The 230,686-nt window shown below is 36.7% G+C and carries 228 protein-coding genes, 2 tRNA genes, 1 other RNA gene and 2 pseudogenes (2 of these 233 only partly in view); 112 read left to right on the top strand and 121 right to left on the bottom strand.

Annotation, left to right across the window (positions count from 1 at the left end):
- The 24 genes from H7A25_01675 to cas6 (H7A25_01560) all read right to left on the bottom strand — a co-directional run.
- Positions 1-820: the 5' portion of a hypothetical protein gene (locus H7A25_01675; protein ID MCP5498586.1), read on the bottom strand. Its footprint begins 95 nt before the window's first position; only the first 820 of its 915 coding nucleotides appear in the window; the start codon lies at positions 818-820; its stop codon lies beyond the left edge, outside the window.
- A 356-nt stretch (positions 821-1,176) separates the two neighbouring features.
- The gene (locus tag H7A25_01670; GenBank protein MCP5498585.1) at positions 1,177-2,691 is read right to left on the bottom strand and encodes an IS1182 family transposase; all 1,515 of its coding nucleotides are present in this window, start codon (positions 2,689-2,691) and stop codon (positions 1,177-1,179) included.
- A gap of 794 nt (positions 2,692-3,485) precedes the next feature.
- Entirely contained in the window at positions 3,486-3,887 is a 402-nt protein-coding gene (locus tag H7A25_01665) for a hypothetical protein (GenBank protein ID MCP5498584.1), read from the bottom strand.
- Positions 3,888-4,231: 344 nt separating this feature from the next.
- Positions 4,232-4,996, bottom strand: coding sequence for a hypothetical protein (locus H7A25_01660; GenBank protein ID MCP5498583.1), 765 nt, complete (start codon positions 4,994-4,996; stop codon positions 4,232-4,234).
- A 5-nt stretch (positions 4,997-5,001) separates the two neighbouring features.
- Positions 5,002-5,292 (bottom strand): UPF0175 family protein, encoded by a 291-nt coding sequence (locus H7A25_01655; protein MCP5498582.1) that lies wholly within the window; start codon positions 5,290-5,292, stop codon positions 5,002-5,004.
- A 12-nt stretch (positions 5,293-5,304) separates the two neighbouring features.
- On the bottom strand, positions 5,305-6,411 hold the full coding sequence (locus tag H7A25_01650) for a DUF1887 family protein (protein MCP5498581.1): 1,107 nt from the start codon (positions 6,409-6,411) through the stop codon (positions 5,305-5,307).
- Positions 6,412-6,423: 12 nt separating this feature from the next.
- On the bottom strand, positions 6,424-6,819 hold the full coding sequence (locus H7A25_01645; GenBank protein ID MCP5498580.1) for a DUF86 domain-containing protein: 396 nt from the start codon (positions 6,817-6,819) through the stop codon (positions 6,424-6,426).
- Complete coding sequence (locus tag H7A25_01640; protein ID MCP5498579.1) at positions 6,812-7,231, bottom strand: nucleotidyltransferase domain-containing protein; 420 nt, start codon at positions 7,229-7,231, stop codon at positions 6,812-6,814. Before H7A25_01640 ends, H7A25_01645 begins: the two co-directional genes overlap by 8 nt.
- Before the next feature lie 10 nt (positions 7,232-7,241).
- Complete coding sequence (locus tag H7A25_01635) at positions 7,242-7,958, bottom strand: nucleotidyltransferase domain-containing protein (protein MCP5498578.1); 717 nt, start codon at positions 7,956-7,958, stop codon at positions 7,242-7,244.
- Between the two features lie 56 nt (positions 7,959-8,014).
- Positions 8,015-8,941 (bottom strand): type III-B CRISPR module RAMP protein Cmr6, encoded by a 927-nt coding sequence (cmr6, locus tag H7A25_01630; protein ID MCP5498577.1) that lies wholly within the window; start codon positions 8,939-8,941, stop codon positions 8,015-8,017.
- 10 nt (positions 8,942-8,951) lie between these two features.
- Complete coding sequence (gene cmr5, locus H7A25_01625; GenBank protein MCP5498576.1) at positions 8,952-9,419, bottom strand: type III-B CRISPR module-associated protein Cmr5; 468 nt, start codon at positions 9,417-9,419, stop codon at positions 8,952-8,954.
- Positions 9,412-10,377, bottom strand: a complete 966-nt coding sequence (gene cmr4 / locus H7A25_01620) for a type III-B CRISPR module RAMP protein Cmr4 (GenBank protein ID MCP5498575.1) — start codon at positions 10,375-10,377, stop codon at positions 9,412-9,414. Before cmr4 ends, cmr5 begins: the two co-directional genes overlap by 8 nt.
- Positions 10,378-10,387: 10 nt before the next feature.
- Positions 10,388-10,804 (bottom strand): DUF86 domain-containing protein, encoded by a 417-nt coding sequence (locus H7A25_01615; protein ID MCP5498574.1) that lies wholly within the window; start codon positions 10,802-10,804, stop codon positions 10,388-10,390.
- A complete protein-coding gene (locus H7A25_01610) occupies positions 10,794-11,192 on the bottom strand; it encodes a nucleotidyltransferase domain-containing protein (GenBank protein MCP5498573.1) in 399 nt (132 codons plus the stop codon). The genes H7A25_01615 and H7A25_01610 overlap by 11 nt, the downstream gene beginning before the upstream one ends.
- Positions 11,189-11,458: a nucleotidyltransferase domain-containing protein gene (locus H7A25_01605; GenBank protein MCP5498572.1), complete on the bottom strand. Its 270-nt coding sequence runs from the start codon at positions 11,456-11,458 to the stop codon at positions 11,189-11,191. Before H7A25_01605 ends, H7A25_01610 begins: the two co-directional genes overlap by 4 nt.
- 91 nt (positions 11,459-11,549) lie before the next feature.
- A complete protein-coding gene (locus H7A25_01600; protein ID MCP5498571.1) occupies positions 11,550-11,936 on the bottom strand; it encodes a HEPN domain-containing protein in 387 nt (128 codons plus the stop codon).
- Positions 11,926-13,620 carry a nucleotidyltransferase domain-containing protein gene (locus H7A25_01595; GenBank protein MCP5498570.1) on the bottom strand — a complete coding sequence of 565 codons (1,695 nt, stop codon included), beginning with the start codon at positions 13,618-13,620 and terminating at the stop codon, positions 11,926-11,928. Before H7A25_01595 ends, H7A25_01600 begins: the two co-directional genes overlap by 11 nt.
- Positions 13,613-14,716: a type III-B CRISPR module-associated protein Cmr3 gene (cmr3, locus tag H7A25_01590; GenBank protein MCP5498569.1), complete on the bottom strand. Its 1,104-nt coding sequence runs from the start codon at positions 14,714-14,716 to the stop codon at positions 13,613-13,615. Before cmr3 ends, H7A25_01595 begins: the two co-directional genes overlap by 8 nt.
- A 12-nt stretch (positions 14,717-14,728) precedes the next feature.
- Positions 14,729-15,019: a hypothetical protein gene (locus H7A25_01585; GenBank protein ID MCP5498568.1), complete on the bottom strand. Its 291-nt coding sequence runs from the start codon at positions 15,017-15,019 to the stop codon at positions 14,729-14,731.
- Entirely contained in the window at positions 15,000-15,680 is a 681-nt protein-coding gene (locus H7A25_01580; protein ID MCP5498567.1) for a nucleotidyl transferase AbiEii/AbiGii toxin family protein, read from the bottom strand. Before H7A25_01580 ends, H7A25_01585 begins: the two co-directional genes overlap by 20 nt.
- Positions 15,673-16,926, bottom strand: a complete 1,254-nt coding sequence (locus tag H7A25_01575) for an ATP-binding protein (protein MCP5498566.1) — start codon at positions 16,924-16,926, stop codon at positions 15,673-15,675. Before H7A25_01575 ends, H7A25_01580 begins: the two co-directional genes overlap by 8 nt.
- Positions 16,927-17,014: 88 nt before the next feature.
- A complete protein-coding gene (gene cmr1, locus H7A25_01570) occupies positions 17,015-18,202 on the bottom strand; it encodes a type III-B CRISPR module RAMP protein Cmr1 (GenBank protein MCP5498565.1) in 1,188 nt (395 codons plus the stop codon).
- A complete protein-coding gene (gene cas10, locus H7A25_01565) occupies positions 18,189-20,057 on the bottom strand; it encodes a type III-B CRISPR-associated protein Cas10/Cmr2 (GenBank protein MCP5498564.1) in 1,869 nt (622 codons plus the stop codon). Before cas10 ends, cmr1 begins: the two co-directional genes overlap by 14 nt.
- Positions 20,057-20,974, bottom strand: coding sequence for a CRISPR system precrRNA processing endoribonuclease RAMP protein Cas6 (gene cas6 / locus H7A25_01560; GenBank protein MCP5498563.1), 918 nt, complete (start codon positions 20,972-20,974; stop codon positions 20,057-20,059). Before cas6 (H7A25_01560) ends, cas10 begins: the two co-directional genes overlap by 1 nt.
- 183 nt (positions 20,975-21,157) lie before the next feature.
- On the opposite strand from cas6 (H7A25_01560), the gene H7A25_01555 reads away from it, so the two are divergent.
- Entirely contained in the window at positions 21,158-21,418 is a 261-nt protein-coding gene (locus tag H7A25_01555) for a hypothetical protein (protein MCP5498562.1), read from the top strand.
- A gap of 48 nt (positions 21,419-21,466) precedes the next feature.
- On the top strand, positions 21,467-22,528 hold the full coding sequence (locus tag H7A25_01550; protein ID MCP5498561.1) for a WYL domain-containing protein: 1,062 nt from the start codon (positions 21,467-21,469) through the stop codon (positions 22,526-22,528).
- Between the two features lie 246 nt (positions 22,529-22,774).
- Here H7A25_01550 and H7A25_01545 read toward each other — a convergent pair whose 3' ends face one another.
- Complete coding sequence (locus H7A25_01545) at positions 22,775-23,161, bottom strand: hypothetical protein (protein ID MCP5498560.1); 387 nt, start codon at positions 23,159-23,161, stop codon at positions 22,775-22,777.
- 134 nt (positions 23,162-23,295) lie between these two features.
- Between H7A25_01545 and H7A25_01540 the strand changes: the two genes are divergently transcribed.
- From H7A25_01540 to H7A25_01525, 4 genes are all read left to right on the top strand, one after another.
- A complete protein-coding gene (locus H7A25_01540) occupies positions 23,296-23,469 on the top strand; it encodes a hypothetical protein (protein ID MCP5498559.1) in 174 nt (57 codons plus the stop codon).
- 2 nt (positions 23,470-23,471) lie between these two features.
- Positions 23,472-24,017 (top strand): DinB family protein, encoded by a 546-nt coding sequence (locus tag H7A25_01535; protein ID MCP5498558.1) that lies wholly within the window; start codon positions 23,472-23,474, stop codon positions 24,015-24,017.
- A gap of 7 nt (positions 24,018-24,024) precedes the next feature.
- Positions 24,025-24,687, top strand: coding sequence for a rhomboid family intramembrane serine protease (locus tag H7A25_01530; GenBank protein ID MCP5498557.1), 663 nt, complete (start codon positions 24,025-24,027; stop codon positions 24,685-24,687).
- 89 nt (positions 24,688-24,776) lie between these two features.
- Positions 24,777-26,189: an FAD-binding oxidoreductase gene (locus H7A25_01525; protein MCP5498556.1), complete on the top strand. Its 1,413-nt coding sequence runs from the start codon at positions 24,777-24,779 to the stop codon at positions 26,187-26,189.
- 77 nt (positions 26,190-26,266) lie between these two features.
- Here the strand turns inward: H7A25_01525 and H7A25_01520 are convergent, their stop codons facing one another.
- Positions 26,267-26,443 (bottom strand): hypothetical protein, encoded by a 177-nt coding sequence (locus tag H7A25_01520; GenBank protein MCP5498555.1) that lies wholly within the window; start codon positions 26,441-26,443, stop codon positions 26,267-26,269.
- 98 nt (positions 26,444-26,541) lie between these two features.
- Here H7A25_01520 and H7A25_01515 point away from each other — a divergent pair, with 98 nt between their 5' ends.
- Together H7A25_01515 and H7A25_01510 are read left to right on the top strand one after the other, a co-directional pair.
- Entirely contained in the window at positions 26,542-27,084 is a 543-nt protein-coding gene (locus tag H7A25_01515) for a metal-dependent hydrolase (GenBank protein MCP5498554.1), read from the top strand.
- Between the two features lie 2 nt (positions 27,085-27,086).
- Positions 27,087-27,791: a hypothetical protein gene (locus H7A25_01510; protein MCP5498553.1), complete on the top strand. Its 705-nt coding sequence runs from the start codon at positions 27,087-27,089 to the stop codon at positions 27,789-27,791.
- 151 nt (positions 27,792-27,942) lie between these two features.
- Here H7A25_01510 and pyrE read toward each other — a convergent pair whose 3' ends face one another.
- Both pyrE and H7A25_01500 read right to left on the bottom strand, forming a co-directional pair.
- Complete coding sequence (pyrE, locus tag H7A25_01505) at positions 27,943-28,506, bottom strand: orotate phosphoribosyltransferase (protein ID MCP5498552.1); 564 nt, start codon at positions 28,504-28,506, stop codon at positions 27,943-27,945.
- Between the two features lie 37 nt (positions 28,507-28,543).
- A complete protein-coding gene (locus H7A25_01500) occupies positions 28,544-29,479 on the bottom strand; it encodes a DUF3293 domain-containing protein (GenBank protein MCP5498551.1) in 936 nt (311 codons plus the stop codon).
- A gap of 266 nt (positions 29,480-29,745) precedes the next feature.
- On the opposite strand from H7A25_01500, the gene H7A25_01495 reads away from it, so the two are divergent.
- Genes H7A25_01495 through mltG form a run of 3 tightly spaced genes read left to right on the top strand, consistent with a single transcriptional unit; the run spans position 29,746 to position 32,751 of the window.
- Positions 29,746-31,161, top strand: a complete 1,416-nt coding sequence (locus tag H7A25_01495) for a hypothetical protein (GenBank protein ID MCP5498550.1) — start codon at positions 29,746-29,748, stop codon at positions 31,159-31,161.
- A complete protein-coding gene (locus tag H7A25_01490) occupies positions 31,161-31,739 on the top strand; it encodes a phosphoribosyl-AMP cyclohydrolase (protein MCP5498549.1) in 579 nt (192 codons plus the stop codon). The genes H7A25_01495 and H7A25_01490 overlap by 1 nt, the downstream gene beginning before the upstream one ends.
- Positions 31,711-32,751 (top strand): endolytic transglycosylase MltG, encoded by a 1,041-nt coding sequence (mltG, locus tag H7A25_01485; GenBank protein MCP5498548.1) that lies wholly within the window; start codon positions 31,711-31,713, stop codon positions 32,749-32,751. Before H7A25_01490 ends, mltG begins: the two co-directional genes overlap by 29 nt.
- Positions 32,752-32,806: 55 nt before the next feature.
- Here the strand turns inward: mltG and H7A25_01480 are convergent, their stop codons facing one another.
- Entirely contained in the window at positions 32,807-33,631 is an 825-nt protein-coding gene (locus tag H7A25_01480) for a hypothetical protein (protein ID MCP5498547.1), read from the bottom strand.
- A 166-nt stretch (positions 33,632-33,797) separates the two neighbouring features.
- Positions 33,798-35,477: a mechanosensitive ion channel family protein gene (locus H7A25_01475; GenBank protein MCP5498546.1), complete on the bottom strand. Its 1,680-nt coding sequence runs from the start codon at positions 35,475-35,477 to the stop codon at positions 33,798-33,800.
- A 278-nt stretch (positions 35,478-35,755) separates the two neighbouring features.
- Here H7A25_01475 and H7A25_01470 point away from each other — a divergent pair, with 278 nt between their 5' ends.
- Positions 35,756-35,947: a hypothetical protein gene (locus H7A25_01470; GenBank protein MCP5498545.1), complete on the top strand. Its 192-nt coding sequence runs from the start codon at positions 35,756-35,758 to the stop codon at positions 35,945-35,947.
- Positions 35,937-36,341: a hypothetical protein gene (locus H7A25_01465; protein ID MCP5498544.1), complete on the top strand. Its 405-nt coding sequence runs from the start codon at positions 35,937-35,939 to the stop codon at positions 36,339-36,341. The genes H7A25_01470 and H7A25_01465 overlap by 11 nt, the downstream gene beginning before the upstream one ends.
- 246 nt (positions 36,342-36,587) lie before the next feature.
- Here H7A25_01465 and H7A25_01460 read toward each other — a convergent pair whose 3' ends face one another.
- The gene (locus H7A25_01460; GenBank protein ID MCP5498543.1) at positions 36,588-37,526 is read right to left on the bottom strand and encodes a bifunctional riboflavin kinase/FAD synthetase; all 939 of its coding nucleotides are present in this window, start codon (positions 37,524-37,526) and stop codon (positions 36,588-36,590) included.
- Between the two features lie 64 nt (positions 37,527-37,590).
- Between H7A25_01460 and H7A25_01455 the strand changes: the two genes are divergently transcribed.
- Positions 37,591-38,148 (top strand): hypothetical protein, encoded by a 558-nt coding sequence (locus H7A25_01455; protein MCP5498542.1) that lies wholly within the window; start codon positions 37,591-37,593, stop codon positions 38,146-38,148.
- Between the two features lie 36 nt (positions 38,149-38,184).
- Here the strand turns inward: H7A25_01455 and H7A25_01450 are convergent, their stop codons facing one another.
- Complete coding sequence (locus tag H7A25_01450; GenBank protein ID MCP5498541.1) at positions 38,185-39,195, bottom strand: M48 family metalloprotease; 1,011 nt, start codon at positions 39,193-39,195, stop codon at positions 38,185-38,187.
- Between the two features lie 252 nt (positions 39,196-39,447).
- Here H7A25_01450 and H7A25_01445 point away from each other — a divergent pair, with 252 nt between their 5' ends.
- The 5 genes from H7A25_01445 (at position 39,448) to H7A25_01425 (ending at position 45,306) form a co-directional block, all read left to right on the top strand.
- Complete coding sequence (locus H7A25_01445) at positions 39,448-40,071, top strand: response regulator transcription factor (GenBank protein MCP5498540.1); 624 nt, start codon at positions 39,448-39,450, stop codon at positions 40,069-40,071.
- A 7-nt stretch (positions 40,072-40,078) separates the two neighbouring features.
- A complete protein-coding gene (locus tag H7A25_01440; protein ID MCP5498539.1) occupies positions 40,079-40,717 on the top strand; it encodes a response regulator transcription factor in 639 nt (212 codons plus the stop codon).
- Between the two features lie 112 nt (positions 40,718-40,829).
- Positions 40,830-42,008: a hypothetical protein gene (locus tag H7A25_01435; GenBank protein ID MCP5498538.1), complete on the top strand. Its 1,179-nt coding sequence runs from the start codon at positions 40,830-40,832 to the stop codon at positions 42,006-42,008.
- An 11-nt stretch (positions 42,009-42,019) separates the two neighbouring features.
- Positions 42,020-44,137 carry an SBBP repeat-containing protein gene (locus H7A25_01430; protein MCP5498537.1) on the top strand — a complete coding sequence of 706 codons (2,118 nt, stop codon included), beginning with the start codon at positions 42,020-42,022 and terminating at the stop codon, positions 44,135-44,137.
- 134 nt (positions 44,138-44,271) lie between these two features.
- Positions 44,272-45,306 (top strand): adenylate/guanylate cyclase domain-containing protein, encoded by a 1,035-nt coding sequence (locus tag H7A25_01425; GenBank protein ID MCP5498536.1) that lies wholly within the window; start codon positions 44,272-44,274, stop codon positions 45,304-45,306.
- A 96-nt stretch (positions 45,307-45,402) separates the two neighbouring features.
- On the opposite strand, the gene H7A25_01420 is transcribed toward H7A25_01425, so the two are convergent.
- Complete coding sequence (locus H7A25_01420; GenBank protein ID MCP5498535.1) at positions 45,403-46,029, bottom strand: FecR domain-containing protein; 627 nt, start codon at positions 46,027-46,029, stop codon at positions 45,403-45,405.
- Positions 46,030-46,204: 175 nt separating this feature from the next.
- On the opposite strand from H7A25_01420, the gene H7A25_01415 reads away from it, so the two are divergent.
- On the top strand, positions 46,205-47,518 hold the full coding sequence (locus H7A25_01415) for a transposase (protein ID MCP5498534.1): 1,314 nt from the start codon (positions 46,205-46,207) through the stop codon (positions 47,516-47,518).
- Between the two features lie 253 nt (positions 47,519-47,771).
- On the opposite strand, the gene H7A25_01410 is transcribed toward H7A25_01415, so the two are convergent.
- The 5 genes from H7A25_01410 to H7A25_01390 form a co-directional block, all read right to left on the bottom strand.
- Positions 47,772-48,215, bottom strand: a complete 444-nt coding sequence (locus tag H7A25_01410) for a peroxiredoxin (protein ID MCP5498533.1) — start codon at positions 48,213-48,215, stop codon at positions 47,772-47,774.
- Positions 48,216-48,230: 15 nt separating this feature from the next.
- Entirely contained in the window at positions 48,231-49,010 is a 780-nt protein-coding gene (ygiD, locus tag H7A25_01405; protein ID MCP5498532.1) for a 4,5-DOPA dioxygenase extradiol, read from the bottom strand.
- A 68-nt stretch (positions 49,011-49,078) separates the two neighbouring features.
- The gene (locus H7A25_01400) at positions 49,079-49,771 is read right to left on the bottom strand and encodes a hypothetical protein (protein ID MCP5498531.1); all 693 of its coding nucleotides are present in this window, start codon (positions 49,769-49,771) and stop codon (positions 49,079-49,081) included.
- Positions 49,772-49,835: 64 nt separating this feature from the next.
- Complete coding sequence (locus H7A25_01395) at positions 49,836-50,714, bottom strand: lysophospholipase (GenBank protein MCP5498530.1); 879 nt, start codon at positions 50,712-50,714, stop codon at positions 49,836-49,838.
- 221 nt (positions 50,715-50,935) lie between these two features.
- Positions 50,936-52,117, bottom strand: a complete 1,182-nt coding sequence (locus H7A25_01390; GenBank protein MCP5498529.1) for a MaoC family dehydratase N-terminal domain-containing protein — start codon at positions 52,115-52,117, stop codon at positions 50,936-50,938.
- 201 nt (positions 52,118-52,318) lie between these two features.
- On the opposite strand from H7A25_01390, the gene rpmH reads away from it, so the two are divergent.
- The 8 genes from rpmH to H7A25_01350 are packed head-to-tail and all read left to right on the top strand — an operon-like array spanning position 52,319 to position 58,573.
- Positions 52,319-52,477 (top strand): 50S ribosomal protein L34, encoded by a 159-nt coding sequence (rpmH, locus tag H7A25_01385; GenBank protein ID MCP5498528.1) that lies wholly within the window; start codon positions 52,319-52,321, stop codon positions 52,475-52,477.
- Between the two features lie 6 nt (positions 52,478-52,483).
- Positions 52,484-52,813 (top strand): ribonuclease P protein component, encoded by a 330-nt coding sequence (rnpA, locus tag H7A25_01380; GenBank protein ID MCP5498527.1) that lies wholly within the window; start codon positions 52,484-52,486, stop codon positions 52,811-52,813.
- On the top strand, positions 52,810-53,040 hold the full coding sequence (yidD, locus tag H7A25_01375) for a membrane protein insertion efficiency factor YidD (protein MCP5498526.1): 231 nt from the start codon (positions 52,810-52,812) through the stop codon (positions 53,038-53,040). The genes rnpA and yidD overlap by 4 nt, the downstream gene beginning before the upstream one ends.
- An 8-nt stretch (positions 53,041-53,048) precedes the next feature.
- Positions 53,049-54,905: a membrane protein insertase YidC gene (gene yidC / locus H7A25_01370; GenBank protein ID MCP5498525.1), complete on the top strand. Its 1,857-nt coding sequence runs from the start codon at positions 53,049-53,051 to the stop codon at positions 54,903-54,905.
- Between the two features lie 47 nt (positions 54,906-54,952).
- A complete protein-coding gene (locus H7A25_01365; protein ID MCP5498524.1) occupies positions 54,953-55,654 on the top strand; it encodes a KH domain-containing protein in 702 nt (233 codons plus the stop codon).
- Between the two features lie 6 nt (positions 55,655-55,660).
- A complete protein-coding gene (mnmE, locus tag H7A25_01360) occupies positions 55,661-57,043 on the top strand; it encodes a tRNA uridine-5-carboxymethylaminomethyl(34) synthesis GTPase MnmE (GenBank protein ID MCP5498523.1) in 1,383 nt (460 codons plus the stop codon).
- A complete protein-coding gene (locus H7A25_01355) occupies positions 57,040-57,300 on the top strand; it encodes a hypothetical protein (GenBank protein MCP5498522.1) in 261 nt (86 codons plus the stop codon). The genes mnmE and H7A25_01355 overlap by 4 nt, the downstream gene beginning before the upstream one ends.
- Before the next feature lie 4 nt (positions 57,301-57,304).
- Complete coding sequence (locus tag H7A25_01350; GenBank protein ID MCP5498521.1) at positions 57,305-58,573, top strand: malate dehydrogenase; 1,269 nt, start codon at positions 57,305-57,307, stop codon at positions 58,571-58,573.
- Positions 58,574-58,582: 9 nt separating this feature from the next.
- On the opposite strand, the gene H7A25_01345 is transcribed toward H7A25_01350, so the two are convergent.
- From H7A25_01345 to H7A25_01335, 3 genes are all read right to left on the bottom strand, one after another.
- Entirely contained in the window at positions 58,583-60,022 is a 1,440-nt protein-coding gene (locus H7A25_01345; protein MCP5498520.1) for a DUF1554 domain-containing protein, read from the bottom strand.
- Between the two features lie 106 nt (positions 60,023-60,128).
- The gene (locus H7A25_01340; protein ID MCP5498519.1) at positions 60,129-60,956 is read right to left on the bottom strand and encodes a choice-of-anchor D domain-containing protein; all 828 of its coding nucleotides are present in this window, start codon (positions 60,954-60,956) and stop codon (positions 60,129-60,131) included.
- A 68-nt stretch (positions 60,957-61,024) separates the two neighbouring features.
- Positions 61,025-61,108, bottom strand: a tRNA-Leu gene (locus H7A25_01335).
- Between the two features lie 234 nt (positions 61,109-61,342).
- Here H7A25_01335 and H7A25_01330 point away from each other — a divergent pair.
- From H7A25_01330 to H7A25_01300, 7 genes are all read left to right on the top strand, one after another.
- A complete protein-coding gene (locus H7A25_01330) occupies positions 61,343-63,007 on the top strand; it encodes a caspase family protein (GenBank protein MCP5498518.1) in 1,665 nt (554 codons plus the stop codon).
- Positions 63,008-63,568: 561 nt separating this feature from the next.
- Complete coding sequence (locus tag H7A25_01325; protein MCP5498517.1) at positions 63,569-63,904, top strand: hypothetical protein; 336 nt, start codon at positions 63,569-63,571, stop codon at positions 63,902-63,904.
- A gap of 9 nt (positions 63,905-63,913) precedes the next feature.
- Complete coding sequence (locus H7A25_01320) at positions 63,914-66,499, top strand: leucine--tRNA ligase (GenBank protein ID MCP5498516.1); 2,586 nt, start codon at positions 63,914-63,916, stop codon at positions 66,497-66,499.
- 135 nt (positions 66,500-66,634) lie between these two features.
- Positions 66,635-67,399 (top strand): hypothetical protein, encoded by a 765-nt coding sequence (locus H7A25_01315; GenBank protein ID MCP5498515.1) that lies wholly within the window; start codon positions 66,635-66,637, stop codon positions 67,397-67,399.
- A 135-nt stretch (positions 67,400-67,534) separates the two neighbouring features.
- Positions 67,535-68,650 (top strand): DUF2157 domain-containing protein, encoded by a 1,116-nt coding sequence (locus H7A25_01310; protein ID MCP5498514.1) that lies wholly within the window; start codon positions 67,535-67,537, stop codon positions 68,648-68,650.
- Positions 68,647-69,126: a GDYXXLXY domain-containing protein gene (locus H7A25_01305; protein MCP5498513.1), complete on the top strand. Its 480-nt coding sequence runs from the start codon at positions 68,647-68,649 to the stop codon at positions 69,124-69,126. Before H7A25_01310 ends, H7A25_01305 begins: the two co-directional genes overlap by 4 nt.
- A 13-nt stretch (positions 69,127-69,139) precedes the next feature.
- Positions 69,140-69,952, top strand: a complete 813-nt coding sequence (locus H7A25_01300; GenBank protein MCP5498512.1) for a hypothetical protein — start codon at positions 69,140-69,142, stop codon at positions 69,950-69,952.
- 36 nt (positions 69,953-69,988) lie between these two features.
- Here H7A25_01300 and H7A25_01295 read toward each other — a convergent pair whose 3' ends face one another.
- The 4 genes from H7A25_01295 to H7A25_01280 all read right to left on the bottom strand — a co-directional run bounded on the left by H7A25_01295 (position 69,989) and on the right by H7A25_01280 (position 74,779).
- On the bottom strand, positions 69,989-70,177 hold the full coding sequence (locus H7A25_01295; protein ID MCP5498511.1) for a hypothetical protein: 189 nt from the start codon (positions 70,175-70,177) through the stop codon (positions 69,989-69,991).
- 188 nt (positions 70,178-70,365) lie between these two features.
- Positions 70,366-70,848: a hypothetical protein gene (locus H7A25_01290; GenBank protein MCP5498510.1), complete on the bottom strand. Its 483-nt coding sequence runs from the start codon at positions 70,846-70,848 to the stop codon at positions 70,366-70,368.
- 59 nt (positions 70,849-70,907) lie between these two features.
- Positions 70,908-74,156 (bottom strand): YvcK family protein, encoded by a 3,249-nt coding sequence (locus tag H7A25_01285; GenBank protein ID MCP5498509.1) that lies wholly within the window; start codon positions 74,154-74,156, stop codon positions 70,908-70,910.
- Entirely contained in the window at positions 74,156-74,779 is a 624-nt protein-coding gene (locus tag H7A25_01280) for a methyltransferase domain-containing protein (protein MCP5498508.1), read from the bottom strand. The genes H7A25_01285 and H7A25_01280 overlap by 1 nt, the downstream gene beginning before the upstream one ends.
- Positions 74,780-75,002: 223 nt before the next feature.
- Between H7A25_01280 and H7A25_01275 the strand changes: the two genes are divergently transcribed.
- Genes H7A25_01275 through H7A25_01260 form a run of 4 tightly spaced genes read left to right on the top strand, consistent with a single transcriptional unit; the run spans position 75,003 to position 76,455 of the window.
- Positions 75,003-75,659, top strand: coding sequence for a glutathione S-transferase family protein (locus H7A25_01275; GenBank protein ID MCP5498507.1), 657 nt, complete (start codon positions 75,003-75,005; stop codon positions 75,657-75,659).
- Positions 75,656-75,880, top strand: a complete 225-nt coding sequence (locus H7A25_01270) for a BolA/IbaG family iron-sulfur metabolism protein (GenBank protein ID MCP5498506.1) — start codon at positions 75,656-75,658, stop codon at positions 75,878-75,880. Before H7A25_01275 ends, H7A25_01270 begins: the two co-directional genes overlap by 4 nt.
- Entirely contained in the window at positions 75,881-76,192 is a 312-nt protein-coding gene (gene grxD, locus H7A25_01265) for a Grx4 family monothiol glutaredoxin (protein ID MCP5498505.1), read from the top strand.
- A gap of 14 nt (positions 76,193-76,206) precedes the next feature.
- Complete coding sequence (locus tag H7A25_01260; protein MCP5498504.1) at positions 76,207-76,455, top strand: glutathione S-transferase N-terminal domain-containing protein; 249 nt, start codon at positions 76,207-76,209, stop codon at positions 76,453-76,455.
- A 63-nt stretch (positions 76,456-76,518) separates the two neighbouring features.
- Here the strand turns inward: H7A25_01260 and H7A25_01255 are convergent, their stop codons facing one another.
- From H7A25_01255 to H7A25_01245, 3 genes are read right to left on the bottom strand one after another with little or no spacing between them, the layout of a single operon-like run.
- The gene (locus H7A25_01255) at positions 76,519-76,965 is read right to left on the bottom strand and encodes a DUF1499 domain-containing protein (protein ID MCP5498503.1); all 447 of its coding nucleotides are present in this window, start codon (positions 76,963-76,965) and stop codon (positions 76,519-76,521) included.
- Positions 76,966-76,967: 2 nt separating this feature from the next.
- Positions 76,968-77,552: an HAD family hydrolase gene (locus H7A25_01250; protein MCP5498502.1), complete on the bottom strand. Its 585-nt coding sequence runs from the start codon at positions 77,550-77,552 to the stop codon at positions 76,968-76,970.
- A gap of 2 nt (positions 77,553-77,554) precedes the next feature.
- On the bottom strand, positions 77,555-78,052 hold the full coding sequence (locus H7A25_01245; GenBank protein ID MCP5498501.1) for a WG repeat-containing protein: 498 nt from the start codon (positions 78,050-78,052) through the stop codon (positions 77,555-77,557).
- A gap of 131 nt (positions 78,053-78,183) precedes the next feature.
- Here H7A25_01245 and H7A25_01240 point away from each other — a divergent pair, with 131 nt between their 5' ends.
- Genes H7A25_01240 through H7A25_01230 form a run of 3 tightly spaced genes read left to right on the top strand, consistent with a single transcriptional unit; the run spans position 78,184 to position 80,970 of the window.
- Entirely contained in the window at positions 78,184-79,602 is a 1,419-nt protein-coding gene (locus H7A25_01240; protein MCP5498500.1) for a serine/threonine-protein phosphatase, read from the top strand.
- Between the two features lie 20 nt (positions 79,603-79,622).
- Positions 79,623-80,471, top strand: a complete 849-nt coding sequence (locus tag H7A25_01235; protein ID MCP5498499.1) for an alpha/beta hydrolase — start codon at positions 79,623-79,625, stop codon at positions 80,469-80,471.
- A 16-nt stretch (positions 80,472-80,487) separates the two neighbouring features.
- Complete coding sequence (locus tag H7A25_01230) at positions 80,488-80,970, top strand: hypothetical protein (protein ID MCP5498498.1); 483 nt, start codon at positions 80,488-80,490, stop codon at positions 80,968-80,970.
- Here the strand turns inward: H7A25_01230 and H7A25_01225 are convergent.
- Complete coding sequence (locus tag H7A25_01225; GenBank protein ID MCP5498497.1) at positions 80,967-82,193, bottom strand: putative Ig domain-containing protein; 1,227 nt, start codon at positions 82,191-82,193, stop codon at positions 80,967-80,969. The genes H7A25_01230 and H7A25_01225 overlap by 4 nt on opposite strands.
- Positions 82,194-83,004: 811 nt before the next feature.
- Between H7A25_01225 and H7A25_01220 the strand changes: the two genes are divergently transcribed.
- Positions 83,005-84,111, top strand: a complete 1,107-nt coding sequence (locus H7A25_01220; protein ID MCP5498496.1) for a site-specific DNA-methyltransferase — start codon at positions 83,005-83,007, stop codon at positions 84,109-84,111.
- Here H7A25_01220 and H7A25_01215 read toward each other — a convergent pair.
- The 8 genes from H7A25_01215 to H7A25_01180 form a co-directional block, all read right to left on the bottom strand.
- On the bottom strand, positions 84,097-84,873 hold the full coding sequence (locus H7A25_01215) for an MjaI family restriction endonuclease (protein MCP5498495.1): 777 nt from the start codon (positions 84,871-84,873) through the stop codon (positions 84,097-84,099). The genes H7A25_01220 and H7A25_01215 overlap by 15 nt on opposite strands.
- Positions 84,866-85,474, bottom strand: a complete 609-nt coding sequence (locus H7A25_01210) for an MjaI family restriction endonuclease (protein ID MCP5498494.1) — start codon at positions 85,472-85,474, stop codon at positions 84,866-84,868. The genes H7A25_01215 and H7A25_01210 overlap by 8 nt, the downstream gene beginning before the upstream one ends.
- Positions 85,471-86,061: a hypothetical protein gene (locus H7A25_01205; protein MCP5498493.1), complete on the bottom strand. Its 591-nt coding sequence runs from the start codon at positions 86,059-86,061 to the stop codon at positions 85,471-85,473. The genes H7A25_01210 and H7A25_01205 overlap by 4 nt, the downstream gene beginning before the upstream one ends.
- Positions 86,061-87,098: an AAA family ATPase gene (locus tag H7A25_01200; GenBank protein MCP5498492.1), complete on the bottom strand. Its 1,038-nt coding sequence runs from the start codon at positions 87,096-87,098 to the stop codon at positions 86,061-86,063. The genes H7A25_01205 and H7A25_01200 overlap by 1 nt, the downstream gene beginning before the upstream one ends.
- 35 nt (positions 87,099-87,133) lie before the next feature.
- Positions 87,134-87,334: a DUF2281 domain-containing protein gene (locus H7A25_01195; GenBank protein MCP5498491.1), complete on the bottom strand. Its 201-nt coding sequence runs from the start codon at positions 87,332-87,334 to the stop codon at positions 87,134-87,136.
- A 199-nt stretch (positions 87,335-87,533) separates the two neighbouring features.
- Entirely contained in the window at positions 87,534-88,622 is a 1,089-nt protein-coding gene (locus tag H7A25_01190) for a hypothetical protein (GenBank protein MCP5498490.1), read from the bottom strand.
- 163 nt (positions 88,623-88,785) lie between these two features.
- On the bottom strand, positions 88,786-89,625 hold the full coding sequence (locus H7A25_01185) for a type I restriction enzyme HsdR N-terminal domain-containing protein (protein ID MCP5498489.1): 840 nt from the start codon (positions 89,623-89,625) through the stop codon (positions 88,786-88,788).
- Between the two features lie 473 nt (positions 89,626-90,098).
- A complete protein-coding gene (locus H7A25_01180; GenBank protein MCP5498488.1) occupies positions 90,099-90,428 on the bottom strand; it encodes a helix-turn-helix domain-containing protein in 330 nt (109 codons plus the stop codon).
- A 153-nt stretch (positions 90,429-90,581) separates the two neighbouring features.
- On the opposite strand from H7A25_01180, the gene H7A25_01175 reads away from it, so the two are divergent.
- Both H7A25_01175 and H7A25_01170 read left to right on the top strand, forming a co-directional pair.
- Positions 90,582-90,833: a hypothetical protein gene (locus H7A25_01175; GenBank protein MCP5498487.1), complete on the top strand. Its 252-nt coding sequence runs from the start codon at positions 90,582-90,584 to the stop codon at positions 90,831-90,833.
- A gap of 107 nt (positions 90,834-90,940) precedes the next feature.
- Positions 90,941-91,270, top strand: a complete 330-nt coding sequence (locus tag H7A25_01170; GenBank protein MCP5498486.1) for a type II toxin-antitoxin system RelE/ParE family toxin — start codon at positions 90,941-90,943, stop codon at positions 91,268-91,270.
- A gap of 272 nt (positions 91,271-91,542) precedes the next feature.
- Here H7A25_01170 and H7A25_01165 read toward each other — a convergent pair whose 3' ends face one another.
- Together H7A25_01165 and H7A25_01160 are read right to left on the bottom strand one after the other, a co-directional pair.
- Positions 91,543-92,487 (bottom strand): Rpn family recombination-promoting nuclease/putative transposase, encoded by a 945-nt coding sequence (locus tag H7A25_01165; protein MCP5498485.1) that lies wholly within the window; start codon positions 92,485-92,487, stop codon positions 91,543-91,545.
- Positions 92,488-92,667: 180 nt separating this feature from the next.
- Entirely contained in the window at positions 92,668-92,877 is a 210-nt protein-coding gene (locus H7A25_01160; protein ID MCP5498484.1) for a hypothetical protein, read from the bottom strand.
- A gap of 317 nt (positions 92,878-93,194) precedes the next feature.
- On the opposite strand from H7A25_01160, the gene H7A25_01155 reads away from it, so the two are divergent.
- From H7A25_01155 to H7A25_01140, 4 genes are read left to right on the top strand one after another with little or no spacing between them, the layout of a single operon-like run.
- Entirely contained in the window at positions 93,195-93,569 is a 375-nt protein-coding gene (locus H7A25_01155; GenBank protein ID MCP5498483.1) for a hypothetical protein, read from the top strand.
- A gap of 38 nt (positions 93,570-93,607) precedes the next feature.
- Positions 93,608-94,897: a TolC family protein gene (locus H7A25_01150; GenBank protein MCP5498482.1), complete on the top strand. Its 1,290-nt coding sequence runs from the start codon at positions 93,608-93,610 to the stop codon at positions 94,895-94,897.
- Complete coding sequence (locus H7A25_01145; protein MCP5498481.1) at positions 94,890-96,194, top strand: efflux RND transporter periplasmic adaptor subunit; 1,305 nt, start codon at positions 94,890-94,892, stop codon at positions 96,192-96,194. The genes H7A25_01150 and H7A25_01145 overlap by 8 nt, the downstream gene beginning before the upstream one ends.
- Positions 96,191-99,382: an efflux RND transporter permease subunit gene (locus tag H7A25_01140; GenBank protein MCP5498480.1), complete on the top strand. Its 3,192-nt coding sequence runs from the start codon at positions 96,191-96,193 to the stop codon at positions 99,380-99,382. Before H7A25_01145 ends, H7A25_01140 begins: the two co-directional genes overlap by 4 nt.
- A gap of 65 nt (positions 99,383-99,447) precedes the next feature.
- On the opposite strand, the gene H7A25_01135 is transcribed toward H7A25_01140, so the two are convergent.
- The 6 genes from H7A25_01135 to H7A25_01110 form a co-directional block, all read right to left on the bottom strand.
- Positions 99,448-100,287: a DUF455 family protein gene (locus tag H7A25_01135; protein ID MCP5498479.1), complete on the bottom strand. Its 840-nt coding sequence runs from the start codon at positions 100,285-100,287 to the stop codon at positions 99,448-99,450.
- Complete coding sequence (locus H7A25_01130) at positions 100,284-100,913, bottom strand: hypothetical protein (GenBank protein ID MCP5498478.1); 630 nt, start codon at positions 100,911-100,913, stop codon at positions 100,284-100,286. The genes H7A25_01135 and H7A25_01130 overlap by 4 nt, the downstream gene beginning before the upstream one ends.
- 40 nt (positions 100,914-100,953) lie before the next feature.
- A complete protein-coding gene (locus H7A25_01125) occupies positions 100,954-101,721 on the bottom strand; it encodes an alpha/beta hydrolase (protein ID MCP5498477.1) in 768 nt (255 codons plus the stop codon).
- 92 nt (positions 101,722-101,813) lie between these two features.
- Entirely contained in the window at positions 101,814-102,359 is a 546-nt protein-coding gene (locus H7A25_01120; GenBank protein MCP5498476.1) for an RNA 2'-phosphotransferase, read from the bottom strand.
- On the bottom strand, positions 102,359-103,207 hold the full coding sequence (prmC, locus tag H7A25_01115) for a peptide chain release factor N(5)-glutamine methyltransferase (GenBank protein MCP5498475.1): 849 nt from the start codon (positions 103,205-103,207) through the stop codon (positions 102,359-102,361). Before prmC ends, H7A25_01120 begins: the two co-directional genes overlap by 1 nt.
- Positions 103,208-103,328: 121 nt before the next feature.
- Positions 103,329-105,479 (bottom strand): V-type H(+)-translocating pyrophosphatase, encoded by a 2,151-nt coding sequence (locus H7A25_01110; protein MCP5498474.1) that lies wholly within the window; start codon positions 105,477-105,479, stop codon positions 103,329-103,331.
- Positions 105,480-105,533: 54 nt separating this feature from the next.
- Between H7A25_01110 and H7A25_01105 the strand changes: the two genes are divergently transcribed.
- On the top strand, positions 105,534-106,739 hold the full coding sequence (locus H7A25_01105; protein ID MCP5498473.1) for a hypothetical protein: 1,206 nt from the start codon (positions 105,534-105,536) through the stop codon (positions 106,737-106,739).
- A 127-nt stretch (positions 106,740-106,866) separates the two neighbouring features.
- Here H7A25_01105 and H7A25_01100 read toward each other — a convergent pair whose 3' ends face one another.
- Positions 106,867-109,566, bottom strand: a complete 2,700-nt coding sequence (locus tag H7A25_01100) for a TIM44-like domain-containing protein (protein ID MCP5498472.1) — start codon at positions 109,564-109,566, stop codon at positions 106,867-106,869.
- An 11-nt stretch (positions 109,567-109,577) separates the two neighbouring features.
- Positions 109,578-110,303: a hypothetical protein gene (locus H7A25_01095; protein MCP5498471.1), complete on the bottom strand. Its 726-nt coding sequence runs from the start codon at positions 110,301-110,303 to the stop codon at positions 109,578-109,580.
- A gap of 159 nt (positions 110,304-110,462) precedes the next feature.
- Here H7A25_01095 and H7A25_01090 point away from each other — a divergent pair, with 159 nt between their 5' ends.
- Positions 110,463-111,767, top strand: coding sequence for an acyltransferase (locus H7A25_01090; GenBank protein MCP5498470.1), 1,305 nt, complete (start codon positions 110,463-110,465; stop codon positions 111,765-111,767).
- Positions 111,768-111,823: 56 nt separating this feature from the next.
- On the opposite strand, the gene H7A25_01085 is transcribed toward H7A25_01090, so the two are convergent.
- Both H7A25_01085 and H7A25_01080 read right to left on the bottom strand, forming a co-directional pair.
- Positions 111,824-113,740: a DUF1554 domain-containing protein gene (locus tag H7A25_01085; protein MCP5498469.1), complete on the bottom strand. Its 1,917-nt coding sequence runs from the start codon at positions 113,738-113,740 to the stop codon at positions 111,824-111,826.
- A gap of 96 nt (positions 113,741-113,836) precedes the next feature.
- Complete coding sequence (locus H7A25_01080) at positions 113,837-114,199, bottom strand: PilZ domain-containing protein (protein MCP5498468.1); 363 nt, start codon at positions 114,197-114,199, stop codon at positions 113,837-113,839.
- 152 nt (positions 114,200-114,351) lie between these two features.
- Between H7A25_01080 and H7A25_01075 the strand changes: the two genes are divergently transcribed.
- The gene (locus H7A25_01075; GenBank protein ID MCP5498467.1) at positions 114,352-115,863 is read left to right on the top strand and encodes a BamA/TamA family outer membrane protein; all 1,512 of its coding nucleotides are present in this window, start codon (positions 114,352-114,354) and stop codon (positions 115,861-115,863) included.
- Positions 115,864-115,872: 9 nt separating this feature from the next.
- Entirely contained in the window at positions 115,873-116,553 is a 681-nt protein-coding gene (locus H7A25_01070; GenBank protein MCP5498466.1) for a DUF1566 domain-containing protein, read from the top strand.
- 80 nt (positions 116,554-116,633) lie between these two features.
- On the opposite strand, the gene nadB is transcribed toward H7A25_01070, so the two are convergent.
- From nadB to H7A25_01050, 4 genes are all read right to left on the bottom strand, one after another.
- Positions 116,634-118,190, bottom strand: a complete 1,557-nt coding sequence (gene nadB, locus H7A25_01065) for an L-aspartate oxidase (protein ID MCP5498465.1) — start codon at positions 118,188-118,190, stop codon at positions 116,634-116,636.
- A gap of 45 nt (positions 118,191-118,235) precedes the next feature.
- Complete coding sequence (locus tag H7A25_01060) at positions 118,236-119,999, bottom strand: S41 family peptidase (GenBank protein MCP5498464.1); 1,764 nt, start codon at positions 119,997-119,999, stop codon at positions 118,236-118,238.
- A 205-nt stretch (positions 120,000-120,204) separates the two neighbouring features.
- On the bottom strand, positions 120,205-122,406 hold the full coding sequence (locus tag H7A25_01055) for a heme lyase CcmF/NrfE family subunit (protein MCP5498463.1): 2,202 nt from the start codon (positions 122,404-122,406) through the stop codon (positions 120,205-120,207).
- Positions 122,403-122,792, bottom strand: a complete 390-nt coding sequence (locus tag H7A25_01050; GenBank protein MCP5498462.1) for a cytochrome c maturation protein CcmE — start codon at positions 122,790-122,792, stop codon at positions 122,403-122,405. The genes H7A25_01055 and H7A25_01050 overlap by 4 nt, the downstream gene beginning before the upstream one ends.
- Before the next feature lie 176 nt (positions 122,793-122,968).
- On the opposite strand from H7A25_01050, the gene H7A25_01045 reads away from it, so the two are divergent.
- The 3 genes from H7A25_01045 to H7A25_01035 are packed head-to-tail and all read left to right on the top strand — an operon-like array spanning position 122,969 to position 127,804.
- Complete coding sequence (locus H7A25_01045) at positions 122,969-125,632, top strand: valine--tRNA ligase (protein MCP5498461.1); 2,664 nt, start codon at positions 122,969-122,971, stop codon at positions 125,630-125,632.
- Entirely contained in the window at positions 125,629-126,903 is a 1,275-nt protein-coding gene (locus H7A25_01040; protein ID MCP5498460.1) for a phosphoribosylamine--glycine ligase, read from the top strand. Before H7A25_01045 ends, H7A25_01040 begins: the two co-directional genes overlap by 4 nt.
- Before the next feature lie 10 nt (positions 126,904-126,913).
- Positions 126,914-127,804 carry a hypothetical protein gene (locus H7A25_01035; GenBank protein MCP5498459.1) on the top strand — a complete coding sequence of 297 codons (891 nt, stop codon included), beginning with the start codon at positions 126,914-126,916 and terminating at the stop codon, positions 127,802-127,804.
- A 315-nt stretch (positions 127,805-128,119) separates the two neighbouring features.
- Here H7A25_01035 and H7A25_01030 read toward each other — a convergent pair whose 3' ends face one another.
- From H7A25_01030 to H7A25_01020, 3 genes are all read right to left on the bottom strand, one after another.
- Positions 128,120-129,787, bottom strand: coding sequence for a PAS domain S-box protein (locus H7A25_01030; protein MCP5498458.1), 1,668 nt, complete (start codon positions 129,785-129,787; stop codon positions 128,120-128,122).
- A gap of 95 nt (positions 129,788-129,882) precedes the next feature.
- Positions 129,883-130,506: a hypothetical protein gene (locus H7A25_01025; GenBank protein ID MCP5498457.1), complete on the bottom strand. Its 624-nt coding sequence runs from the start codon at positions 130,504-130,506 to the stop codon at positions 129,883-129,885.
- A gap of 104 nt (positions 130,507-130,610) precedes the next feature.
- Entirely contained in the window at positions 130,611-132,032 is a 1,422-nt protein-coding gene (locus H7A25_01020) for a magnesium chelatase (protein MCP5498456.1), read from the bottom strand.
- Positions 132,033-132,153: 121 nt separating this feature from the next.
- On the opposite strand from H7A25_01020, the gene H7A25_01015 reads away from it, so the two are divergent.
- Complete coding sequence (locus tag H7A25_01015) at positions 132,154-132,996, top strand: 1-acyl-sn-glycerol-3-phosphate acyltransferase (GenBank protein ID MCP5498455.1); 843 nt, start codon at positions 132,154-132,156, stop codon at positions 132,994-132,996.
- 87 nt (positions 132,997-133,083) lie between these two features.
- Positions 133,084-134,028 carry a HEAT repeat domain-containing protein gene (locus tag H7A25_01010; GenBank protein MCP5498454.1) on the top strand — a complete coding sequence of 315 codons (945 nt, stop codon included), beginning with the start codon at positions 133,084-133,086 and terminating at the stop codon, positions 134,026-134,028.
- A 70-nt stretch (positions 134,029-134,098) separates the two neighbouring features.
- Here H7A25_01010 and H7A25_01005 read toward each other — a convergent pair.
- A tRNA-Val gene (locus H7A25_01005) sits at positions 134,099-134,175 on the bottom strand.
- A 99-nt stretch (positions 134,176-134,274) separates the two neighbouring features.
- Here H7A25_01005 and H7A25_01000 point away from each other — a divergent pair.
- Positions 134,275-135,183 carry a lauroyl acyltransferase gene (locus tag H7A25_01000; GenBank protein MCP5498453.1) on the top strand — a complete coding sequence of 303 codons (909 nt, stop codon included), beginning with the start codon at positions 134,275-134,277 and terminating at the stop codon, positions 135,181-135,183.
- 5 nt (positions 135,184-135,188) lie between these two features.
- Here H7A25_01000 and H7A25_00995 read toward each other — a convergent pair whose 3' ends face one another.
- Positions 135,189-135,647: a VOC family protein gene (locus tag H7A25_00995; GenBank protein MCP5498452.1), complete on the bottom strand. Its 459-nt coding sequence runs from the start codon at positions 135,645-135,647 to the stop codon at positions 135,189-135,191.
- Positions 135,648-135,770: 123 nt separating this feature from the next.
- Here H7A25_00995 and H7A25_00990 point away from each other — a divergent pair, with 123 nt between their 5' ends.
- On the top strand, positions 135,771-136,787 hold the full coding sequence (locus tag H7A25_00990) for a hypothetical protein (protein ID MCP5498451.1): 1,017 nt from the start codon (positions 135,771-135,773) through the stop codon (positions 136,785-136,787).
- A 3-nt stretch (positions 136,788-136,790) separates the two neighbouring features.
- Here the strand turns inward: H7A25_00990 and H7A25_00985 are convergent, their stop codons facing one another.
- Complete coding sequence (locus H7A25_00985) at positions 136,791-137,144, bottom strand: single-stranded DNA-binding protein (protein MCP5498450.1); 354 nt, start codon at positions 137,142-137,144, stop codon at positions 136,791-136,793.
- A 224-nt stretch (positions 137,145-137,368) separates the two neighbouring features.
- On the opposite strand from H7A25_00985, the gene H7A25_00980 reads away from it, so the two are divergent.
- Genes H7A25_00980 through H7A25_00960 form a run of 5 tightly spaced genes read left to right on the top strand, consistent with a single transcriptional unit; the run spans position 137,369 to position 141,042 of the window.
- Entirely contained in the window at positions 137,369-137,755 is a 387-nt protein-coding gene (locus tag H7A25_00980; protein ID MCP5498449.1) for a DUF302 domain-containing protein, read from the top strand.
- A 10-nt stretch (positions 137,756-137,765) separates the two neighbouring features.
- Complete coding sequence (locus tag H7A25_00975) at positions 137,766-138,110, top strand: STAS domain-containing protein (GenBank protein MCP5498448.1); 345 nt, start codon at positions 137,766-137,768, stop codon at positions 138,108-138,110.
- 3 nt (positions 138,111-138,113) lie between these two features.
- The gene (locus H7A25_00970; GenBank protein MCP5498447.1) at positions 138,114-138,713 is read left to right on the top strand and encodes a hypothetical protein; all 600 of its coding nucleotides are present in this window, start codon (positions 138,114-138,116) and stop codon (positions 138,711-138,713) included.
- Complete coding sequence (gene murB / locus H7A25_00965) at positions 138,710-139,654, top strand: UDP-N-acetylmuramate dehydrogenase (GenBank protein ID MCP5498446.1); 945 nt, start codon at positions 138,710-138,712, stop codon at positions 139,652-139,654. Before H7A25_00970 ends, murB begins: the two co-directional genes overlap by 4 nt.
- Positions 139,655-139,662: 8 nt before the next feature.
- Positions 139,663-141,042, top strand: coding sequence for a hypothetical protein (locus H7A25_00960; protein ID MCP5498445.1), 1,380 nt, complete (start codon positions 139,663-139,665; stop codon positions 141,040-141,042).
- Positions 141,043-141,074: 32 nt separating this feature from the next.
- Here the strand turns inward: H7A25_00960 and H7A25_00955 are convergent, their stop codons facing one another.
- The 4 genes from H7A25_00955 to H7A25_00940 are packed head-to-tail and all read right to left on the bottom strand — an operon-like array spanning position 141,075 to position 144,842.
- A complete protein-coding gene (locus H7A25_00955) occupies positions 141,075-142,163 on the bottom strand; it encodes a hypothetical protein (GenBank protein MCP5498444.1) in 1,089 nt (362 codons plus the stop codon).
- 4 nt (positions 142,164-142,167) lie between these two features.
- The gene (locus H7A25_00950) at positions 142,168-142,632 is read right to left on the bottom strand and encodes an EVE domain-containing protein (GenBank protein ID MCP5498443.1); all 465 of its coding nucleotides are present in this window, start codon (positions 142,630-142,632) and stop codon (positions 142,168-142,170) included.
- A complete protein-coding gene (locus tag H7A25_00945; protein ID MCP5498442.1) occupies positions 142,629-144,221 on the bottom strand; it encodes a DUF1957 domain-containing protein in 1,593 nt (530 codons plus the stop codon). The genes H7A25_00950 and H7A25_00945 overlap by 4 nt, the downstream gene beginning before the upstream one ends.
- A 3-nt stretch (positions 144,222-144,224) precedes the next feature.
- On the bottom strand, positions 144,225-144,842 hold the full coding sequence (locus H7A25_00940; protein MCP5498441.1) for a DUF4912 domain-containing protein: 618 nt from the start codon (positions 144,840-144,842) through the stop codon (positions 144,225-144,227).
- Positions 144,843-145,051: 209 nt separating this feature from the next.
- On the opposite strand from H7A25_00940, the gene raiA reads away from it, so the two are divergent.
- Genes raiA through H7A25_00925 form a run of 3 tightly spaced genes read left to right on the top strand, consistent with a single transcriptional unit; the run spans position 145,052 to position 146,928 of the window.
- Positions 145,052-145,354: a ribosome-associated translation inhibitor RaiA gene (gene raiA / locus H7A25_00935; GenBank protein MCP5498440.1), complete on the top strand. Its 303-nt coding sequence runs from the start codon at positions 145,052-145,054 to the stop codon at positions 145,352-145,354.
- 21 nt (positions 145,355-145,375) lie between these two features.
- Positions 145,376-146,314, top strand: coding sequence for a hypothetical protein (locus H7A25_00930; protein ID MCP5498439.1), 939 nt, complete (start codon positions 145,376-145,378; stop codon positions 146,312-146,314).
- On the top strand, positions 146,311-146,928 hold the full coding sequence (locus H7A25_00925; protein ID MCP5498438.1) for a hypothetical protein: 618 nt from the start codon (positions 146,311-146,313) through the stop codon (positions 146,926-146,928). The genes H7A25_00930 and H7A25_00925 overlap by 4 nt, the downstream gene beginning before the upstream one ends.
- 10 nt (positions 146,929-146,938) lie before the next feature.
- Here H7A25_00925 and H7A25_00920 read toward each other — a convergent pair whose 3' ends face one another.
- Positions 146,939-147,769, bottom strand: coding sequence for a WecB/TagA/CpsF family glycosyltransferase (locus tag H7A25_00920; protein MCP5498437.1), 831 nt, complete (start codon positions 147,767-147,769; stop codon positions 146,939-146,941).
- 106 nt (positions 147,770-147,875) lie between these two features.
- Here H7A25_00920 and H7A25_00915 point away from each other — a divergent pair, with 106 nt between their 5' ends.
- From H7A25_00915 to H7A25_00875, 9 genes and pseudogenes are all read left to right on the top strand, one after another.
- Positions 147,876-148,427: a 5-formyltetrahydrofolate cyclo-ligase gene (locus tag H7A25_00915; GenBank protein ID MCP5498436.1), complete on the top strand. Its 552-nt coding sequence runs from the start codon at positions 147,876-147,878 to the stop codon at positions 148,425-148,427.
- A gap of 85 nt (positions 148,428-148,512) precedes the next feature.
- Positions 148,513-148,977: a purine-binding chemotaxis protein CheW gene (locus tag H7A25_00910; GenBank protein ID MCP5498435.1), complete on the top strand. Its 465-nt coding sequence runs from the start codon at positions 148,513-148,515 to the stop codon at positions 148,975-148,977.
- Positions 148,978-148,990: 13 nt separating this feature from the next.
- Positions 148,991-152,182 carry a chemotaxis protein CheW gene (locus tag H7A25_00905; GenBank protein MCP5498434.1) on the top strand — a complete coding sequence of 1,064 codons (3,192 nt, stop codon included), beginning with the start codon at positions 148,991-148,993 and terminating at the stop codon, positions 152,180-152,182.
- 25 nt (positions 152,183-152,207) lie between these two features.
- Positions 152,208-153,257, top strand: a complete 1,050-nt coding sequence (locus H7A25_00900) for a chemotaxis response regulator protein-glutamate methylesterase (GenBank protein ID MCP5498433.1) — start codon at positions 152,208-152,210, stop codon at positions 153,255-153,257.
- A 1-nt stretch (position 153,258) separates the two neighbouring features.
- The gene (locus H7A25_00895; protein ID MCP5498432.1) at positions 153,259-153,621 is read left to right on the top strand and encodes a response regulator; all 363 of its coding nucleotides are present in this window, start codon (positions 153,259-153,261) and stop codon (positions 153,619-153,621) included.
- A 9-nt stretch (positions 153,622-153,630) separates the two neighbouring features.
- On the top strand, positions 153,631-154,401 hold the full coding sequence (locus H7A25_00890) for a segregation/condensation protein A (protein ID MCP5498431.1): 771 nt from the start codon (positions 153,631-153,633) through the stop codon (positions 154,399-154,401).
- A pseudogene (gene scpB, locus H7A25_00885) lies at positions 154,398-154,961 on the top strand (SMC-Scp complex subunit ScpB). The gene H7A25_00890 and the pseudogene scpB overlap by 4 nt, the downstream one beginning before the upstream one ends.
- A gap of 296 nt (positions 154,962-155,257) precedes the next feature.
- Positions 155,258-155,359: pseudogene (locus H7A25_00880) on the top strand (hypothetical protein).
- A gap of 429 nt (positions 155,360-155,788) precedes the next feature.
- Positions 155,789-156,415: a hypothetical protein gene (locus tag H7A25_00875; GenBank protein ID MCP5498430.1), complete on the top strand. Its 627-nt coding sequence runs from the start codon at positions 155,789-155,791 to the stop codon at positions 156,413-156,415.
- A gap of 73 nt (positions 156,416-156,488) precedes the next feature.
- Here the strand turns inward: H7A25_00875 and H7A25_00870 are convergent, their stop codons facing one another.
- Positions 156,489-158,372: a M48 family metalloprotease gene (locus tag H7A25_00870; protein MCP5498429.1), complete on the bottom strand. Its 1,884-nt coding sequence runs from the start codon at positions 158,370-158,372 to the stop codon at positions 156,489-156,491.
- Between the two features lie 80 nt (positions 158,373-158,452).
- On the opposite strand from H7A25_00870, the gene H7A25_00865 reads away from it, so the two are divergent.
- A complete protein-coding gene (locus H7A25_00865; protein MCP5498428.1) occupies positions 158,453-159,361 on the top strand; it encodes a DUF4384 domain-containing protein in 909 nt (302 codons plus the stop codon).
- A gap of 23 nt (positions 159,362-159,384) precedes the next feature.
- Positions 159,385-159,795 (top strand): hypothetical protein, encoded by a 411-nt coding sequence (locus H7A25_00860; GenBank protein ID MCP5498427.1) that lies wholly within the window; start codon positions 159,385-159,387, stop codon positions 159,793-159,795.
- Here the strand turns inward: H7A25_00860 and cas6 (H7A25_00855) are convergent.
- From cas6 (H7A25_00855) to H7A25_00845, 3 genes are all read right to left on the bottom strand, one after another.
- The gene (gene cas6 / locus H7A25_00855) at positions 159,792-160,568 is read right to left on the bottom strand and encodes a CRISPR-associated endoribonuclease Cas6 (GenBank protein MCP5498426.1); all 777 of its coding nucleotides are present in this window, start codon (positions 160,566-160,568) and stop codon (positions 159,792-159,794) included. The genes H7A25_00860 and cas6 (H7A25_00855) overlap by 4 nt on opposite strands.
- Positions 160,569-160,739: 171 nt before the next feature.
- A complete protein-coding gene (locus H7A25_00850; protein ID MCP5498425.1) occupies positions 160,740-161,342 on the bottom strand; it encodes a helix-turn-helix transcriptional regulator in 603 nt (200 codons plus the stop codon).
- A 52-nt stretch (positions 161,343-161,394) separates the two neighbouring features.
- Complete coding sequence (locus H7A25_00845) at positions 161,395-162,072, bottom strand: SDR family oxidoreductase (GenBank protein MCP5498424.1); 678 nt, start codon at positions 162,070-162,072, stop codon at positions 161,395-161,397.
- Between the two features lie 96 nt (positions 162,073-162,168).
- Here H7A25_00845 and H7A25_00840 point away from each other — a divergent pair, with 96 nt between their 5' ends.
- From H7A25_00840 to H7A25_00805, 8 genes are all read left to right on the top strand, one after another.
- On the top strand, positions 162,169-163,470 hold the full coding sequence (locus H7A25_00840; protein ID MCP5498423.1) for a FecR domain-containing protein: 1,302 nt from the start codon (positions 162,169-162,171) through the stop codon (positions 163,468-163,470).
- 12 nt (positions 163,471-163,482) lie between these two features.
- Positions 163,483-164,514: a hypothetical protein gene (locus H7A25_00835; protein MCP5498422.1), complete on the top strand. Its 1,032-nt coding sequence runs from the start codon at positions 163,483-163,485 to the stop codon at positions 164,512-164,514.
- The gene (locus H7A25_00830) at positions 164,514-166,217 is read left to right on the top strand and encodes a hypothetical protein (protein MCP5498421.1); all 1,704 of its coding nucleotides are present in this window, start codon (positions 164,514-164,516) and stop codon (positions 166,215-166,217) included. The genes H7A25_00835 and H7A25_00830 overlap by 1 nt, the downstream gene beginning before the upstream one ends.
- A 56-nt stretch (positions 166,218-166,273) precedes the next feature.
- Positions 166,274-166,966: a cupin domain-containing protein gene (locus H7A25_00825; protein ID MCP5498420.1), complete on the top strand. Its 693-nt coding sequence runs from the start codon at positions 166,274-166,276 to the stop codon at positions 166,964-166,966.
- A gap of 19 nt (positions 166,967-166,985) precedes the next feature.
- Positions 166,986-167,336, top strand: coding sequence for a hypothetical protein (locus H7A25_00820; GenBank protein ID MCP5498419.1), 351 nt, complete (start codon positions 166,986-166,988; stop codon positions 167,334-167,336).
- Between the two features lie 168 nt (positions 167,337-167,504).
- Positions 167,505-168,248 carry a YebC/PmpR family DNA-binding transcriptional regulator gene (locus H7A25_00815; protein MCP5498418.1) on the top strand — a complete coding sequence of 248 codons (744 nt, stop codon included), beginning with the start codon at positions 167,505-167,507 and terminating at the stop codon, positions 168,246-168,248.
- Between the two features lie 154 nt (positions 168,249-168,402).
- Positions 168,403-168,660, top strand: coding sequence for a hypothetical protein (locus H7A25_00810; GenBank protein ID MCP5498417.1), 258 nt, complete (start codon positions 168,403-168,405; stop codon positions 168,658-168,660).
- Positions 168,661-168,763: 103 nt separating this feature from the next.
- A complete protein-coding gene (locus H7A25_00805) occupies positions 168,764-170,404 on the top strand; it encodes an ABC-F family ATPase (protein MCP5498416.1) in 1,641 nt (546 codons plus the stop codon).
- A 52-nt stretch (positions 170,405-170,456) separates the two neighbouring features.
- Here H7A25_00805 and H7A25_00800 read toward each other — a convergent pair whose 3' ends face one another.
- Positions 170,457-171,749 (bottom strand): HDOD domain-containing protein, encoded by a 1,293-nt coding sequence (locus tag H7A25_00800; GenBank protein ID MCP5498415.1) that lies wholly within the window; start codon positions 171,747-171,749, stop codon positions 170,457-170,459.
- Positions 171,750-172,029: 280 nt separating this feature from the next.
- Between H7A25_00800 and ssrA the strand changes: the two genes are divergently transcribed.
- Positions 172,030-172,380, top strand: a transfer-messenger RNA (tmRNA) gene (ssrA, locus tag H7A25_00795).
- A 91-nt stretch (positions 172,381-172,471) separates the two neighbouring features.
- Here ssrA and H7A25_00790 read toward each other — a convergent pair.
- Both H7A25_00790 and H7A25_00785 read right to left on the bottom strand, forming a co-directional pair.
- Positions 172,472-172,675 (bottom strand): hypothetical protein, encoded by a 204-nt coding sequence (locus H7A25_00790; protein MCP5498414.1) that lies wholly within the window; start codon positions 172,673-172,675, stop codon positions 172,472-172,474.
- Between the two features lie 84 nt (positions 172,676-172,759).
- Entirely contained in the window at positions 172,760-173,410 is a 651-nt protein-coding gene (locus H7A25_00785; GenBank protein ID MCP5498413.1) for an MBL fold metallo-hydrolase, read from the bottom strand.
- Positions 173,411-173,775: 365 nt separating this feature from the next.
- Between H7A25_00785 and H7A25_00780 the strand changes: the two genes are divergently transcribed.
- Both H7A25_00780 and rsmA read left to right on the top strand, forming a co-directional pair.
- Positions 173,776-175,974, top strand: a complete 2,199-nt coding sequence (locus H7A25_00780; GenBank protein MCP5498412.1) for a ComEC/Rec2 family competence protein — start codon at positions 173,776-173,778, stop codon at positions 175,972-175,974.
- A complete protein-coding gene (gene rsmA, locus H7A25_00775; GenBank protein ID MCP5498411.1) occupies positions 175,946-176,830 on the top strand; it encodes a ribosomal RNA small subunit methyltransferase A in 885 nt (294 codons plus the stop codon). The genes H7A25_00780 and rsmA overlap by 29 nt, the downstream gene beginning before the upstream one ends.
- Here the strand turns inward: rsmA and H7A25_00770 are convergent.
- A complete protein-coding gene (locus H7A25_00770; GenBank protein ID MCP5498410.1) occupies positions 176,808-178,589 on the bottom strand; it encodes a patatin-like phospholipase family protein in 1,782 nt (593 codons plus the stop codon). The genes rsmA and H7A25_00770 overlap by 23 nt on opposite strands.
- 80 nt (positions 178,590-178,669) lie before the next feature.
- Between H7A25_00770 and H7A25_00765 the strand changes: the two genes are divergently transcribed.
- Positions 178,670-179,506, top strand: coding sequence for a 1,4-dihydroxy-6-naphthoate synthase (locus tag H7A25_00765; protein MCP5498409.1), 837 nt, complete (start codon positions 178,670-178,672; stop codon positions 179,504-179,506).
- On the opposite strand, the gene H7A25_00760 is transcribed toward H7A25_00765, so the two are convergent.
- The 6 genes from H7A25_00760 to H7A25_00735 all read right to left on the bottom strand — a co-directional run bounded on the left by H7A25_00760 (position 179,501) and on the right by H7A25_00735 (position 186,469).
- On the bottom strand, positions 179,501-180,283 hold the full coding sequence (locus tag H7A25_00760) for a serine/threonine-protein phosphatase (GenBank protein MCP5498408.1): 783 nt from the start codon (positions 180,281-180,283) through the stop codon (positions 179,501-179,503). The two genes, H7A25_00765 and H7A25_00760, sit on opposite strands and share 6 nt — an antisense overlap.
- Complete coding sequence (locus H7A25_00755; GenBank protein ID MCP5498407.1) at positions 180,280-180,945, bottom strand: phosphopantothenoylcysteine decarboxylase; 666 nt, start codon at positions 180,943-180,945, stop codon at positions 180,280-180,282. Before H7A25_00755 ends, H7A25_00760 begins: the two co-directional genes overlap by 4 nt.
- Before the next feature lie 74 nt (positions 180,946-181,019).
- A complete protein-coding gene (locus H7A25_00750) occupies positions 181,020-181,559 on the bottom strand; it encodes a phosphopantothenoylcysteine decarboxylase (protein MCP5498406.1) in 540 nt (179 codons plus the stop codon).
- Positions 181,552-182,892 carry an HlyC/CorC family transporter gene (locus tag H7A25_00745; GenBank protein MCP5498405.1) on the bottom strand — a complete coding sequence of 447 codons (1,341 nt, stop codon included), beginning with the start codon at positions 182,890-182,892 and terminating at the stop codon, positions 181,552-181,554. Before H7A25_00745 ends, H7A25_00750 begins: the two co-directional genes overlap by 8 nt.
- 163 nt (positions 182,893-183,055) lie before the next feature.
- A complete protein-coding gene (locus H7A25_00740; GenBank protein MCP5498404.1) occupies positions 183,056-185,677 on the bottom strand; it encodes a hypothetical protein in 2,622 nt (873 codons plus the stop codon).
- Between the two features lie 183 nt (positions 185,678-185,860).
- Positions 185,861-186,469: a hypothetical protein gene (locus H7A25_00735; protein MCP5498403.1), complete on the bottom strand. Its 609-nt coding sequence runs from the start codon at positions 186,467-186,469 to the stop codon at positions 185,861-185,863.
- Between the two features lie 91 nt (positions 186,470-186,560).
- Between H7A25_00735 and H7A25_00730 the strand changes: the two genes are divergently transcribed.
- The 8 genes from H7A25_00730 (at position 186,561) to H7A25_00695 (ending at position 191,788) form a co-directional block, all read left to right on the top strand.
- Positions 186,561-187,643: a hypothetical protein gene (locus tag H7A25_00730; GenBank protein ID MCP5498402.1), complete on the top strand. Its 1,083-nt coding sequence runs from the start codon at positions 186,561-186,563 to the stop codon at positions 187,641-187,643.
- Positions 187,644-188,005: 362 nt separating this feature from the next.
- Positions 188,006-188,542, top strand: a complete 537-nt coding sequence (locus H7A25_00725; GenBank protein MCP5498401.1) for a translation initiation factor IF-3 — start codon at positions 188,006-188,008, stop codon at positions 188,540-188,542.
- A gap of 23 nt (positions 188,543-188,565) precedes the next feature.
- Positions 188,566-188,769 carry a 50S ribosomal protein L35 gene (gene rpmI / locus H7A25_00720; GenBank protein MCP5498400.1) on the top strand — a complete coding sequence of 68 codons (204 nt, stop codon included), beginning with the start codon at positions 188,566-188,568 and terminating at the stop codon, positions 188,767-188,769.
- Positions 188,770-188,772: 3 nt separating this feature from the next.
- Positions 188,773-189,126, top strand: coding sequence for a 50S ribosomal protein L20 (gene rplT / locus H7A25_00715; GenBank protein ID MCP5498399.1), 354 nt, complete (start codon positions 188,773-188,775; stop codon positions 189,124-189,126).
- Between the two features lie 23 nt (positions 189,127-189,149).
- Positions 189,150-189,983, top strand: a complete 834-nt coding sequence (locus tag H7A25_00710; protein MCP5498398.1) for a hypothetical protein — start codon at positions 189,150-189,152, stop codon at positions 189,981-189,983.
- A gap of 7 nt (positions 189,984-189,990) precedes the next feature.
- Complete coding sequence (locus H7A25_00705; protein MCP5498397.1) at positions 189,991-190,311, top strand: cell division protein ZapA; 321 nt, start codon at positions 189,991-189,993, stop codon at positions 190,309-190,311.
- A gap of 173 nt (positions 190,312-190,484) precedes the next feature.
- Complete coding sequence (locus tag H7A25_00700; GenBank protein ID MCP5498396.1) at positions 190,485-190,814, top strand: TonB-dependent receptor; 330 nt, start codon at positions 190,485-190,487, stop codon at positions 190,812-190,814.
- A gap of 2 nt (positions 190,815-190,816) precedes the next feature.
- Positions 190,817-191,788 (top strand): KpsF/GutQ family sugar-phosphate isomerase, encoded by a 972-nt coding sequence (locus tag H7A25_00695; protein MCP5498395.1) that lies wholly within the window; start codon positions 190,817-190,819, stop codon positions 191,786-191,788.
- Positions 191,789-191,828: 40 nt separating this feature from the next.
- Here H7A25_00695 and H7A25_00690 read toward each other — a convergent pair whose 3' ends face one another.
- From H7A25_00690 to H7A25_00670, 5 genes are all read right to left on the bottom strand, one after another.
- Positions 191,829-192,245, bottom strand: coding sequence for a DUF2147 domain-containing protein (locus H7A25_00690; GenBank protein ID MCP5498394.1), 417 nt, complete (start codon positions 192,243-192,245; stop codon positions 191,829-191,831).
- Between the two features lie 97 nt (positions 192,246-192,342).
- Positions 192,343-192,573, bottom strand: coding sequence for an adenylate/guanylate cyclase domain-containing protein (locus H7A25_00685; GenBank protein ID MCP5498393.1), 231 nt, complete (start codon positions 192,571-192,573; stop codon positions 192,343-192,345).
- Positions 192,574-192,618: 45 nt separating this feature from the next.
- A complete protein-coding gene (locus H7A25_00680) occupies positions 192,619-193,620 on the bottom strand; it encodes an adenylate/guanylate cyclase domain-containing protein (GenBank protein MCP5498392.1) in 1,002 nt (333 codons plus the stop codon).
- 8 nt (positions 193,621-193,628) lie between these two features.
- Positions 193,629-194,207 carry a hypothetical protein gene (locus tag H7A25_00675; GenBank protein MCP5498391.1) on the bottom strand — a complete coding sequence of 193 codons (579 nt, stop codon included), beginning with the start codon at positions 194,205-194,207 and terminating at the stop codon, positions 193,629-193,631.
- Positions 194,208-194,253: 46 nt separating this feature from the next.
- Entirely contained in the window at positions 194,254-195,273 is a 1,020-nt protein-coding gene (locus tag H7A25_00670; GenBank protein MCP5498390.1) for an aldo/keto reductase, read from the bottom strand.
- Between the two features lie 188 nt (positions 195,274-195,461).
- On the opposite strand from H7A25_00670, the gene hrcA reads away from it, so the two are divergent.
- The 6 genes from hrcA to H7A25_00640 are packed head-to-tail and all read left to right on the top strand — an operon-like array spanning position 195,462 to position 201,723.
- On the top strand, positions 195,462-196,505 hold the full coding sequence (gene hrcA, locus H7A25_00665) for a heat-inducible transcription repressor HrcA (GenBank protein MCP5498389.1): 1,044 nt from the start codon (positions 195,462-195,464) through the stop codon (positions 196,503-196,505).
- A gap of 22 nt (positions 196,506-196,527) precedes the next feature.
- Positions 196,528-197,145, top strand: coding sequence for a nucleotide exchange factor GrpE (grpE, locus tag H7A25_00660; GenBank protein ID MCP5498388.1), 618 nt, complete (start codon positions 196,528-196,530; stop codon positions 197,143-197,145).
- A 24-nt stretch (positions 197,146-197,169) separates the two neighbouring features.
- A complete protein-coding gene (dnaK, locus tag H7A25_00655) occupies positions 197,170-199,092 on the top strand; it encodes a molecular chaperone DnaK (protein ID MCP5498387.1) in 1,923 nt (640 codons plus the stop codon).
- 2 nt (positions 199,093-199,094) lie between these two features.
- Positions 199,095-200,204, top strand: coding sequence for a molecular chaperone DnaJ (dnaJ, locus tag H7A25_00650; protein MCP5498386.1), 1,110 nt, complete (start codon positions 199,095-199,097; stop codon positions 200,202-200,204).
- Entirely contained in the window at positions 200,205-201,173 is a 969-nt protein-coding gene (locus H7A25_00645; protein ID MCP5498385.1) for a Gfo/Idh/MocA family oxidoreductase, read from the top strand. It begins immediately after the preceding gene.
- The gene (locus H7A25_00640; protein MCP5498384.1) at positions 201,163-201,723 is read left to right on the top strand and encodes a YqgE/AlgH family protein; all 561 of its coding nucleotides are present in this window, start codon (positions 201,163-201,165) and stop codon (positions 201,721-201,723) included. Before H7A25_00645 ends, H7A25_00640 begins: the two co-directional genes overlap by 11 nt.
- A 16-nt stretch (positions 201,724-201,739) precedes the next feature.
- On the opposite strand, the gene H7A25_00635 is transcribed toward H7A25_00640, so the two are convergent.
- Positions 201,740-204,169: a response regulator gene (locus H7A25_00635; protein ID MCP5498383.1), complete on the bottom strand. Its 2,430-nt coding sequence runs from the start codon at positions 204,167-204,169 to the stop codon at positions 201,740-201,742.
- Between the two features lie 184 nt (positions 204,170-204,353).
- Here H7A25_00635 and H7A25_00630 point away from each other — a divergent pair, with 184 nt between their 5' ends.
- From H7A25_00630 to H7A25_00615, 4 genes are all read left to right on the top strand, one after another.
- A complete protein-coding gene (locus tag H7A25_00630; protein MCP5498382.1) occupies positions 204,354-204,578 on the top strand; it encodes a hypothetical protein in 225 nt (74 codons plus the stop codon).
- A 138-nt stretch (positions 204,579-204,716) separates the two neighbouring features.
- Complete coding sequence (locus tag H7A25_00625; GenBank protein ID MCP5498381.1) at positions 204,717-206,030, top strand: hypothetical protein; 1,314 nt, start codon at positions 204,717-204,719, stop codon at positions 206,028-206,030.
- 1 nt (position 206,031) lies between these two features.
- Complete coding sequence (locus tag H7A25_00620; protein ID MCP5498380.1) at positions 206,032-206,613, top strand: hypothetical protein; 582 nt, start codon at positions 206,032-206,034, stop codon at positions 206,611-206,613.
- Positions 206,614-207,078 carry a hypothetical protein gene (locus tag H7A25_00615; protein ID MCP5498379.1) on the top strand — a complete coding sequence of 155 codons (465 nt, stop codon included), beginning with the start codon at positions 206,614-206,616 and terminating at the stop codon, positions 207,076-207,078.
- On the opposite strand, the gene H7A25_00610 is transcribed toward H7A25_00615, so the two are convergent.
- Positions 207,075-207,569: a hypothetical protein gene (locus H7A25_00610; GenBank protein MCP5498378.1), complete on the bottom strand. Its 495-nt coding sequence runs from the start codon at positions 207,567-207,569 to the stop codon at positions 207,075-207,077. The two genes, H7A25_00615 and H7A25_00610, sit on opposite strands and share 4 nt — an antisense overlap.
- Before the next feature lie 147 nt (positions 207,570-207,716).
- Here H7A25_00610 and H7A25_00605 point away from each other — a divergent pair, with 147 nt between their 5' ends.
- Both H7A25_00605 and pheS read left to right on the top strand, forming a co-directional pair.
- Positions 207,717-209,117, top strand: a complete 1,401-nt coding sequence (locus H7A25_00605; GenBank protein MCP5498377.1) for a UDP-N-acetylmuramate--alanine ligase — start codon at positions 207,717-207,719, stop codon at positions 209,115-209,117.
- Complete coding sequence (gene pheS / locus H7A25_00600) at positions 209,104-210,132, top strand: phenylalanine--tRNA ligase subunit alpha (protein ID MCP5498376.1); 1,029 nt, start codon at positions 209,104-209,106, stop codon at positions 210,130-210,132. Before H7A25_00605 ends, pheS begins: the two co-directional genes overlap by 14 nt.
- Positions 210,133-210,188: 56 nt before the next feature.
- Here pheS and H7A25_00595 read toward each other — a convergent pair whose 3' ends face one another.
- The 5 genes from H7A25_00595 to H7A25_00575 all read right to left on the bottom strand — a co-directional run bounded on the left by H7A25_00595 (position 210,189) and on the right by H7A25_00575 (position 212,772).
- Positions 210,189-210,422 carry a hypothetical protein gene (locus tag H7A25_00595; protein ID MCP5498375.1) on the bottom strand — a complete coding sequence of 78 codons (234 nt, stop codon included), beginning with the start codon at positions 210,420-210,422 and terminating at the stop codon, positions 210,189-210,191.
- Positions 210,412-210,819 carry a hypothetical protein gene (locus tag H7A25_00590; protein MCP5498374.1) on the bottom strand — a complete coding sequence of 136 codons (408 nt, stop codon included), beginning with the start codon at positions 210,817-210,819 and terminating at the stop codon, positions 210,412-210,414. Before H7A25_00590 ends, H7A25_00595 begins: the two co-directional genes overlap by 11 nt.
- A 10-nt stretch (positions 210,820-210,829) precedes the next feature.
- Positions 210,830-210,994, bottom strand: coding sequence for a hypothetical protein (locus H7A25_00585; GenBank protein ID MCP5498373.1), 165 nt, complete (start codon positions 210,992-210,994; stop codon positions 210,830-210,832).
- Between the two features lie 86 nt (positions 210,995-211,080).
- Positions 211,081-211,848, bottom strand: coding sequence for an ABC transporter permease (locus tag H7A25_00580; protein ID MCP5498372.1), 768 nt, complete (start codon positions 211,846-211,848; stop codon positions 211,081-211,083).
- A 3-nt stretch (positions 211,849-211,851) separates the two neighbouring features.
- Complete coding sequence (locus H7A25_00575; GenBank protein ID MCP5498371.1) at positions 211,852-212,772, bottom strand: ABC transporter ATP-binding protein; 921 nt, start codon at positions 212,770-212,772, stop codon at positions 211,852-211,854.
- Positions 212,773-212,805: 33 nt separating this feature from the next.
- Here H7A25_00575 and H7A25_00570 point away from each other — a divergent pair, with 33 nt between their 5' ends.
- Positions 212,806-213,687 (top strand): class II glutamine amidotransferase, encoded by an 882-nt coding sequence (locus H7A25_00570; protein MCP5498370.1) that lies wholly within the window; start codon positions 212,806-212,808, stop codon positions 213,685-213,687.
- A gap of 216 nt (positions 213,688-213,903) precedes the next feature.
- Here H7A25_00570 and H7A25_00565 read toward each other — a convergent pair whose 3' ends face one another.
- From H7A25_00565 to H7A25_00515, 11 genes are all read right to left on the bottom strand, one after another.
- Positions 213,904-215,982, bottom strand: coding sequence for an ATP-dependent helicase (locus H7A25_00565; protein ID MCP5498369.1), 2,079 nt, complete (start codon positions 215,980-215,982; stop codon positions 213,904-213,906).
- A 12-nt stretch (positions 215,983-215,994) separates the two neighbouring features.
- The gene (locus H7A25_00560; protein ID MCP5498368.1) at positions 215,995-216,213 is read right to left on the bottom strand and encodes a hypothetical protein; all 219 of its coding nucleotides are present in this window, start codon (positions 216,211-216,213) and stop codon (positions 215,995-215,997) included.
- On the bottom strand, positions 216,210-216,650 hold the full coding sequence (locus tag H7A25_00555; protein ID MCP5498367.1) for a PIN domain protein: 441 nt from the start codon (positions 216,648-216,650) through the stop codon (positions 216,210-216,212). Before H7A25_00555 ends, H7A25_00560 begins: the two co-directional genes overlap by 4 nt.
- Before the next feature lie 6 nt (positions 216,651-216,656).
- On the bottom strand, positions 216,657-219,422 hold the full coding sequence (locus H7A25_00550) for a site-specific DNA-methyltransferase (GenBank protein ID MCP5498366.1): 2,766 nt from the start codon (positions 219,420-219,422) through the stop codon (positions 216,657-216,659).
- A gap of 11 nt (positions 219,423-219,433) precedes the next feature.
- Positions 219,434-219,844, bottom strand: a complete 411-nt coding sequence (locus H7A25_00545) for a HEPN domain-containing protein (GenBank protein MCP5498365.1) — start codon at positions 219,842-219,844, stop codon at positions 219,434-219,436.
- Complete coding sequence (locus H7A25_00540) at positions 219,823-220,212, bottom strand: nucleotidyltransferase domain-containing protein (protein MCP5498364.1); 390 nt, start codon at positions 220,210-220,212, stop codon at positions 219,823-219,825. Before H7A25_00540 ends, H7A25_00545 begins: the two co-directional genes overlap by 22 nt.
- A gap of 45 nt (positions 220,213-220,257) precedes the next feature.
- A complete protein-coding gene (locus H7A25_00535; GenBank protein MCP5498363.1) occupies positions 220,258-223,257 on the bottom strand; it encodes a DEAD/DEAH box helicase family protein in 3,000 nt (999 codons plus the stop codon).
- A gap of 80 nt (positions 223,258-223,337) precedes the next feature.
- Positions 223,338-223,991 carry a class I SAM-dependent methyltransferase gene (locus H7A25_00530; GenBank protein MCP5498362.1) on the bottom strand — a complete coding sequence of 218 codons (654 nt, stop codon included), beginning with the start codon at positions 223,989-223,991 and terminating at the stop codon, positions 223,338-223,340.
- Between the two features lie 20 nt (positions 223,992-224,011).
- On the bottom strand, positions 224,012-227,311 hold the full coding sequence (locus H7A25_00525; GenBank protein MCP5498361.1) for a transglutaminase family protein: 3,300 nt from the start codon (positions 227,309-227,311) through the stop codon (positions 224,012-224,014).
- Positions 227,312-227,444: 133 nt separating this feature from the next.
- The gene (locus H7A25_00520) at positions 227,445-229,772 is read right to left on the bottom strand and encodes a SpoIIE family protein phosphatase (protein MCP5498360.1); all 2,328 of its coding nucleotides are present in this window, start codon (positions 229,770-229,772) and stop codon (positions 227,445-227,447) included.
- Positions 229,773-229,774: 2 nt separating this feature from the next.
- Positions 229,775-230,686 carry the 3' portion of a hypothetical protein gene (locus H7A25_00515; GenBank protein ID MCP5498359.1) on the bottom strand. The gene runs 357 nt beyond the window's last position, so the window shows 912 of its 1,269 coding nt (coding positions 358-1,269); its start codon lies off the right edge, out of view; the stop codon is at positions 229,775-229,777.

Raw genomic sequence — 230,686 nt, 5'->3', positions numbered from 1 at the left:
CTTTCTTTAAATTTATCGCGGTTCGGAGGGCTTTTTTATGCTCGGCTCTTTTTTCACGAAAACTCGCAAGGCGTTGTGTCTTCTCTATCTCTTTCTCTGCCAGCAGGCGTTCCTGCTCTCTGCCCTCCTGGATACTGGCTTCCCTTATTTTCTCCCTGATTCCAAATTCTTCTGCGAGTTCCCAGACTCTTTCTTCTATGGCAGTCATACTCTTTCCCATCTCCTTTAGTATAGACTCAACTTCTTCTCTGTAAAGCAAAAAACTATCTTTCAAGTTCTCGCCGAAACCTTTTTCTATGGCTTCCCGGATTATCTCTTTTCTCTGCTTCTTCGCTGTGAATATTTGTAAAAACTCCAGTTCTCGATCCGTGTTTTTGTCCAGTTCTGAAATAACGATACAGTGTATCTTTATAATTCCCGAAATTTCCATGACATAAAGTCCTTTTCTCTTCTCTAAGAAATGATATGTCTCCAAAAATCGTTCTGGCTTTTTCGTTGTTATAAGAGTGAAGCTTATATCTCCCTTCTCTTTTTTCCGCAGGACAAAAGCCGAGATATAATACAAAGTTTTATATATATCCTGTAATTTTACACCCTGACTTTCTGACTTGAACTCAATGATATTGAATTCCTGAAAATAGTTCATTAAATCGAGGTGCTGCCTTATAGGTTTATCGCTCTCAATAATAAGGACATCGAGTTTTCTCGGAAGCCTGTGCAATTCAAATTCCGTTTCTACCTTTGCGAACTTTGAGAAAAAAGCTATGGCTCTTTTCTTAAATACTTCATCAAAGGTTTTTTGGAGTTTTCGTTTGTTCATGTGACCCTCTACTATAAAGGGTTTGAAAATGCACAAAAGGAACAAAAATTTTCTATAGAACGGGAACCGAAACTGGACTTTTGGGATACTTTTTGAAACATTTTTATCCCAGCCGGATGCGGATGCTGCCCTTTGGCTTCGCCGGCTGAGCGTGCTTCGGTGCGGGCTTTCGCCCTTACTCACAGACTGTGTGAAAAGTGAGCAAAAAAAAACCTGTAGATATTGACGAACTCGGTTCTTACTAAAAAAACTAAAAACCAATCATTCCAAATTGGTTTTTAGTAAATAAATTTACTATAAGTCATAAAAGAGAGAAAATTCATTGCTATCCATCAAATAAAAATCTATTATTCCTACTATTTTGCATTTACAGCATCTATAAAAGCCCTTATTCCCAGAATATTTATGACTCTTTTAAAATTATAAGCAAAACATATGAAACTAAATTCGGCCTGAACGCTTCTAATTCCTTTTTGTATAAAGTAAGTGAACCCCAAATTTCTCTTTATAGTGCCAAATGGGTGTTCCACAATCTCCTTACGTTTACGAATTAGCTTTTTATTTTCCTCGTTCCCCATCTCTTTTTTAAAATCATCCATTGTCTCTCGGTTTATCGAGACCCGAATAGTTCGTCCAGTTTTACTATTGGTACATTTTGCTCTATGAAAACAATCTTTACATTCCTTACATTTATACTCATTTACATAAATCCCGTATGACGTCTGTCTTGGATTTTCATTTTGTCTATTTAATTCTTTTCCTGCCGGACATACGTATATATCCCGCTCTTTATCATAAACAAAATCCTGGATTTCATATCCTTTTGCAGGAAGTTTATCAGGATTACTTTTACATTCACGCTTATTATTACTATCCAGTGCAGATTTGGTATCTGGTACTATAATATTTATCCCCGATTTATCTTTATTATTCATTATTTCTTTTTCACTAAAATATCCGGAATCCATTACTGCATTTGTCTCATTTTCTATTTTAAGTTCTTCTTTTATCGACTGGACTTTTTCAATCATAGGAGTCATTTGTTCCAGGTCATTTGACTTTTGCGATACATCATTTGCAATAATCAACTTATTTGTATTATCCACTGCAGTTTGGGCATTATATCCAGGACGAATTTTTCCTTTGTCACTTTGAAATCTTGAATCTGTGTCGTTAGCAAAATAGACCTGTAGTTCCGGGTCGTTTTCAAATAATTCCCGAATCCCTTTCACTTTATCATTGTATTTCGTTAGTCTTTTTAGTTTATTTAATACATCCCTGGCTTCATCTCCATCTTTAAGATTTAGTTCATTTGCTTCGGAAATATCATTCAATTCTAATTCCTCCAAATATTCCTGTATTTTGGATTTTATATTTTGCTCGATATTTTCAATACGCTCTCTTTTAAATACATTATTTTGTCCGTTCTGTGCTCTTAGCTTCGTTCCATCAATTCCAACTATTGAAAGAGTTAGTAGATTCATTTTCTTGCAAAAGAATAAAAACTCTTTGAAGATATTTTTTATTCCATCTTTATTATTTTTTCGAAAATCAGCTATTGTCTTAAAATCCGGGGCGAGATTCTTTGTTAACCACCTAAGTTCCTGGTTTCTATTACATTCCTTCTCTAATTTTCTGCTACTTCGGATTCGTTCTATATATCCGTATAAATATATTTTTAGTAAATCATGTGGATTATATGGTGGTTTACCTGTTTCTAACTTTGGAATTTTAAAACCTAATTTTTTAAGATCGAGATTATCAACATAGGCATCAATAACCCTTACCGGACTATCTTCTTTTATGACGTTATCCAAACATTCACTGTATAATACTATCTGTTCTCGAGAAGTTCCTTGTATATAATTCATAGCTGCACCTATAACTCTTTATCGTTATAAGGAAATTTTCTATATACATTACATTCCTGACAAACAAAAAATATTCAATAACGAGACTTTTCACACAGTCTGTCAGCAACCGTAATGCGTTTGCAATAAATTTTGTATCGAAGCACCGGCTGAACGGACAACAAAGCCCACCAAATAAGACCTCCCCCTGCCCTGTGAATGAGCGAAGCGAGAGAACGAATTAGGGAAGGGGGAAAGAGGGGGTTAGGTAAACTTAGTGATTAGTGTTTAGATATTAGGTATTAGTAATAATTCCCAACCTCTAATCACCAATCCCTAAACCCAATGCTCTCAAACGAGCCAGACTAATTCCCACCTTTCGGGGAACAAAATAAACTTTATGAAAGTTGAGTTGGTCGCAATGCTCTCAAACGAGCCAGACTAATTCCCACAATAAGATATGGGAATATCAAGCAGATGCTCAAAAATGGTCGCAATGCTCTCAAACGAGCCAGACTAATTCCCACAGCCTCTTTTCAGGTACCATTCTGTAGCATTCTAAGATAGCTTACAAGTACTTTTTCTAATATTTTGGTGTAACCTACCCCTTTTTTAGCCCGAAAATAGGTTACACGAAAATGTACAAATGTTCTACGCCAAAATGGCAGGTTTTGCTTAAATAATAGGCAGAAAACGGCCTTTTTCGGGTTATCGCATAACGTATTTTGGTGTAACCTCCCGGAAAAATGGCCATTTTTCACCGAGCAATCGGAAATAAATTGACTAAAAATTCTACTCATGACTTGTTTAGGTTTTTATATCTCGATAAACTTGACAAATTGAAATATCGAGCGTTTAATTACCGAGCCGTCTTCCTGCTTTTCATCCACAGACTTTCTTTCTGTATGCGAGAAAACAAAACACAGAGGCAAATTTTCTCTTTCCTGATGCCGGAAAAACAGGGCATTAAACGCCGGGCTTCCGATAGGGAAGTGGATGACAAGCTTCCCTTTGCTTTCACTGTATTTTACTTTGAGGTATTCGAGTAAGTTTCTGGCCAGTTCCTGAAGTTCTCCGATTTCAGAAGGGCAGTTTACGAGTTTTGAATGAAGTATAGAATTATCATCTTTGAGTTCTACTATAACTTCGGTATAAAGTTCGCGTATGGTATTTATCTGTTCTTCTGTGAGCTTATGTGCTGTGCAGTTTAAAAACATGGTTTTCCTTTATTATTTTATATTTAATATTTCTCTTTTTATCCAATTATGCTTCTTACATAATTCTTCAAGACTGGTTTTATCTTTTTCGAATTCCTGTTTCTTCTTCCTTATTTCTAATAAAGTTTTTTTTACAGTTTTCCATCTTTGAGATAGCATATAGAAATTATCTTCATCTTTTATATATCCCTGTTTCCATAAAGGTTGTAGATATTGTTCTTTTAAAGTTGATATGTCTTCTACTCCTTTATAATATGAGCGAGAATGTAGTAAGTTTAGTATTTTTTCTTTTTCAATAAGCTCTTCATCTTCAATAATATTAATAATTTCTTGCTCAATAGCACTTAGTGCAATAGGGAAGATAGGTATTTCAATCCAATACGGAAAATTGTCTTCTCCCTGCGGATGTATATGATAACGTATACATTTTTCAGAATGCTCTTCATTCCCTGCCCTCCTATATTTGCTAATGCTAGAATTATCTCGGATATTCTTTCGAAAACCTGGTTAAAGTTCCTTCTATCAACCTCTACCCAGAAAATAGGAATTTCTTCTTTACCGGATTCAAAACTGGCAAATTCTGCTATGAGAAGTTTTTCTAATTCCTCTTTAACGGATAGTTCTGTTTTTGTTGGAGGATTAAAATTATCATAATTTCCTGGAGAATTTAATACATAATCAAAACAGTTAATAATCTTTTCCTTACCATTATTAATTTCTTTTCCTTCAAATATTTCTTTTGTAGAAATTAAAATAATTGCCTGAATATCACCGGCTTTCATATCTGATTTCTCTAAAATACTTTCGATTTGAGATTTATCTTTAATGGAAAGAGAAGAAAGTTTTTCTAAAAAGACTTTTTCTGTTAAAGCTTTCTGGTTTTTAAGAGTTTTAAGCTTTACTAAAATATTTTTAGGTAGATTCTCATTTTTTAATTTACGAAGAATTTCATCATTAATTCTAAATCTTGCACTTTCTCCTGAGTCTGAGAAGAAAAGCTTATCTTCTTCGTTCCAACGTTTGTAACGATGTGCAATATAAGAAATGGGGCCTGTTACAGCTCCCGGAGCCCGTCCAAGTCCCATGAAATGATAAACACCAAGTATCATATCGTTTACTTTAAAAGCTCGATTTCTTTATCTATATCTTCTGGAGTTCCTATATAGGTTTTCAATTCTATATTTTTTATACGTAAAACTTCTTTAAATTCAAAAATAGACATTCCTGCAATTTCAGAAGCTTTTTCTAAAGAAACAATTTCTTCTTTGTATAAATAAATCGCAAAATTAATTTTTACTTCCGGTTGTGTGATAGATAGGCTATAAAATGCTTCTTTGTAAAATTCTTCTGGAGAATTGTAAATCTCTACCAGCTTTGAAAATGGTTCTATCAGGATTTCAGTCATTTGGTTCTCCCCTTATTTTATCCAGTTCTTGATACGTGTATCCAAATCTTTCAGTTCTTCAGTATATTTCAACTTATATTCTGCCAGTCTGTTTTTATGATGGTGAGAGAGGTTTTGAAAAGAAACCAGCATTCCTTTTGCAAATAATCCCCCGGCAAAGTCTTTTAATGTATTCAATTTATAAATTACATTTACTCCCATGTCTCCGTGTCGAATATTGGAAGTCTTGCATTCTATGAGAAACAGGCGATTCAGATAAGTGAATACCACATCGTATTCGTTAGATGTTTTTCCATTATCGTATTCTATTTCAAGACCCGTCTTAATATCGGTTCCCGGAATCCGGGAGACTTTGAAATAGGTCAGAGCTTCGAGCCAGCCTCCGTTGATAAACTTATGCTGTGCTTCACCGGGAATACTGATCATTTCATTTTGAAAATCAAGGAGTTTATATTTGGCGAATAATCCAATTAACTCTAAGAGGTCTTTACGTTGTGTGTGTTTTCTATCCAGGGGAACTCTGTGAGGGTAGGATAGATTATCTTCAAGTTTTGTATAATAGTTTAAAATCCCGATGGTCGATTCTCTAAATTTCTGTTCCCAGCTTTCCATTTCAGAAAAAAGGTTTTGTAAAACAGGAAGATATTTATTAAAAAACTCATTCTGATCACTTTTAGCTTTTTGACCGTAGGCACGTAGATAAGTCTCAACATCGATCCAGTTTTTATAGGGGATAATCCGGTTATTCGTTAGTATATGAATTTGATTTTCAGCCGTATTTACATAGAAAATATGTTTTCCCATGAGCTGAAACACTTCATACGCTCCGACAGACATAATCTTGGTTCCACCGGTAATGTTTACATAGATGTCTTCATCTTCATAGGTATTTAAAACATCAAGGCAGGTTCTTTTAATTTTAGAAAGGTTGTAGGCATCTATTTCTCTTTTTTCATACTGAATTCCCCAGTCTTCAATGATCGGAATCATTCTTTTCGCTACATATTCCATGTCTTTGGAAGTGAGAAGGATTACCTTATCGGGCTTTAGTTCTTCAGCACAGAGAGGTAACAGATTGGGGATGGGCTGGGCGGATAGAAGACAGATTTGTATTTTCATGGGAGTTCCACTTTAGTAGTATTCGCTTACTTCACTAATAAATTTTTTAAAATCAGTAATCCTGTTTAAAAAAGAAGCGAGCTGTTTAATATTAATCTTTGCATATTCATGTGCTAAAAGATTTCTTAGACCTACCATTTTTGCTAATGTTTCCGAGAGGGAACTGGAAAGGTATTTATTTGTTGCTAAAATTTCAATGCACTCTCTTGAGTTTTTTGGATTTCCCAGATTATATGTGGTAGATATATCGCAACTTATATCGATAATAATTTGTATGCTTTCAAGAAATCCGTATCGTAAAGCCCATTCATTTGTTTTTTCTGAAAAGAAATCAGGATTATCTTTATGCTTGATTTTTAATCTTTCTAATTGTAAAATATTATCTTCCAGTAGACTTAATTTACTCATTACTTTCCTTATCCTTTGCATATCTTTTTTTAAAAGCCAGATTTACTTTATCAAGAATTGGTTTTTCATCAAAATAAACTAAAAGAGTTTTTACCCTGTATTCGTTCCATTTTTCAATATCATTCAAAAAAAGTTCTTTATGATTTTGTATGATGTTAAAAGCCAGCAGCGGATCGGAGTAATATAAATTATTAAGAAGAAGAAGATCTACTTTTAAGTTAGTGATTATTTCTAAGTCCCCGACAATTTCACCTATTTCTAATAGATCGAGTTCCCTTTCAGTCAAAATTCCTATATCAATATCGCTCATAGCGTGTATTTTTCCGTTGGCTCTGGAACCAAAAAGAATGGCATTTTCAATGTAATCTTTGGATTGTAAATAATTTATAACCTGACTTATTAAATCTTTCATACTAGCATTTTTACTCATAGAGTTTAAGAATAGTATCGGCACATTCGATTGCTTTTAGAAAATCCTTTTTGGATGCTTCAAATTCACTTTTCTGGTATAAATCGTAGATAAATCTAAAATCCTTTGCAATACCTTTAGAAAAATGCTCCCGGCATAGAGACTCTAAAGTTTCAAATTTACTGGAAAAGCCCCTGTCCAAAAGAGCAAGCTTAGTCTGGATGGTATGTTTTACAGCAATATAGAGATAATCTACCGGTGTGGATTCCATATCGGCAAACATCTTTTTTGCCATATTAACTTTCCAGGATTCAAGTTTTTTAGATTCTATGAAAAACTCAGCATATCTTTCCTGCGCCGGAGAACTACTCACTGAAAAATCTATTTCTCCAAAAATAATTTTTCCCGTTTTTTTTACAGAAGTATAAATCGGTGCCCATTCGGTTTGAAATCTTTCTTTGGACACAAATAACTTGTCCAGTCGAAATTCTTCTTCAAAAGGAAAATCTAATTCTCTGAAGTCTCCGGCATTATCTTTTCCATAGTTCTGAAACACAAAACAGAGGTCAATATCAGACTCCTCTGTTGCTGTTCCTCTCGCATGGGAACCGTAGAGGATGATAGCAAGAAGATTGTCAGTAAAGGTTTCTTTGCTGAAGGTGATAATGGGGGTTAGGTCGGGTGTCATGGGTGAGATAGTGGATGCTCTCTTAAGGGTATGCTTAAGCATACCCTTAAGAGAGAGTGCTTGATGAGTTTATATGCTGTGCAGTTTAAAAACATGGTTTACTCCATATAGCCGTAACCCACAGCCGTTTTCGCACCGATACCGTGCTCGGTGAGTGCGAGCTTGAGCCACTCGAAAGTGAGATCTATGAGGTTCATATTTAATATTTTTTCTCTAGTCATACCTTCTTTAAAATACGAAACGGTTTGTCCTTTTTCATTTTTAAAAAGAATTAAACTCTTATCTATTTTATACACCGGTTCTGAACTTTTTTTCTCACCTATTATGAATTGAAAATTTGTTCTCTCATTTTCTTTATCTTTCACTGTTAAAAAGGATATAGGTATGGGACTATGATAATCTGCCGGTGGAGCTTTTTTATCATAATAGGGTTGATAGTGGTTGTTCATTATATCGGGTTCGATGTTGGGTTTACTAGTCGGAAAAGCATCGAAGAAAATAATTTTACCTTCCATTGACTTTTTATAATAACTTTTCGCTTTTTCTACTTTTTCAGGACAACCAAAAATATCACAGAAGATTTTATTTTGAATGGCATCTTCTTCTTTATTATTGAATACTGAAGTAATAATCCAGCTTCTGACGACTCCTTTGATAGCACTGGCAGGGATATAAGGAATACCATAGATATGGTGAAGCGTGATGGAAGTTTCATAGACCGATTTATTACCCAGACCGACAATCAACCGCCAGTCGGATTTCAGTTTAATTTGTCTAGTATTTTCGCCTTTTAAAAGGAGCTTGATATTTTCATAATGCTTTTTTGCTCTGGAATAGAATTGTTTATCTGATATTTTATAATTTGCCAGACATTCTTTCCCTTGTTTATCAAGTTCATGAAAATTTATTTTCTCTTTTGAATCTTTCTGAGGAAAATAGTTTAGTTGAACTGCATAATTTTCAATAGGTTCATTTTTATTTAAAATAGAAACTTTCGTGAAAGCAGGAATTAATACTTTCGGCAATTTATACTCCTCATTCATCAGACTTATCCTCATTTTTGCTGTTCTCTTCTTCCTCTCCTACAAATCGTCTCAGCCAGGAAAAGAGGGCGAGGGTTTCTACTGTAGCAAAACGGTATTGCTCAAAGTTGAAAGTTTTTTCATTTTTATCATCTTTTGAGCCTGCAATTAATTTCATGAGTGTATCTTCGGATGCGTTATTGAAAAACGAATTTAGAAATTTTTGTGGTTCTTCTTTTAGCCATTCCGAAATTGTATTGTATAAATCTTTCCAGGCTTTTTTGTCTTTAGATTTTTCTGGATCTTTAACATTGATGCCTTTTGAATAAGCAAAAGCCACGGCAGCACAGAGACCATTGTTCTTGATGAGCATAGGAAACTTTCTTACATTACTTGTAAATTTATCGCTCTTATAATCCTGTGCTTTTTTAAAAGCAAACTCAGCTCTTTGTCTATCGAGGTCTAATCTTTTATTACTCATTTTCTTTCCCTCCTACAACGGTTTTTACAATGCCTTTTCCGAGTGTCGCATTACCGCCAATTTGGATAATAGGTTTTAAGCCTTTTTGAAAAAACTCCATAACAGATTCTTCTTCCGGAATTTCCTTTTCCGCTTTTGTTCTTTTGTAGAAAATAGCTTTATCCTTTTTGTTTTCCGGTTGAAAAATGGGACTTGCCATGACCAGGGAATACAGGACTGATTCAGCCGGAAGAAATTCTTCTGTAAACAAGGCACCGGATTGGACGGTTCCAGTCTCGTTGTTGATTTTGGTTCTGGTAATCACTTCCGTAGAAAGTTGAACAAAGTCAGTAAAAACATTGTCGGGAAGGATAACGAGTTTATCATTGATTTCAGATTTGCGAGTAACCTCAGCGAGATACTTAGCAATAGTATTATCTTCTTTTTCAATTTTGATTGCATATTCTTCTAAAACTACATGATTATTTAAACATAGGTGTTCTTTATTGGAAACGGTATCTTTGTAGTTATCGAAGTTTTCAATTTTTAAAAAATCCTTATTACTACCCAGCTTACAAACATCTTCTAACTCTTTCTTAAATCGTTTTAAAACAGCCGGACAGGTGATGTAGGCAAAGACACCTTTCATGGACTTCATGGGAAAAAGTAAAATTCTTGCATCCGAAAAGCCAAGGGCTCCTGCATGACCCGCATCTCCGGTTTCTTCCGGACCGAAAGTTAAATGTATATTCATTTTCTCGTTTACTGTAGTCTCTTGACTATCGAATACATTGATTACATTTTCATTTTCCTCAAAACTTTCTCGTATCGCTCCTTTCAAGCTCGAAGCTTCGATCTTGGGAAAGCCTGTGTGGCGTTCTCTCTGGATGGGTAAATCCACAATTCCGAGTGAATCTCCGCTCCCGGCGTGGAGGGGAGTTTCACAGATTAAAAATAATGGCTTGGCTAATTTGTACATTTCGTTTCCTTTATATAAAATTTTGAATAAATACTTTTTCTATTTCTTTCAAATCAGAAAGATTATTTTGCAGAATTTTGTATACTTCATTGTGATCGATTTTTACATACTCATGAACCAGTAGGTTTCTAAAGCGAATCATTTGAATCCATGTTTCACATAAACTCTGGTTTATAAATCCATTCTCTTGAAAAATGATAGCCACATCCTGATACCAATGTACATTCCCTAATTTTTCTGAAGAGATAATATGGTTCGCTATATCTATTGTTACTTCAATAGAAAGCTGTAAATATCGTTCTACACTTCCTCGTATCATCATATTTTGTAAATATTCCTCTTTAGAGTATTGTTTCATCTCTTCTAAAAAAGAAAAATACTCTTCGAAGTGTTCTATTTTTGTTTGTAAAATAGATTTATTCACCATGTAAAATTCTTTCCTTTAAATACTTTCTTTGTATTTCCTTATAATATTCCATATCAAAATACATTCTCAGAGTTTTTGAGTAAAAAGAATTTGGATCGTAATCTCTTTTTTGATAGACAATATTATTCCATTTCACGATCTCAAATTGTAATAAGAGAGTAGCTTCGGGCATATAAACCAGGCTAAATTCACCGAATCCAGCTTTGATAAGTTTTAGACTTAAGTCATCTTTTATATTTGATTCCGCCATAAAACCAAAGTCCAGATCACTTTCTGCATGTGTTTTTCCTGAAGCATGAGAGCCAAACAAATATACAACTTGTATTTGGGGAAAACTCTCAAATATCGGTATTGCTTTTGTATAATGCGGATTAGGAAAAGGTTTCATTCTGGTTCCTTTTCTATATGTTTGATAAACTCACGGAAGTCATCTATCTGAGCTTTAAGAATTTCCATTCTATTAAGATTCAAAAGTTTTTGTAAGTCATTTTCTATTACTGCTTCTTCAGCAAGAGAAAGTTTTCTATTGGCATGAATAGCAATATCGACCTCACTCATAAGATTGGTTTTACCTTTTGCCTGAGAACCAAAAAGCAAAGCAAAGTTGAGGTAATCTTTGTTGGAAAAATAATCTGTAAGAGCTGTAATATTCATGCCTGGTTTTTAAAATTATTCCATATTTGCAATTTTAGAATTTGGGATTGGATACGGGATACTAATAATAGTTTTGCTAGTCTATACATGGTTATTCCTTGATTTTTGATAATATTTTACTTCTAATTGCCTGAACATAATTATAACCGGTGTATAAGGATTTTTCATCAATATCAGGATTTTTAGAATATCGGATATCCACTGCATATTCAGTAAAATTCGATAAAAAGTTTAAATCAATATCAATAGAAGAATCTATCTCAAAACAAATAGAGTATAGATTACTCAGTTCGTGGGTTCTTGGAAACCGTATTTCATTAAACTCAAGAAATGCTTTGAGATATTTCTCTGTTGCCTGTTGACAATGAAAACCAATATTTCTCAAAGATCCATTGTTATCAATTAGTATTTTTGCAGAATGTAAATCCTCATCACCATTTTTTATCCAGCTCATGGCATCATTATAGCTATTTCTCATATAATAAAATTCCCTCATAAAAAACATCATTCTCAAGTGCATTGATCTTCTTCTTATTATTTTCAAATTCGTCTATTGTTCTTACGATAATATCTTTCGGTTTTATTAGTTTGTGTAAGGATTTATAGTATTTTGCAGCTCTATTTTTTTCTTCTCCATTAGATTCCTCTATTATATAAAAATCTAAATCACTATCTTTATGCATTTGTCTACGAGCAGCAGAGCCAAATAAATACACTTTAAGCGGATTTCCGGAACTCGTAATTATTTCTAATGCTTGATTAATAACAGATCTCAAAGAATCCATTACTTCATCAAATAAGCTTAATTCACAAAGTTCATTTAGTTTATTTTGTAAGAAATTCTGATAATGAACCTGTTCATTGGAAATCGGGACGTTGAAATAAAAAACTCGAAATTGGATTCCAAGAACTTCAGCTTCCCTTTTATATTTTTTATAAATTGCAATTTTATCACGGATATTTTCAAAATTGGGAAAGTAAACAATTAAGGAATATTCTATCAAATTCCAGTTTTTTTCTCTGGCAATCTCATATCTCTTTTTCATTCGAGCTATAATTCCATCTTCTTTAAAGCTTTGAGATAAAGATTTTATTTCGATAAACACTACTTTAGAATTAGTTTTTTCTTGATTTTCAAATAAGAGAATATCAATCTCTTCTGGGTTTGGATAGCTTTTGGATTTAATTTTTTCTCCTAGCTTCACTATGCAGAATTTTGTTTCATCTAAAGAGTGGTACTGTCTGTTTGCAAAGTATTCAAACACTTTATATTCAACAAAAAATCCCAGAGATTTTTTGGAAAGAGAAGCATTTGAATCAAAATATATTAATAATAATTCGCCCAGGATAGTTTTTTTAAAAAGACCCTCTTCATTTATTTGAATTAATTTCCAATTTTCCAAATTCTTTTTTGCAACTAGAGGAATCGTTTGTGGATCGCTTAAAGATGCATCTTCCAAATACGGCAAATATAATTCAGCAATTCCTATATCAAAATTAATAGGTATAGGATTTATCTCTATTAAAGTATTACTATCTTCATAGATATAGTTAAGAGGAACCTGTTCTAATTGCCCGATGATTGTTGTGAAAGGAGTAAGTGCTTTATATCCACCGGAGATGTTTAAAATGACTTTTCCTTTATTTTTATAATCAGTAATGAGAGTATATAACTTTTGTATAAAATTTTCAAAACCCTGATTGATAACTTCCTTCTCCTCTTCAGATTTAAGATTGTCAAAAGAAACTTTTAGATTGGGGATGATGTCATTTTCTGAGAAAGTTATATTTATATTCTCTTTAGCAAATACTTCCATTATTATTTCAGATGCTAATCTTGATAGTACTGTTTCAGTAGCTAATAGATGAATGTTGATATTTTTATTAGGATTTTTTTCAATAATCTTATTAATACTTTTTATTTCTGCGGAAGCGTTATCGTTGTCTTTATAAAAAGCTTTGAAATCATTATTATTTTTTAAAACATTTCTATCATTTTCCGATTTCCTCCAATCATCAATAGAGTAAGCACACTTATCTAAATCCCTGTATATGTCTTTAAATTCAGAGGGAGGACTTTCATCTTTAATTTCGTAATATTTAAAAAAATTTGTAAATATTGAAGTTCCTACAGTTGTGATTATATATAATTCGTTATTCATTATTTTCTCCAAATTTGGCTAACTGAAATAGGCCGTATCCTTCTTTTTCTCGTTTTTCAGAAAGAGAATGATTGATGCATTCCTTAAATATTTTATTAGTATAGGTTACTTTTTCTTTTGTTTCTACAATGAAAATAGAACCGGAAGGATAAGCCTTATACATTGTTTTTGGTTTCTTATTTTTCAGATCAAATCCACCTATATAAATAGGCTTATATGTTATAGGAGTAATATTTTCTACTTCTACTTTTAAATATTCATTAATATACTCATAAATCTTTTTTGGAATTAAATCATTTGTGATTAAAGGAGTTTTTAAATAGAACTTAATATATTTAGATGAGAAGTTTTCTGATAAAAGAATGTCTGATTGTGGATTTATCGAATTAATATTGATGACTTTTCCTTCTCCACCCAATTTCAAAAGGGTTGTATCGGGTATAATGAACTCTTTATCTCCTTCAAAATTATAAGTTATGACAAAATGAAGTTTTCTGTCACTTTTAGATTTGTTAGCAGTTCTAATCATGTTAGTACGATATAGCATACCGTCTTTTGCTGCATGTTTTGTTCGTTCTCGACCTATTCCAATTTTAGGTTCATTACTGATAAAAGAATTGATGCTTTCTGTCTCAACTTTTTCTTTATTTGAAGCCTGAATATATTTTAAGAAAGTTCTTCTTGTAATAAAAGTATTCTCTAATCTGATAAGGTTTTCAGAAATATTATATAGAGGAATATTTTTTATTTTATTTTCTAAAGAAGTATTTTTTGAGGATATGAGTTGATAATCATAGTTTCCAGATTTTTTATTTTTGGGTTTTAAAATATCTGCCGGAGTTAGATAATAAAAGTATTTTTCATTTTTATCTGACAGTTCACAGAAATATATATCTGTTATGGCGATATTATTACTTGGATCATTTTCTGTCCCTGCATATTGAAATTCATCAGGGTATAAAGAAAAATAAGCACTCCTGAGTGCCCCATATATCACACTCGGGTTTGGAGGAAACATCCCTTCTGCCCAGGTTTCGTCTCCCATGTTGAAGGGTCTTCCATCCCGGAAAAACAATGTGTCTAAAGGTTCTATCATTACAGTTGGCATTTAAGCGGCTCCTTTATTTTCTTGAAAATAGCAATCAATCATTGCCCAGATGGCTTCTTCCCATGTATTCGCACCACTTACAAAAGGAGCCAGTTTTATAATAAACTCTTTTCGTAAATCCCCTGTTCTAAGTTTTTCTAAAGGAATTTTAGAAAGATTCTCTTTTACCTCATTAAATGGATAGTGAATCAAATCAGGAAAACTGGCGTATTCAATAATACGCCTGAGCTGAAATTCAGGACTCCAGTTCTCCAGACCGTCCCAAAAATATTTATGAAATCTCTTTTGCATGTTTTAAAATCTCTCCGGTAAGTTTTTTCATAAATTCTTTAAAATCCGGTTCTTTTATATTCTGTATCATAAAGACATCTCCTTCCAACTCTCCAAGACTTAGAGAAAGTAATGTACCCTCATAATCTAAAGGAACTTTTTTTAATTCTGCCCATTTGAGTAAATCTTTTAAGTCAAATTCCTTTAGTAAAAAAAACAGATCGAAATAATCTTTATAAGTTTTTCTATCATGAATAGCTGTAATTTTATTAGAAGCAATATTACTTTTTGTATCAAGTAGGATTCCTTTTTCTTTTATCCTATTTCCTATAAGTGGAAAATTTTCGTAGATAAACTCTATCTTCAAAGGATTCTCATTTTTATAAGCAAAAATACGCTTAAAGGATTTATTATTAATAGAAACTTCCAGTTTGAAATCTGTTTCGATTCTCTGAAACACTTTATTACATTCTAATTCAAAGATTTCTAATTCATCTTCCTGTCCCATAAAAAAGAAATCCAGATCATCCGAATACCTGTGGTTAAAATAGAATCTCGAAAGACAGGTTCCACCGGTGAGATAAAATTTGTCTGATTGCAGAAGAGAAAATATTACATCCTGCATGGGATAAAGAATCGTTTCGTAAAACTCTCTTTGTTCGGGACTTGCGAGTTTAAGCATTAGATACTCCTCTATACTGTTTAAATACCAATTCTGGCTCATATAACACTGGAACTCCACCAAAACTTCCACCCAGATACCATTTTTCAAAGGGAATATTCTTGCGAACTCCTTTGATAGAAGCGAGGTTATAAACTGTAGTATTACCATAATAATCTTTTTCGGTAATAAACATCTGGTCCCTACGAAACAAATCTCCATCCATAAGAGAACTATCATGGGTGGTAAAAATTAATTGAGAATTGTAAGGATTGTTCCTCTTACTGTGTATTAAACGGATAAGCATTCTGGTAAGATGTGGGTGTAAACTTTTATCCAACTCATCAATAACAATCAAATTTCCATGTTGTAAATTCAATAATAAGATACCACCAATAATTAGGAGTTTTCTTGTGCCAAGAGATTCTAAATCTAAAGAAAAATGGGATGAAGATTTTTCTTCTTCCTTTTGAAAAAAACGATGAGATGTATATATTTTTCCCGGTGACTTCTCTGAGAAAATATCCACAATGCCGGTATCGCTTGCTTTTAATAGTTCTAATAAATTATTTTTAAAAATAGGATCTTCTAATTTTTTATAAATTACTTTTACAATATGATCTTCAAAATTGTTATCATGAACAATAAAAGGATAAATCTTACCGGTAATATAAAGATAAGGTTCTTTTAAATGTTCTAATTTATAGCTGGCACTTTTAGATAAGAATAATTGATTGTCTAAAAGAGTATCTTCTATTAGCTTTTTATTACCTTTCAAGTAATCACCATATATAATTGGATTTCCAATTTTTCTTTCAAACAGTCTGGCATTTTGTCCTTTAGGATAAAAAGACAAAGACTCATAAAGAATATGGTTTTCATTAAATTCTATTTTATATTCGTATTTTATTTTTGTCTGTAAATCTTCATTTTCTACTAAAAATTTAATTTCGATTCTGCATGGTTCTTTCACACTAGTTTCTTCAAAGTGAAAAGGTTCATAAATTGGAATTTGTTGTTCTACTTTATAACTATCCGATTCCCGGAGTAACTTTTGTAGTTTTACCAGAGCATATAGAATATTACTTTTTCCGGAGGCATTCCTGCCATAGATAATTGTTGATTTCAACAAAGAGGATTCGTTCTCATGTAAAATCAAATTATCCGGCAACTCATTTTTCCGACTCACAGAGGCATTTGCCTGCATAGAAAAAGCCAATTCATCACGAATTGAACGAATATTTTTTACTTTAAACTCAATTATCACGGTTGTTAATCCTTAATAAATCCATTATGGGAAGAAAATATGCAAAATCAAGAAGAATTTCTGCTTTTGATGGTTCTTTGAGTATGTTTTAAGCACGGGAGTGGACCTCATTAATTGGATAAATAAGATTTATATTTTTTATGGAGTCTATAAAATCCTGTTTTAAGCTGTTAGGTGAATAATTTAAACTTATGCTTTCCTTTTTAGCATAAAGAATATTATACTCCTTTTTTATCTCTGAAATTACTTTTTTTTGTGTTGTATCTTTGATTAGGAGGCTGGAGTTTTTAGGTAATAAAACTGTATGAAAATCTAAAATAATAAAAAAGTTTTTTTGTTTTCTAAAAAATAAACTGGAAGCACTTCTATCTATAACATCTTTACCGGATATGGCTTCAATTAAAGCACTTGGAGCATTCTTTCTATCATAAATACTTCCATACCTATAAGATAATGGTAAACCGAAAATAGCTTTTTTAAATGATTGTGGTACTTCACCATTTTGCAAAAAGGTTTTAATCCCGTTATAATCTGATTTAGGCTTTCTGTCTCTGAAGTTTTTAAATTCTATTCCGATAAAATTAAGATCTTTATTTTCTATTAAATAAATTTTGCAGTTGCTTAAATTACAAAAATCAGGAGTTTTAGTAGATGATTTTATATTATATTTATTACTAATGATTTTTAAAAAATTAGTAATATAAATCTTGAGATCTTTATCATTTTCAATGAAATAATCTTGAGATAAAAGTCTTTGATTATCTGTAACCTTTTTTATATAGAAATTTCCACCTCCCCTTCGTGAACGACTTCCGACTCCACCAAAAAAAGATAGTAGAAAAAATGCATCAGAACACTCTAATAAATCTTTTTTAGAAGCAGAGCTTAGAGTTATCTGAAAAATTCCATTATAATATCTTCGTTCATGTTGCATTAATAAAGAATAAAATAAATAAGCTTCCCCTTCTTTTCCAGCTTTAGGAGCTTTTTTAATATTATCCCAAATTTCTTCTTTATAAGACGATTTAGAGATTTTAAGTCTTGATGAATCCACCCGCACAATCACCTTACTCCTTCCTTTCTCTGTTCCACCGAAGATTTCTTCTTCTTTTTCTCGAAGTTTATCTATGGGCATATTTCCGTGCATGGCTCGCCACCAGAAGCGCATGGCTCCTTTGATGGAGGGAGCACGTAGTTCACAATCATTAGGGTTGGCATTTCCCATAAACAGGGGAGTTATGAGTTCGCATTCGAAGGTTATTTTATGCATTGGCATGGGAAAGCTCCTTTTGTTGTTCCGTCGCTTTATCATCGTAAATTTCCGCTTCGGTATGGCGTGCTATGAAATCACAGATATGCAGGAACTGGATGAAATTTAAAAATTCTTTATTCCGATATAGTAGAAATAGTTGATTTTCTATAAATTGCTTTGTTTCTTCTTTTTGTTCCTTCGGAACTTTTCTCTGTGCTAATCTGGAAAGTTCAAATTTTAATATTTCGTCTTCTACACCGACCTCACCATTTTTATCAATCAAAGAAGCAAACTCTCTGTGGAAATCCGAGATAAACTTATTGGAAACTTTGTTTTTAGAATTGAGTTTAGCAGTTAATTCTTTGGAAACATCAACATGAAGGCGAAAAAGCGTTTTCTCGTCTTTAGAATACCACTTCATCCTTGTGGAGGGAGTCTCACCGGAATGCTTGAGAACGGTAATGGCAAAGGCATCTTTTTTTTCATCAATATCTTTGGCGTGTTCCAACATTTTCCGAGCTTCACCAAGGACTATCTTTAAAGGAATTTTATAGTGTGCAATGGCAATTCCTGCCGAGAAAGTAATTTTATCATTGAAACCAAATTTGTTTTTTAGAGGATTATTAACCTTTTCTTTAAATCTTTCCCGTAGTTTATCCAATACATCCCAGAGATAGTTTAAATTGACAAAAGCTAAAAAATCATCCCCACCGGCATAGACAGTCTTACCTTTTTCGTTCTGGATTAAAGAAGAAGCCTCTGAAGCGAAGTCACTCAGTTTCTCTGATAGCTCGGTGTGAAAGTTGTATAATTGAGCATCTCTTATATTTTCTCCCGACAACCATTTTCCCATACTGTCTCCATCAAAGGTCAGTATGGCGTAGTATTTAAAGTTATCCTGATTTTTATCTCCAAAAATATGGGTTTCAATTTTATCATAATTGAATTTAAAGGATTTATATATTTCAAAATAATCATTTTCATTGATTCCAAATTTCTTGAAATAGTTTTTAGAATGGTTTTCTTTAAAATAGAACTGTTCATCAAAATGGCCGATTTTTTGCTCTGTATAGCTTTTCAAATTATTAAGTAAGCAATTAGTAGAATTCATTTTCTCCAGATCGTGAAGTTTATGTTTCAAACAAATTCCGGCAGTAGAAGGAAAGTTTCCATCTATCTTATATAACCTTTTCAGCATACTCATTGCTGAAAGACCTTCCCCGGGTTGTATTTGTGCCAGAGTGAAAGGTTTTTGAATGGATTGTTCTAACAATATAACGTCTTCTTTTGATTGAAATAGTTTTTTTTCAAGAAGTCTGTTATCATCTTTATCATTTTCTGTTTTACGGTAAAACTTCACATTGTACTGACCATCTACAGAGCATTTTCTACCAACTTCGCCTTTGCCATTATTGAGCTGTTTGAATACACGAACATTCTTTATGGCTCCCAGGAGTCGCTCGGCTTCTTTATATGCAGTTTTGTAATCACTGTTATAATCTACGACTACCCAGAAGATTTCTAAGAAGTCTTCGATTTGTGCATTAAAACCTTCCGGTTTATCTATGTTTAGAAAAACGTCATTTACAATTTTTTCTTTAAAATGCCTGAGTTTTCTCTTTACTTCTTCCCCGAACCCCTGCGGATTCTCATGAGAAAACTCTGCTAAAAAACGGTTAGGATAGTATTTCAATTCATCCTGATTTGGAAATATTGGTTTAAAAGATTTAGCTTCCCTTTTTGCAATTGCCAGTGCCTGTTTGGCTAAATCACTGAGTAATTGACTACCGGCATACAAATCCTGAGTTTTTCTTGCCTGTGCAATAAAGCTCTGAACCGGACCTATACTAAAAAGAATTAGATATTTCTTATCCTCCATTACCTTACCTTCACCTCTCCCAGTCCGAAACTGGTCTGTTTTCCGATATGTAAAATTTCCATTGCCTTTATAAGCTCATAGGTCTTTTTATCCGGTTTTTCTAATAGAAAGCTACCCACAATTCCCCCCTGTTTGTGTCGGTTCTGTTTTCGATTCGAATACCTTGTCCAATCAACAAACTCCTGAGATTGGCAGGAAAGCCTTAAGTCCTCTATTTGCAGATCCTCATCTACCAATTCACCGTAGAAGGAATGCATGAGCCTGTAACGATGCTGTATACTTTTTTGAATGTCTGCGGCTTTCAATTCCTTGAAGAACTTTCCCTTTTCTTCAATCCGGGCAGGGGATTGTAACTGCAATTCGTAATCCGTATTTTCTCTGAATTCTTCCCTGCATACATATTCCTGAATGCTGATTTGTTCTAAGCGCGAAGAATGTAGCTTACCATCCTTATAAAGACTATTTCCATTGATTCCATCTTTTACGGAATCGATAGAGAAGGGGACTTTGCCTTTCCCCAGTCCTTTTTTGCCCATTAACTCAAAGGCATAGATGAGATAAGGAATATAAGCGGAAAAGTTCCCCAGGAGTGTGAGAGTAAATTTGAGTGTACCTGTTTCTTCAAAACTTCTCTTAGTCGGAAGAGACAGGTTATACGGATGGGGTTTGAAGCGAAAACCGGTTCCCGAAAGAGTCGGATCCTGGCTCTCAAACAACCTGTAATAGCCACAGGAGGACGAGAGGTGGCAGGAGGGACAATCTTTCCCGTGAACCACGCAGAAGGCTTCTTTCAGGGCATGTCCGAAGCTTCCCCGGATGAGAGAACCCGGGAAAAAAGGAAAGAAAAACTCAGCCTCCGGCTTTAGAGTAACCGACAGGCGGGTAAAGGATAAGCGGGATAATAATGACTTATTCATAGTTTTTGAATATAATTGAGCGATTGTCCATAATTTAACAAGTATATTTATTATGACAACTAAAATAACTTATTCGAAGTATTTGAAAAAACATCTCATTTTTTTGTTTATTTGTACGCCTGCGTCCTTTATTGAAGCCGGTATATACCTTATACTTGTCCCAAAATATGTAAAGGATAAGGCATGGAAGAAGAACAAATGGATATTGACTACAAGACCTGGAATAATGAGTTAAGTGATCTTAATGCAAAATCTATGATTGCTCTGAATTCTAAAGTCTATAAAGAGCTTGCAGAACTTTCCAAAGGGGACACCGTCATATTCTCAGGAAAATTTATTCGAGATAATAAAAGGGGTTTTGAACAATCCAATATGTTGGAGAGTTCTGTAGTAAGAGACCCTGAGTTTATCATCAGGTTCACATCTATAAAAAAGAAAAATTAATATATACGCCGGAGATACTATAATAAAGTATCTCCGGAAAGAACTTTCATGAGAGACGAAAACTATTTTTTAAGGAAATTACATTTTACTTCAGAAATCCTGAAAAGGGATCTGGATAAATTTTCTATTAAAGATAATGATTTATTAAAAAGAACTCTTTTTCAAGTCCTGGAGGAAATTAAAATTCTGGGTCTAATTGAATCGGGTTCCCGTTTCTTTTATCCGGAAAAAGAAGAGGCGGAAAATAATACATCAGCAAAAGAGATTGAAGATATACTCAAAACCTTTCATGATACCCTGGAGAAAGATGATTGGGGTAGAACTATAAAGAATGCAAAACGCATTATTAATGAAAGTGGTGAAAGTTTAAAGATTCGCGGAACCCGGACAGGTAGTTTTTTCTCGGTCTATAATAGAAAAAAAGCGAAACCGGAAGAGATAAAAGAAGCTGGCATCTATCGTTTATTGAGTATATTAACCCTTGCTATTATTAATCTGAAAGGTAATCTCGATTGGGATATTTTAAACCAGTTGTATATACAGGATATGCCGATAGCCTTCTTAACCTTTCTCGATATTTGCATTGAAAAAAGAATGATTGTTCAATTTTCTTACAAGAAGGACAGAGAAAATAGAGTGATTGAAATTAAAGACTTTGTGCCGGTAAAAATCTATGCAAAAGATGGACACTGGGTATTAATCGGTTGGGAGATAAATGAGAAATTTTTTAATCAATACCTGATTCATAGTATTCAAGCTCTATCTGCAAAAAAAGCATCTGTGAATGAATATTACTATTACCCGGAAATACCCGAATTTTCTATATCAGAGTTTTACAAAAATTCTTTTTCTCTCTCGACTAATTCGAAAATAGAGCCTTATGAAATTCACATAGCGGTTCCTTTTGAAAATTATTTGGCTCTAAGGAAACGAAAGAAAGGGATGCTAGGAGAGTGGGAGAAGAAGAGCGAGTATTATCTCTGGAAAGTAAAAACCTACGATAAAATAGAAGTCTTTAGTTATGTTTTTTATTGGAATGGAGTCTTGCAAATTGTAGGTCCTGAAAAAATAAAGCAGGAGTTTTTGGAGATCTTTCAAAAGTTCTATTAAGTCCCGCACTTACTACTCGATGATGTGGCTTTCGAAGACATTACCATCCCTGTAAGGACAGAATATGATCTGTCCATCCGCTTGAAACGTATGGAAGAAAACCCGCATCCCGGACAACAATTCCCGGCTAATTGTCACAGCGAGTTCAAAGGGAGGAATTAGGGATTAGTAGTTTTTCGTTTCTGACTGTCGGTTTATACTGCTGTATCGCTCAGCATAAGCACCGGCAGCCATGGGAAAATTATTTTACTTTTTAAAAAGTTCAAGGAGTTCGGAAGGAACTTTTACCAGCCTTTTACGGTAGGTTTTTTTATACTTTTTCTTATATTTAGAATGACAGCTCTTGCAGGAAGCCTTATAATCACCGGAACTGAGAGCTTTATTGACTATTTTTTCCCAGTCTTCTTTTTGGGATTCTAAAGCCATAGAAGGCATAACCTTAAGGCTTTCGACAAGCTTTTCTTTTTTTCCTTTCCTTGCGAGTTTGGTCGCAGGTTTGGTGTAGTCTTCCATGAAGTCATGAACGGTCATTTCAATGAAAGCTGGCTTTTCTTTAGGGACATCACCAGAAAAAAGAAGTTCGGTTACAAAAAGGGAAAAAAGTAGGGGTAAGGCATAGTAAAGTCGATTCATGATCTCATGATATTTCTCAGGATAGCATTTTCTGCCAGCTTTTTTTGATTTTCCGGGAAATGAGAATTCTCGTATTTCTTTTTTTTACTGTTTTTTTTTAGATATTTTCAGATTTTGGTACAAGGAGATAGTATATGGAACTTTTTTGGAACTATGCACTGTATATCGTGGCCATCATTGGGGTCGGAGTACCTATTTTCGGTCTGGGAGTAGCTCCCGGTCTTATCGTAAATCTTTTACTTACGGCTTTTGGTGCGAACTTTGCGGAACAATTAGAAAGAGAAGGAATCATTAAAACTTCCAAATAAACATGATTTTAAAACTTTCTAACGAATTACCTGCTATAGAGGATGTTTTAGAACAGTGGAAAACCATTCGTTCTGAAGTACTAAAAACCCTCGAGCAGGTACCGGAACACTTTTTTACCTATAAGCCGGAAGGAAACCCCTGGTCCATTTCTCTGCTAATGGAGCATATCTATTTGAGCCAGCTGAACTCCGTCAGACCGTTTCCGGCTGTACTTTCAGGTAAATTTGGTTCTGATTGTCCGAAGGACTATACTCAGAAATACTCATCTATTTTTGAGGCCCTGCAAAAACCCAGCGGGGTGAAGAACCCGGAAAATGTAGCTCCTAAAAACCAATACAGTAGAGAAGAAATTAAGGAACTTCTAAAGAAGGCAGAAGATAAAATGTTATCTGTCTGCAAAAATAAAACCAGAACAGAGCTGGAAAAACGGGGTTATGAGCACCCTATATTTGGTTTTTTGCATCTTTTTGATTGGCTCTGGCTTATGGGTCTTCATGAGTATTCTCACCTTATCGGTTTACAAAAACGTTTAGAATCTCAGGCCTAATTTGCTCATCTGGAATTTATTCTGGGAATACCCTCTTACAGCCGGTTTCACCTTTTTTTTGGTTCTGTTTTATTTTTTAGTGATACTTTTTATACCTACTTCTATTATAAATCATTACTTCCTATCCTACCCCGGTGAGTTTTTCCCCGATAACTGGACACTTTCCATCTTCTTTCACTCTTCACCGGGACATCTTTTTTCGAATGTTGCCTTTCTTTTTTTTCTCGGAAGAGTTGTCGAAGAAAAGGTGGGTAAAGTCAAGTGGCTTTTGTTTTACTTCATGGCAGGTTTTATTTCAGTAATTGCAGATTCTGTTATCAGAGGTTACATTTATCCTGATCCGCATCCGGTAGTCGGAGCCAGCGGTGCTATTTCCGGACTTGCGGCAGTTTCAGCCCTTCTTTCTCCTTTAAGTATTCGAGTGGGAGGTTACAGGGTTTTTTTTCCCGTTTTTGCTGTTGCCTGGATAATGATATACTCGGATTTTATTGGTTTATTTGAAGATGATAAAATAGCCCATTGGTCGCATCTGGCCGGCTTCTTCTCTGTTTTCGTAACCGCTTATCTTTTAAACCCCGAAGAAAGAGAAAAGCTACAAAAGGGTTTTTTGATAAACCTCGCTTTCTTTACTCTCACCCTTATACTTTTTTATCTCGTTTCTAACCGTTAGCCCGGTATAATCTCCTTTTCATCAAAGCTTCAAAATAAAAGAGTAGACGTCTTTTCTTTTTATGGCAAACATTTCTTCGAGGGACGAGTATGTTAGATAATACGAAAAAAGAAGAATTAAAATCCTTATTGAAAGAAGGAACTGTACTATTTCGCGAAGATAAGACCTGGGATGAAAATAGTTTTTTGAACTACGGAATGGATAGAACGAAAATCTATAAAGCAGATTTTGATATTTTAGCTTTTCCTAAAAATACAGAAGAAGTTCAAAGTCTTGTCTTATTTGCCAACCAGCATGATATTAAAATTGTGCCTTCAGGGGGTAGAACCGGTTATGCAGGTGGAGCTGTAGCTTCAAAAAAAGAAATGGTTATCAGTCTTGAAAAGATGGACAAAGAACTGGATTTTGATCCCTTCTTCGGTTCGGTAAAAGTTCAGGCCGGGATGATCAGTAAGAACGTGCATAAGTTAGTAGAAGAAAAAGGTTTTTATTTTCCTGTAGACTTTGCTGCAACAGGTTCTTCTCAAATAGGTGGCAATGTGGCTACAAATGCCGGCGGACTCAGAGTCGTGCAATACGGTCTTGTTCGAGACTGGGTGCTTGGTATGGTGGTGATTACCGGAGATGGAAAAAGGCTTGAGTTTAATGGAGAAGTATTGAAGAATAATACGGGCTATGATTTAAAGCACCTGTTTATCGGCTCAGAGGGAAGTCTCGGAATCATAACCGAACTTAGTTTGAAACTTACCTCGAAACCTCAGGATACCCGCGTTCTATTTTTAGCAGTATCTGATTATAAGAATATACTCAATATCTTTAAAGAAACCCACCAGTTTAAGCTGAACCTTTTGTGTTTTGAGTTCTTAAGTGATTATTGTATGGAAAAAGTAAAGGAACACCTGGGACTTTCTAATCCATTTGCAGTTGCTTCTTCGTATTATGTATTGATGGAATTTGAAATACAGGAAGAATCTGATGAAGAAAAACTTTTTACTTTTCTCGAATCTATCACAGAAAAAGAGCTTATCGACGATGGAAGCGTGGCTCAAAATTCAAGACAGGCCGAAACTTTCTGGAAATACAGAGAGGGGATTAGCGAAAGCCTTTCTATCAAGTATACGGTTCATAAGAATGATATATCCCTGCCTTTACGTAATATGGACGCGTTTATTTCTGAAATGCAGAACCTCTTGAATGAGAAATATCCCGGATTTGAAATTGCTCTTTTTGGCCACATTGGAGATGGGAATCTTCATTTGAATATTATAAAACCTAAAGATATGCTGGATCCGGACTTTTTTAAGGCCTGTAAAGAAGTAGACCCCGCAATGTTCTCTTTGATTCAAAAATATAAAGGTTCTATCAGTGCTGAACATGGTATCGGTCTCTTAAAGAAAGACTTTTTAGGTTTTTCCAGGACAGAAGCTGAGATAATATTTATGAAAGAGATTAAGAAGCTTTTTGACCCGAAAGGAATCATGAACCCCGGAAAAGTAATTTGAAAGGCTAATTCAAGATTGGAGATAAGTGCTTGGAACTAAGCTCTAATCTCCAATCAAACTCTGTTAGTGCTGGATTATTATTCCTCTTCTTTCGTTTGTTTATTTTTTTGGTGTTCCACTTCATTATAAGATTCAACTTCGCAGGAATCCAGATCATCCTTATTCTTACAATTTTTATAGTGGTATGTAAAAGAATCTTCGTCAAAATAAGAAGTCGAATAGTCTTTGCAATTCTTGAAGGAAACTCCACTCATTTGTTTACGAAAAAGAAACTGCCCCGGAGGATTCTACGCTTATAAGTCTTTACACGGTGGATCTATCAAAATAGAGTAGCAAAAAAATGGGAGAAAATATGCCAACTATTTTCAGTCATGCCGTTCTTGCATATGGAATCAAGTTTAGCTTGTTTCAAAGAAAAGACACCCTGTTGTTATTCGTAGCCATTCTCTGTGCTATCATTCCGGACTTAGATGTTGTGGCCTTCTATTTTGGAATTCCTTATTCACATATTTTCGGACACAGGGGAATCAGCCATTCTATACCTTTTGCACTACTATTTTCTTCTTTTCTAATCCTTTTGCTCTATAAAACAAAGAAAATACAGCAAAAAGAAAGTTGGAGAGTTTTTTTCCTGTTCTTTTTATCTACCCTTTCACACGGATTAACAGATGCTATGACAAATGGAGGTCTTGGTGTATGCTTTTTTTGTCCCTTTATTTCTAAGCGTTACTTCTTTTCTTATAGACCCATAAAAGTATCTCCCATAGGAGCATACTTTTTTTCGGATAAAGGTCTTCTTGTACTATTTTCTGAGTTGACGTATATCGTAGTACCTGTGTTTTTAGGGTTATACGTCCTTTTTATAGGAAGGAAAATATTCAACAGGAGGATATGAAAATGAACAGAGCGTTAAAAAATTTTTTCTTCCTGTTATTAGCAGGTCTGATAACAGCTATGTCCATCTCTGCAAAAAATGGTCCTATGGTTAAACTCAAATGCTCTGATAATGCAGATTTTACTCCGGGACTCGATAAAAAGTTGGTTCAAACCCTATTTGCTCCGAAAGGTTTATGGCCAATTACCTGGAAATACTCCTGTATCACTGCAAATAAAACACAGGCCATTGTTTCGGTTAACGGAAAAGATAAGGCAGAGTCCTGGCAGCTATGGTTGTTAGAATACTCAGGAAAAAACTGGGAAGTTAAGAGAAATTTCTTTAAGAACTGTACCGGTAAATACAGCCTTGTAGACATAGATGGAGACGGCCAATCTGAACTCTGGGTAATCTCCGGTTGCATAGAAAAAGGCCTGGTCAAAGAGAAAGGACTTTTATTATCTATTAAAGATAATTCTTATAAAGTTCTTTTTAGTTCTGAATTCATCGGGAATAAACTTGAAAACCAGAGCTCTACAGAACTCACCTGGCACAAGATCAAGTTTGAAGATATTGATGGAGATGGAGTCAAGGAAATCATTGATGAAAGAGTCAATGAGGAATACAAGAAAACAAGTGGCAACCGTTTACGTATCGTTAAAATAAAAGAAAACCGAAAAGAAATTGTATATAAATACAATGGAAGAAACTTCATTGCCTGGAAGTAGTTTCTGTTCTAATCAAAGACCGGGGAAAGAACCGTTTCGCAAAGAAGGGTAAAATCCCCGCACATTTAAAATACTGCTTACAGCGTGTCTTAAAACAGGCTTATCTATTAAAGAAAAGCAAGCTGCAAGAGCCTGTAGCTTCATTTTCAGATTATATAAAATTGCTTTTCTGGAATACGGAATACATTTCCACTCCGATCTCCTGAAGAGCTTCTTTTCCACCTTCTTCTCTATCCAGAATGCAAATTCCCTGTTTAACCGTGATGCCATTATCCCTTAAAGCATGAACAGCTTTGATAGTGGAACCTCCTGTGGTAATCACATCATCTACGACAAGACAGGTCTTAACGGATGATAAAGCCCCTTCTATTAACTTTTTAATTCCGTGATCTTTCGTTTCTTTGCGGACAATCAAGGGATACACAAGTTTATCCTGTCTGCTAAATTCAAGGGAAATCGCATAGGATATGGGATCTGCACCCAGGGTCAGGCCTCCTATGGCTTCAGGAGTGCTGACTATCCGGAGAGGGATTAATTTCTCAACAAAATAACGCGCCAGTAATTGCAGTCTTTGCGGATGCATACTGATTTCTTTGCAGTTGAAATAATGATGGGATGTTTTACCGGAAGCAAGGGTGATAGGTGTGTCCGAGTATCTGTATACATGTTTTTTCATGTATTCAAAAAGTGTATCATAAAGGTTTGAAGTATCCATACTGCGGATAAACAATTTACGGCCTTTTCTGTAAAGCCTAAAAATTCCTTTCCCTCCAATCACCTGAAGGGATTTTCTGTATTTTGGCCGGTAGATCTTTTCCGGCAATATACAAATAACAACCCAACCTATAATCAAATATACGTTTATATTCTCCGCTTCGAATCCCCTCGTATTCATCCAGACTGTAGAGGGTTTCATGACTTACAAGGTAAATATCTCCCCGAATCCAATCTTTTGAATCCTCAGAAGGTACAGCATAAGGGTAATATCGGTTACTATAAAGTTCATAACCATAAATCAGTACATTAGATTCTAATAATGTAGTATTTTTCATAAATCGATTTCCTACCTCACCCGCTCTTAAGGTTCCGTATACAAAAATAGGAATTGTATCTACAAATAGTTCCTGATAAAGGTCCACCGGTAAATACACAATATCCAGATACCGGCGAATTCTCGGTTCAGAAAGAAAGGAAGAAGAACATTGTTTTGTTCTTTGATATTCATCATGGAGTTGAAAATCTCCGTTTTTCATTTCGCTTATCCGGCAAGGCTCATATAAAAATTTTAAATCGACGAAACCTTCTAATTCACCAAAAAGAATGGCATTTTGCGAGAATTGATACGCCAGGTGCATGGCTTCCGGTAAAGAAATTCCGGCAACAAAGAAGCTTTCTTCTCTTTCCCAATCCTTTTTCTTCGATTGACTATAGCCGGGCAGTATCCAGCGTTCTTTACGTACAAGTTCCGCTTTTAAGCTTTCTTGCCTCTTCACATTTTCTGAGTTTTCCTGAAGTAAAGAATTCGGGTTATAGGCGGTAATATAAGCAAATGTTTTGAGTTTTTTGAGATTTAATAACTCAAGTAGTTGCTCAGGTAAAGGAGAACCCGGTATCAGTTGAAATGGCTTCTCTTTAAAAAATACCAGATAATCCGTATTCACGTACGCGTTTAAAAGTCTCTGATTCACTTTCCTACCCGAAATAATGGAATATATATACCCATAATTTACCCAATATTTCTACTTCGAAAAAAATAAAAGTAAACAAAAATTTTACTAAGCCTTCGATTATGGCTCCTACTTCAAAGAACCCGTTGACAGTTCTTTTTATCCTAAAAATTATGTGTTAAAATCAGTATCCCTTCAAAAAAGCCGGGAGTTTTTTTAATACATAGACTCGCTCACTTACCGGAAAAAATGAGGGCATACTAAAATTATTTAAGTAGAAGTCTCTTATGAAAAAGTTTTTCCTATTATTAACCAGTTTTTTTGGAATCCTGCTCGTTGTTTTAATCGCCGGAATTTATTTTTTAAGCTCTTTTATTACCCCTGATCTGGTGGTTCGTCAACTTGAAGCCTCCTTAAATTGTCGAGCTGAAATTCAGAAGATAAATATTAACCTCTTATCCCTGTTTTCTTCTATTGAGGTGCAGGGTATTAAGGTCGGTAAACGTGATCTGCTGGCAGATAAAGGAACTCCTCTCAAAGAGAGAAAACCCCTGGAGAATGAAATTTTAGGGATAAAAAGCGTAGATTTACAACTCAGCCTCCTTCCTCTTCTGGAAAAACGTTTTGAGGTAAAAAAATTCATCCTTCAGGATATGAATGCCAATATAGTCCTGAAAGAAAACGGCGGAACTAACTTAAATACCCTTTTTACCATGCCGAAAGTAGTAAACGGTAAATTGAACCCGGCTCTGGACCCAAAAGAAGCTGAAAAAGATAAAGCTAATGAGAGTAAAGAAGCTGAAAAACCTTTCAATATAAAAGAACTACCGATAGCAGCCAAATTAGAGCAAATCGGATTAAAAAATGCCGGTATTAATATTTACGTTCAGAAAACTTCTCAGTTTTTAAAGATTTCCACCCTGGATCTCGTTATTGGGTTTATTGATGTAAATCCTAAGGATCTCGAAAATCACAACTCCATAGATTTCACTTCCTCCTCCCAATTGCTTGTTTTAAACAGGAAGAAAGAAGAACTTTCAAAGTTTCTTTTAGCTTCCAATGGAAAAGTCGCTCCTTTTGATTCCAAAACCGGTGGGATAAATCCCATGCTGAATTTTAAGCTAAAACTTCTGAAAGGCTCCTATGTGACAGCAATGGCTGCTTTTGATGCTCTGAATTCACAATTACAGGGGCTACTTTCTTCGGACATGAAATCCCTTTCAGAAAAAGCGGAACTCGAAGAGGATGCTTCCTTTCAGGCCAGTTATGGACATGGGGTTCTTACTTTTAAGGATGATATTCGTCTACCTACAAAACATTATACTATGTCCTTGAAAAAAGAAAGCTGGATCCAGGTAACCAATAATCAGCATCTGTTTCATGCAGATATGACCTTTTCCAGGAATGATTCCAAACCCCTGATCGATTCCATCCAGACTTCTTTAAAAACAGCTCAGCTGAGTGAAGAAAATTTAAAAAAAATTCAGGATAAAATTCTTTCCGGTTTCATCAAAGAGGATATGCTATTTTTAACCTTTAAGTCCAGCGGTAATGTTGCAAACCCGGATCTTAGTATCGTATCTCCTCTTCCTTCTTTAAAGGATATCCTGAAAGACGCTCTTTCAGAAGGTTTAAAAGACAAGTTCCAGGAAGAATTAAAAAAGAACCTGCCCGGTGTTGACTCTTTGAAAAAACTTTTTTAATGGAAAAGCCCGTTTATCTAACCTATCAGGATGAAAAGGGAGATATTACCGGTTTTGAGAAGTATGAAGCCAATTCTCCCTTTTCTGTCCCGGCCTTTTTAGAATCGGCCGGAAAAGGCCGTTTACTGCTGGATTGCGATGAAGATTCCTTTCTTTTTTTACACGAAAAAAAACGAAATCCTCTTTCTTTTCGAGAAGTTCAGGAAAATTTTCAATTAGGAGAAGGGTTATACCCGGTAATTTGCCTGGATACGGATAAACATATTTTAATGCAAGCCTTTACCGATTGTAAAGGTTTGCAAATGAGCTTTAAAACACGAAAAGCCTCTTATTTTAGCCGTTCTAGAAATGCTAGTTGGTTGAAAGGGGAAACTAGCGGACATTATCAGCACCTTATTTCGGTTCATTTTTCGGAAAGTGAAAAGCTTCTTTTGTATTATGTAGAACAGGAAGGAGCTGCCTGTCATACCGGACGTTATTCCTGTTTTTATAGGGAATATAAGGAGAATGACTTGTTACATATAGTAGGAGAAAATAGGTTTATATCGAATGTTAGATACAATCAAAAACGCTCTTAGAAATCCGAAATTCTATTTATACCTTATTCTTGGAATCTTCATTCTAGCTATTTCAGGTTTTATGTCTGTACTCTGGTTAGATACGGTCAAGGGTGGACCGATGGGAAGGGGAGATAAAAAAGTAGAGTTTATCATTAATCCGGGAGAGGGCTCTACTGAAATTATCCGCAGGTTAAAGCGGAATAAACTCATTCGTTCCAGTTATTACTTCCAGCTTCTTTTGAAATTTACGGGCAATGCCAGAAACTTGAAACAGGGAATCTACAGTCTCGATGATAGCATGGACGCTCAAAAAATACTTTCTGTTCTGGTAGCGGGAAAGGTAAAATTACGCTCTTTTACAGTTCCGGAAGGTTATAATAACCGACAAATTGGTGACCTGCTGGTGAAGAAGAATATAGCAGAGTCCAGAGACGAATTTTTACAGGCCGCTTCTGATAAAGAAATCCTGGAGAAATTTAAGATTCCGGCAACAACTTCTGAAGGTTATCTTTTCCCGGATACTTATTGGGTTCCCTATCATTATAAAGCCAGAGATATAGTTCAACTGATGATAAGAAGTTTTATTAGGAATTTAAAAAAAATCCCAACAGCAAAAGGTTTTAGCCCGGAAGAAAGACATAAACGAGTGATTCTTGCTTCTATAGTAGAGAGAGAAGCTCAGAGGGATGAAGAAAGACCTATGATGGCGGGTGTTTTTCTCAAGCGAGTTGAAAAAGGTATGAGACTCGAAAGTTGTGCTACTGTTCAGTATCTATTTGATAAACCTAAAAAACGTCTTTTTGAAATCCATCTAAAAAAAGAATCACCGTATAATACCTATCTACATAGTGGATATCCACCGGGACCCATTTCAAACCCGGGTTTCGCTTCTTTAAAAGCAGCCTATGAACCGATTGATTCAGGGAATCTTTTCTTTTTACTCAAACCAGATGGCTCTCATTATTTTTCTCAGACTTTAACCGAACATATCAAGGCTAAAAAGAAATACATTGATTCTAAGTATAAATAATCTGAATAAGTTTTAAAATCGTGAGTGAGCCACCGATGGCTCACTCGCTTCTTAATTAGTAATATACGTCAGAAAAATTAATTCCGACACCTATATTAAAAGTAAAACTTCTCAGGGTTCGGTAAGTTGAGAATTGATCGGCCATTATATGACGGAATTTAAAATTTCCTTCAAAGAATGTATACAAATAGGAATTAAAGTGATAGTTAGCTCCTCCACCAAAACCATAACTAAATCCTCTACCGTTGGTTAAGTCATCACTTGTCCTTAGATAGTTTTCGTAAATATCCCTGTGAATGCTATCTCCTCCGGCAAAAATTAAGCCAAGTGAACCACGGACATAAGGGTCTAAAGCCTGATTTGTAAAAAAGTGATAGGTAACAACAGCTTCAGGACTGAATTCCTGGTAAATGGACATTTCCTTGGGTGCCGTTATTATCTGACCGTAAGCGAGAAGCTCTTTTGCTATCCTCTGCCTTTTTGCAATAATCGAATAGTAACTAAAATTAACACCTATGCTGATATTGTCACTATAGCCCATTTCGTATAGAATATTCACGGGCCCTGCGCCCTCATAATTGGGCTGGTGATAAAAGGCTCCGGAGCCATATACACTATTCGCAATATTTCCATTAAATACTTTTAGCATTAAAAGTCTATCATAGCCTTTCTCGGTACTGAGTAGGGAACCCGTCGGAGAAAATAGACTATTCCCAAAGGAAAATGATAGAGAGCGAAATTTTGCATTGTATCCTAAGATAGGTTTTTTGTCCTCGATTACTTCTTTTTTCTTTTCGGGAGCTGCTTTTTCTTCTGCTCCTATTCCTATAGTCAGAGTTGTCAAGAAAACATAAAACAGAATAGTAAAAAATACTTTCATTAGATATCCTCTTTTATCTATATCGGAAAGGGGCTGTCTAAAAAGTCGCTTTGATGGTACTCAGCGACCACTTTTTAACGGCCCCTAAACATTATTAAATTCAGAATAAAGTTTTAAGGAAAAAAATCGCAAGAATTATTTTATTCCGAAGGTAATCAAAGCTTAATTATCTTCGAGATTGTTTTTTACTTACTCTTTTTTTCGGAATTGAAAAATTCTCCGTTTCCTTTTCTTTGGAAAGGTGCACAGTTTGAGTAGGAAATGCAAAACCTACACCGAGACGATCAGCCAGGTCAATTATCTCCAAATAGATTCTCTCCTTAGCTACAAGTTCTTCTGCATAACCCGGTACCTGAACATAACAATAAAGCAGTATCTCAAGGCTATAGGCCCCGAAGGAAGTGAAATTTATATAAAATTTATCCTTTCTGGTTTCCGGATCCCTTTCTATGATTTCTTTAATCCCCCTTACAAATTCGAGGATTGTGTTTGGTGCTGTACCGTATTCGATTCCTATTTTTGTTAGAATTCTTCTGTATTGTCTCAATCCCATATTGTCGATTCTTGTATTTGCCATATCAGAGTTGGGTATAGATACAACTGAATCATAAAAGGTTCTAATTCTTGTAGAACGTAGTCCTATTTCTTCTACAACCCCTTCATAAGAACCAAGAACAATCCAGTCTCCGGCTTTGAAAGGTTTATCGAATAAAATCATAAGAGATCCAAAGAGATTGGCAGCGGTATCTTTTGCAGCCAGGGCAAAGGCCAGACCTCCGATTCCCAGACCGGCAAGAATCGACATTACATTATAACCCATGTTCTGTATACTGACCAGTATTCCTAAGATCACAACTAAAACTTTAGCAGTTTTTAATATTAGAGGAAGGAGATGTGCTCGAAAATGTGTATCAGCATCTTTATAACGAACTTCGACAAATTCAGAGAATACCACCATAAGTCTATAAAGCATCCAGATTGCAAATACGCTCAACTGGATATTTAATACGAAATCAAGTATAGTAAGTAAGATGCCTTCAATCTGTAAGTATTTTAAACAAAAATACCAGAAGCCTACAGCGGCAATATAGCCAAGAGGCCCGGAAATAGCAGAAGCAATCCTATCATCCCAGGCATTATTTGTTTTACTGGCAATAAGTAAAAATAATTTAGTTGCAAGCCCGATAAGTAAACGAATTAAATAACCCAGTAAAATGGCTATCAAAATTCCGAGCCATTGCCAGATATGAGAACCCAAAACTTTCGCTCTGGCCCAGGCAGGAATAATCCGTCTTAACCAGGGAGCTTTATAGGCTGCACCGGCACCGGAACCCTTCAGATAAGGATACGATTTGACTTTTTGATAAAAGTCCCTGGCTCTATAGGTAGTTGCAGGGGAAAACAGCCACTCTCCGGCACGCTCTCCTTTTTCTACTTTAGAAATGGTTATTTCTGTATTGCGTAACCTCCAGCGGTTGGATTCCGGTTTTTCAGGGATATATTCATATTTAATGATAATAACTCTATCGATTACTTCTTTAAGAAAAATAGCAATTTCAGAACCTTTCTCTTCGCGAAGGAGGTAAGGTGTATCTTCCAGATCCAGACAACGTATAGCGACTTTGATTCTCTCTTTTAGTTCGATATCGCCGGAATCCACCCCTTTTTTATAATCATTCATAGCAGTCATGAATGTTCTCATTGTATCCCGTGGAGAGTCGGTCTTAACTTCTACCAATCTCTGTATAAGTCTTTCTTCTTGTTTCTTATCTTCTGCATACACACCCGGTATAAGAAAAAGAAAACAAAAAAACATGAGAATATATTTATTCCAAGCTGTATTCATAAGAAAACCTTATGAAAAAAAAGAAATATGCGTCCAGAACTTTTAAGCTTTAGAAAATTAACTCTATTTCGAATTATCTCTTTGATAGCTTGGAAAGAGTTGATCTTATAATTCCGTTCAGCCGGACGCTGTGCTTGCTCAGCAACCAGGAGCCAAATTTTGGCTTTAAAAAAAAAGTTCAAAAAAGTATCCCAAAAATTCAGTTTGGCTTCCCGTTCCATAGAAAAATTTTGTTCCATTTGTGCATTTTCAAACCCTTTATAGTAGGAGATCACAAAATGAAACAGGAAGATACGGAAAAACAGAACGGGCTTTTACCCTTACATAACGATATTGTATTTAAGATATTTTGCATAAAGTATCCGCATTTGCTGGCAGACCTTTTAAACTCGGTTCTGGGTTTTGAAGGAAATCAAAAAATCACCCGGCTAAAAATACTAAATCCGGATCAAAAACCCTGTGATTCGTGAAGCGGTTGAAGCCCTTCAGGATATTTCTCTGGACAGAAAAACAAGAAACTACTACGAGATGCGTCTGAAAACAGAAAGAGACCACGAAGCCACCATCGAGTATGCCTTCGATGAAGGACTCAAAAAAGGAAAGGAAGAGGGCATCGAAAAGGAACGCTATCTAACTCAAGAAATAGAGAAGACACAGCGCCTTGTGAGTATTCGTGAAAAAAGAGCTGAACATAAAAGTAAACTCCGAACTGCGATAAATTTGAAAAAAATGAATCTATCTATTCAAGCGATTTCTATTGCTACCGAACTCCCCGAAGCTTATCTGGAAAAATTTTTTATGCTTCGACTCAGGCTTACGCCTTCGCTCAGTACAAGCGCTGATGAGACCCCTGAACGAACGTAGAGAGTCGAAGGGCAGCGATCAGCTTTTGTGATAGATAAGCTTTTTCTTATAAAAGGGATACTTAACTATCTAAGAGCTGATCGCTTAAAATTAGTGGCCTTATTTGGTGGGCTATACTATTTTGATACTATGCCGGTCTATCCCTTTCCTTGTTACTGTGGTTCGGCTCCGTTCACCAACCACTGTCGAAGTACGGAGAGGGATGTGGTTAGGTGGAGCTTTCTAAGAAGTGCTTGCTTTCGTGTTTTATATAATCCCGGCGAGCATACTATAGGCCCTTTCTCTGTCTTTATAAATTTGCTCAATAAGATCTTCGATAGAATTAAATTTCATCTCATCACGTATTTTTTCAAAAAAATGAAATTCAATATCTTTTCCATATAGGTCCCCGTGATAGCCTAGTACATGGCCTTCAATACTTTTCTCTCTATTCTCAAAAGTAGGATTATTTCCTATATTTACAATTGCCTTATATAATTTATTATTAATATTTATCAGGCAGGCATAGACACCGTCTCCTGGAATAATAATGTATTCCGATTCTACAATCAAATTGGCTGTAGGAAAGCCAATTTTCTTACCTCTTTGAAAACCTCTCCCTACTGTACCTCTGAGATAAAAGATTCTGTCTAACATCTTATTGGCTTTTTTTATATTACCTTCCTGTATATTTTTACGTATCAGGGAGCTGGATATAACTTCACCATCAAATTTAACTTCCTCAATTTCCTCCACATCATAGTTAAATTCCCGACTATGTTTCTTTAGAAAACTAAAATTTCCTTCTCGCCCTTTTCCAAAACAGTGATTGAAACCTATTACAATATGCCTCGCTTTTAGCTTCTTAACTAAAACATCACGCAAGAAATCATAGGCATTCATACCGGCAAATTCCGGAGTAAATGGAATCGGGTAGAAGTAATCAATTCCGCAATTATTCAGAAGATTTCTTTTGATATCAAAACTAAATATGTCTTTGAAATTCTGCTTTTTTCCCAGAACCCGAGCCGGGTTGGGATGGTAAGTGATGACGAGAGAGGGGATTTTTTTCTCGATAGAAATATCTGTTATCCGGTTCAAAAGGGCCACGTGACCGGGGTGGATTCCATCAAAATTGCCGAGAGTAATCACGGAGCCATTCAAAGGAAGTTCTGATTCGTCTTGTATGTTGTGAATTGTTTTCAATTTTTTTCCTGAGAGACTTTTATCTACTTGCAGAATTCTACAATGGAGTAATTATTTTACTCCTATGAACTATTTCTTTATAATCCTACTTCTTCTCAGTTTGAAACCTGTTTTTTCGGATGATATTAATCAATATAAAAAAAGTCTGAATTTCAATCCTATCTTAGAAAAAGAAGAAGCCGGTTCCGCTGAGGATTATACCGACTACAGTGCTCTGCGTCGCTGGGCCAACTATCACTCTCTGCACCTGATTCCCGATAATCCGGCAGCCGGACTGAAAGACGGAATTTGCCGGATGGTACCTCCTAAGGGCCTCAAGTTTTATCTAACAGCCAATCCCGACTGGAAAAGAAGTTTATATCTTCATCTGGACTTAACCCGATACCGCTCGATACGCCCGATTGAAATTCATCCGAAAGGACTCAGAATTTTCGTTGGAGATCAGTTAAAGCAGGTTGTTTATTTTTCCTCCGAAAGTCAGGAAGAAAACCCCGTAGTGATTCAGCTTGGCCCTACTGATTTTCCGAATGGAAGAATTGAGATAAATCTGATACCGGAAGATACCATTGATAGATTCTGGGGTGTCTGGGATGCGTTTTATTCCCTAAAACGGGAGAAATAACCCCGCGCCCGAAAGCGCCGAGGTTATATAGTTCAATTACAGCCTTCTGGCTTTACTACTAAATTTTTCAAAAGCGGAACTGGACACAGCTCCCCCGCTTTTATTGCTTTCTGCTACAAGTTTATTCATTTCTCCCACTCTTTTGGTTGAAGGAGGGTGGGTACTCATAGCATCTGCCAGACTGCTGGTTATCGGGTTTTTATGGGCCTTGGCCTGGCTTTCCATTTGTAATAATTTTTCATAAAATTTTCCTACATACGCCTTGGAATAACCGGCATTTACTGCGGTTCTAAAACCAATTCTATCAGCTTCGAGTTCGTCTTCCTGGGAGTTTTGCATAAACTGGTATTTGGTAATAAGATAGCCAGCAGCAATCCCGACAGCAGCACCGGCAGCAGCTGCTGCTGCAACACATTTATTAAAGTCATTTCCCTTCTTTCCCTTGCAAGCAGTTGCAGCACCGGCAGCACCACCTATAAGAGCACCTATTCCACTGCCTGTTGCGATATTTTTCCACATTTTTGTGGTCATTTGATCTGCTTCGTAGATTCTTTCGGCAGTGTGTCTGGCCTTAACGTGTCCAATTTCATGACCGATGACACCGGCAAGCTCTGCTTCGGAATCCGCCATGGCAATGAGGGGAGCGGTGACAAAAATAGTTCCGGCAGGAAGGGCAAAGGCGTTTACGTTTTTGGTTCCAACCACCATGAAGTTGTATTCATAGGGCTTTCCATGCAGACCATTGGCCCGTACAATCCTCTGCCCTATACCGGAGATATACTCCTGCATATCATTGTCTTGAACCGGAGGATAATCTTCAAGCATCTTGGGTAAATACTCCTGGGCCATATTTTTCTCATCTTCCACGGTAATATCCGTGTATTGCCCTGTATTATCTCCTTCTCTATAGCGTTTTTTATCACCAGAAGAACAGGCCGAGAGCAAAAGTGGAACCGAAGCCAGAAAGTGTTTTCTACCTATCGGTGTAGAGTTCCAATCGGCAAGAACCACCTCCAGTTCGTGTAAAGCTTTTTCTTTATAGTTCATAAGCAAAAACCCCTGTATTATTTATTTTGTATAAAACAATTTATTTCCCATTGTATCAGACCTGAATTCAGGAGAAAAGAAGATTTTTTTCTCCTCTGTGGGTCCAGGGTTGTTATATAAGGATCCTGTCTATATCCATTAGTATTTGTTACCGCTATATATCATGATTTTAAAATAACAAAAAAGAACCTATTAGAGTGTTTTTACTTTACTTTAGGATAAAGGAAAATAAATATCCTAATTTATATTATTATGGGTTATTCAAGTGTTGTAATAAGATATTATTCTAAAAAATCTGATGATTTGGAAGTATTATCTAATATTTTTAACTTAAGCAATATTACTAGTTTTAGCTCTATAGACTCTCTCTTCAATGAGATTAATAAGGAATTTTTTTATATTATTTTTACTAATTCCGCAGATGATATTGATAAGCTCTTGCAATTCCTATTAGATAGTTTTTTTCTTAATTTTAATGTTATAATTATTCTAAATATAAAAAATAACGAGTTAGTTGTAAAATTATTAAAAGCTGGCGCCTTAGCAGTTTATTATAAGGAAGAACAAGCTCATTTCCAAACCTTGTTAAAAAAAACAATAACCGGTGAACTCCAAACCAGCCCTCTTGCTTCATCTTCGATTTTTAGCTATTTTCAAAGGATACCTTTTCATTTAAGTTCACGCGAAAACCAAATTTTAGAACTTTTACTGAAAGGAAAAAAAGTTAAAGAAATAGCCGGGCTTTTAAGTATATCACAACTTACCGTAAAAAAACAGATCCAAAGTATCTATAAAAAAACAAATTCATCCAATAGACTTGAATTATTTTCTCGCATAAATCACTACAGGAAGGAGGAAGGTTGTCGAATGACCTAAATTTCCTGTGTCACAAAATATTGGGATAATCAGTCAGGATATAAATTTCTATTCTTTCAAACAAGAAAAGATTAATGAATTCCATTCTACTGAATTTAAATTTCAAAAATGGATTTCAGCAGAGGAGTTCTGGAGGAAAAGAAATAAGAAAAATTTGAGTCTCCTCCTAATAGAGATAGAACTTTCTGGTATGAATGGACTGGAACTCACCAAACTCATTAAACGCCAATATCCAGAAATTAAGATTATTCTAATATCTTCTAATGAGTCCATTGAAGATATTTCTGAGGTTTTAAGTTCCGGGGCGATTGGGTATGTTCTACAAGAAGAAGTAAAACAGCTTGATTCAATTATTTTCACCGTCCTTTCCGGAGGAGGGGTTTTTTCTCCTAACACTTCAAAAAGGGTCATAGAATATATTCGAAATTTAAAACAACCCGATGAAAAACACCTATGTTTTACCGAAAGAGAATGGAGTATTATAAAAGAATTAATGCTCGGAAATGGTATTGATAAAATCAGCCAGAAATTTGGAACCTCAAAGCAAACAGTCCGAAAACAGCTAAGCAATCTTTATAAAAAATTTGGAGTCAAAAATCAGATTGAATTAATAAATAAATTATCTGAATACAATTTAATCGATTGAGGTAAATAAATACTCCCTTTGTAGTATATCCATGAAGAAAATTGAATCGACTTTGTTTTAAAATCTTTCTATACTACTCCTATTCTAAAAGAAAGAATATGGGGTTATGGAGATGAAAAAGAAACATTGGATAGGTCTAATGATTATTATCTATCTTTTTATTTTCCGGACTGATAATGCTTATGCCCAACTGGAAGTAAAATTTTCGGATTGGAGAATTGCTGCCAACAAGTATCGCAATAAAACGAAAGCAAAATTAGAAAAGGAAAATTTTTATGATTCTCTTATTTTTAGTTCGGATCAAAACTCTCGAACGATAAGCATTCAGAAGTTTAAAAAAGATAAAGAACATGCAAACTTTGCTATGCTTGGTTTTCCTCTTGGCTACAGACCTGAAAATAGTCGCTGGGAAATTGAATTTTCCATAAGCGGAATTACCTCCAGACCCAGCAGGCAGGATTCTTTTTATCAAATCCAGCATGTTGATTCTTATGAAACAACTCCTTATTCCAGGTATTATACGGGTTCCAGTGATAGTTTTTCTATGTTTTTGGGTCCCGATAAAAAATATAAATTCTCCAAGTTTGATCAGGACATACTATTCAAATACTATATCCAGGAAAATACGGAATTGAAAACCCATACTTTTCTTTTTTTTGGTTTGCGGTACCAGACCTTTTCCTGGAAATTAAAAAATTTTTCACCCGATGTTCTATATTTAAATTTTCCAGGATTTCCTTCTTTTACAATGCCTCCTTTTTTCACTTTAGCTGATAATCAGTCTATGGATTCTATAGGACCTTATTGGGGAGTCGGAGCGTCGCAAAAAATAACAGAAAAAGATAAACTTACCTTTATGGCTGGATTGTCTCTTATGAACGGTAAGAATAATTCGAATGAAATGTCTTTCGCAAAAATAGAAAACTTTAGTTTGGTTAACTTTGTAAATTATCATGAAAAGAATATGATAGGCTACGGTTTTAATCTGGAAGTTGTATATGAATATGAGATAATAGAAAAACTCTTTTTTAAGATATCCTTGAATAATCAGGTAGTATCTTACCGTTCTTTTAAGAACAGAAAAAGTGTTGGTGGCAATTTTATAATTTACAAACCCATGGGTTCTACACAGGAAACAATTTCCGGTAGTATTTCAACTGAAAAATTTCTATTATCTCCCAGTATACTGGATAATAGAAATTTTACTATATATCCTCTGGAAAAAACCAAAACAGATTATCTTGTAGATGTTTTTAGTTTTTTATCCATTAGTATTGATAAGAATTTTTAAGGAGAACTGTCATGAAAAATTTATTACATTTCATTATTATAGTTATATTAGGTTTTGTTCAATCAGGATGTGAAAGTAAAGTAGATGATTTGATTCCTGATTGGAAGAAAGGTTTGGCGGAAATGAAATTTATAGAATATAATCAAAGTTGGAATAACTTCGCTGCTAAACTTGAAATCGATTATAATAAACCCAGTTATCATCAAGTAAATGAAACCATTAATTACTATTCTTTCCAGGCTGAAAAAAACAAAAATTATAATATAATGGTAGAAGGTTATGGTTTAAAACTTACAGGTATTGAAGGAGATTCTCAAAAAGAAATTTTTTCAGTAAATATAAACAATTCTTATAGTTCCAATTCTGGTGGTTTATTATATAAATTTGCTTCAACTATTGATGGAGAATTTTTTTTAAAGGTAGAAAAATTAGAAGGATATTTATATAATATACGTGTATATGATGAAGCACCTTATATTTCTTCAGAAATGAAATTACCATATTTAAGGATAAATGAATTTGCCAGTATTACTGGAGTGAATTTTGATTCTAATATAGAAAATAACACTGTTACTATTAATGGAATTGAGATGATTGCTAGCTCAGTCTCTGATAATGCAGGAGGTCATTTTAATGAATTACAGAATTTATATTTTAAAATACCAGAAGACCTTAAAATGTATGTAAATGAACAAGGTGCTCGGGTTCTTATAGAAACAACTAAAGGAAATTACACTAAAAATTACTCTTCACTAATATTACCTGCTGTAAGTTTTACATATAAATTTAAAGATTATCCGGACGAAGCATTGATTACAAATGAATCTATATATCTTTCAGTTCCATTTAGAATTGGAATGGATAAAACTTCTTTGGTTGCAGAATTTACATCAACTTTAGACCAGGTTACAGTTGAACAAATACCACAGATATCGGGACAAACTGCGAACAACTTTACCAGTAAAGTTTCGTATAAGATCGAATCTTCTATAGATAAAGTGTCTCGTTATTTTTATGTAAATGCTTATAATGGATATTTTTGGAAAACAGAATTAGAATTTACAAATAGTTCTGAACCAATAGCAATGACTGTCAGTAACGATGAAGACATTTATGTTCTGTCATCTAATGGAGGATACCTTGGATTTGGAAAATATAGTAAAGATGGAATTTTGCTCTGGGACGACGGAATGAATGAAACTTTTACAATTAAAGGAACTGGAATAGTTACAGATAATAATGGAAATGTATATATAACAGGACTAACAAAAGGAGAAATAAATGGAGAATTGCTCAATGGAAAGCAAGATTTTTTTATTTTAAAATATAGTTCTACCGGAACCCTGCTTTGGACAAAATTATATGGAGTAGCAAACACTACAACTCTTGGCTCAGGAATATCTTCTGACAATTCAGGCAATATTTATATCACAGGCTATACGAGTGGTAATTTAGATGCTCAAGTAAAAACGGGAATTTATGATCTATTTATTGCAAAGTATGATTTAAACGGAAATAGAATATGGACAAGGCTATTGGGAGGTACAGATTCGTATCAGTATCCAAAATCAATAATTAATGATACATTAGGAAATGTGTATATAACAGGTTATTCTGAAGGTCCAACTATAGATGGATTAACAGTGACCAGTCATGATACGTTTATAGTAAAGTATGATTCAAATGGAAATAAGCAATGGACAAGGTCATTATCTGGTAGTTCCTGGGTGGAGGGATATTCTATAATTTCAGATTCAAATAACAATATTTATATTACCGGATCTACAAGTGGAGATTTAAATGGACAGATAAAAGATAGTTCCTATTCTGGTGATAGTTTATTTGTTGCAAAATATGATAGTAATGGAAATAGGCAATGGACAAGAATTTACAATGCTTATTTTAGAGGATGCAGCATAAGTATAGATTTATCAGGCATGGTTTATGTTTCTACCGGAAATTACATTGCTAAGTATGATTCCAGTGGGGTTTCACAATGGAAGACACGAATATCTGTGATGAATTCATATGCATCCTATGATTATAATCGAGGATTATTTGTAAATAAGTCCGGTAATATCTACTATTTAGGTAAGGATACTTATTCTGATTTAATTAAATTTAAGTAAAATCCTATTTTTCATAATCAGAATTCTATATTACACCAACTAACATGTATTAAAAAGGAGTTTTATTTTAAATCGAAATCTAAAATTGTTCTTTTAGATTTCCATGAAAATTTTAGTGATGGTTATTAAAGATTATGAAAACCACTAAAAATAAATCGAATTCTTTCTTTTCCCAAAATAAACTTTTTGATAGAATTCACACTCGCTTTCAGGAAGAATTTGACTATAACTTTCAGATTGAAATTCTCAAAAGTGAAACTCAGAGAGCATATTTAGTTTTATTGCTAATCTGTTTAGCCTTTTTAATCTTCCTGGTTAAATTTTTTTTCCTATTTAATCCAGAAGAACTTCAGAGTATCAAAACAGAACAAGTTCAATGGAAAGTTTTCCTTATTCTTCTGCTCTACTCATTCTATGAATTTGGTATAACTTTTCTTTACAAACATTTTCAAAGAATTCAAAAACCGATTCCCCTATTCGGACGGATTATGAACACTCTTCTCGAGATTTCGTTTCCCACACTGATCGTAATCTCTTTAAAAAATATTTATCCTGCTGAATATTTATTGGCAACTCCTCCCACTTATCTTTATTTTATTTTTATTATTTTATCCACGCTTCGATTAGATTTTTTTATCTCCTTTTTTACAGGAATTTTTGCGAGCTTACATTACTTCTTTTTAGTTTGGATTACTATAGCACCTACCGTTTCAGATAAGATTCATTATATAAATTCCATATACTATCAAAGAGCTTTCATTTTTCTCGTCAGCGGCTTAATGGCCGGTTTCGTAGGACTTCAAATTAAGAAGAGGGTTCTACATTCTATAAAGTTACTGAATCAGAAAAATGAATTACGAAAAATTTTCGGCTCTCATGTATCACAGGAAGTGGTAAATGAGATTTTAGAATCCGGAAAGACTCTGGTCTCTGAATACAAATATGTCTGTGTTATGTTTTTAGATATTAGAAATTTTACAAAATTTTCCGAGCATAGAACTCCTGAGGAAGTTTTTAACTATCTAAATTTACTTTTTGAATTTATGATTGAAAGCATCAATCAAAACCGGGGAATCATTAATAAATTCCTGGGAGATGGATTTATGGCTGTTTTTGGTGCTCCTATAACAGGAGGGAAAACGAGTAAAACTGAAGTATTTAGCCTCTAATCAGCGAAAATTTAATTAGTTCTATAAATTAACTAATTGATGCGGGTTTACACCTTTTCAGTACAATTACTTTGGGTTGCGTCACCCTTCGGTTCCTTATTCAATATTTTTAAACTTACTTTCGATTAGATTTAACATTTTTTCTCTATCAGGATCTGACATCGTATCTTGTTTTCCCAGAGGGCTATTTTCAAGTTCTGAATGGGAATGAGAAAAGCCAATATTTGCTTTTTGCAAATCTGCAGGATATATAATAACAACCTTATCTTTCTTTTGAACAATCAAATAATCGGTGTCATTAGTTAAAGTTTTGTTGTCCTGAATATTTTTATATTCTATTTTACCTTCACAGTGGCAGGTGAATACCATATCTCCATTTATCATGGTGTAAAACTTGGTTCCACGAATCCCGGCTACCGATACGGGAGTATTCAGGATAAGTTCTTCACCTTTTTTGAGTTTACTGGATTGTAACCAGGTTTTCCCCTGTAGCATAGAAATGGAAAGCTTCTCGGCTTCCTTTTGGATTCTAATTTTACTTTCCGATTGGATTTCTATATTACCGGTTTCAGCACCTAAGTTGAGAATCACAGAAGATTTTTTACCTGTATTCAAACCGTCTCCTGTGCCAAGAGACTCACCGGGCTTTGCGTTATGAGTAGTTCCATCGGATTTTGTAATCTGTACATCTCCATTTAAAAAGAGAACTTTGGCTACCGGCACTGCCTGATTTGTTTTTGAAGGATTGCAATATAAGAAAAAGAAAAAAGCAGCAATTCCCGCTTTGCTTGTAACAGGCAGATAAGGCTAAGATTTTTGGGTTTACAGGGAAAGCTTTCGTAAACTTTTTCATCAAAAATCGCTTGTACCTGTGCAGGGATATAGTCTTTTTGACTATATGCCAGCCAAAAACGAGTTACACGCACGGGTAGATTTATCAGCAGATGGACTTTATCAAACAATTCGGGAAGAATTTTCTAAAATCCCGGACCACAGAGTCAATCCTTCGATTTCCCTAACAGATGCTTTGATGTCAGCCTTTGCTATCTTTTCTCAAAAGAACGCATCGCTTCTTGAGTTTGAAAGAGAAAAAGTGAAGAATAAAAATCTTCAAAGTATATACAAGATTCAAGAGATACCCTCTGACACTCAAATGAGAGAAATTGTTGATGAAGTTTCAACAGGAGCTTTCAGGAAAATATATAAAAACCTTTTTTCAAAACTTCAGCGTGGCAAGGTTCTCGAATCTTATCGTGTCCTTGATGATTATTATATTCTTTCCGGAGACGGAACCGGATTCTTCTCCTCAGAGAAAATTCATTGTAAATCCTGTCTTGTAAAGAATAAGAAAAGTGGAACTCTCTACCAGCATATGATGTATGGTGCCTGTATTGTGCATCCGGATAAGAAAGAAGTTATCCCTCTTATGTTTGAACCTATTACAAACGAAGATGGGAAAACAAAAAATGACTGTGAGTTAAACGCCTCTAAACGATTTATTGAAGATTTTAGAAGAGAGCATCCTCATTTAAAAACAATATTTGTAGAGGATTCTCTGTTTTCAAATGCTCCCCACATTGAATTACTGAAAGAGAAGAATCTATCCTTTATCATAGGTGCAAAAGAAAAAAATCACAAACACCTTTACAATCAACTTGATAAGCTACAGGAATTAAAAAAGACAGAGCAATTCTGTATAGAGAAAGATAGATTTTCTCATTACTTTTCTTTTACAAACCAAATTTCTTTAAATGAGACTTCAGAACTCAAAGTCAATGTTCTTGAGTATAAGCAGGTTGATAAAAAAGAGCATATGATTGCTTTTAGCTGGGTTACAGATATTGAAATTACAAAAGAAAATGCTTATGAATTGATGCGAATCGCGAGAGCACGATGGAAGATAGAAAATGAAACCTTCAATACTCTGAAAAATCAGGGTTATCACTTTGAACACAATTATGGACATGGCAGTAAGAATTTGTCTAATAACTTTGCAACTCTTATGATACTTGCTTTTCTTGTAGATCAGATCCAACAATCAAGCTGTGCATTATTTCGAAAAGCACTTGGAACTTTTCATGCAAAAAGATTGTTCTGGCAAAAGATAAGAAACTTGTTTGAAATATTTGAATTTTCATCTATGGAGCAACTATTCCAGGCTATTGCTTATGGATTTAAAGCAAATATTTCTATAGGAGAAAATTCATCATAGCGAGATTTTTAAAAACAGTGAAAAATTTTCTGAAGGAGCTATTCATTCATTTTTCCTTGTACTAATTTTACTATGATTTTAGCTCAATTTTTACTATACATAAGTATTTTGGGTTCTTTTCCTCGAAGGAAATCCGGAAGTTATGGATTAAAAAACAGGCTTAAAGAAGCCTTGTACTCTAAAGCGGGAATTGCTGAGAAAAAAGTAAGAAGAAAAATTGTAATAGTAGATTTTTTCATAGTTAGTACTCCGATTATAATATTTTTTTTATCTCACCAATGATGTCTTCCTTATCTTTGAAAAACATAGGTAGAACAACATTTTCAAAAATAATTTTACCGTTTTCATCGATAAGGTAGGTAGCTCTTTTGGTACCTAAAAGACCTTTGGCATCATAGGCTTTGCATACATCTCCTTTTTCATCACTTAATAAGGGAAAAGGGAGTTTATACTTGGCCTTAAATTTTTTGTGAGACTCGACTGAATCCATATTTATTCCCAGAAGCTTTACCCCAAGTCCCTGAAATTCTTCAAAACCACTGCTATAAGAGCAGAGTTGTTTGGTACAAACAGGTGTATCGTCTCCTGGATAAAAAACAAGTAAAACCCTGGAACCTCTGTAATCAGATAGAGAAACAAGGCTTCCTTCTGAATCCGGCAAAGAAAATACAGGTGCTTCTTTTTGTAATAAACTCATCTTCGTTCCTTATTATTAATAGTAAAAGCTTCTCATTGAAATCGAACGGTTTTGAAAACCCTCATATATATATTTTACGGTTTCGTCTTCCATTCTCATTCCAAGAATGTAGATCATGGGAAGATAATGTTCCGGTGTGGGAACGGAAAGCCGGGTGGCTATATCAGACTTCTTATAGTACTGACAGAGTTGCACATCGTTCTTCTTATCTAAATTATCTTTCACCCAGGAATCAAACTCAACAGCCCAGGCGCAGGGTTCTGCATTTACCTGTTTCATGTCAACTTTTTGTAGATTATGAACCACATTTCCACTTCCTATTACCAGGATATTACGTTCTCTTAAAAAACGAAGCTTCTTTCCCAATTCGTAGTGGTAGCGTTCAGGCCAGGTGTAGTCAATGCTTAGCTGTAAAACCGGAATCTCAGCTTCCGGAAATAAATTATGCAGAACAGACCAGGAACCATGATCTAAACCCCACTGCATGTGAGGTTTAATTTCCGGAATTTCGAAAGAAATAATCTTTGCGAGTTCCGATTTCCCCGGGGGCTCATATTTTATCTGGTAAAGTTCAGGAGGAAAACCAAAGAAATCATAAATCTGCTGTGGATGTTCCTGTGCAGTTATAAAAGTCCCCTCCGTAAGCCAGTGGGCTGAGATAATCAAGATGGCATCAGGTTTTGTAAGTTTATTACGAAACTCTTTTAAAGTTTTTGTAAAACCATTCTCCTCAATTATGTTCATTGGAGAACCATGACCTATAAAAAGAGCGGTTTGAAGGGACTTTTCTTTCATAAGACAAATTTTTCCGAAGAGAATTTATATGACTACCAGAAAAAATGGAATCATAAGGATTTTTAGAATTATTCTTCCATTGCCTTTTCTACTCTATCTTTCAGACCTTTTGCGTATAACATAACTTTACATCTACATTTTGCAAATTCATTATCGGTGGATTCACAGGATTTTAGCCAGATCTGGGGAGATTGTATTCGGATATTATAGTGTCGAATACCTTTTTCACGGGCTATGTCAGAAAACATTTTTCCTACAGCACTTAAGCGGGCAGCCTCCACACAGGTAGTCTCTTTCATAGCGGGACTTTCTTTTTCTATAGCTTTAGATGATGCCCTACCTTCGGAAAGGGTTTCATAGTTGTCTTCATCGATCCAGCCCTCTCCCCGACTTGTAACCCGAGTTGTTTTTAAAGGAGGATCTTTCTTAATTTTTAACTTACAGATACATTCTTCGTAATCATTTTTCACACTCCTGCAGGAAAGAAGAGAAAAAGGGGGAAGTTTTCCTGCCGTACTGAACTGAATTTCGGGGGACTCAGGAGAACCCTGCAAGAGTATATTACCATCTATAGAACTATTTTGCAGAGCATTTAAGCGAGCAGCTTCCGTACAGCTTAATTTCTTGCCCAGATAGGTCTTTAAACGAATGGCATCTTCTGAAGCCCTTCCGAAACCTTTGACTTCCAGCCTGTAGGTATCAGAGGCGTATAATATGGAAAAGAAAAACGTAAGAAATAGGAATAAATTTTTAAGATTCATAAACAATCCTTCCGGATCAGCTTATGAATCTTTCTCTATTAATAAACTGTTTTTTTCCCTTTTCTTATGAAGATACAGGTTTTGATTCCGGGACAATCGAATCTATAAAATATTTTAAATCATCCAATACTTTCTCGCGACTTTCCGGAGGTTCGTTCATCATTTCATGGTAAAGACCGGGATAAACTTTTAAACTGACCTGTGCGCTACTCAAGGCTTTTTCTAATTCAATGCTTCCTCTAACATCCACAATACCGTCAGCATCACCATGCATAAGAAAAACAGGTGCTGTAAGCCTGTGTGCCTTTTTATACAGGGCATGAGAGAGATGGAAAAGGTTATTGGCCATCTGGAAGGAAATTTTGCCGTGAACCAGGGGGTCCTTATTGTAAGCATCGATAACCGCTTTATCGTGACTTAAAAAATTTACATCGAGATTGGCATCCAGGACAAAATCGGGCATAAGTACCGCGAGGTAACGAGCGGCAATTTTTTTAACTTCTTTTTCCAGGTCCATCTTGACTTTTAGCCCGGGGGCACTTAATAGCAGGGCATGGAGATAATCCTGATTATTTAACTCAAGGGAATATTGTAAGGCAATTACACCACCAAGAGAGTGACCCAGGAGAAATATTTTTTTTGTATTGTTCTCTTCCTGGGCAATATGAATGAGATGAGAAAGGTCATCCACATAGTATTGAAACTGCTCTACATGCCCGCGGATTCCTTCAGAGCGGCCATGCCCTCTCGAATCGAGTGCATAAATATTAAAATCCGAATCTTTCAGTTTATCAAGGAGGTTTTTATAGCGATCACTATGCTCTCCAAAGCCGTGTTGGATTACGAGAACTCGTTTTGCATCCGTTTTTTTCCAGGATTGGTAAAAAATTTTCAGGTTATTACGGAAAGATATGAAACTTTTCTGTTCGTTTGTATAGCTCACTACTGATCCTCCAGAGATTCTTGTTCTTAGTTAAGCAAATTCTTTCACTAATCCGGGGTCAAGTAGAAAACAGATCCGGAGAAAATCCGGGTATAGAGTTAAAAATGCTGCTATATTAGATATCCCATGAATTCCATATACAGATGAGCAACCATTGTACTCATCTGTATATTACTTTGCAATACGCGACTTTTACGATTTTATCCAGTCGGTTTTTTTAGTTATTGGGGTTTTTTCTTGATAACAAGTTTTCTTTCGATTTCAAAAATCTTTTCGGGTAGCTTTTCTTTACCCAATTTTCTTTTATCGCCTTCCTTGATGAACAATTCGGCACCAAATTTTTCAAAAGCTTCTTTGGCCTTTATGTTTTTCAAGCCGATAAACTGTATTTGAACTTCTCCGGCAGGGATTCCGTATTTACCCCCTACATCTTCAGTGCTGAGGATGCGCGAAATACAGGTAACCGTATCACCGCTGATAGCCGGCTGTGTATGATAGCCTTCGGTATAACCCAGATCCCAGAGCATATTTTCTGAAATATCACGGGAAGCAAGACCGATTAACCAGGCAAATACTAAGCCACCGTATACGATAGGCTCACCACTCATGGGGCCGGAAAGTCCCATCGAATATAACCTGTCATAGTGAAGAGGGTGAGTGTTTCCCACACGGTATGTCCAGGGAATATGCTCATCACTGATAGTTCTACCATTTGCGTGTATGTAGACCTGTCCGGCTTTAAAGGACTCAAAATAGCTATTTTCCCAGGTTACATCCCGGAAAGCCGATGGATACTTTAATTCTGGAAGTTCAATTTGGGGACTTGTTTTTTCGGGGAAGTTGGCAGTAGTGCTTCCCGGTTTGGAAGGTCCGCTTACTTTACCATTAGCAAAGTTTATCATAATTTTTCTTTCATATTGCAGTACGACTTCATCATTCTGATTAAAGCAAAGGGTACGAACGTGAGCAATACCGGGTTTATCTTTTCCTTTATCTGCAATATCTAATACTTTTGTGCGGGAAGAGAGTGTATCTCCCGGATACACAGGCTTTAAAAACTGGACATTATAATATCCAAGATTCGCAACCGCTTTTTCTGAATTATTCTGGACTCCGAGAGAAAGGGCAAGATTAAACACCAGCATGGGAGAAACCAGCATATCTTTGAATCCGTGTGCCTGAGCATAGGGTGCGGACAGGAAAAGAGGGTTTGCATCCATGAAAGTCGTAGCAAATTCCTGGGCAAATGACCTGTCTACGGTAAAGGCTCTTGGATGAACAAAAATTTCCCCTACTTTAAATTCGTCTAAGTACCTTCCATAGGTGTTTTTCTTAACTTCGAAGTTTTCACTCGCCGTATTGGGAGCGAGTTCGGCAAAAGGATTGAATTCTATTTTCTTCATGCAAATTCCCTGATATTTTTTAAGACAATATGAAGCTGTAAGCCCAGAAGGAAAACTTTTTTTTTCAGATAAAAGTCCGGAAAGAAGCTGATATTTAACTCCTAAACTTTCTTCCATTTTCGACTTGACGCTAAAAGGCCCATAAATAACTTGTACCAGTCGTATTACGCAATTATTTTCTGATTATACAGGACAAGAGTTATGAAAAGGACATACCAACCGAGTAAAATAAAGAGAAAAAGAACTCACGGTTTTCGCAGTAGGATGGCTACTCAGGGAGGCAGAAATGTCATTTCCAGAAGAAGAGCAAAAGGGCGTTATAAACTGACCGTTTCTGACGAAAGAACCGATAAAAAATAAAACTTTTTGACCGGAGACAATACTCTACGTTCCAAAAAAGAAATCCAGGCTGTTTTTAAAAAAGGAAAAAAGCTCAGCAGTTATCCACTCAGAATTTTTTACTTGAAAAATGGGGTTTCCATAACCCGTTTTCTTTATTGTTCGGATAGAACAGCCCGCACAGCTGTAAGGAGAAACAGGGTAAAAAGGGTTCTTAGGGCCTGCATAAGAGAGCTTGAATCCTCTGTATCACCCGGCTTTGATATAGCGATTATCGCTTCGTATTTGTTTACCGAAAAACTTTTTTTTGAACGTATCCGGCAACTCAAAGAATTGCTCCAGAAAATAGACAAATGAATAGAGTGGCAATTTTTATCATCGGTCTCTACAAGAAGTTTCTTTCTCCCCTATTACCCGGTGCCTGTCGTTTCTACCCCAGTTGTTCAGAGTATGCAACGCAGGCATTTCAAAATTTTAACTTTTTTTATGCCTTTTATCTCAGCATAAAAAGAATAGCAAGATGTAACCCTCTATCCGAGGGTTATCATGACCCAATCCCGGAAAATCCCAAGAAAAAAGGTTGAGTATTTGAATGGAAGACAGACAGAATAGGCTTTTTATTGTAATTTTTTTAACTTTCGTAACCTGGTATGGAATCAATCTCTTTATTGCTCCCAAGGAAGAACCTCAAACCGGAAAGACTCCAAACAGCACCACTACTCAGAATAAAAGTGCAGAGGATAAAACAAAAGAACCTTCCACTGTAGAGAAACCTTCTGAATCCTCGAAACCAGTCGAACTTCCGGGTATAGAAAGACCGAAAGAAGTTTCCAAATATCATGTGATTACTTCTTCTTATCTCATAGAATTTTCTTCTATGGGTGGGAAAATTGAGAAGTTTTATGTGAAGAACTATCCCGGCCTGGATGGAAATGAAGTAAAAATTATCAAAAAGAAAGAAGATGAAATTACCTTTCAGGACAAGAAATATAAGGCCATTGAAATCAGCCGGAATCGAGGTTTTGATTTTAATATTATCGAGAAAATGGACTCGATTCCGCTTTCTCCTTATAACCAGGTTAACTTCTCATCTAATTTTGATAAAGAAAAGCTGCTCTTAAGTTTCGATGCAGTTTCTCTGGATGGGAAATTTCTCATAAAGAAAGAATTCCAGTTCTTTGAAAAAGAAAATTACTTTAAATTTAAACTAAAACTCAGAAATAACTCCACAGAAAAGGTAGAGGTAAGCTCTCATCCTATTTTTCTGAGATCTTTTGGAAGTCTCGGTCCTGTGGATAATTATGATGAACTCGATGACAGACACAAAATGCATTTTTTCCGTTTCTATTACATGGATGGAGACTTTGAAGACAGCGTTGATGGAAAATCTACGGATGGTTTTTTCAGTTCTCTTTTCGGAGGAAACAAAAAAAATACAGATCCCCGTTTTGATATTATCAAAAATGCGAATGGTCTGGAATTTTTTGGCACCGGTAGTCGTTATTTTGTAGCTGCTCTGAACCCCTTAAACCACAAACCGAGCGGAGCCTTACTCGATAAGAGAGATGGAAACCAGACTGGAATCCTCGCTCATTACGAGCCTCTGAGTCTTAATTCTGGTGAGGAAAAGGTTTTTGATTTCGCTGCCTATGTTGGAATCAGGGAAATGGATGCGATGACCTTCCGTAATGAAGCTTTTCAGCCCATTAAAAAGGACAGTCCTTTTCACGGTCTTTCTGATAAGCTGGACAAGTCCTTCAACCAGGGTCTTACAACTCCTTTCCGAAACGGGATTGTCTGGTTACTTAAAAAAATGTATTTTCTCATTCCGAATTTTGGCTGGTGTATCATTCTTTTTGGAATTTTATTTAAAGTCGCATTTTATCCCCTGAACCAGAAACAGGCGGAAAGCATGAAAAAAATGCAGGAACTAAAGCCCCAGATAGATGAAATCAACCAAAAATATGAAAAAGATCCCCAGCTCAAGCAGCAGAAAATTATGGAGCTTTACAAGCGTAATAATGCAAACCCCATGGGGGGCTGTTTGCCCATGCTTATCCAGATCCCTATCTTCATAGCCCTGTATACGGCCTTTAGTGATACAATTGATCTCTGGAAAGAATCATTTCTCTGGGTAAACGACCTGAGTGAGCCGGATACTGTTTTTACAATTCCTAAATTATTAGGAATGACAATTAATATTAACGTATTACCCCTGATTATGGTGGGAACCCAGGTGGTGCAAACCAGTATGACTTCGGTATCATCTGATCCGAACCAGAAGATGATGATGTATTTCATGCCCTTGATTATGCTATATTTCTTCTGGACTATGCCATCCGGGGTCACTTTGTATTGGACAATCCAGAATGTTCTCTCTATTGTTCAACAGGTTTATACCAATAAATTCGGTAAGGGGCCGAAAATAAAAGTTATGGTAAGCCAGTAAGGCTGACCGTAGTTCAATGTTTCGAAATTATATTCTGGAGAATCATAATGTTAAACTACATTTTTGAATCGGAAGGAAAAACAAGGTCTGAGGCCGAGCAAAATGCTTTGAATACCCTCAGGCTGGATGCCTCCGACCTGAAATTTGTAACGGTGGAATCACCCCGGTTTGGTTTTTTAGGTCTTACAGCCCGAAAGCCGGCTGTAGTTCGGGCTTACCCTGCCAGGACTGATATACCGATAGAAAAAATCATCCATGGAGTCGTTCAGACTATTCTGAAAAAGATGGGAATCGAAGCCCGTGTGGTAGGAATGGGTGATGTAGAAGGAAAAATTTACGTAGAATTAGAAAGCGAAGATTCAGGTCTTTTGATAGGTAAAAGAGGAACCACTCTGGATGCCCTTCAATTTCTCGTAAACCTGATGGTAGACGCTGAAAAAAGAGCCAACCGGAAAATCGTAATTGATATAGCTGACTATAGAGAAAAGAGAGAAATGGCCTTGATCCGTATGGGAAAATCTACCGCTTCCGCCGTAGCTAAAACAGGAAAGGCCAGACTTTTAGAGCCTATGAATCCTTACGAAAGAAGAATTATCCACATGGCCCTTCAAAAAGACGACCGTGTTTTTACCCGCAGCGATGGAACCGGAACCTATAAGCGTGTCAGGGTAATCCCTATGAAAGACAGGCATAAGTATCCGGATGTAGACCCTGATAAATCTGATTCTGGTTCGGATGAGCTTGATTAAACCAGCATGGATACCATTGCTGCCGTCTCTACAGCACACACTCCCGGAGCTATAGGCATCATTCGGCTTTCCGGGAGCCGAAGTTCTGAAATTTGTTCTAAAATTCTAAAAAAAAATAACCAGCCTCTTCCTCCTTCTTATTTTATTACTCATTCTCGAAAAGCTATACTCTGTGATTTGTTTGATGCAGAGAAACATGTTGATCAGGTTTTATGCCTTTTTTTTTCCTCACCTGCTTCCTATACCGGCGAGGATATAGCCGAACTTCACCTTCACGGGAACCCGATTCTTTTAAGCGAGGTTCTTTCCCTCTTATTTAGAGAAGGAGCCAGGCCGGCAGAAAGGGGAGAATTCAGTAAACGGGCGGTTTTGAATGGAAAACTGGATCTTACCGCTGCTGAGTCCATAGGAAGGCTGGTTTCGGCCCGTTCAAGATTTGAACTCGAATTAGCTCGTAAAAACGTTTTCGGTGAAATTCATCGCCTGAGTTCCAGGCTTCGCAGCGAGTTAATCAATCTGAAAGCAGAGTGTGAGGCTGAACTTGATTTTTCTACGGAAGATTTAACTTTTGAATCTTTTGAAGAAAGAAAAAAACGTTTACGAAGTCTTTTAGAATTGGTTCGTAAGGTATTAAAGAGTTCAGAAAGAGCCAATACGGTCATTCAGCACACGAAAATTGTTCTCTACGGTGCGCCAAATACAGGCAAATCCAGCCTTTTAAACGCGATTTTAGGAAAAGAAAGAGCCATTACTTCCCATATTCCCGGAACCACCCGTGACTACCTTTCAGAGTCCCTGCTACTGGAAGGTTTTCCCATACAACTTGTAGATACAGCGGGAATACGGGAAACAGAAGATGAACTGGAAAAAAAGGGAATAGAAAGAAGTGAAAAAGAGTTCGAGACAGCTGATGTTCGTCTATTTCTCCTGGATACTTCTGAGGAAATAGGGGTTCAGGAGTTTTTAGAAAAAAACCGGCAAAAAATTACCGGAAGTATTCTGGTTGCAAATAAAATCGATATACAGCATAATTCCTGGAAAAATACTTTGAATTTATTTTGTACTGATACTACAATAAAAATATGCGAGACTTCTTCAAAAACAGGCCAGGGAATCGATGAATTAAACCGTATTATTCTCGAAAAAGTTAAGCAGGTGGAAACTTCGGATGGAGAATATGTTCTTCTAGAAGATAGAAACCGGCATCATTTTGAGAAGATTAGGGGCTTCCTGGAAAAAGCAGCTTCTCTAATGGAAGAGAATGCTCCTCCTGAGATTTATATATTGGAAATAAACGAGACTCTTCGAGAAATCGGTGAAGTAACCGGAAAGGTAGAGACTGAGGAAGTGCTGGGCAGAATATTTAGCAGGTTTTGTGTGGGTAAATGAAAGATACCAATAAAAAGAAGATCGAACTCTTTAAAGATTCCCTTAGTGATAGCTTTGATAAGGAAAGGCTGAAAAATATTGATATTTCTATAGAAGGATATCTGGACAGGTTTGAGCACCTGGGCAATATGGATATTCCCGAAGAAACGAAAACTGTCATACGTGATATAAAACTCCTCCAGATTAAAAATGAAGACAGTCTCACGAAAGCAGCCGAGCTCATAAAACAAATCGAAAAAGGACTTTTAGAATTATAATATTATGCATGATTACAAACAAAATGCATTGGATTATCATAGCAAATACCCGAAAGGAAAGTTGGGCGTTGTTCCGACTAAAGACACTGATACACCTGAGGACCTGTCTCTTGCCTATTCTCCCGGTGTTGCTTATCCCTGTCTCGAAATCCAAAAAGATCCGAACCTGGCCTATGAATACACCAATAAAGGGAATCTTGTTGCGGTGTTGACAAATGGTTCGGCTGTTTTAGGTCTCGGTAATATAGGAGCTCTGGCCGGTAAGCCGGTCATGGAAGGGAAAGGGGTTCTTTTTAAAAAGTTTGCCGGTGTCGATGTATTCGACATTGAGTTGAATGTGAATTCGGCAGATGAGCTTATCAAAGCGGTACAGATGTTAGAGCCTACCTTTGGTGGCATTAATCTGGAAGACATAAAAGCTCCTGAGTGTTTCTATATCGAAGAAAAGCTAATTGAAACGATGGACATTCCGGTCTTTCACGATGACCAGCATGGGACAGCTATTATTACTCTTTCTGCGGTTATAAATGCTCTCGAAATCACCAATAAAAAGTCAGAAAATGTAAAGGTGGTTATCAGTGGAGCCGGTGCTGCTGCGATTGCGATTACAGAACTTTTAAGCCACATCGGTATCCAAAAGGAGAATATTTTTCTTGTCGATTCGAGGGGAGTTATCAATCACAGTCGAACCGATTTGAACGAGATTAAAGCAAGGTATGCACGTAAAACAAATGCAAATACGCTTTCCGAGATTATCATAGATGCGGATTTTTTTATTGGTGTTTCTCAGAAAGGACTTTTGACACCGGAAATGGTGAGAACAATGGCCGATAAGCCCTGCATTTTTGCAATGGCAAATCCCGATCCGGAAATTTCCTATCCCGATGCTATGGCGGCGAGGCCCGATGTAATTATGGGAACAGGTCGAAGTGATTATCCGAACCAGATAAATAACTTATTAGGTTTTCCTTATATATTTAGAGGAGCCTTAGATGTCAGGGCAAGAAAAATTACTCTTGAGATGAAAATTGCGGCGGCGAGAGCCATTGCTGACCTGGCAAGAGAAGAGGTACCGAAAGAGATAATTGAAATTTATAAGAGAAGTTTTAGTTATGGAAAAGAATACCTAATCCCCAAACCTTTTGATTCAAGGGTTTACTATAGCGTTTCCTCTGCTGTAGCCGAAGCTGCTGTGAAATGTGGTGTAGCAAGACTTCCCTATCCCGGAAGAGAAGCCTATTATAAGTATCTCAGTTCCATAAAACGGGGCTAAACCCCGTTTTTACTGTTCTACACAGATAAGTTTTTTTACCTTGTTACAGGCTCTCTGACCACCTGCTGGTTTATTTAGACTATTCGTATCGGTTTTATTGAGTACGCCATAGGATGAATCAGAACCGGATGTACCATCTGTCCAATTATTACAATGATTTCCTTCTATACTCATGTCTGCATTCAAACCTGTAAAAGCATTCCCTCCACTCACCGGATCAATCGCTACCAGTGCACTTACAGTAAAATCATAGATCTTGTTTGCATCGGTTTTAAACATACAGTCCCCGTAAATATTAAAGTACCGGGTGTTATCTTTCAAAGGCCAATCCATCGAAGTTTTGGAACGAGTAGAACTTCCGAGTAAAGCTTTGTAGGTGCTGCTATTCGGTTTATTCGAAGCTGCATTACAAAGAGTATCCGCAGCACTTACACCACCGAGGTTTCCATCATAAGTTGCGGTTGTAGCAAAAATGATTTTATCGTTTTTGCCACTATCTTTTACGAGGGCACAGGCAGAATAAGCATAAGCAGAGAGAATAAGAGTATAGCTTCCTTCATCGGAATCATTGTTCGTAACTGTCAGAGTCGCAGTTTTGTTTCCTCCTGAAACCGGGTTAAAGCTTAATGTGAATGTTGTGGAAGATGATGCGGTTATCGTTCCGGAAGAAGGCTGTGTGATAGCAAACTCGCTTGCATTCGTTCCTGATAAGGCAACATAAGGAGTTCCGCTTAGAATCAGATCTCCCGGTCCGGAATTATTGATAGTAAAAGTAAACCCTATAGTTCCGGCTACCGCTGTATTAGCCATAGTAAATGTACTTCCGCTTAGATATTCAGTAGAGCTTTCTAATATAGCAATTTCCGGGCTGAGTGTGGTTCCAGTTCCAGTTCCAGTTCCAGTTCCAGTTCCAGTTCCAGTTCCAGTTCCAGTTCCAGTTCCAGTTCCAGTTCCGGTTCCGGTTCCGGTAGCAGTTCCAGTTATTGCGGTTCCGCTTAGATTTAATGTAAAGGTACCGTTAGTGAGATCATTGCTGTTGATTGTTAAGATGGCAGTTTTAATCCCGGAAGAAGAAGGGGTAAAGCTAGCTGTAAGGCTTATAGTTTCAGCCATAGCGAGACTTAATTTGGATGGATTACTCAAATTAAAATCAGTATTTGTATCCAGAACCGGGTTCTGGCTTAAAATTAAAGTATCGCTGCCTGCATTGTAAATATCTATTATTATAGAAGTTGTTGAACCAGCTGTTGTATCAGAAAAAGCATAGGTAGAGGAACTGGTATATTCAACAGATGAGATTAAAACCTGTATTTTAGGAGAAAGTACATTTGTATTTGGAGTAGAAACGGTTTCCGGATTAAACACTCCCATGAGCCTGGTTCCACTGGGATTTACACAATTAGCTAATACCAAGAAAGAAAGTATTATTGTATATAGTATAGCTTTCATTTTCTTCACCCACTAATTACTATAACAATTATAAACCGATAATCTTTGAGAAAACAAGTGAAAAAAAAAAAAGGATAGTCTGGCTATACCAAAAGAACTATCCTTACTATATACCACTTCCTTTAAGTATTAAGGAGAAGGGGCTGTTCGGATCATCCGTTGCTATACGTAAAATGGCAAGTTTTAAACCCACACTTTTTGGGTGAAAGCTCACGGTAAAGGAAAGTGAGTTTCCGGCCTGTACGGAACTGAGTGCGGGTTGAGTTACTATAAATTCATTTGCATTGGGTCCTGTAATCAGGATGTATTGAGGAGCTGTACCGGTAAGATTTAAAGCTGCCTGACCTGTATTGAGAAGAGTAATGGTTCTTGTGCCGGAAGAATTCAAAGCAGTATCATCAAAACCAAAATACGCTCTATCGATAAGTTTCAGCCCTTCACTTTGCACTTCCAGAACGGGAAAAGTCTCTATAACTGCTTTTCCAATAACTTCCAGTTCGAAAATATTATTTTTCGGGTCATTACTCGGAATAATTAAATTTGCTTTTTTTTCTCCTTCTGAAGCCGGATGAAAAGATAAGACTAAAAAAAGAGAATCTCCGGGAGATAGGAGAGTTTTTGTAACTTCGTTCAGGGTAAAATCAATGGTGTTATCGATTAGTGGTTTGTTCTTAATTTCTAAATCAGCTCCCCCTGCATTATAAATTTCGATGGTTGTAGTTTTCCAGTTGTTGATTTCGGTTTCAGAAAGGGAAAGCTGGGTTCCGTTCAAGTAAGGGTTGGAAGCGTTGAATACCTGGATTTCGGGAACTGTAACCTGGCTAAGAAAAATGGGATTAGAGTCAATAGAAATGGCACCCAGTAATTTATTCTCCGGGGTATGGTTGGTGCAGGAAACCATAAAAGTCAAAATGATGGAAATGATAAGTTTCATTTTCAACCCTTCCTATCCTATATACGACAATTGAAATGAAACTTTTTTTACAGAGGAAAGAAAAAAAATGCCGGAAAGAGGACTCGAACCTCCACAGGGTTTCCCCTACTAGTACCTGAAACTAGCGCGTCTACCAATTCCGCCATCCCGGCTTTTCGACATATTCTTTTAAGTATATGAAAATATTCATCTCCTTTTTTTAGAAATTTCACGGGAATTGGAAAAAAAACTGAACAATAAATTCTTCTGTGTAACTAATACTTGAAAGATTCGAAAGATGGGCCTGAAAAAGGAATAGACTAAAGCTTTTCAGTCTCATAAAATCGTAAACTCAAATTGTGTACCCGCTAAAACGGGAAACAGGAATGAAATACAGGGAGAACCGTATGAAATTTATACAACTGATCATAACGTCTCTGCTCCTGTTTTCTTTTGGCAATCTGTATGCAGGAGATCGCTATGCTCTTGTGATGGGTTCCAACTATAAAGGAAACAGCGCCGGGATTTCTGAGTTAAACCTTTGTGAGGCTGATGCAACTTATATAAAAAGCCAGATTCAAAAAGTAGGCAAGTTTAAGGAAGTCAGTTTATTACTGGGAAAAGAATTAACCAAAGCTAATATAAAGAAAGCCATTCAGGATCTCGCAAAAAAAGCAGATAAAGATGACACGGTCTTTTTATACTTTGCCGGTCATGGTTTTTTTATGAGAGATCCTTCCGCTAAAAATGGTATGCGGAACTATATCGTTTGTTACGATAGACCCCACCTCGCTGATGATGAACTGAATGATTATCTCAAAGAAATTAAGTCTCCTAAAACGCTGTTTGCGTTTGACTGTTGTTTCTCCGGAGGAATCGCGAAAAAAGGGCAAAAAACAAGGGGAAATGCTGAAATTCCGATTCCGGAAGGTTCACAGGGAACTGTCAAGCAGAACCCGGAAGATTTCTATTTCCAAAACAAGGCTATCATTTCTTCTTCTGACGATGACCAGACCTCTATAGAAATTGGTGGAAGGATCAACCACGGAGTCTTTACCTATAACTTCGGTCGAGCTATAGAAAATGCAGATTTAAACGGAGATAAGGTCGTTACAGCCCTTGAAGCTTTTTTTCAGACAAAAGAAGAAGTGCAAAAAATGGCAGCCAAGGTGAATCATCAACAGGTTCCACAGGTTTCGGGGGATGCCTCCGGGATTTTCCTTTCCGGACAAAAGGAACCCAAACCACCGGAAGAAAAGAAAAAACCGGAACCGGAACCTCCTTCTATTCCTGAGCCGGATGTAAATCCACCTAAACCGGATCCGGTAAAACCGGTAGTAACTCCTGATGAACCCCCTGTAGTAGATACAGGAAGTTATGGTGATCTTTTAATCCGCAGCACGATTATTGTGGATCGCTCTTTCGGTAGAATTGATAGGACTCCGGAGGAAATGATTAAACGGAGAAACGACAAGGGAGCGAGAAGAATCAAGGTGTTTATCAGTGACAAGGAATACGCGTATAGCTTAAAAACCCGTAAATCTCGCTTCTGGGGTGCTTCTTCAATTGGTGGAAATATCAAGCAGGGAGCTATTTACGATATTCTGGTTAAAGAAGTTCCGGCGGGAGTTCATAAGATTGTGGTGCAGGCAGATGATTATCCGGAAATTCAAACGACCTTTGCGATTTTAAAAAATCAGAAAAATATCCTGAAACTAAGAAGTTCCATGTCCGGATACGGAGCGATTCACGGACGGGTTTTTTATAAGACTTTAGATAACCCGGTTATAAGCCAACCGGTTTATATGCCTACCATCATGTCGGTTAGCGGATTAAAAAAGGTTAAAACCGATAAAGAAGGTAACTTCTGGTTTACCAACTTAAAACCCGGTAAGTATGAATTAAAGGCTTCTTTTGCCGAGAACTTAGAGTTAAATAACTCCAAAATAGAAGTAGAAGAAGGAAAGGTCACTGAAGTTCAGGTGATATTAAATGTAATCCTTCCCGGAACAAAAACCAAGCTTAAAGTCCCCAAGAATGAATTCTTAAAAGATTTTAAATATAAAAAATAAATAAAATCCGAGTAAAGCCCTGTATATAAGACAGGGCTTTTTTATACATAGTAACTTTAGTACTTTAAGTTATTCGATTATAGAGATATACTTAAATCAAATCCTCTCAAAAAACGAATCAATTTACATTTTCATTGTTAAAGAAATGTCGGTTTTTTGCTTAATAGGTGTTTTCATTATGAAATGATTAGAAGTTAAATGAAATTATAATAATATATTAGTATTTAGTTAAATAAATTTCAGCCTTATTTTTTAATGCTGAAATTGATGTGTTCATTTTTGGGCATTTCTCGAAAGCGTTTTGTTGACGTTTGGCTTACTTTTTTAATTGGGTTTGCGAAATTAAGAATAAAAAATCATTCCCCAACATGCTGTTTTATTTTTTTTTATAAAAAAAAGTGATCCACTTTTTGCTTCGAATTATCAATAAACTTTTTGACTTAAAAACCCTATTGAAATAAAACGTAATTCCTACTTTTAAACGAGCATTCACATGGCTCTGTAAATAAACCATGAAGTTATTTACAGTGGTGTAAAAAACTTAGACGTTGTTGGAGATGTATGCAAACATTTGATTATGTAAATACAAGCAAGAAGAATGATGCGGGTTTTGAAGAACATATAGAAGAAAAAAAAGAATACACAGAACAAACTCTTCTAGACATAAATCAAGAACATATAGACAAAGAAATTGATTTACAAGAGACTTTAAAACCCGAAGAAAATGAAATTATAAACGAAGAGCCTCCTTCAGAAGAAGAGCTTGAAGAAAAACCCTATATCTGTTCTCGTTGTAATTGCAGAGTAGAAAACCTTTTCCAGATGAATGTATGTAAAGGTTGCTTAACTCTGGATTTTCAAAGACTTATTACAGTAATTAATTCTATTCGCAGGTAAAGAGGTGTTATGGACTATCCTTTTAAAGAGATTGAAGTAAAATGGCAGGATTATTGGAAGGAACATAAAATCTTTCAAACGGATATTCATAGCAAAAAACCTCATTTCTATTGCCTCGATATGTTTCCTTACCCCAGCGGTGCCGGTTTACACGTCGGGCATCCGGAAGGATACACTGCAACTGACATAATCTCTCGCTATAAACGGATGAAAGGCTTTGAAGTGCTTCATCCTATGGGTTGGGATGCTTTTGGTTTACCGGCTGAAAGATACGCCATGAAAACCAATATACACCCGAGAGAAACCACAGAAACTAATATCAATACATTTCGCAAACAGATCCAGATGCTCGGATTATCCTATGATTGGGATAGAGAAATTTCCACAACCGAACCGGATTACTACCGGTTTACTCAGTGGATCTTCCTACAATTATACAATTCCTTCTTTTGTCGGCATGAAAACAAAGCAAGACACATAGAAGAACTTATCAGGGAGTTTGAAACAAACGGATCCGGACTATACGAAACAGAAACCGGAGAAAGTTTTAGACCTGAGGGCTGGAAACAGAAGACAGAAAAAGAAAAAGAAGTTATCTTATCCAAATTTCGACTCGTTTATATGGCAGATGTTCCCGTTAACTGGTGTGAAGAACTGGGAACGGTACTTGCCAATGAAGAAGTAGACGAGTGGGTTTCTAAGGGCCATACGGTTGTTCGTAAGCCCATGAGACAGTACATGATGAGAATTACGGCCTATGCAGATAGGTTATTAGAAGATTTGCAACTGGTAAGCTGGCCTGAGTCGACACTGGAAATGCAAAAAAACTGGATAGGTAAGAGTGAAGGTCTGGAAATTGAGTTTCCGACTGAGTCCGGGGAAAGTATACGCGTTTTTACCACGAGACCCGATACCATTTTCGGGGCAACTTATCTTGTATTGGCTCCGGAACATCCCCTCGTTGACAAACTTACAGCTCCTGAAAAAAAAGCAGAGATTTTTGAGTATATACAACAAACAGCAAGCAAAAGCGATATGGATAGAACCGGCTTGAACCGTGAAAAGACCGGTGTATTTACCGGTGCCTATGCTATAAATCCCTTAGATCCTAAATTAAAAGTTCCTATTTGGATTTCTGATTATGTTTTATATGGTTACGGAACAGGGGCAATAATGGCCGTACCGGCCCATGACAGCCGGGATTACGAGTTTGCTAAAAAATTTGGCTTAGAAATAAAGCAGGTAATCGCCGGAGGGGAAATTGAAAAAGAAGCCTTTGATTCCAAAGATTCAAGCTGTATTAACTCTTCTTCTGATTTATTATCTATAGACGGCTTAGGCTATAAAGAAGCCTTTGATAGAATTGCAGACTTTGCAGAATCCGGGAATATAGGTGCAAAAAAAATTCAGTATAAGCTCAGAGATTGGCTTTTTGCAAGACAGAGGTACTGGGGAGAACCAATTCCTCTAATTCATTATGAAAACGGTATTACAAAACCTATCTCTCAAACGGAACTCCCTCTTGAATTACCCGATTTAAAAGAGTTTAAACCCAGCGGAACAGGAGAGTCTCCCCTTGTCCTGGCAAAAGATTGGGTTTTAGTTAATGACGAGAAATATGGTGTTGGAAAGCGGGAGACCAATACAATGCCACAATGGGCGGGTTCCTGCTGGTATTATCTTCGTTATATAGATCCTAAAAATCCGAATGTATTCTGTGACCCGGAACTGGAAAAAAAGTGGATGCCGGTGGATCTTTATGTAGGAGGAGCCGAACATGCAGTCCTCCATCTTTTATACTCTCGCTTCTGGCATAAGGTTTTATATGATCTGGGTCATGTTTCTTATCCGGAGCCTTTTAAAAAATTAGTTCACCAGGGACTCATCCTCGGAGAAGATAAAAAGAAAATGTCCAAGTCTCTGGGCAATGTCGTCAATCCGGATGATGTGGTGAAGGATTATGGAGCTGACAGTATCCGTCTTTTTGAAATGTTTATGGGTCCTTTTGAAATGTCAAAGCCCTGGAGCACGAAAGGAGTAGAAGGAATATTTCGTTTTCTGAATCGAGTCTGGAGATTATTCCACGGAAAAGATGGGGACGATCTATTTATTGATGACTCGGAACCCGAAGAAGAAGACCTGAAACTACTACATAGAACTATCCAAAAAGTAGAAGAAGATATAGAAAATTTTTCTTTTAATACGGCCATTGCACAGATGATGATCTTTGTGAATCACCTGACTCCTAAAAGTGGACGCCCTCGAAAACTCTTAGAACCTTTTGTTCTTGTCCTTTCTTCATTTGCTCCACACCTTGCCGAAGAACTCTGGAGCAAATTGGGACATAAGCAAAGCCTTGCCTATGAACCGTATCCCTCTTACGATCCCAAGTATCTTGTAGATGATACGATTACAATTGTGGTTCAGGTGAATGGGAAGTTGCGGGGAGAGTTCCAGGCGGAGAAAGGTGTTGCAAAAGATAAGGCAATTTCTTTAGCAAAAGCCCAGGAAAAAGTGCAGAAATTCCTTGAAGGAAAGACCATCCGAAAAGAAATCTTCGTTCCTGATAAAATCGTTAACCTTGTTGTTTCCTGAAAATCCTCCTACCGGTGAAACCTAAAAGCCGGTAGTTTTCTCTTTCCATTGGACGATTTTTTTGGAAATTTATTTCCAAACTAAGTAAAAAAATTGTTGAATTATTATTAGCTTATGTACTAAATATAGAACAAGATGGAAACAATTATTATTGTGGATAGAGATATTGATACGATAAACCGGGTGGAGTTTTATCTCAGTGCCCTTGAATACCGGACTATCTCTACTCCTGACTATAAAAAAGGTGTAGAGTTTGTACGCTCGGCTGCTCCTGACCTGATCATTCTGGGTCTTGAAAAAATAGAACCGAATTCGGTCTATGCTCTGGATGCAATTAAAGCCGATCAGGTATCGAGACAAATTCCCCTGTTAGCTCTTTATTCTTCTATTGACAGGAATTTTATACTGAGTAACCGGAAAAAAGGTATAATGGAACATCTTACTAAACCTGTAGATAAGTATAAACTAATTAATCTAATTAAAGAATTAATGGTAATCTCCCACGAGCAAAAAGATTATAATATCTCTTCTCGGAAAAGCCACGTTATTATAGAGAAACCCTTAGAAAACCTGGTGAAAATTTCTTTCAAGTCCGGTTTGAAGAAGTATGTCTTACCCGAATTAAAAAATATATTTAGTCCGCAATTTGTAAAAGCTGTATCTAATATGAATTGCTGTATTGACATCAGGGATTTTGTTGAACTCAGCATAGAAGAAATTGAAATCCTAAAGAAAATTGTAAATGTCTTTGGTGCCCAGAAACTCTCTATTATTGCAGGAAAGCACATCGGTTCGATTCTTGCCAATAGCGATCTGGAAGATCATGTGCACCTTTTTATATCTTTAGAAGACTATGTCGTTTTTCTAAAAAAACAAACCAGCGAAACGGCAAAAACCTGAAAATTACTGCTGTCTAAAAAATAATGCTTAAGTTCCATCGAAGTTGTTTTTTTAGGCGGCAGTGTTCATGCTTTTTCTAAAATTCCCTTGCCATAAAAAAAACGATATATAAACCTTGCTTATACAGGCATTTATATGATTCGACTCCAGAATAAATTAAAAACCTGGTTAGAAGCCGGGTTAATCAACGAAGAACAGCATGATAAAATACTTGCATTTGAAGATTCAAAGCCCACGAGAAATCTTGCCGCTTATTCCATAATGGCGCTCGGTGGAACTGTGATTTCGATAGGAATCATAGCCTTGATTGCTGCTAATTGGGAAGCTATCCCGGATTTTGTAAAATTATTCTGTGATTTCTGTCTCTTAAGTGCACTGGCTTATTTTTCCTTTTACTACTATGAGAAGAATAAAATTGTTTTTGAAATTATAAGTAACATTTTCTTTCTATTTATCCCTGCGTCTATCGGGCTTATTTCCCAGGTTTATAATACGGGAGGAGAGCTATACCAGGCCATGGGTTTTTGGGTTTTGATAAGCACACCCTTTATCTTTTTCACAGGAAGCAGAGTTACAATTAATATCTGGCTTGCAGCTTTGAGTTATTTTATTTCCATGAGCGTTCTGGAATTTAAGTTCTTCGGCATGGATGTAGAAACCATGCTATCTCTTTCTCTGATTGTTCCTGCCTCCTATTTGCTTTTCGGTCTTGTTCTCAGAAGTTTTCCCAGAGAAAACTTTCAAACCTTTTCTGTTTCTTTATTCTTCTGGGCTCTTCTCGGAATTCTGAGTCGAAGTATTATACACCCCTTATTCAGTGTTAAAAACCTCGGAGAGAGCTTCTACATTAATCTTATACTTTTTATTATACTTTCCCTCGGTTCTTTATATTACCTGTTGAAAGAAAATAAAAAGGTCGCTCTCTTTTTTAGTATAAGCACAGTTTTATATGCAATTCTCGCTCTTGTTTCTGCGTATAACATTAATAAAGATATTTTAGATGCAGCCCTGTTTATTTTTCTCTGGTTTTTCATCGCCCTCATATTCTTAAGCTATGAGAAGCAACGTCTTTTTGATTTTTTTATTACGGGTATAGGAATTCGATTTCTGGTTATATACTTCCAGGTTTTTGGTACCCTTGCTTATACAGGTTTCGGTCTCATCCTTTCGGGTTTACTCATTATTGGCTTTAGCATTCTCTATATCAAAATGAAAGATAGGCTTACAAGGAGTATAAAAGAAATTATATGAATTCCAGGAAATATCTATTATTCTCTCTCATAATTCCGATTCTGGCTTTACTCTTTCTTACCTTTTATAAAGCTTATATTTTATCCTTCGGTCTCAAGTTTGTATTACCCATTACAGGTTACGATCCCCGCGATTTACTATCCGGACACTTTGTTACCTACAACGTAGAATACGGGATGGAAAATCCCTGTGGAGATTTATCCAGAGGTTCCAAGCACTGTATTTGTTTACATAAGGATATAAGCAAGAATTATGTAGTAAAGAATTGCAATTCCTCGGAACTATCCAGCTGCACTGCCTTTATAAAAGGTGTTTGTAAGACTTCTCGTTTTGAAGCCGGAATTGAAAAATATTTTATCCCCGAAGATAAAGCTGCTTACTATGATAAGACCGTTCGAAAAGGAAAATCTAAGATTGAAATTTCTGTAGATAAAACCGGTACCGCTGTTGTAAAAGATCTCATTTTAGAAGAATAAAATATTATTAGAAGTGAGTAAAGTTGTTTTATATATAAGTATTTTTTTCGGACAGATAGTATATATAAATGGGCTAATATATCTGAATTTACGATTTTACGATAGTCTACCCCGTTTTCTAACTGCTCTTGTTTTTTTGTTCGTTCTACCTATAGCACTGGGAGTTATTTTTGCCCTGCTTATGAATAAGCTTATCGATCTATTGGATCTGTTTGTAAATGAAGAAAAAGTAATGGCTTTTTTTGTGGGTCCGGCTCTCATCTTCTGGCTATTTTTGGTGGTAGGAAATTATATAGGAATACGGGAGTATTTTGATTTGCAGTACAGGGGAATGGCTCAGGATGTACCACTTCAAAATATTGACTCCTATCAGCATAAGGCGTATCTGAAATTACAACCGGACTCTATTATCAGGAAAGATTTGTTGGCGGCTATTACAATAAAAAGAAGGGTAAAATCTGGCGACTCTTATAGCACTCGTTATGACACTTATGAAGTTGCACCTGTTGTTTCTAAGACATGGAATTCTGAAATGAAAATCCTCGCCTGGACGAAAAGCTTTCCAAAAGATTATAGACCGGGTATGTCACTCCAATTTCTGATTGTTAAGGATCCATACGAAATTGCTTATATAGAGAAAGCTATCGGAAAAGCGGTTCAGCATTTTTCTCTTCAAAAAAGCAAGAATCCTATCATACTGTCTTATACCGATTTAGATTTTGAGGAAATATTAGAGAAATATAAAAATCGGTTTTTGTATTTTGTCTTAACCTGTAATATTATTTTTATATTACTGCCCTGGGTATTTATTCGTAAATTAGATTAAAAAGGCGATATAAGTTATATCGCCCGAAATAGTTAATTAAGATTTAGCAGGGAGACAGGCTTTTGTACAATCTTCTAACTTTTCAAATGGAACCACGCCCTGACAGCCGCCCCAGTTGAAAGATTTACATTCTTTACCATCAAAGAAAAACTTGGGAATAGCACCTTTACACATACCCGGATCCGGTTTTAATGAGCAGTTTCCTTTCTTTTGCTCCATCTGCATTTTCTCAGCTTGATCTTTTAGATTTTTTCCGCTCTCGATGGTTTCCTGTATGTTTGCACAGGTCAACGAAAGAAGTCCGATTACGAAACTTAGCAATAATATTCTCATGAAATACTCCTTATTTTTAGCCTTAGGCTTTTCTTTCAAAAAAAAGTGAGCTATAGATTATGCAATATCTTTTTTTATATTTAAAAATAAACTCTTCCTCCAAGTGCGAGACCCAGATCACTACCTCCGTACTCCCCATTCATAAAAAGATTCAAATTAATTTCAGCAAAAATCTCAAATTGCTTTCCACCGGGAAAAATAGAAACTCCGAACGGAACTCGGAGGCCGGGGACCCAGGTATTACTTTCCGTTTTTATCCATTTCCAGACTTTTTCCTTTTTTGTTCTTTCCTGCATAAGAAAACCCCCTCCCACATAAAGATTCACCGGGTTACTTCCGGGTACTTTATAAAAATTATAAAGTATTTGTGCATGTAAATGAGATCGACTTCCTACATAACCCAGAGTTCCTTCAACTCCTAAGTCAGGACTTATATTATATTTCATACTTATCCCTGTTGGATAAAAAAGACTTAAACCTATACCAAATTGATTTCCAGTATTTGCCAGTAGGCTCCCGGTTAAAAAGAAGAAAAAAAGAATCCCTATTATTGTTTGCTTCATATATGTTCCTTTATGATTAATTATTTATATTCCTTTTCTAATATCCCACTAAGAATCTATTATATTCTCATGAAATCCTCTTTTTGTACTATCGGAAGGGCTATAACTTTTTTATAGGATTTATACAATTCTTCGATTATATATAAAAATCGAAACAGTTCTTTTTTGTCCTGTTTAAAAGTATAAGATGATAGTTCTTCGTTGTAATATGTATGGTGTATGGAGCTAAGACTTTCCAGTAGTTCTCTGTATTTAATGACAAATATATTACAGTCTCTCTCTGATTCTTCTGCCTCAGATTTTATAGACTTATAGTCGGCATTACATACACGATTTTGAGAGTCCCTGAGTATTACAGAAGCTCCAATCCTGACTTTATAACTTGTAGGAAAAGTCAGGGCTGAATCTGATTCATAATGTTTATCTAAAGTTTTACGAATAATTTTTTCAGAAAGAATAAACGAACCGGATAAGCAAATGAATACATCTGCATTATCGTTGCGAATATTATGTAATACATCATAAATAGCTTTACCTTCCCCTAAATTTCCTGAAGCTTCAATAAGCATTACATTTTTGCAGCGATTCTCTAATAATCTTTCCAGCTCAGTTCTGAAGGCTGATTCAACAATCAAGAGAATATCTGAACAAATACTTGCATAAGTATCCAGAATATCAATGAGAAGATTCATCCCATTTTTTTTTTCAAAGATAGATTTTTTCTCAGTAGGCTCCAGTGTATAGAGAATAAGAGTCGTATTTTTTCGAATATACCTCAAATTTTTATTCAGGCTACGAACTAATTCTTTCTGTATTTCAATTCCATCTGATATATTATAATTTCTACTTCCCTGTAAAGCTTTCCATCGATGTTTTATTTTGTTTTTATATAATAGAGATATTTTTTGTTGAATCACCGGGTACACTGTATCAATATCATAGTAGGATTGGGATTCTGATGATTTATATATTTCTAATATTTCGCTTAAATGATGCATAGCGGAATAAACTCCTCTACCCCCTCCATAGATAATATTCGGTGTAAAAAAAATTTCTTCTTCTGCCTGATTTACGGAAATGACAGTTAATTCTTTGATTTCATCCAGAATGCTTTGATCATTTCCCCCCACACGAAATTCGTTTCCAAAATAGATTACTTCTCGTGGATCTAAGTTCTTCTTATCCAGATATTGCTTAACAGCCGAGGCTTTATTAATCCCTTTTCGAGTTATATCAATCGAGCTCCAGCCTCCTTCTTTAATATGGTAGGGATAATCTATGCCAAATTCCTTTTTAAACTGCATTTTCAAAAAATCAAATATCATTTTTCGTAAATCTACATCTTTCTTGTAAAGTAAATGTTTTTTGGAAGGTAAGGGTTTTATGGTTATCATAGAGCAGTTGCTTCGAATTTCTACCCAGGGAATATATTTTCTTTCACCGGGCTTCTCTTCAAAATACCAGCGTCTTGCTTCCATATCATATTCATATTTCCAAATATTTACATCATAGCGGTATGCAAAATCTTCAGGGGAGTGGTTTATCTCTGCTTTATAGAATAATTCAGTTGCAGCACTAATGATTCTTTGAATTCTATGTATTTCCATCTCTTGCAGGGCATTTTTACGGTTATACTCAAAGTCATCAAACATCTCTCCACGAGAGTTAAAAAAAATATGGTTTGCTGCCCCATTACCATAAACTTCAAAATTTTCGATAAACCTTAATTTATCTTCTTTCTTTAAATGATCTATCAAAAAAGTGGTAAAACGTTTATGGAATTTGCTCAGGTCATTACCGGTGACCGCGCAGATTTTAAATCCTCTTTCTAAAAGTTCTATCAAAATTCTCAGCATAGGACTTTCCAAAAGGGTCTCTTCGTATTTATCTCGGGTGTCTCTGTCGATTCTTACATCAAGAATCGTTTCGTCTACATCAAATAATATGGCTCCGGAGGTTAAAGCCGAATTTATCCTTTTTTGCAGAGAAGGTTGTTTTTCTAATATCCAGAAAAGTAATTCAGTTAGTTTTTCAATAGAATGCTTGTTACGTTTTAGAGGCTTTTTATCTTCCAAATCCATGTAGATCACATTAACCTTGCTTCGGTTAACCTCAAGACCCTGCATTTTATCCTGAACCAGATTTATATGCACATTTTTATACCTTTCGAAATAACTCAGGTTCGGTTGTACATAAGGTTTGTTTTTGCTATCTTTTCCGGCAGGTTTATTGATTACGATAGTAGTAAAAAGATTATATATACTTGGCTTTTTTTCAAAGTCCCTTGATAAAGCTAAATAGGCTTTATCAAAAATTTCTGCAGCTGAATAATTGCTGGTATCCTGTTCTTCTCCGATATTTGTAAAGAAAATCTTTCTTGCTTTTTTGTTCTTTTCTATTGCTTTCCCTATCCCTTCTGTAAGGTAGCTGGGCAGGAGAGAACTATGCTGAACTCCGGGAGAGTAAAATAGTAAATCAGCAGTTTCTAATACTTGAAGAAGGGAACGTCTGGGTCTGGGTAAAACAGATCGTTCGCGAAGTTCTTTATCCAGCAATTCAAATGAAGAGTTAGAAAATCTCTGTATTTCTTCATCAGTAAGTGGTTTTTTTAGAAAAAAAATACGGTTTATCCTGACAGAAGATTTCTTTGCAACAATTTCAGATTCATTTAATAATAGGGAAGGCGTTTCGGAGGTTTTATTTTCGAGTAGTCCGTATAGAAAATGGTTTTCATTGGAATTTAAATATACCCTGCCTAAAAGAGGCAGGCTTTCGGAAAGATAATCTGTCGCTTCCTGCAAACCACCTAACTTTCTGTATAAACCGGCGAAAACAGCATCTGCAAGATTAAAGTCCTCGTAGTTGATCCTGGTATTCTTTTCTCGAAGTGTTTTAATATAAGTATTCAAGCCCTCTTTGAGTCTTATCCTGAAATTAGAAGGAAGTTTAGAAATGATATGAAAAATTTTCTCAGTCCCGGTTTTTCCTTCAGAAATAGTTTCGATGATTTTATCAACTTGCCTCGGTGCTATACGATCGGTTTTATATTTTAAGAATTTTAGAATAAAGTAATAGGCTTCATGTTCCGGATCCAGAAGACTTGCCAGATTTTTTCTAAGATCGGAAGCACCCGGCATATGAAAGATTTCTCGTAATTTTGCTACGGAAGGACTATAATCATAGGCATTCACTATAGTATGTATATTAAACTGAATATCTTTTTCTAAACGATTCTGCTTTAAGAGGCTTAATATAATGTTTCTTGCTCCCTGACCTCCGCAAAAGATTACAGTATTAAAAGCAGGCATTATTTTTTTACAATAAAAATTAGAAAGGATTGTTTCTCTAAATCAGTATATTCTTTTTCTACTATGTATCCCGCCTGTTTCATTTCTTCTACAATCATATTCGGATCAGTCGAGTGACCAAAAAAGCGAATAAAACTAAAAAAGGAAGATTTCTTATTGTAATCGATGATAGCGATTTTTCCATTTTCTTTTAGCAAAGGTATAAGCTTTTTAAAATATTCTGAGCGATTTTTTAGGTGGTGATATACGTTTCTAGAAAAAATTAAATCCAGACTGTTTTTATCCAATGAAAGGCCGTCTTCTTCTGCCTTAACCGTAATAATATTTTGTAAATTTTTCCTTTTTGCTTCATCCCGAATATAGTTCAAAAAGGCTTCATTTACATCTATCGCAAAAACTTTTCCTTCTTCCCCTACGAGCTCTGAAAAGCGATAGCTAAAATAGCCTCCACCTGAACCAAGATCAGCTACAGACGATCCTTTAGAGATATCAAGTTTTTCAAAAATGTAAGTAGCCTTACTTTCCGGTTTGGCTGCACCCTGATTAAAGTGTTCCGGCCTGCTTTTTCCCCCACAGGCAATCAAAAAAAGGATGAATCCCGGATAAAGTATTGTTCTAAACATAGTTCCCTACTAATTTTCTATTTTTTTTATACGCATAGTTTTCTTGGGTCAAAAAAAGAAGCAAGGCGAAAATAAGCTAAACAACCAAAAAAGAAAATTCTTTACAGGATATATAATGGAATAATGTTCCTATATAAGAGCCTGTCTGAAAATGAAGCAGCAGGCTCTTGCAGCTTGCTTTTCTTTTATAGATAAGTCTATTTAAGACACGCTGTAAGGAGAAATGATGAATTATAAACCAGAGTTAATTAGCTTTAAACTTTGTCCTTTTGTCCAGCGCTCGGTAATTACACTGTTAGAAAAAAAAGTAGATTTTTCTATTCAGTACATAGACTTGAAAAATAAACCAGACTGGTTCTTGAAACTATCCCCTCTCGGAAAAGTACCGGTTTTAAGGGTTGCTGATGAAGTTCTATTTGAGTCCGCTGTAATTAATGAGTATCTTGATGAAATAAATCCACCTTCTATGCATCCTGTTACTCCATTGCAAAAGGCAAAAAATCGTTCCTGGATAGAATTTGGCTCAAGCCTTCTTGCTGAGCAGTTCCAAATGTTACACGCAAAAACGGAGGAAGAATTTATGTCCAAAAAAGAATCTTTTATCAAAAAGTTAGAAATGTTAGAAAACCACATACAGGCTGAATATTTCAATGGAGACTATTTTTCTTTGCTCGATTCCGCTTTTGCCCCACTGTTCATGAGATTAAATATTTTAGAAAAAAAATTAAACGACATATTCATAAAATCGGATAGACTAAAAAACTGGAGAGATAATTTATTGAAACGAGAGTCGGTACGAAAATCTGTTGTTCCGGAATTCGAAGAACTTTTCCTGGAATTCATAAAAAAGTCCGGTTCCTACATTGGAGGGAAACTATGACTTTAGAGGAAATTAAACAAAAAATACAATCCGGATTGCCCGGTTCCAGAGTTGAAATTTTGGATCCACATGGAGATGGGGTTCATATCAAAGCTGTGGTAATGTATGAAGGCTTTGAAAGTAAGAGTATTCTTGAACAGCATCGGATGGTTTATGAAACTCTGAAAGAAGAGTTAAAATCAGAAGTACATGCACTGGCACTAGAAACAAGGAGTAAATAAATGGATGAAAAAATAAAATCAAGAATTGAAGAAATGATAAGTTCAAAAAAGGTTTTCCTTTTTATGAAAGGAACTCCGGCAGCACCTATGTGTGGTTTTTCTGCAGGGGTAGTTCAGGTCTTGAATCAACTGAATGTGGATTACAACGCATTCAATGTGCTCTCAGACGAAAGTATTCGCCAGGGAATCAAAGATTTTGCCAATTGGCCAACCATTCCTCAACTCTATATAAACAGGGAGTTTATAGGAGGACATGATATCGTAGTCCAAATGGCACAGTCCGGTGAACTTCAGAAAAAACTTGCCTCATAGTAGAGGATTGCCTGATGATAAAAGTTTACCAGTATCCTTCCTGTCCTTATTGTAGAAAAGTAATCAATGCCATTACTGAGTTAAAATTAAAATCCGGAGAAGATTACCTGCTGATTGAAGCAAGCCATGGAACTTCCGGTAGAGAAGAGGTCATTCGACTCGGTGGTAAAGGCCAGGTTCCTTTTCTTGTTGATGGTGATGTAAAGATGTATGAGAGTGATGATATTGTTCAGTATATCAGGAAAAAGTTTAGTAAAGCATAAAATACTCATATAACTTTATATTTTATCCTGAGCGAACCATTAGAGGTTCGCTCGCTCTTTCCATTACTCTTTTTCGAATAGTTGCTTGATTTCCTTCATCCGTGAACGATTTTTTCCCAGATCCGAATATCCGACCCGAGAAGCAGAACGAATATGGATAAGTTTATTATTTTCCGGGAAATAAAATTCTACATCATCAACATAGCGCATTAGCAGAGTAGTAAATTCTGCATGTAAGTAGTTGTCTGTTTTCTTTACAAGTTTGACCCTCGGAAGTTTTTGGAGAGTGACTATCATCTTCTTTTGTGCATCTTCCCTGCTCGAACTATACACTATGGCTTCGATATAATGCTCCTTGTCTTCCTTTTTTTCTTGAGATGAAATGCAATTCGGTGATTTAGGACAGGGGCTGAATACTCCTTCTGTAATCATAAGGCTCTTTTGGGACTTTCGATTACAGGATAGGGTAGTAAGTAAAAGTAATAAACCAAATATTATCCCTCTTTTCATTTTTAGTTCTCTTCTTGAATTATATGATGCTGTTCTTTTGTGAGCCATGTCAATAGTTCTGTATGGTTTTGAAACATCTTTGCTTTACTCCCCACTTTTTTTCTTTCGGATTCAGTTCTCGGAAGCATACATAAGTTTTTGACTCCCGCTCTTATTCCGGCTTCGATATCCGTTTCCTTATCACCGATCAAATAGGAATCAGCTAAATTGATTCCAAATTTTTTTTCTGCTTCAAGTAGCATTCCCGGCTCGGGTTTACGACAGTAGGACTTCTGGGTATATTCCGGGATTGTTCCATCCGGATGAAAGGGACTGTAATAGATCGCGGTAATAGAAATGTCCTTTCTGAGAAATTCTTCTAACATATACGCATGGAGCACGCGAACATCCTCTTCTGTATAATAATTTCTGGCTATTCCGGATTGATTGGTAACAATAATAATTAGAAATCCTGCATCTATAAAAAACCTGCAAATAGAAAAGATTTCAGGAAAAAAAATAAAATCTTCTATTTTATACACATAGTCTTTATCTACATTAATCACTCCATCCCGATCTAAAAAAAGTGCTCTTTTGTTATCTTTCATACTTACCTGATTTTTTTACCCTGTTTATTGATATAAAACCATTTACCTCCCTTACACTTATAATTCCCTTCTTTTAATTTTTTGACGCAACCCATATTTACTCTGGCTTTCCCCCGTTTAAAAGGCTGGGCAAAATCGAATTCAGCCGGAATAATGATTTCACCTGCTTCATTAAAAAAACCAATCTTATCATTTTGAATAAATCTGGCCAGACCTTCCCTGTAATCATCCGGGAAATTGTCTTCGGGTAAAGGTAAGAGAATTATCCGGTTCTTCTTATTAATGAGCATCCATTTGTCCCTATCTGCAACAAAAGCCTGGCCATTACGAAAGTTTTGAGCCACCATGTATTCCGGTTTGATTGCGATCTTACCACTTATTGTTTTGTATCCATAGCGCTCGTTTTGCTGAAACAAAAAATATTCTTCCTTCGATAAATCTTTCTGTAAAAAAATGCAAGAATGAAGCAGGATAAACAGGAAAATGAAAATAAATTTCATAAGAATTGTTTTTTTTTGATATTCGATGGGAAGCAAGCTTTATTTTTTTAGAGAATCATCGAATCTATTTTACAAAAAAAGAGAAAAGCCTTGCCATTTTAAGGATTATTCAGTTTTGTTAGAAACAGGCCATGAGCAAACTAAAGTTGGATGCAATAGATTTTAGAACTAATATACGAAATTCCAGGCCCAGTAATATAGCAAGGCTCTCCGGAAGTTTTGCTCTCTTATTTCTATCCTTTTACTATCAAATCCCGAATTTGCTTGTAATTTCTGCTTTGAGTTTCTTCTTTAGTCTGAGCTGGCTTTTCTACATTGAGTTTTTTTATTCAATCTACCACAGAAATCCGATCTCCTGGTACATAATCTCAACTGTTGACCTATTTTTCATCAGCATTGCTGTTTATCTTACCGGTCTTTATTATTCCCCTCTGCAAATGGCTTATATACTTACCGTAACTGTAAGCTCTATTGATATATATAAAGAACGCGGGCTTTATGTTGCTTATGTCTCTTTTATTTTATTTGGTATTCTATTGTTCCTTGTGCATTTAAAGTTTTTGCCGCTGGTTAATCTTTTCTACAATACAAATTTAGTATTTAGTATTAACTCAGCGATCCTTTCTTTAATTATGCTTCTACTTTCTGTAATTGTAACGAATAAAGTTGTAAATTCAGTGTATCAGCAGTTTCATGATAAGAATAAAGAATCGGAACATAGTTTAAAAGAAATACAAACCTTGAAAGAAAAGCAGGATGGAGATTATTTTTTAACCTCAATTTTAATTGAACCCCTATCTATTATTGATTTTAAAAGCTCTAATCTTAGTATAGAGGTATTTATTAAGCAGTATAAAGAATTTGAGTTTAGAGGTGCGAAAGCAGAACTGGGTGGCGATATATGCATTATACGTAATATATTTCTGGGTGAAGAGAACTATATTTTTTTTATGAATGCGGATGCCATGGGAAAGTCGATGCAGGGTGCAGGAGGGGTTTTGGTTTTGAGTTCGGTAATCAATTCCTTCTTAAACCGATACCAGGATTCGGGTGGCTATATGGATCCTTATGAATGGTTGATCATTTGTTTTGGAGAATTGAATAATATCTTTCAATCGTTTGAAGGTCTTATGATGGTTTCCTGTATTTTTGGAGTGATTGATGAGAATACAGGAAAAATGTTATATATTAATGCTGAACATCCCTTCCCAATTCTGCTGAGAGATAATAAAGCTTTATTTCTAAATGAGAAACATAATGGAGAGAAATTAGGCTCTCCCGGTGCCGGTCAACTGGAATATATCGATGAATTCCTTTTAGAAAAAGGAGATACAATTTTTATCGGTAGTGACGGAAAGGACGATCTACTCATTTCTAAAGATCAAGCTCGGATCATAGATAATGATGAATTTCGAATTTTATCTGTTATTGAAGAAGCAGAAGGGGATTTAAACCGAATAGTACAAAAATTGGAAGAAAAGGGAAACTTTAGTGATGATTGCTCTATTATTAGTATATTCTATAAAGGAAATGTTTTGGATTTCATTTAAATAATTTTGGTGGTATAAGAATGGATGAAACAGTAAGAATTGACAACTACAGTTTTACATATGAAAAATGTAATGAACGTGAAGGAACTCCACTTGTTTTTCTGCATGGTTGGTGTTCGGTTCGCTTTTTTTGGAATTATTGTCTGCCTGATTTCACACCCGATTATCCCTGTGTAAATTTTGATCTTTTGGGTCATTATCATTCCAAGGTCTCGCCGGCATTTTATAAACATTTTGACGAAGAACGCCTTTTTGTAACCCAGAAAGAAGCCATACAAAAAGCCTTAAATACGGAACGTATACGGTTAATAGGGCATTCGGCAGGTGCTTTTGTTGCACTCGGGATTGCAGCGATGTTTCCTGAATTTGTGGAGAAAGCCGTTGTGGTTTGTCCCCCGGCCCACGGTCCGGTGCGTGGTCTTTTATACCCGGCGAAACTTGCCAATGATTTCGGACTTTCCTTTATAAATTACGGAACCATTGATCTTATAAAATTGTTTCCCGGCTTGATAGAAACCTGGTTTAGTCAGGGAGCTGCTGAACCTAAAAAACTAATTGCAATAGAGGGAATGAAAGAATTTTTAAGGGAATACCATGAGTATTTTAAAGAAAATAATGTCAGAATGGTGAATCGTTATCTTGAAATATTAGATAAAGCTGATATACTTCATTTATTAGATCAGTATCAGGTGCCTACTCTTCTCATTGCGGGAAGAAAGGATAAGGTAGTTTCTCCCTCTCAATTTGAAGCCATTTCAAAAAATCAAACAGAAATCGATCTGGTTTATTTCGAAGAAAGTGCACACATTCCTATGATGGAAGAAAAAGAACTTTTTATCCGTACTGTAAAGAATTTTTTGGATTCCTGATTTATGTCAAAGCCGTATGGAAGAATATATTATACCTACCTTATATAAAACCAAAACTCCTAAGGAATTTTCCTATCCTGTAGGTGCTGAAGTTATTTCAAGTGCCTTTCAGGAACAAAAGGAAATAAAAGAATACCGACTGAGTTTTTATAGCTCTCATGCGTTATGGAGAAAAGAATATAATGAAGTTGAGATATTCTCTATATCCTATGTAGGAAGAAGAGCCAATATTTTTTCTTCTAAAAAGCAGGAAGAAGAGAATTATTACAGACAGCATTGGGAACTCAGGGTTAATGTCGTGCCCCGTGAATTAAGAAAAACAACTAAAGATGTATTGGTTAATCACGCTTTTCCACTAATCTGTAACAAGTTAAATACGGGATATAAAGAAATTCGAGATTTCTCCTTACTGAAAGTAGTATATTATAAAAATCTAAATCATTTCAAGTTTATAGGAATCGTTGACGGGGAAAAAAGAGAGGAACAAATCCTATCTTAATTTTCCTGACAGGGGCTTATACTTCCTCCACAATTTGTTCCTTCCGATACACTTATGGAAAGAGTAGCTGTATAGGTTCCATTGCTGTTGATTGCTGTGACTGTATGCTTTATTGAACTGTTGTAAAGAGTATCGGGAATTCCGCTAATAGAACAGGTCGTCTTATCGAATTTGAGACCGGAAGGAAGAGTAGGAGATATACTACAAATAGTATCGGAGGGCATGGTATAGGTAGGAGATACCGTATCACTGCTTGAATAAACAAGATAAGTAAGTCGGGTATAGGTATAACTGAAGCCGGGATTTATGGTTAAGTTTATAGTTTTGCTAACTGAGTAAGTCGAATTGGAAGCCGTAAGGGTATAAGAGGTTGAACTCTGTGTTGTCGTAGCAGTTCCGCTTATAGCACAGCTTGTTGTATCCAATGTAAGCCCGGAAGGTAAACTCGGACTTGCTGAACAGGAAGATATTGTTCCTGTGGTTGTAGGTCTAATAGAAATTGTCTGGCTTGTATCGTAGGTATAAGAGCTGATAGGAAAGTCAAGGGTGATGAGGCTTACTTTTTGAATGGATATAGTTATAGATGATGTGGCTATCTCTGTATCGTTCTTAGCTGTAATAGTATAAGTAGTGCTGACAAGCTCAGTAGAGGAACTTCCGCTAATAATGCAATTTGTTGTATTTAAACTCAAACCGGAAGGCAGAGCCGGGCTGATAGAGCAGGAGTTGAGAGTTCCTGTAAGAGTAGGAGAAATGGTAATCGGAGAATATTGGTAAGATGTATAAGTTGCCGGGTATCGTATCGATAAGGGAGTTGTTACTGTCTGTGCAGCGGGGTCTGTAACTGTAATAAAGAGCTGTTGTTGTTGAACTTCTCCTGTTCGAGTGGCTGTGATGGTAAATTCGGTTCTACTCAAAGCCGCTGTCGGAGTCCCGCTTATCGTCCCGGTGAGAGTATCAAAGCTTAAGCCTTCCGGTAAATTAGGTGTAATCTGGAAAGAACTGACATTGTCGGCCTGTGTGGGGGCGAATAGATTCGAAACCCCTACTGTCAGACTTAATTCTGCTGAAGGATATATGACCGACATGACGGTAGGATTTGAAGAACTGCTCGCCAGGCTCAAGAATCGAGATAAGGCCAGTTCTAAAGAACTTTCATTTTTTAAACCGAAATCACAGGATAAAATAAAAAGACTTATAACAAAATAGATGGTTTTTAACATTTTCCTAACCTCTGTACTTAGACGGAATCCATTCTTATCAGACCTTAGCTTTTTAAAAAGCTTTTTTCTTTATGCTGTTTTTATTTCGAACTGTAAAAAAACAGAAACTGAACTCTTCATAGCGGGGGTGGGAAGAGTACAGGAAAGGACGGCTTTTGTAATGACTGAAGTCTCTGTATTCCACATCGGGTAAAACTATAAGTGCAAGTGGTTTTTGGAGTCTTTTTTATGCTTTACAGCAGGGGGAATGTTGGCTTTGTTCTTAAAATTTCTTCCTTATGAACTCATAAATTGCCAGAGACTACCCGTAATAGAGAGAAGAGATATAAGGATATCCGCATATTTTTTCTTTATTGATTTTTCGACTTCCGTTTTATGATTCTTCCTATTATCGAAAAGCCTACATACATATAGGATGCAAGGCCAATACTCATATTTTCATCCCTATTATTAGATTGTAGTTATTCAATGATTGGATAAATTATTTTAAATATTTCATTAATTATCCAACCAAGCAGAAATATCCTCTTCCGTTTCTTGAAAGGGAGATACATTATACTGCTTAAATAAATTCTGTTGTGGGTGGTAGAATCCATGAATTGCGACAGGCAAAGGGGATGACCCAGGAGAAGCTCTCGGAGCTTTCCGGTGCGGAGATTAACAGCTATTATTGCACGTGTGGAGACCTTAGAAAAGCTTTATAAGGGCATGCGAGTGAGTTTTGAGAAGTTTTTTAAGGGGATTTGAGGGATAAAATTTCTTTTACTTTTCAAATGATGTCACTTTTTTTATAAAGGTCTTGGAATATCCTATGGTTTCCTCCAATCACAAAATACTAATTCATGACTCAAGATCCTTATCAGAAATAGTTGAACCTGATTCTATTGATCTGGTTGTAACTTCACCTCCTTATCCGATGATCCAGATGTGGGATGAGCTTTTTTTTAAAATGAATACCGATATTCAAAAGATATTGGAACAAAATCCTTCATTGGCGTTTGAACTTATGAATCAGGAGATGGATAAAGTTTGGGAATCTTTGTATCATTCCATTAAAGATGGTGGCTTTTTAATTATAAATATTGGAGATGCTACCCGTACCATTAATGGTGATTTTCAATTGTTTTCCAACCATGCAAGAATTATTCAAAAGTGTTTACAGCTTGACTTTAAAAATCTACCAAATATTCTCTGGAGAAAACAAACTAACGCTCCTAATAAATTTATGGGTTCCGGTATGCTTCCTGCCGGTGCTTATGTAACCCTCGAACATGAATACATTTTAATTTTTCGTAAAGGAACCAAAAAGAATTTTAATAATAAACAAAAAGATATTCGTCGCGAAAGTTCTTATTTTTGGGAAGAACGAAATATTTGGTTTTCCGATATATGGGAAGATGTGAAAGGTACCAAACAACTCATTAAAAATACGGAAACGAGAAACAGAAGTGCTGCTTATCCTTTTGAACTGGTTTATAGATTGATTAATATGTATTCGTGTAAAGGCGATACAGTGTTAGATCCTTTTTGGGGAACCGGAACAACAACGTTAGCTGCTATCGCTTCAGAAAGAAATAGTATCGGTATTGAATTAGAACCTTATTTTAAAAAAGAATTTTTAGAGAATACCGATTCCTATAAAAATTCTTTAAATGAATACTTACATAAAAGAATAGAGAAGCATAGAGAGTTTGTTAAGAATAGGTTGGAGTCCGGTAAGGAAATAAAACATCATAATGATAAAATGAATTTTCCGGTAATGACATCTCAGGAAAAAGAACTTATAATCAATGAGGTGGAGTCTATTCAAAATAATGATGATATTGAAGTAAAGTATTCTGAATTATTAAATACACCTACTTATAATTTCCCGAATGGTAATGGAAAGAAAAAAGAGAAAGAATTAACTTTGTTTTAAAATCTTTTCTATTTCCGCAATAACCTCCCCGTTGATGATACTTCCATCTGTTTTTGAATAAATATAGACCACACTGCAATCATAATCTTTTATGAATAAGTTATTCTTCTTTTGATTGGCAGTTTTTGCATTTCTTAAAAAGTTTCCTTTACCTATTTGATAAGACTGAGGCTTTATCTGTATTCCAAGTTTTGTTGTTTCCTCATTATCATAAACTAAATAGTCTACAGCATATTTATAATCAAATGCACCTTCCGTTTTTTGAAATTTAAAATCTGGAAATAATTTTTTTAAATTTTCTATAGTTTTTCTTTCTCTTAAAATTATTCCATTCCATGTCTCACAAATAACCCTAAATCGAACAGCTTCTATACAATCTTCAAGATTGATAGAGTCATAATGGTTAACCAATTCATTATAAAGAATTTCTCCTTTCTTTTGAAAATCATTCTGAGTTCTACCATAATTATAATTTAGATTCTTTGTATCCCAATCTAAATTATTGATAGCTTGTTTATTATTTAATAATATATAAATGTCGTTTAACAACTCTATTTTTGGATGATTGGATAAGAGTTGACTTCTTTTCTTTCCCGAATTATAATAAAAACTTTCCCAATCTTCTTTTTTAATGAAATGCTCAGACTCTATTAGGGAAGACACATATCCAACACTCCATGGGTCATTCAGCATTAAATCATTCCATGCTCTGTTTGTATTACGGAAAAAATCAGTATCTAAACGGTTAATAAATTCATCCATTCGCAATCCTATTATTTAATTCTTCTAAATCAACAGAAATTCCATCTTTGACTTTTGTATAATAGATAATCGGGACCTCAATTTTTTCATTCAGTTGATTTTTTATTTTATATGTATCCGGTTTTATAGATACAGGAATTTTTCCTATATAACCATCGATTCCTTTTGATTCTTCTTGTGGAGTAGAGGCCTTATACTCTACCTCATATTTTTCTGCTATTTTCTGTAGCAGTATTTTTTGGAATTTTAAGCCAATGAAAGTTTTTACAACTACAAGGTCATGTACCCATTTTTCAACCAAATCTCTGTCCACATGCTGAATCGCTTCTTTTAGATTAGTTATCATTTCAAAAATTCTATCGGTTGCATTTTCGATTGCCTTTGGATATTTATCTATATACCAGTTTTCCCAGTCATCAAAATTGTCTCCATCAAATTCCTGTATCAATTCAGACATTTGCCCGACTATTTTCGGTCTTGTTCCCTGTGCATTTTGGTTGGCTAAATTGATAAGCTGGGTTGTATATTTGGGAAATTCAGCCTGATTGGTTTGAATTACCTTTATTAACTCTGTAGTTTTTATTTTAAGTTTATTTTTCATAATAGTGCTTCTGGACATTGCAACAAAAACTCTTTCATAGGATCTAAATTCTTACTTTCCATATTCCAATATTTTAAACTTTCCCTAAAAACATCTCCCTTTTTCATTCGTTCCTCTTCCTTATTTGATTTCGGAAAAGCATCGAGATAGGCAAAATATTTGGACTTTATAATAGGAGACTGATATTTCTTCTCTGATTTTTCGAGACAGGTAACATAATTATCAAAGCAGTTTAAAACTTCTGCATATTCAGGATTAATGATACTTAGAAGTAAGTCTTCGATTGCTCCATCGTCTCCGTGGTTGGGCATCAGGAAGTATTTCATTTTCAGATTATTATCTTTGATAAAATCTTCTATAGCACTTTTTTTATTTATAAATCCTTTTTTATCTTTGTGTGTATCATTATCACTGTCCAAAATGATTACAGATAATAATCCTTCGTCTGTATTTTTTTGAAACTGAGGCAATAATTTTTCATAGCTGTCATTTCCCATAACATCTATGGAAGTTAAGGATAGAGATATTTTCTCGCATAAAGCCTTGATGAAATAATAAGTCAAGTTATCTTCTACATAGACTTTCATTATCTAGCCTCGATATTATTTTCTAGAGAGTTTCTTAGCTCATCCATTGTATAGCGGTACATTTTTGTTTCTTTTTCTAATTTCCGCATGTTGAAATATGAAAATTCCTCTTCTGCAATCGGGCTTTCTTCTGTAGAAATATTTGCGAGACCTTTCATTATATCTATACTGTGAGTGCTTGCGAAAATTTGGAAATTGTTTCTATGACTTAACTCCACAAGAGCTTTCCAGAAGTGTTGGACAGAATCTATATGTAAGCCATTTTCTATTTCGTCGATTAATACAGTTCCATTTTTAAAATTACTCAAGGCAGCTATGTATTGGATGATTTTTTCCACTCCGTCTCCCACAATGTTTATCGGATAGAGATGTTTTTTACTTACATCCACATATACCGTGTTACCCTCACCGATGCTTATATCCACTACATCTTTGTCGATTTTTTGAATCACATCTATGATGATTTTTTCCTCTTTAGTACGAATCAATTCGTCTAATTGAGTGATAAAGTTTAAAGGTAGACTGGATTTTAAATAAAGTGACTTCTCCGAAAAAGTTTTTTTACCATTCGGAAGCTTTTGATAAGAAAGGTTGTTATTTTTGATTTCAGAAAGCAATTTTACATTTTCAGATGTACTACCTTCTTCTATTTTATACACTAAAACAGCATTTTCTTCCTGATTTATCGTAGAGCTGATATTCGTAGGATCAATATACTCTTCTTCTTTCGTTTCTAAAGAAATACTTAACTTGCGAACATTCTTTTCCATATTTCCGGAAATTTCAATTTGATTAACTGACTCTAATCCATGAAAAAGAAACTTAAAATCTCCCGGCTTTTTATGTTTCAATCCACGAAAATTATCAATAGCAACCGAAAGAGCAATTTCATTTACGGAGCCGAGTAAAAGCAGAGCTTCTAAAAAGGATGTTTTTCCACAGTTATTCCGTCCGGTAATCAAGTTGATTCTGGTGAATCTGTCTTCTTTTAGTTCTTTAAAAGAACGAAAGTTTTTTATATTGATACTTTTGAACATTGTTAATCCTTTTTATTTATCATTCAGTATATTTTCTAATCACCAGAATCTTCCAGTGGCTCATCAAAATCCGGCATAAGTTCATATTTTCCTTTTGCACTCCCAAATACCGGGCGGGGAGTTTTCTCTATAGATTCATAGTACTTCATCAGCAGATAATCAAAATAATGTAAAGCTTCTTTTTTTAGCTCTTCCGGCATTGTCTGAAACTTTGAAATTAATAATAAATCAGTCATAAGTTTCACCTTTATTTTTTAGACATCTCTTGTAAGCCAACATTCTATCGAAAAATTTCGCGATCCGCTTGCTGTCCTTCTACTACTGAGCTATCCCCTCTCTTAAGGAAAGAACGAGGCGGAAGCGAAGCGGAGAGGGCGAGGTCAAGGAGGGCTCTGCCCGACACAGCGGGAAAAAGACAGTTATGTGCAGTGCCATTTATATTTTACAATTTTCATAATACAGAAGCAATTTTAGCTTCAGAAATAATTCATCTATTGGTTGATTCTTATCAAAATTATATTCCCCGGATGAATACTGATTTATCTCTTGTAAATGAAAGTCAATCAGCGGATCATTTGATGAATCAAGCCAAACAAATACTTTACCAACTGAATAGCTAATCGCCGAAGGGTAATCAGGGTTAAGAATATTGTCGTATTCAAGATCTGCAAGATTCATATTTTGAAGGTTGCTCATGATTTCCCTGATCAGTTCCTGTAGTTTATTTTTGTATTCGGCCTCTTTCTCAATGAGATTCTCTGCAATTATGTTGTGGTTGAAAATTCTTAATAGTACATTTATTGCGAAATCGTAATACTCATTATTAAATCTGCTGATATTTTCTTCTTTTAAAAATTGAAGTTGAGTCTGTATATCATGGCTTTCTTTAACTATAGTTAAGCTGTATTTTTTTTTATGCAATTCATACTGTTCGTCTATAGCAACTATAATATGATTTAAATATTCGTATCGTTCTTGTAAAAATCGATTGAGTTCATCGAATTTAAATCCAAATTCTATGTCATTCTGTTCAATTTCTTCACTGTAAAGAAGTAAAGAAAAATCATCGTCATTTTTGGAAAGTCTATCGGTAGGCCAACTCGCATACCTTTTCCCATGTTTGTTTTTTATATTTACTGGGTGAGCTCCGAAGGCAGCTCGTATCTCTTTGAAATATTCATTGTCGCTACCACATATATTGTTATTTTTGAATATATATTTTTTTCCTTTGAAAGGAATCGATTGGTTAGGAATAAACACCCGGTGTAATTGTGTCACTGCCTCATGTATTATATCGATTGAGGAGATATATGAATATGTGTCCATGCTCAAAACATCAATATTTTTAGTGTCGGAGCCATAATCTTGAATAAATGAAACAGCAACATCTATCCAATCCATACATGAACAAATAATGTTCCAATGGTTTTTTCCATTTACATTTTTATATTTTTCAAAAACAAAGTCCTCGTTTACTTTTTCTCTAAAATCTTTGATTAGTTTTGGATTAATTGTATAATTCATGGATATTTGATTATATAGCCAAAATGGCATTACACAGAACGTCACGAGCATAGACGACATTGCCTTTGAAAGCGGAAGTGCGTTTCGCATCTTCCGTTTGAGCGGGCAAGAGAGTGTGCAATAGCTCATCATACATCAAGAATCAACGATTTTCTAAACAACTTTATTCAAAATTATTTATCTCGTTGGAATTATTTTCTAACGAAGAATTATTTGAGTCTGAACGTTCAATACCTTTCTTTTTTTGCTCCTTAGCTTTTTGCCTGTCTATATCTTTATACACTTTCAAGATTAATTTCTTTGCTTCTTCAGCTTTCTCATTTTCGGTGACTTCTCTTTTAAATATTTCTTCAGTTATAACATTCTTTATATCATTGATTTCTATCTTAATTCCTGGACTTATTTTACGTAATTCTCTCCTTAGATTTTCTAATATTCCATTAGATAATATCATTTGGCTAATAAAATATCGACTTAATGCCTGCCTCTGAGCGTGAAATTCTTCTAATGTTGATTTACCAAGTCCTTCTTTTGAAAGATAGAATAAACTCTCAATATCAGATTGTTGTTTTAAATTCATTTCTAAAAATTTAAAATCATAAACTAATTCTTTGTCTACTGGTTTTGCAAATATTACTTTATATACCAACCAATGATTTCCATTAGTAAGAACTACCCAGTCAACTCCCAAATTTACACCGTAATCTACGGCTTGCTTAATGTGATTATCCTTTAGTTCGGTTCCTATACTTTTTACTTCTATTATTAATTTAATTTTGTTATCAATTTTAATTGCGAGATCACAATAATTTCCCGATTTTGTAGCAAGCTCAGTTGTCACTTCCAAATATTTATCATAGCCAAAAATATCACTCAGCATATCTGTAATTATTACAACTGTATTTGATTCATTTACATCATTATCTTTTGCATTTTTGATTACACTTTGAAATTTCTTAAATCCTAATTGTATTCTTTCTTTTACTTTTATTGGAATATTCATCATTTTTTACCTCTTTTTAATTTTATTACCTCAACTAAAATTACATATAGTAAATATCTGCATCATGTAAGGAGACCCTTTTCCGAAAAGTTCTTATAAGCTGGTTAAATCGAAATATTCACTATTATTTTATACCTTACTGTCTTTTTTCCTATAAAGACAACAAAAAATTGAAAGGCGAAAGTGAAAAATTGTTTCACAAAATACTATACAGAAATAATGTTTGTCAATTATAATAGAAACTAAGAATTTACAGGAAAGGGTAGTTTTGAGTTTTTTGAAGGCATTTTGAAGAAACCGCGTTTTGTTTCCAATCAGGAGATTTGCTTCTTTTTAGAGAAAAATCCTATTTTTCCTTCTTCTCAGGAATTCCTTATTTTAAGAAATTTTGTCATTAATGAATTGGTATTTTTGCTGTCCTAAACTTTATCAAGGTTCGGTTTAAACCGAATCGTAACGAAAGGAGGAGATAATTACAGGTTTTTTTTAAGCGTTTCAATAAAACCTTTTAAGAAACCTATCAGTTTGGGATTTTCACGAACTTCTTTAAATAAAGCCTTTTCATCATCAGTTAAAGACTCACTACTTTGGATACCTAACATGTCACCTTCACCATTTATTAACCAATCTAAGCTAATACCATGATCTTTGTGAATCTTATAAATAATATTTGCTGGTAGAGGTTTTCCCCTTCCATTTACAATTTCACTAACTGTAGAGTGAGGAATATTGTATTCTCTTGCAAAGCCTCTTTGAGATAAACCTAAATGATTTAATAGTTCTGAGTATTGTTCTTTTTTCATTAAATGTCCAGATTTTGGACATTTAATGATTGACTGTCCAAATATCCTGATATATACTGGTCATATCACCTACCCAAGCTTTTCACCTGAGCAGGTGCAAGGTCAAGTACTTTGTCAGCCTGAAAAGCTTGGAAAATAAAAGGAGCACAACACATGCAACATTACGAAGTCGAAGCCGCGGTCGCCGAGGGAACCCTTACCGCAAAGCTACCAGAGGCCATAGAACCCGGAACCTACAGGATTGTTGTGGTTTTCGAGGACATCACCACCCCTGCTGTAGGGACAGAACACGATCTGTCCCAAGAACATGATCTGTCCATTCGTCTCAAGCGTATGGAAGAAAACCCTCATCCCGGTTTTACAAGGGAAGAAGTAGAAAGGGATTTAGAGGCATTGAATGCTTAAAAGCAGCTTTCAGCCGTCAGCTATCAGCGGCCAGCCTTTTAAAACTGGGAGTCTTTCTTTTGTTAAAGAAGGCTCGAAAGCGCTTTCGAGCTTTCAAGGGAGACCTTATGGAAAATGAAAACAAAAAGGAAGAGACTTACCACTTTGAACCGGAAGCCAAGAAGGATTTGGAAGACTCCTATCTCTGGTATGAGAAACAGAAGAAAGGTTTGGGTTTAGAATTTGCTAATGAGGTTTTTGATACAGCAGAAGAATTAGGAAAAAAGAGGAGAGACAACACTGTAAAGATGGATTGCAATACATCTCCTACTGTGAAGAAAACAAGGCTAAAGCGTTTTCCTTTCTCCCTCTACTATGTTCTCAAAGAAACCCTGATTTCGATAGTAGCTGTCTGGCATGACAGAAGAAATCCGGAGTCTTTGAAAAACAGAAAATAAAATAAATAATCTACCTTCAAGGATGTTGCCGGCTGAGCGAACGAAGAGAGTCGAAGCCAGGCGCCCTTTTTTTTTCAAGTCCTTTTATTAATTATACTATCGATTGCTGAGCGAAGGCGTAAGCCTGAGTCCATTAGCTTCCAATACTTGTAAAACTTGGTTTCCTGCTTTTAGGGATTAGTGTTTAGGTATTGGGGATTAGTAATAGTTCTTCCATGCTTGTTTCCCTTTTGGAAAGATAAACTTTTCAGCATGTCACTAATTCCCAACCTCTAACCTCTAAGCGCTTTCCGAAAAAACGTTTCCAAGTAAACTTTCGGAAGCTCGGTCATTTCTGATATGAAATCAAGAGATGAACCCGCGCGTTTCATTTTTATTGCAGTCTTGAGCTTTTCCTTGTGCTTTGCCTTTCGTTCCCGGATTTCAATAAGCCGTTTTCCCTTTTCAATTCCTTTCTCAATTCCCTTTTCAAGCCCTTCGTTGTAGGCATAATCTCTCATAGCATGAAAATCTCTTTCAGACTTGATACGCATTTCGTAATAGTCCCTTGTTTTCTTATCAAGGGAAATGTCCTGAAGAGCTTCTATGGCTTGTTGTATTATAGGGTTCTTTACTTTTAGTTCGTTCACTTCGTTTTCCTTCAAACTTCCCGATTGCCGTAAAAGGTAGATCCAGTCTTCGAGATTGGTTTTTAGCTCACCTGCAAGTTTTAGAAACTTCCGTAGTTCAATTATATGGATTTCGAGGTCTTTCGTCAAGGTTATTTCAGGATTATTTTTTTCCAAAAGGAGGAAAGTTGAATGGAAATTCTCAATTTTAAGCAAATCGAAATTTAAAAATGAGACCGAATAAACGGGTTGCAAGATGCTATACAGGTTTCCTCTATCAATCTGCTGGCTGTAGAGTTTTGACCAGTAATACAAAACCCGTTTTCCATAGTAGGACTGGGGAAAAGCCTGCATTTCCACTCCGAAGTGTTTTCCCTGTTTATTTGTCGCGTATATATCCAGAATGGAAACCTTGTCAGTTGCAATGTCTCCGGGAATTTCCGGGTTCAAAATTTGTAGTTCTTCGATTTTATTACTACCTTCAAAACCTAAAACTGCATTTAATAGGTCAGAAAGTAGATGGGGATACTTTATGCAAAATATCTTAAATACAATATCAACGTGTAAGGGTAAAAGTCCGGCTGTGGTTTTCGATTCCTGTTTTTTCATTTTATGATCTCCTACTATAATAGGTATCAAAAATCACAAAATGAACAAAAAAATTTTGCGAGACAGAAAGTGAAACTGGCTTTTTTGGATAAATCTTTTGATTTTTTTGAATCTTCTTCTTTCATCCCAGCCGGATGTTGCCGGCTGAGCGAACAAAGAGAGCCGAAGTCAGGCGCCTTTTTACCCCCCTATCACTACTGAGATAGCTCTATCCATCACATTTATCCCCCACTGGGGGAGGCTCTCGGAAAGTCCATCAACTTCCTGAAAGTTAGGGGCATAAACAAAAAAGCCTTCGTTCCAGGAATGTATTGGAAGCTTACAGGAAGCATACCGCTGGCTTACCGCTGTATAGTTGCAAGCCCCCCTTAAATACATTGATAAATACATTGATAAACGCCTCGATAAAGCAGGAATATGCTACGTGAGGGTATTTATCAATGCTTTTGTCACTGTATTTACGATTACCTGCCAACCTAAAAGCTGTATAAAAGGTGTATGCTTTCGATACACTCGGTTACTGTATTTCGAACTCAGGCTTCGACTTATCCGGTTGCTGAGCGAGCCAACGGCTGAATGGGAAGCCAAGCTATGCTAGACACGAGCGAGAAATACAGGGTACATCCAAACATGATAGGTAATTGGTGGAACTTTCTGAAAATAGAAAAAAGACTTTACTTTTTCCTGTATTCAGTAATAGTTATACTATGAGAGTTTTTTATAGAAAAATATTAGCCATATTTCTTCTCGTAGGGCTCTCTATATCTGTAGACTGTCAGAAGCTCATGCTTTTCGGTAAGTCCTGTCCGATGCAACAAATCCATACTAAAGCCAAAACTTCCCCCTGTCATAACGCTGCGCAGCAAGATAATTGCCCCTGTCCGGAAAAACAGGAACAGGATAATACGGTTTCTTTTTTAGATATTGAATATTTTGTATATAATGCTTTTGTTTCTATATTGAAGGATTCTTTTCTCAGCTTTATTCCTGATGTTTTATTGGCCTTTTCCTTTTCAAATCAAAATACAGACAATTCTTACTTCGAATTATACCCTCTTAAAACCACACATCTTATAATTTGATACCATTCTCTTTTTTTAACTAAAAAGGAGGATGAAACATGTACAAATGGATTTTATTAATATTTTATTTATATAGTTATAGTATATTTGCAGAAGAAAATATACAAAATGTATTACTACGTTTAAGCTCGGAGCATACATCTTTAAAAGCAGCTGAAAAAGAAATGCTTTCTGCATTTTATTCTTCGCGTTATGCGACTTCGACTTATCCGGATCCGATGATAGGGATTGCCTGGTCCAATTACCCGTATAAAAAAGACCTGAAACTCATCGAAGACAAAACACCGATGACAGGAATCGAATTTAAAATCAGCCAGGCTATTCCTTTTCCCGGTCGCTTAAGTACGCAGGCGGACATAAGCGAAACAAATTTCAAAATTGCTCGGCTGCAATATGCTATGCAGAGAAACCGTCTGGCCTTTGATTTTTTAAGTCTTGCTCTGGAAAAAAGGAAGAATCAAAAACTTTTAAACATCAGTAAAGACATATATACAAAACTTAAGATACTTGTAGAGGTTAAAAAAGTAGCCTATTCAACCGGAAAACAGGGTCTCGGTCCTTTATCTCGCATTCGCTGGAAAGAAGCTTTATATAAAGATAAGGAACTAAAATTCGAAGGGGAAAAAAAAGTTATAAAAGAAAAGCTAATGTATTTTTTCCCCGGAGAAGAAATCGAATTTGGAAACTTAAACGGATATATAAAAGATTTAGAAGCTTCTATATTGCAGGAGGGAATCGATCTGGAAAAAGCTTCTCTCGGAATTGCCATAGCCCGGATACAATTAGAAAAGGGACAAAAAGAAAAGAGTCTGAGTAAATTTAACTATTACCCGGATTTTGAACTCTTCGCTTCTTATCGTAAAAGGGCTTATATCGCCTCGGATCCTACTCCGGCACAGGATTTTATGAGTTTTGGTTTTAGCCTTCGTCTTCCTGTCTGGTCGGCTATGTCCAATTCCTCAAATGTAAAAGCCAGAGAAGAACATTACTCCTCCGTACTATTAAGTAAAGAAGATATAGTTCGCAAAGAGACACAAAGTTACGCAGAACTGAAAGAAAAGCTACTAAGTTCAAAAGAAAGATTTAAGAGTTTTCAAACACTCTTACTTCCTGTCGCAAAAGAGCAGTTGGAAACAAGCCGCTTTGATTATGAAAATGGTAAAGCAGAGTTCGAAAAGTTTTTAGAGGCCTGGGACTTGCTTTTTTCTACACAGCTTGAAATGGCTCTCTTAGAAGAAGAAAAAGGCAGGCAGATCCTACTTTTGGCATTTTTATCCAACCGAATTTTACCTGAATTAACTCAAACAAAGGAGAAAACAGATGAGTAAAAAATTATTCATAATATACCTTATACTAATACCCTTTTTCTTTAGTACGGCCTGTAAAAAGAAAGCACAGGAAAATACTTCTTCGAAGTCCGAAGAAAAGCATGAACATAAGCATGAAAAAGAATTATATACCTGTCCGATGCACCCGGAAGTCATTCGGGATAAAAAAGGTACATGCCCTATCTGTAAAATGGATCTGGTTCCTTTGAAAAAACAGGAGATGAATCTGGAAGATACAAAACCGGATTCCAAAGATAAGATAATCATTCATCTTGAACCGGCTACCATTCAAAAAGTCGGTGTCGTAACCGAATTAGTGAAAAAGAAAACTATCGAAAGAGAAATTCGAACTGTTGCCCACATTGATTTTGATGAATCTGCTGAGACCATTATAAATAGTCGCGTAAATGGCTGGGTAGAAAAGTTATATGTAAAGTTTACGGGACAGACAGTAAGAAAGGGTCAGGCTCTTATAGGGATTTACAGTCCGGAACTTGTCTCTACCCAGGAAGAATACCTGAAGCTTTATAAAAGTTATAATTCCGCCTCTGATGAGGGTACAAAAAAAGAATTATCTAAATTATTAGAATCTTCTAAAAGACGGCTTTTAAACTGGAATATATCAAAAGGACAAATTCTTGAATTGGAAAAAAAGCAGGAAGTGCAAAGACTCATGAATTTGTATTCTCCCTATTCAGGAGTTGTTGTAGAAAAAAAAGTAATAGAAGGAGCCAAAATCATGGAAGGAATGGATTTGTTTAAATTAGCAAATCTGGAAACTGTCTGGGCTTTTGTGCATATACCTGAAAAGGATATTCCCTTCATCAAAGAAAATATGCCGGCTAAAATTCTCCTTCCTCAATTACCCACAGAAGAATTTCAGGGAAAGGTAAGTTTTATTTTTCCGTATATCGAAATGAAATCGAGAGACTTAAAAGTAAGAGTTTCCATACCGAATCGGGATTTCAAGGTTAAACCGGGTATGTATGCAACCATAGTATTAGAACAAAAACTCGAAGGAGAACACATTGTTATTCCTTCCTCTGCTGTGATTCGAACCGGGATTCGAGAACTAATTTTTGTTTATCACGGAAAAGGAAAATTTGAAGCCAGAGAAATTAAAACGGGAGTGCCGGATGGAATCGATAGGGTTCAGGTTCTTAAGGGTCTAAAAGAACAGGAGGCCATTGCAGTATCGGGACAGTTTCTCTTAGATTCAGAAACAAAGTTACAGGAAGCCGTGCGAAAAATGCAGACAGAAGCTTCAGCTATGCCTGAAGGAGGGCATTCCCATTGATTACAAGAATTATTGAATATTCCTTAAAAAATAAACTCTTAGTCGTCCTGTTTGCTTTATTTCTCGTATTAAGTGGTGCTTATTCGATTTATAATATTCCTATAGATGCTATTCCTGATCTTTCCGATATTCAGGTAATTATCTATACCGAGTATCCGGGACAGGCTCCGCAGGTTATTGAAGATCAGGTAACGTATCCTTTGACTTCCTCTATGCTGGCTGTGCCTAAAGCTAAGGTGGTAAGAGGTTATTCCTTTTTCGGCTTTTCTCTGGTATACATTATTTTTGATGATGGTACAGATCTTTACTGGGCCAGAAGCCGGGTTTTAGAATATTTGAATTTTGCATCAGCCAAATTACCTCAGGAAGCGAAACCCAGGCTCGGCCCGGATGGAACCGGTGTGGGCTGGGTTTATATGTATACTTTAAGTGACACCTCCGGCAAATACGATTTACAACAACTTCGAGCTTTGCAGGACTGGAACTTGAAATATGAACTTCAGAGCTTACAGGGAGTCGCTGAGGTTGCAAGTATAGGAGGTTATGTTAAGCAATACCAGATAGAAGTCGACCCCACAAAGTTAATACTGTATGAAATTTCTTTGAATGAAATCCGTTCCCGCCTGGCCAGAAGCAATAAAGATGTAGGTGGTAGATTAATTGAAATGGGTGAAACGGAATACATGGTACGGGGGCTTGGCTATATTGGCTCTGTGGAAGATATACGTTCTATTGTTTTAAAAATTGATAAAGATGGAAACCCGGTTACTATCGGGGATGTAGCGAATGTACAGATAGGACCGGATATACGTCGGGGCTTGAGTGACTTTAATGGAGAAGGGGAAATTGTAAGTGGAATTGTGGTGGCTCGTTTTGGAGAAAACGCTCTTGAAGTAATCGATCGGGTAAAAAAACGAATTTCGGAAATACAGCTTCTCTTACCGAAGGGGGTTAAAATAAATAGCTCCTATGATCGTTCAGTTTTAATCAAGCGGGCGATTAAAAATATTTTATCCAAACTTGGCGAAGAAATGCTCGTGGTAAGCCTTGTCACCGTTATATTTCTGCTGCATCTACGTTCTTCTTTAGTAGCTGTATTGACTCTGCCACTGGGTTTTTTAGCCTCTCTTTTGTTGATGTATCTACTCAAAATAAATGCAAATATCATGAGCCTGGGTGGAATCGCCATTGCTATAGGTGTCATGGTAGATGCTTCCGTTGTACTGGTTGAAAACCTGCACAAACACATGGAAAAAGAGGAAGGTGTAAACCACACCGAGCTTGTCCGTCGAGCGGCTGTAGAAGTCGGTCCGGCCTTATTTTATTCCTTGTTAATCATAACCGTATCATTTTTGCCTGTCTTGGTTTTAGAAGGACAATCCGGGAGATTATTTAAACCTCTTGCTCTGACAAAAACCTTTGCTATGGGCTTCGCATCTCTTTTGGCCATCACCGTCATACCGGTTTTCATGTCCTGGTTTGTAAAGGGGAAAATTCATTCAGAAGAAAGTAATCCGGTTTCAAAATTCCTAATTCGACTCTATAAACCTTTGCTCATCTATTGTCTGGACAACAAAAAGACTGTAACGATTGTATCTATGATATTTTTAGTATGTAGTTTTATCCCTATATTCGGAATAGTTAAACCTTTTTCAAAAAATTATTTTATTCGACCGATAGGAGGAGAATTTATGCCCCCTTTGAATGAAGGGGATATTTTATATATGCCAACTACCCTGCCGGGTCTTTCTATTACCAAGGCAAGAGAATTATTGCAAAAGACAGATGCTATCATTAAAAGCTTCCCCGAAGTAGATCATGTTCTCGGAAAAATAGGCAGAGCCGATACGGCCACTGACCCGGCTCCATTAACTATGATAGAAACCAGTATTATCCTGAAAGACCCTTCTGAGTGGAGAAAAGGTATGACTGTAGAAAAACTCAGTCAGGAACTGGACAGAGCCATTCAATTTCCGGGATTAACCAACGCCTGGACGTACCCGATAAAAACTCGAATCGATATGCTTTCTACCGGTATAAAAACCCCGGTGGGTATAAAACTACTCGGAGATAATTTACAGAACCTATCCGATCTGGGAGCCAGGTTAGAAGCCTATCTTCGCAGTTTCCCCGGTACAGCTTCTGTTGTTTCGGAACGGGTAACCGGTGGAAAATATATTAACTTTAAAATCAATCGCTATGAGGCTTCCCGCTATGGTTTAACTATTGGTGACGTTCAGGATACCATCATGACAGCAGTAGGAGGAATGAATATTACTGAAACTGTAGAAGGTCTTGCTCGTTATCCGGTCAGTATACGTTATCCGAGGGAATACAGAGATGATTTGTATAAACTGAAAAATATCTGGATACAAACATCCACAGGAGCATATATTCCCATATCAAATGTGGCTGATATTTACATTGAAGGAGGGCCTCCGGGTATTAAAACGGAAAATGCCAGAAAGACAGCCTGGCTCTACATAGACCTGGAAGAAGGGCAGGATGTAGCCTCCTATGTTAAAGCCGCAAAAGAGTACATTCAAAGTAAAATCATTTCAGGAGAATTGAAAATATCTCAGGATATAAGCTTTCAGTGGAGCGGGCAATTTGAGTATATGGAAAAAGCAGAAAAAAGGCTAAAAATTGCTGCTGTGATTACAATTTTCCTCGTATTTCTACTCCTTTATTTTCACTTCAGCAATATATTAGAAACCATTATTATACTCTTCTCACTGAGTTTTGCTGTAACAGGAGGGATATGGTTGATGTATGTTCTCGGATTTAATCATTCTGTCGCAACTGACGTGGGTTTTATTGCCCTGGCCGGTCTTGCCGCCGAAACGGGTATTGTTATGCTTCTATATCTCGATGAAGTATTTCAAAAATACAAGGAAGGAAATAAATTAGAAGATTCTCAAAATATACGTTTGGCAGTCATTGAAGGAGCCGTTGATAGGTTACGTCCTAAAATGATGACAGTATCTACCACTCTTATCGGACTTTTGCCGATTATGTGGAGTACAGATTCGGGTTCTCAGATTATGAAGCGTCTGGCTACTCCCATGATCGGAGGTTTATTCACTTCCACTCTATTAACCTTAATCCTTTTACCCTTGCTTTATGAATGGATACAGGAGCGATTGCATAAAAACAATAAATGTGGGCCTTTAAATAAGAAAGAATAGATAAATAAATACTAATATTCTTGAATATTCCTATATCAAGCAAAATGAATTTATAGTAAGGCTTATTATAAGAATAAATTATCCAGAATTTCTCGAGGAATTTTTTCCGGTTTCCGATTAGAAAACTCATCTTTGTATTGAGACAGTTTTTCTATAAAATCTTCACTGAAACCTGCTTTTTTGCGGGTTTCGGGTATAAACACATAACCCTTGGCTCTTCTGGGAGTGAAGGGATAGTCCAATAGGGAAAGATAATAGTCCCAATCAGAAATGTCTTCCGGCTTTTCTTTCTTTATGATTTTTAAACCTCTTCGCACATGCTTTAGCTCATCCTTATAGATCACATCCATAATAGACGCAGATTCCGGGTCACCATATTGTAAGAAAGTTTCTTTGTATAATAAAGAATAATCGAGGTTGGCACCTTCAAAAGATAGGGACATGATAGCTGCAAATTTTTCTTTCGTCTGCATTTTTGGTGTATACTTCCAAAATATATAATTCAATTCTCTATCACCAAATTGCATTCCGAGTTCTTCGATCCTCTGTAAATATAGCTTCAAATGTTTTTGTTCATCCGCTATGGTTTTTAGCATTTCCCTGCGATTCAGTTCAGGTATGTCCTGAAACTTTAACAGAGCATAGGCAAAAAGTTCTATGGCCATTAACTCATGATTCGCAAAATGGTGCAGGGTAATGGCCCTTAAGTCCGCTTGCTTTAAATGTTCGAGCCGGGGAATTTTCATTTTCTTATCAGAGAAAGACAGTTTTTTTTCCCTGCCCGGCTTTTCCGGAACCACCACATTGCTTTTTATATCTAAAAGTTCTTCTCCCGCCGGAAGAAGTTTCTCTTTTAGGGAGGGAGATGAAAGCAAATGCAGGCAGTATTCGTTTATGGTTTTCATTTTTTATTTCTATTTAATTTTATGCCGGAATCGGGTGGAATAATATCAGTCTGCACAGAAAAGAGCAATTTCTTTTCACTCGATTTATTTCCCACCTTATCCACTGCATAATAATTTATAGTATAATCTCCGGAGGTTTTAAACTCATTTATGTCCTGTGTGACTTTCTTATATTCTCCTCCATTAATACTCATATAGATACCCTCTAACCCGGAACCGTAGTCCTTAGCAGTAATATATAAAGAAACAGATGGGGAATAAAATAGCCGACCCTTGTATTGTTTCTTTTCTCCTTTTAATTGTGTAAGAAGCACTGGAGCTTCTAAATCAACAATAATATGGTAGTGCTTAAATATTTCTTTATTCTCTACCTTATCAATTCCTCTAAAAAACAGGTTATGAGGGCCTGCTGTAGAAATATAAATGGTACCGGTGGCCGGTTTATACTCAGTATCTTTATCCAGAGAATACTCCGTGTACTGCACACCTGTATTCTCATCTAAGGACTGAAGGGTAAATCCGTAGCGTCCGTTAGTAAAGACAGTTCCATCCTCTCCCGTATACTTTATTCCTTCTGCCAGGATGGAATAACAAAAAAAGATTAATAAAAGTAAAAAAGTTCTCATAGACTAAGTTTAGGAATCTTAAAGATTCTTGCAAGAATTTTCAGAAACCTAAAAAACGGTTTATCTCTTTTGCGACAGTCTCTCCTTTTTCAATGTGAATCGCATGTCTGGCCTTTTCTATAAACTTTAATTCACTATTTTGAATGTACTCCTGCATTTTTTTTTGCATATCCATTTCAGTAATACTGTCTTCTTCACCTGAGAGAATAAGGCAGGGAAGTTGAATAGCCCGACTCTTTTCTCCGAAAAAAATTTCCGATTCTCTTTCGATTGTATTCTCCGCAAGATAAAAGTATTCTTTCGAATTCCAGGCGTTTAAAAGGATTTTCTTTTCTAAAAGACTCGGTTCCGGAATATCTTCATAGTGCAGGTGTTTTAGAAGATTCTCTACTTCCAGGATAGTACTCGGAAAGAGCAAAGCCCGCATTTCATCCCGCTTCGGGTGCATAGAATTTGCAGATGATAAGAGAATTAGCTTAGAAAATATATGCTCTTTATCTAATAGAGCCAGATGTTGAGCAATTAAGCCTCCCATAGAATGACCTACAAGGATAATGTCTTTTAAGCCACTGCGCTTACAAAATGTATAAATCAGATCAGCGAAAATGTCGAGCTGGTAAAGGTAACGAATTTGGGGGAGAGGATTCAGACCAAAACCGGGAATATCCAGGAGAATAGGCTGTAGTTCCGGGTGTAAGTGCGGGACTAATTTACGGAAACCAAAAGCCGCGTCTAAAAGTCCGTGTATAAACAGAAGTTTTTTGCCTTCCTTTTTTCCCCTGTAGTACCGGATAGAATGACCTTCCATGTCGAAAGTTTCTTTTTTTAAATGCAATACAGACTCAAGGTAAGCATAGCGTTTATTACAGTAACGTTTATAAAGATAATTATATAAGAATTTCATGGAAATTGAATGTATTGTACAGGAACCTCTTCTGTGAGCCAGACCCCATTTTCAGAAAGATAAAAACGATAAGCGTCTTTCTGCATACTCCTTGCCATAACCCGTAAAACAACCGGCCTGCCGTGCCTCTGCCCTACTTTCACCGCGGTTTCCGAATCCGGGCTTAAATGAACGTGTTGTCTCTGCATTTTTTTTAAACCCTCCTGTTTTATAGAAGCAAGACTTTTTTCGGAGGTTCCGTGGAATAAAATCTCAGGTGGCGATACTATTTTCAATTCTACGTCCACAGAAATGCTGTGGCCCTGGTTAGCTCGGATTTTCGTTTTGTCCCTGTTGTAGGAATAGCGTTTTTTATTATTGGTTTCTACAATCAAGTCGAGTTCTTCCAAACTCAAGTCTGTTCCGTTTTCTTTTAAGCGGCTTAAAAGTTCTTCTACATCTGCCCAACCGTTTTCATCTAATTGAATACCGATAGTTTCTGGCTTATGACGTAAAATAAGGCTTAAAAATTTACCTATTCTTTCTCTGTCTTTTAGTTTCATCATTTTTCTAAGGAAATAAATCTTTCTTTCCGGCTGAGATCCTGCTTTATCTGAATATTCTTATATCCTAATTCTTTTCCTAGGCCGACAATTTTTTGTATCCAATCCGGGTGAGTTTCCAGGTATAACTTTCCTTCCTCGGAAAGAAAGTTCAGGCTCTCTTCCAACAATCGCTTATGAAAAGCTTCCGGTTCCTGCAAAAAAAGTGCAATATGGGGTTCATAATTTAAAACATCAGGCATAATCTGAGATTTTTCTTCTAAAGGGATATAGGGAGGGTTGGATACAATCACATCAAATTTCTGTTCAGGTATGGAGCGATATAAATCAGATTGAAAAAGCTGAAACTCTTTCTTTTCCTCCACAAGATTTCGCAAATTATTTTTTGTTACCTCAAGAGCTTTCTCTGAAATGTCAGAAAAAGAAAGCTGGAATAGTAACTCTTCTTTCAAAAGAGAAATCCCGATACAACCGGAACCACAACAGAGGTCTAAAACTTTTTTTGCAACCCCCCTGTTCTCTTTTAAAACCCATTCGAGTAGTTCTTCCGTTTCCGGTCTGGGTATTAGCACATTTTCATTGACCTGGAAGTCCCAGTGATAAAAACTCTTTAAACCCGTAATATAGGCCACCGGTTTAAAATTTCCACGAGCCCGAATTTTCTCACGGTATGTATCTTTTTCGAATTCGCTAAGAATCATATCAAATTTGGTATAAAGACTGATTCTATCCATCTTTAAAGTATCGGAGAGTAAGACTTCTGCATCCAGACGGGGGTTTGCGATTCCTTTCTTTGCCAGGTAATCACGGGAGCGGGTGAGAACATATTGTAAGGTATCTTTTTGCATATTATATTATAAAGCTTGTCTAAAATGGTATAAACGCAGTACACTTTCTTAAAAGCCAGGAGTTTTTTTAATCGTAAGCGAGCCATCGGTGGCTCGCTTACTCTCCTGCGTTTATAGTAAACTATTTCATGAAATGCTTAATTGCTCCCCCGTAGTTTACAAAAAATTCCACGAATACGAGACTGGTAATTGCCATCAACTTGATTAAAATATTGATAGCAGGACCTGAGGTATCTTTGAAAGGATCACCTACTGTATCTCCCACCACAGCGGCCTTGTGCTGATCCGAGCCTTTGTTTCCACTGGCTTCGATATGTTTTTTTGCATTATCCCAGGCTCCTCCCGAATTTGCACTGGAGATAGCCAGAACCACACCGGATACTAAAGCCCCGGCGAGAACCCCGGAAAGAGTGGGAATCCCGAAAAGAAACCCTACCATAATCGGTGTAAAAAGAACAAGGACTCCGGGAAGAATCATCTCCCGAAGAGAAGCCGAGGTGGAAATATCCACGCAGCGTTTGTAATCCGGCTTCTCGGTTCCATCCATTAATCCCTTCTTTTCATGGAACTGTCTTCTTACTTCTTCCACCATATCTTTAGCCGCATCTCCCACGGACTTCATGGTTAAGGCAGAAAAAATAAAGGGAGTCATGGCTCCGAATAAAAGACCACCGAAAACAAAAGGGTCTAAAAGTTCAATTTTTGCAAGGCTCAGGTCGTTTGGGTTTACATGTTTTAGACTGAGTCTGGCACGAGTAATAAAGGCAGCAAAAAGAGCGAGAGAAGTCAGGGCAGCCGAGCCAATCGCAAAACCTTTTCCAACAGCTGCGGTTGTATTTCCGGCTGCATCCAGTTTATCAGTTCTATTTCGAACCTCTTTTCCTAACTCAGCCATCTCGGCAATACCGCCTGCATTATCCGAAACCGGGCCATACGCATCAATCGTAAGTCCGATAGCTATCGTAGAGATCATCCCGATAGCAGCTATGGCGATGCCGTACATCCCGGCTATAAGGGTAGAGAAAACAATAGTAACCACCAGCAAAATGACCGGAAGCATGGAACTGTGATAACCCAGGGCCAGACCGTAGATGATGTTTGTCGCAGCTCCGGTATGAGATGCTTCCGAAACTTCTTTCACGGGTTTATAGGAATGAGAAGTGTAGAACTCCGTGATAATTCCGATTAACATACCGGAAAAAAGTCCGAGGATGAGAGAAATATAAACATCCCAGCGGGTAATCGTCTTTCCTTCCAATACAAAAGAATCCACCATCATATACTTCGTTACAAAATACATGATTACAGCCACAAGAATAGTCGAAATCCAGAGTTGATTTTTGAGTACAGATTCTACATTGGCATCATCACTTTTTACCCTGGCAAAAAAGGAAGTAATGATAGAAGCCGGAATTCCAAATGCTGAAATTAAGAGAGGATATAAAAGAGCATCAAAATTTCCGGAAAGAGCCGTGGCTGTGGCTCCGATTACAAGTGCAGCACAGGTGGCTTCAGCAGCCGAACCAAAAAGGTCTGCTCCCATTCCGGCAATGTCTCCTACGTTATCTCCCACGTTGTCGGCAATTGTAGCCGGGTTGCGGGGATCATCTTCCGGGATACCTTTTTCAACTTTTCCCACAAGGTCAGCTCCAACATCAGCTGCTTTTGTGTAAATTCCCCCTCCTACCCGTCCAAAAAGAGCTACAGAAGAACCTCCCAGTCCATACCCGGCAATAGCTTCCATAATAATGCTCAGTTCCGTTTCCGGAAAAAGACCTTTCAGGCTGAGAACAAGAAGGATGAGGCCCAGAATAGCGAGACCGATGAGTCCAAAACCCATAACAGCACCCGAATCAAAAGCTATCCTGAATGCTTCAGATAGATTCGTTTTGGCAGCCTGTGCGGTTCTAACATTTCCCAGGGTGGCAATTCTCATCCCGATGAAGCCACTGGCACAGGAAATCAGAGCTCCGAGGACAAAGGAAATCGCTGTGAAAATCCCCTCGTTGAAATTTGGAGTTTTTTCGTTATCCAATAATAGAACGATTAGAACAGTCATGCAACTGATGAAGATACCGATAACTTTGTATTCCCGAACTAAAAATGCCATAGCACCTTCCGAAATCGCATCGGAGATCTCGATTAATTTCTTAGTTTGAGGGCTATTTTCTTCTCCCTCTCCAATTTTAATCTTAATAACTTTGTTTCGATACAGCAAAGCTGTCAATAATGCCAGAATAGACATGGCAATAATAATATAAGCAGACTGCATTAAAAATTCCTCACTGGTATTTCTTAATTTTATGGATTGACCGACTTAATTAATATGAAAGGCTCAGAGTCAAGTCTAAAAAAAGCCCTTTGCACCTTCATTTTTTTTTTCTATATCTGTACAGGCCTGATTTCTGCCAATGAGAATCGAGAAAAATTTGAAGAAATTCTACAAAAAGCCGAACTTGAACTAAAAAGAAGAGATTCTAAAAAAACTCTCAACCTGCTTTCTCAAGTATCAACTCAAATACCCTTAGCCCTGGAATGGAAGTTTTATCGCCTGAGGGGACTCTCTTATCGTCTGGAGAAAGACTTGCTTCTTGCCGGAGAGGATCTGGAAAAAAGTATCCGACTAAAAAAAGAACAGCCGGACCTGTTTTTGGAACTGGCAAATATTTACCGGGAACTGGCAAGGCCCAAAAAAGAGTTTTCCTTTTTAAAGCTTTATCTCTCTCAAAATAAAAATTCTCCTGAAGAAAGATTCAGAGCTACCCTTTTATCTTCCAGACTCGGAGATAAAAAATATTTTACCTACTCGATTCAGGAAATAAAGCAGTTTGAAATTCCGGAATTTCAAGGAAAATGTCATCCTTCGATAAAACCGGCAAATATGGAAGCCCTGGTTCCGGAACTGAAACGACTGGAAGAGAAGAATCAATGGTTCTGCGTGAGAGAACTGGCAAAATTTTACTTACCTTATTTTCCTCTGCAAAAAGAAATCCACTCCTACATCATTCGCTCCGAACGAAAGTTAAAAGTTCCTTACTCGGAGCAGGAACTCTCCCTGATTCAAAAAGCGTCCCTGTTCCCGGAGATGGAATCCTATTCTTTACAATTGGCTCTTTTTTATAAAAAGAATAAAAAACCGCAGAGAGCTTTGCAGCTTTTTCGAAGAGCCTTTTTACAGACTTTACTGCGCAGGGGCCATACGTTTTCTGCGGAAGTGCTGAGTCCGATTCGCGATTATTATTATCAACAGAGAAGACATACGGACATTCAAGCAATTGATAAAATTTTAGAACTTAGAAAAATGGAAGCCCAAAAGAGACTTGAAGCTCTGGATTCAAACCTTATTCAATTTCATGAAAACCGTGAATTCCTTCTATTCAGTCTTTTTATATTGAAAGAAGAACAAAAACAGAATAAATTTGAAGAAGTTAAAAATAGATTTATAATTAGAGATGAAAAATATGGTATGAGAGAACTTATCGGTGCACTAGGATTATTTAGTTTTAAAGAAGAAGAAAAGCTCTTGAAGTAGATTTTAAGTATATCGCAGACGAGCTATCGGGCAACAACTATGCTTCGGTCCCCGTTCAGCCGGACGCTGTGCTTCGGCGCGCTTTGCTTGCTCAGCAACCACATCCGGCTGGGAAGGGTATAAAGATCTAATTTACGCTTTTTAATAACCAGTCTTTTACTTTACCCGGTACTTCTGCACCACAGTATTCACAACTCAGAGAATCTGATTCAGGTAAAGGTGAACCGCAGCTTATACAACTGTGACCTGCAAATCCCAAAAGCTCGGTTTTTGCTTCTTCCAAAATTATAGTAAAGGTATTTTCTCTGTAATAAGGCTCTGCACCTTTTGTATCAGCGGCACTCCATTTCACCTTCACTTTAGCAATCGCCGAATTTCCGTCCAGCTTTAAACTCTGTGTATCTACAGCACCTACTGCTATATCATAAAAAGGTACCGAAGACTTTGGAAGTTCGGAAAGATAGGTCTCTACTGCATCCCTGCGCAATGGGTCGGGATTTCCTTTCAGGCGTGATTCGGTCCATCTCCAGAAAAGATAAGAAGTCCTATCTTCCACTACCTGCGGGCTGATTCCGGGGTTTACTTTTCTTAACTCGGATAGGCCGGAAACGGAAGAAGATAGGGCAGATTCAGACCATTCCACTGTCTGTGTGATCTCGGATAGCACCCAATCATACTTGCCTGAGTTATAGACGGAACCACAATTTTCACAGCGGTTAGATTGAGCTGACTTGTCAGCCGGTGAGCCGCAGGAAGGACAGCGATTAGAGAATAAGTCTCTACCCGGCACCGTTTTTGCCCCGGCACTTCTCACGAAAGACCAGACTTCTTCATAGGGTTCTACAGAGCAGAAATTTAGCTCTTTTTCTATTTCTTTTTTCGGAGTATCTTTAGGCAGATTGATGTCTCTTGCTTCGGCTCGAAGTAAAACGTGGATGCTTTGCAGAGGAGATTCATCCAGGGAAGTAATAACTTTGAGGGATAATAAGCGATAATCTTTCATGAAGTTTTTCATGCCTTCTTTATCCATGATAGCCAACTGAACCCGGAAACGGTTATAAACTCCTGAAGAAACAAGGCTTCGTACCACAGACATATCTCCTTTTAACCAGGCGGAAGTGAGTTGATTGGAGGTCCATTCAGCTTTCTTGTAGAAGTCATCGAGAGAGAAGTCAGGGTCTGAGCTAAAACTTACAGAGCTGGCCCTGGCCTGAACCAGACCGCTTGTATCAGGAGCTGCATTTTTCTTTCTTTTGAGTATCAGAAAAGCAATCGGTATCCCGATGAGAAGCAGTATAAAAGGAGAGTAGAATAAAAATGGGTTGGTTAATCTGGTATCCTGTAAATTCAATTTTACAAGTTTAAAAAAACTTCCGGAACCCACAGCACCCTCAGGCAATACCAATTTGACTTTCAGGTAATCTCCTTTAGATAAATTTCTCATTAGAAATCTTACTACTGTTCCTTCTTTCAAAATTCTTAGCGGTTTTTTAGAATGCAATTCTCCTTCGATTTTAATATTGGAAGCTTTCACGTTTCCGGGAAGTTGTATATTCACTTCCATTTTTTCGGTGGGGAAATATTCCTGTTTTGGACTTTCCCAGAGAAGCACGGGAGAGGAATCCTCTTCCTTGATATAACCATGAGTTGTAAACATCTTTTTAATAGGATTGCCGGATGCAGTAAACCAATAAAGACTTACATCATAGCTATGATAAAATATCGAAGAAGGTCGAACTGATGTCTTAATTTCGCCGGTTATAATGCTTCTAACTTTAGAGTAATTTCTATATATGGATCGACTAATGGATTCAGCAACAGTTCCGCTACTTTTTAAAAAGTATATGGATTCATCTTCTACATCCACGAAACCACCATCCAGAATGTTTAGATCAATTTTCTTTTTTTCGAGAAAACGATCAAAACCTTTTTCTTTTAAGGAAATACTATCCGGTACAAAGGTATTTTCGGGAAAGCTAATGCTTAAAATCGCATTTTCTTTTGGATCGGTAATGATGGCTTTACCTGTAATTAAACCTTTGCTAATAGTGTAGGTAATCTTATTTTTGAGTTCTTTCCCATCTAATCCGGAAGGGATTACTTTTATTTCTTCCGGGTTTACATTTTCCGGAAACTTAATAGAAAATGTGGTTTCTTTTAAGAGAGTTTTATAACCCGAAGGACTATAAACAGGAACTTTAAATACCGAAGCTTTCGGAATTTCAGGAAGAGGATCATAGTTAGCATATATTATGGAAAAAGTTCCGGGTGTTTTTAGCATCGGCACCGGTATAGAAGTTGATACCGCATAGTTTTTGTTTAAAGATGAATCTTCTTTCGCCGTTTCTGTTTTACCGGAACCTGTATTGAAAATAGTAATCGTATTTCCTGAGTTTTGGGAAGCATTGGGTAAGAGGATAGAATACAAGAAATAGGTATTGGTTTTTGTCGGTATATAACTACTACTAAATTTCTCTTCTGCCTTGAAAGATGAGTCTTTTAGAATCTCCATAGATAGCGAGTAAGAAGTCAGGTCATAGAGTGATACAAAATTATATTGCGGAGCAGAAGAGCCCGAACTATAAGAACCACCCGAAGAATAAGAGCTTCCACTACTTTTATAGGAAGAAGAGGAATTACTTCTGTATGAAGAACCACTACTGCTTTTGTAAGAAGAGCCGCTACTTCGATAAGACGAACTGCTTCTCGAAGAAGAACCGCTACTCGAAGAACGATAACTGCGTCCTCCACCGGGTCTTGAAAAAACTTCAAAATTAAAAAAAATAAAAAGAACTAATAATACAGAATAAACTAATATTCGTTTCATCTTATACTCCTTTATTGTTTCATTCTCTGTGCCAGACCATCTTCACCATTCCTGTAGGAAGCATAAAGAATACAGGAACAGGAATTCCAGGCGCGAGCGGAATCGCTCGGATAGCATTCATAATAAAAACTTCTACCTTTCGCTTCTTTATTATAGCTTACAATGTCACGAAGAATTTCTCCTTTATCTACTCTGGCTCTTTCAGAAGAACTGAGTTTATTTTCTTCGGTTCTTTCTTCCATTAACTTATACAAAACAGCTTTTCCACTAAAAAGGACATTATTAATGCAACTGCTTTTTTTTGTAGCAGGAACCTGGGTTTCGGCTACATAACTTTCTGTATTTGAAAAGAGTTTATAAAATGCTTCTTTCGGATCTCCTTTGCATATTCCATTTTTTATTTGCTCGGGTGAATAGTGCCAGCCTCCGTTTTGGGCTAATTTACGAATTTCTGTATCAGCGGGAGGATTTATTCTTTCACAATCCGGCTTTTTTTTTTCTATGATTACAGTCGTTCCGCAGGAGGTACAGGGAGCGGTTTTCGTTTCCGTATTGCAATTCGAAGTGCAGGGACATTTAAAATTCCTTCTTTCGCAGTCGAATTTTTGTTTCTCAAAAGCAAGTTTCTCTTTATCGAAGGTCAATTTATCTTTTTCAAAAGCGAGTTTTTCTTTTTCAAACTGGCTTGCACAGGATGTAACAAAAAGTATAAAAATAGAAAATAGGATCGTCTTCATTCTCACTCCCAATCAGATTAAGGATCTCAGAAAAAAAACTTTCGTCCAATCCTTTTTTCTTCACTTGTAGAAAAGCTGTAAAAAAATGACTTAGCCTGTAAAAAGAAAAAAGAATTGAAATACACGGTTCTATTTTTATTTCTAAATAAGGAACTAAATATGTCGCAAACAATAGAAGAAAAGAAAAAGCACAGCTTCTGGAATGATTATTTTTTCAATGTGTTCCGGGTCGATCCGAGAGAAATGGCTTCTCTGAACGGGATTCGAGCGATTGCGTTATTTATGCTTTTTTATGCACACCTTTACAGGGGCTATGAGTCCTTTTTAAAACCTGAATTTAGGGACATGAAGGAACCTATCAATTTCTTTATATCCAACTTTTTATTAAATGGTTCATCCTGTCTGGATATGTTTTTTGTTTTAAGCGGATTCCTTATTTCCGGACCCTTATTACGGGAGTTACAAAGAACCGGGACTGTTTCAATAAAGTTTTTTTATATAAAAAGACTTCTCCGAATTTTTCCTCCTTATTATATTTTCCTTCTTATCTGGGGGGGGTATTTTTTACCTAAGTATATAAATTCTCTACCACCGGGGCATGAAACCAAACTTTTCTGGAAAAGTTGGTTAATTAATGATGCTCTTTACCTGAGTAATTATCTGCCTAGGACGGTTGTGCACGGCTGGTCCTTAGCCCTTGAAGAACAATTTTATCTTCTTTTTCCTTTTTTTCTACTGGGAGTCTATCGTTTTATCCCGGAGCGTTATAAACTGAGTTCTCTAATCGGTCTCGCCTTATTGCCCTTACTTTACCGTTTTTATGTAGTCTATGCGCTTATGCCGGAAGGTAATATATCGTATAATACTTATGTATATTATCCCTTTCACGGACACATAGACTCGGTCTTTTACGGAATTATTGCTGCCTATATTTATGACAATCGAAAGCATTGGATTGATTGGTTAATGGAAAGGGTTATTCTCAGGCGAACTCTTCATCTATCCATGTGGTTAAGCATTTTCTTTTATTCTATCTTTGTAAATGAATTTAAACCCGGCTTTTTTTCCCAGGTGATACGCTTCAATATATTCAGTATAGCCTGGGGAGTAATCATGATTTTAACACTCAGAGAAGGCAGCCTGCCACAAAAGATTTTATCCTGGAAGGGTTTCTCTCCCGTAGCAAAACTTTCCTACGGAGCTTACCTTCTTCACCTTGTTGTCATGCAGGTATATACACCAAAGATTTGGAAAAATGCGATTTATACAACTTCCCTGACTTACTGGCATATCCTGGCCTGGTTCTTACCACTCTGCTTTATTACGCTTTTCTATTCGTATATCTTTCATTTATTCGCAGAGCGTCCTTTTATGCTATGGAAAGATAATTTAGTTTTAAAATTCAAAGAGACACTCAAAGCCCAGAAAGAAAAAGAAGAGAATATAGTCTTACGACCAAAATAAATAGCTTTTATAGGCAGGCGAGCCATCGATGGCTCGCTCTTAGTGCGTCCGGCTTTTTATTGTTCTGCACAGAGTAAATGTTTTTGCTGGTTACGGGTGTTCGTAATTCCTGTGGAAATGGAATCGTAGTTTGTTGCATCACTCTGTCCGAACCTGCCTGTAACAAAAGAAGAGCTTGAAGTCCAGTTAACACAGGTGTATAAACCCAATTCCCATTCCCAGCCAGCCCCCCTGAATCCTGTCCAGTATTCCTTTTGAGAGCCCGAGTCAAAAGGAGAAGTGAGATTTCCAAATGTAAAAATTCTCGAAGTATTCGTATCAAAAATATGAGCTGAATCGGAAGCACGGACATAGGTACTACTGGCGTATAGTACCCAGTTATTGGGTGTAGGATTTGCTTCTCTAATTCCTGAGGCAAAAAGAATGGCTTTATAGGTTCCGGTAGAAGGCTTATTGGCATCCGCATTACAGAGGTTGTCTGCACCGGCCGGTCCGTCCCCGGCTCCTCCCTGGGTTTTCAAGTCTCCTGTGTAGGTAGTAGAGGTAACAAACACCCGGTACAGAGTAGAAGCTACCTTTATACTGATGGTGGTATTCGGAGTTCCACCGCTTATAGTAGCTGTAATGGTATAATTTGTGGCTGTTTGAGCGGAACCTGGCGTTCCTGTGATTACGCAACTTGAAGATAAATTTAAACCTGCAGGCAGTGTAGGTGTTGATGAGCAGGCAGTAATTGTTCCTACACCGGTAGGACTGAGAGAATTGATGGCAGTGCCGGCTTTAAATACAAAAGTAGAACCTGTGTAGCTAAAAGAGTTCACGGTAATACTGATGCTGGCTGTAGTGCTTCCTCCTGCATTGCTTGCTGTAATGGTATAAGTTATGGCAGCCTGTACAGTGCTCGGAGTTCCACTTATCGCACAGGTGCTGGCATCGATAGATAATCCGGCCGGAAGAGTGGGGCTGGAAGTACAGGAAGTTACGGTTCCTGTTACCGTCGGTGTCTGGCTTGAAATACTTGCATTTTGTAAAAATGTATAGGGGCTTCCGGTATAAGTCAGGGCCGAGGGAGCAGTTATCCCGTTTACTGTAATGCTGATGCTCGCAGTTGTGCTACCATAAGTATTACTTGCCGTAATGGTATAAGTTGTAGCAGCCTGTGCAGTAGTAGGAGTCCCGCTGATTGCACAGGTGGTCGCATCAATAGATAGTCCATTCGGAAGAGTCGGGTTGGAAGTACAGGAAGTAACGGTTCCTGTTTTTGTCGGAGTCTGGGTAGAAATAGCTGTATTCTGGGTAAAAGTAAAAGGACTTCCTGTATAAGTCAGGGCAGAAGGAGGGTCTGCGTTTATGGTAATTGATAAACCGGCACTGGCAGTATTTCCTACTGAATCGGTAGCCGTAATGGTGTAGCTGCTGGCTACCTGTGTGGCTGTAGGAGTTCCGCTAATTACACAAGCGGAATCAATAGATAATCCCGTCGGAAGAGCGGGGCTGGAAGTACAGGAAGTCACTGTCCCTGTAACTGTTGGTGTCAGGGTAGAAATAGCTGTATTTAAGCTATAGGTATAAGCGGATGCAGAATATGTAATCGTAAAATTGCTACAGCTAATGGATATATTGCTGACATTTGCAGAAGCAATGGTTCCGGAACCGTTGCTCAGGGTACAGAATTGACCTGTAGGTTGTGACGATATGCTTACCTCATAAGTCGATAAATCGTTTAAAGCAGTTGGAAACGTGAAATTCCCATCCGAATTCAGGCTTAAAGAATCTCCCCCATTATTTATTATGACTAAAGTTCCACTCAGACCACTAACAGAACCCCCAACTGTATAAGTAGAGCTGTTCCCTACAATATCACCAACCAGGCTAAGAACTCCTTTGAACTGGGCGCCTTTGGGAGAAGAACAATAGGAAAAAAGAGAAATGATAAAGGAAAGTTGTAAGAATCGATATTTATTTAAAATCATAGGCCTTCTTTCTTAGACAATTCAAGCTGTTTATTTTTTCAAAAAAATCAGTTTGAATAAAATAAATATAAAACTTGATAGATTTTGACAATAAGTTCAAAAATCGGGAGGTTCTACAGATAAACTTAGTGCAAATAAATGATCCGGAAGGACAATCGCTTTTTCAAAATGAATGCCCAACATGCGATTCACTTTTTTTTGAAATTCGTAAGATTTTTCCCAGACAACTGTCCCTTTGAAGGAAATTCTCTCTCCCATAGGAATATGTTGTATGTATCCGGAAAGGGCATCACCCGTACTGACTTCGCATTGTTCCGGCATAATGCAACATAATCCGGTTTCGGAAACATTCCCCATGTGTCCGTTATAAGAATCTCCAAATTCTAATTGAATGAATATATCATAGTCTTTAAAGTCTCTTGGATAGACTCGTATCGAATGTCTGTGATCTTCTGACATAGTAAATAGAATTATCTTTCAGTATACCCTGAATTAGCAAGGATTTATTGAATAGAAAAATATTAAAGTGTTTGACCCTGATTCTGTCTACTGATAATTCTGGCATTCAGATAAGAGTCCCTTCTTGATAAAAAAAACAAAGGCAAGTAATAATGAAGTTCTTTCTCTCAATTTTTTTGATCTATGGTTTCGTTTTGAGCTCTTCTGTATTCGCCGATGAAGCAGAAGATAGTGGAAAACAGGGCCTTCCTTTTCCCATTTCTGAAAAGAAACGCCTAAAAAAGGAAGATGCTGAAAAAAAGGTAGAAGGCTGGTTTCCGACCGGTATGCCTTTTGTCTATTTTGATGCGAATAACGGTTTTGGTTATGGGGGTAGATTGTACCTTATTAATAATAAAGATAGAAAAGACCCCTTTTTTGAATACACCCCCTATCGCCACAGAATTTTCTTTCACTACTCGAATACTACGAAGAATGCTCAGTGGCATTCTATCGATCTGGATTCTCCTTATATTTTCGATACGAAGTTTCGACTTCGCTCCAGTTTTGTGTATGACTCCAATCCGAATAACCTCTTTTTCGGAGTTGGTGAATCCACTCTTACTCCCCTGAGTTATACTGACAGAAACGATCCGGCGGGACACAGGGTGACGAACGCCAAATTTAATAAGACAGAAGAAGCCCTGGCGTATAGAAGACCGGCAAGGGGGTATGAGGCTCAATATGTAGATGATAAGCAAATTAATAGTTTAATCCAGAGTCAAAATCCGGCGTTTCGAACAGGTTATGTAACGGATAAAAAATATTATCGATACGATATGGAATATCCCCAGTTTAACTTTAGTTTGGAAAGGTCTTTCTTTGATGGAATTATGCGGGCTGTTTTTGGCACCCGGCTTTCAAAGGCCAATGTAAAACCCTATGATGGACAAATTTTCGAGGCGAAAGACCCCTATTATGGAAATACGGACATTGCTTTTATGAATGTAAATGTCCCTACTGTACAGGGTACTACTAAATTGACCGAGGATGCAGAAGCTAAAAAAATTAGCGGTTATAATGGGGGATATATAAACTTACTCAGATTTGGACTGGTCTATGATACCAGGGATTTTGAACCCGATCCGAATAAAGGAGTTTTTGCAGAGGTAACCCATGAGAGGGCTGAAAAGGCTATAGGTTCTGACTTTCAGTATAATAAAATGTTTTATTCCGTTCGGGTCTTTTATAGCCCCTTCCCGAAAGTTTTTGAGAAATTTGTTCTGGCCGGAAAACTTTCTTTTGTGAACACAAAAGGAAATGCTCCCTTTTTTGAATACAGAAACATGTGGGGAACTGAAACCAACATTTCCGGTCTGGGTGGAAGAACTACTCTCAGAGGCTATATGCAGGATAGATTTGTAGGACCGGCTATGGGTTTTGGAAACCTGGAAGTGCGCTGGAAATTTTACGAAGTACCGGGTTTTGCCTTCAATCTGGTTCCTTTCTTTGACTTTGGTAGAGTCTGGGATAGGGCTGAGAATGCCAGCCTGAAAGATTATAAATATTCTGCCGGTGTGGGTTTACGGATAGCCTGGAATCAATCCACTATTATCTATGTGGATGTAGCCAGTTCCAGAGAAAACTCCGGTCAGGTTTATATGAACTTTAATCACATTTTTTGAGGTCTATTCATGAAACATTGGAAAAAATTTAGCGTTCTATTTCTTATTGTCTTACTCCATTTCTGTGAAGCGAAACCGGAGAAAACTTTTTACGGAATTCCGGAAGAAGAAAGTAAAACCATTCTTACCGGGGTTATTTTAAATTCATATCTTGAGGATACAGGTCGTGGAACTATAAGAGATAAAAGTCTGGGTATCGAATGGAAGAAATGTACCCAGGGACAGGTATACCGAGCAGCCCAGAATGATTGTCAGGGAGCTACTACAGGTTCGCTCATAACTCCGAATGATAACTACCTGTATTCGGCCACTCCTTTCAATTTTTGTAATCTCGCCACAAATGATTGCAACACCCTTACCATTCCTCAGGTTCTTCGAGAAACAGATATTTCCGCAGGAATTCTGAGTGAGGCTTTTCTTTCCTGTAACACTGATAGAACTGATGGAAAAAGTGATTGGAGAGTAGCTACAACAGCGGAACTTGTAAAATTGGCCAGTGGCGGAAAAACAGCATTGCTTCAATATTTTCCGAATACGGTCAGTCAGTACTACTGGTCATCTAATGCGTATGAGCTGGATCCTTCCGGCCTGACCGGAAGAGCGATCTATTTTGGAGAAGATGATTTTGGCAAAGAAGCCTATTTTCCAAAATCAGATAAATACTACGTTCGTTGTGTAAGGAATTACTAATATCTCAAAAATAAGCTTGCCGCCCTTTGGTACGGTCTGAAGACCTACTAAAGGAACGGCAATCACAGTTCGGTGTTTTCTTATCTATTCAGAAGATTTTGTAGAATTGTATCCTGTCTGGATGGGCTTCTATCTTCTCTATAATCAGTAGAATAATGAAGTCCGCGACTTTCTTTCCGCATCATAGCTGAACGTATAATCAATTCTGCTACCAGGGCAAGGTTTCTCAGATCCAGAAGAGGACCGGTAACAGTAGTTCGATTGTAATAATCCACTACCTCTTTTCCGATTAACTCGATTCTTCTGAGGGCTCTTTCGAGGCGAAGGTTGGAACGAACGATACCCACATAATCATTCATAATCGTCTTAATTTCTTTCAAGTCATGGGAAATAAGTACCCATTCTTCTGTATTCTTTACACCTTCCTTATTCCATTCCGGTATTTCATCGTGTTGCTTTTGAAAGATATTATCATCGGATTTTCCGATAAAGGAAGCGATTCGTGTAGAAAATACCAGACCTTCCAGTAAACTATTGGACGCGAGACGATTTCCTCCATGGACTCCCGTGCTGGCTACTTCTCCGGAGGCAAAAAGATTTCGGATATTTGTTCTTCCCTGTACATCAGTAGTCACTCCCCCGCACATATAATGAGCAGCCGGAACTACAGGAATGGGCTCTTCGGTTATATCTATCCCTAAGGATTTGCAGCGGGAATAGATAGAAGGAAAATTTTGCATAATTTCGGGTTTTGTAATATGGGTTACATCCAGAAATACATTGGGCCAGCCGCCTTTCTTGAGTTCATTATCTATAGCACGGGCGACAATATCACGGGGAGCAAGGTCTTTCATGGAATGGTATTCGCTCATAAAAGCTTCTCCATTTGGCCTTCTTAAAATTCCACCTTTTCCCCGAACAGCTTCCGAAATTAAAAAGGAATCTCCATCTTTATGGTAAAGGGAGGTCGGATGAAACTGGTAAAACTCCATATTCTTTACAACAGCACCCGCTCTAAATGCACAGGCTACTCCATCACCTGTGGCAATGGTTGGATTCGTTGTATGTAAATACGTCTGTCCTGCACCGCCGGTTGCCAGTATGGTTTTTTTTGCAAGAATAGGTAAAACCTCTCCTTTCTTAGTATTTAACACATAAGCACCATAGCAGGTTATATCAGAATCTGTATTATTTTTCAGGTGGTGACCGGTAATTAAGTCCACACAGTTATGGTGTTCGAGTAATTTTATATTGGAATTGGCTTTAATTACAGTAAGAAGGGTAAGTTCGATTTCTCGACCGGTTCTGTCATAAGCATGGACAATACGCTTTTTCCGGTGTCCACCTTCCAGACCGAGATCCAGGTTTCCTTCACTATCTTTATTAAAGGGAACACCCAGCTCTAAAAGTTCTTTAACACAGCCCGGACCTTCCTGAACCAGAATTCGTGTTGCTTCTATATCACAGAGTCCGGCTCCGGCTTCAAGGGTATCTTTCAGGTGTATCTCAGGGTCATCGGTACTGGAAAATACGGAGGCTACGCCACCCTGGGCGTAGTAAGTATTGGATTCATAGTCGAATTCTTTGGTAATAATCGTGACTTCCCCGTAGCGAGAAAGTTTGTAGGCACAAAACATTCCCGCGACACCGCTTCCGATTACGAGGAAGTCTGTTCTCACAGTTTATTTCCTCGGAGTGGAGAGCATTCCATTGATGTAGTCTATGGAACGAACTAATTGAATATCCGGTTTAATCGGATCGTTTTTATGTTTTTCTAAAAACTTTTCCGCTTTTCCATTTTTTTCCACCCAGGATCTGATTTTTTCCACGTCATAGTGTTTTTTTACCTGTATTGTATCCGATGGAACTTTGGGTAAATGGTGCCACATATTTTCCTCCCTGTATTGAAAAGGAAAGGAACCATCTAATTCGTTGGATACAGGAATATCAGGTTCAACACCTACAACCTGTATGGTTCTGCCCGATGGAGAGTAGTATCTTGCCTGGGTTAGTTTGAGTACATAGGCACCGTTACCGGGTAAATCCATTAGCTTTTGAACGGTTGCTTTGCCAAAAGTTCTTTCGCCTAAGAGAATTCCTCTTCCATGAAATTTAATAGCGCTGGCTACAATTTCACTGGCGGATGCTGATTTTGCATTGATCAAAACAGCCAGAGGAAGATCGGTTAGATCTTTTTTGCGGGCATAGGATTCTTCCGGACTACGGTTTGGACTTTTGGTACTTACAATGAGACCTTCGGTTACAAACATATCAGCAATATCAATGGCCAGATCAAGGTATCCCCCTGCGTTTCCACGAAGATCCAGGATAAGGGCATCTAACTTAACATTTTTTTTCCGAGCAAGTCGCTTGAGTTTTCGGAAATGCTTAATAATCTCAGTATCCGAGGATTCAGTTGGAGATTTTACAAAACCGGTAAGCTTAATATAAGCAATATTTTCATTCCCTTTAATGAGTCTTGAAGATACGTTTCGAATCTCAATCTTGTCACGTTTAACCTTTATATCGAAGTATTTATCTGAACCTGTTCTCTTGATAGTAAGAGTAACAATGGTTCCTTTCTTTCCTTTGATATATTTTACGACTTTTTCAAGGCTTAAACCCTTGGTTCTTTTTGAGTTTACAGCGACAATAATATCACCTGCACGGAGCCCGGCTTTTACGGCTGGTCTTCCTTCCAGAGGGTTTTCGACTACTACATCCCGGTTTCCACCACCACTTAAAATGGCACCGATTCCTTCAAAACTGGAATCCGTAATCTTGGCCATGGATTCTTCCCAGGCTTTTTTTAAAAAAACATTGGAATGAGGATCCAGAGAGTTTAAGTAACCATTGGCAGCAGCGAGATAAACATCTCTCATGGTAAACTCATGATTATCTTCATCGTCTTCATCTTTTTCCTGTTCTTCCTCTTTAAAAGGAGATTGATTGTATTTAGTCAGGTTATTTTTTATGAAGGAGATGACTCTTTCGAAATCTTTTTTTCCAAACTTGGTTTCTTTCCATTTGGAAGCTAAAAAGTCTTTACGAGTCTGTTCTTTTTTGACCAGATCTTCTAAATCCTTTTTGCTATTTTTTTTGGGCTTTTCATCTAACTTTTTTTTTCGACGCTTTTCCAGTTCTACATAGTCCGGTTCGAAAACCAGAAACTCATCGGATGGTGAAAGTTGAAAGGTTTTTCCCGGTAAAATATCTTCTTTATCTTCGTACTGTTCTCTCTGTTTATAGTATTCCCTGGGATAAAGGTACAATCCCTTGGGAAGTGCCATCATTGCGAAAACAGCTGCATCGGTATAGGCCCGTTCTTTATCGATATTTTTGTCTATATAATACCGATCTACAGTTAAAACTACGCTTTCGAGATCCCTGGCGGTAAAATCGGCAGGTGGCTCTTTTTTACTCTTGCGACTGGGTTCGCAGTGCAAAAAAGAGGTAAAAACGAAAGTAATTGCGAGTGAAATCAATATGAGAGACTTCTTTTTCAAAACAAATTCCCTCTGGCTTTTTTTAGTTTATTCAAATTATTACCCCAATAGATTAAGTCAATAAAATAGACCTTAATTTTAAGAATTATTCTAAGAAAAAAATAGTTTCCTCTTAAAAAAAGGAAGCTTGCACGAGGTTAATCTTCTAATCCCTGACCGGAAATCTTTTTTCTCCCAGCGGTAAAAGGATAAGTAGACCGGAAAGGAAAAATAAAACGGAACCTATCCAGATAAGCTTAACGAGGGGATTTACCCAGACTTCTAAATTCGCGACCACCTGGTTTGGGAAATTTTTATATTTCTGCATCTTCTCTTCAAAACTTCTGGCTCCAAAATAAAAATCCATATACATCATCGGAAGATTTGGATTCTCTCCGTTTCCGATAGCGCTTTCAATCGCACCAATCTGGATATAAAAATCTTCTTTGGCTGTCGAATGGATGGATGGTTCACTGGTAGGAATATGGGTTTCAAAGCCGGCATTTAAGTGATTTATCTGGGGATAAAACCTTCTTTCGGTAACCATTCGCACGGAGTCCGTAAGGTGTCGCTTCACCTTAAAAGCTGCTTCCTGTGAAACAATCACATTATAAATACTGGGCCCTTCAGAAGGATCTCCATTTATCAGGGGTTTAAGTTTTAAGGTATTGGCTTCGACTTCATAATTTCCGACAATCCCTTTGTCCTGGCTTACATACACTACTTCATCCGATGATGGATTTACGAGGTTGTAAAAAAAACGAATGGAAGTATTTTGTTTAAAAGCATTTCCTGCATAACCAATAAAAATTAGAACCAGGGCAAAATGAACCAGGTATCCCCCGTAGCGTCTTTTATTGTTTAGTAAAAGGGTGAAGCCGGTCTTGAAATAATTATCCCTAAATTGTGCTTGTCTGGCTCGAATACCTCTGTGATATTCCTGAAAGATCCCGGCAAGGGTAAAGGCACCGAGTCCGACTGTCAGGGTTGAATAAATTTCCCCTAAATAATCACTGATGTTGTAGTCACTTCTTGTAAAAAATCTGGCATATAAAAAACTATATAAAAGGGCTACAAGTCCCCCGAAAAGAAAAGGTCGAAATAGGCTTTTAAAAAAGATAGTACTGGCTCCTTTTCTCCAGGCCAGTAAGGGAGAAGCGCCCATTAGTAACATAAGCATCAGACCGGCCGGAACTCCCCAGGAATTAAACCATGGGGCCTTGAATTCTTTTCCATACAATAGGGGAGAAAAAACACCTAAGAGAATTACCAGGCAGGAAAGAACCAGGAGAAAATTATTCAAAAAGAAACTTCCTTCCTTAGAAGTAATGGCTTCTAAGTCTCTCTCCGGTTGAAGTTCGTTTCGCTTGTAGATTAGAATAGCTGTATATACTAAAAAACTAAGAATGATGTAGATAATAAAAGGAGTTCCGATACTTGATTTTGAAAAACTATGCGGTCCTTCTAATACACCGCTTCGGGTTATCCAGGTTCCGAGCAGTGTAAAGTGAAAGGTAAGGATAATTAGAAGCATATTCCAAAATTTTAACATTCCCCTTCGTTCCTGAATAATTATAGAATGAAGAAAGGCAGAGGATAGAAGCCAGGGCATTAAAGAAGCATTCTCCACCGGATCCCAGGCCCAGTAGCCGCCCCAACCGAGTTCTTCGTAAGCCCACTTGGAACCGAGTAGGATTCCTGTTCCGAGGGCCAGCCAGGAAAAAATAGTCCAACGTCGAATAATCTTCAACCAGTCGGCAGTCAATTCTCCTGTAAGCAGGGCAGACATAGCAATCGCGAAAGGAACAGCAAAGCTAACATAACCAATATATAAAATAGGAGGATGAATCACCATGGCCCAGTGTTGTAATAAGGGGTTTAAACCCCGACCTACAAGGGCTGCCGGTTGAAATTCTAAAAAGGGTTGCGCATCGGAATAGAACACCGCGAGATAGGTAAAGAATAAGGCAATGATATTTAAAGTTAAAACCATGTGAGAAATTCTATTGCCCCGCATGTTTCTCGTATTCCATAAGAGAATAAAACCAAAAAGGTTTAATAAAAGATTCCAGAACAATAAGGAGCCGGAAGAGCCCGACCAGATAGAAGTAACCCGATAAAACAAAGGTAGATGTTGACTCGAGTGCATAACCACATAATGATTGTTTAAATCCATCCTGGCTAATTGTGTGCAAAGAATTAAGAAGGATAGGAAGACCAAAGCCGAATTTGCCATCAATAGGTAGCGGCTAAATTCAAGTGCTTTTTCATGTTTTTTATATAAACCAAATAGAATCTGGAATAAATTAAAACTGAGTAAACTAAAAGAACAGATAAGGCTCAGAGCACCGAGATCATTTAAATTCATTTTTTATCGTATTCAGCCTCATATTTGGAAGCACACTTGGCTTCAACATGATCGGATATTAAAACACCTTTTTTTAATTTGCCATCTACCCTGACTCGAACACCTTCTTTAAAGGCATCCGGTAAAAGCTTTCCACCCATGTAATGTACCGGGAATTCTTTTCCTTCCAGTTCTAATGTGAATTTTGCCTGTCTGCCTTCCCGTATCAGGCTTCCTACTTTTACCATCCCCCGGACTCTGAGATTTTCCTTATTGTACTGTGAGGGGTTTTCTGCGAGCTGGTTTGTGTCGATCAATAAAAACGAACTTTCTCTTGAGGATAAAATGGCTATGGCTCCCAGAGAAAGGGTAATCAATGAAACTAAGAGGATAAATTTCTTCTTCATAACTTTGTCCTTAAAGGCTCATGCTTTTTGATTAGACTTTCCCTGCAAGCTCATTTTATCTACTTTTTTCCCGTCTATCCGAGCCTGCTTGAAACTATGATTTTGCTTGGGTCTATTGAAATATAATTTGACCCACATCCACTCCTATAAAAACTGAACTGGAACACTCCTTGACTATGAAAAAAGAAATCAGCGATCGTTACAAACCCGAAGATGTAGAAAAAAAATGGATATCCCTCTGGGAAGAAAAAAAGGCCTTTGCCCCGGATTTTAGCAAAGAGGAAAACTATTGTATAGTTATTCCACCACCGAATGTCACCGGAACTTTACATATAGGCCACGCCCTGAACCATACCCTTCAGGATATTCTCACCAGAATTGAAAGAAAAAAGGGGAAGTCTACTCTCTGGTTACCCGGAACCGATCACGCAGGAATTGCCACTCAAATGGTGGTAGAGCGCGAATTGGCTAAAGAAGGCAAATCCCGATACGATTTCAGTCGGGAAGAATTCGAGAAAAAAGTATGGGAATGGAAACATAAGTCCGGAGGGCAGATTACACACCAGCAGAGAATGCTCGGTGAAAGTGTAGACTGGGCCAGAGAACGTTTTACTCTGGATGAAGGTCTTTCCAAAGCCGTAGTCAAGGCCTTTAAGAAGTTATATGAAGAAGGGCTTATATACCGGGGCGAAAGGATTATTAACTGGTGTCCCTCTACCCGTACAGCGATTTCTGATATCGAAGTCGAATACAGGGAAACAAAAAGCTTTTTATACCATATCCGTTACCCGATTAAGGGTACAAAAGATTATATCGTAGTAGCCACTACCCGACCGGAAACCATGCTCGGAGACGTAGCCGTTTGTGCCCATCCGGAGGATGAGCGCTACAAAGATAAAGAGGGCATGGTTTTGGAACTTCCCCTGACCGGTAGAGACATCCCTCTACTCTTTGACTCATTCGTAGAAAAAGAATTCGGAACCGGTCTGGTCAAAATTACACCGGCCCATGACCCCAACGACTATGAAGCTTCTCAACGCTTGAATCTGAAACCCATTAATATTATGCACCCGGACGGAAGCTTAAACGAAAAAGCCGGTGCCTACGAGGGTCTGGATCGCTTTGTGGCCCGCAAGAAAATCGTAGAAGACCTGCAAAAACAGGGTCTTATCGAAAAAATTGAGGATTATGTAAATTCAGTAGGTCACAACCAGAGGGGCGGAGCTGTCATCGAGCCTTATCTTTCCACGCAGTGGTTTGTAGATGTAAAAGCCATGGCCAGGGACGCCATAGACGTAGTAAAAGACGGGCGCATTGAATTTATCCCTAAAATGTGGGAGAAAACCTATTTTGAATGGATGGAAAACATCCGCGATTGGTGTATTTCCCGACAGCTCTGGTGGGGGCATCGTATCCCGGCTTATTATTTGCCGGATGGTTCCATGGTCGTTGCCGAAAGCCTCGAAGAAGCCATACAGGAATTCAAAAAACAGGGAAAAAGCTTTCAGGAATCAGAGGTAAGACAGGATAATGATGTACTGGATACCTGGTTTTCCTCAGGTCTCTGGCCTTTTTCTACTCTGGGCTGGCCGGAAGAAACTCCCGACTTAAAACGCTTCTATCCCAATTCCATTCTTGTAACCGCCTTCGACATTATCTTTTTCTGGGTAGCCAGAATGATTATGTTCGGAATGAAGATGATGGGAGATGTTCCTTTCCGAAAAGTTCTGATTCACGGTCTGGTGCGGGATAGTGAAGGAAAAAAATTCAGCAAGTCCAAGGGCAACACGGTCGATCCACTCGAAATGATGGAGCGCTACGGAACCGATTCCTTCCGTTTCTTTTTAACAGCCACTATGCCGGAAGGTCGGGACGTAATCTTTGATGAAAGTCGACTCGAAGGTTACAGGGCCTTTTGCAATAAAATCTGGAACTCCAGCCGTTTTATCCTCATGAACCTGCCGGAAGACTATGATGCACCCCTGCACTTAGAACCCAAAAAGCTTGAATCCACTGATAAATGGATTTTGAATCGCCTGAACGAGTGCCTGGAAACCTATGAAAAGGCTTATGCTTCTTATCGTTTTTATGAAATGGCTTCCTCTCTTTATGACTTCATCTGGAGAGATTTCTGTGACTGGTATATAGAGCTTTCCAAGCCCCGTATTTACGGGAAAATTACAAAAGAGTCCCAGGAAACCGCAAGAGATGTACTGGTCTATGTACTCAGAAAAGCTCTGGATCTCTTGCATCCGTTTATGCCCTTTATAACCGAAGAAATAAATTCCGTTTTTAGTTCTGAGCTTCTAACAAATTCTCCCTGGCTTCAAAAGTTCCTGATAGACAAAGAAGACGAAGGAGTTCGAAAGATTAATTTCTTACAGGAAATCGTTTCCTGTATTCGGGTTACCCGCGGAGAACTGGGTATCACTCCCGATAAAAAATGCAGCTTAATTATTGATTCATCCGACGAACTGGTAAAAAAAGTTTTAGAAGAAGAAAAGGTTTCTATTCTGCAACTGGCAAGAGCCGAGTCTCTCGAATACAAACCCGGCTATACCCCTCAGAAGACAGATTCTCTGAGCCCCTTTTCTAAAGGACAGGTAATCCTTCCTCTATCCGGACTGATTGATTTCGACAAAGAAAAAGCGAGGCTGGAAAAAGAGAAAGGGAAGTTAGAAGGCGAAATCGAAAGAGCCAAAAAGAAACTGGAAAACCCGAACTTTATAGAAAAAGCTAACCCGGACGTTATACAAAAAGAAAAAGAAAAGCTCGAACTCTTAGAAGAAAAGTTAGGGGTTGTTGTCAAGGGTTTTGAAAAAATAGGGGTAAGTGTATGAAGATTCTTCTCATTGGAAGCGGGGGCAGAGAACAGGCCCTGGCCTATAGCCTGAAAAAATCTAAACTCCTGAGCGAACTGAAAGTATTTCCCGGAAATGGTGGTTTTGAGACTTCCGAAGTCTTGCCTTCCGGCTCGTTTAATTTGAAAGACAAAGCTTCCGTGCAGCAGTTTGTAAAAAACGAGAAGTTTACTTTTGTTGTAGTAGGCCCGGAAGACCCTCTTGTCGATGGAATTTCCGATTGGATACAGGAAATCGGTATTCCCTGTTTCGGTCCCTCTGCCTATTGTGCCAGAATTGAAGGTTCCAAAAACTTTGCGAAAGAGCTGATGTCAGATGCCTCTGTGCCGACAGCCGCCTTTGCCCGCTTCACCGAATTCGAAGCTGCCCTCGCGTATGTGAAAATAAAAGGAATTCCGATAGTCGTTAAAGCCGATGGACTGGCCGCCGGGAAGGGTGTCACTGTTTGTGAAACCCTCGAACAGGCAGAAGAAGCTTTAAAGGATATTTTTATTGAGCATAAATTCGGCAAAAGTGGTTCCTCGGTTGTTATTGAAGAATTCATGGAAGGAGAAGAAGCCTCTATTTTTGCCTTTTGTGATGGAAACGATTTTCTCATGTTTCCCGCCGCTCAGGATCATAAAAGAGCCTACGAGGGTGACAGAGGACCGAATACGGGGGGAATGGGGGCCTACGCCCCGGCTCCTGTCGCAGATGAAAAAATATATAAGCAGGTAGCTGAGAAAGTATTTCGTCCCGTACTCGAGGAATTTAAAAAACGCGGAAATCCTTACCGTGGGCTTTTGTATGCCGGACTTATGATAAGTCCTTCTAAGGAAGTTAGGATTGTAGAATTCAACTGTCGATTTGGTGACCCGGAAACCCAGGCCTTACTTCTCCTATTAGAAAGTGATATACTCGAAATCATGCTTGCCTGTGCTAATGGTGATTTAAAAAACAAACAGATAAAATTTAAAGAAGGCTTCAGTTCGGTGGTTGTTTATGCTTCCGAGGGCTATCCCGGTTCATATTCCAAAGGCTTAGAATTAAAGCTCCCGGCTTCCGAAAGCCCGGATACACTTATTTTTCACGCTGGAACAAAACGAATGGGCGATAAACTTGTTTCAGATGGAGGAAGGGTACTCGGAATTACTTCTTATGCAAAAGAATTACAGGAGAGTCTCAAGCTTTCTTATTCCTATCTCGAAAAATTAGATAGCAAAGGTTTTTTCTTTCGAAAAGACATCGGACACAGGGTTTTAAAGGGATAAGAGGAGCGATATGCCATTTTCTATATCCGGTAATATAGAAAAAATTTCTCAGGAAGCGATTCGGAAGTTTTCTAAGAACTTCGGAATTATCATATCCAAAGGACAATTAAAAAAACAACAATCTCTATTAATCCAGAAAGCCCTGAAAGGTCAAAAAGACTTGGTCAGTCATTTGAAAAGCCTTTCCAAGCCGGAACTTATCTCTTTAGTATTTATACTTTCTCAATTCGGAGACACGAGGAAAGGGGAAGTCTCTTCTGAATACTTACTCTACGAAAACATTCCCTATATCCTCGAATGGAAACCGGGAAGTTATATGATTCCTTCAGAGATATTGGAATTTTTCTCTTCCGAAAAAGTTTTTCGTGACCAGAATTATCTCTTTGCCCTGATTCCGCAACTAACCATAAAAGAAAAGAAAGCCTGGGTAAAATGGATGGAGATCGATTATGAGGGAAATACCGAATGGGACTTGAATCACGAAATTTATCGTAATTGTCGTCTTTTACAACTTCCCTTCCGGGGCCGGTCTTTAGTTCAGGAAAAAGAATTTTATCTTGAGCAACTATGGAAACCCGGCTCCAATTGGATAGTCGATTGGTTTTATAAAGGTTTAACCACATTTTACTACACTATGAGCGAACTCTACAGGGTAGAAAAAGATCCTTTTTTGAAGCATGTCATAGAAAATATTCGGGCAGGGAAACTCATTCCCAAAAAAGAACCGGAGAAGTTCCGACAAAAATCCAAATTCAAACTGGTCTCTACCGTGGAAGGAAATACAGAACAGGTCAGGCAGGTTATCTACCAGTGGGAAACGGAAAAAGAAAATGAAAAGAACTCTCTCTTTTCAAGACAGGCGGGGGGGGGGCAGGCCGCCGAGAAAGGTCTTTTCGATTGAGGTTTCTTTATGCAAAATATCTTAAATACAATATCACTATATAAAGGTAAAAGCCCATTCTGTTTTTCCGTATCTTTTTTTCAAAAGCCGGATGCGGTTGCTGGAATATTTGTATTGAGGAAAAAAATGTAGAATACCATTAGGGCGGAGCCAAATTTTTCCTGTTACTCCTCTTATTTTTATAGGGATGAATCTCTGGATGATGTTATATTTACTGATATATAAAACAGGTGAATCACTTGTCGGACTTTTGCTTCTTCTCAGCGGTATTGTTGTTTACTATTTTGTCAGGAATAAAAAATAAATTGTCCTTTTTCAGGATAGAGGAATGCTTATTTTAATTTTTGTACCTGCTTCTTTTGTCGATTCAAATGAAAGGCCAAAATTTAAACGATCTGCAATTAATTTAGAGCTATATGTTCCAAGACCCGTACCTTTTTCCTTGGAGCTAAGCATATACTTTTGAAAAAAATTCTCTTTTATTTCCTCAGGAATTTCTCCCAAATTATGTATGGTTACGACTACCTGTTCATCAATAAAGTCTATTGTAATACTTACAGTAGTCTTTGGGGGTGCTGCTTCCAGGGCATTTTTGATCAGGTTAGAAAGTAAACGGTAAACAAGAATCTTGTCAGAAAATATTTCTGGTACATCACTATAAATGCTATTAATTGTCAGAAAAAGCTGCTTGTCTGTTATCATAGAGTTTAAGGATATTTCAATATCCTCAATCATATATTCTAAATCTACAGATTCCTTATTCAGCTTATAGATTCCTTCTTCTAACTTATACAGATCGAGTGACTTTTCGATTTGATCCAGCATCATTTTTCCGCTCTTTTTAATGAATTGCAAATATTCAATTTGTTCAGAAGATAAATTACCTTCATCTAATATTATATCCGGGAAATTAATGATCCCATTTAAGGGAGTTTTTAAGTCATGCCTCATCAAGCTTTCCATTCGATTTTTGAATTTCTCCAAGTGTTTCTGACGTGTAATATCCTCTTTAATTGCAAAGAAACCGGTGACTTCATTTTGTTTGCTAAAGATTGGACTTACAGTTGCCTTTTCCCAAAAAATAGTCCCATCCTTTTTCTTGTTACATATTTCACCTATCCAGGGTTTACCCTGAAGAATTATTTTCCAGAATTCTTCATAAAACTGAGGATTGTGAACTCCCGACTTTAATATTCGATAGTTCTGACCGATTAACTCTTCCTGTTTATAACCTGAGGTATCACAGAAAGCTTTGTTCACAGAAAGTATTATACCCTTTAAATCACTTATTGAAATCGACTGGGGGTTTTGCTCCACAGCAATTTTTAGTTTTCTTTCTTCTTCAGCAATACGATCTATGGCATGTGAATTTATCAGCAAAAGAAAAGCGGTAATTATAATGACCCAGGTAACGAGTATGCTCACAATTGAAATTTGTTGTGTTATATTACTTACAAGTAGATTATCAATATCAGGTCCCAGATAAGTACCAACAGCTCTATAAAGAGAGATACCTGCGATAAGAAAAAAAGTGCCGGCCAGTAATTTATTAAAAGCATCTTCTTTTAAAGTGATAAGGACAAGACCGGGAAATGTCCATAGAATAGTAAAGAAAGCACTGAAAAGGATAATTCTTTCTTTTACCGAAGCAAAGGGTGCCAGGATATTAAAAACAATAATAAGAAAAATACCTGTAAAAATTGGTATACGTGGGTTCGTTTGAAAGAAAAACCTATGAAAACTAATTGTGATTAAAATAGGTGAAGAAAGAAATAGTGTATTACCAATATGAACAGCAAAAAAGGCGGGAAACGTCTTAACCATAGAAAAGAAAAAGGTTGAACTAAATATGGAAATAACAGCCAGCAGCCAATAGATCGATCCCTGAAAAACATAGGAAACCTTTCTATAAATAAAAATGGAAAGCATAAGCCCGGTAGCTGATACAACAAAAATGCTAATAAATAGAGTTTTTATATCCATAATAAATTAGGAAAAAGATATATATTGGAAGTAAACAATAAAAAAACCAGTCATGATTATTATCATAATTTGTCCGGGCTTAGCTTATCTTCCCTTCAGTTAGCTGGATCCGGAACTATTTTGCTTTCTACATCATCTTTGAGCAAATCTACAGTAAAAAAACCGAGCAGGAAATCACAAAATTCAGCTAAATTGATTCCGAATCTTCCTCCACCGTATGCACCTCCGACTATACCCAGTTCAAAATAGTAAGAAACCGGGTAACCATTGGGTTTAGGGTTTTCCGGAGGAAGATACATATCGAGAGGAGTATCCGGATTTTTACTGCTTAATTCATCTATGAGATATTTTCGTATTTTTTCTTTTTTCCGTTTTTTCCGTTCGGAAGGAGGGTCGTGATAAAGTTTCAGGTATTTAAAGGAGTAGCTTTTCAACTCATTGCGGGGGGCTTTTTGTAGGGGTAATCCGTATGGACCTTTAAGTATTTCTTTTTTTTCATTTATTTGAAGATCGAAAGGATAAAAGGTCTCTCCGCCTAAAAAACCAAATACAAGTTGAGAACTATGATAAGCTCCTATATATCCTCCTCTGAGTCCAATCCCCTTTCCCTTATCTTTAAGCCCGGGCTTTGATTCTCCTCCTTCGAATAAAAATCCAATATTCGCCGGCCCGAGTCTGAGTGCAAGTCCATACACAGGAGTTTCTACACCTGTATTCATAATATCTTTTAAATCATTTTTCCTGTGAAGCCAGTAGGAACTTGCACAGGAAACAAAAGAAAACGAGAGAAGGAGAAATAAACAGAGACTTCTAAATTGCATCTTTAATGGAGAGCTGCTGTTCGAAATACAGAAGAAGAACCGATCCTTCTTCGGGAAAGTTTTTGGAGGGAAGTGAGGCCTTCCAGAATAAACTCCAGACCTGAAATAAATAAATCATCATCAGAATCAAATTTTTTCTCGTGCATGAGTTCCCAGAGAGCAGGAGCAGATGTTAGTATTTTTCGATATTCCTGAATAGGCATCATATCGGAAATCTCAACTTTACCTGCATGATAAATTTGCCTCGCTACATCGTTAAACACACTTTCATATTTTTCAATACTATAATATTCATGAAATACTTCAGAGGTAGCCTTATCAAGGAGCTGAAGAATTACCTGGTTATCGTCCATGTTTTCATTTCTATAGGGATCCAGTTCAATTTTACCATAACTGGAGGGAATTATATTTCCGAGGTCGGTCATTCTTACAAAGCCATTCTTTCCGCCGGTAATTAAAATTCTTTTTCGGGCCGAGCTAATCGCAATTTCCATATTCGCTATTGAGAGTCTGGCACTAACACCGGATTTTTGATTAATCTGGTGGGAATTTCTGGCCTGAAGGGTAATTTCTTCTATAATTTCTTCAATAAAAAGGGGAACTTTCACTTCCGGTGTATTTAAAGGAAGCCTTGTCTCCTGCCGGGTAATTTGAAGTGCAATTTGTCTTGTTTTTGGATAGTGGGTTCGAATTTCGGAACCTACACGGTCTTTTAGCTGAGTAATAATTTTACCACTTCTTGAATAATCTTCCGGATTTGCTGTAAAACAAATAAAAACATCGAGGGGAAAACGTACCGGGATTCCTCTTATCTGAACATCAGATTCTTCTAATATATTGAATAAGGATACCTGCACCAGGTAGTCCAGATCGGGAATTTCATTCACAGCAAAAATTCCGAGATTCATCCGGGGTAAGAGCCCGAAGTGTATGGCTCCTTCAGAAGATAGAGGTTCTCCATTGACAATGCGGGAAGGATCCAGATCTCCAATAATATCTCCGATCTTGGCTCCGGGGGCCAGTCTCTCTCCGTATCGTTCTTCTCTGTGTAACCAGTATATTGGGCTTTCATCACCATACTCGCTTAAAATTTTTTTCCCTTTGCTTGTAATGGGAAAAAAAGGACTTTCCGGAATCTCCGTTCCATTTAATACGGGTATCTCTTCATCCAGTAAATAGATTAAAGAGCGCATAATTCTTGTTTTGGCCTGGCCTTTTTCACCCAGTAAAACTATATTATGCCCGGATAATACAGCATGTATTAATTGGGGGATGACTGTATCTTCATATCCATGAACCTGAGGAAATACACTTTCCCTATTCTTTAGTTTCTGGGCAAGGTTTTCTGCCATTTCGATTTTTATGCTTCTATAGCGATAGGAACTTCTTTTTAATTCACCAAACGTTTTAATCTCTACATTCATTTTCCGGCCTGTTGGAAGAAAAACTATCTGAATACGAAAAATCAGCTAATTTTACTTTACTCTTCTATTAGCTAACTTAAAGTCTACTAGAATTCTACTTTAGGGAATTGAGACATTTATCATGGACAATAACATTTTTTCCGGAATTAAGGACCTGGCTTCTTTATTTTATGTACCGAGGGAAGTACCGACAACTATTCTTAAAACAGCTTTAGGCCTGATTTATGATATCAGGGTAAGTGGTTTGAGAAATATACCCCGGACGGGAGGAGCTGTTCTGGTATGTAATCATACTGATTTTTTAGATGTGAGTATCCAGGCATCCTATATTTCTCGAAGAATCGTTTTTTTGGGCAAGAATGAATTATTTGCTCCCCACGAACCTTTTTTGCAGTATGCAAAATCTCCCAAATCTATTTTTAAAAATCCAATTTTAGGTTCAGTTTTTCCTCTACTCGAACAATTTTTGAATACTCTATCTGATGTGCATAAAGAGCAAATGAAGATCTGGGGAGGAATTCCCGTTATACGTAGTTTTCAGGGCGAAAGTGCAAAAGATGCAGTAGCTTATTACGAAGCTCTCGAAGAACAAATGGTCGGGCTTCTAAAAGACGGAGAACTCCTCTCTATTTTTCCGGAAGGTACCCGCTCAAAAGACGGTAGAATGTCTTCTTTTAAGGCTATGGCAGCCAAAGTAGCTATTCGCGCTGGAGTTCCGATTATCCCTTCCGGTATCAGCGGAGCCTGGAATATGTCCGAATTAGAAGCCTTTATTACGGGAAAAGCGTTTAAAACCATAATAAATTATAATATTGGAAATCCTCTTTTATCCGAGCAGTATCCTCCGGGTTCGGATAAGAAAGCAGCAAAAATTGTAACAGAAGAACTGGAGAAAAGAGTTCGTTTTCTTACAGTGTCACCGGAAAGAAGGTCTCGTTCCCGGCGTTTTTCAAATTTGCTTTAATTCATTTTGCTTCATCGACAAATAAAAAATTGTAGCCAATTTAGTCTGTAATGTTAATTTTCGATAAAGCATTCAGGAGAAATATACATGAAAAAACTTTCAAGCATTGCCTTGCTAGGTGCTTTACTCGGCACAGGAATTTATGCAGCAGATTCTTTCAGAATTAAGCCTGTTAACGAAAAGATTTTTCTGGAACAGGTTCGTTTACTCAAATACGGAAATCTTGAGGAAAAACTCTCAGCTATCGGAAACCTTGAAGATTATCGCAGTGCTCTCGCGGTAAAACCTCTTGCTCTGGCACTGAAAGGCATAGCAGTAGAAAATTATCCGAATTCGGAATATAAGTATCTGACTTATTCTATCCCCGAATTGGATGATAAACCGGAAATTAAATATTACGCTTCCAGAGCTCTCGGAACACTGGCACACGAAGACGCTATTCTACCGCTTATCGAAGAATACAATCGTCAGGAAAAAAATATCAAGGAAGAGGATTCACCTTTTTTAAAAGAAAACGAACCCAGCCCACTCGTTACTAAAAAACACCGCATGTCCATGGTGTTCGCAGTCGGAGAAATGCTTCGTTCATTAGGGGAGCTTCCTCCCAGAAAAGATACATATGAAACTCTGAAGACTGCTCTTTCTCATAAGAATTACTATGTGAGATCCAGTGCTGCAGAGGCTTATATGAAACTGGGCAGGGCTGTAAACGTGAAAACTCTCGAAGAAGCTCTTGAAAAAGAACAACATCCTTATGCGAAAGCTTCTATTTTGAGCTCTATTGTAGGAATTTTGAAAACTGAAGACAAGCACTTCATGGCTCTCATTAAACTTTTAAACGATAAAGACCCGGTAATTCGTACCAGAGCCGCTGTTGGTTTGGGAGAAGCCGGAATTCGTACAGCAGAAACTCCGCTCAGACAAACTTTACTGGTAGAAGATTATTCTGTCGTTCGTGAAGCCTTAAAACTAAGTATTCTAAAAATTACATCCTTAGTTTTACCGGAATTTACAGCTGATCAGATGAAATAGAACATCAACCTGAAAACAAGTGAGGAAATTCTTTCTCGCTTGTTTTTGGGATAGAATAAATAATGAAAAATGGTGGGAAATACTGGACTCGAACCAGTGGCCTCTTCCATGTCAAGGAAGCGCTCTAACCAACTGAGCTAATCCCCCACTTCCCTTCCAAATTTTACAAACACCTTACTATAGCAAGAAAAAAAAGAAGTAGAAATATCTTGAAAGCAAAACAGTAGTTTTGAAACTGTTTCTAACATGAAACAGATCGGCTATTTCCTGAGCTTTCTTATTGTTTATTCATTTTATCTTCCTTTTAAACTTTTACCTTATCGTATTTGCCTGGCTTACGGAGTCTTTTTATCCCATCTTATTTATCCCCTGGCCAAAAAGCACAGAAGGATTGCTTATGAAAATATTTCTTATGCTTTTCCGAATTTATCGGAAGCTGAAAAGCTGAGCCTGGTAAAAAAACATTTTCGGCACCTCGGAATGCTTCTAGCCGGTTCTTTGTATTCCCCCCGGCTGACAAAAGAGTGGATGGATAAGTATCTTGTCTATGAACCGGAAATGCTAAAAATCGAACAGGATACAATTAAAGAAGGTATAGGTGTGGTGCTGATTTCCGGTCATCTCGGTACCTGGGAAATCCTGGTTCAGTTTATGGGGATGAGGTTTAAGGGAGGAGGAATTTATAAGGCCATTCGTAACCCCTTTGTAGATAAATGGATCAAGCGAATCCGGGAGAATAACGGGATAGAACTGGTCGAAATGAAAGAATCCGCAAAAGTAGTCAAAATGTTGAAAAGCGGGTATTGGGTGGGTTTTGGAACCGATCAGAACGCCGGAAAAGTAGGAATTTTTGTCGATTTTTTAAACCGCCCCGCTTCTACCTTTCAGGGAGCGGCCCTCATGGCCTATTTAACCGGAGCCAAAATGCTTCTTTATTCTGTAGTTTGTGGAGAACAAGGAAAGATACAGGTTCGAGTGCGAGATATAGGAGTCATCGATAAAAAGGCTTTTTCGAACAGGGAAGAGGCCGTACGTGCCTATACGGAGAAGTGGACAAAAATATTGGAAGAGGAAGTAAAACTTTACCCAGAGCAATATTTCTGGGTACACAGAAGATGGAGAACCAAACCCGGAGATTTTCCCGGGCAGGTTTAATTTGTTTAGCCGAGTGCTTTAATTACTTCGGGCGGAGCCTGAATCAGCTCGATTAAAACACCTTCTCCGCTGAAGGGAAGGTCAACACTTCCTTTCGGATGGATAAAGCATACATCGTGTCCGGCAGCCCCTTTTCGGATTCCGCCTGGTGTAAACCTTACTTTTTGCTCGTTTAGCCATTCATAGGCTTTTTGTAAGTCATCTACCCAGAGTCCAATATGATTTAGCTTGGGTTCATGAACCTTCGGACTCTTATTCGGATCGATTGGCATCATCAGATCCACCTCAACAGCGTAAGGTGATTCGCCTATTTGAACGATGTCTTCATCCACGTTTTCCGATTCACTGCGGAAATGTCCTACTTTTTTTAAGCCCATAATATCTACCCAGAATTTACTGAGCTTATCTTTTTCAAGGCCACCAATTGCCACCTGTTGTATTCCAATAATCTTAAAAGGTCTCATAAATTATTCCTGAATCCATATTTTCAAAAAAAACATTTTTCGACAAGAGATTAAAACAAAGCTAATCAATAAGATTTATCATTTTTAATTGTAAGGAATGAAGCTTCCCGTTTTTTGGAAAAGATGATTATTCGTATTCTGAGTTTTTTTCTTTTTATTAATTCTATTTTCCTTTATGCGGAAAAAGTAGATCTACAAATTTCTATTAAAAATGGAACGAAAAATATAGCCGGTAGGGCAGAAACTCTTAGAATTCTCGATTTGAGTTCGGGGATGACTCCTATTTTTACCCGGGAAAATGTTTCGGGTAAATTTACATTAAAGAATATTGAAGTTCCGGAAAAGGCTCCTGTTCTCATTCAACTCAGCTACGAAGGAAATAATTATAATAAAATTGTTCCACCGGTTCCGGAGATGAGAAAAGCCCTTCAGGAAATTACAGTTTTTGATAGGGGAGCCAGCTTCTCGGAAATGAAAATAAACAGCCTGATCCAGATAACAAGAAGAGAAGAAAGTTTAGAAGTATATAAGCTTTTTGTTATAGATAATACTTCTCTACCTCCTAAAACCTTTTTTCCGGATTCAAAGCCAGTAGAAATCTATATCCCGGAAAATGCCTCCGAAATCAGTGCTCAGCTAAAACAGCAGGGTTCGAAGATGGGAATTCCACTCAATTTACAGGAAAAAGGGAAAGAAGGTAGAACTCTGGGTAGAGCTATTTTACCGGGGAAATCAGAAATTCACATTTTCTTTTTAATTCCAGTAAAGAATCCCTCTGATGCAAAATTCACCGATAAGCTATTATTTGATACGAATAACTCGTATCGCCCTATTTTTTTTCAACCAAAAGACCTCAGTCTTAACTTTGGCAAAGCAAAAGCGGAAAAATTAGAAAAAGATATTCCCGGTGATATGGGAGCCTATAAACTTAACTATTCCGGTAAGGAAACAGTAGAAATTACCATTAGTGGTGATGCGGTTTTGAAGCCCAGAGAATCTCATGGAAAGGAAACAAGAAGGAAGCTTGTAAATGGAAATATATTTACAAGCTCCACAAAGTCCCTTTTGGGAGTTTTTGCTGTTTTCGGACTTTTACTCAGCTTATCTTTTATTTTTGTCTACAGGCAAAGCAGGGTATAGCTTTCAAGCTGCTTTGTTCTTCTCTCCATTGTGAGGCATGGAATCAAAACGCACCGAACTGGCTACGATTTTTACTTTCTGCCGATTCGTACCATCCGGTGTAATCCACCTGTCCTGTTTTAATTCCCCCTGTATGGTGACTTTCCTGCCTTTTGAGAGGTATTGTTTACAATTCTCTCCCATTTTTCCCCAGGCTTCGATATCAAAGTAGGAAACTTCCTCTTTTCCGTCTGCATTTTTAAACCCATGGTTCACGGCGATAGAAAAGAAAGAAACCGCCTTTCCGTTTACTGTTTTTCTAAGCTCCGGGTCGGAGGTAAGGTGACCATCCAGCATGGCTGTTGCGAAATTTTTCATAATTTATTTCTCCTTTCAATGAAGCTTGAGTGCTTCTATAATAAAGGGTTTGAAAATCGCAGTTTGGAACAAAAAAAATGAAATTTTTTTTGGGAAAATCGATTTTTTTTCTTATAGCAGAGCATCGGCATTTCAAGAGCAAGGAAACCAGAAACCAGAAGTCGATTGGAAAAACTATTGCAGTCTTCTTTTAGGCTGTTAGCCTGTGCTTTACGAGGTAAAATATGTCCTATTATTTTCAGAAAACAATACAGGCAGACTTAGACACTGCCATCAAGCAAGTAACAGAAGCTTTAAAACTGGAAGGATTTGGAGTTTTAACAGAAATTGATGTACAGACAACTCTTAAAAAGAAGCTGGATGTTGATTTTAGACCCTATAGAATTTTAGGAGCCTGCAATCCAAACTTTGCTTATAAAGCTTTACAATCGGAAGAAAATATTGGAACCATGCTTCCCTGTAATGTGATTGTTCAGGTAAAGAAGGAGGGAGAGGTTCAGATATCGGCGATTGATCCCATTGCTTCTATGCAGGCGGTTCAAAACGAAGCCCTGGGTTCAATCGCAGGGGAAGTTCAAGCTAAACTTAGAAAAGTAATCGATAGTCTTTAGGTGAATACGAATGGAAGATTTCCTCGAATTAAAGGATGTTTCTATTATCCGTATTAATGGGGAAATCGACCTTTATTCTGTTCAGTTTCTAAACCAGAAGTTTTATGAAGAAGTAGAACATTTTAAAGACAGGAATACTCTAATATTCGATTTAAAAAATGTTACAAGGATAGATTCTTCAGGCATAGCTTTTTTTTTAAAAGCGCAGAAACGATTACAGGAATCAGGGCAAAGGTTATTTTTCATAAATGCCAGCCACCGTTTAAAAGGAATCTTCCGCTGGACTTTGAACTATGATTCCCTGAATTTTTGTGACTCAGTTGAAGAGCTGATAAATTTGATTTTTGAAAGATAATTTATGATTACATTTGAATATAAAAAAGAAGGGGAAAATTTTCTTGTCAGTATAAAGACAGATCGTATTGAAAGCGGAACTTTTTATCGAATGGCTGCTGTAATTTATTATCTGGGTTGGGATATTATATCGGCTGATATAGATACCATTATAGAAGAAGGTATTTCTTATTCTTATGATGTCTTTCAGTTACGTTCCAAAGAAACGGATGCCATGAAAAAAGCTATAGAAATTGGTATGCTTTTAGAAACTATTTTTTCCAGAGATACGGATATAAAAGAACTGACTGCTAATTTGCCGCGTTTCACCCCACCTGTAACGAAAAATTTTTTTAGGGAAAAAGCAGAACTTTTATTTGAAGATGATGATGAGAATAATTGGACAGTTTTTTATATGGAGGCAGATTCCGGGCGAGGTCTTGTTTATCACGTATCCAAAATTTTTGCTGAATACCGCATTAATGTTTTAAAAGCCATCATTGAAACAAACGCTTTTACAGGAAGAGCGGAAGATACTTTTTATTTGCAGGATGAGAATGGAAAGCAATTTGGTAAAGAACCATTGGCTAAAATTTTAAGAAAAAATATATTAGATAACTTGTGATAACAGATACCCAACTCAAAGAATTGAAAATTCTTTTAAAAAAGAATATTTCTTATATAGAAAATCAGGATTTATCGTCTTTGTGTTCTTTTCGAATCGGAGGTATAGCACCTCTTGTAATAGAACCCGAAAACGAAGCAGAACTTCTTTTAGCTCTTTCACATTTGGAAAAATTAGAAATTCCTTATCGTTTATTGGGAGGTGGAACCAATCTTTTAATTTCCGATCATCCGGATGATTTTGTAACACTCAGACTTCGAGGAAAATTTAAAGACTTTATTGAGCTTGAAGAAGGAAAATTCTATATAGGAGGAGCAGCCAGCACAACCCCTACCTTTCGAAAAATTTCTTTGAGTTCTTACACAGGAGCAGAATTTTTAAGCACAATTCCCGGCTGGGTGGGAGGAGCGGTGGTTCAAAATGCGGGTTGTTACGGTGGAGAGATTTTTGAACTCATTGAATCTGTTACCTACTTAAAAAGTAATTCAATAATAGAAGAAAAAAAAGAATATATACAATTTGGTTATAGAACTACTCAGTTTTTAGAGAAAAAAGATTCGATTATTCTGGGTATCAGAATAAATTTGCAACGCGGGAAAGAAGAGGAAATTGAAGAATCTTTAAAAGATAAACGAGAAAGAAGAAACTCCTCTCAACCTCAGAATAAAAAAAGTGCCGGTTCTATATTCAAAAATCCTAAAGAACTGGATACAGAAGGTAAACCGCTTAAAAGCTGGAAACTTATAGAACAGGCTGGTTTAAGAGGTCTGAACCGGGGAGATGCACTTGTATCTCCCGAACACTGTAATTTTATTGTAAATACCGGTAAAGCAAAAGCAAAAGACGTGGATTATTTAATTTGTCTAATAAAAGAAAAAGTTTATGAATTTTCTAATGTATTATTAGAACAGGAAGTTGAATATTTTGGGACTATTCCTTAGGAGACTATATGTGGTTTAATTTTTACTCTATTGTTTATTTATTATCTGCTTGCATTTTTTTTCTTTTCGCAAATGGTGCGGTTGACTTAAAAAATACTCAAAAATCTATAGATAAGATACAACTTCCACTCAGTGCACCGGATACTACTGAAGCATTAGATTCTTTAAATTGGCCTAACCCTCTTGAATGTTGTGATTTAGATTTTTCTAATAAATCTAAAGGGAATTATACCGGCCCGGATGATGGAAAAGTTTCCTTTTGGAAAGAGAACAATTGGCAATGGGAGAGGAAAGATTCTTATAAGGTATGGTCGGGGGGAGCTATGATGTCTATATCCAATCAGACTCATAAAATTCTGGCTTGGAGAAAAAATTATTCCTATCAATGGAATAGAAGAAGTGAGATTCATTTTCCTGATAAATCTGTTTTGACCCGCTGGTGGAATGAATACTGGAAAGAATGGATGTATTTATATGAATACAAAAATAAAACTTTGCTTTTAGTGAAAAATAAAATTTGGCTTCCTGAAACAAAAAGTTACGGTTTATATCAGACTCATTATAAAGAGTCCTATCAAAAGTATGTTGATTTATTTTTTAATTCTGATAGTTTTAAACGACTCCGCAATGTGTTAAAAAAGGATTTACATTCGGAAAGCATCTATTCCGTACCTGTTTTATTTTTCGAATCTCTCGATGAATACTCCGGATTTTTACAGGAAAAAAAATCTCCGAAAGAAGGAGGTAGAGGCAATGCAGCATTTGTTGCACTCTGCTGCAAAACAACTTATGATAAAACCTTAAACCGGATAAGTGATATCGAGCAGAGTAAGAAAACTGAACGATTCGATCTTATGCTACATGAGATGGCTCACAGTATTATCGCACATGGTTGTTATTCTAAACCCGGTATCGATGGAACAACGCAAATTTATCCGGGAATTGTTTTTAATGAAGGTATAGCAGAATGGACTGTTTCTACTGTAAACCCGGCTTATAGACCTTCATTGTTTAAAAAGAATTATAGAAATTTAAAAAATACTAAATTTCCAAAAGATTTCAGTTCTATGAATCGAGATGATGCCAGGGTCAGGTATGGATATGCTCCAATGTTCTGGTTCTGGTATTATATAGAACAAAAATACGGGAGAGAATTTTTGCGGAAATATCATGAAAAAATTTGTAGTATTGGTCCAGGAAAGGAAAAGCTTTTGGATTTAGAAGGAATTGAACGTGAAAAATTAGAAGATAAACTTAGCGAAAAAGCTTTTCACCTTATTTTTAAAAAGAGTAGAGAATCTCTTTTTGAGGAAATGAAAAAGCATTACATCCAGGAACAAAAGAAATACGAAGCTCTTTATGTCGAATGGACAACAGGCATTGATTGAGCTATTCCCAATGCCTGTTTATCAGATTTTTATCAGGCTAATTCCCCATTTTCAAAACCTTCTGCTATTTGTTTGAGGTTCTCATAATCGCTTAAAGACATATTATGATATTCCAATATAGGTTGTAAATCCTCAAATAGTTGACAGATAGAAGGATCATAATTTCTCTCACGTATCATTTTACATATAGGTTCTACTGATTGTTTAGAAAAAATTCCGAGTAGGCTTCCTGCTATAAAAGTTTTAATTTCTACATCCTCTTCCTTTTCTAATAGGCTAAGAAGTGCATCCTCTGAATACTTATAGGGTATATAACCAGGTATACTGGCTAAAGAAATTTTCATTTCAGGGTCTACGTCAAAATTTTCAGCTATGAGATCTATAAGCTCTTTTCCACCAATCTGGATTAAGGATTCGATACAAACATCATGAATGAGATCCATAGGATCTGTTTCTAATAGGACTGAAAAAATATCAGAACAAGTTTCCTTCAGTCGGCATTTTCCTGCCAGTTCGATTAGAAAACCTTCTAAATAGTAATTCAGGTCATCTTTTTTAAATAGGGATTGAAACTTCTTTTGAACAAAGTCCGGATAGGATGAAAGAGTTTTTAAGCAGAGGTGAGCATGAATTGCATCTTCCTCTTCAAAGTCCTTATCTTTATTTTCTTCTGCCAGCTTTTCCAGTTCTTTCCAGAGTAATTCCGGATTGTAAGATTTTATTTTTTTTTCTTCTTCGATTTGTTTGGATAGATCCACGAAGTTTTCATTGGCTGTCAGGACTTCAAGGTTTCTCTCCAGGGTACTTAAAGGAAAGTTTCTTATACTTTCTATAATTTCATCAGCCAGGAGTAAACCTTCATCTTCATCATCTTCGATTTCAATTGAATCTAAGATTTTTAACATTCTTTGAATATCTATATCTGAGGGGAGAAATGAATCCAGTTTACTTAAAAGGAATAAATTTTCTTCCATTCCTTCTTTTTCAACAATGTTGAGTATAATTTCAGCTACACCTTCTGTATCCTGAAAAAAGTTTTCAAGGGCTATTATACAGGCGTCTCGGACGGAACCCTCTCGGGTTTGAATAAGTTCTAAAAGCCTTTCTTTTTTTACTAACATATTTTTATTCTCCAGCCATCTTTAGTAGATACTGAAACTCCTCTTTTGTAAGCGGTTGTATTGAAAGCCGTGTTCCTTTTTGAATAAGTTTCATTTTGGCTAAGTCTTTAGAGGCTTTAATTTCAGTCAAAGAAACCTGTTTTTTGAATTGTTTTTTAAATTTAATATCTACCATGAACCAGGTGGGTGATTCCAATTTAGATTTAGGATCAAAGTATTTACTCTTTGAGTCAAAGGCAAAGTGATCCGGATATCCTTCCTTTACTACCTCTGCCAGACCAACAACTCCCGGAGGTTTAGCGTTGCTATGGTAGAAAAGGACCTGATCTCCTTTACGAATCTCATCTCTTAAGAAGTTACGGGCCTGATAATTCCGGACGCCCTCCCAGGAGGAAATTTTCCCGGGAGAATTCTTTAGATCATCGATAGAGAAAGTCTCAGGTTCGGATTTGAATAGCCAGTAGTTCATAAGAAATCTTCAAATTTCACATCCGGAAAAATTGAGTGTTCATCTTCGATTTCTTTTAAGCGAGATTCCTGGATATTTCCGGAATCTAACATTCCTTTTAAATCTAAAAACAAATTGGTGTGAATTTTTACTCTTTTCTCTGCATATTTAACAGTAGTACCTGCTTTAATAATAAAAGCCCAGTCTGAACTTTGCAATAAGAGCAATTCCCTGGCCATCTGGTTTAGAACACGACGTTCCAGCGGATTTACAGTACCTTTGAAAGTAGATGCACTTTCATGCATTAAATGGGAACATTCAATAGTATGGCGGTATATCCATTCATTACTGGAATTTAGCCAGACATCCGAATAGCCACTTTCTCCCCAGCTTGACATATTCATATCCACGCTTTGAACCCTGGGTAAAATTCCCAGTGCTTGCATTGGGTGAATGGTTTGAATTTTATGTTGATCGAAATGAATTTTCTTAAAAAGAAATTCTAAAAATTTTGGACCTTCATACCACCAGTGTCCAAAAAGCTCTGCATCATAAGGAGATACGATAATAGGTGCCTGACCTTCTGTTTGCAAAAACATTTCTGACTGGGCTATCCTGGAACGGAGGAAGTCCTCAGCGTGTTCTCCGGCAGCCTGCATGGCCAGTTCAGGATTATAATATTCTTTGTAATCGGTTCTTCCGGTAATCCTATGGTATTTAATCCCGGTATTATGCCGGGTTCCGGTTGGATGAATATAATTAGAAATGTATTCTTCCGGAAGTTCATGACCGATATCCCTGTAGTATTCCCGATAACGATAATCACTTGGGTAGCCCTCTGTTGAACTCCATACCTGAAAGGAACTGGAAGGGTCTCTACCAAACGAAAAAACTCCTCTGCCGATTTCAACCGGTGCATAGGCTCCATATTTGGGTCTTGGAGTAGCATGAGTGATTCCATGGGTATCTACAAAGAAATAGCGAATTCCTTCATCTGCCAGAAAATGGTTTAGGCCCTGAAAGTAACCACATTCAGGAAGCCAGAAACCTCTGGGATCTTTTCCCCAGGTATTACGAAACTCTCTCCTTCCAACTCGAATTTGGGCTTTTAGAGAGGAAGGCTCGGTATCTAAAATGGGCAGATATGCATGACTGGCACAACTTCCAACTACTTCTAAATTACCGGAATTTACAAATTCCTGAAATCCACTAATAATATCCCTATCCAGTTCCATGTACATGGCTTTTAGTTCTTCAAAATTCTTTTGATACGTTTTCGCCAGGTACTGCAAATGGGGTTCATTTCCGGTTCTTTGAATTTCTTTTTGAGAAAGTTCGAGGAGTTTATCGAGGTATTTTAAAAAATTTTCCTGCAGATAAGAATCTCGAAGCATTGTCACAAGGGGAGGAGTGAAACTCATGGTAATTTTGAAGTTTACTCCTTCCTTTTTCAAAATGCGGAAGGATTTTATCAGGGGTAAATAGGTTTCAAGTATCGCTTCTTTTAACCAGTTTTCTTCTAAAAACGGGGGATTATAACCCTTATGCCGAATATAAGGTAAATGGGCATGTAATACGATGATTTGATAACCTATTGGAGTGTTGTACATGTATTAGTTATTTCCTTTAAAGAGGTTTCCTGAGGAACCTATGAAATTATCAGATGAGCCAATAAAGCCCGATGAGCCACCAATAATGCCACCTTTTTTTACCTGCTCTACTTTTTCTTCCGCATTCTGACTGGTTTTAGCCGGTTCTTCCGAAGTAGTTGTTTCGGTAGATGGAGTATCCCATTCACTATTTGTCCAGTCACTATCGATTATGTCACTCGGTCTGGGTTCCGGTAGACTAATGATAGCTGAATTCAAAAGAATCAGATGTTCACCCCGTTTATTAAAAACCAGGAGTTGAACCTGCAAATTTTTGGGAGAGGCATCAAAATTTAAAGTCCAGTTATTAGTAAAAGGAGGGAGGTCGATTACTTCTTCAACGGAAGTTCCTTTCTTTTCATAGGAGACATTCAGCTTGAGAGCTACCTCTTCGAGTTTGCTATTTAAAGATTTCTGGATTTTATCCAGAGTTATTTTACTCATGCTCCAGAAACAATAAGCCTCTGTAGGGTTTTTAACTAAAATTTTAACTACATCCCTATCATAATAGTCCGGAATGTTTTCGTACTTCGGGTCCTCGTAAATTTTCTTAGAATCAGTTTTCTTGGGAGTCTTGTCCATATCTTACACCACCACTATTTTCTACCAGTACTGGTAAGAAATCATAATTTACAATAACAAAAAACAAACTTATTTTGACAATTCTATAACTTGTTATATAATGAGTAAAAATCATAGTTTTCATTAGATGAGCAAGTGATTTTTTTTTTGACTTGTAATAAGTACAGGTCAATCTAGATACATACAAAATAATATACTCAGGAGTAAATATGAAAATCAAATATACATGGAAGCACATGGATACTTCTCCTGCATCAGAAGAATATGCGAACAAAAAGTTAGAAAAAATTTCTAAATATGTTCATAATATCATTTCTTGCGATGTTTCTTTTGAGATGATTCATGGAGAAGTTCATGCGAATGTAAATCTTCATGCAGATCATCAGAATTTTAATGCACATAATAAAGATAAGGATGTTTATGCTTGCATTGATGGGCTTGAAGCCAAGATGGAAAGGCAAGTCAATAAATTTCACGATAAGAAGGCCACGCATCCACACCAAGCAGTTTAACTCGTTAATCAGGGTCTTATTTTGTCTTCTTCTGAAGAGGGAATACTAAATTTACAGGAAGGTAAATTTGAAAATGCTAAAAATGTATTTTCTCTATTGCTTGATGAAAAACCTGAAGACCCTGACTTAATTTCCAGTTATTTCATATCCAGCTATTGGGATAACCGGCTGGATATGATTCTCCTCCTAAAAGAAGGTAAAGAAAGAGGGACCAGGCTTGTCCAGATGTTTGATGAATTTGAAAAAGAGATGGACAGGCGAAATTTTCCAAGAAAAACGGCCTATGAAGCTATAACACATTGTATTTTAAGCGAAGCTTCCTCTCATTTTCGTCTGGCTTATCAGACTGAGGGAATCAGCGGTTTACAGAAAGATGTTTTGCAAGATCTAGCTTTATGTCTCATTAAAACAGGAGACTATCCGAATGCCCTCGAAATATCCGAATATACTTTAAACTTCATGGATAATCCACCCGGCATCATTTTTTTTCAGGCCGAGTGCTTATTTCATCTGGGCCAGGTAGACAAGAGCCATATTTTATTCAGAGAAGGGCTTTTATATGATCCAGATCTCCTACGGTTTGATATCATTAAATCGGAACCTCTCGCCAGTGTGATCCGGCATTTGAAACCTAAATTTGAATCAGATACCGAATTGAAAGAATACATCCCCGTCTATTGCCTGGAAAGGAATTTATTACCTGAGATTCGTGATTATTCTAAGGAAGAATTGCAACTTTTGTTTTCAGAAATGGAGAGACTTGAGGAGAATTTAAGAGATGATAAGGAAAAATATTTATTTAAAGTGCGTTGTCGTATGATCCAAATCGGTTTGACTATTTTAGATTCCAAGCAAGCAAAAATTAACTCGGATTTATGCAGAAAGGTATCTTCAAAACTAAATTCCATTGACCCCAGCATTTTAGAAAAGAGGAATGCCGGAAAAATACCCAGAAAATGAAAGAGAATGGTCCAGAGCTGGAATATTTATTGAATCGGCTTGCCAATTGTCCGGCTGAATTTTTCTTAGAACCCGGCCTTGGAAAAGAAACGGAAGTTTTAGGCCCAAAACAGATAAATACGCTGGCTCTCATTTCTGATTTGTTTTATAATATGGGAGGGTACCTTCTAAGTGACAATGCAGCAGATGTTTATAGAAAGAATTATGAAGAATCCAAAAAGAATTTTTTTCTTATCCTTCACGTAGCGGCTTATTTTTTTTCGGATCCTTTTTTTTTATCCGAAAAACGTTTTTTAGGTCCTGTGGAAAAATTTTTTAACCCAGGTTCTACTAATGAACTTCATAAACTGGCCAAGCTTATAGAAGCAGAAAAATTTGTAACCGATCCGGAAAGAAGAGAAGAATTTGTAAGGCTCTGTCTGGCTCAGCTAAATTTAAAGCCCGGAGGAGAAACAGAAGTTCAGGCAAAAGACAGGTTAAATACTCTGGATTCCGTTGAGAGGGAAAGAGTGATTCGGGAAACTCAAAAGGCAATAAAGCGAGCTAAAGAAATTCAGGAAGCTCAGAGGAGGAAAGAAGCCGAGGAAGCTGCCTCCAAAATGCCAAGGGAATAAACGACTACACCTACTTTTTCCGTTTATATTTCCAGCCCTGAAAGGAAAAGTAAAGGAAGAAAGAAAGAGTTTTCCATATTTTATCCAGTCTATAAGGTCTGGAGAGAATCCTCCATAACCACGTAAGGCCTTGATTTTGGAAATAAAAGGGAGCTTTTTTCTTATAGCCGGAAACAATATCCAGATTCCCGGAAACTCCGATGACCACGGATTGAGAAAAACAATCGTGGTTTTTATCAATCCAGATTTCCTGTTCCGGAAAATCCATGGCGATAAATAAGATATCCGGATTTGTTTTTCGAATGATTTCTTTGATAAGAATTTCTTTTTTAGGACTGAAATGTCCTGCCTGTCTTCCTACTACTCGAAGAGAGGGAAAGCGACGCATTAGGGTAGAGTGAAGTTTTTCCAGATTTTCTTCCGTGCTTCCTAAAAAGAAAATAGTCAGGTTCTTCTTTTCAGAGTAACGGAGTAAGTCCATCATTAAACTTATAACTGAAATTTTCTCTTGAAGAGGTTTTCCTACCTTCTCGGCTGCCCAACGAATTCCTGCTCCATCGTGAAGAATTAAACTGGCTTTTTCTGCAATAGGTTGCAACTTTTTATTATTTTTAAGCGACATCAACTTCACAGGATCCAAAAAGAGGATATGTCTGTAGGAATTTTTATTTTCAATATATTCTAATATTTTTGCTACTGCAACTTCACGACTGATATTATGTATGGAAAACCCCTGAATATCAGAACTTGAAATTTGAGAAATATCTACATCTTTGTAATCAAAAATATAGTCTTTTTCTTCTTTAAAGGAGGAGTAAGAAATATCTTTAGGTTCTATCATTGCAAAATTGGATGTATTAAACGTGATTGCTTACAGAAGTCAAGATAATTTATCAAGTCTTCGTTTATACCATCGGGAATTTTAAAGGGATTTCACAAGTACTTTTATGATAGAAAAGAAACTGGCAAGACAGATAATAAAAGAGAAGATTTTGAAACTGGAAAATAAAAGCGAAAGAGAGCAAGATATAATTTCTGCTTTAAAATTAGAATTGAAAGAAGGAATGAAAATTTTAGCTTATCGAGCAGATGTATATGAAGTAAATCTGGATTCTTTTCTTTTTTCTGAAGAAGGAAAAAAGTTTTCCTTGTATTATCCGAGGGTTTTATCTATAGAAAACAGAGAAATGGAATTTGTTTATCCGGATTCCTGGGAAATTGGAGCTTACGGGATTTTGTCTCCTGTAGGAAAAAGAATCATCGATAAAAAAGAATTAGATCTTGTTTTATTACCCTCTTTATCTTTTAATTTAAGAGCATATAGACTCGGTAGGGGAGCTGGCTTCTATGATAGAGCTTTTAGGGGTTTTGAAAGGAAAAAAATCCTCGGATTTTCATTTTCGAAAGACTTTTTAATTGATTTTAAAGAAGATTCCTGTGATATTCAAGTAAATAAATTAATTACACCAGAAGATTCTTTGATTTTCTCGGATAGATAAATATTTTTTAAAAATTGTCGATTTTACACTGACCGATAATAGTATAGTAATATAATCGGTCTGTTTAAAAGGGTATTTGGAGCCTATGGAAGAAAAAAATGAAGTTATTCAACAGGAAGAAGTTGTACAATTTTTATCTTTTACTGTATCGAATGAATTATTTGGAATAGAACTTACTTATGTACATGAAATTTTAAGACCGGTTTTTATTACTCGAATACCCAATGTTGAAAATTTTATTATGGGGGTTATCAATCTTAGAGGTGAGATAATCCCGATTTTGGACTTGAAGAAAAAGTTTGATCAGGGCTTTACTGAAATTGATAATAATTCAAGGATTGTTGTTTTGGAGTTTAATGGAAAGCGATTCGGTCTTCTTGTAGAAGATGTAAAACAGGTAATAAAAATTATTAAAGCAACGATTAGTTCAATAAATGATTCCTCCACTTCGGCTGCCTTCAATAATATGATTGATCATGTGGGTCGAAGTGAAAACAAACTTGTATTACTTCTTGAAATAAATAAATTAATAACAGAAACCTCAAATTAAAAGGAGCTAAAGCTTGTCTGGAATACTTGGCGAATACACAGAAATATTTTTAGAAGAATCTGAAGACCAGATTGAAGAGCTGAATGCAAACCTTTTAAAGCTCGAAAAAGATCACGAAGATCCGGAGATTATTAATGATATTTTTCGGGCAGCTCATTCTTTGAAAAGTTCAGCAGCTTTTGTAGGTCTGTATAATCTTTCCGATCTGGCTCATAAAATGGAGAATCTCTTGCAAAAGATTCGGGAGGGAAGTCTTGAGGTAAAAACTGAACTGGTTAGTTTGCTTTTTGAATGCTTCGATCTTATTAAGAGTGTCATTGATGCTGTGGCTGAAGGAGAAGTTATCGAGACTTCTTTCGATGATATGATTCAAAAACTTGTTGCCTATGAAGCCAAACAGGGCTCTGAAGTAAAAGCACCGGTTCAGGAAAAGAAGCCGGAAGCAAAAAAAGAGACTCCTGCAAAACCGGCTAAGGTGGAAGAAGTTAAAAAAGCAGAAGCTCCGGTAAAGAAAGAAGAAGTTGAGAAGGCTTCAGAAACATCTGAAGAGAACATCATTCCGATAAATACTGATGATGAAGAAAATCAGGAAATATCTGAAGAGCTAAAAATTCGAAATGCTACTGCTTACGATGTATATGTGAGCGTAAAATCTGAAACTCCTATGAAGGGGCTTCGTTTTGCTTTAATACTACAAAATTTAAAAAATAACTCCGCAGTTTTTAAATCAGAACCGGAAATAGAACAACTCGAAAGAGGAACAGATAGCACAAGCCTTACTTTTGTTCTTCTTACCAGGATGCAGCCTGATGAAATAAAAAAAGTAATTACTGTGGATATGGTAGATAAGATCCTCGTTCAAAAACGTCATATCCCTCTACCTCAGGTTTCTCATCAGGACTCCCGAAGAGCACAGGTGGTTAAGCGCGATTCCAGTTCAGATGCAAAGGTTACCCTTAAAAGCATTAAAGTTTCTTCCGAAAAACTGGATCAGCTCATGAATAATGTGGGTGAATTGGTGATCACCAATTCCGGTTTTCAGAAATTATATGATGATATGATTCGAAAATTTGGTGATGATGTGCTTTTTGCTGAATTAAAAAGCAAAATCGACCAGATAAATCGAATTTCCAAAGACCTACAATCGGGAATTATGAATACCCGAATGGTTCCTATAGGTAGCGTTTTTAACCGTTTTTCCAGATTGGTTCGAGACCTCTCTATCGAGACAGGTAAGAAAGTTGAGCTTATTTTAATGGGAGAGAACACCGAACTGGATAAAAAAGTGGTAGATATGATAGGTGAGCCTCTTCTCCATCTGATTCGAAACTCAATCGACCACGGAATTGAATCCCCCGAAGAAAGGTTAAAAAATGGAAAACCGGAAGCAGGAACGGTGGAACTCAACGCTTACCAGGGTGGTAACAACATCATGGTGGAAATTCGTGATGACGGAAAAGGTTTAAGCCGGGAACGAATTATTAAAAAAGCGGTGGAAAAAGGTCTCGTGAGTCCGAGTGAAGCTTCTAACATGGCGGATAACGATGTTTACCAGTTCATTTTTGCACCGGGATTTTCAACTTCTGATACAATAACTGACATTTCCGGCCGGGGTGTTGGAATGAATGTTGTGAATAAGCTGATTCAGGATTTTAAAGGTAAAATTCTGATTTCTACTCAACCTACAGTGGGAACATCTTTTACTCTTTGTTTTCCACAGGCTCTGGCTATTATTCCTTCTATTCTGGTGTCTATGGAAGAGGAAATTTATGCCTTTCCTCTTTCTGAAGTTTTTGAAACCATTCGAGTACAAAGAGACCAAATAAATACTCTTGAAGGGCATGAAATTATAAATTTACGGGGTGAAGTTTTACCCATTTACCGCCTGAATAAAATTTTAAACCTGTCAAATCGGGAAGACATAGAAGAATTTCCGGTAGTCATTGTTAATTTTAATTCGAGGAAACTCGGGTTTATTGTGGATGACCTGATTGGCAAGCATGAAACCGTGATTAAAACTCTTGAGAAAAACTTTCGAAATATTATCGGGATCACAGGTGCCTCTCTTATGGGAGATGGTACAATCATCCTTGTCTTAGATATAACAGGGTTAATTGAAATTGCATCTAATCTTGCTTCCTCAAAAAAGTTAGTCGATCCGGGTGGAGATGAAATGCCCAGAATCAATACAACTCGTTCTATTGATCTGGAAGTTTCTGATAAAGTTTTTAAAACTAAAAATGCAACAAATCTTTATAATACAAAGCTTCTGGCTATAAAATCTGTAGTAAAAACCAAGAGGAAAACGAGAGAAAGAGTACCCGTAGTTCAAACTCCCAAAGTAGAAGTAAAAGAGGAAGATAAATACAAAAAATGGCAGGAAGAAGAAGAGGTAAAATTAAAGGAAGAGGTCCATCCTTTAAGTAAAGAAAAACCTGTTGAGGAAGTCTTAGCTCCCAAGAAAGAAGAGAAAAAGAATGAAGAAAAACCTCTTCCGAAAGAAGAACCAAAAAAAACTGCTTCTGATGCGGATCTGGCTAAAGAAATACGTAAAAATATCGCTGAACAAATGAAATACCGAGAAGAAGTGATTCCTCTCGAAAGAAATATTGGAGAGCTACTTTCTAAAGAAGAAATAAGAAAGCTGGAATCAGTAGTGAATACCGGAATGATGAACGCCGGTCTGGTTTTATCCCAGTTAGTAGGGAATAACGTTGAGCTCTATATGCCCGAAATTATGTTAACGGACAAAGAACTATTAATGGAAGAATTCCGTTACTCGGATGAGGAGCTCTTTGGTTTAAAAGTCCGAATGAACGGAGACATGAACGGTAATCTCTTAATGATCATTTCCGAAGACAGAGGTTCTGAGCTGGCAAATAAATTGCTTCGTTCTAATGAGTCTTCTGATTTAGCGAAAAAATTAAACGAAGATTCCATTTCCGTCCTAACAGAAATTTCAAATATTGTTTGTGCCAGTATTATAAATGCTCTTTCGAATAAGTCGAAAAGTCAAATCATGCCTTCCGTACCGGAATTGGTAACAGGAAATTTGCGAGATGTGATTGATTTTGTAAAACCGGAGAGAACAAAGTTTTTAAGTATGAATACGGAGTTTATTTATGATGGTGGAAATTTAATTGGAAACCTTTTATTTCTACCGGATTTTGATGAATTGGTTGAATTGATTTCCAAACTACATTAAGAATTGGATTTGGTACTTGTCGGAAATTCATAAAAAAATTCGGGTATTAGTAATTGATGATTCTCCTCTGGTGAGAAATATTATTACAGATCTTTTGGAAGCAGAGGAAGACATTGAAGTCATTGCTACCGGAAAGACCGGTCTGGATTGTATTGAATTAAGCCAAAAACTAAAACCTGATATTATAACTTTGGATGTAGAAATGCCTGTCATGGACGGACTGACCGCCCTGAAGGAGCTCTACGAAAAGAATATGAAAATTGGAGTTTTAATGCTTTCGGCTGTAACACGACAGGGGGCGAAGGCTACATTTAAAGCCCTGGAACTCGGAGCATATGATTTTATCCCGAAGCCTTCAAGTGCTTTAAAAATGGAACTTCAGGAACTGGGTAATATCCTGAGAACGAAAATCAGGGGATATTTTGAACATAAATATAAACCCCGAAAGCGAATCAGGATAAAAGTAGGAAATTTTCCGGATGTTAAAAAATTTCCTATTCAGGCGATTGGAATTGGAACTTCCACGGGTGGACCGAATGCTTTACAAAAGATATTCAGTTCTTTTCCTGAGGATTTTCGATATCCTGTTTTTGTGGTTCAGCACATGCCGGCGGGTTTTACAAAAGCATTTGCTGAAAGATTAGATGATACATCGAATTTAACGGTTAAAGAAGCGGAACACGGTGAACTAGTTCGTTCGGGCGTAGCGTATGTTGCACCTGGCAACTATCACATGAGGTTAAAAAAGAAAGACGATAATATTTCTATTGAATTGGATCAGGGCAATCTGGTTAATGGTCATAGACCATCGATAGACGTGACCCTGGATAGTTTGTGTAATTGTTATGGTTCCAGCCTTGTAGGAGTCATTATGACGGGAATGGGGAAAGATGGTGCTCTCTCCATGAAAAAGGTGAAAGAATTAGGTGGAGCTACCATATCACAGGATGAAAAAACTTCGGTGATATTCGGAATGAATAAGCAGGCTATCGAAATGGGTGCTATTGACCATATTGTACCTTTGGAAGATATAGTATCCAATATTTTACGCATTATTAAAGAAAGAGGGAAGTAACATGGCCAGAATTTTGGTTGTAGATGATGCAAAATTTATGAGAACTCTGGTAAAAGATGCGCTGGTTGCTGCTGGTCACGAAATTGTGGGCGAAGCGGAAAACGGTAATATTGCCATTGAGCAGTATAAACTACTCAAACCCGACCTGGTAACTATGGACATTACTATGAGGGAAAAAGATGGAATTACCGCAACCGGTGAAATCATAAAGATGGATCCTTCAGCGAAGGTAATCATGGTTACTGCTTTAGGGCAGGAAGATCTTCTGGCAAAAGCCATCAAAATGGGAGTAAAGGATTTTGTTGTAAAACCATTTCCACCTGAAAGATTACAACAAGCAGCTGCAAAAGCCCTGGGTATTTAATTATTCTAAATGGAACTCGGCTTGGAAGAGAGAAAAACAGTTCCGTTTTTAGTAAAATGGAACAATGCTGAGGGTGGATATTCAGAAGGCCCTTTATCCCTTCTTTGGAGCTTAATTGAGAGCTACAAGGTAGATATTTTTGATGTTTCTCTTTCCAGAATTACCCGTGATTTTCTGGGCTTTATGAAGCTTTCTAACCATCTTTCCTTGGAGTTGGGTACTGAATTTACTTTGATGGCTTCAAATTTACTGTATTTGAAGTCAAAGGCTTTACTTCCCGATCCGGGATATGAAGAAGATGAACCTGAACCCGCACTTCCTAAGGAACTCGTTGAAAAGCTTCTGGAGTATAAAAAGTTTCAATTAGCCGGGAAAAAACTTTCTCTTCTTGAGAAGTTTTCTTCTGCGATGATGAGACGGGAGTCCAATCAGGTACTCAGTTTTGGAACCGAGGAAGAAACATGGTTGGACCTAAACCTGATTGATTTAATTTCTGCTTTTAATGGTATTCTCCAGAAAAGTGCAGTGAATATTGAAGAACCAGAATTACTTATTGCAGAGCAGGAACTTTCTGTAAGTGATAAAATGGATTATATTATTTCCTCACTTGAGAATAGTGGAGGAGAAATCTATTTTTCAGAAGTTTTTTATTCTGCAGAACCGGAAAACATGGACATTGTAATCTCCTTTATGGCAATCTTAGAACTGGTAAAACAGAAAATTACCAGGGTCATGCAAAATGTCATGTTTGGTGATATCAAGTTGTTCCTCGTTCGATGACTTTTATAAATGAAAAAGAGAAGAGAGAATATGATAAAGGCTTGATTGAGGCCATGTTATTTCTCTCCGCTGAGCCGGTAAAGTTATCTCAGCTGGCAAATTCCATCAGTCTGGAAAAGAGTTATACTCGCGATTTACTTGATGAATTAGTTTTGGATCATTCAGAGAAAGATTCCGGGATAATACTTTTAGAAATTGCAAATGGATACCAGTTTGTAACGAATCCAAAATATCACGAACATCTTTCAACGATATTCAAGGAAAAAAAGAGAGAAACTTTAAGTAAGGGGACTCTTGATACTCTTGCCATCATAGCTTATAAGCAGCCTCTTACTCTTCCGGAAATAGATGAAATTCGAGGTGTTTCTTCGAGAGCTATTGTAACAAATCTTATTGCAAAAAAACTAATTAAAGCTGTAGGTCAGAAGGAAGTCCCGGGAAGACCGACCCTATATGGAACTACCAATGAGTTTTTAATCCATTTTGGTCTGAATAAACTTTCTGATTTACCCCCTCCTTCGGAAATAAAAGAATTAAATTTTGAAGATCTTTCTGATCTGAATTTTGAAACAGATTATGAAGATGAGCCTCAAGTGGATGAGGGAGATTTTGAAGAGTTTATACCACCACAGGAACCACCTTTGGAGTCTGAGGAGGAACCCGGTCTGTTTGATAATTCGCCTCCTGATAAGATAGAGCAGGATGTCGAAGAAATGGATTCTCACCCGATAGATACTTCCACTTCGCAAGAAGAAGAAATTTTGGAAGAGGTCTTTTTTGAGGATAAAGAAGATTTTCTTACTGCTGAAGACGTAGGTATTGAAGTAGCCTCAGTTCCGGTTATAGATGAAACGAAGGAAGAAGAGGAAGAAGAGGAAGAAAAGGAAGAAGAGGAAGAAAAGGAAGAAAAGGAAGAAAAGGAAGAAAAGGAAGAAAAGGAAGAAAAGGATTTACCTGAAAATGATACAGATTCATTATCCGAAGAATTAGAAGAAGGGATCGAGAACTCTGTTGAAGAAAAAGAATCAGAGCCGGAAGAAGAAAAGAGTATACCCATTATTTTAACCGAAGAAATTCAGCCCCCGGTATCCGGTGAGCTTTAAAAAAAGCGGGACAAAAAAAGCAGGAGAAAAAGAAGGAATAGTAGTATACTAATAGGTATAAGCCAGAAACGCTTCTTGATTTGCAAATAGGTCCAGAATTCCTTCCAGAATGAGATCGGATTTTCCACGCGAAATATTCAAAGCCTATATTCATAAATTAGCAAGCAAAAAATTATTTCCTAATCCTATATTGTAATCTCTTTTTTTCATCTTTGAAAATATGCTTTACACTTCTTTACAGCAAAACTCTAATCAGAAAAAGTGATACCCCTGAGAGGTAAATTGTGAGAGTAAAGCTTTTATTTATATTCTTTTTTCTTTTTTCTTTTAGTAACTCTGTGTTTCCCTGTTGGGAAGGTTTTGATGAAAAAAAAGTCCAGGAAAGCTCCAGTGTACCGGTTGTAGATGAGCTCTTACAAAAAGAATTACAAGAAGCAAAGAGATACTGGAATGTGCATTCTAAAATTTTATATTATCATGATAAAGATACCATGAATTTTTGGTCCTGTCCGGATGGGACTATTCTTCTGGGAAAGGAATTAGTTGATAAAGTCGTGGAAGATGATCCGGATAGTTTTAGTTTCATTTTCTTTTTAGCTCATGAATTAGGACATCAGGTTCAAAACCAGCACCTGCAAATGGCTGAAAGGAAAAATGTAATTGAATATGAACTACAGGCAGATTGTCTGGCAGGTTTTTATATCGGCCATACAAGAAAAATGCAATGGGGAAAGTTTTTAAAAACCATAGATCTTCTGGATAAGTATGGTATGAAAGGGGGAACGCATGGAACAAAAAAACAACGCTACTGGCATACTAAGAATGGTTTTAATGCCGGATCCTATTTTCGGGAAGAAAAAATTTTTCCAAGCAGAAATGATTTAATCGGTCCCGGAGGAGCCTGTAAATAATATATGCCCATCTGTGGATACGCATTGGTCATCCGGTAGATACGCATTGCAATGCGTATCTACCGGGTGTGCATCATCTGTATAAAACAATTTTATTTACTTCTTTATTTGCATTATATTCAATAGATAATTTGTTTCGTTTATGATATATATAAAATGAACCTTCTTTTAGATATTTATCTCCAAATTCCTCTTCAACCAAACTCCTGGCAGTACCTACTCCCACTTTTTGGTTGACCCGGGCTAAGGCCTGACCATATAATTCAATTTCTACAATTTTCCCGTTGTATAGAAAAACCTTGGCCCCTTTATCAGGATAGTCCATACAGAACAGGGTTTCTTCCAGATTTTCATTATCAGTATTTCCCCATTTTTTTAGAAGATCCTTAAGATTGTCACCTATCGTAATTCCATTTACACTCAAATTTTCGGAACTTGAGGCAGCTTTAAATTGGATATCATTCTTTTTCTTGAGAAACTCTGCCCATCTTGAACTGGACTCATATTTTTGCAGATATTTAAGACTTATGGCCCTGCTCTTTTCTTTATCCTTTCTGTATAAAAAAATCAAAGCCAGGTTCAGTATCGGTGTCGAATCATCAGAAGTATAACTTGGGTTTAGAGTCTGTCTGAATCTTATTTGCTTATTTAGTTCCTGTAAGCGTTGAACCGTTTCTTTGCTAATTTTTGCATTTGAGAAAATTTGGGAATCCAGTTGCCGAACTATAGCCATTAATAAATCCTGTGCTTTTTCTGCGCTCTGGCAGATAAAATAAACAACTGCAAGGTTGTTCCATAAGGGAATTGTTTTACTTCGACTGAAGGCAAGCTCTGCATACTCAATTGCTTCCTTCTCTTTTTCTTTACCGGGGGAATACGCTAATAAAACAGAATAATTAGAAAGTAAATAAGACATGGAGTCAAGTTTATTTAGTATATCTTTATATGCTTTTAAGGCTCTATAATAATCCATTTTGTTTCCGGGAATTACTTTAACAGCCTTGGGAGCCAGAGGTCCTTTATTCAGCATATCGTTTCTGAAAGAGGGTAGGTGCAGGATTGAACGTAGTAGCAAGTTTTCTACTTCAACACCATTTTCCCAGATTTTATGTAAACAAATAGCTCTTGCTTCTTTCAATTCTCTTGTATCGGGGTATTTTATAATGGCCTCATCCAAATCCTTTAAACTTTGCTTTAACTCTGTCCCGGACTGGATGTTTGCAAAGGTTACTTCCATTTTACTGGCAAATTGATACCAGTCTTTTTCTTTTCCATCTATTTGAGCGAGTCTCTGATTGGGACTCGGATGGGTGTTGAAAAAGGGGTTATACTGAGTTTCCTGTTTTAATGTAGTCTGGTGTTTTTTGTTTAAAGTTTTTAGAAGCTGAACAAAAGTTTCGATTGGATAGGAAGCTCTCTTCAGAAGGATTAAGGCAGAGCGATCTGCTTCCAGTTCTTCATCTCTATCAAATTTCAAGTTTTGTACGGCTTTATTAACATTTCCGGATACATCTAAATTTCTTTTAACCATATTAAAGGAGTGTCCATTGTAATAATGAGAGATTTCGTGAGCTAAAACAGCCGCTATATACTCTTCCATTGCTTTTGGTTTATTTTTTTCGTTCCGGGTAATACTTTCGATTTCATCTAATAAACCGGTATGTATGATAATTTGAGCAGATGGGAAGCAACTTGCATTAAAGGAATCCTTTTGTAAAATTATGGGACTAAATTCTATATCCGTTTTTCCTGAATGATCCTGCAAACGTTTCAGAACTTTTAGGATAGTTTTCTCCCAACCCTTATAACTTTCCAATTTGCTTTTCATTCTGTCTACTTCAGCGTAGCTGGAAAAAACGATTTGATTCTGAAGTTTCTCCTCATAAGAGGTTTTAGGGTTTGAAAAAAGAAAGGGAATGAATAAAAAATAAAATAAGAAAATAAAATAGATATACATAAAATCTCCAATTTATTATAATATAACATTATCTTATAGCCTGTGATCTGTTCAAGAAAGTAAATTTAGAGGAATTCTATATGATAAAAATTTTTTTTTTATTACTCTTTATTGCTGCTATAGAAATCTCGGCAGCACCTATATTACAAAATGGAAAGTTTTCAATAGCAGTTTTAGGTGATAAACCGGAGCTGGTTAGTAATATGGAAAAGGCTTTTTTAGAAACAGAATATATTCAGCCGATTGATAGGAAAAAAATTCAAGCTCTTATGAAAGAAATTAAACTCGGACAGGCGGGTATAACAACCGGGGCTCCTGAAGCGGGGAAAATGCTCGGTGCTTCTTACTTTGTTGTTTTTGAAAAGAATTCGGTTGCCTTCAAACTAATAGAATCGGAAACGGCAAAGGTTCTGGGAAGCTGGGATTCTTATACAAAGCGGTCTTTGAATCAGTTGCTGCAAATTTTAGAGATCAATGCGTGTTTATATGAACTCCTGTCTCTAAAATCAGGTAAGTATAAAAGTGATATTGAAATTTATGATGTATTTTCCATAGCTTCCGAAGAATATGAAGGGGTTGTATTTAACGAAAAAATAAACATAGAATATAAATTGCGCTCCAAGAAGCAGAAAGTCTATATTACGATTCTGGCTTATTTTTCTGATGGAACTTTAATTCAGCTATTTCCGAATCGTTTTCACAAGGATAACCTTCTGGAAAGTAATAAAGAGCATAAATTTCCACCGGAAAACACTCCGGAAGCCTATAACTTATTAGCCGGTGAGCCGGCTGGGGTTGATACGGTTATACTGATTGCTTCTGAATCCCCTGTAGGTTTACCTTCTAATTATTTGGAAAAATTTGATATCTATTCCGGAACTACCACAAATAAAGTACATGCTACAAAAGGAATGAGAATTAGTCTTGAAAAAATTAAAGGTAAATATGATATACAGAGGATTCGTATCCTTGTAAAAGACAAAAAATAATTGGTAAAAAATTAGAGGGAAGAATGGAAAAGGAAGACATCAATTTAAAATACCCACTGGCATTTCCTGTATTATCGATACTATTAATTGCCAGTTCTATTTTTTTCCTTTCATTTTTCTATACTTTCGGTCCGGGTAAATTTGCAGCCCTGTTCCTTCACTTAGTTTCGTTTTCAGGAGGGTTTTTGGGTTTATATTTATTCATTCATTCCCTGATGAGAGTTTCCCTTAATGGAGAACTTTTACATATACAGATTTTTTTTGGTGAATACTCTCTATCTCAGAAGGATATTATTTTAGTAGAAGAAAAACTTTTCTCTATTGTGATATTTACAAAAGAAGGAAAATTTAGGATCTATCGTCTTGCTAAAAACTTTACCGGTTTTTATGAAAAATTAGACAAAGCCGGTTTTTTAAAAAAGAGAAAAGTTTAAATTTTTAATCGTTGAACACAACCAAAACCAAAGTTATTTTTGCAACCAAAACCGGAATAATAACCAAATTCCAAAAGTTTTTGATTGGCCTGGAAGGAAAAGGTAAATTCATAACCTTTTACTTTAACCGGGTAATCTCTTTCTGTATGAATCAGCCAGAGTACAGGCTTGGGTCTACCTAATAGTTGAAATTTATAAGTATCTGTTCCCGGAAGATATGTTTTATGAACAGAATTGTATTTTCGTATTAGATTTTGATAAAAGATGTTTTCGTATATTTTTTCATCCGGAGACAGATAGCTAATGCTTTTTCTTCCCGGAAAATTATGAGCTACACAGATAGGTGAGAGAGTTTTAAAAATAGCGCTCTCCTCAACAAAGGTTTCTTGGTCCAGAATTTCAATACTACGGATAATAAAATTAACTCTCGAAGTTTTATCTCCAATGCAGAAACGTTTTTCAATAAAGGTTTTCTGTAACATTACTGCGAAAGATTCACTTATAGTAAGACTTAAATACCAATTTCCATTTTTTGACAGAATTTTCATCCGATCTCCCTCAATTTGGAATTGTTCAGGAAAGAAGCGGGAAAAGGTGAAACATTTGAATCTTCGATAATCGGAGAAATAGTGATGCTCTTTTAACCATACCGAAAGCTCTGCTTCTCTGTATGTTAATTCATTATAGATCCAGGAAGCAAATAAATAACTATAATTCATCGGGAGAATATTGGCTTCTCCATCAATTTCCATTCTAAAGCGAAACCTGATCATAAATATACCAACTTCGTGTTACCAGTATAACATATACATAAGAAAAGATAAAGCAAAATTAAGTGTATGGAAAAGTATTTAAGTTTTTTTTAAAAGCGAGATTAATGTCATTGAAATGTTGGTCTATTTTGCATTTTTAAGAGTTCTTATGTTATTATTTTTTATTTTACATCAAGTATCAATCTCCTGTGTATAATTCATTACCAGATACATTAAAGTTTCTTTCTCTCCCGGATTGGAATATTCATGCGGAACATCGGCATGAAAAAAAATGGAATCTTTTGCTTCCAGTTCATAAACTCTATCGAGAACACGTATTCTTAATTTTCCCTGTACAACGACAATATTTTCTGTAGTACCATTTCTATGGGGTTCTGCTATTTCGATTCCACCGGGTTTTAAAATAAGCTCATAAAACTCGGTTTTTCTATTACCACTGAAAGGAAACAGGGCTCGACTGGAAAAAACTCTGGAACTGGAATAGAGAATTTTTGTATTTTCAGCCCTTAAAACCTGAACTTCTGCTGTATGTTTTTCCTTTAGTAGCTCACTAAAAGGGACATTTAATCCTGTAGCAATTTTCCAGAGGACGGAAATTGTGGGAGTACTTTTTCCCTGTTCAATTTGAGAAAGCATGGCCCGGCTGACTCCACATCTGGCAGCAAGCTTATCTAAAGAAAGACCGCTTGCATGTCGAATTGACTTCAGGTTTTCTTTCACCGTGGATACAATAGGTTCAGCTGTATCTTTTTCCATATCACCCTGCTTTTTCATAAGAAAAAGATCCAATATAACAGATGCAGATGTCAAACAAAATAAATTTTGTTTACCAGGGAATTTCTTTTTTATCCCTATAAAACTTTCCGGAGGGCGGTGATGGATCTGTGCTGGCGAGCCATACAATAGTTTCAGCTCCCTGTTCTATCGTACGGGGAGCTGAACTTCCACCCATATCGGTTTTTACCCAGCCGGGACAGACTGAGAAAACTCCGGGGCCCTCAGGAAGTTCATGGGCCAGAAGAAGGCTCATAGCATTTAAAGCGGTCTTGGAAATTCGATATCCCGCTGAACCGGACCCCATATCATGTAAAGCACCCATTCCGCTGGATACATTAATAATGCGACTCTTTGTGGATTTGGGTATCAAGGAGATGAGGGATTTTATAAGTCGTAACGCTCCAAAAAAATTTGTTTCGAGACTTAGTTGTATGGTTTCGATAGATGTATTTAAAAGGGAATTATCATCATCCCTGTAAATTCCCGCATTATTTATCAGGACATCTAATTTACCGGGTCCCTTTTGTAAATAATCTCTCAGCCTGTTTATAGAACTTTCACTTCGAATATCGAGAGGAAAAAAGGGAATTCCTAATTCTTTTGCTGTTTCTTTACCGGCTTCTTCATTTCTGGCGGTTAAAATTGTATTATATCCTATTTGGGTAAGTTGTCTGCATACCTCTTTTCCAATTCCTCGATTGGCTCCGCTAACCAGCGCTACTTTCATCATGCGAGCAGGTTTTTGGAGAAATCCTTTTTCGAAAAGAAAAAATCGGGTTTATCTGAAGAAAGAAATTCTTGAAAAAGTAAGAAGAATAAGTTCATGGTAATATTTTATATGAAGAAACACCTGATTATATTATTGGCTTTCAGTTTTATTTTTTTTTATTGTGAGAACTCAAAGAAGAAGACCGAACAAAAAGCAAAAGGATTAATATTGTTTACTGTGGGAGAGATTCAGAGAGAAAATCAAAACCTGCAAGCAAACTCTGTTATAGAAGAAAAGGAACGTATCCAAACAGGAAATAAATCCATTTGTGATATACAACTCTTAGATCTTTCCACTAAAATCGTTGCCCGTGTAAAAGAAAATACTACATTCACATTAGAGAAAAGTATTGTTTCTGGGAAAACTACCTATCAACTTAAACAACAAAATGGAACCGTTTTATTTAGTATAAATAGTAAAAGTCCTGATGAGAATTATCAATTTATGGCACCCGTTAGCGTTGTAAGCGTAAGAGGAACCAAATTTGCGATTGAAACTCTTGAAGGAAAATCATCTAAACTCTCTGTTATCGAAGGAAAGCTGGCTTATAGAATGAGAATTCCCCAGATTGAAGATCTTCCGAGTCCGGTTATTCATTCAAACCAGCCTCTTTATAAGACTATTGATTTTTTAGAAAGTCATGAAATTTCCTTGAACCAGGGGGAATTTATTGAAATTGAATATGATAAGGTTTCCAAGCTCTTAAACAGTTTAAATTTAGCTGAAGTTTTAAAAGATAGCAAACCCGAAACTATTCGGAAGAATTTGAATAATATCAATTTAAATGAATTCCAAGAAAAACTTTCTTCACTCAAAGTAGAGGAGTTTTATAATTCTCCTCAAGTAATAGAAAAGGAAACTTTTGAAAAACTTTCAGAGGAACTTAATGATTTAAAAGCGATAGATTCCATAAATAATAAAAAACCTGAAGAGTTAATGGGACTCTTAAAAAAGAGAAATGAATCCTTAAAAGAGATTTACCCTAAAGAAGCAGTGCCTGAAAGTATGCCGGTAAAGAAGATTCAGGAAGGTAAAGTAGAAAATAAAGTCGTTGAAAAGGTAAATTTAAAACAGAAGAATAAAGTAAAACATCAAACGATGAAGAAAAAAAATGTTTCTCCTGGTCCGAAATATTACACAGTTCAATTGGGGATTTTTAAGGATAAAAAAAATACGACTAAGTTTTTAAAACTGGAAAAAGATTTTGGCTTTAAGCTTTTCATTTATTTAAAAAATGGAAATTATTTTGTTCAATTGGGTGATTTCAAGAAAAAGCAGGACGCACTTAATTTGATGCAAAAATTAATAGAACAAAATATTTCCTGCTATATTCCACCATTGAAAAAGAAAAAATAAAAGAGGTCTTATATGAAATGTCCTTCCTGTAACAGTTTACACCCTTATAAAGATGGAATGAAATGCAAATGTGGTTACAATTTCGTTTTGAATCCAAAAGAGGCTCCCTATTTTTCTGATACTCTAATGAAGGCAACGATAGATAAACTCTCAGGAAATGGTCTATATTATTTCACAAGAAACCAACTTTATTCTGCACTTTATAAACGACGTTTACAGACGACGCGAAAAACAAGACTCTGGGTAGGAGGCTTTATAAGCCTCGGAATATTGCTTTTGCTATCTTTAATGTCTTTCAATGTGTATGGAAAGAAAGAAGGTTTTTTTGTTTCAGGGTTTGCATTTCTTCTATTTGTATTTATTATGAATAGGCTTAGTAAAACTTCTCCCAAATTTATGGGAGATATTTTTTCATTGATAGATAAGTATCATCAGGTGCACCCCATAAAGAATATGGCTACAGGGAAGGCTTTTCAGAACTTGAAAGAGAAAAAATTTGATAAAAGTTTTTTTGAGCATGCGCCGGAAAGAATATTAATAGTAGAACATGATGACTTTACTGATGTTTTACTTTTGAATAATTTTTACTTTGATGAGAAGTGTCTTGTTCTCAGTGAAAATAAATATCCAAATCGAATTTTTCAAGCCTATCAAGAATTTATAGAAAAGCATCCTGATATTCCGATCCATATCATGCATGATGCTTCAGAGCGGGGTTTTAAAATGGAAGAAAGACTTCGATCTGATTCTTCCTGGAAGTTAAGCGGTAAAACTATTCTGGATATGGGAATAAAAAAAGAAGATGTAGAAGTTCTTGGAAAGCAGGGGGGATTTTGGATTGGAAAAGATAAGAAGGAAGTTTCGGTCCATCAAAATATGGAAGAAAATATGAAGAAAGGCTATATGGTTCCGATGGATTTTGCACCTCCGCTTAGAATGAGCGGAATTCTTGCCGGGTCTATGCTTATGGGAGCCGGAATCGGACTTGCTGCCCAGTCTTTAAATCGAAAGGGAGAAACGGTTACAGACAGGGGATTTGGTTAATGTCCGGACTTTATGGCTATATAGGGAGAGAGGATACTTCACTACTTAAAAAAATGGGGGAAACTCTTCCCCATAGAAAAAGAAAATATGGAGAAGATATTCATCGAATTCCATTACAAAATGGCTTGTTTTTAGAATTCGCCCTGATCCATTCTTATTCTAAAAATTTCAGTCGTTTTCAAAAAGATGAAAATAAAATATTTGCAGGAAGTGGAATATTCCTGAATAATAATTTAGATGTTTCCGGACTTTCCTCTTTTGATGGTGCTTTTATCGGGCTTGCTTATACAGGAAATGAATTTTTACTATTTCGGGATCCGGCCGGAATAAAAGTCGTATATTATGCACAAAATTCCGATAGGTTTTTATTTTCTTCCGAGTTAAAGGCTCTTTTTGCAGACAAGAAACTTGAAAAGAAAATCAGACTTTCTGCGATTCCCGAATACTTTACCTATAGTTATATTCCCGGAAAAGAAACTATGTTTCAGAATATATATGAACTCGAAGCCGGAAGCTATGTTAAGTATCAATTTCCTGAAGCTTTTGTATCCGAGAGATATTTTTTTCCAGAAAAAAAAGAAAATTTCAATAGAGAAATTAATCTCGAATCTATCAAGAACGATTTGAAAATAACTATAGTTCAAAACATTCAATCCTTTTACAAACAAAGTCAATGTGATATAGGAGTATTTCTATCCGGAGGGATAGATTCGAGTGCAGTCTTGGCTTTGGCTTATGAATCCGGTCTTAATTCAATTCCGAGTTTTTCAGTTCATTTTGGGAATCAGTATATTTCAGAAAATGAATATATTGAACTTATGCTCAAGCGATATAAAACTGATCATCATTATCTTGAAATCAAACCTTCTATGTTTCTTAAGAACTTAAGCGATATAATCTATTATCTGGACGAGCCAATAGGAGACCCGGTAACCGTTCCGAATTATTTAATGTCCGAGTATGCTTCCGATTCGGTTTCGGCTGTTTTTAATGGAGAAGGAGGAGACCCCTGTTTTGGCGGTCCGAAAAATATACCCATGTTATTATCGGAGCTTTATTCGGATAGGGACAATGTGGAACAAAAAGCAAGATTATATTTGTATTCTTATCAAAGAGCTTATAAAAGTTTGTCACAGCTTTTAACTCCCGATTTTTTTAAAGAGGCAGGAGGAGAAGAAAAGCTGATTTCTACTATATTACCTTTTTTTGAAACTACAGAACCGAAGGACTTTTTAAATAAGCTGATGTGGATAAATATACGAAGAAAAGGGGCAAATTTAATCTTACCCAAAGTTGATAAAATGAGTTCTGCAAATTCTTTATTTGCTTATCCACCTCTCTTTTTAGGAAATATAATTTCTCTGAGCATGAACTTGCCTCCATCCTTGAAGCTTAAGGGGAACATTGAAAAATGGATTTTAAAAGAAGTTGTAAGAGGTTTTGTACCTGAAGAGATAATTGCCAGACCAAAATCGGGTATGCGTGTCCCGGTGCGTTTTTGGTTCCAGAACGAAATGAAGCGTTATGCGAAAAAAGTCTTATCTAAAAAACGAATAAAACGACAGGGAATTTTTAATTATGAATACATACAAACCCTTCTTTCCTATAAAGAGAATGAAGTTTACGCTTCCCGTTATGGTTTAAAGCTATGGATGCTCATTACATTTTTTCTCTGGTGGGATCGGATCCTTGGAGAAGAATAAACTTGACAGCATAATTACATGCAGGTAAATTAAACAAGAAATTTTGAGGTAGTGTTATGATTGATTATATAGATGATTATAAATTGAAATCTTTTTTAAGTTTTAAGATACGAACCGGTTTGTTATACGACTTAAGCCATACAGAATTCCCTTCTATGTTATATGCCTGGAATAAAGGTTCTATTTTAACTATGGAAAATCCCAAACAAAGAAGTACTTATTTTGGATATATTTTTTCCGGTAGAACTATACTGGAAACTCCTTATACGAATTCGACTCTTATAGAAGGACAATATTTTTCCATAAACTCCGAGTTTACCCTGACCGGAGGTTGTGGTGTTTTAATTGAGAGAAGTAATTATAAAGGGATGAATTTAATCGGTGGTCCATTGGAAGATGAAGGAAGGTTAAAATATATAGATGGATGTACCGACACGCTTTTATTAGCTCCTCCTAAATTTGGCGAAGCTTGCTTAAATGCTTTATTTTTTCCGGAAAATGTAAATCAAAGTCCTCATAAACATCCGAGTTTTCGTGCTGGAATTGTGGCTAAAGGTCGGGGAGAATGTGTTGTCAAAGATTCTGTGATTGCCCTGGAGCCGGGTGATATTTTTATTATCCCGGGAAATAGTGAGCATAATTTTAGAACAAAAGACGAGAAATTAAGTGTTATTGCGTTTCACCCGGACAGTGATTTTGGCCCTACTGATGAAAACCATCCTATGATAAACCGGACTTTTATTATATAAGGGGTCCAATATTTTTCTTGTGAAAAAGTTTTTTATTTTTTTGGGACTTATTGGAATTTTGTACACATCTTATATTTTCTTTTTTCGAGGGTCTCTAATTGTATCTGAAAAGAGTCCCTGCGGGGATGATTATCATCTTTATGCTTATTTAGAGCCAATGTGGTTTGCTATGCCCGGAGGTGGAGGTATGGGTTCTAAGTCTGTCAAAATTCAGGTTCGAAATCGCTGGGGTTTTTTAGTTGGAGAAACTAATAAGGATTGTTATACATTTTATGATTCTTTAAAAATTTCCTGGGATTGTAAAGCTCATTTACTTAATTTTAGTGTAGCAAGAACAATTGATTTGAAAACAGGAGAATGTGGGTATTAGAGAAAATTGCTTAGGACTGTTCGAACTCTTTAGATTTGATTTTTGTAAATGTATATAATTTTCCTAATCTATTTGAAAAAACGCTAAAATCTGAATAAAGGACTTTAAAAATTTTCCTCTTTTTTTTTTATAGTACTCGCAAAAACTACTATTTTTCCAGGGATTTATATGTCAGGTCATTCAAAATGGGCAACGATTAAACGCAAAAAAGAAGCGGTTGACTCCAAGCGTGGAGCCATGTTTACCAAACTTGTAAAAGAAATAACCGTAGCTACAAGGATGGGAGGTTCTGATATTGATTCCAATCCCAGACTCAGACTGGCCCTTCTAAAAGCTAAAACCAGTAATATGCCCAAAGATAATATCGAAAGGGCTATTAAGAAAGGTGCCGGTGAGCTGGAAGGGGTTATCTACGAAGAGTGTCTCTATGAATGCTACGGGCCAAACGGTGTGGCTATAATGGTAGAAGCCACGACCGATAAAAAATCCAGAACTACTCCCGAAGTGAAGGCGATTCTCACTAAAAATGGGGGTTCAATGGGAAACGTTGGAAGTGTAACCAGGCTTTTTGAAAGAAAAGGTATTATTACAGTAAAAACTGAACTTATTTCTGAAGAGGAACTTTTTGAGTTGGTTGCCGATGCCGGTGCGGAAGATGTAATGGAGGATGGAGATGTCTTTCAGATAACTACAGCTCCAAGTGATTATGAGGCCGTTTTAGAGTCTCTCAACTCTAAAGAATTAGCTACTGAAGAGGCGAATATTAAATATGTCCCCTTAAGCACTGTTGAGATTACAGATAAAGAAATTGCTGAGAAAATTGTAAAACTCATTGAAAAATTAGAAGAAAATGATGATGTTCAGGCCGTGCATTCTAATTTTGAGCTGGCAGATGGGGTGGAACTCGATTAGTTTTAAGTTCGAGCAAATCCGGATTCTTCGTTTTTTCTCAGGTATTCCTAAAATCTCTATAGTTTTTTGTTTTATGAAAGAAATTATTGAACTTGACAATACAGGTGCCTGAAAAAGTTTAGCTATATAGCCTTATTTTAAGAGGTGAATGACTATGAAAACAACAACTATAGAGATTATAAATGCCGGTTTGGGAACGGGACAGTTCCTCTCTGAAACTGGCCGGAAGTTTGCGGAAAATGTAGAAAACTGGAAGAATTACCTTATTAGTTCTTTTAATACCTTTAAAGAAAAAGGTGAAATGGATGTGAGTGAAGGCCCTTTGAAGTTAAAAGTGAATGTAGCATGGGCACTAGTGAATCTATCTGAATTTAAGAATAAAATTACCGGTTTTTCAAAAGCAAAAGATTAATTTTTTATTAAAAGGGATACTTATATATCCTATTTAAGTATTCCCTTTATGAGGGTATTTTAATACTCTACCTCCCGCATTTATAATTCATAAAGGATAAGGAATGATCAGTACATCGGGTTTAACTCTCAGGTATGGAAAAAAGACTCTATTTGAAAATGTTAGTATAAAGTTTAAAGAAGGCTGTCGATACGGTCTTATCGGTGCAAACGGAACCGGGAAATCTACATTTTTGAAGATTCTTGCCGGACTTGAAACCACATTTTCGGGAAGTATTTCAATTGATAATAATGTTCGGGTTGGTTATCTGAAACAGGACCATTTCGAATATGAAAATGAAACCATCATGAATGCAGTTCTTATGGGTCATAAGGAGTTATGGGAAATTTCCAAAGAAAGAGATTATCTGTATGGCCTGGAAGAAATGACCGAAGAACAGGGAATTCGTGTCAGTGAATTGGAAGAAATGTATGCCGATCTGGGTGGGTATGAATCGGAGAGTTATGCGGGAGAACTCTTAGAAGGTCTGGCAATTCCAACAGATATTCATAGAGAGACAATGTCGACGATTAGCGGAGGCTTTAAGCTTCGTGTGCTACTGGCTCAGGTGTTGTATCAAAAACCCGATGTTTTGCTTTTAGACGAGCCAACTAACCATCTTGATATTAAAACCATTAACTGGTTAGAAAACTTCTTAACTTCTTATAATGGGGTTATCATTGTTATTTCTCACGACCGTCACTTTATAAATTCAGTAGCTTCGCATATTGCAGATTTGGATTATCAGGGCATTAAGATTTATCCCGGTAACTATGATGACTTCATGGAAGCTTCTACTATGGCCAGGGAACAATTAGTCGCCGAAAACAAACGCAAAAAAGAAAAGATAGCCGAGTTGCAAGAGTTCGTAAACCGATTTAGTGCTAACGCAAGTAAAGCCAAGCAAGCTACCTCAAGAGCCAGGTTAATCGATAAAATAAAACTGGATGAAATAAAACCTTCTTCCCGTGTATCTCCTTATATCCGCTTTAATATTAAAACTCCACTCGGGAAAGATGTAATTCACGCAGACCACATTTCTAAAGCTTTTAGTGAGAATGTAATTTTTAAAAATGCGGAATTGAACATTCAAAAAGGAGAAAAAGTTGCTATTATCGGAACGAATGGTATTGGAAAAACAACCCTTTTAAAAACCCTGATGAAACAGTTGGATCCGGATTCAGGTGTTGTAAACTGGGGGGCCAGTGTAAATGTGTCTTATCTTCCTCAGGATCACAGAGAAGGTTTGGGAGAAGATGCTCCGACTCTTATAGAATGGTTATATCGTTATGCTCCATCGGACACAGATACCAGCATTATTCGCGGACTTTTAGGACGTATGTTATTTAGTGGAGAGATGGCTAAAAAGGACACATCTGTTCTTTCCGGTGGGGAGAAGGTTCGACTGATGATCGCCCGTATGATTATGGATGAGTGCAATGTTCTGGGTCTGGATGAACCAACTAATCACCTTGACCTGGAAAGCATCGAAGCCTTAAACTATGCTCTTTCTATTTTTCCGGGAACAGTCATTTTTGTTTCTCATGATAGAGAGTTTGTTTCTTCTCTGGCGACAAGAATTATTGAGATTTATGATGAGAAGGTTGTGGACTTTAATGGTTCGTATGATGATTATCTAAATAAAGAAGGCTCTGACTTTTTTAAACGGATTAACCGAAAAGCAGTTTTATCGATTGAACAATAATAGGCGAACCATCGGTGGCTCGCTTGCGCCCCAAAAAATGGGAGCTTACACTTTAAGAGAGCATGGCCATAAAAGGGTGCTCTCTTATTGTATCATAGTATTCCTCTCCAAATAGTTCCCGAGTTTCTTCCGATATTTTATAAAAATCAAAGATTTCTGCCTTAAGGTTTTCTTCACTTTTTTGCAATTCTAATCCAAGCATGGACTTGGCCAGTATATCGGAGAGTCTGGAAATTCTATCAAAATCAGCAACTTTAGTAATTTCCGAGGTATTAAAATTCTGGTTAGAAACTGCTTCAACGAAAAAGTCAGGCATCTTCCAGACTTTGAATATTTTCTTACCCAGCTCAATAGAAGTTGTATTAAACTCATCTTTTTCTATCTCGTATATCGTTTTTAAATTAAATTCGTAGAGTTTTAGAACTTTTAAATATTGTTCAGAAAAGTTTAATGCGAAAATGTTCATTCCTATCTTTCGGAGTAGGACAATTAAGAAGATATTTTTTTGTAGTTCATCTAACTTGAAGGGTTTTACCAGATCGAAAGCAATCAGGGAGCTTAAAACCGGGTGCTCTCTGAGGTATTTCTTAAAAAGTTTATGTTTTAGATTCTTATTTAGCTTTTTGTTATAATCTAAAAGAATCATATTCTTAACGGTTTTTATTCCAAGAAGAGTAATGGCATCTCTAAGATTTGTAATTTTCTTGGAACGACCGTAATAGGAGGAGTTAGCTAATTTTAAGATACTGCTGGAAGTACCGGTGTCCGGCAAAATGATTTCTTCTAACTCCCTAATTCCCTTATCTACATCATTGATATCGAAAGAAGCTACTTTTAAAACAACTTCGGGCAGGGAAGGAATGATAATCTTATTTAAATCTATACTCTGGGTTTTATAGGCAGTATCTTCTTCTAAAAGTTCTTTTCTACCGAGAATAACTGCAAATTTTTCCAGGACTTTTTTAGGCTCAATCGGTTTAAGTAAATATCCATGAATTTTGAGTTGGATAACTTCCTGAACTAGTTCTTTATGTGAATGGGCTGTTATCATAACAATTTTCACATTAGCATATTTCTTGTTCAGGATTTTTATTGTTTCTGTGCCGTTTAGAACCGGCATATCCTGATCTATACAAATAATGTCAGGCGGTTCGGACATTTTTCCTAAAGTATTGATTGCATCTTCCCCGTCCATTGCTTCACCGCAGATGTGAAAACCAAAGCGAACCAGGATTCTTTTCAAGACAGTCCTGATTTGAATGGAATCATCTATGATAAAAACTCTATAGGGTTCGTTCCTATTTCCCTTTACTCCAAGCTGAATGTTTTTATTCCTATATTCCATGTTTTATAAGTCGCTTTATCCTAAAACTATTTCTATCGGAAAATATTTCTCATTGAGATTACTCAGAATTAAAACGCTGTCAAGTCCAAATTTGTATTTTACTATGGAAAAAACGTGTGTAAAGTTCTTGTAGGAAGTCCTTACTCAGGCCACTGAGCAAGCTGCGCATCCTACCTGTTTTGGAAGGTTAGGACCTGAGATGAGATTTTAAAACCTAAAAAGACTTTACTTATTTCCGTGAACTTTTTTCTATACCTGTAGTCTAACTTAAACAAATGCCGGGGGCGACTCTGGTTTCGACTGTTGCTCGTTTTGGTATAGTTGCATGTAAGGGGTGAGGGGCCTCTTTAAAAAACCTTCAACAAAATAAACGCTAACAACGAATTAGCTCTAGCTGCTTAATTAAGCAACTACATTCGGTTTCTCAATATCTCCTGAGGGTTTCCGGGTGTCACTTTATGGAGGTCTGTTCTTTCGTTTGTCGATTCGCGAAAAAAGCAGTATTTCGGATCGGATTGGGAGAAACTACCTGGTTGTGGGTTAAGTTTTCCTGAAATTCATATACAGCCTAAACATGTAGAGGCTATATTAAGGCACAATAGGACGCGGGTTCGAATCCCGCCGTCTCCAAGCTATTATTAGAATATTCTTATTTTAATCTTCGCTTGTATAATAAAGCCCTTCAGTAATGGAGGGCTTTATTGTTTTAATCAGCTAAGAAATTACTTTTTCTTGTTTTTTTTGGCCTGAGCTTTTTTGTCTCTTGCTGCTTTACTCTTTGCTTTTCTTTCATCACTTTTTCTTTTGCTTTTTTCTTTTGCAATTTTACCTTTTCTTTCATCTCTTAATTGTTTTTCTGTTTTTGCAGAAATAGCACCTGCAAAAAGAAAAGTTAAAGAAAGAAGAATCGCGACTATTTTTTTCATACGTACTCCTGTATACGGTTTATTATTTAGAATAGGAAATTTAGAATCATTATAAAATCAAGTAATAATTTTATTCTAATATAGCTATATAAGAAAAGGATTACTTCTTTTCTCTTTATAGATAGTGCTCGTCTCTCCGTGGCCCGGGATCAGTATGGTTTCATCATCCTGTTTTAGAAGCCGATGCTTAATAGAATTCATGATAAGCCCGTAGTCTCCTCCCCAGAGATCGGTTCTTCCTATTCCTCCTGCAAAAAGCGTATCACCGGAAAAGGTTATCTGTTTTTCTGAGCTACTTACCGTGAAACATACAGAACCCGGTGTATGTCCGGGTGTATGAAGAATCTTTAAACTATTATTCCCCCAGTTGATGCTGTCTCCATCTTCCAGATAGAAATCGATAGCTTTCTCTGTTTTTGAACGATACGGAATTCCAAATAGAGAGCATTGCATGGCTAATTTTTCATATAAAAATAAATCATCTTTATGTAAGCCTACCTTACAATCCTTCTCTGCTTTTGTATGTAAACCCCCGGTACCCAGACAATGATCGAAATGTGCATGTGTATGAATAATATAGCGAAGTGTTAATCCAAGTTTTTTTAAATTCTGAAATATTTTTTCTTCCTCTCCACCCGGATCAATAACAATCGCTTCTTTTGTTTCGTTGCAGGAAAGAATGGAACAATTACAACCGAGGGGATAAACAGGAAAAGTCTGTATGGAAAAATTCATAGTAATAAAAATTATATATCAGTCTATTATCGCAACTTTTTTCTTTTAAAATATGAAATAGATTTGAGAATAAAAAGATGCAGGTCATAGGCGATTAGCTTTTCCCCGTTCAGCCGGACGCTGTTTACACTGAGCCAGGCCGAAGTGAACCATCCGGCTGTGAAAAAGGTGCCGCCACATACTGAATGCCTGCTCTGGCGAAGTGGATTTTTGCGATAATTATTTTAAAAAAACCGATATACTGAAAACAAATTTTCACCATTTTACTTGCCTGTATTAAGTGAAGGTATACACAGGTTCTATGTTTAAAAAATGTATAAATGAAAATTTTTGCTCTGCTGTTTTGAGTTCTTTCGGGGTTTGATATGAAAGAATTTTTTCTGACTTTCCTACCGGGAAGCGGTTTTGGCTATTTTTGCCTTGGCTTTTTTTTCTCCGAAACCCTGATTCGTATCACATCAGGTTATTCTAATATATTATTTATTCTGTTTCCCCAAAATTTAATACCCATAAACTCTCTTTTTAAAACTCTTTTATTTTTCTCTGTCTTCATTTTATTATTTCTACTGTCGAGAAAAAATAAGCTTCTCTCTTTCCTGTTGGGATTTTTATACTGTGCCTTTTTTATTTTCTATAATCAGGCGGAAGTCAAAGAAAAATCCCTTCCCTATCTCAATCCGGAAGTTTTAGAAAAATTGCAAAAGCAAAAAGCAGTTTTTACAATTTCTGCTTCCGAAGAAGTGAAAAAAAATTACAGACAAATAACACTTTTTTCAGATAAAGAGGCTTATAAAGGTGTATGGAGGGTTTATAACAAAAAACGTTATCAATTTCCCGATTTACTCTGCCCGGCACAAAGCCTGAAGTTAAAGCAGAGTCCCTTTAAAGGGAATGAATATTTTTCTTTTCTTGATACTTATGGAACTTATTATATTCGTATATACGAATATAAGTGTAAGGCCTTAAGTAATACCTATATTGATGAAAAAAAGAAAGTTCGAAAGGAAGTAGAAAATCTTTTACTTCGAGGAAATATTACCGACCATGCACTTGATATTTCTCTGGGATTAATTTTTGGTGATGCCCAGTATTTAGAATACGAACTCAAAGAAAAAGCAAGGATGGGAGGAATTCTACATCTGTTTGCTGCCTCCGGTCTTCATATTGGAATTATTATTGGTTTTCTATTTTTATTTACAGAACGTTCCGGCTTATTTGGCTATACCCTAACCAGACTCATTCCTCTCGCCCTATCATTTTTCTATCTCTACCTTTTATCTTTTCCGGTTTCTTTGACTCGGGCTTATCTTTTTGCCCTTATTTTTGTGATTGCCAGTATTACATATCGCAGGACCCATTCTTCGGATACCATACTTTTTTCTGCGTTTGTCATTTATTTATTTGATCCCGAATCTTACCTGACAATTTCTTTTCTTTTATCTTTCGGAGCTGTTTGCGGGATTCTTTTTTTTAAGAAATATTTGGATTTACTTTTCTTTAAAGACAAAACCAATTTAATTACGGATAATTTCACTCTTTCTCTTTCAGCTTCCCTCGGAACGTATCCGATTCTTATTTATTTTTTTCATAGTTTTAGTGCGGGTTCTCTTTTAATTAACCTTGTTTTAGTTCCTTTAACTTCCCTTCTATTACCATTTTTATACTCATCTCTTGCAATAGAATCGTTATCTATTTTTTATTTGAAAGATATTTTTTGGTCGTATACGGAATTATTCTTGAGACTCTTAGCTTTATTAACAGATAAGCTTGGAGAAAACATCGGTCTATACAGGGAAAATGCAGAGAATATTTTACTTCTATTAAAACTATTTGCTCTATTTTTATTATTTATTTCTTCTTGTATTGTCCTTCTTCTGGAATTTAAAAAGAAGAATCCGGAAAACGTAAACTTACAGAAGGATCATAAAAAAAGCCGAATAGCTTTAAGTTTTTTATCTTTTATTGCTACCTTTCTTTTTTATTACGCTACCTTTGATTTATTAGATAAGAAAAATTCAGTCCTGACCAAGTTAAATGGTCCGGATTTTTCTTTTCATACAGACTATATACTGATCAAAGAAAAAGAAGGAGTTTATTTTGGAGGGAATTGCAAATACAATTCCTTTTATCTCGAAAAGTTAATAAACGAGGGATTCTGTTCTAATATAAAGGGCTACATTGAGATTGAAGAGGAAAGCTGTTTAAAGCAGGCCCTCTTGTGCAAAGAAAAAACGGGCCTCAAAGAAAAACCGGTACTTCTCAGTAAGGGAAACTGGAGAAAAGAATGGGAAAATTATGAGACCATACAGCAAAGCGAAAGAAAGGAAATAAGGGAGTTTATCAGTCATTCCGGTGAAAGAATCATTTTCTTTTATACTCATAAAGATTCTTTAGAAAAGCTTTTGTCCAGAGTAAAAAATGGAAAAGGAAAAATAGTCTTGATTTTTCCCTATAAATCTAAAGATTCAATCCAGGACTGGCAGAAATATAAAAGTCTTCTCGGCATAGGAAAAGACTGGGAGTTGATAGGTAAAAATGCAGGAGAATCCGTTTCCGTTCTTTAAAACACAAAGCATAAAAAGTATTTTAGAAACCCATGGAGCGGGTGCTCGGAAAAAATGGGGTCAGAACTTTTTAGTAGATAAACAAATGGTTGATTTCATCGAAAAAACTATTCGAGAAGAATGTAGTGGTAAACCAATAAAGTTGGCAGAGATTGGTCCCGGACTTGGTGCATTAACCCATAGACTTATAGATTTTCCAACAGAGCTGTTTCTTTTTGAAATTGATCCGGTAATGATTTCAGTCCTGAAAGAAAGCTATTCTTCTAAAAAAAACTTTCATATATTTGAAGGTGATGTTCTGCAAAATATACAGAACATCACAGTGCAAGACATATATCTTGTCGGGAATCTTCCCTATTATATTACTTCCGAAATAATAACCTTAAGTTTAAAAAGCCTGAAATTAAAAGGGGCTATTTTTATGGTACAAAAAGAATTTGCAGAGAGAATATGCAGGGAAGTTTCTTCCATTAGTATTTTTGCAGGCTTGTTCGGAGAATTTAAATACTTAAAAGAGGTAAGTTCGGGCTGTTTTTATCCCAGACCTAAAGCCAGCTCGGCTCTTATTTTATTTCGGCCTTACGAAGAACCTATTTATGAATCCCTAAAAGACATACAGCTTGCAGAAACTTTTCTAAAAGGACTTTTCTGGGGGAAGAGAAAGACCTTGAAAAAAAATCTACAGGATTCTCCTTTTTTTAAAGAACTTGAAGAAAAAATAATCCGAATTTTTATTCAGGGTCTTGCTGCACATTCAATTTCTCCGGATACAAGACCTGATAACATAAGTAAAAAAGAATATATTAATATTTTTATATATTTATTTTCTGAGCTTAAGAATAGGCCAGTTTCTTAATATCCTCTAAAGAAGCTTCTGCTATTTTTTCTCCCAGATCAATAAATTCTTTGGCCCTGTGAAACTCATACCAGGAAGCACCGGAAAGGATAGGGCTTAAATAAACATCTGCCTCCCTTGCACTGATTTTCGCAATTCGATACTGTAAAGAGTATAGACTGTTCACAATAATATCCATAATATTTTTCGCAGAGATATTACTTCTAACTATATCCATAGAAGAAGGCATGGCATTAACTGCAATAAGTCTCGAAATTCCTTCCTGCTGAATTACATTTACAGGCAAGGGATCTACAACTCCCCCATCTACAAGAATGCGACCAAATTCATCCAGAGTTGGATGAAAGAGGCCCGGAATGGCAATGCTCGCCATGACCCCATCTACAACTTTCCCGTGGTTAATCACAACTTCCATTCGACTCGAAATATCACAACTGATAACACGAAGAGGAACCTTTAAATCTCGGAAATTACTGTGGTTTAGAAGTTCATCGAGGTAAGTGCGAAGTTTTCCTCCGGAGATAAGACCTTTTCTCGGCCAACCAATATCGATGTAGCGGGCAATTTTAAAAAAGGAATCAAACTCTCCTATCGCGATGTATTCAATTTCATTCGCTGTAATACCGCTGGCCCAGAGAGAACCAAGCAGGGCACCAATGCTTGTACCGGAAATCATGTCTATAGTTATATGATTTTTTTCTAATACTTTCATGACTCCGATCTGAGCCAGACCAAATGCTGCTCCACCACCGAATGCAATACCGAGCCGAACTTCGGAAAGTCTTCTGGCATTCCGGGTACTGCGTTTTAAAAGTTCTTTTAAATCACTATAGGAATGGAGGTGAACCGTGTAAAAGAAATCTGCCGGAAGGTCTTGTTTTTCCTGCCTGTAGGTTCTAATGAACGAATTTTTATTCTCTATGTTTTCATTATTATCATCTACAATTACATGGCATTGTTTTGATTCATTTAGTAGATATTTACAGGATTCTCCCTGTCCTGCCGGTAAATCCAAAATGATGATATGGTAATAGTAAATATACTTTATCAGGATTTTTTGAATCTCTTCCACACAGTCTACGTCAAAACTTTTTATTACAAGACTATTTGTTTTATGCCCACCCCCCTGAGACTTGGGTTTTATTTTAACAAACTCTTCTGATTCAAATTTTTTGTTAAACCTAAGAACAGCCGCACGTTTATTAGACTCTTCTACTATGGAGTATCCTAATAAAGAAGAATATCTGGATGCCATATCATTATTATCCAAACAGAGAACAGAAACAACCAGACTCTCAAATACTTTCTTCTCCTCTTCAACCGAAATAGAAACTTTTTCTGAAAGAATTTTTGAAAAATGAAGACCGAGACCCGGAATAAATTCTAAAATTTCCTTAAAGGAATATAGATCGATTCTTAATAGTTCGGCATCTGTATAAGCTCTGGCACTTAAAGAATGTGGTCTTTCTGATAATAAGGAAACCATACCGAAATAATCTCCATTCTTTAAGAATTCAATATTTGTGTCCTTTTCGTTTTCAGAATCTTCCTTGCCCGGTAAATAAGTCTGGATGATGCCTGAAACTACAATAAAAAAGTAGTAGGATTTTTCTCCCCTGCGAAAAATCTGCTCCCCTTTGTTGTATTCTATGTACTGTGCCCGGTTGGCTATATAAGACTTTTGCCTGACACTGAGATCGTGAAAGAGTGCCTGTCCATCGATTAGATAATAATTATTTATAGACTTTGAACTATCCATACGTAACCTGGTATTAAAGACTTGTACGATTTTTTATTTTAAGCTGGATTATGTAAATCCTATTTTTACAGGAATTGAAAATGAAACAGGAATTAAGCCTTGCCTATTCTCCCTGTCCGAATGATACTTTTTTATTCTATCATCTTGTACATGAAGATTTATCTAAACGTATTCGAGTAAAAGAAGAGCTTCACGATGTGGAAATGCTAAATGAACTGGCCGCCAGGCAGGCTTTTTCGGTGACCAAGCTTTCTTTTTTTGCCTACTTCTTTGTCGCAAAATACTATAAAATTCTAAATACCGGCTCTGCTCTCGGTAGAGGCTGCGGTCCTATTTTAATCAAGAAGAAAGGGAAAAATACTACCTCTCCTAAAAATTCAAAGATCCTCATTCCCGGTTTAAAAACTACTGCCAATCTTTTATTAAATATTTATTTAAAAAAGCAGTTTGAACCGGTTCCCCTTCGTTATGATAAAGTAATCCCGGCTTTACTGAATGGAGAGTATGATTACGGAGTGATTATACATGAAGAACGTTTTACCTACGAAAAACGTGGCTTAGAAAAAGTAGTAGATCTGGGAGAATTCTGGGAAGCGGATACAGGTAAACCGATTCCCCTCGGAGCTATTTCTATTCACAGGAATATAGAACTTTCTATTCAAAAAGAATTTGATTCCGCATTACATAAAAGTCTGGAATTAGCCTATCAATACCCCAAAAAAGCAAAACAATATATCCAGGAAAACTCACAGGACAAGGAGGAGGAAGTTATTAATAGCCATATTTCTCTTTATGTAAATGAGTTTACAAAGGATCTTGGTTCGGAAGGAAAAGAGGCGATTATAAGCCTTTATGAAAAAGCCCTGGGTTTAGGGCTTCTCCCGGAAACTGTGAATATCCAGGATTTATTTTTATGATTGTAGATTTAAGACTTCGAGCATAATAATACTCAGATTATCAAGCCCGCCGTATCTGAGAATATTTTCTGTTAATACGTCGGTCTTTTTAATTAACTCAGCGTCTAACATACAAACCTCTAATTCTTCAAGGCTTAAGCTTTCCCAGACTCCATCTGTACAGATTAAAAACTGATCGCCTTCTTCAATTGTAATTTCTTTGAAGAACATTTCCGGAGATTCCTTCATTAAATCACCGCTGACTGCGGAGGTAACTATATTTTTCTTGGGATGAAAACTCATTTCTTCTTCAGTTATTATTCCATTATCCACCAGGTATTGAACAAAAGAATGATCACGGGTTAATTTTTCCAAGAAACCATCTTTTCTTTTGTATAGACGGCTGTCTCCCGCGTTAAAAAGGAGTCCCGTATTTCCCTTAATTACTATTCCGCAAAGTGTTGTTCCTAAGCCATAGGCATTATTGTCTTTTCTTACTAAGTCATCAAGATGAAATTTTGCATCATCTATTGTTTTCCGTATTCCTTCTTCACTGGTAAAGGAAGAAAAATTATTATGTATGAATTCCAATACTGCATGACTGGCAACCTCTCCTCTGGCATGTCCTCCCATTCCATCTGCAACAGCAAAAACAAGGTGGCTTTCGTCCTCTATTTCAATGGATATTGCATTCGTAAAGCTCTGGTTGGAATAAATGACATCCTGCACCAGCATACTATCTTCATTATTCTCTCGAACATTTCCCTTGTGAGTTAAATATGCACAGTTTACTTTCATTGAAACCTTTCTTTTAAAAACAGGGAGATTTCTCTCGCTACATCTTCTTTAGAGGAAGATGATATTGTAAGTACTGAACCTTCATTGGAAAAGATGGTAATAGAGGTATCTATATCTCCGAATCCCTTCTCGCGCCGGCTAACATAATTTCCAATGATAAACTGGAGTCCCTTTCGTCTCAGTTTACCTATTGCATTTTCTTCGAGATTTTCGGTTTCAGCAGCAAAACCAATTTTAACTACATCTTTTAGTGAACGCTTTTGAATTTCTTCACTCAAGCTCATAAGGATATCCGGATTACTGCAAAGATGGATTTCTATATTTTCCTTACCGCTCTTTTTAATTTTATTTTCACTTACACCAAGAGGTCGAAAATCAGCCGGAGCGGCCGCCATGATTATCAAACAGGAGTCTTCCAACTCAGAAAAAATTGCAGATTGCATACTCAGGGTAGATTCAGCAAAAATCTTTTTGGATACCACCGGATTCTGAAATTTTTCTTCAACAGCACCATGAATATACACTGTATGCTCAACCCAATGTGCTATCTCAGAAGCGATGCAAAAACCCATTTTCCCGGATGAAGCGTTACTTAAAAAACGTACCGGGTCTATCCATTCACGGGTTGGTCCTGCGGTAATAATTGCTTTTTTAAATCTCAAAGAAACCCCTATTTTGAAATTACAAAAATGATATGAATCAAGATACTTTTGTAAACTGAAATTTACCCTTTCGCTTATTTTTTTGGATATTTAGAGAGTATTGCTTTTTTAATTTTTTCGACATCTGCCAGTTTGCCCGGACCAAAATCTCCGCAGGCAACGATTCCTTCTTCCGGTTCGACTATAAGAGCTCCATCTTCTTTTAAAGTTTTTAGATTCCTTTGTACCGCAGGATGAAAGTACATGGCAGGGTTCATGGCCGGGGCAATAATTGTTGGACATTGGAGGGCAAGATAGGTAGATCCTAAAAGTCCATCCGCAATTCCGTTTGCCAGCTTACCGATGGAATTGGCTGTAGCCGGAACAACTGCAAAGACTGCTGCTCGATTTTTCATTTCTATATGCGGCATTCCGAATTCATATTCTTCAATTCCTACCGGTTTTCCACTCAGGGTTTCAAAAGTAATTCTGCCTATAAACTGTTGTGCATTTTCTGTCATGAGCACCCGAACCGAATACCCATCTTTAACCAGGAGACGGATTAATTCACAGGTTTTATAAGCAGCGATTCCCCCGGTAACAGCAATTAAAATTTCATTCTGATTCTCAGTCATACTCTTCCTGGATAGGTACTACATTTACCGGTGCAAAATCATAACGGATATCGATTATTTTATTCCCTTCCATTTTTTCCACCGTCAGGCTTCCTGTTTTTATGGTTACCATACTTCCTTCTCTGGGCATATCCTGATGCTTTTCTAAGAAGAGGCCGGCTATGGTTCTAACATCTTTGTATTCTTCCATGTCTTCTCCTTCAAGGATATCACTCAATTCACTTAGTTCAGCCTCACCGGAAATCACAAAGGAATTGGGTTTCATATCATGAATGGGAGTATCCTCTGCATCATCGGTCTCATCTTCAATGGAGCCAAATATTTCTTCTATTATGTCCTCCAGGGTTAGAAGGCCGGCCACACCTCCGTATTCATCTACTACAATAGTCATGTGTTGCTTGGCTGAACGCATTTTTTGAAGGATATTTTCCAGAGATAAAGTTTCCGGGACGAATACCGGGGTTTGCATAATCGATTGAATGGTTGCATTGCGATTTCGTTTCGGATTTTTCAACCATTGAAAATAGGATTGCACGTGGATGATTCCAACAATATTATCTATCGTTTTTTCAAATACAGGATAACGAGAAAAATTATTCCTGGCAATTGTATCCACAATATCTTTAATTTTAACATCGTAAGAAATCCCTTCCATCACGGTTCTGTGGGTCATAACTTCCCTTGCTTCCTTGTTAGAAAATGCGATGGTTTTTTGGATAAGTTTTAAATCCGTATTTTCCAGGTTTTTCTGCTTATTATGTTCTTCCAGTAGTAACTTTAGGTCTTCTACTGAATGTGTATTAGGAGTTACTTCAGGTAATTGTAAAACCCCCAGAAGACGGTTTAAAAGAAATTTTACAATAAATGTAATAGGCCAAAATAAATAATAAAAAAAGAATAAAGGCAGGGAGAGTTTTAAAGCCATGCTTTCCGGGTTTCGCATCGCAAAAGACTTGGGGAGGGTTTCTCCCAAAATAACATGCATGAAAACAATGATTACCAGGGCAAAGGCAATGGAAATCGAATAGATGCTTGATGAAGGAATCGTAAGTAATGGATACTTTTTCAGAATTACCTGAACCAGATGAGCCACAAATTCAACCGATAGCCAGCCAATGAGAAGGCTGGAAATCGTGATTCCTACCTGACAAACGGCAAGAATATCATTAATCTTACCCAGGGCCTTTTTGGCTACAAGAGCGAGGGGTTTATTTTCTTTGATAAAATCTTCAATCTTAGAGGGTCTTGTGGAAACAAATGCGAATTCGCTGGCTACGAAAAAACCATTCATAAAAAGGAGGAGCAGGATGATAAAAAAGCCAAAGGTTAACATTTACAATTAATTCCGCCAGGTTTCCCTAAAAAAGAGTAATCCTATTTGTTTGCAAGTGTTCTAATCTACATAAGTTAAATTTATTAATGTTCAATACCCCCCATAATTTATTATTCACCTTAATAAGCTAATTCTTTTTCTGTCAAGAATTTCCAAGAAACCCCTATTGCATCGTTCGAGTAATAGAAAGTACCTGATACCCTGTTTGTCTGGCTTGCTCTTGAAAACGTATCCAGTCTTCTTCCTTTTGAATCGGTTTTTTCATAATTTCTAAAAGCTCAAGAGAATTCTTACTTTTTTCTAAAACCGGAATATAATACAAATGATTCACTCCCTTCTGAAACCAGAAATCCGTCCAGTCATAAAAATCGGGTGTGAGGTGCAGTTCCTTCTGAATAGGAAGGCTTCGATAAGTTGTTAAAAGGCTTTCCGGTACAATTCGATAATCCATCCTTCTTTGTAAACGCTTAAGGGAAATCGTTCCTTCTTTTCCACAATTCCAGGAATAATCTCCTTTTCTTTCAGTTGCCGGTTCAAGAGGAAAATCCCAGATATGCAAACGATGCTTATCCGGGAAAAGCCTGGTTCCTTCAAAATAATCAGGACTCAGGTATTTAATAGTCGGGAAGGTTTCTGTTCCGCATAGTCCGGAAATAGGTGTTAAGGTAAATTTTTTTTCGGAAGTTGAAGGGTTTAAAAAAGAGTAAAAAAGGCCCACAGAAGCGTGTTTATACTTCAAGGAAATGATTCGATATAAATCCATTCCTTCCCTGTTAAAAAAGATTTGAGCTTTAAGTTTATCTTTAAGGAAGGCTACCGAATCAAGGGCTGACAGGATCACAGACTCATTTTCCCAGTCTTTTTTATTTTTTACAGTGAGAGTCCAGTTTCCGCTTTTTCCGGAAGGCTTATAACTAAATATATAAACTTTATGATTATGCTCGAGAGCTGCAAGGAAAGGAAGTTTTATTTTTTTTAACACCTTGCTATTGATTTTATTTCTTGATGGAATGAGTTCTGTTGCTTTTTTCCGTAAAGTAGTCCAGTTTCCTTTTAAAAATTTATTATCCTGGGAAGGTTTCATGCCTTTGTATAAGCGAATTCTCTCATTTACTGCTACAATCTGTAAAAGACCTTTATTAATAATGGGATTTGTTTTAATTTTTGAAGCTTCATAATTATAAATCAATTCAAAAATATCCTCAATACGGTTCTTTTTGCGGTATTCTTCGATACACCTATTTAAGAAACCCTCTATATTATAGGATGAACTTACATAATTTTTTAACATCATCACGTTTTCATTAATTTCTTCCTGGTGCATTAAAGAAAGGAGATGGGGAATATTTTTATAAAAAAGTCCTCTCTGCCCCCTCAGAGACTTTGAAAGATAGAGTCCCTGTTGACGAAGCCATTCTGAAGTAAACTTTAAATCAGATTTACCCAGAATCCCATAGCTTTTTGTGAATTGAATGACTGCCCGTCTGTAGGAATTCGTTTTAATATGGGTAAAGCCATTTAAAATAGTAGCTGCGTATTCTACCCGTTTCCAACCCTTACTCTGGGCCTGATAAATTATTTCATTTGTTATTTTTTGGGATATTTCCGGTCTATCCTGAAACATAATCTGTGCAATCCGCAATTTAATGAATAGGTCATCTTCATTCAAACGGGTGCCGGTTTTAATTTTACTTAAGGCGAGAATTGCCTGAGAAGCCGATTTTGACTTCCAGATAGAGACAGAAATCAGGTCACGGGCACCGTTTACAGAAAGAACTCTATCATAAAAAGGATTACGCATTCTTTTTCCCCAGTATTTCAGGTTCAAAGAAAGATAGTATTGTAAAGAACGACTATAGTCCTTTCGCAGATAAGAAATCGCTCCCAACCTGAGATAAAGGGAGTTCTTCAGGTATTCTTTGGTTCCGAGCTGGGCAATGGCTTCATTCAGGGTAGATTCTGCTTCCAAAAGAGCACCGGAGAGAACCTGGTAAAAAGCCAGACGTTCATAGGAAATGACATTAAAAAAAGAAGAAAGTTTCTCGGAAAAAATAATACTTTGTTGGAAGAAGGAAGCTTCGTATGCAAAACCTAGATACGCAAGTCTCGGACCCAGGTTGTAAACCAACCTGTCCAGGAAATATACATAAGAAAGGGAGGGAATTTCAAAAAAAGGAGCCAGGATTCTATCGAGGTTTAAATAATTTCGTTCAAAATAACTCGACTCATTTTCTACAGCTTCCAGGCGAATTCGTAATCGAGCTATATTACAAAGCATGAAATACGGGTGTTTTGGACTACAACGTAAGTCTGAGACCTGTAAGCCTTTTTTGGAACTTCGATCCAGTAGCATCTGTTTAATAGCTAAAGCTAGAGTTTTGAGATACTGATTGTTTTCTAAGGAAATATAATCATCTAATTTTTTCTTTGCACTGTTATTGTCATTTCTATCTAAAAACCAGTTAGCGGTAATGAAGGTGTCTGCCAGTTTTAGATCATCCTTTTGGGTTCGTATGATATACAGAATATTGGCCAGTCCATCTTTATCATTTTTATTCAGATAATATTCAGCGAGGAATAAAGAAAATTGAATTTTTTCTTCTACAGTAAAGCCTTCAGGAAAAGCTTTCAAAGGGATTTGGTTATCAAATACTTTTTTATCCCCCTTAAAAAGGGCTGCATTTTTGCCTTCTAATTTCCAATAGAGGAAATCATTATCTGGAGCAGCCGAAAGAATAGAAACAAACAAAAGTAAAAAAAGAATGATTATGTAAAATTTCTTCATAATAGTTATAAACTAATCTTTGTGATACAAAAAAAGGTATTAGAAAGAGGAGAAAATGAAATCTATAAATGTATCGCTGTGTTCCAATGAATAATACTTTCCGAAATTAATAAGCTCCGATCTTTATAATTGATAATACCTCTTTCTTGCAATCATAAAATCTGGTTTTAGTGTTAGGATGAACTAAAATACAGGTATTTTTAGCTTATCTTTTATCTTGATTGAAATATCATCGATAACGAATATAATTTCTTTCTCTTTGGAAGTATTTATTGAGGGCTCATATTGAAAACCTAAAAAAACAATTTTTGAAGAATTTCCAAAGGAATCATCCAGTTGGGGAAATTTTCCTGAGACAGGAATTTCTATCTGTTTCCAACCTTCAAAATTTAAAGAACAAGCCGGTATTTTTTTTCTTTCACCATTTTTTTCCTGCAAAATTAGAGATAATTCCCCTCCGGATGAGTTGCTATAAATATTCAGGGTAAAAGTCTCCAGTTTTTCGATAATTTGAGGAGGATTTTTCCACTGAATTTTAAAAGGATACTGGCGAATGGAAGAAGGCAGGCGGACAAAAAGTGCTTTCTCTGAACTGATGTCCGGACTTGTAAATAATGTACTGAGAGAGAGTTCCGGTGCTTCTTGAAACGTATTCGGAAGTGGAATTCTCGCAGGAAGAGTATCTGTTTCAAAATCAAAAAGTTTACGGGTCTCTGTATAGGGAGCGGAAAAAATAGAAAAACTAAACCAGAAAAGTGAGGTAAGGGATAATAAGTGATGAAATGTTATCATAAACTTTTGTTACTATTATCGTCAATTCTTGACATAGTTTAGAGCCCTCTGAATAATGGTAATACTGAATACATAAAAAGGAGAGAAATGCGTGAAATTCTCTAAATACCTACTGATTCAAATCTTAGTTTTACTGTTTACCACCGCCCTTTTTGCTGAGGAAAGTGCTCTTGAAAGCAACAAAAAGCCTATTCCTAATGAAGGAAGACTGACTGAGGCTGTTGATGCTCTCGAAAATGCAAAAAGTGAAAATGATTCCGTAAAAGGCTCCCGTGAAGGAAGCAGTACTGCTAAAGATGAGAATACAACAACTGATACAAATGGTGCTCCCGTAACTACTACAACTTCTACTATCTATGTAAACTCCAGAACAGCATTTGAAATTTCTGCTGGGGACAAAGAAACTAAAGTAGATTATATTGAATATAAAATCAATGGTGGTGACTATCAGAAATACACCAGCCCTCTTTACCTGCCGGCTGAAGGCATAACTACAATCGCTTACAGAGCGGTAGATATCGTTGGAAACAAAGAAGCTGCAAAAGTTCTCTCTGTTACTGTAGATAATACTCCTCCTACTACTTCTGTAAAACCTGTAGAGAAAATTTTTGTAAATGAAGATACAAAACTGGCATCCTTAAATGGAACGTATAAAATTATTGCAGAAGATAAAGTTTCCGGTGTAGATAAAGTTTTCTATTCCGTAAACGATGGCCCAAAACAAGAGTATACAGGCCAGCCTATCAAATTAACTAATGGTGGACCGACTACCATTAAAACTTCTGCAATTGATAAAGCAGGAAACGAAAGTGATGAGACTTCTTATGTGATTAACGTAGACAATGTTGCTCCATCTGTTAAAATTGTCGAGTCTCAACCTCTTATTAACGTGGATGGTAAATTTTACGCCAAGAAAGGCACTACTTTCAGCGTAAAAGCAGCCGATGTTGATAGTGGAATTAGCAAAATTCTTGTAAAACTGGATGGAGAACAAGAATTTACTTCGTTTGCTGATCCGATTTCTTTTACAACCGGTGGTGAGCACACTATCGAAGCAAAAGCTATTGATAACGTTGGAAATGAGAGCCAGCCTGCTGTTATGAAAGTTATGGTTGATGTTATGCCTCCTTCTACTCTTATCAAAGCAGAAGCAGCAGCAGAACCTAAAAAATAATCAATTCTCCAAAAAAGTTTTTGAGAAAGGCCGGAGTGAAAACTCCGGCTTTTTTATTCATATACATATTTTTAGAATGAATCTGAGTTTGGGACTTGCAGAAAGAAAAAAAAATAAGAATAGGAAAGGTTTTTCTTTAAATCTATTGAAATTTTATTGCTTTTTTTCTCTTAAAACTTAGAGTACAAGGTAAGCCTTCCTTTTTTAGAAAACTTAGCGGTTCATTTTCGAACTGCCGGATTTTTTGAGGGGGAGAATAGTACAAGTAAAATTTAATTTTTTGCTTTTAATTATTAAAACTGGAAAAAAACTTGAATTAAGTAATATTTATGAAATCGTGGAGATTTCTATCTGGAGAGTGAATGCACAAAAGGTCCAATAAAAGTAATGAAAAAATAAATGTACCGAAAATTAACGAACAACTTTCTATTTATCCAAAGGTAAGGCTTGTTACTGAGGCCGGAGCAGAGATTGTTAGCTACGATATTGCCATACAAAAAGCAAGAGAAGCAAATCTGGATCTCGTTGAGGTTTCGTCTTCGCAAGAAATACCTGTTTGTAGGATAATTGATTACGGAAAATACCGTTTTGAGCAGATAAAGAAAATAAAAGAAGCTAAAAAACGCCAACATACGATTACAATCAAAGAGATAAAGATTCGACCGAGGATAGATAGTCACGATTATGAGATAAAAAAACGGCAGGCTATAGATTTCCTGGGGAAAGGAGATAAGTTAAAAATTACACTCCGCTTTAAAGGTCGTGAAATGGCTCATACTGAAATTGGAATGACTTTAATTTCCAAGTTAGTAGATGAGTTGAAAGAATATGGAGTTGCTGAGAAATCTCCCAGCCAGGAAGGGCGTGCAATTGTTGTACTAATTAACCCAAAAACATAAAGACAGGAAGGATACAGGAAACAATGCCTAAATTAAAAACCAATCGATCCGCTGCGAAGCGTTTTAAATTTACAAAAAGTGGAAAAGTAAAGAGAGCAAGTGCATTTATGAGGCACATTCTTTCAAAAAAATCTCCTAAGAAGAAAAGAACTCTTAGAGGTACTTCAGTTCTTAGCGAATGCGACGAAAAAGAAGTAATCAAACTATTGCCTTATGGAGGGAAATAAGGAATGGCAAGAGCAATAAACGGAACCATACATAAAAATAGAAGAAATAAAGTCTTAAAAGCTGCTAAGGGGTTTAGGGGCGGAAGATCAAAGCTTTACAGAACTGCAAAAAGTGCAGTGATGAAAGCTGGCCAATGGGCTTATCGTGATAGAAGAGCTAAAAAAAGAGAATTTCGCGCACTCTGGATTATCAGAATTAATGCTGCTGCCAGAGAAAATGGAATCTCTTATTCCAGGTTAATGGCGAATCTGAAAAAACTGAATATTGAACTGGATCGAAAAGCGCTGGCTACACTGGCTTACACTGACAAAGAGGCCTTTGCTGCTCTGGCCGAGAAAGCAAAACAAGCAGCCTAAAAACTTAAACCCAGGAGTGAGCTATGATCGAGCTCGAAACCATTGAAGAATTAGAATCAAAGATCATTAAGGCTCTGGAATTAATTTCAGACCTTAGGATGGAGAATAGTCGCTTAGAATCCGAAAACGAAACCCTGCGAGCGGAACACGACGAAATGAAACTTGCAATGGAAGAAAAACAGGGCGAGCTCGGAAAGGTTAAAAACCAGTTATCTGAGACGGCAAATGAGCTTTCCGACTTAAAAGCCAGAGAAGAACAGTTAGATAAGAAGATTAACAGTATGCTTCAAAGACTGGAAACTCTGGCGAATTATAAAAACCTTGCTGCGTCTTCAGCCAAAAAGCAAGAGGCCGTGACGATTCCCTCAGAATCCAAACCGGAAAAAAAAGTCGAGGAAGTTAAAGCGGAACCAAAAGTTGAAGAGAAAAAAGAATCTTCTTCATCAGCGGGAGTAATTGCAGCAACAGCCGCGGTTGCAACTGTTGCTACTGCCGTAGCTTCTACAAGTACATCTTCTGTAGAAGAAAATGAATATTCCAATACTTCCAATCTGGAAGATGAAGAAATTGTCTTGATTGATGAAGATTTCGATGAAGTTCCTGTCTCTCCTCCAGAAATTAAAAAAGAAGAGAGCTCTGAACCTGTCGCAGAAGTGGCTCCTGTCGAGAATAAGGTAGTAACTCCTGTTGAAGAGGTTAAAAAGGATGAAAATACAGAATCATCTTTAAAAGTTCAGGACCTGGATGACGATTTGGATGCAGACATTATTATTGATGAAAGCGATGATGATGCAATCGATGTGTTTGACTCAGATGATGATGATGACTTCTTGATAATCGAAGAAGAAATCAAGTAAGGGGAACATGGCAAAGTCCCTTAAAAAAACTATTGTTGAGATCTTCGGATCGCAATATACCATAAGCGGCGATATGGAAGAGGATTATATCCGCCATCTCGCTGATTATGTCCATGAAAGAATGAGCGAGTTATCAAAAGCACTTCCTTCAGCAAAAGAGAAACAACTCGCTGTTCTTACTGCTTTAAACATTGCTGACGAACTATTTCAAGCCGAAGAAGAACTAAAACCTAAAGATGAAATTCCCCCGCTTTATGTAGAAAAAACCAGAAAATTGATTATGCTTCTCGATAAAGGCCTGATAGGGGAAGACGGGAAAATTAATTAATCTTTCAGGAGATGAAATTTCGGTATTCATTTCTTTTTTCTATTTTAATTCATTTTGTTTTGTTTTTTTTCCTTTCTAATTTTCACATTCCTTCTCCTCTGAATTCTGATATTGAAATTCCTATAAAAAAAGGCTTCTCTGCGAATTTGAACGTTTTTAAAAAAAAATACAGAATGAAACAAATGAATTCTTTCGCTAAAGGAAATAAGGATAAAAACTCTTCGGAAAAACAAGAGGAAGGAAGTCCGGAAGAGGAGGTTCGGAAAATTCAAAACAGAATTTCTTATCCTCCGGAAGCCCTTGAGCAGGGACTGGAATCAGACTGCGAATGGATGGTGAAAGTAAACGACAGAAGAATGGTTGGAGAATTGAAGAATCTTCGGCCCTGTCGTTATAAGGTGTTTGAACAAACGTTTCTATCTGTTATTTATACCTGGAAGTTTAATTTACCTTCGGGAACTATTTTAAAAATCCCCATAAGTTTTGAAATCGAAGAGAGGTAGTCATGGACGAAATTTTTAAAAAAATTCAGAAAGCAATTCATATCGAGATCGAGGCCCTGGAACATTTTCATCGTAATTTAAGTCCCGAAGTAAGCCGGGCCATTGAAATGATTCTTCAGTCTTCCGGAAAGCTTATTTTGACAGGAGTAGGAAAGTCCGGAGATATTGCTAAAAAAATTTCCTCAACTCTTTCTTCTACCGGTACCAGCTCGGTTTTTTTGCATCCAACTGACGCTGTACATGGAGACGCCGGTGTTATCCAGGCCAATGATATTGTAATGGCTATTGGAAAAAGTGGAGAAAGCGACGAACTTGTATTTTTAATTCAAACGGTTAAAAAGATTGGAGCAAAGGTTATTTCGATTACTGCTAACCCGGAATCACGTCTTGCCCACCAATCAGATATTACTCTGGTTACACCTGTATTAATGGAAGCCTGCCCCTATGATCTGGCTCCGACCTCCAGCACAACTATTGCCCTCGTTCTTGGGGATGCAATGGCTATGACTTTAATGGAGTTGAAAAATTTTAAAGAAGACAATTTTGCTCTCTATCACCCTTCCGGAAGGTTGGGAAAACGCCTGAGTTTACAACTGTCTGATGTTATGAGAAAAGCGGAAAAGCTGGCTTATGTATATCCGGATGCAGAATTAGAAGACATTATAAATGAAATCTCTCAAAAGTTTATGGGAGCAACTGCGGTAGTTGATGAGCATATGAAACTTTTAGGTTTCATTACAGATTTTGATATTAGAAAATGTATTCAAAAAGGAAACCTGAAAGCAGACTTAAAAGCCAGAGAAATCATGACCTTGAACCCTATTTCTTTTCCTATTGAAGGGAAAGCTTATGATGTTCTTCTTGAAATGGAAGGGAGGGAAAGACCTATTTCTGTGGCACCGGTTATTGACAGTGAAGGAAAACTTGCCGGAATTGTTTTACTGCACGATCTTTTACAGTATGGATTGAAATAAATCCCAAGGTGTAAAAACACCCTGAGATTTTAAGGAAAAATTAATTGCAATTACCTTCTGCAGGAAGCCAGGTCTGGGTTCTGTAGAAAAAGCCAAGGTAACCTCTAACTTTTAAATTACCACCTTCTTTCCATATTTTTAGTTTATAGGTTTTACCGGATTTTGGATCCAGGATACTACCTGCTTTATCACCCATTTTCATTCCGCTAATAATTTGCATTCCTTGAATGGGCTTATTTTTTTTACTTCCCTTACAGGCTGTACATTTAGCTGTTGGATCTGTTAGTAATTTTTTAATAGTTCCTGTACCAGCTGCCTCATCAAGTTCAACATAAGATTTGGCTTTTCCTTTGTCTTCACCTTCGTCACCAATCGTTTTCCAGCAAGAATTCGCGAAAACCGAGTTTGTAAGGAAAAAAGTAGCACTTAGTATCGCAACTCCAAAAATTTTCTTCATAATTAACCTCTTCTTTTTTTTAGTATAAAAAAAGTAATGAATGAAATATAAAAATCAAGTAAAATAAAAGAATAATTTTGATTAAAAATAAAAAAAATTAAAGAATTACCCTGTATCCTCTTATCTGTTTGGATTTTCCTTTCAATGAAATATCACCAATATCCTCCAGGACGAATTCTCCGTTCAGGTGTTTCTTTGTTTCTTCGGAAATAATGATTTCAGCTCCTACCGTTTTTGTATAGCTTTCGAGACGGGAAGCTGTATTGACGGTATCACCAATCGCTGTATATTCCATTCTTTGAGAAGAGCCTATATTTCCGACAATCACCTCTCCCGTATGGATACCGATTCCAATTTGAATGGGAGGTTTATTTTAAATTTGTCGTATCAGGTTGAAATCACTAAGTTTTCGAATCATATCAACAGCTGTTTTTACTGCATTTTTCGGAGCCAATTCAGTTACAAGAGGGGCTCCGTAGATAGCCATAATTCCATCTCCGATAATCTTATCCAGACTACCCCTATAATGGAAAATAATCTCGATCATATCATTAAAATAAGAATTTAAAAAATCTACAATTTCTTCGGGATTACTTTCTTCTGACATGGTGGTAAAGTTTCGAATATCTGAAAACAGGATGGTGGCATAATATTTATTACCACCGGTGGATATATCAATCTTCCCATTCAGGGCATCTTCGGCTACCTGCGCGGGTAAAAACCTTTCCAATAGTTCCTGTCGCTTACTTTTAACCAGAATGTTTCTTAAACGGATGGAGATATAAGCGGAAAGAGGTACCATTAAAAACAGGGAAATGAAAAATATATTATTAGCCGGTTTATATAAACCATAATCTAAAAAGAGTTTTTGAAAATCAGGATATACAAATAGTTTTTGAATGGAATATATATAGGAAATACAAAGTAAAATACCTGTATAAATTAAGCTGGATGGATTGAAACGGAGAATGCCTATGATCAAAAGAAATGTAGAAATAAGTGAAAAAACGAGAGAAAAAAGAGTTTCAGGAGGAACGTTTATATAGCCTGCAATTTCATTTGGAATAATATTCGAATAGATAAAATAAGATAAAGCAGCCACATCAAGACTGATATAAAAAAACTTTATAGCCCGATTGTAGAATCTGTAATACTTCTCTTTCCAGAAAAATTGTATTTCTATGTAAATACCGAGTGCGAGTAAGAAAATCAAGTAAGAAGGGATTAAGGGTATATGGAATAAACCTTTCAGGTGATAGTGCTTGGCGATATTTACAAGAGCCAGAAAACCGATGAAATAAAGACGAATAATACTGATAAGCTTTTCGGCTTTATACTCTTCTTTTAACATAACTTCTTTTTCTTTTCGATTCATATTTTCCCTCAGGTTTCTTTTTTTTGAAATACCTTATAAACCATATCTAATTTACCGTGGGTGTAAACTCGAATTTCTATTACATTACTTTCTTCCAGAGAAGGAAAACTCATTTTTCCATGATATAGTCCATCTTTATAATTAATCCATCCGGCATAACTTCCTTCCGGCCAGTAAAGTACCCAGGTTCCTTCTTTTCGGTTTTTTTTATTTCTTTCACCGGATTCCCATTTTAGAAAATCATAATTAAATATTACATCAGAAGGAAGGTTGGCTGGTTTTATCTTCGGTGGCAGGGGGGTTACTTTATGTCTCGAATCAAATGGTTTATGAAGATAACGTCCATTCCAGCGACCGTTTTTGTAGTATGTAATCTCAAAGCTATTATCTTCATCGACTCCCTCGGAAATAAGTTCCCCCTGCTCATTAAATGTTTTCCAGCTATACTGAAATCCCTTAATTTGAAATTCATAACGGTTTTTGGGAGAAAAGGCCTGTTTTTCTTTAATACCTTTTTCTTCAATAGAGAATAAGGAGGGAGAAAAGAGAGCAAACAAATAAACTAAAATTAAGCTTTTCGCATTCATACTTCTATTTTCGGCGAAAAGCTTTCCGGCTAAATATGCGTCTTACTTAACCCATAGGATAGGGAATCTTTTTGGATACATCATCAATTTTCTTTAGTACTTCTTCAGATAAAACAATGTCTTTCGCTTTCAGGCTATCGTTTAGCTGTTCGGCTGAGGTAGCACCTACAAGTGTTGAGGCTACAAAATCATGTTGCTTACTCCAGGCGATGGCGAGAGTAACGAGACTGATTCCTAACTCTTTGGCTATTTTCATTAGCTCATTCGTAGCAATAACTGTTTTTTCGTTTAAATAACGTCCGGCCATGCTTCTCTGTCTTTCAGTCGGAGCCTTGGCATACTTGGTAAAACGAGCAGTGGGAGGAGGGTTCTCCACGTTGTATTTCCCACTTAAGACCCCTCCGGCCAGGGGGGAATAGGCCAGAAGGCTTACATTTTCTTTGCGACAGATTTCAGCCAGGGAATCCTCAAATCGTCTGTTTAGCATACTAAAATTATTCTGAATCGTTTCGTAACGCGTTAGTCGAAATTTCTCAGAAGTCCAGAGAGCTTTCATGAGACCCCAGGGTGTCTCATTACTACAACCTACATAGCGGACTTTTCCGCTATTCACCAGTTCACTTAAAGCATACAGTGTTTCTTCGTACATCATATCGGGGTCAGGCCAGTGAACCTGGTAAAAGTCGATATAATCGGTACCCAGTCTCATCAGACTTCCCTCAACAGCTCGAATAATATTGTGTCTGTCAAGCGCCGTTTTACCGGAACGCACGGGGGGAATGAACCAGCCATGCCCCGGACCACAAACTTTACTGGCAAGGATAATAGAATCTCTTTTTTTGGTTCTCATCCATTTGCCAACAATTTCTTCGGTTCGGTATACCCATTTCTCATCCGGTGGTACCGGGTAAATCTCAGCTGTATCAAAAAAATCCACTCCCGCATCAAAAGCTTTATCCATAATTTTAAAGCTGTTGGCTTCATCAGAAGAAGAGCCAAAAGTCATGGTTCCAAGTCCTATTTCAGAAATTACAATGGCAGCTTTACCGGGTCGTCTTTTTTTCATATTCAGGCACCTAATTTATAATTATGTCGTATTAAAAACAGGAAATCGTATGGAGTCAAGAAGAAAAATCTTTCAGTCTAAAAGGATTTGTTTTCGTTTTTTAAAAATGTACTTGACAAAAATTAATGGAAGAGCAAACTTTTTTGTAGTTTAGCACTCTAATAGTATGAGTGCTAAAAGTAGAGACCATGAGCTTTGTATCGCAACGACACAGATTAATTCTGAAGGCCCTTATAGATGATTTTGTAATGGATAATCGACCTGTAGGCTCGAAGACACTTTCTGAAAAATACAATATTGGCCTTTCTCCGGCCACCATAAGGAATGTGTTTCGCGACCTTGAAGAATTAGGTTATATCAATTCCAGGCATCATTCCGGTGGAAGAGTTCCAACAGAATCAGGTTTTAGGTTTTATATTGATAGCCTGGTATCTCTTTATGAGCTTACCATCCTCGAAAAGCAAAGAATCCAGGAAGAATATCTGAAGTATCAGTTTAAGCTGGATCAGATTTTAAATGCGACTTCGAGGGTTTTATCCAGACTTTCTCAAAAAGCCTCTGTTGTACTGGCACCCAAGAAAAATCAGGATACTCTTAAGCATGTTGAATTAATACACGTAAGCGGAGAGGAAATTCTCGCTATAGTGGTCACTCGTTCCGGCGCGGTAATCAATAAAAATATTTTTGCCAATCAAAATATTTCTCAGGAATCTCTTTATAAAATTTCAAGATTCTTGAATGAAACAGTAAAAGGTTTCGAAATCGATTATATATTCAATGAATTTATGGATGAATTAAAGCAGAAACAGGAAAGGGAGATCCCTTCCGAGATTTATCCTCTTATTGATAATATGAAACATGCTTTTGGAAGCGAGCTTAATTTTGAAACAGAGTTATATATCGGAGGTTTAAAAAATCTCTACGATAATTTCAAGGATGACGATATCAGCCATATGGAAAGTGTCCTCGCCCTTTTGGACAATAAAAGCTTATTAAAGCAAATTTTCAGCCAGTATATAGAATCTGATGATGTCTCGGCATTTGTGGGCGGGCAGGAAGATTTGGAGCTTAATGGGGTATCGATCATTGCCACAAGTTATAAAATGGGTGATAAGCGAATCGGTTCTATGGGCATCATCGGTCCGAGGCGAATGAATTATAACAGGGCCTTAGCTCTGGTAGATTATACATCTATGATGGTATCTGAAATGGTAACACGTATTAGCAGGTAAGAATTTTTAGGAAGGGAGAATAATGTCAGAAAACCAGAACACAACTGAATCTGAAGAAAAAAACACCAAAGCAGAAAATGGGGATAATGGTTCTTCAGAAAAAAAAGCATCAAATGGAAGTGAGGAAGTTATCCAGACAGAAGAAATTCAGTCTAATACATCAAATACTTCTTCAGATGAGTTGCAAAAAGCGAATCAGGAAATCGAAAAGTTAAAGGACTCCTGGGCAAGAGAAAGGGCTGAGTTCCAGAATTACAAGAGAAGAACTGCGGCTGAGTTTGTAAATATCAGGCGGGAGTCAGTGAAAAACTTTGTACTAAAATTGCTTACTCCTATGGATAATCTCGAAAGGGTTAGCCAGCAGAATGTTTCGGATGATGTTAAACCTTTTCTGGATGGAGTACAAATGATAAAAAAAGAAATTTATTCTGTATTTGAAAAAGAGAATATTTTTCGGGTTCAACCTATAAATGAACCTTTTGATCCCATGACAATGGAAGCCATAGCCGCTCTTGAGTCAGAGGAATATCAGGAAGAGACTGTCATCGAAGTTTATCAGTCTGGTTTTGAGTTTCGTGAAAATAGTGAAACCATGCTAATTCGTCCATCTCGAGTTCGAGTGGGACGACCAAAAAATTAATTTTATTAGGGAGAATAGGAATCTATGTCAAAAGAGAAAATCATCGGAATTGACCTGGGCACAACAAATTCATGCGTTGCTGTAATGGAGGGTGGAGATGCTGTAGTAATACAGAATGCGGAGGGTGCAAGGACAACTCCTTCGATTGTGGCATTTACATCCAAAGGAGAAACACTGGTAGGGCAATTTGCAAAAAACCAGGCAATCACAAATGGGGCCAATACAGTTCGCTCTGCAAAGCGTTTCATTGGTAGACGTTTTAATGAAGTTAATGAGGAATCCGGTAGAGTTTCTTACAAGGTAATCCGAGCAGGAAACGATGGTGTTAAATTTCAAACTAATCAGGGAGAATTTACTCCTCAAGAAATTTCAGCCCGGATTCTACAAAAAATGAAAAAAACAGCGGAAGACTTTTTAGGTCAAACCGTTACAAAAGCTGTAGTCACCGTTCCTGCTTACTTTAACGATGAGCAAAGACAGGCTACGAAAGACGCGGGAAGAATTGCCGGCCTTGAAGTAGAGAGGATTATTAACGAGCCTACCGCAGCTGCTTTAGCTTATGGTTTTGATAAAAAGAAAGAAAATGCAAAGATAGTCGTTTATGACCTCGGTGGTGGAACTTTCGACGTAAGTATTCTTGAGCTTGGAGATGGAGTCTTTGAAGTAAAATCTACAAATGGAGATACCCACCTTGGTGGAGACGACTTTGATGATACTATCATGGACTGGATGGTGGATGAGTTTAAAAAACAAACAGGCATTGATATCAGCCAGGATAAAAATACGATTCAGAGACTCAAAGAAGCAGCGGAAAAAGCTAAAATCGAACTTTCCGGAACCTCTTCTACACAGATAAATCTGCCATTTATCACAGCTGATGCAAGCGGTCCAAAACACCTGGATATGACTCTTTCCAAGGCTAAATTTGACCAGCTAACCAAACCTCTGGTAGAAAGAACCCGAATTCCCTGTGAAAATGCTCTAAGAGACGCAGGTTTAAGTCCATCTGATATAGATGAGGTAATTCTGGTAGGTGGTTCTACAAGAATTCCCGCAGTTCAAGAGCTGGTAAAAGGTATATTTGGAAAAGAGCCCAATAAATCTGTAAATCCGGATGAAGTTGTTGCTGTAGGTGCTGCCATTCAGGGAGGAGTTTTAGCCGGAGAAGTTACAGACGTTCTTCTTTTAGATGTAACACCTCTTTCTCTGGGTATAGAAACTCTGGGTGGAGTAATGACCCGTTTAATTGAAAGAAATACTACCATTCCAACTAAGAAATCCCAAATTTTCTCTACTGCTGCTGATAACCAGAGTGCAGTGAGTGTCCATGTGTTACAGGGTGAAAGAGAGATGGCCAAGGACAACCGTACACTCGGTAGGTTTGACCTGGTAGGAATACCGCCGGCCCCCAGAGGAGTTCCTCAAATAGAAGTAACCTTTGATATCGATGCGAATGGTATTGTGCACGTTTCTGCCAAGGATTTAGGTACAGGAAAAGAGCAAAAAATTCGTATTGAATCCTCTTCCGGTCTATCCGAAGAAGAAATTCAAAAAATGGTAAAAGAAGCAGAAGCTAATGCTGAATCCGATAAACGATCCAGGGAAGTTGTAGAATTAAAAAATGAGATTGAATCCTTAACCTATCAATTAGAAAAAACTATTTCAGAAGCTAAGGATAAGATTCAACCGAATGATGCCCAACTGGCAGAGGATGAGATCAAGCGAGCAAGAGAAGCTGTTCAGAGTGATGATCTGGCAAGGCTCCGTTCCACAAAAGAGTCTTTGAATAATATTGCTTCCAAAATTGGCTCAGCGGTTTATTCACAGGCCGGTCCTGAGGCTCAACAACAGGGTGCTCCTTCCGGTAATGATAATGCAAAGAATAATTCCGGTGGAGAAAAAGTGGTGGATGCAGACTATACTGTAGTAGATGATGATAAAAAGTAGAGATGAGTGAACAGAGTTATTACGAGATACTGGGAGTTGCGAAAAGTGCTTCCGAAGATGAAATAAAAAAAGCTTATCGAAAGCTGGCTATAAAATATCACCCTGATAAAAATAAAGGTGATAAGGCAGCCGAAGAAAAGTTTAAGGAAGCAACGGAGGCCTATGAGGTTCTCCGTGATCCCGAAAAGCGGAGAATGTATGACCAATTTGGTAAAGCCGGCGTAAATGCCGGTGGAGCCGGGTTCGGTCAGGGTGCCTATACCGACTTTTCCGACATTTTTGGAGATTTTTCCGACATTTTTGGAGACTTTTTCGGTGGTGGACGGGGCCAAAGAAGACACGGGCCCAAACGGGGTAGCGATCTCCGGTACAATCTTGAAATATCTCTGGAAGATGCTGCTCTTGGAAAAGAATACAAAATTGAAATTCCTCGCTTAGAAACCTGTCCCGATTGTAGCGGAAGTGGGGCAGCTAAAGGGGCTCAACCCAGTGCCTGTCCGGATTGCGGCGGAACCGGACAGGTTCGAAGGACTCAGGGGTTTTTCTCCATAGCTTCTACCTGTGGCAGGTGCGGAGGACGTGGTTCTATCATAACCAATCCCTGTAGAACCTGTTCCGGCCAGGGAATGGTCGAAAAGCGGAAAACCATTAATATTAAAATTCCACCGGGCGTGGAATCTGGAAGCCGCTTAAAAGTAAGTGGTGAAGGCGAAGCAGGACCCAACGGGGGACCATCCGGGGATCTGTATGTCGTAACCCATATCAAGCGTCACCCAACTTTTGAAAGACAGGGAAATGATCTGGTCATGTCAAAAACCATTTCAATGGTAACGGCCTGTCTGGGTGGAGACATCGAAGTGCCTACCATTGAAGGGAAAAACATAAAAATGAAAGTTCCGGAAGGAACAGAACCGGGTCAGGTTTTCCGTCTTAAAGGACATGGCATTCCTTATCTGGGATCTTATGGGAAGGGGGATCAGCATGTCGTTATAAAAGTAGAAATACCTAAGAAATTGACCAAACGTCAGCGTGAACTCTTAATGGAATTTGACCAGGAGAATGATCCTTCTCTTGCGGGTGGATTTTTTAAAGGTGGCTTTTTTAAAAAGTAAATGGAAAAACTAAAACTTGGAATTATAGGTACAGGTCATATGGGCCAGTACCATGTTAACGTCGCAAACCAATTAAAAGATGCTATACTGTCCGGGATCTATGATACAAGCCCGGTAAGAGCTAATGAAATTGCTTCTAAATACGATACACTGGCGTATAGCTCTGTAGAAGAAATTCTGGATAATTCGGATGCTCTTATTATTGCAGCTCCTACATTTTTACACCATGAAATAGCCAAACGTGCCCTTCTATCAGGCAAGCATGTTCTGGTAGAAAAGCCAATAGCTGAAACTGTAGAACAGGCAAGAGAGCTGGTGCGAATTGCTTCCGAAAAAGGCCTTATTTTTCAGGTCGGACATGTAGAGAGATTTAATGGTGCTATTTTAGAATTAAATAAAATAGCAGAAGAACCTATTTTGATTGAATCACGCAGACTTGCTCCCTTTAACAATCGCATTCGTGATGTTGGTGTTGTCCTGGATATGATGATTCATGATATTGATATTGTTCTGAACCTCGTCAAATCCAAAGTCAAATCTCTTTCTGCTATGGGAACCAGCGTTTTTTCTGAGCACGAAGATGTGGCAGCTACCATTATGCAATTTGAAAATGGTTGTGTTGCTAAAATTTCTGCTTCCCGTTGTACCCAGTCAAAAATTCGAACCTTAAATATATCTCAAAAAGATTCTTATATAGAACTGGATTTTGCTGATCAAGAAATTCAATTACACCGTCAGGCCAGTTCTAATACCCAATTAGCTCCGGATTCGATTCGCTATAAGCAGGAGTCAATTGTTGAGAAGATTTTTGTTCATAAAGATAATCCTTTAAAGCAAGAACATGAGCATTTTGTAAATTGTATTCTTGGAAAAGCCACTCCTCTTGTTGGGGGAGATAAAGATATAGAAACCCTGGAAATTGCACACAGGATTTTAGAACAGCTTAAAGCCAATAAAAATGCCGGATGATTTTCATTCTTATCAGGGAAAACTGCTTATTTCCAATTCAAGTATAGTAACGGATGCGTTTCATAAGTCCGTTATTTTTATGATTGAACATGATAAACAGGGTGCATTTGGCCTTGTTGTAAATAAGAAAACAGAAAGAAAACTATTTGAATTAGTACCGGCTCTTCCTTTTGAGTATTCGTATGATGTTCCTATATTTTGGGGAGGACCGGTGGATCATACCTTTGTTTCTATTCTCCACGATCATTCTTCTGCCATTGATCCGGGAATCGAAGTTATACCTGGTGTATATATTAGTAGAAGTTTTGAATTACTTAACCACATCATTAAAATCAGAGGTTGCCATTTTATTATTCTTCAGGGTTATTCCGGCTGGGGTTCCGGGCAATTAGAATCGGAGTTTGAAAGGAAGTCCTGGGCAAGCCATGAGGTTAAACCGGAATTTATTTTTAGCGATACTCCGGAAACAATCTGGAAAGAATCTTTAAAAAGCAAGGGTGGAATCTATAAGTATTTTGCTGAACATACAAAAGATCCTATGTTAAACTAATTTTTCTATTCACCTTTTATAGCCACTTATTCAGGATTTGAGTAATGGTTTCCATCTTTATCGGTTTGGTTATATAATCATTCATTCCAGCTTCGAGACAATGCTCTTTTTCCCCTTTTATTGCTCCGGCAGTAATGGCGATAATTGGAATATGTTTTTGATTATTTTCTATCCGCCTGATCTCAGTAGTAGCTTCATAACCATTCATTTCCGGCATCAATATATCCATAAAAATTAGATCTGGTTTTTCCTGCCTGTAGATTTGGACTGCTTCTTTTCCGTTTTGAGCTTCTAAAATATGTGATTTGGGAAAGGTTTCCGAAATAAATAAGTTTAAAAGCATCATGTTAAAGGGTGTATCTTCTGCTATAAGAATCTTACAAAATCTATCCTTTTTCATATTTGGAGATGAATTAGAGAGGTTCGAATCCATTATTAGAAAATCACTTTTTTGGAAGTTTAGTAATTTGGAATATAAGGAATTTATATTTATAGGCTTATTCAGGCTAAATTGTATTTGCAATACATTTAAGTCTTCCGAAATAATAGAACTATCTGCTGAATTATGCATCAGGGCAATTTTAATGTCTTTCGAACTTAAACATAAATCATTTCGAATTCTGTAGATAAGCTCAAGACCATCGATAGGAGACATATGGTAATCAATAAAAAGATAATCATATTTTTTATTTCCTTCTTTTAAAATAGATAGTGCTTCTCTACCATTAGAGCACTCTTCTGAAGCAATACCTATAACCAATAACAACTCAGCTAATATTTTGCGACAACTTTCATTATCATCAATAATTAATACTTTTCGAATATTTTCGATCTTTTTAAATTCAATTTTATCTTCATTTACGTAGGGTAGCGTAAGAGTAAAATAAAAGCAACTCCCCTTTCCTTCTTCACTTTCCAATTCCAGGTGTGAACCCATCTTTAATAGAAATTTATTACTTATAGGTAAACCTAAGCCGGTACCACCGCGTCTATCACTTGAAACTGATTGAGCCTGATAAAAAACCTTATAGATTTTTTTTTGCTCTGCTTTTGGAATTCCAATTCCGGTATCGCGAACATGAAATGTTATACACATTTCTGTATCACTTAAAATTAGATATGTAACTTTAAGTTCAATTTCTCCCTTATCGGTAAACTTCATTGCATTTCCTAAGAGGTTTAATAAAATTTGGCGTAATCGAAGGGAATCTACCCAGACAAATCGGGGCAAGTCTGATGGAACATTCAAAAGGAGTTCTATTTGCCTTTCGTATTGTTTGATTTTTATAACGTCTATAGCTTCTTCAAGAAGTTCGATAATATCAATTTTTTCATTGTATAAATCTAATTTACCTGCCTCTATTTTTGATAAATCTAATATATTGTTTATTAAGGAATGTAGAGAGTTTGCGGAAGATTGTACGATTTTAGCATATTCAAATTGGGTATGAGAAAGCTTGGTTTTTAAGAGCAGTTCGGTAAAACCTATCACTCCATTTAAAGGAGTTCGTATTTCGTGGCTCATATTTGCAAGAAAATCGCTTTTTGTCTGGTTAGCGGCTTCTGCTTTTTCTTTTAAGTCTTTTAACTTATATTCTGTTTTTTTTTGTTCTTCTATATCCTGAAAAATGCCAAATATTCTTACACACTCTCCATCAATTCTCTCGGATTTACCAATAGTTCTAACCCAGCGCTCTTTACCCTTAGCTGTTAGAATTTGCAACTCTTCTACATAAGGTATCCCTAAATGAATCAGTCTATCTACAATCTCTATAATTTTATTCCTATCATATCCTTCTTTGTAAAAAAAAATAGCAGTATTTAAATCCGGTACATAATCTTTATCTACTTCATGAATCTCTTTTGTAACATCCGACCAGTATAATTCCTTTGTTTTTAAGTTTAATTCCCAGCCCCCTACACGGGCAACACGGCTGGTTTCTTCCAGTAACTGTCGTGTCTTTTCAAGCTCATAGGTTTTTCGTTTTAGAGCAATTTCAATTGTCTTTTGTGCAGTAATATCATGAATAATGACGATATTTTTATTCTGATAGGAAACAATTCTTGCTTCGTAGTATTTAATGTGTTTATTAATTTTTAAGTCATATTCAATATATTGAATATTATCATTTGCTTTTAAATTTTTAAAAGCACTTATAATTTTTTGGGATAGTTCGGGAGGGAAAATATCTTCTACACGTTTTTGTAAAAATTCCTCGGGTTTGAAAAGTAGTAATTTTTCATCCTGAATATGATAATCAATAAATCGTTCATCTTCATCAAAAATAAATATGATATCCGGAATGGAATTTAAAAAGATGGAACTTCTTTCATACTTCTCAGTTTCTTTTTGTATGAAATCCTGCATTGTATCAAACAGGCGTTGATTTTCTATTTCAAGTTTCTTTACAACTTGCGTATAAAAAGATATAAGTCTGTCTTTCATAATTTACTCTTTGAATTCCTATAAATAAGTATAAAACTATAGTGAAAAAAAACAAGAAGTTTAACTCCTAGGATAGTGAGCCTTCATATTTCCTAAAAACAAGCGAGTCACTGATGGCTTAGAGAAGAAAACAATCCGCTAAGTCTTTAAATATGGTACAATTTATGCTTGATATATTTGTATTATGAATACTTTAGAAACCTATCAAAACGAATTAAACAAAACGATTCAATCTCTAAACGAATCGTATAGAAGGGCCGGTTTTGACCCCGGAAAAATGAATGAAATCGAAGAAGGCTTGATTCCAAAGGACCTGAAAGAGAGAAAGAGGAGGATTCTGGAAACAATGGAAGGACTTAGAAGGAAGATAGCAGTTCTAAAAAGTGTAAATAAAAGGCAAGCTGCATAAAATATAATCTTTTTGCTTGGTAAGTATTCAGATTCCTGGATCTTGATAATTTTAAATATTAAAAATTTCAGGTTCTGAAAAGATATTTACAATAAAAGATCGAACCTGCAATATACATCTGTAAGGAGTATAGTTTTTATGGCAGCAGGTGGTATGATCTTTTTAGGCCTTTGCCTGGTTCTTTCGGCTTTGATTATTATGTCCGTTAGAATTTACCAGGTCAGGCCTGATTTTGTTTTTAAGGTACTTCGATATTCTCTTCTGGTTATTTTCTGGCTGATTTTTGGAGCTATTTCGGTAGCTATCGGATTTCGAATTTCAGATAGACACCAGTCTACCTACAGTAGGAACTCAAAAGCAGTCATTGATATCTGGGGTGGAAACATCTACCAATCTCCACCTTCTTTAACCTATAACGATTATGAAATCCAGGAAGTCGAAAACAAAAAGACAGGAGAACTTCAAAAACGCAGAGTATTAGTAAATCCAAATATAGGATTCCATGCACAAACACTACAAATAAAAATTGATAAAAATGTAAGACAAAAAGGATTACTAAAGTTTCCGGGCTATGATTTACTTTTTTCGGGTGAATACAAACTAAAAAATACCTTAAAAAGAACGGAAAATTTGAACTTTTACTTCGAACTACCGCAAAATGCAGGTAACATAACAGACATAGTGGTGATCCTGGATGGAAAAGAATATACAGAAGATACAAACCTGGCAAATGGAATCAGTTGGTCTAAAGAAATGCAAGCCGGAGAAGAAGCTACTTTTCTAATTAAGTATAAAGCCCAGGGAACCGGCTACTTTAGCTATACGCTGGGAAATGTGCAGAAAGAAATTAAGAATTTACTAATAAATATACAAACTGATTTTGAGGATTATATTATACCCGAACGGGCTATGGTTCCGACACGACAGGCTTCCGACGGAAAAATAAGCAAAATAGAGTGGTCGAGCAAAAATTTAATTACCGGTCAAAGCGTAGCTTTAAAGTTTCAACTCTCAGATGACTATGGTTCCATTGCAGCCAAGTTATATTTCTATGCTCCTCTTTCCCTTTTCTTATTCTTGTTTTTGATTCTTCTTGTCACTGTAGCAAGAGAAATTAAGCTACACCCCATGCACTATCTTTTTATTATAGTGAGCTTTTTCATTTTTTACCTTTTAGGTTCTTATATGATAAGTTATATCGGAGTTATTCAGGGAATTATAGCCTCGCTTGCTGTATCTACCGGAATTCTACTATATTATATATATCTAATTGGTAAATCTGCTGAATTATTGCAGACTGTAGCAGGCTCTGCTATTATTTTTCAATGGATTTTTTCGGTAGCCTTTTTCTTTCCGGAGCATACCGGTTTTACTATTACCATTTCAACAATATTATCCTTTATTGCCTTGATGAAAATTACAGCCAAAACAAACTGGGAGAATAAGTTCTAATATGGCATCAGATAAAAAAATGAAAGAAGTTCTGGAAGATCTATTCTATCTTCTTGAATCAGAAAATTTAGATTATGAATATGGAATCATAAAAGATTTTGCTCTTTTAAGAGGTTTGAGCGATGAAATGGCATCACAGGTAGCCTCGGTTATCATGGAGGATGCAGGTGAGGAATATGACCCGGAAGAAAATACCAGTAGAGTTATCATTTTTAAAAAGAAGTATAAACTGGATAAATATAGTCTCTGGGATAAGGAGTTAAACGAGTCCGCCTTTGACTTTTATGAAGAATACAGAATTTATCCCAACATTTTAACTGCTAATAAGTTCACACTGAATAAGATAGATCTTATGGCCAACCAGGGAAGTCATAAGGAAAACATTAAATCTCCGGAAATGGAGTCTCCAGAAGAAAACGAGTTTGCCGTGCTGGGTGCCTTTGCAACCGATGATTTTCAAATAGGTTTTTACCTGGATGAAGACTTGAAAGACAAAGAATATATTCTCATTTTTGATTCCGAACCCGGCCCTGAGGACGGAGAAGAAATTGAGGAAAAAAATCTAAAAAGAAGAGTGGCATAAATGGATTATTTGGTACCATACAAAAAACTAAATTATACAACTTCAAAAAGTAAAGAAGAAATTCTCTCTCATATACAGGAGAACACAGGTCAATCGTCCTGGAGTTTATCTTTTTTTGCAAAAGAAATGTTCTCAGGGACAATTACTTCAGATGGATTTAAAATATTTAAAAATATTAAATATCGTAATAGCTTCAATCCTGTCATTGAGGGTAAGATACAAACGGGTTATAAAGGAACCGAAGTAGAGATTGTACTTCGTTTGCATACATTTGTGATGGTTTTTATGGGAACGTGGTTAAGTTTCTCTATATTATTTCCTCCTTTTTTGCTATTTGGTTTTTTCTTAGTGAGGTGGGGGTTTAAAAAAGAAGCTGAGGAAATTAAAACCTATTTTGATAACTTCTTTAATTCCGGTATAGAAAAAAAAGAAACCGAAGAAGAAGACCCCTTTTCCAGGTTTTAAAGGAAGAATTTTAAATTATCCCGGTTTGCATTTTCTGCGTATGAAATGATTTTTTTAGAATATCTTCCAATGTCTATAATTTCGGATGTCTTTTGATTCATGAAATCTTGATTAATAAGATTGTTATAATAAAGTATTTTAGGAATTAAAAGAGCCGATGTATAAGGTATTCGTTTATCACGGCAGTAGCGGGCTCCCTTGAAATCGTCAAGCAGGACAAAGTCTCCTCTGCCTTCCTGATAAGCCTGTATAATGCTGGCCTCTCCTGTATGCAGGAAACTGAACTCATTATCATTCAAAGGTTTTACTTTAACTATAGAAAAGCTATTTTCTTTTTCTTCTTTAAAGAACTCGTACCCGTAATATCCTTCCTGCTGAAGTTCGAAGTATACTTCTTCGGTAAAGCATACCTCAAAGTACCCGGCAAATAGAATGAATAGTTCAGTTCTATACAAAAGCAGGGCAGATGATGTATCACAGAGAACCTTCATTGTCTATTCCGCGAAAAACTAAAAAAAAGCTTGTACTACAATAGGGGTCAATTTGAAAAATTCTGTCAAGCAGAAGGAGTATTTTCTCCTTGACCCCTTTATATACTGCAAGACATGTATTTGAGAAGGGGTTCGGAAAGCATCAGTATGAAAATCTATTTAATTGGAATCGGTGGTATTGCAATGGGGAATCTGGCCTATATGCTGAAGAAAAAAGGCCATAAAGTAAAAGGCTCTGATATGAATGTTTATCCTCCCATGTCAGATAAACTTAGTGATTGGAAGATTCCGGTAGATATTGGTTTTGAAGTAAATGAAAATTTGCTTGAAGCAGATATTGTGATTATTGGAAATGCCGTGTCAAGAGGAAACCCGCAGGTGGAAGCTACCTTAAATTCAGGAAAGGAATACATGAGTATGCCGCAGGCTATAAGTCACTTTTTTCTGAAAGGAAAAAAAGTAATTGTTGTTGCGGGAACTCACGGAAAAACCACTACTACATTCTTAATTCACCATATTCTAACAGAAGCAGGTTTAAAACCGGGCCTATTCGTAGGAGGAATACGAAAAGATGGACATGCTGGTTTTGAAATTGCCGACGGAGACTATTTTGTGATTGAAGGTGATGAATACGATTCGGCGTTCTTTGATAAAGGTTCTAAGTTTTTACACTATAGGCCTTATTATCTTGTCCTTACTTCATTAGATTTTGATCATGCAGATATTTTTCCTGACCTCGACGCTATTAAGGTAATGTTTCGGAGATTAGTTCATTTAGTTCCTTCTCACGGGAAAATTTTCTACTGGCAGGGCTCCAAAGAATTGCAGGAAATATGTGAGCATTTTCAACATGCTCCTATCTGCGCTTACGAATTAGCGAAACCGCTTTCTTTACTTGAAGTTAAGCGGGGAAGGGCACAGAGAAAGGATAAGCATTCCGAAATTCATACCAGGTTGATAGGAGAACATAATTATAGGAATATGGAAGTAGCTTTAAATGTGGCTATGGAAATTTTACCTTCTAAAATAGATTCCCATATTTCTGCCTTAGAAAGTTTTCCGGGTGTGAAAAGAAGACAGGATATTTTGTATGAAGACTCGAAACGTGTTCTGATAGAAGATTTTGCTCACCACCCTGTAGCAGTAAGGGAAACGATAAAAGCCGTGAAAGAAGCCTATCGGGGGTTTAAAATTATCAGCTTATTTGAACCGAGAAGTGCAACTTCCCATCGGAATGTTTTTCAAAATGAGTATGCGGAATGCTTTGAAGGTTCGGATGAAGTTTTTATAACAGAAGTATTTAATATAAATAAGGTTCCGAGGAATATGCGTCTCGATGTAAAAAAAATCACTAAAGCTATAAAACGAAATAGTAACATACCGGCTCATTATTGCGAAGAACCCACTTCACTCCTTGAAAAATTAAAAAAAATACTACCCGAATACAGCCGATCTAAAATTGTAATCCTTGTAATGTCCAACGGTTCTTTCGGTGGCATTTACAAGCCAATACTGGAACTTTTACAGAATAACCATGAATCTACTTGATGAAATAGAAAGCGTTTATCTCGAAGCCAAAAGGGTTTTACCCGGTGCTACAAGTGTAGAAGAATTAGATTTATTAAAAAATAATTTTATCGGGAAAAAAGGGAGTCTGACTTCCGTCCTAAAAAAACTTGGCTCTTTAACTGTGGAAGAAAAGAAAACGACAGGTAGTAAAGCCAATCAAATTTCTTCTGCGATTGAAGAACTTGTTTTCGAGATTCGGGAGCGCATTAAACGTGATTTGATAGAAAGACAGGTTTCTACCGAAAAGATGGATGTTTTTCGTCCTCTTCTTCCCAAAAATCCGGGCAGCCTGCATCCTATTACGAAAATCCGAACGGAAATCGAGGATATATTTGTATCCATGGGTTTTTCTGTAATGGATGGACCGGAAGTAGAAACAGACTATAATAACTTTGAAGCTCTAAATTTTACAGCCGACCACCCGGCAAGAGATATGCAGGATACGTTTTATACCGAAGATGGAAACTTGCTGCGAACTCATACTTCGGCCATACAGGTAAGAACTCTACGCGAACTCAAACCACCTTTTAAAATTATTGCACCGGGCCGGGTATTTCGTTACGAAGAGGTAGATGCTTCTCATGAAAATACCTTTTACCAGGTAGAGGGTATGGTTGTAGGAAAAGATATCTCCATCTCTCATTTAAAATATACTATGAATGTTCTTCTTACCCGAATTTTTCAAAAGGAAGTGAAAGTTCGTCTTCGCCCCGGTTATTTTCCTTTTGTAGAACCCGGTTTTGAACTGGATATTTCCTGTATGGTTTGTAACGGAAAAGGTTGCTCGGTTTGCAAACAGTCCGGCTGGTTGGAACTTTTACCCTGCGGATTAATACATCCCAATGTTTTGAAGTTTGCAGGTCTGGATACGAAGGAATGGACAGGCTTTGCTTTTGGCCTGGGTCTGGATAGACTTGTAATGATGCGCTATTCGATTCATGACATACGATATTTCCATTCCGGAAATCTTCGTTTTCTGGAACAATTTAATTAATATCTATCGGGAAAGGTTTGGTTTGCCGGAGTACAAGCCAAACCTTTTTTATAAACCTACAAACCCTTTTTTAAATAGTGTTCTCTTAAAATATGAACTACCTGGTGAGGAACGGTTCTGTCATCTCTTTCCGCGTCTTTTTCCAGTTGTTCCAGTACCTCTTCCGGGAAAGAAATAAAATAGGAACCCGAAGCAGGGCCTCCTTCTCCCCTCGATTCTTTAAAATACATCCAAACACCAAAGAAAAAAAGACCCAGTACTATCAAACCTATTACTACATTAAGCGCCATCTTGTAATCCTTTAATCATTTTATCAAATTCTTCCATGAACGCCAGCATTTCAGGAGTTAATTGTGCTTTCTGATTTCTGGGTTCATATTTACTTACAGCTTCCAATTTATTGGTTAATTTAGCTTTTTCAACACCGAGTTCCTTACCAACTTGAGGAACAAATTCATTATGAGTTTGCAAATGAGCCGGGAGGGGATGTTTTTGCGTGATCACCTTCATATTTAAAATAGGAGGAAGGTTTTCTTTTTTGCGGGCTTCTTCTTTCTTCTTTTCTTCCTTTTTTCGTTCTTTTTCCGCCTCTAATTCTTCGGCTACCTTTTTGGGTTTGAAAAATAAATACAGCATAACTGCAAGGATAATGGTATAAAGTATCGTTTGCAAAATCATGACTAACATAAGTATACTCCTATTCCTTTTTTAACGCTTTTATGAACAGAAAAATAGCTATAAAAAACGCGATGATTCCGTATTTTAAGCGCGACCAATCCCCTTCCGTATTTATTATATAAATTGAATAAATAAAAAGTCCCGATAATAAAACGGAAAGAAACGCATAGTACCATCGTATCATAATTCAAGAAAGAAAGCATTTCCTTTTCCTGTCAAGAAACAGGAAAAGTTCAGAGTGTTTTTTTGGATAATTTGGAATTTAGACTCTTAGGAGCGTATTCCGAAGCCTTTTGTAATAAGCTGAACATTGAAGATAAATAACACAAAAGACATCAGCAGAATAATGAAAAATGAGGTTCCTATATCAATATCACTTACACCCAAAAAGCCATAACGAAAGGCATTCACCATGTACAGAATCGGGTTAAACCTGGAAACAGACTGCCAGAATTCCGGTAACATTTTGATAGAATAAAAAACCCCTCCGAGATAGGTAAGTGGTGTCAGGATGAAAGTCGGAATAATCGTTATATCATCAAACTTTTTAGCAAATAAAGCATTCGAAAAACCTGCGAGGGAAAAGAGCATGGAAGTTAGGATAATAATACTCAGGATAATCCAAATATTATAAACCTGTAAATTACAAAAAAACATAGACACAAGAATAACCAGTAGACCCACAAATACTCCCCGAAAAACCCCTCCGCTCATATATCCGAGCACAATGGTTAAAGCCGAGGTAGGAGAAACCATTAACTCTTCTATATTTCTCTGGAATTTTGCCATAAAAAAAGATGATACCACATTGTTATAGGAGTTTGTTATCACGCTCATCATGATAAGCCCCGGAACAATAAAGTCCATATAAGTAAAATTACCAACATTGCCAATTTGTCTTCCGACTAATTTTCCAAAAATTAAAAAATACAAAGTCATAGTAATTACAGGAGGGATAAGGGTCTGCATCCAGATACGGGTGATGCGACGTATTTCTTTCCGGATGATTGTGCTATAGGCAACAAATTCTTCTTGCATCTTTTATTTTCCTTTTTCCACCATTCTCAAGAAAAATTCTTCAAGACGGTTTGATTTATTTTTCATGCTATTCACCAGGATTCGATGGGTTTTAAATTCCTCAAAGACCGAACTCAAGTTAGATTGATTTCTGTGAATTCGTATTTCTAAAGTCTTTTCCTCTAATAAGGTGGCTTCAAAATTTTTGAATTCCGGAAGAGAAGAAAGGGGTTCCTGCAAATCAAAAATAAAAGACTCCACATCAAGTTTTCGCAACAAATCTTTCATGTTATTTTTCTCAACAATTAAACCCTTATCAATAATCGCGATGTTACGACAGAGGTTTTCTGCTTCCTCAAGATAATGGGTGGTAAGAATAATAGTTGTGCCACCGGTATTCAACTTTATTAAAAAATCCCACATAGATCTTCGTAGTTCTATGTCTACTCCGGCGGTAGGTTCATCGAGTATGAGTAAATCCGGTTTATGTATAAGTCCCCTTGCAATCATTAAGCGTCGTTTCATACCACCCGAAAGCATTCTGGCCTGATCCTTTCGTTTATCAATTAATCCTAGGGATTCTAAAAGTTCTTCGGTTCTTTCTTTTGCCAGTTTTCTCGGTATTCCGTAGTAGCCGGCCTGGTTAATGACAATCGCTTCTACGTTTTCAAAAATTCCAAAATTAAATTCCTGTGGAACGACTCCCACTCTTTGCTTGGCACCTTTCAGATCCTTATCGATATCATGTCCGAAAATTTCCACTGTCCCGGAGGTTTTATTCACTAGAGAAATCAATATTCCGATTAGAGTGGATTTGCCGGCACCGTTCGGTCCCAGAAGGGCAAAAAAATCTCCAGTTTCCACTTCAATATCCACACCTTTTAGGGCCTCGAGCCCATTCGCATAGGTTTTCTTTAATGCCTTAATTGATACTGCTTTCATAATGGGTATATTGTATAAAGATTGGAGGTCTAAAGAATGATCAATATTTTAATTACAGTTTTTCTTGTCTTTCTGAGTTTTGAAACAGGACAGGCCTGTGAGTTAATGGGTTTCTCCTTTGATAGAAAAATTCCGGCTAATAATATCTTTCAAAGTTTTCGTTTTAGGGATAAAAATAATCCGGATGGTTGGGGAGTAGCCTACTATCCTGATAAGGCTTTGCAGGTGTTTAAGGAACCGAAAAGTGCCAGTCAGAGTGAATTTGCTGAATTTTTAAGAAGTTATAAGGACTTACGTTCTAAGATTTTTTTGTCTCATGTAAGAAAGAGTTCTGTTGGAGGAGTGGCTCATAAAAACACACATCCCTTTTTTCGAGCTCAGAACGGCAAACGATATGCTTTAATTCACAATGGAAACCTCTGGGATTTTAAAGAGAAACTTCCCCTGCAAGTGTATAAACCCATTGGAAAAACTGACAGCGAACATATGTTTTTATATCTTCTCGAACGTATAAAAGAGAGAAATATTCAGGATTGGACTCAGGAAGATTTCAACTGGGTATATTCTGAATTTCTAAAAATCAATGAACTCGGCCTTCTGAATGTACTTTTTACAAATGGAAAGCTTCTTTTTGTATATCACGATAAAGATGATTTTAGCAGTTTATACTATATCAAACGTAAAGGACCTTTTCGAAATGTATATTACAGAGAACTAAAAAAGGATATAGAACAGCATAAAATTTATGAACCTTCCACTAAAGGTTATATTGTTGCCACAACTCCTCTGACTCTTGAAAATTGGGCTGAAATGAATCCGGGAGAATTGCTTGTATTTAAAAAGGGAGAAATTATATTCCAAAAAAAAGGAGATTCTTTTACCCGTAAAAGTCGCCTGTATGATTGGATTTATGAATAAATGATGTGACCTTCATCTTGTTGCTTAATGTTTAGTAATAACATGGAACTATCAGATGATAACTTGACTTGCACAGCTGAGCAGTTATCTTTTTTGTATAAGTATTTTTTAGATGATTTTATTATTTGATAGTTCCAGTAGCTATATTTATTTTAACTCAAGTGCTAAAAGTCCATCATAATTGGAATATTAGAATAAATATAGGGATTAGTAGTTTCATATGCTTGTTTCTTTTAGATCATCTAAAAATTCGGATTCAGGACTTACAGCTGTAATTAGCAAAAAATCCCTCGCTCGTGTAATAGCCACATAAAGAAGGTGTCTTTCTGTATTATAAATTTCTTCTAACTCTACATCATCTGCTGCATTTTCAATTCTATCAGCAAGGGGAATTACTTCATCTTCACAGGCCATAAGAATAACATTTTTAAATTCAAGTCCTTTTGCCAGATGCATAGTTGATAATGAAATATAACCACCAGTTGTTTCCACTTTTTTAGTAAGAATTTTAAACTTTAATCCTTCTTTTTCGAGAGCAGAGGAGGCACGTTCTAACTCTTTTTCTGTTCTAACAAAGATTCCTATCTCTTCCGGGTTTAAGCCTTTTTTTAAGGTATCTTTTATCCAGTCAGTAACATAGCTTTGTTCTTCTTTCTTAGAATCAAAAATTTTTATTTCCGGGTAGGGACCATTAAATAATGAAACAGTTCCTATTCTTTTTTCAACATTTCCATCAACATCTGAGATCTCATTCCCTAAAAGTCTATCTGCTTGATTTCGGATCTGGTGTGATGTGCGGTAATTGATCTTTAAATTTTTCGATCTACCTATAATATCCACACCACAGGACTTCCAGGAAAAAGGTTGTCCGAATATTCTTTGACCTAAATCTCCGGCAAAAAATAAACTATCCTGTTGTTCTCTCACCATAGAAGCTAAAAACTTCAATTCCATTGGATGAATATCCTGTGCTTCATCTACAATAATATGGTGGTATGGAGGATTATTTACTTCTTCCATCTTAAGGCTGAGTTGATAGAATAACTCTGCACTAGTAAGAAGTTTTTTTTCTTTTATTGCTTTTCGAGTTCTTTGAAAAATTTGCCATAACATTTTTCTTTTTATTTCCGGTAGCCTTGTTTTTTTACCGAGTCTTTTAAATTGTAAATATACATCTTCTTCTTTGATTTGCCAGGCATCTATAATTTCTTTCCATTCAGAATATAAAAATCGCAAACTAAATTTTGCTTCTTTTATTTCTATGGATATTTTATTCAATATTTCTTTTTCTTCTTCTGGTTTAATAATTTTGTAACTTCCAAAATGTATTTTGTAAAATCTCAAACCTACATTCCCTATCGATTCTACATCGATTCGGTCACCTAATTTTGGTTGGTTATGAAGCAGTTGTCGTAGTTTTCTCTTTAGAATATTAGCAAGAGGATCGGAAAAAGTAGTTAATAAAACTCTCACATTTTCATTCTTTTTTAAAAGACTTACAGCTCTATGTAATGCAACAATAGTCTTGCCGGTTCCGGCACTACCCGATACTCTTGCCGGTCCGTTAAACTCTTTTTCTACAATTTCTTTTTGTGTGGGATGCAGGTAAACTGCCCATTTTTCCCAGGGGTATTCCAATGCGATCGCAAGATCCTCAGAGTTTTGCATAACTCTAAATCTTCGCTGTGCATCCGGGTGCTTGAATGGATTGGCATCTTTTTCTATTATAGATAGTTTTTCCGGCTTAGAGCCTGTAGCTAATTCTAAAAGTGCCTCTCCGGCTTCCTGCGGTAAATGCTCTATCAGATCAAATATACTATCTTCATTTACCTGTTTTACATCATCTAACCATTCTTCAGGAACACCATAACTTAAAAGCTCTTCTTTGCTAAAGGATGAAAACAAAGGAGGTAACTCTTTTTTTACTTTTACTTCGGTATATTTGGGAACAGTAATTTCTTTTACTGTTTCTCGAATAGTAACCAGTTGAGCAGCACCGGTTTTGGGATGGACTTCTAATTTTCTTTTTTCTGCCCAGCTATAGGCTTTATCATGATGGTCAACATAACAAAGAAGTAAACTGGCATTTGATTTATGCAAAATAATCCGAATATCTTTATTCACACGAATTGACCAAAAATTTGGATCTTTAGCTTTATCTATTCGATGAAACTGCATTCCGGGATTCGCTGGATTCATCTGCAAATCAAAAGCAGTCGTTTTGACCGCTTTTTGTTCATCATTATTTAACTTTCCTAAACTATTGGAGAAGGTATCTGATATTAGAAATTCCATTAGTTATCCTTATTATAATTCACCCTGGATTTTTCTAAAATCTACAGCAAACTTTCTGCCTTCATTTATGATTTCTTGAATACTCATGTCTTCAAATAAATCCTGTCTCCACTCAGTATAATCAAATTTTTCTTTATTAATTAAAGAAATAAATCTTTCTGCTTCTATCACATCCATATATTTAAACAAAACCTGAAATCCTTTTTGTTTTATTTCTGCATCAGTTCTCATAATTTTTCTCCTATTTCTATTATAAATTCTACTGGATTTAAAATTTTAATATCAGGAATATGGTTTTTCTTATTTATGATTCCTTTATCAGTTGTAATAAAAAACTCCACTCCTGTTTCGATAGCACATGCAAGATGGACTGAGTCCTTTTTTTTTATACCTGATTTTTCTATTTCTTGTGCAATTTTAGCAGTTTCTTTTGTTCCAACAAAATACTCTTCTGAGTATTTTTGAAAGCTAAAAATCTCATTTTTCTTATTCACATCAGTATTTTGAGAATTCTCATAATCCAGCATAAAAGACCAGATTAATTTTAATTTACCATTTTTTATCTTTTCCTGTATAACCAATTTAGCTTCACTTTCGATTCGTATTTTAAATTGACTCTGATCATCATAAGGTCGATTAAAACAACAATTATCTAAATAAATCCTCATTATTCCTCACACCTTTATCACTTTCATAACTTCATCACCCAGATGGTTGATAACTTTCACTGCAATCCTGCCGGTTTCCGGTTTAGCAAAAGGTCTGGATACATCACTATTGAGTGTTTCCCAGGCATCCGCATTAATTTCTGCTTTGAGAGTTGTCTTTAGAGATTTATATGGATCACTGGCTCCTAAGAAATAGGCATGGCGTACAAAGAAACTCTCTTCGTTATAATCAGTATCAATGAACCAGCAGGCAATGCCATCGGTATTATCACTTCTCACCTCACCGGTTGTCGGGTCAAACACATCCACTCCTTTGACTTTTACCTGATATGTTTTATCCTTATTTTTTATGAGTTCTATATCCGGTTCTCCAAAAATTACAAACAAGTTTCCTTTGCCGGTATTTTTAAGATCCTCTGCCATGTGAAGGTCGGCATTCATACGGGCTTTTAATACCGGTAGTCTTCCGAGTTTGTCAAATTCAGAGGAATGGGCATCGTAATTAAAAGCACAGGTGATAAGTGTATCAAAATCAGCATCTCCTGCTTCTCTCGCAGCAGCCGTTAAATCCGGTTTGGTAACCGTGCCAAATTCAGGTCCAATAAAAATCCCCGCTCGTTTTATATTACCGGTTTCTTCTTCTACATATTTTCCTTCTGCACAAATATAGTGCCCCGGCCAGGGTTTTAAAGATTCAAACTCAATTTTATCCTGCTTATGTGCCTGCTGCACACCGGAGGTTAAAAGGTTATCCAGTATCATTTTGACAAAGCTTTCTTCATCCTTTGCTTCTCTTTTCTGGGGATCAAGCATTTCCTCATTTTCATCCACACCTAGTATGCGATGGGGAGAAAGGCTTTCCACAGTAAAAGGTCCTGCTACACGAACTTTCTTTTTATCTTCATAGGGTCTGTCGTAAAGATACTCATAATCGGCTTTTGCAGCAATAGAGGCATCGATTTCTTTTTGCCGTTTTATCCTTGCATCCCACCATTTTTTGTGCAAAGCCTTCGCTTCTTTTGACCACTTATCCTCAACCTCTCTGGGAATTTCCCACTCTTCCCATTTCTTCTTGAGAGCTTTATTCAATTCTTTTCGCAGTGGCTCCAGAGTTTCCTGATACTTATCCCAGATAACGTCAATTTCAGCGTTATTGGCAATGGATTTTAAAGTAATATGAGGAACTCTTTCGTAAACAAACCCCTGATTGATTTTGCCATAGGTAGGATGACTTGAAGGCTCGGTTCGAGAAATCTCCGCTTCTTTTAATTGGCCTTCTTTAGAATCACTTAGCAAATAAAATGGATACTTAGCCCCCATAATCCTTGCCCGTGCCAGAGCTAATGCCACCCTTGATGTATCAATCGTAATCCACCGCCGCCCCCATTGCTCTGCAACATAAGCTGTTGTGCCGGAACCACAGGTAGGATCGAGAACAATGTCTCCAGGGTCAGTTGACATGAGAATGCATCGTTGAATAACTGTTTCACTAGTTTCTACTACATAACTTTTATTCTGTGCCGGTGCAGTATCTCTCCAAGGATGAGTGATTTTTTTAAATTTGAAATCATCATGATAACTTATAAATCGAGGAAACTTACCTTCAACAAATAATCTTTCTGATTTTTTTAATCTGTCCATTTTTAATTTGCTTGTAATCCAACATCTACCACTTGTAGGATGATAGGACTTTCCTTCAAAATCAAACTCATATACACTTGTTTCTGAAAATGATGGAGCCCATTGTGATATTGTGCCAAATATTTTAGAATCTAATTCTATATTGTCAAAGTTACTTTTCTCATTAGTTTTTAATCTTCTCAACTCTCCAGTTTTAGTTTTAACTCCTGTCCACCTACCTTTTATATTAGGAACTGTAGGAGAATAAAGTTGATTATACTTAATAATATTTAAATTTTTAGAATACCATAATATATAATCAGCCATACTTTCTAAAGTCTTAGCCCCTAAAGGCATTAATTTTTTTCGAAAAGATATTTGAGCTACATAATTTTCATCACCAAATACTTCATCCAGTAAGGTTCTAATTCTATGGACGTTTTCGTCGCCAATTTGGACGAACACACTTCCCGACTCTGTTAATAAGTCACGGGCTACTGTGAGTCGGTCACGTAAGTAGGTCAGGTAAGAATGGATTCCGTCTTTCCATGTGTCGCGGAAGGCTTTGACCTGTTCCGGTTCGCGGGTTATGTGGTCCACTTTGCCATCTTTGACATCACGGTTTGTCGTTGACCACTGGAAATTGGAGTTAAATTTAATTCCGTAAGGAGGGTCGATGTAGATACATTGCACTTTGCCACGTAATCCTTCTCTCTCCGCAAGGGAAGCCATCACAGATAGGCTGTCTCCTAAAATCATTCGATTGGTCCAATTGGCATCGTGCTGGTAAAATTCGGTTTTGGCTCCCTCGGAAGGCAGTCCGTTGAAGTCTCCAAATAAATCCGGCTGTTCTTCGCTCTCTGTTTCTTTTGTTTTTTTCAAAAGGTCATCAATCAAAACTTTCGGATGGACTTTTTCTTGAATGTAAAGCGGTGGTGCCTGCACGATGAGATCCGACCAGTCCTGAGTGTCCTTTCCCCTCCAGACAAGCTGTGGATCCAGATCCCGGTTACGTCTTTCGTAAGCCACACGAATCGCTTCCTGTGCCTCCTTATCCATAATCGACTGGTATTCCGCTGTCGGAATGTTCCGCCGGGTTTCACTGCTATGAACTAAGGTTTCTAATTGTAGTTTTGACTTTTTGTTTTTCATGATGTAATGCCCTAATTAAAAAGATCGCTTTCGATAAAATTATTCTTCAAATATACACTCAAAGTTTTAAAAATCAGTTCTGCATTCTTTATATATTCTTTTGCATCATCTTTATCTATATCAGACACAATAGAATAATCACCTTCCTGCCTCGCATCAAATAACTCTTGTATCATTGAAGTATAATTTTTAGGAAAAACTCCTGTTTTTATAAATTCCTTGTTGAATGCTCCTACTGTTTGATTATGAGAAGAATATCTTAAATCTTTTGATTCAAGAACCGCTGCGATTAAATGATATACTGCGTAATAAGCACGAGAAGTAGCATCAACATATTTCTTATTTTTATAATCAATTCTGGCTGTTTCTAATTTTGAAAATCCTTTTGCTATCATTAATTTTAATATTTCTCGTTTGTCCAAACCAGTATACCATCCTGTAAAATATTTTTTCCTATAGGAAAGTTTTTTCTAATATCCCAATCTTTCTTTTGCCAGACAAGAGAAGAAACAAGTCTGTCAAACTCATCCAATGTTGCCACCTCAACATCTATAATTTTCTTCTTAAGGGATTTATTTTTTTCTTTTAATAAAATTAGAAAATCATAATCAGAGAATTCTTTAGCATCCCCTCTTGCCCGCGAACCAAATAAAACAATAAATAACAATTTTTCCTTTAAACTATCCCTTACTTTTTCAGAAAAGAAAGTAATAATAGGATTCTTCGAGATAGATATTTGACTTTCCAAAACAGGCAATGCAAGCAGTTCTATTTTATTTAAGTCTTTCATTTCAATATCCTTTCTATAACCTTTATTAACCTTCCGAAACAATCACTAAAGTCCATCCACAACCTTTTTAAACTCTTCTTCCATGCTGAAATTATCACGAAATTCTGCAAAAGTCCATTTACCAAAAGAACCGAGGTGGTTGACTCCGGGAATCCAGTAGGTTTCGATAAAAGATTTTTTCTCCTTAGCGTCTTCTCTTCTGTATCCCTTGATTTCTACTACCAGATGAATAATTTCTCCTTTTTTGTTTTCTATAAGAACAATAAAATCCGGAAGATAGACTCTATTTTCAGAGCCGAAACGATAAGGAACTTCAAAACCCAAATTTTGATTCTTTACATAAGATATTACTTTAGGATGGGTTTCAGCGATACGACAAAATTCTCCTTCCCAATCACTATCCAGAACAACATAGTTTAAGTGGCATTTTCTGGCATCCGTTTCATAAAGGTCTTTCTTTGATGTATTAAAATTCACATAACGCGTAGAGCTTTTAGGATTATAAGGATCAAGAATTGCTTTAATTGGTTTTTTATCCAACATTTCTCTTGTAATAGCAGCGGTTATTTTTTCACAGGCAATATCCGCAATTTCCTGATATAAAAGCTGTGCCGGATACGTCCCACCTCTGCAAACCAGATATGTATCCAACCATTCTTTTGCGATACGCTTTAACTGGGTAAATAAATGCATCTTGGGTTCTTCATCCGGATCTCGCCAGTGATTAAATATTAAACGTCTTGCCAGGTAAAAAAGTACAGTAGAACGCCGGGTATCTTCCAAATGTTGCAAGCTGAGATCTACTCCTTCACCAATAATGCCTTGATTTTTTGTAATAGAAGGACCCACAAGTTCCGGAGTAATCTCCAAAACGGAATCTTCTGTAAACCTTGCTTTTAACCTTTCTTCCGGTAATTCTACACGATAACCACTGACTCTGGGAAACTCAATTGCAAGATGATTTCTATCGGGACTTACTGCATGAATGTGGGTTAACTTTACCGGAGGACGGGGTTTTACTACAACCGGCTCGGCAGTAAAGTCAAAAGGGATTCCCAGAATATCAGCATATTCAACATTAAATAAAAGATGCTCGTTCAAATCATAAGATTGCCTTCTTAAAGCACGACCTATAACTTGTTCACATAATAGCTGTGTTCCGAATGCCCGAACACCTAAAACGTGGGTAACTGTATTTGCATCCCATCCTTCCGTTAGCATAGAGACAGAAACAACACAGCGAATTGACTCACCGAGTCTTCCTACCTTTCCAACTGTATTCATCACTTCACGAAGTAAATCTTCATCTGTAATTTTTTCTGCGTTTTGACCTTCTCCCCTTTCCCGAATTTCCCTTCGAAAACGCTCGATTTCATCTTTAGCTGCTTCTCGAAAATTTTTATCAATCCCTTCACCAGATTCTAATTGTTCACTATCGATTAAAAGGGTTCTGGGTTTTTCTAATTGATTCCCATGTTCATCAAAGTTACGAAAGAGTTCCAGTCGCCCCTGATGAAAACCTTCTCCATCTTTTGTTTCCCTGTGAAACCCTGAAATAAAATCAAAAATTAACTTGGAAGTAGACGTATTATTGCAAACAACAATAAAACAGGGAGGAACCACTATCTTTTCACTTTCCCATAATTCAAAAGTTTTTTTATAATGACCATATAGAGCTTCCAGGGCCGTCTGTAATTCGACTGGCAAACTTAGAGGGTCGAGGTCATTTGCCTGACTTCTCCCTTTCTTGGGCATCTTCTTTTTAATATGCTCCCACAGGTTACGAAAACGTGGCATTTCCGAAGAGGAAATATTATCTGCGACAGGAACACGGGGTAACTTAACAATCCCGCATTCAATGGCATCCATAAGAGAAAAGTCACTCATTGTCCATGGAAAAAGAGTTCCTTCAACATAGCCGGAGCCACTCAAGAAAAATGGAGTTGCAGAAAGATCAACTACAGTCGAAACACCTAACTTTTCTTTGACCATCTCAATCCCGGAAATCCAGAGCCTTGCCGCTTCATTATTTTTTTCTGCTTCCCTCTTCTCGTCTCCTGAAAGTGTATCTTCTTCTTTTTCAGGCTTTTCCCTATAACAATGATGGGCCTCATCATTTAAAACCAGTATACTTCCTTTCCCCATCAAAGGACTCATTACTCTCTTTACCATCTGGCCGGGAGTTTCAATAGTCTGTAATTCTTCCCCTCTTCCTTGAAGAAGCGAACGTCCTCCACTGGAAATATCCAGAGTTTCTTTTAACTTAAAAGCATGGTAATTTGTGATGATAATTTTAGCTTTTTGTAAATCTAAAGCCATATCTATCGGTATCAACTCCCGACTCTGGTAATAGCTATCGGGGTCATTGGGCTGTAAAACCCTGAGTCTGTCTTTAATCGTAATGCCCGGAGTGATAATTAAGAATTTATTCGTAAAAAGTTTACTGTTTTGTCTTCTGACAGCATTGATAGTCTGCCAGATAATGATCATGGCCATAACTGTTGTCTTTCCAGCTCCGGTCGCTAATTTCAACGCAATACGGTAAAGCTGCGGATTCGCGTTCTGATTGGTAGTTTTTAAATGCTTTAAGAATTTTTTACCTACTTTTACTTTTGGAGCCACTTCTGTTAACCAGATGATTGTCTCCAGGGCTTCTATCTGACAGAAAAAAGGACGAATGCTATTAAACTTATGATTTCTCCAATGTTCTAAAAGCCGAATAGTTACCGGACTTACCATCCAGTCGTTCGGATTTTTTAGCTTCCTCCAGGAATCTATATAGCTTCTTAATTCATTGATGATTGTAGAAGTCGCTTCATATTGCTGTTCTTTGGTGGAAATTCCCAGGCCCTCATCAAAAACAAGCTCCTGCTCCTGTACATTTTTTTTCTTCCGTGGCTTCGGAATGGGGGTAATATATTTAGCCGACCTTCTTAATGGCAGGATTTTCTGGGTCGGCTGCCCCTCCTCATCCAATTCCCAGTGCTTAGATGGATATTCATAAGGAGAATTAAGAATTGGTTGTTCAAAAAATAAGTTACTCAAGTTTTCCATACCCCTCTTACAGAAAATAGCTAAAGACATAAGTTTGTCAATAGTTATATTTATCTGCGATAGAGGTATATTTACTTTAACTCAAGTGCTAAAAGTCCATCTCCATTGGTAAAAAGGCAACGTTTTAGAGAACTTTCCTTTACTAATTTCCAGAATTCGAGCATGGCCATGTCGGATAACTTCTCCGGATCCGGGTTCATCAATTTGGCGTGCCAGAGACTATTATCAAAAATCATAATAGAACCGGGTAGGAGTTTTTCTTGTAATAAATATAATAACTCCGGATAACAAATTTTATCACAGTCTATAAAAACCAGCTTATACTCATACAAATTTTCCCTGGCTTTGATATGATCCACTATCCATTCATTAACAAAACGTACGGACTCTCCTCCGGGAATCTGTGAAAGAAAATTTTTAGCTACTTCCGTATTCTTTTGATTTCTATCGATACTTGTTATTTGCAGTTTTTCTCCGCTTGCGAGAATCCAGGCGGTTGAATAGCCGATACCGGTTCCCAGTTCTAAAATAGTTTCCGGTTTATAATGGCCTACTAAGAAACTTAAAACCGAACCGGCAGAAGGAGAAAGGATGGGGATATAATTAGTTTCTGCATATACTTCCATTTCCTTCATTACAGGTAGAGGGCGTTCAATAAGTTCAGTATCAATAAACTTCTCGAAACCCTCCCTGTAAATACTTAAGGAGAACTTTTTATTTATCATTTGATTCCTAATTTCAGGAATCAATGTCTCAGGTCAAGCGTATATGGAAACTCCGGAAGAACTGATTCAGGGTAAATAAAAACTTTTCCCGGTGTATGCCCGAAGGGAAAGAATCGGGAAATTCGCCTTGTTTCGGCTTCATTCGAGTTCACAGGAAAAATATCGTATCCTCTACCTCCCGGATGACTTACATGGTAGGAACAACCTCCTATGGACTTTTCATTCCAGGTATCTACAAGGTCAATAACTATCGGGTTATGACTTTTAATTGTCGGATGCAAAGATGAAGCAGGCGACCAGGCTTTATATTTGACTCCTGCCACGTATTCCCCGTTAGTACCGGTAGAATGAAGGGGCAAAGTTCTTCCATTACAGGTCAGGATATGTCTGGTATTCGTGATTCCAAAAACTTTTACCTGTAATCTTTCTGCAGAAGAATCTACGTATCGTGCAGTTCCTCCGGTTCTGGATTCCTCTCCTAAGACATGCCAGGGTTCCAGGGCAGAACGAAGCTCAATTCGGATATCTCCATAATGAACTTTGCCGTACAGGGGAAAGCGAAAGTTATAAAAAGCCTCAAACCATAAAGGATCAAACTCATAACCAAATTGGTTCAAATCAATTAAAACTTCTTTAAAGTCTTCCCAAACAAAATGTGGAAGCATATACTTATCGTGCAACTCGGTTCCATATCGAACCAACTTTTGCCTGTAAGGTTTTTGCCAGAATTTCGAGATAAGAGCACGAAGGAGAAGGGCCTGTACGGTACTCATTTTGGCATGAGGGGGCATTTCATAAGCCCGTAATTCCAATAACCCCAATCTTCCCTGTGCTCCGTCAGGTGAATAGAGTTTATCGATGCAAAATTCTGCTCTGTGTGTATTTCCTGTTAGATCTGTCAAAAGGTTTCTTAAGACTCGGTCTATAATCCAGGCCGGAGGGTTCTCTCCTTGCTTTTCAAGCTCCTTAAATGCCAGTTCCAATTCAAAGACCTGATCATTCCTCGCTTCATCTACTCTCGGTGCCTGGCTGGTTGGGCCTATAAATAATCCGGAGAAAAGATAGGACAGGCTCGGATGATTTAACCAATAGGCGATAAGACTTTGCAACAAATGTGGCTTTCTGAGTAAAGGGCTGTTCCCGGGATAGGTAGATCCAACAGTGATATGGTTTCCTCCGCCGGTTCCTGTATGTCTTCCATCCAGCATAAATTTTTCAGTTCCGAGTCTCGATAACCTTGCTTCTTCATACAGGATTTCTGTATTCCGAACCAGTTCATCCCAGCTTTCTGCAGGTTGAATATTCACTTCAATCACACCTGGATCGGGTGTAATCGAAAACTTCTGGATTCTCGGATCCGGAGGAGGAGTATAACCTTCTATAATCACACGATAATTTAAAGCTTCTGCGGTTTGCTCTATGCAGGACAACATGTCCAAATAGTGTTCGAGATAAAGAAGCGGAGGCATAAACACATAGAGTCTGCCATCCCTGGGTTCCACACAAAGAGCGGTTCGAATCAGCCAATCGGGAATCTCATCGGGGTTTTCCGGAATTTGCTCTTCTATATTTTCGCTCGGTGAGAGATTTCCCTCTTTAAATTCTTTGTGTCTCCACTGAACTCTTGTATAATAATCTTCTAATGGAGCTTTATCTGCAAAGCTACTCAACTCTCCCTCATAAAAACCTTTCTCGCTATGAGGTAAGGACTTCAAAGGAAGCCTGTAACCCATAGGAGAAGTTCCGGGAAGTAAATACATCCTGTCCCTTCGCAAAAACCAGACACCGGATTCCCAGCCTCCCAATCCATAGTTCCAGCGAATAGGAATAGTATAACCCGTTTCTTTCTTCAAACCAGCTTCTAAAGACTTCCGTAAACCTTCCCTCTCAAAATCATCATCCAAATTTCTTCTAAATGGATCTTCATTCACAGGAAGGGTTCCTTCTTTCCAGAGATAGAAGTATAAGTCCTCAAATCCGGGGAGCACATGTTTTTTATGAACGCAGAGATATTCCGTTAGAACTTCCATGAAGAGCTTTGCTTCTCTGTGTCCGTAGCGATACGTCTCTCTCTCGTCACCATATAATTCCTGATTTCTCCAAATGGGAAGCCCATCTTTTCTCCAGTAACAACTTAGTGCCCAGCGTGGAAGTGCTTCTCCCGGATACCATTTTCCCTGTCCGAAGTGTAAAAGTGGGTTCCGTGCAAAAACTTTCTCAAGCCTGTTGAATAGCTCAATTGCGTATTTCTTTTTTGTAGGTCCCAGGGCTTCTGTGTTCCATTCAGCTCCATCCATATCATCGATAGAAACAAATGTGGGTTCTCCTCCCATAGTCAGGCGAACATCATTACGTAAGAGATCCTGATCGATTCTGCGACCCAGTTCGTTTACACGGATCCATTCCCTTTCCGAATAAGGATAGGTTACTCTCGGAACCTCATTGATCCTTTTAACAGACATTTCAAATTGAAACGTAACTTCAGCTTTTTCTAATGCACCGGTAACGGGTGCTGCACTGGCAGGTTCCGGAGTAGCTGCGAGAGGAATGTGTCCCTCTCCGGCAAGTAGTCCCGATGTGGGGTCAAATCCAACCCAGCCTGCACCCGGAAGATAAACTTCCGTCCAGGCATGTAGATCGGTAAAATCGTTTTCCGGCCCGGAGGGACCATCCAGGGATTTCACATCCGAAGCAAGTTGAATTAAATAACCCGATACAAAACGTGAAGCCAGACCAAAGTGACGAAGGATTTGGGATAGTAACCATGCCGAATCTCGGCAGGAACCTGTTGTTTTTTGTAAGGTTTCTTCACAGGTTTGTACACCGGGTTCCATTCGAATAATATAACCGATGTCTTTTTGAAGTCTCTGGTTCAATTCAACCAAAAAATCAATCGTGCGTATATCTTTTCGAATTTTTATATCTTTTATATAGTTTTTTAAAAACTTTCCCTTTTCTTTAATTTCTAAATAAGGAGCAAGCTCGGTTTGGAGAAGTTTATCATATTTAAAGGGATAATGTAAAGAGTATTCATCCAGAAAAAAATCAAAGGGGTTCAATACCACCATATCAGCGATGAGATCTACTTCAATTTTAAACTCTGTTGTTTTTTCCGGAAACACAAGTCTGGCTTGAAAGTTCCCGTAAGGATCCTGCTGCCAATTCAAAAAATGGTCTTTAGGTAAAACTTTAAACGAATAGGCACTGACCGGGGTCCGGGTATGTACTGCCGGACGTAAACGGACAATATGCGGCGAAAGGCTTATAGGTCTCTCATAAGTATAATGGGTCTTATGATGTAAAGCAACACGAATAGACATAATCTCCTCTTTTTACCGGCAATAAACGCTTAATTATTAAACATTCTTCCCAAAGAAAGGACAGATGCTTTGTTCTTTATCTGTAATTCCGGTATAAATTATACAAGCAATTATCGTACCTTTTATCTATTCTTTATCTTTCCTTAAATTTTTTAGAAATACAGATAAAGGAAATATCGTCTGTCATATCATTTCCTTTTCGGAAATCTTGCAGCTCCTGCTCTAAGAGGCTCGGAAGATCAGCTATTGGAGTTTCGAGAGTACTTCTTAGAAATTCTTTCAATCTTTCTTCCCCATAGATTTCATCAGAGGGAGAAAAGGTTTCGGTTACTCCATCAGAGTAAAGAAAAAGTCGATCTTCTGTATTTAACTGTATAGAGGTTAGAGTAAAATTACAGGGAAGAATTCCAAGGACCCGGTGAGTAAAATCTTCTTTTAATATATTTCCGTGAGTGTTTAAAACAAGAATAGGAAGATGACCAGCATTTACAAATTCAAATGTCCGACTATCATCATCGTAAATTCCACCGATAAGAGTCATAAACTCATTTCCCTCATATCTTTCGATTAAGAAAGTATTAATGTGGTTAAATATATGGGGAAGATCCATACCGGACTGTACCATATTTCGTGTAATTGCACGAATAGCACTCACTAAATAGCCACTGCCGAGACCGTGACCGGAAACATCTCCGAGAAAAATCATGAGTTTCTTTTCACTGAGCTTGATAAAATCCAAATAATCTCCGCTAATTCCTACAGCCGGTATAGAAAGATAACATATATCCAGGCTTTTCAGATTTTCTGCTTGAGATGGATTTATGGTCTTATCCATGATGGTAACAGTATTCAGGTCTCTTACCAGTTTTTTCTTTTCTACTTCAGCAATTAATAGCTGATAGTTTTGTAATAATAGATCTGCAAGACGAGTGCATTCTTTTATAAATCGAAGTTCTCCCAATGAGAAGTTTGTTTTGTTGTGTTTTTCTCCAACAAGAAACACAGCACTAATTTTTTTAATTCCTATAGAACCGAACATGGGATAAGCCAGTTGGATTTCCAATTTGCGTAAAAACTTATATACAGATTCTCTTACACCCACTCCATGGGCCAGATAGGAGGTTACTATGGGTTCTCTTCTGGAAGTAAAAAATTGCCAGATTTCAGAGTTGGAGGGAAGTTTTATAACATTCATAGCCTTGAAGTCAAAAGTAGGATATTCGTCTCCCGATATAAGAATTGTCATATTTCCTATATCCAGAGTTTCACGAATAATTCGACTAAGGCTGTTCATGGTAGCTTTCATAGAAATAGGAGAGGCTATCAGGCTCGCCATGATTTCCAGATTTTTATTCAGTTTTTTGTTTCGCCCGAAAGTCCAGTAGTCTAACCAGGAAGCTAATTTATGCTTTACCGCGCTCAAGCTCGAGGAAATTACGATTAAAAATAATATATTGAGGATTTGCTTATTCCGTTCATATCCAATAGGATTTATATAACTTAAAAACGATATGGTTAAAGAATAAGAGATAATTACAATAACCGTTAAGTAAAATATCAAAATAGAGGAGTTAAAGTAGAATTGTTCGGGTATAAATGTGTACCGATATGTACCATAGATAAACAATAAAGGAAATAGTCCGAATGCAACTATCAGGCTAATCCTAGTATAGGGAAATAGTTGAAATAGGTTATATTTATAAATAATATAGGGTAATATACTGATGATTAAAAAACTGGATAAAAGGCTTACTTTTTTTATTTGAACCGTATAACCGGGTCTGTATCGAAATAAATCATATAAAATCACAACTACACAGGATGTTATAGCGATCAGGATTAACAAAATCCCTACATGACTGAGACGGGTAAAAATTTCAGAACTATCTTTTTCCGTAAAACCAATAAAAGCAAAAATAACAGCAAAAAAGACTTCAGGAACCAACCACTTGGAGGATACGTCCTTTCCTTTCAGGCGGAATGCCAGGTGAATAAAAAGAAAGGCCATGAGAAACATACTAAAATAAAATATAAAATAAAAACTATCAAAACCTAAAAGTATAAAATCACTGAAGAAAAACATGGCTAAATTTAAAAACAAAAAAGACAGGAACATATCCCCATCCCGGAATAAAAACCAGGTAGCGGCCATTATATAGATGAGTGAAATAAAAAGGTGGGGAATAAAGTCTTTAATGACATTCCACTTCTGAATCAGGTTAAATTCAAAGTTAAAGCGAGTTTGAGGTTTTTTTTGAACCCGGATAATCGGGATCTTATCTCCTTCATAGATATTATATCCGATTACATGTGAATTTTTCCAGTCTGTGTTGGCTATATATCCATTCGGATAAAAGTATAGAAACCTGCGATTAGGTGAAGTCTCCATCCCGATTATCACAAGGTATATCATCAGGGCAAATATAATAACAGCTGTAAATATAATATTTGTATTTTTCACAGTTATACTTTCTTTATAATCTCTAATACAATATTATTTTTATAATATATATTAAAATTATTATTTGCCAGATTTTCATGCTGGTTTCTCCAACCTACAGAAAGAAGGTTCGTATTTGGATCCTCCGGGTCTGTTACTTTAAAGTTCAAGCCATAATGATAAAGACTCATGCCGGGTTTATCGTATAAAAAACGGCCGATCAAAAGTTCATAACTTTCCTGCCAGGATAAGGCAATCATAGTTTGATCGATAAGACGCTTGATTGAATCTACATTTCTCTTCTTTTTTAAAAAACCTTGAGAATACAGAGTTCCTAAAAGATAGGAAGAAACCAGACCTGAACCAATTCGGTTTATTCCGAGAGTTAATAATACGAAGTACTGTTCATTTACACCGGATAAAAATTCAATAAGGATATTGGGATTTTTTATAGGAGAGTTAAACTGATAAGTTTTAAAGTCCTGCATTTTTTTGGTGAAAATCAGGTCTTCGATTTTGCTGGCAACTTCAAACTCTCTCTTATACTTTGCATGAATCGCTATTTGGGAGGAAAGGTTATGGTTATAGATAGCCATAGCACATTTACTTCCGAGAACCATGAGGTTCATCAAGTCTTGCTCAAGAGGAATATTGGTGACTGCTAAAAAACCAAAAAGTTTATCTCGAAATAAAAAGGGTAGAATATAGTTTGCTTTAAAAGTTATAAAGTATTCATTATATTTGGGATTTTGAATGCATTTGTCAATGGAAATTCCCTGTTTATTTTCTTTTAGAAACAGGATTAAGGACTCGCTTATCTGGTAATTCTTTTTTTTTACTTTTTTTTGTTTGCCTCCACGAGTATAGGTATAAATATTAAAAGAACTTCCTCTTTTATCTAAAAGAGCAATTCTACCCGAATTACTACCAGAGAT

It is taken from the genome of Leptospiraceae bacterium, assembly GCA_024233835.1.
Classification (GTDB): Bacteria; Spirochaetota; Leptospiria; order Leptospirales; family Leptospiraceae; genus JACKPC01.
Note: the sequence above shows the minus strand (reverse complement) of the source record. Positions and strands in the feature narration are given on the sequence as shown.

Coding starts and splice junctions, on each gene's coding strand:
- H7A25_00830 (MCP5498421.1), top strand. CDS start 164,514: ATGTCCGGACTTTATGGCTATATAGGGAGAGAGGATACTTCACTACTT.
- H7A25_01480 (MCP5498547.1), bottom strand. CDS start 33,631: ATGAAAGTATTTTTTACTATTCTGTTTTATGTTTTCTTGACAACTCTG.
- H7A25_00585 (MCP5498373.1), bottom strand. CDS start 210,994: ATGATACGATGGTACTATGCGTTTCTTTCCGTTTTATTATCGGGACTT.
- H7A25_01275 (MCP5498507.1), top strand. CDS start 75,003: ATGATGAATTATAAACCAGAGTTAATTAGCTTTAAACTTTGTCCTTTT.
- H7A25_01660 (MCP5498583.1), bottom strand. CDS start 4,996: ATGATACTTGGTGTTTATCATTTCATGGGACTTGGACGGGCTCCGGGA.
- H7A25_00925 (MCP5498438.1), top strand. CDS start 146,311: ATGAAAGAGAATGGTCCAGAGCTGGAATATTTATTGAATCGGCTTGCC.
- H7A25_00835 (MCP5498422.1), top strand. CDS start 163,483: ATGAAATGTCCTTCCTGTAACAGTTTACACCCTTATAAAGATGGAATG.
- H7A25_01290 (MCP5498510.1), bottom strand. CDS start 70,848: ATGAAGCAAACAATAATAGGGATTCTTTTTTTCTTCTTTTTAACCGGG.
- H7A25_01280 (MCP5498508.1), bottom strand. CDS start 74,779: ATGTTTAGAACAATACTTTATCCGGGATTCATCCTTTTTTTGATTGCC.
- hrcA (MCP5498389.1), top strand. CDS start 195,462: ATGAGCTTTGTATCGCAACGACACAGATTAATTCTGAAGGCCCTTATA.
- H7A25_01430 (MCP5498537.1), top strand. CDS start 42,020: ATGAAAAATTTATTACATTTCATTATTATAGTTATATTAGGTTTTGTT.
- H7A25_00590 (MCP5498374.1), bottom strand. CDS start 210,819: ATGTTAGTCATGATTTTGCAAACGATACTTTATACCATTATCCTTGCA.
- H7A25_00560 (MCP5498368.1), bottom strand. CDS start 216,213: ATGAGAACTGATGCAGAAATAAAACAAAAAGGATTTCAGGTTTTGTTT.
- H7A25_01085 (MCP5498469.1), bottom strand. CDS start 113,740: ATGATTTTAAATAAATATCGATTCTTACAACTTTCCTTTATCATTTCT.
- H7A25_01245 (MCP5498501.1), bottom strand. CDS start 78,052: ATGAAATTTATTTTCATTTTCCTGTTTATCCTGCTTCATTCTTGCATT.
- H7A25_00910 (MCP5498435.1), top strand. CDS start 148,513: ATGGAAGAAAAAAATGAAGTTATTCAACAGGAAGAAGTTGTACAATTT.
- H7A25_01070 (MCP5498466.1), top strand. CDS start 115,873: ATGAAACATTGGAAAAAATTTAGCGTTCTATTTCTTATTGTCTTACTC.
- H7A25_01000 (MCP5498453.1), top strand. CDS start 134,275: ATGAAACAGATCGGCTATTTCCTGAGCTTTCTTATTGTTTATTCATTT.
- H7A25_00945 (MCP5498442.1), bottom strand. CDS start 144,221: ATGTACAACACTCCAATAGGTTATCAAATCATCGTATTACATGCCCAT.
- H7A25_01670 (MCP5498585.1), bottom strand. CDS start 2,691: ATGAATTATATACAAGGAACTTCTCGAGAACAGATAGTATTATACAGT.
- dnaK (MCP5498387.1), top strand. CDS start 197,170: ATGTCAAAAGAGAAAATCATCGGAATTGACCTGGGCACAACAAATTCA.
- H7A25_01595 (MCP5498570.1), bottom strand. CDS start 13,620: ATGAATAACGAATTATATATAATCACAACTGTAGGAACTTCAATATTT.
- H7A25_01155 (MCP5498483.1), top strand. CDS start 93,195: ATGAGAGTTTTTTATAGAAAAATATTAGCCATATTTCTTCTCGTAGGG.
- H7A25_00635 (MCP5498383.1), bottom strand. CDS start 204,169: ATGAAAGACAGACTTATATCTTTTTATACGCAAGTTGTAAAGAAACTT.
- cmr5 (MCP5498576.1), bottom strand. CDS start 9,419: ATGAGTAATAAAAGATTAGACCTCGATAGACAAAGAGCTGAGTTTGCT.
- H7A25_01185 (MCP5498489.1), bottom strand. CDS start 89,625: ATGAATATTCCAATAAAAGTAAAAGAAAGAATACAATTAGGATTTAAG.
- H7A25_00640 (MCP5498384.1), top strand. CDS start 201,163: ATGCCGGATGATTTTCATTCTTATCAGGGAAAACTGCTTATTTCCAAT.
- H7A25_01285 (MCP5498509.1), bottom strand. CDS start 74,156: ATGCCTGCTTTTAATACTGTAATCTTTTGCGGAGGTCAGGGAGCAAGA.
- H7A25_01555 (MCP5498562.1), top strand. CDS start 21,158: ATGGAAGAAGAACAAATGGATATTGACTACAAGACCTGGAATAATGAG.
- H7A25_01650 (MCP5498581.1), bottom strand. CDS start 6,411: ATGAAAATACAAATCTGTCTTCTATCCGCCCAGCCCATCCCCAATCTG.
- H7A25_00920 (MCP5498437.1), bottom strand. CDS start 147,769: ATGATAGAACCTAAAGATATTTCTTACTCCTCCTTTAAAGAAGAAAAA.
- H7A25_01355 (MCP5498522.1), top strand. CDS start 57,040: ATGAAAGATACCAATAAAAAGAAGATCGAACTCTTTAAAGATTCCCTT.
- H7A25_01325 (MCP5498517.1), top strand. CDS start 63,569: ATGCAAACATTTGATTATGTAAATACAAGCAAGAAGAATGATGCGGGT.
- mltG (MCP5498548.1), top strand. CDS start 31,711: ATGTTAGATACAATCAAAAACGCTCTTAGAAATCCGAAATTCTATTTA.
- ygiD (MCP5498532.1), bottom strand. CDS start 49,010: ATGAAAGAAAAGTCCCTTCAAACCGCTCTTTTTATAGGTCATGGTTCT.
- H7A25_00785 (MCP5498413.1), bottom strand. CDS start 173,410: ATGAATTTTTCCATACAGACTTTTCCTGTTTATCCCCTCGGTTGTAAT.
- rpmI (MCP5498400.1), top strand. CDS start 188,566: ATGCCTAAATTAAAAACCAATCGATCCGCTGCGAAGCGTTTTAAATTT.
- H7A25_00860 (MCP5498427.1), top strand. CDS start 159,385: ATGGAAAAGGAAGACATCAATTTAAAATACCCACTGGCATTTCCTGTA.
- H7A25_01030 (MCP5498458.1), bottom strand. CDS start 129,787: ATGGATATAAAAACTCTATTTATTAGCATTTTTGTTGTATCAGCTACC.
- cas6 (MCP5498426.1), bottom strand. CDS start 160,568: ATGATCAGGTTTCGCTTTAGAATGGAAATTGATGGAGAAGCCAATATT.
- H7A25_00950 (MCP5498443.1), bottom strand. CDS start 142,632: ATGAACTACTGGCTATTCAAATCCGAACCTGAGACTTTCTCTATCGAT.
- H7A25_00625 (MCP5498381.1), top strand. CDS start 204,717: ATGGCAGCAGGTGGTATGATCTTTTTAGGCCTTTGCCTGGTTCTTTCG.
- dnaJ (MCP5498386.1), top strand. CDS start 199,095: ATGAGTGAACAGAGTTATTACGAGATACTGGGAGTTGCGAAAAGTGCT.
- H7A25_00735 (MCP5498403.1), bottom strand. CDS start 186,469: ATGATAACATTTCATCACTTATTATCCCTTACCTCACTTTTCTGGTTT.
- H7A25_00540 (MCP5498364.1), bottom strand. CDS start 220,212: ATGAAAGACTTAAATAAAATAGAACTGCTTGCATTGCCTGTTTTGGAA.
- H7A25_00705 (MCP5498397.1), top strand. CDS start 189,991: ATGGCAAAGTCCCTTAAAAAAACTATTGTTGAGATCTTCGGATCGCAA.
- H7A25_00995 (MCP5498452.1), bottom strand. CDS start 135,647: ATGAGACCTTTTAAGATTATTGGAATACAACAGGTGGCAATTGGTGGC.
- H7A25_01120 (MCP5498476.1), bottom strand. CDS start 102,359: ATGAAACTAAAAGACAGAGAAAGAATAGGTAAATTTTTAAGCCTTATT.
- raiA (MCP5498440.1), top strand. CDS start 145,052: ATGAAAATCAAATATACATGGAAGCACATGGATACTTCTCCTGCATCA.
- H7A25_01550 (MCP5498561.1), top strand. CDS start 21,467: ATGAGAGACGAAAACTATTTTTTAAGGAAATTACATTTTACTTCAGAA.
- H7A25_01210 (MCP5498494.1), bottom strand. CDS start 85,474: ATGAAAAATAAACTTAAAATAAAAACTACAGAGTTAATAAAGGTAATT.
- H7A25_01045 (MCP5498461.1), top strand. CDS start 122,969: ATGAAAAAAGAAATCAGCGATCGTTACAAACCCGAAGATGTAGAAAAA.
- H7A25_01330 (MCP5498518.1), top strand. CDS start 61,343: ATGAAATTTATACAACTGATCATAACGTCTCTGCTCCTGTTTTCTTTT.
- yidC (MCP5498525.1), top strand. CDS start 53,049: ATGGAAGACAGACAGAATAGGCTTTTTATTGTAATTTTTTTAACTTTC.
- H7A25_01050 (MCP5498462.1), bottom strand. CDS start 122,792: ATGAAGAAGAAATTTATCCTCTTAGTTTCATTGATTACCCTTTCTCTG.
- H7A25_01665 (MCP5498584.1), bottom strand. CDS start 3,887: ATGTTTTTAAACTGCACAGCACATAAGCTCACAGAAGAACAGATAAAT.
- H7A25_01400 (MCP5498531.1), bottom strand. CDS start 49,771: ATGAATCTTAAAAATTTATTCCTATTTCTTACGTTTTTCTTTTCCATA.
- H7A25_00565 (MCP5498369.1), bottom strand. CDS start 215,982: ATGGAATTTCTAATATCAGATACCTTCTCCAATAGTTTAGGAAAGTTA.
- cmr1 (MCP5498565.1), bottom strand. CDS start 18,202: ATGCCAATGCATAAAATAACCTTCGAATGCGAACTCATAACTCCCCTG.
- H7A25_01240 (MCP5498500.1), top strand. CDS start 78,184: ATGAGCAAACTAAAGTTGGATGCAATAGATTTTAGAACTAATATACGA.
- H7A25_00760 (MCP5498408.1), bottom strand. CDS start 180,283: ATGAAAGTAAACTGTGCATATTTAACTCACAAGGGAAATGTTCGAGAG.
- H7A25_00595 (MCP5498375.1), bottom strand. CDS start 210,422: ATGGCGCTTAATGTAGTAATAGGTTTGATAGTACTGGGTCTTTTTTTC.
- H7A25_01035 (MCP5498459.1), top strand. CDS start 126,914: ATGCCATTTTCTATATCCGGTAATATAGAAAAAATTTCTCAGGAAGCG.
- H7A25_00690 (MCP5498394.1), bottom strand. CDS start 192,245: ATGAAGAAAATTTTTGGAGTTGCGATACTAAGTGCTACTTTTTTCCTT.
- H7A25_01435 (MCP5498538.1), top strand. CDS start 40,830: ATGAAAAAGAAACATTGGATAGGTCTAATGATTATTATCTATCTTTTT.
- H7A25_01130 (MCP5498478.1), bottom strand. CDS start 100,913: ATGAGAACTTTTTTACTTTTATTAATCTTTTTTTGTTATTCCATCCTG.
- H7A25_01535 (MCP5498558.1), top strand. CDS start 23,472: ATGATTTTAAAACTTTCTAACGAATTACCTGCTATAGAGGATGTTTTA.
- rpmH (MCP5498528.1), top strand. CDS start 52,319: ATGAAAAGGACATACCAACCGAGTAAAATAAAGAGAAAAAGAACTCAC.
- nadB (MCP5498465.1), bottom strand. CDS start 118,190: ATGTTTTGTGCCTACAAACTTTCTCGCTACGGGGAAGTCACGATTATT.
- H7A25_01390 (MCP5498529.1), bottom strand. CDS start 52,117: ATGAAGAAAATAGAATTCAATCCTTTTGCCGAACTCGCTCCCAATACG.
- H7A25_01110 (MCP5498474.1), bottom strand. CDS start 105,479: ATGCAGTCTGCTTATATTATTATTGCCATGTCTATTCTGGCATTATTG.
- H7A25_01180 (MCP5498488.1), bottom strand. CDS start 90,428: ATGAAAAAAGAACAATACTCAGAACTATTAAATCATTTAGGTTTATCT.
- H7A25_01165 (MCP5498485.1), bottom strand. CDS start 92,487: ATGAAAAAACAGGAATCGAAAACCACAGCCGGACTTTTACCCTTACAC.
- H7A25_01520 (MCP5498555.1), bottom strand. CDS start 26,443: ATGAGTGGAGTTTCCTTCAAGAATTGCAAAGACTATTCGACTTCTTAT.
- H7A25_01145 (MCP5498481.1), top strand. CDS start 94,890: ATGAGTAAAAAATTATTCATAATATACCTTATACTAATACCCTTTTTC.
- H7A25_01095 (MCP5498471.1), bottom strand. CDS start 110,303: ATGAAGACGATCCTATTTTCTATTTTTATACTTTTTGTTACATCCTGT.
- H7A25_01350 (MCP5498521.1), top strand. CDS start 57,305: ATGCATGATTACAAACAAAATGCATTGGATTATCATAGCAAATACCCG.
- H7A25_00550 (MCP5498366.1), bottom strand. CDS start 219,422: ATGAAAAACAAAAAGTCAAAACTACAATTAGAAACCTTAGTTCATAGC.
- H7A25_00605 (MCP5498377.1), top strand. CDS start 207,717: ATGAAAATCTATTTAATTGGAATCGGTGGTATTGCAATGGGGAATCTG.
- H7A25_00525 (MCP5498361.1), bottom strand. CDS start 227,311: ATGTCTATTCGTGTTGCTTTACATCATAAGACCCATTATACTTATGAG.
- H7A25_01090 (MCP5498470.1), top strand. CDS start 110,463: ATGTCGCAAACAATAGAAGAAAAGAAAAAGCACAGCTTCTGGAATGAT.
- H7A25_01455 (MCP5498542.1), top strand. CDS start 37,591: ATGAACTATTTCTTTATAATCCTACTTCTTCTCAGTTTGAAACCTGTT.
- H7A25_01345 (MCP5498520.1), bottom strand. CDS start 60,022: ATGAAAGCTATACTATATACAATAATACTTTCTTTCTTGGTATTAGCT.
- H7A25_00780 (MCP5498412.1), top strand. CDS start 173,776: ATGAAAGAATTTTTTCTGACTTTCCTACCGGGAAGCGGTTTTGGCTAT.
- H7A25_00680 (MCP5498392.1), bottom strand. CDS start 193,620: ATGAATCGAAAAGAAAAAGAAGTTATGTTAAAAGAAGAGTATAAAGCC.
- H7A25_01525 (MCP5498556.1), top strand. CDS start 24,777: ATGTTAGATAATACGAAAAAAGAAGAATTAAAATCCTTATTGAAAGAA.
- H7A25_01195 (MCP5498491.1), bottom strand. CDS start 87,334: ATGACTGATTTATTATTAATTTCAAAGTTTCAGACAATGCCGGAAGAG.
- H7A25_00810 (MCP5498417.1), top strand. CDS start 168,403: ATGAAAACAACAACTATAGAGATTATAAATGCCGGTTTGGGAACGGGA.
- H7A25_01580 (MCP5498567.1), bottom strand. CDS start 15,680: ATGCTTAAACTCGCAAGTCCCGAACAAAGAGAGTTTTACGAAACGATT.
- H7A25_00615 (MCP5498379.1), top strand. CDS start 206,614: ATGGATTATTTGGTACCATACAAAAAACTAAATTATACAACTTCAAAA.
- cas10 (MCP5498564.1), bottom strand. CDS start 20,057: ATGGAGGATAAGAAATATCTAATTCTTTTTAGTATAGGTCCGGTTCAG.
- H7A25_00695 (MCP5498395.1), top strand. CDS start 190,817: ATGGACGAAATTTTTAAAAAAATTCAGAAAGCAATTCATATCGAGATC.
- H7A25_00610 (MCP5498378.1), bottom strand. CDS start 207,569: ATGAAGGTTCTCTGTGATACATCATCTGCCCTGCTTTTGTATAGAACT.
- H7A25_01170 (MCP5498486.1), top strand. CDS start 90,941: ATGGAAAATGAAAACAAAAAGGAAGAGACTTACCACTTTGAACCGGAA.
- H7A25_00740 (MCP5498404.1), bottom strand. CDS start 185,677: ATGAAGAAATTTTACATAATCATTCTTTTTTTACTTTTGTTTGTTTCT.
- H7A25_01040 (MCP5498460.1), top strand. CDS start 125,629: ATGAAGATTCTTCTCATTGGAAGCGGGGGCAGAGAACAGGCCCTGGCC.
- rsmA (MCP5498411.1), top strand. CDS start 175,946: ATGCAGGAGAATCCGTTTCCGTTCTTTAAAACACAAAGCATAAAAAGT.
- H7A25_01270 (MCP5498506.1), top strand. CDS start 75,656: ATGACTTTAGAGGAAATTAAACAAAAAATACAATCCGGATTGCCCGGT.
- H7A25_00960 (MCP5498445.1), top strand. CDS start 139,663: ATGTGGTTTAATTTTTACTCTATTGTTTATTTATTATCTGCTTGCATT.
- H7A25_01470 (MCP5498545.1), top strand. CDS start 35,756: ATGAAACAGGAAGATACGGAAAAACAGAACGGGCTTTTACCCTTACAT.
- H7A25_01315 (MCP5498515.1), top strand. CDS start 66,635: ATGGAAACAATTATTATTGTGGATAGAGATATTGATACGATAAACCGG.
- H7A25_01215 (MCP5498495.1), bottom strand. CDS start 84,873: ATGGATGAATTTATTAACCGTTTAGATACTGATTTTTTCCGTAATACA.
- H7A25_01220 (MCP5498496.1), top strand. CDS start 83,005: ATGGTTTCCTCCAATCACAAAATACTAATTCATGACTCAAGATCCTTA.
- H7A25_01205 (MCP5498493.1), bottom strand. CDS start 86,061: ATGAAAGTCTATGTAGAAGATAACTTGACTTATTATTTCATCAAGGCT.
- H7A25_00840 (MCP5498423.1), top strand. CDS start 162,169: ATGGTAATATTTTATATGAAGAAACACCTGATTATATTATTGGCTTTC.
- H7A25_01450 (MCP5498541.1), bottom strand. CDS start 39,195: ATGAACTATAAAGAAAAAGCTTTACACGAACTGGAGGTGGTTCTTGCC.
- H7A25_00955 (MCP5498444.1), bottom strand. CDS start 142,163: ATGTTAGTAAAAAAAGAAAGGCTTTTAGAACTTATTCAAACCCGAGAG.
- H7A25_01510 (MCP5498553.1), top strand. CDS start 27,087: ATGAACAGAGCGTTAAAAAATTTTTTCTTCCTGTTATTAGCAGGTCTG.
- mnmE (MCP5498523.1), top strand. CDS start 55,661: ATGGATACCATTGCTGCCGTCTCTACAGCACACACTCCCGGAGCTATA.
- H7A25_00710 (MCP5498398.1), top strand. CDS start 189,150: ATGATCGAGCTCGAAACCATTGAAGAATTAGAATCAAAGATCATTAAG.
- H7A25_01150 (MCP5498482.1), top strand. CDS start 93,608: ATGTACAAATGGATTTTATTAATATTTTATTTATATAGTTATAGTATA.
- H7A25_01080 (MCP5498468.1), bottom strand. CDS start 114,199: ATGTCAGAAGATCACAGACATTCGATACGAGTCTATCCAAGAGACTTT.
- H7A25_01610 (MCP5498573.1), bottom strand. CDS start 11,192: ATGAAACCTTTTCCTAATCCGCATTATACAAAAGCAATACCGATATTT.
- H7A25_01135 (MCP5498479.1), bottom strand. CDS start 100,287: ATGAAAACCATAAACGAATACTGCCTGCATTTGCTTTCATCTCCCTCC.
- H7A25_00630 (MCP5498382.1), top strand. CDS start 204,354: ATGAATACTTTAGAAACCTATCAAAACGAATTAAACAAAACGATTCAA.
- H7A25_00985 (MCP5498450.1), bottom strand. CDS start 137,144: ATGAAAAATTTCGCAACAGCCATGCTGGATGGTCACCTTACCTCCGAC.
- H7A25_01020 (MCP5498456.1), bottom strand. CDS start 132,032: ATGAATGTAGAGATTAAAACGTTTGGTGAATTAAAAAGAAGTTCCTAT.
- H7A25_00970 (MCP5498447.1), top strand. CDS start 138,114: ATGATTACATTTGAATATAAAAAAGAAGGGGAAAATTTTCTTGTCAGT.
- H7A25_01225 (MCP5498497.1), bottom strand. CDS start 82,193: ATGTTAAAAACCATCTATTTTGTTATAAGTCTTTTTATTTTATCCTGT.
- H7A25_01635 (MCP5498578.1), bottom strand. CDS start 7,958: ATGCTTAAGCATACCCTTAAGAGAGCATCCACTATCTCACCCATGACA.
- H7A25_01305 (MCP5498513.1), top strand. CDS start 68,647: ATGAATTCCAGGAAATATCTATTATTCTCTCTCATAATTCCGATTCTG.
- H7A25_01585 (MCP5498568.1), bottom strand. CDS start 15,019: ATGCAAAAGAGATTTCATAAATATTTTTGGGACGGTCTGGAGAACTGG.
- yidD (MCP5498526.1), top strand. CDS start 52,810: ATGAATAGAGTGGCAATTTTTATCATCGGTCTCTACAAGAAGTTTCTT.
- H7A25_01075 (MCP5498467.1), top strand. CDS start 114,352: ATGAAGTTCTTTCTCTCAATTTTTTTGATCTATGGTTTCGTTTTGAGC.
- H7A25_00580 (MCP5498372.1), bottom strand. CDS start 211,848: ATGCAAGAAGAATTTGTTGCCTATAGCACAATCATCCGGAAAGAAATA.
- H7A25_01230 (MCP5498498.1), top strand. CDS start 80,488: ATGGAAGAATATATTATACCTACCTTATATAAAACCAAAACTCCTAAG.
- H7A25_00745 (MCP5498405.1), bottom strand. CDS start 182,892: ATGTTAACCTTTGGCTTTTTTATCATCCTGCTCCTCCTTTTTATGAAT.
- H7A25_01415 (MCP5498534.1), top strand. CDS start 46,205: ATGCCAGCCAAAAACGAGTTACACGCACGGGTAGATTTATCAGCAGAT.
- H7A25_00800 (MCP5498415.1), bottom strand. CDS start 171,749: ATGGAATATAGGAATAAAAACATTCAGCTTGGAGTAAAGGGAAATAGG.
- H7A25_01655 (MCP5498582.1), bottom strand. CDS start 5,292: ATGACTGAAATCCTGATAGAACCATTTTCAAAGCTGGTAGAGATTTAC.
- cmr4 (MCP5498575.1), bottom strand. CDS start 10,377: ATGTACAAATTAGCCAAGCCATTATTTTTAATCTGTGAAACTCCCCTC.
- rplT (MCP5498399.1), top strand. CDS start 188,773: ATGGCAAGAGCAATAAACGGAACCATACATAAAAATAGAAGAAATAAA.
- H7A25_01295 (MCP5498511.1), bottom strand. CDS start 70,177: ATGCAGATGGAGCAAAAGAAAGGAAACTGCTCATTAAAACCGGATCCG.
- H7A25_00870 (MCP5498429.1), bottom strand. CDS start 158,372: ATGTATATCTATTTTATTTTCTTATTTTATTTTTTATTCATTCCCTTT.
- H7A25_00770 (MCP5498410.1), bottom strand. CDS start 178,589: ATGGATAGTTCAAAGTCTATAAATAATTATTATCTAATCGATGGACAG.
- pyrE (MCP5498552.1), bottom strand. CDS start 28,506: ATGGATACTTCAAACCTTTATGATACACTTTTTGAATACATGAAAAAA.
- H7A25_00790 (MCP5498414.1), bottom strand. CDS start 172,675: ATGAAAAAAATAGTCGCGATTCTTCTTTCTTTAACTTTTCTTTTTGCA.
- H7A25_00670 (MCP5498390.1), bottom strand. CDS start 195,273: ATGAAAAAAAGACGACCCGGTAAAGCTGCCATTGTAATTTCTGAAATA.
- H7A25_01025 (MCP5498457.1), bottom strand. CDS start 130,506: ATGAATACAGGTGTAGAAACTCCTGTGTATGGACTTGCACTCAGACTC.
- H7A25_01250 (MCP5498502.1), bottom strand. CDS start 77,552: ATGAAAGATAACAAAAGAGCACTTTTTTTAGATCGGGATGGAGTGATT.
- H7A25_01125 (MCP5498477.1), bottom strand. CDS start 101,721: ATGGAAGGTCATTCTATCCGGTACTACAGGGGAAAAAAGGAAGGCAAA.
- pheS (MCP5498376.1), top strand. CDS start 209,104: ATGAATCTACTTGATGAAATAGAAAGCGTTTATCTCGAAGCCAAAAGG.
- H7A25_00940 (MCP5498441.1), bottom strand. CDS start 144,842: ATGGACAAGACTCCCAAGAAAACTGATTCTAAGAAAATTTACGAGGAC.
- H7A25_01190 (MCP5498490.1), bottom strand. CDS start 88,622: ATGAATTATACAATTAATCCAAAACTAATCAAAGATTTTAGAGAAAAA.
- H7A25_01410 (MCP5498533.1), bottom strand. CDS start 48,215: ATGAGTTTATTACAAAAAGAAGCACCTGTATTTTCTTTGCCGGATTCA.
- H7A25_00865 (MCP5498428.1), top strand. CDS start 158,453: ATGATAAAAATTTTTTTTTTATTACTCTTTATTGCTGCTATAGAAATC.
- H7A25_01175 (MCP5498487.1), top strand. CDS start 90,582: ATGCAACATTACGAAGTCGAAGCCGCGGTCGCCGAGGGAACCCTTACC.
- H7A25_01200 (MCP5498492.1), bottom strand. CDS start 87,098: ATGTTCAAAAGTATCAATATAAAAAACTTTCGTTCTTTTAAAGAACTA.
- H7A25_00845 (MCP5498424.1), bottom strand. CDS start 162,072: ATGAAAGTAGCGCTGGTTAGCGGAGCCAATCGAGGAATTGGAAAAGAG.
- H7A25_01310 (MCP5498514.1), top strand. CDS start 67,535: ATGATTCGACTCCAGAATAAATTAAAAACCTGGTTAGAAGCCGGGTTA.
- H7A25_00890 (MCP5498431.1), top strand. CDS start 153,631: ATGGAACTCGGCTTGGAAGAGAGAAAAACAGTTCCGTTTTTAGTAAAA.
- H7A25_01445 (MCP5498540.1), top strand. CDS start 39,448: ATGGGTTATTCAAGTGTTGTAATAAGATATTATTCTAAAAAATCTGAT.
- H7A25_01615 (MCP5498574.1), bottom strand. CDS start 10,804: ATGGTGAATAAATCTATTTTACAAACAAAAATAGAACACTTCGAAGAG.
- grpE (MCP5498388.1), top strand. CDS start 196,528: ATGTCAGAAAACCAGAACACAACTGAATCTGAAGAAAAAAACACCAAA.
- H7A25_00750 (MCP5498406.1), bottom strand. CDS start 181,559: ATGACTGAGAATCAGAATGAAATTTTAATTGCTGTTACCGGGGGAATC.
- H7A25_01160 (MCP5498484.1), bottom strand. CDS start 92,877: ATGTATTTATCAATGTATTTAAGGGGGGCTTGCAACTATACAGCGGTA.
- H7A25_00850 (MCP5498425.1), bottom strand. CDS start 161,342: ATGAAAAAGCAGGGTGATATGGAAAAAGATACAGCTGAACCTATTGTA.
- H7A25_01340 (MCP5498519.1), bottom strand. CDS start 60,956: ATGAAACTTATCATTTCCATCATTTTGACTTTTATGGTTTCCTGCACC.
- H7A25_01320 (MCP5498516.1), top strand. CDS start 63,914: ATGGACTATCCTTTTAAAGAGATTGAAGTAAAATGGCAGGATTATTGG.
- H7A25_01015 (MCP5498455.1), top strand. CDS start 132,154: ATGGACAATAACATTTTTTCCGGAATTAAGGACCTGGCTTCTTTATTT.
- H7A25_00530 (MCP5498362.1), bottom strand. CDS start 223,991: ATGATAAATAAAAAGTTCTCCTTAAGTATTTACAGGGAGGGTTTCGAG.
- H7A25_00765 (MCP5498409.1), top strand. CDS start 178,670: ATGAAACAGGAATTAAGCCTTGCCTATTCTCCCTGTCCGAATGATACT.
- H7A25_01605 (MCP5498572.1), bottom strand. CDS start 11,458: ATGAATATTACAGCTCTTACAGATTATTTTTCCAACAAAGATTACCTC.
- H7A25_01490 (MCP5498549.1), top strand. CDS start 31,161: ATGGAAAAGCCCGTTTATCTAACCTATCAGGATGAAAAGGGAGATATT.
- H7A25_00895 (MCP5498432.1), top strand. CDS start 153,259: ATGGCCAGAATTTTGGTTGTAGATGATGCAAAATTTATGAGAACTCTG.
- H7A25_00620 (MCP5498380.1), top strand. CDS start 206,032: ATGGCATCAGATAAAAAAATGAAAGAAGTTCTGGAAGATCTATTCTAT.
- H7A25_00825 (MCP5498420.1), top strand. CDS start 166,274: ATGATTGATTATATAGATGATTATAAATTGAAATCTTTTTTAAGTTTT.
- H7A25_01260 (MCP5498504.1), top strand. CDS start 76,207: ATGATAAAAGTTTACCAGTATCCTTCCTGTCCTTATTGTAGAAAAGTA.
- H7A25_01545 (MCP5498560.1), bottom strand. CDS start 23,161: ATGAATCGACTTTACTATGCCTTACCCCTACTTTTTTCCCTTTTTGTA.
- H7A25_01235 (MCP5498499.1), top strand. CDS start 79,623: ATGGATGAAACAGTAAGAATTGACAACTACAGTTTTACATATGAAAAA.
- H7A25_00725 (MCP5498401.1), top strand. CDS start 188,006: ATGCACAAAAGGTCCAATAAAAGTAATGAAAAAATAAATGTACCGAAA.
- grxD (MCP5498505.1), top strand. CDS start 75,881: ATGGATGAAAAAATAAAATCAAGAATTGAAGAAATGATAAGTTCAAAA.
- H7A25_01055 (MCP5498463.1), bottom strand. CDS start 122,406: ATGAATTTAAATGATCTCGGTGCTCTGAGCCTTATCTGTTCTTTTAGT.
- H7A25_00805 (MCP5498416.1), top strand. CDS start 168,764: ATGATCAGTACATCGGGTTTAACTCTCAGGTATGGAAAAAAGACTCTA.
- H7A25_00915 (MCP5498436.1), top strand. CDS start 147,876: ATGATAGAAAAGAAACTGGCAAGACAGATAATAAAAGAGAAGATTTTG.
- H7A25_01425 (MCP5498536.1), top strand. CDS start 44,272: ATGAAAACCACTAAAAATAAATCGAATTCTTTCTTTTCCCAAAATAAA.
- H7A25_01475 (MCP5498546.1), bottom strand. CDS start 35,477: ATGAATACAGCTTGGAATAAATATATTCTCATGTTTTTTTGTTTTCTT.
- H7A25_00980 (MCP5498449.1), top strand. CDS start 137,369: ATGTCCTATTATTTTCAGAAAACAATACAGGCAGACTTAGACACTGCC.
- H7A25_00700 (MCP5498396.1), top strand. CDS start 190,485: ATGAAACAAATGAATTCTTTCGCTAAAGGAAATAAGGATAAAAACTCT.
- H7A25_00675 (MCP5498391.1), bottom strand. CDS start 194,207: ATGAATGCGAAAAGCTTAATTTTAGTTTATTTGTTTGCTCTCTTTTCT.
- H7A25_00570 (MCP5498370.1), top strand. CDS start 212,806: ATGATCAATATTTTAATTACAGTTTTTCTTGTCTTTCTGAGTTTTGAA.
- H7A25_00815 (MCP5498418.1), top strand. CDS start 167,505: ATGTCAGGTCATTCAAAATGGGCAACGATTAAACGCAAAAAAGAAGCG.
- H7A25_01645 (MCP5498580.1), bottom strand. CDS start 6,819: ATGAGTAAATTAAGTCTACTGGAAGATAATATTTTACAATTAGAAAGA.
- H7A25_00990 (MCP5498451.1), top strand. CDS start 135,771: ATGATTATTCGTATTCTGAGTTTTTTTCTTTTTATTAATTCTATTTTC.
- H7A25_01365 (MCP5498524.1), top strand. CDS start 54,953: ATGTTAAACTACATTTTTGAATCGGAAGGAAAAACAAGGTCTGAGGCC.
- H7A25_01100 (MCP5498472.1), bottom strand. CDS start 109,566: ATGAAACGAATATTAGTTTATTCTGTATTATTAGTTCTTTTTATTTTT.
- cmr3 (MCP5498569.1), bottom strand. CDS start 14,716: ATGATAGAACCTTTAGACACATTGTTTTTCCGGGATGGAAGACCCTTC.
- H7A25_00555 (MCP5498367.1), bottom strand. CDS start 216,650: ATGAGGATTTATTTAGATAATTGTTGTTTTAATCGACCTTATGATGAT.
- H7A25_01255 (MCP5498503.1), bottom strand. CDS start 76,965: ATGAAAAGAGGGATAATATTTGGTTTATTACTTTTACTTACTACCCTA.
- H7A25_01010 (MCP5498454.1), top strand. CDS start 133,084: ATGAAAAAACTTTCAAGCATTGCCTTGCTAGGTGCTTTACTCGGCACA.
- prmC (MCP5498475.1), bottom strand. CDS start 103,207: ATGCAAAAAGATACCTTACAATATGTTCTCACCCGCTCCCGTGATTAC.
- H7A25_01640 (MCP5498579.1), bottom strand. CDS start 7,231: ATGAAAGATTTAATAAGTCAGGTTATAAATTATTTACAATCCAAAGAT.
- cas6 (MCP5498563.1), bottom strand. CDS start 20,974: ATGAATAAGTCATTATTATCCCGCTTATCCTTTACCCGCCTGTCGGTT.
- H7A25_00975 (MCP5498448.1), top strand. CDS start 137,766: ATGGAAGATTTCCTCGAATTAAAGGATGTTTCTATTATCCGTATTAAT.
- H7A25_01105 (MCP5498473.1), top strand. CDS start 105,534: ATGAAAGGCTCAGAGTCAAGTCTAAAAAAAGCCCTTTGCACCTTCATT.
- H7A25_01515 (MCP5498554.1), top strand. CDS start 26,542: ATGCCAACTATTTTCAGTCATGCCGTTCTTGCATATGGAATCAAGTTT.
- H7A25_00645 (MCP5498385.1), top strand. CDS start 200,205: ATGGAAAAACTAAAACTTGGAATTATAGGTACAGGTCATATGGGCCAG.
- H7A25_01600 (MCP5498571.1), bottom strand. CDS start 11,936: ATGAGAAATAGCTATAATGATGCCATGAGCTGGATAAAAAATGGTGAT.
- H7A25_01495 (MCP5498550.1), top strand. CDS start 29,746: ATGAAAAAGTTTTTCCTATTATTAACCAGTTTTTTTGGAATCCTGCTC.
- H7A25_01540 (MCP5498559.1), top strand. CDS start 23,296: ATGGAACTTTTTTGGAACTATGCACTGTATATCGTGGCCATCATTGGG.